Source organism: Nocardia fusca NBRC 14340, assembly GCF_001618425.1.
Lineage (GTDB): Bacteria > Actinomycetota > Actinomycetes > Mycobacteriales > Mycobacteriaceae > Nocardia > Nocardia fusca.
The window spans coordinates 1-167946 of the sequence record NZ_BDCU01000050.1 but is presented as its reverse complement, the minus strand read 5'-3'; the positions used below and the strand labels follow the sequence as shown (position 1 = coordinate 167946).

The following is a 167946-nucleotide window of genomic DNA, read 5'->3' as shown; positions in this document are numbered from 1 at the left end:
CTTTCAAGGTAGGGGACCCATTCGTGGGTCCCCTACCTGCATTTCTGCCTACGGTGATATGGCCCGTAAACTTGGTGTGAGCACAAATCCACCATTGTCGGCGGTTCGACCGTGTCGCCGGCGCACTCCATTGATCCAGTCTGGTAACCGAGAGAGGGACCCGCCGTGCCGGAACAGAACAATGGCCGGAAACCGTTCCGGCGCAATTCTTCCGGACCCGATGCCGGCTTCCGTCGCGGCGAGGGCGCCGGTGACGGCAGGCGCTCGGGTGGCGATTCCGGCGGTGCGGGAGACACCGGCCCTTCGGGTGGCCGGGGTGGTTTCCGCCGGGACGACAATCGCGGCGATGCCCGCCGGAGCAGCGAACCGGACGCCAGGGGCGCGGGACGTGGACGGCCCGGGTCCGGCGGTAGCGGATTCGGTGGTGACCGGCCCCGCGATGCGCAACGGGCGGATCGCGCCGGCCGCGAGGAGCGGACCGGATCTGCGGGGCAGCGCGACCGCGGCGCCGACCGGGCGGGAGGCCGCTCGGGTTTCCGGGCCGAAGGGGCACGGTCGAACTGGGAGGACAATCGATCCCGCGGTCCGCGTCCGCAGTCGCGCCCGGATGGTGACAAGCGGGAGTACGGAACGCGTGAGCGCGGGGACTTCCGGTCACAGGGGCGCTCTTCATTCGGTGACTCGGATCGAGGCCGGGACAATCGCGGCGCCGGGCGCGCGGACAGCCGGGGCGGTGCGGACGACCGCCGGTTCGGTGGGCGCCCGTCCGCGCAGTCCGCTCACGGTGCCGATGAGCGTCGTTTCGGTGGACGGGCTGGCTCCGACCGGCCCGATCGGGGTGCCGACGACCGCCGCTTCGGCGGGCGTGGTGGGTCGGAGCGTGGGAGCGAGGAGCGTCGTTTCGGTGGGCGCGGTGCGTCCGATCGGCCGGACCGCGGGAGCGACCGGCCGCGCCGGGACCGGGTGGGTCCGGTGGAGAGCAGCAACAGCGGTCCGGGATTCTCTCGCGGTGGCGACGGCGGAGCGCCTCGGCGTCGGGGCGGTGAGGGTGGGGGCCGTGGGACCGATCGCCGCCCGCCGCGTCCCGACGAGCCCGATCTTCCCGACGAGGTCCAGGCCGGTGATCTGGATACTTCGATCCGGCGTGACCTGCTGAGCCTGGACAAGGGCAATGCGGAAACCGTTGCCCGGCATCTGGCCATGGCCGTGCAGGTTCTCGACGACGATCCGCAGCTGGCATTGGCCCACGCGCGGGCCGCGCGGCAGCGGGCCGGACGGATCGCTGTCGTGCGGGAGACCGCCGGCGTCGTCGCCTATCACGCCGGGGAATGGGCCGAAGCCTTGTCCGAGCTGCGTGCGGCGCGGCGGATGGCGGGCGGGTCCGGCCTGCTCGCGGTGATGGCGGACTGCGAACGCGGTCTCGGCCGACCCGAACGCGCGATCGAAATAGGCCGCAGCGATGAGGGCCGGGCGCTGACCGGCGACGAGGCGATCGAACTGCGTATCGTGGTCGCGGGCGCGCGGATGGACCTCGGTCAGTACGACCAGGCCGTGGTGACCTTACAGACCTCCGACCTCGACCCGTCCCGCACCGGGGCGGGTCCCGCGCGGCTGTTCTATGCCTACGCCGACGCGCTGGTCGCGGCCGGTCGTACCGATGAGGGGCAGACCTGGTTCTTCAACGCGGCCGCCGCGGACCTCGACGGCGAAACCGATGCCGAGGAGCGCGCGGCCGAACTGACCGGCGAGGCCTGACCTACGGCTGTCAGGGCCGCGTGACCGACCAGTTGAGCTCGGTCCGCAAATCGGCCGGGTCCATATGCGGATCGGGTTCGGTGAGGTAGACCTCCCAGCGGTCGGCTCCCGGAACCAGGCCCTGCTCGGTGATCCAGCCGTGCAGGCGCTCCCAGGTGACGCCCAGCGCGTCGAACGCGCCGTAATGCACCACGCGGGCGACCCGGCCGGCCGGGAGCACACCGGGGACGACGTCCCCGTCGGGGCTGATCCGCCGGTCTACGGGAAAGCCCACCTCCAGTTCCGTGGCCTCCTCGGAGGCGGTTCCCCACCGGGACAGAGCCGGGCCGGTGATCACGGCCTCCTGCGCGGCGAGGGCCGGCGGCAGGATGCCGAACGAGGTGTCGAAGAACGAGATGGTCTGCGCCGGCGCCACCCGGCCGCGCACCACGGCGGTGATCGTCTCGGCGATCTCGAGCAGTTCGGGTTCGGCTGTGCGGTCGGCTGGGTCGGCAGTCACGGTTCTCCTCGATGCGGTCGTCGGTCGGCCGCTGCGGGTCGGCCTCTATCCGATCCGACGGGTCGCGGCGCGGGAATTCATCGGTGTTCGCCCACCGTGTTCACCGCGGCCGGGGACGACGGACGGGACGTCTGCCGTCCCCGGCGTGCCGGGAGTCGTCGACCGGGCCGTGCTGAGCGGGCGGGCTCTGCCGGGGCAATGCCTGCGGACCGGGATTCGCGGGCGAGTGGGCGTGAAGAAGAAGAGTGGACCGGCCGGCACCGCCGAGATGATCGGCGCCGCGCTACGCCGGCCAGGCAACCGGAACCCTCCACTATGTCTGCCACCGCGGCGCAAGTGCTATCCGGTAGTGCCCGGGCGGCGGACATCGACACCCGCAGCCCGGCCGGGATCGACACCCGCAACCGGCCAGCACGTTGGTCGCCGGTCCATCGGGGTGGCCGTGTGGGCCGCGGAAGCGGCTGGGTGTCCGGGACGTCGGGGGCAGGACGTAGGGTCCGGGTGTGCGGGAAGCGAGCGAGACACCGTTGCGGGACAGGTACGAGGCGCTGCTACTGGATCTGGACGGGACCCTCTACCGGGGTGCCGACGTGATCGACGGTGCGCCCGAGGCGCTGGCCGGCGGGACCCAGCGATCGGTGTATGTCACCAACAACGCGAGCCGGGCGGCGGGCAGCGTGGCGGCCCACCTGGCCGAGCTGGGGTATCCGGCTACGGAGGCGGATGTGGTGACCAGCGCGCAGGCGGCGAGCCGGTTGCTCGCCGAGCGGCTGGTGCCCGGATCGGAGGTGCTGGTCGTCGGCTCCGACGATCTGGCGGCGGAGATCAAGACGGCCGGTCTGCAACCGGTGCGCCGGGCGACGGAGACGGTGGCGGCGGTCGTCCAAGGGCATTCGCCGCAGACGGCCTGGCCGGACCTGGCCGAGGCGGCCTACGCGTTGCGGGCGGGAGCGGTGTGGGTGGCGGCCAATACCGACCGGACGCTGCCGAACGAGCGCGGACTCGCGCCGGGCAACGGCGCGATGGTCGCGGCGCTGCGGGCCGCCACCGATCTGGAACCGGTGGTGGCCGGCAAACCATATCCGCCGCTGCTCGAAGATGCGCTGATCCGGGCGGAGACGCGCGCGGCGCTGGTCGTGGGTGACCGGCTCGACACCGATATCTCCGGTGCGCAAGCCGTGGATCTGGATTCACTGCTCGTACTGACCGGGGTCAGTACGGCCGACGAACTGACCGGCCTGCCGGAAGAGGAACTGCCCACCTACGTCGCCGATAGCCTGGACGCCCTGCGGCAACCGCCGGTGCCGGGCCTCGTCGCCCCCGAGGATGTACGCCAGCAACTGCGGGCGTACCCGGGCCGGGCGCTGACGGTGCGCGCGCCCCGTTCGGAAATCCGATAGCGTTGAGCCCACGATGACTACCCCGACTCCCCGCCCGAACACTCCCGGCACCGCCCGCTCCGGAGTGCCGCTGCCCGGTCGGCATCTACCCGGCGCCGCCGGGCACGGTGAACCCGCCGACCCGGAACGGATCCGCGCGGAAGTGCGCGACCTGCTCGCCGAACTCGGGCCCGTGCCGAATACCGGAGGCGCGACCGGGGACGAGTCCGTCGGTGCCGATCTGGCCCGCCGTGCGCACATCCTGGACCAGGCACACGAAGTGCTGGTGCGGGCGCTGGCCACGGTGGACAAGATCTGAGGTGGCCAGGCGGGCGCGGGTGGACGCGGAACTGGTCCGCCGTGGTCTGGCACGGTCACGGGAACACGCGGTGGAGTTGATCGGCGCCGGACGGGTGCTGATCAACGGCACCGTCGCGGTGAAACCGGCGACCGCGGTGGAGACCGGTACTCCACTGGTGGTCAAGGAACAGGTCGACGAGGTCGCCTGGGCCTCGCGTGGGGCGCACAAACTGCTGGGCGCGCTGGAGGCGTTCGAACCGCGGGGGCTGCGGGTCGCGGGCCGGCGCTGCCTCGACGCCGGGGCGTCGACCGGCGGTTTCACCGATGTGCTGCTCAGCCGGGAGGCGCGCGAAGTGGTCGCGGTCGACGTGGGTTACGGCCAGCTGGTGTGGAGGCTGCGTACCGACGACCGGGTGCGCGTGCACGACCGGACCAATGTGCGGAGCCTGACCGCCGATGATATCGGCGGGCCGGTGGACCTGGTGGTCGCCGATCTCTCGTTCATCGCGCTGACCCTGGTACTGCCCGCGCTGGCGGGCTGCGTGGTGCCGGGCGCCGATCTGCTGCCGATGGTGAAACCGCAGTTCGAGGTCGGCAAGGACCGGGTCGGATCCGGCGGGGTGGTGCGGGATCGGCAACTGCGGGCCGACGCGGTGTGCTCGGTCGCCGCCGCTGCCGCGGATCTGGGGTTGCAGACCCGCGGCGTGGTGGCCAGTCCGTTGCCGGGTCCGTCCGGCAATGTCGAATACTTTCTGTGGCTGCGCCGGGACGAGTCGGCGAGCTACACCGCCGACGAGGTGGGGGAACTGGTGCGGCGGGCCGTCGAGGAGGGGCCACAGTGAACACGGAGGCGTCCCGGCCGCGGGAGATCCTGCTGGTCTCCCATCCCGGACGGGCCGAGATCAGCGAGACGGCGCATCGGGTCGCGAAGATCTGTGCGGAGGCCGGAATCGGGTTGCGGGTGCTGGCGGATGAGGCCTACAGCACCCGATTCGACGCCGGTACCGAGCCGATCACCGACCCCTGCGGATATCCGGTGCAGGTGGTCGCCCACGAACCGGACGCGGCTCTGGGCTGTGAGATGGTGCTGGCGCTCGGCGGCGACGGCACGCTGCTGCGCGGTGCGGAACTGGCCCGGCAGGTGACGGTGCCGGTGCTGGGTATCAACCTGGGCCGGATCGGATTTCTCACCGAGGCCGAGGCGGAGAATCTGGACGAGGCGCTCGCACAGGTCGTCCGGCGCGACTACCGCGTCGAAGAGCGGATGACCCTGGACGTCAATATCCGGCTCGACGACGAGATCATCGAACGGGGCTGGGCGCTGAACGAGGCCAGTATCGAGAACGCGGCCCGGATGGGTGTTCTCGAAGTGGTGCTCGAAGTCGACGGGCGACCGGTCTCGTCCTACGGTTGTGACGGGATCCTTGTCGCGACCCCTACCGGATCGACGGCGTATGCTTTCTCCGCGGGCGGGCCGGTGGTGTGGCCGGAATTGGAAGCGCTGCTGGTGATTCCGAGCAATGCGCACGCTCTGTTCGCCCGCCCCCTGGTCACCAGCCCGGATTCACTGATCGCGGTCGAATCCGTTGCCACCGGCCATGATGCGATAGTTTTCCTGGATGGCAGGCGCACCCTCGCACTGCCGCGGGGCGGCCGGGTCGAAGCGGTCCGGGGTGCCGAGCCGGTGCGGTGGGTGCGGCTGGATTCCGCGCCGTTCGCGGATCGGATGGTGCGCAAGTTCGAGCTGCCGGTCACGGGTTGGCGGGGCCGGCGGCGAACGGAGGGCACACGTGCTGACAGAGATAAGAATTGACGGACTGGGCGTCATCTCGACGGCCACCGCGCAATTCCACGAAGGGCTGACTGTGCTCACCGGGGAAACCGGAGCGGGCAAGACGATGGTGGTCACCAGTCTGCACCTGCTGAGCGGTGCGCGCGCCGATGCCGGACGGGTCCGGCTGGGCGCGAATCGCGCGGTCGTGGAGGGCCGGTTCACGCTCGACGAGGTGAACGAGTCCGCACGTGCCGAGGCGGAGCGGGTGCTGGAATCGGCGGCGGCCGTTGCCGACGACGACGGTACGGTGATCGCGATCCGCACGGTCGGCAGCGACGGGCGGTCCCGGGCGCATCTGGGCGGTCGTGGCGTACCGGCTTCGGTGCTGGCCGATTTCACCGCGCCGATGCTCACCGTGCACGGCCAGAACGACCAGTTGCGATTACAGCGTCCCGAACAGCAGTTGCACGCGCTGGACCAGTTCGCCGACGCGACGGTGGGGCCGCTGCTGCGGGACTACATCGAACACCGCCGTGCCTGGCTGGATGCCCGGACGACGCTGCTGGAACGCACCGCGCGCGGCCGGGAGATGGCGGCCGAGGCCGAACGGCTCACCCAGTCGCTGGCCGAAATCGACGCCGTCGCGCCGGAGCCGGGAGAGGACGAGCGCCTGGTCGCGGAGATCCGGCGACTCAGCGATCTGGATTCGCTGCGGGAGGCGGCGGCGACCGCACACGAGGCGCTCGCCGGTCCGGCCGACAACGCCGGCGAAGGGGTCGGGGCACTGGACGCGCTCGGCGTGGCCCGCTCCCGGGTGGAGGGCGCCGAGGATCCGGCGCTGGCGGCGCTGTCACCACGGCTGGCGGAGGCGATCGCGGTGGTGGTGGATCTGACCACCGAACTGAGTGGTTACCTGTCGGATCTGCCGTCGGACCCCGGCGCGCTGGAATCCATGCTGTCGCGACAGGCGGAGTTGAAATCGCTGACCCGTAAATACGCACCCGATATCGACGGCGTGATCGCGTGGGCGGAGGAGGCACGGACCCGGCTGGATTCGCTGGATGTCTCGGAGGAGACCCTCGCGGCGCTGACCGCCGAGGTCGAGGCGGGTGCGGAACGGGTGCGGGTCGCGGCGGTGAAACTGTCGCAGGCGCGGACCGCCGCCGCGGGTGATCTGGCGGCGGCGGTGACCGAGGAACTGAGCGGGCTCGCCATGGGCAAGGCGCGGCTGGAGGTCGAGGTGCGGCCGCTGCCGGCCGGTGCGCAGGATTCCGCGCCGCTGCTGATCGACGGCGCCGAACTGCACGCGGGCCCGGCCGGGGTGGACGAGGTGGAGTTCCGGCTGGCCGCGCATTCCGGTGCGCAGTCGCTGCCGTTGAGCAAGAGCGCGTCCGGCGGTGAGCTGTCCCGGGTGATGCTGGCCCTGGAGGTGGTGCTGGCCGGTGCCGAGCACGGGGCGACAATGGTGTTCGACGAGGTGGACGCGGGTGTCGGCGGCCGGGCGGCGGTGGAGATCGGGCGGCGGCTGGCCCGGCTGGCACGCACCCATCAGGTCATCGTGGTGACGCATCTGGCGCAGGTGGCGGCATTCGCCGATACGCATCTGGTGGTCAATAAATCCGATGACGGCGAGGGCGCCGTGAATTCGGGGGTCCGGGCGCTGACCCAGGACGAGCGGATCGTGGAGCTGGCCCGCATGCTGGCCGGGCTCGACGATACCGAGACCGGCCGCGCGCATGCCTGGGAGTTGCTGAACACCGCCCGCGCCGAGCGGATGGCGGCGTACTGACCGGTGGTCTTCCCGGTCCGCGGTGCCGAGCGGTGCTCAGCCACACCGAAGTGACCGTAGAACCGGGCCGGCGGCGGTACCTATGCCACGCGTACCACCAACGCGTCCGCCCGAAGTCGGTGACGGACCCGTCGTCGATGCCGGGACGTGGACCGATACCGACTGCCGAACTGCCGGAGGGAGCCGGTACCGGCCGAGGGTCTCGCCCGGCGGGCGGCAGCGCGGCCCCCGACCCCGTGCCGGCAGGTCAGTCGACGGCTTTGCGCGCGGCGGAGATGAACTGGTTGATCAAGCCTTTGAGGCCGATCTCGAGCACCTTGGCCGGGACGGGGAGCGACGGGTCGGAGGTCATCGTGTAGGTGACCCGGGTGCCGTTGTCGGCGTCGGCGAAGGTGATGACGCCGGTATGGCTCTTCACCGGGGCGCCTTTGACGATCTTGTACTCCATCCGCTCGTTCGGCACCAGCGCGGTGATCTCCTCGACCACCCCGACCGGGCCGATTCCGATCTTGTGCCGGGCACCGACGCCTTCTCGTTCGGTGGTGCCCGGTGTGACGAGCGTGACGTTCACCGCAAGGAACGGATCGATGCTCTCGCGGTCGGCGAACAGCCGGTACACGGTCGCGCGCGGGGCGGCGATCACGGTATCGACGGTGGTGCTGGCCATGGAGACTCCTCTTCGTATAGCTGTCCCGGGCAGCTTACGGCGCACGGCAGTGGATTTCCGTACTGCGGCGAGGCCGCCCGGCGCGCCCGGTAACCGATCGATAGCCGTCGCGTATCGAATCGCGGCGTGTCTCCACCAATGGTTGAGGGTTTACGGCGATCATCGCTGCATGAGGATGCTGGCGCTGCTGTCGAAGAATTCGGAGACGCTGCCCGGCCGGACCGGCACCGCCCGGGTCGACCGTGATACCCGGCGGCTGCTCGAACGCGTGGAACCCGGTGATATCGCGGTCCTCGACGAAATGGACCTGGACCAGGTCACCGCCGACCGGCTGCTCGCGTCCGGGGTGGCGGCGGTGGTGAACACCTCGCCCTCGATCTCCGGGCGCTACCCCAACCCGGGACCCGAACTCCTGGTGGCCGGCGGCGTGCTGCTGCTGGATACGGTCACCTCCGACGCCTTCGGGCGGATCAAGGACGGCGCGAAGGTGCGGATCGAGAACGGGGTCGTCTACGCCGACCGCCTCACCCGCCGGGCACCCGAGGTACTGGTCGAATGCCTCGAACTCGACGAAACCGCGGTGGCCGACCGGCTGTCGGAAGCGCGCAACGGTCTCGCCGGCCATCTCGAAGCCTTCGCCGGCGGCACCCTCGATTTCATCCGGACCGAATCGTCGCTGCTCATGGACGGTATCGGGGTGCCCGATACGGATCTGGACCTGAACGGCCGGCAGGTGGTGGTGGTCGGTGACGGGCCCGGACATGTCGAGGACCTGAAAAAGCTCAAACCCTTCATCAAGGAGTACGCCCCGATCATGATCGGGGTGGGGCAGGGCGCGGAGGCCGTCCGGCGTGCGGGATACCGGCTGGATCTGATCGTCGCCAACCCCGAGCTGCTCCCCGCGAAAATCCTCACCGGCAGCGCGGAGCTGATCGTGCCGGCGGAACTGGACGGTTACGCGGAGGGGCTGGATCGGGTCAAGGAACTCGGGATCGGCGCGATCACCTTCCCGTGCTCCGGGACGCCCGCCGACCTGGCGCTGCTGCTCGCGCATCACCGCGGCGCCGCGCTCATCGTCACGGCGGGCGCACCCGCCTCCCTGGAGGAATTCTTCGATCGGTGCCGCCGGGACAGCAACCCCGCGACATTCCTGACGCGTCTGAAGGTCGGGGGCGCGATCATGGACGCCACCGCGGTGGCCACGCTGTACCGGAGCCGGGTGTCCGGGACGCTGATGGCGCTGCTGGTCCTGGCCGCGCTCGTCGTGCTGATCGTGGCGGTGCTGGCCGCCGGCCACGGGAGCGAGGTGCTCGCGCCGGTGCAGGACCTGCTGCACCGCGCCGATCTGTGGGTGCGGGAGACGCTGAGCCGGCCCGGGTAGAGCGGGGCACCGCGGCCGGCGCCCGGATGCGACGCGGTATCCGGGCTGCTCGCGCAATCACGCAGCATCGCGGGGAGCGGGCGGTCCCGCGACGCCCGCGCGCCGACCTGTGAGAGAAGTGGCCGGTGGTACCGCCGGGACAGGGGTGGCCGGTTTCTGCTCCGCATCCCGATCGCGCTGCCGGGAGGATACGGCGATCGGGTGGTTAACCGGGGGTGGCGGTCGATCGTCGCCCGGGTTTCGTGTTACCGTGAAGACCCGTGGGTCATACACGGATTCAGGCGCGGGCTGCCACCAAGCATATTTTCGTCAGCGGTGGCGTGGCCTCCTCACTCGGTAAGGGTCTCACCGCCTCCAGCCTCGGTCAGTTGCTGACCGCGCGGGGGCTACGGGTCACCATGCAGAAACTCGACCCCTATCTGAATGTCGATCCCGGCACCATGAATCCGTTCCAGCACGGCGAGGTGTTCGTGACCGAGGACGGGGCCGAGACCGACCTCGATGTGGGGCACTACGAACGTTTCCTCGACCGGGACCTCTCCCGGGACGCCAACGTCACCACCGGTCAGGTGTACTCGTCGGTGATCGCCAAGGAACGGCGCGGCGAGTACCTCGGCGATACCGTGCAGGTCATCCCGCACATCACCGATGAGATCAAGGCGCGCATCCTGGCCATGCGCGGCCCGGACCTGCAGGGGCAGGAACCGGATGTGGTGATCACCGAGATCGGCGGCACGGTGGGCGATATCGAATCGCAGCCGTTCCTCGAAGCGGCCCGGCAGATCCGCCACGACGTCGGCCGCGACAATGTCTTCTTCCTGCACGTTTCGCTGGTTCCGTATCTGGCCCCCTCGGGCGAGCTCAAGACCAAACCCACCCAGCACTCGGTGGCCGCGCTGCGCAGTATCGGTATCCAGCCCGACGCGCTGATCCTGCGCTGTGACCGCGAGGTACCGGCCGGCCTGAAGAACAAGATCGCGCTGATGTGCGATGTGGAAGTCGACGCCTGTATCTCCACCCCCGACGCGCCGTCGATCTACGACATCCCCAAGGTGCTGCACCGGGAGGCCCTCGACGCCTACGTCGTGCGCAAACTCGGGCTGCCGTTCCGGGACGTGGACTGGACGATCTGGGGCGATCTCCTCGACCGCGTCCATGCGCCGCGGGAGACGGTGGAGGTCGCGCTGGTCGGCAAGTACGTAGACCTGCCCGATGCCTACCTGTCGGTCACCGAGGCGCTGCGGGCCGGTGGTTTCGCGCATCGGGCCAAGGTGAAACTGCGCTGGGTACGGTCCGACGATTGCGAGACCCCGGCCGGCGCGCAGGCCGCCCTGCGCGATGTGGACGCGGTCCTCATCCCCGGCGGATTCGGGATCCGGGGGATCGAAGGCAAGGTCGGTGCCATCCACCACGCCCGTACCCGTGGGCTGCCGCTGCTCGGGCTGTGCCTGGGCCTGCAGTGCATGGTCATCGAGGCCGCGCGGTCGGTGGGCCTGGCCGACGCCAACTCCGCCGAGTTCGAACCGGAGACCGAGCACCCGGTGATCTCCACCATGGCCGACCAGGAACAGGCCGTGGCCGGGGAGGCCGATCTGGGCGGCACCATGCGGCTCGGCGCCTATCCGGCGGTACTGGAGAAGGGATCTGTGGTGGCCCGGGCCTACCACGCCACCGAGGTCTCCGAACGGCACCGGCACCGCTACGAGGTGAACAACGCCTACCGCGACAAGATCGCCGCCAGCGGGTTGCGGTTCAGCGGCACGTCCCCGGACGGGCATCTGGTGGAGTTCGTCGAACTGCCCGCCGATATCCATCCCTTCTTCGTCGGCACCCAGGCCCATCCGGAGCTGAAGAGCCGGCCGACCCGGCCGCATCCGCTGTTCGCCGAACTGATCGCCGCCGCGCTGCGGTACAAACTGGCCGAACGGCTGCCGGTCGATATCCCCGGTGAAGAAGAACTGGCCGGTACCTCCGAGCGGGTGTCGTGACCCCCGCGAACCCGGCGCCCGGCAGTCACGCCTTCGCGACGGTCGACAGCCGGATCGTGTACTCGGGGGCGATCCTGGCGCTGCGGGTGGACCGGGTGGAGATGCCGGACGGGCGGGTCGTGGAACGCGAGGTCGTCGAACACCACGGTGCGGTCGCCGTGGTCGCGGTCGACGACGACGGCCGGGTGGTGCTGATCCGCCAGTACCGTCATCCGCTCGGGGAGCGGCTGCTCGAACTCCCGGCCGGCCTGATCGACATCCAGGGCGAGGATCCGCTGCAGGCCGCACGCCGCGAACTCGCCGAGGAAACCGGCCTGGCCGCGCGGGACTGGTCGGTGCTGGTGGATGTCGCGCTGTCGCCGGGTTTCACCGACGAGGCGCTGCGCGTGTATCTGGCGCGCGGGCTCAGCGACACCGAACGACCGGCGCCCGAACACGAGGAAGCCGACCTGGAGTTGGTGCGGATGCCGGTCGCCGAGGCGGTCCGCGCGGCGCTGGCCGGGACGATCGTGAACGCCACCGCCGTCGCCGGTCTGCTGGCGTTGAGCGCTGCCGACGCCGCCGGCCTGCCGCTGCGGCCGGCCGACGCGCCGTGGCCGGGACAACCGGACGCCCTGCTGCGCCGCCAGGCCGCGCAGCGGGACACGGACTGACCAGGGGCCGGCGGTGCGGGAGGTCGATATCTTCCTGGACCATCTGGCCGTGGAGCGGGGTGCCGCGCGCAGCACCCTCTCCGCGTACCGCCGGGACCTGTCCCGGTACCGGGAGTTCCTGAGCGAACGCGGTCGCGCCGACCTGGCGTCGGTCGCGGAACGCGATATCACCGAGTTCGCGGTCGCGCTGCGGGCCGGTGGCGCGCAGCATCCCCCGCTGGCGCCGGGCTCGGTGGCGCGGGCATTGATCGCGGTGCGCGGGTTGCACCGGTTCGCGGCTGCCGAAGGGCTGACCAGCGCCGATGTCGCGCATGCCGTCAAACCACCGATGGTGGGCCAGCGACTGCCCAAAGCGCTCCCGGTGGATCAGGTGTTGCGGCTGCTGGACGCGGCGGATGCCGGCGCCGGGGCCGGTGGCGAAGCCGCGGCGCGTGGGTTGCGGGACCGGGCGATGCTGGAACTGCTCTACTCGACCGGTGCGCGGATCTCCGAGACCGTCGGCCTCGATATCGACGACATCGACCTCGACGACCGGGCGGTCGTCCTGCGCGGTAAGGGCGGTAAACAGCGGATCGTGCCCATCGGCCGCCCCGCGCTGGCCGCGGTGGACGCCTACCTGGTGCGCGGCCGGCCCGCCCTCGCGGCCCGCGCCCGCCGGCATACACCCGGCGCGGCGGCCGCGCTGTTCCTGAATGTGCGCGGCGGCCGGCTGTCGCGGCAGAGTGCCTGGCAGGTGCTCCAGCGCGCCGCCGAGCACGCCGGGATCACCGCCACGGTCTCCCCGCACACTCTGCGGCATTCGTTCGCCACCCATCTACTCGACGGTGGCGCCGATGTGCGGGTCGTCCAGGAACTACTGGGCCACGCGTCGGTGACCACCACCCAGATCTACACGTTGGTCACGGTGGGGACGCTGCGCGAGGTCTGGGCGACGGCCCACCCGCGGGCCAGGTGAGTGGGTGTGTTCGCCGCGCGACTCCGCAGGCCACGCCGTGAACACCAACACGCCGCGGATACACGCGGCGCTCGAGTGGGGTCAACCGGTAGCGTCTAGGACTAGCCGGACCGTGGCGAAAGCGAGACCGTGCCTTGATCGGCCTCGTTACGCTCTACGAGGTGACGGACAGGTAGGAACGTATAAGGAGCAGCGGATCGTGACGACAGCCGGATCGGCGGACTCGCCCAAGGGCGCCGAGAGCGACGATCGCGCCGCGTCTGTGTGGGGCGCGGGCCCCGAACCCGTTCCTGCCGACGCTGCGCTCGGGCCGACGGGGCGGCCCCTGCGTGCGGTCCCGGATCCGCCCGAGCCGTCGCACGAGGGCAATGCGCTCATCGTGGCGATGTGCAATCAGAAAGGCGGGGTGGGTAAGACCACGTCGACGATCAATCTGGGGGCGGCGCTGGCCGAATACGGACGCCGGGTACTGCTGGTGGATCTCGATCCGCAGGGCGCGCTGTCGGCGGGTCTGGGTGTGGCACACCACGATCTGGACCTGACCGTGCACAATCTGCTCATCGGGGCGCCGGTGAGCGCCGACGACGTGCTCATGCAGACCAAGGTCGAGAATCTGGATCTGCTGCCCAGCAATATCGACCTGTCGGCGGCCGAGATCCAGTTGGTGAACGAGGTCGGCCGCGAGCAGTCGCTGGGCCGTGCGCTGGAACCGATCCGCGACCGTTACGACTACATCCTCATCGATTGCCAGCCGTCGCTCGGTCTGCTCACCGTGAACGCGCTCGCCTGCTCCGACGGGGTGATCATCCCGATGGAATGTGAGTACTTCTCGTTGCGTGGGCTGGCCCTGCTCAACGACACCGTGGAAAAGGTCCGGGACCGGCTGAATCCGCGGCTGAGCCTGTACGGCATCGTGGTGACCATGTTCGACGCCCGGTTGCTGCATTCCCGCCAGGTGATGGCGCGGGTGGTGGAGGTCTTCGGGGAACTCGTCTACGACACCGCGATCGCGCGGACGGTCCGGTTCCCGGATGCCAGCGTCGCCGGTGAACCGATCACCACGTGGGCGCCGAAATCCAGTGGCGCCGAGGCGTATCGGGCGATGGCACGGGAAGTCATCCACCGGTCCGGGCGGTGAGCGGGCCGCCCCGGCCGGCATCGTCGACGAGCAACGCACCCGCCGCACCCGCGGATCCGGCGGGTGCGGCAGCGGAGAAGTCCGGTTTCCATCTGCGGTTGAGCAATTTCGAGGGCCCGTTCGACCTGCTGCTCCAGCTGATCTCGCAACGCCGTCTCGATGTGACCGAGGTGGCGCTGCACAAGGTCACCGACGAGTTCATCGCCTACACCAAGGCATTGACCGCCGCGTTGAACCAGCCGGGCAATTCGCTGCGCACGGACAAGATCCTGGATCAGACCACCGAGTTCCTGGTGGTGGCGGCGACCCTGCTCGATCTGAAGGCGGCACGGCTGCTGCCCTCGGGCGAGGTGACCGACCCCGACGATCTGGAGTTGCTCGAGGCCCGGGATCTGCTGTTCGCCCGGCTGCTGCAGTATCGGGCGTTCAAGCAGGTCGCCGAGTTGCTAGCGGAACTGGAGGCGGCCGCGCTGCGCCGGTATCCGCGCAGTGTCGGGTTGGAGGAGCGGTTCGCGAGTCTGCTGCCGGAGGTCACCCTCGGGGTGGACGCGGCCGGTTTCGCCGAGATCGCGGCGGCGGCGTTCCGGCCGCGGCCGGTGCCGACCGTGGGCCTGGACCACCTGCACGCGCATGCGATATCGGTGGCGGAGCAGGCGACGCTCGTGCTGGAACGGCTGCGCGCCCGGGGCGTGGGGGTCTGGGCCACGTTCGCCGACCTGGTGGCCGATTGCGCGGCGCCGATCCAGATCGTGGCGCGGTTCCTGGCGTTGCTCGAGCTGTATCGGGGTAAGACGATCGAGTTCGACCAGCCCGACCCGCTGGGCCCGCTCGCCGTGCGCTGGATCGGCGACGACGAGCACGGCGGTGCCGTGCCGGTGACCATAGAAGAGGACTACGGATGAGCGAGTCGGGCCCGGAGGCGGAGGTGCAACACGGCCGCGCGGGAGCCGCCACGCGCCCGCGGCGGACAGAGCACGAACGAGCCGGGACCGGAAGGCGGGAGCGCAGCGTGACCAAATCGGGCTCTCGCACGTACGTGGAGGACAGAGCATGACCGAGGCTGTGACCGATATCGCGCTCGAGCCGTTGGACGACGACGAATTCCGGGCCGCACTCGAGGCGTTGCTGCTCGTGGTGGACACTCCGGCGCCGGTGGAGCAGCTGGCCACCGCGCTGGAGGAGACCCCGCAGCGGGTGGAGCGCACCCTGCGGGAGATGTCGGCGGAACTGGCCGCCCGGCGCAGCGGAATCGATCTGCGTTTCGCCGGGGACGGGTGGCGCTTCTATACTCGCAGCGAGTACGCACCGTATGTGGAGCGTATGTTGCTCGACGGCGCCCGGTCGAAGTTGACCCGGGCGGCTCTGGAGACGCTGGCGGTGGTGGCATACCGTCAGCCGGTGACCCGGGCTCGGGTCAGCGCGGTGCGCGGTGTCAACGTCGACGGTGTGATGCGCACCCTGCTGGCCAGGGGATTGATCACCGAGGCGGGCACCGACCCGGAAACCAACGGCACGCTGTACGGCACCACCGAACTGTTCCTGGAACGGATCGGATTGGCGTCGCTGAGCGATCTGCCGCCATTGGCGCCCCTGTTGCCGGGGGTGGACCTGATCGATGAGATCAACGACAGTCTGGAGACGGACCCCCGCTACACCAGGCTGCGAAAACCCGCCGAGGAGGATCTGAAACTCGGCGCCGAGGATTGACAGGAAAACGTGAAAACACCCGCTCGCCGAGATGGCATACCGGATCGTAGGAAAAGTGGCGACCAGGCCGGCCGGGCCGGTCGCGGCCGCGGCGCCCCCCGTACCGGGGACGCCCGCCGCGGTGGCAGTGATACGCCCCGCACCGGCCGTACCGGGGGGCCGCGAAGTTCCGAACGGGGGGCCCGCAGTGACCAGCTGCCGCGTTCCGGGCGTCCCGCAAGTGCGGAATCGTCGTCCGGAGGACGCGGCGCCCGCACCGCCGGTGGTCGCGGTGACTTCGCGACCCCGGGCCGGGCGGGTTCGGGCGGGACGGGTCGCGGTGGCCCCGCGGGATCGGCCCGGACCGGATCGGCCGGCGCGGGTCGCGGTGGTTCCGCGGGGACGGGCCGTGGCGGCTCGACGGCGGCGGGCCGGAGTGGCGCCGCCGGATCGCGGGCCGGCGGCCGCCCGGGCGGCGGTACGGCCCGCAAGACCCAGAGCGCTCGTTCCGGGAGCAGCGCCCCGCAGCTGAACAATGCGAAACCGGCTCGGCATCAGCATGTGGAATCGGGTGAATCCGGTCACGAGAAGTTGCCCTGGGGCGAGGGTGAACGCCTGCAGAAGGTGCTGGCCAAGGCCGGGGTGGCTTCGCGCCGGGCCGCCGAGGAGATGATCGAGCAGGGCCGCGTCGAGGTCGACGGCATCATCGTGCGCGAGCAGGGCCTGCGCATCGACCCGGAGAACGCCGTGGTGCGGGTGGACGGGACCCGGGTGGTGGTGCGCGAGGAACTGGTGCACCTGGCCCTGAACAAGCCCAAGGGCTGGCAGTCCACCATGTCCGACGATCTGGGCCGGCCCTGTGTCGGCGATATCGTCGCCGAGCGGGTCGCGGCCGGGCAGCGGTTGTTCCATGTCGGCCGGTTGGACGCCGATACCGAGGGGTTGCTGCTACTCACCAATGACGGTGACCTCGCGCACCGGCTGATGCACCCCTCCTACGAGGTGTCCAAGACCTACCTGGCGACCGTGCAGGGCGAAGTGCACCGTTCGATCGGCAAGATCCTGCGTGAGGGCGTGGAGCTCGACGACGGACCGGCCAAGGTGGACCGCTTCCAGGTGCTCGAGGTCGACGCGGGACGTTCCCTGGTGAAAGTGGTGTTGCACGAGGGGCGCAAACATATCGTGCGGCGGCTGCTGGACGCGGTCGGGCACCCGGTGACCAGGCTCGTCCGCACCCATATCGGCCCGGTCGTCCTGAACGACCAGCGTCCGGGCACGCTACGCGTGCTGGGGCGCGATGAAATCGGCAAACTCTACGAGGCGGTGTCTTTGTGAACGGTGTGGAAGCTCCGGTGGGGGTCGTCGTGGATCCGGCCCGCGACCGGTCCCTGGTCGTCGCGATGGACGGTCCTTCGGGGACCGGTAAGTCCAGTGTGTCGCGGCGGCTGGCGGCGCGGCTTTCGGCCCGCTACCTCGATACCGGCGCCATGTACCGGGTCGCCACGCTGCAGGTGCTGCGTGCGGGGGTCGACCCGGCGGATTCCGCCGCGGTGGCCGCGACGGTCACCGATATGCCGTTGCGGATCGGTACCGATCCCGAACGGGAACTGATCGAACTCGACGGTGACGATGTGCGTACCGAGATCCGCGGATCCGAGGTCACCGCGGCGGTATCGGCCGTCTCGGCGGTGCCGGAGGTCCGGGAGCAACTGGTGGCGCTGCAGCGCGAGATCGCGGTGAGCGCGGGCCGGATCGTGGTCGAGGGCCGCGATATCGGCACCACCGTCCTGCCCGACGCCGACGCCAAGATCTACCTGACCGCGTCCGCGCAGGCGCGCGCCCATCGGCGTAATCAGCAGAACATCGCCGAGGGCCGTGGGGACGACTATGCCGGGGTGCTCGCCGATGTGGAGCGCCGTGACCGCCTCGATTCGACGCGTGCGGTATCGCCGCTGCGGCGGGCCGAGGACGCGGTGCAGGTCGACACCAGCGAACTGACCATGGACGAGACCATCGAGGAGCTGTACCGCGAGGTCGGCCGGCAGTTGGACCGGCCGCGGGATCGTGCCGCGGCGCGCAGCCGGGGAGTTGCCGGATGAGCGGGGACACCGTGAGTGACGTACTTGCCGGCGACGGCGTCTGGAGCGACGAATCGGATTGGGAGCTCACCGATCTCGCCGGTGACGCCGAGGCCGCCGATCATGTGCCGATGCCCACCCTGGCCGTGGTCGGCCGCCCGAATGTCGGTAAATCGACACTGGTGAACCGCATTCTGGGCCGCCGCGAAGCCGTGGTCGAGGATGTGCCGGGGGTGACCCGGGACCGGGTCTCCTACGAGGCCAACTGGGCGGGCCGCCGTTTCTGGGTGCAGGACACCGGCGGCTGGGAACCGGACGCCAAGGGACTGCAGCAGTCGGTGGCGCGGCAGGCCGAACTCGCCATGAACACCGCCGATGCCATTGTGCTGGTGGTCGACGCGGTGGTCGGCGCGACCGCCACCGACGAGGCCGCCGTGAAGGTGCTGCGGCGGGCGAAGACACCGGTCATCCTGGTCGCCAACAAGGTCGACGACCAGCGCCTGGAGGCCGATGCGGCGGCGCTGTGGTCGCTGGGGCTCGGGGAGCCGCGTATGGTCTCCGCCGCGCACGGCCGCGGGACCGGTGACCTGCTCGACGATGTGCTCGAAGTGCTGCCGGAGACCCCGCGGGAACTCGGCGGGCCCGGCGGCGGGCCGCGCCGGGTGGCGCTGGTCGGGAAACCGAACGTCGGTAAATCGAGCCTGCTGAACAAGCTGAGCGGTGACGAGCGGTCGGTGGTGCACGATATCGCCGGCACGACCGTCGATCCGGTCGATTCGCTGGTGGAACTGGGCGGCAAGGTCTGGCGTTTCGTCGATACCGCGGGGCTGCGGCGCAAGGTCGCCAATGCCAGCGGTACCGAGTACTACGCTTCGTTGCGCACCAAATCGGCGCTGGAGGCCTCCGAGGTGGCGATCATGCTGATCGACGCCGCGCAGCCCATCACCGAACAGGATCTGCGGGTGATCAGCCTGGTCGCCGACTCCGGGCGGGCCCTGGTGCTGGCGTTCAACAAATGGGATCTGGTGGACGAGGACCGCCGTCTCCAACTCGAGCGCGAGGTCGATCGCGATCTGGTGCGGGTGCCGTGGGCGCAGCGGGTCAATATCTCCGCGCATACGGGCCGGGCGGTGCAGAAGCTCGTCCCGGCCATGGAGACCGCGCTGGAATCCTGGGACAAACGGATTTCGACCGGCCGCCTGAACACCTGGTTGAAAGAGGTGGTCGCCGCGACACCGCCGCCCATGCGCGGCGGGCGGCTGCCCCGGGTGCTCTTCGCCACCCAGGCCACTACCAGGCCACCGACCTTCGTCCTGTTCACCACCGGGTTCCTGGAGGCCGGTTATCGCCGGTTCCTGGAGCGGCGGCTGCGCGAGGAGTTCGGGTTCGACGGGTCGCCGGTGCGGATCTCGGTCCGGATCCGGGAGAAGCGCGCCAAGAAGTGAATCCGGTGCTCACCTGCCGCCACGGCGGGTGAGCACCGGCGTTTCCGGCCGGTGCCCTAGGTTCGGCCACTACCGCGGGGAGGCGCGCCAGGGGTCGCGCCGGGACAGGGCGTCGGCCAGCGGTAGCTCGTGCCGCGCTGCGTACTCGCGGCGGGCCCGGAGTTCGGCGCGGGTGCGCGGACGGAATTTCCGATCCCGGCCGCATCCGCAGCTGTCGTAGCCGTCGTATCGCACACCGGCGCTCAGGACCGCGGCGACCACCGACCAGGTAGCGCGGTCGTTTCGTCCGGGTGCGGCGAAGTCCGGTCCGGCGCAGTACATTTCGAATCCACAACGGGGGCAACCGTACCGCACGGCCGAACGTGGATCCGCCCCGGGCCGGCGACTCCAGCGTTTCTGCGATATCCGGCACGCGGGGCAGACGTAGTGCGTCCGGTACCGGTATGACCTGTCCTCGCACATGCGACGAAGGTAACGCGCCCGCGCCGGTGGACGCATCGGAATATGCTCCGGAGAGCCGGGCCCGGCCCGGTTCCGTCCGGCGGGCGGATACGGAGGGAGAAGACATTCATGGTCAGTCGCCGCGCCCGGGCGCTGTCGGTGTTCCTGCGGGTCACCCGTCGACGCGGTATGGCGACCGCGGAGAAGGCCCGGATCGCCATGGCCGAACCCGCCGGCACCCACCTCCCGCCGCGGCGGCTGCGGCGCCGGCACCGGGTCGAAGACCGCCTCGTCGACGGCTTCCCCTGCTACCGCGTGACACCCCGGACGGCGCCGGAGTCCGGGAAGGTCGTGATCTATCTGCACGGCGGTAGCTTCTTCCGGGAGATCAGCTGGTGGCACTGGCGGTTCATCGATCGGCTCGTCACGGCCGGGCACCGGGTCGAGGTGCCGGTCTATCCGCTGGCTCCGCGGTATACCTACCGGTCGGCGCGGCCGTATCTGCTCGCGGTGTACCGAGAGGTGATCGGTGCGGTGGATCCCGGGCGGGTGGTGCTCGCCGGGGATTCCGCCGGTGGCACCTTGGCGCTGCTGCTCGCCCAGGCGCTGCCGGATGCCGGACTGCCCGGCCCGGCGCGGCTGATCCTGTTCGCGCCGTGTCTCGATATGCGCCTGTCCGCGCCGGAGATCGACCGGGTGCAGGCGGACGACCCGTGGCTGGCGCGCCCCGGTCTGCTCGAAGCGGGACGCGTCTGGGCCGGCGGGGACGACCTCGGGCTGCCGGAACTCAGCCCGATCAACGGTCCGGTGGACGGGCTACCGGAAACGGATCTCTTCGTCGGCACGCACGACATCCTGTACCCCGACGCGCGCGCGTTCGCCGAACGTACCGCCGGGCGTGTGCGTCTCGTCGCCGAACCCGGCCTGTTCCATGTGTATCCGCTCGCTCCGGTCCCCGAGGCGCGTCCCGTGGTGAAAGCGGTCCTGACCACCCTGGACGGCCTGTGAGCGGCCACGCCGGCAGCCGTCGCCGGGGCGTGACGCGTGCCCGCGGACGTGGAAACGCCGGGCCGCCCGGGGAACTCGTGAACAGCCTGTGAACACCCACGGAATTCGCTTGTTTCGACCGTGACGATGCATCGCGGAGCAAAGCGCGGTACCGTACCCCGGCGTGACTACTTGTCTGCCATCGAATCACCCGAGGCGGGAGCCGTAATGACTGTCGAACCGCCACTCGAGGACGATGTCACGCAACTGGCTCAGCGCGTCGAACACGCGCGGGGCCGGCTGGCCTACCAGTTCGACCCCGCCCTCACCGAGGCACTGTCGGAATCGGAGCTACGCGCCGAACGTGAGCTCGCCGAGCGCATCCGCGAACAGGAGCGCGGGCAGCGCTGGAAGGAGATCCAAGCGGTCGCCTCGGCCAACGATCGGGCCAGGCAGACCACCGAGCAGATCGAGAAGGCGGATATGCGCGACCTCTTGCTCGCCCGTAAAGCCATCGCCGCTCAGCGCCGGGAGTCCAGCCCGCACGCCAAACTCGCGTCGCTGTACCGGCATCGATCCTGGTCGTTGCGTGCGCTGGCCGGTGTGGTCGGTGCGGGGATGCTCTGGTCGGCCGTCAACGTGCAGCAGAACATCGCCCCCACCGGTGCGTCCGATCCGCTGTTCTGGTTCAGCTATCTGCTGGAAGCGATGATCAGTGTCTGCCTGATCATCATCATGATCGGCACCAACAAGGTCGCGGAGTGGGGGGTGATCAACAACCGGAAACAGGTGGCCGCCGCGGAGATCGCGCTGCTCACCCTGACCGTGGGACTGAACACCTATCCCTATCTGAGACTCGGCGAATGGTACGACGCCGCCGTGCACGCGGTCGCCCCGGTGATGATCGGTGTCGCGCTGCTCATCCACGACGCGGCGAGCAGTCGCTACGGTATGGCGATCCTGCGGGCCACCGAACAGGTCCGCGTGCTGCCCGACCCCGCGGACCAGATCCGCAACAACCTGCCCCGGGTGAGCCTGCGGCTCGATCACGCGAAGCTGGCGACCGAACTCCCGGCCGTCGCGTCCGAGGCGAAACCGGCCGCGCTGGAGCCGGGCGGTACGAAGGCATCGGGTTCCGCATCGAGTGGCCCGGCCTTCAGGTCGGACGGCAAGGGCGGTGATACGGGAAAACGCCGGTCGGGGGATCTGGCGGAGGTCACTTCCGGGTTGATCGGGCGGACCAGTTCGCTGCTCGATGAGATGGCCGCCAATTCGCCCCTGTTCGAAGGGGACTCGGCCACGACGAAAACCGCCGATACCACCGACAAACTCCCGGTGACCAAGCCCAAGAAGCTCTCGGGATTGGGTAAGGGTTCTTCCGACGGCGCCAGGAACGGTTCCGGGGAGACCAAGGGCAAGATGTCCGGAGACAAGGAGACCGACGAGTTCCTCGACGTCGTGCGCTCCTCCGACGGCTACGACACCGGCCAGTTCCGGGTGGCCGATATCCTCGAGCAGGAGCTCGCCGACCTCCAGGCGGAGCGTCGCCGGGCCCGTTCGGGCCGCGCCCGCAGCACCTCCACCAACGGGGCCTGAGCCCGGGGGTGACCCGTGCAACCACGGGTCACCCCCGGCGCCGCTGCCGGAGCGCAGCGTTACCGTGGTGGGAGACGGTGAGGAGGCACGATGACCGAGCGCAAACCCGTGGGTGTCGACTTCGAGTCCTGGGTCGATCGCAAGATCCGGGAGGCCACCGAACGCGGCGACTTCGAGAACCTCACCGGCGCCGGTAAACCGCTGCCGGGTGCCGGGAACCCCTACCACGACGAGAACGCGTGGTTGCGCGATTATCTACGTCGCGAAGGAGTGAGCGGCGACGCCATGCTGCCGCCTTCGCTGTTGCTGCGCCGTGATGTGGAGCGGTTACCGGAGACGGTCCGCGGCGCCGCATCCGAACACGAGGTACGGGAGACGGTCGCCGAGCTCAACCGGCGCATCGTCGACTGGTTGCGGCTGCCCACCGGTCCGCAGGTGCCGATAGCACCCGTCGAGGCGGACGCGGTCGTCCGGGAATGGCGAGAGCACGCCGTCCAGGCGGACGCTCCGGCGGCGGTTCGGCGCCCGGATACCGCCCGGCCCGGCCCCGTACCCCGAGTGCGCTGGTGGCATCGGATCTTTCGCAGCCGCTGAGACCGAACCCGCCCGGACACCGCGGCGGTGCGGTTGTATGGAGGGATGGATTCAGCGACCCTCGCCGATCGGCTCGAGATCACCGATCTGCTCACCCGCTACGCCACCGCCGTCGACAGCTTGGACTGGGCGCTGTACCGCACAGTGTTCACTGCCGATGCGCAGATCGACTACAGCACGGCCGGCGGCCCGGTCGGCGATCTCGACACCGTGGTGGCCCGGCTGACCGAACAGCTGAACCTGTTCGCCCGGACGCAGCATTTCATCTCCAATATCGCGGTCGACCTCGACGGCGACACCGCGAAGGTGCGGGCGATGTTCTTCAACCCGATGATCGTGTCCCCGGGCAAACAGTTCACCTGCGGCGGCTGGTACAACCACGACCTGATCCGGACTCCCGACGGCTGGCGCAGCACCCGGCTGCTCGAGGAAGCGGCCTGGTTCGACGGCATCGAGGCCGCGTTCGCGCAGTAGGTGGCCCGGTTATCCGGTCAACGCGGTTTCGCTGTGCTCGCGCGCGCGGGTCTGCTGCGGATGCAGTTCGTACACCGCGAAGGCCGAGCGGATGACCGGCTGGGCGACATTGCGGACGCGGATACCGCCGGGTGTGGTGCCGCGTTCGCACCCGGCGTGCGCGTGCCCGTGCAGCGCCAGGTCCGCCCGGTGGGTGTCGATCGGCTCACCGAGCAGGTAGGAACCCAGGAACGGGTAGATCTCCCGCGGTTCACCGTGCAGGGTGTCGCTGACAGGGGAGTAGTGGGTGAGGACCACCGTGACATCGGTGTCCAGCTCGGCCAGCGCGGTATCGAGCCGGGTGGCCAACTCGATGGTGTGCCCGGCGAACTCACGCATCAGGTGTTCGCCGAACACGCTGGCGCATTTTCCGGCGAACCCGCCGCCGAAGCCTTTGGTTCCCGCGACGCCCAGCGTGCGTTCGCCGATCGTGACCGTGGTGGCGCTGCCCTCGAGGACCGTGATCCCGGCCGCGGCAAGCATCTCGGTGATCTCCTCGGAGAGATCGCTGTGATAGTCGTGGTTGCCGAGGACCGCGATGACCGGGACGCCGACATCGGCGAATTCCGTGGCCACCACCTCGGCTTCGGGCAGGGTCCCGTGATTGGTCAGATCCCCGGCCAACAGCAGGACATCGGCGTGGTCCGGTAGACCGCGTAGCGCGGGACGCAGCATGCCCCGCGAATCGGTACCCAGATGGACATCCCCCACAGCGGCGATCCGCATCGGTGCACTCCCTTCCGCCCGGTGTCAGTCACCGAGGTCCTCGCATTCGCCCGGGCCGGGCGTCGCGGTCACGTGTACGTCGTTGTGGATCTGGGCATCCGGCGCGATCTCGCGAACCACGTCCTCGAGCCGGCGCCGCCGCTCCGCGTTGCCCACTTCGCCGTCGAGTACCACCACGTCGCCCCGGATCCGCACTCGTACGCCCTGTTCGGCGCAGCGCGGATCCTCGGTCAATGCCCGGTGTAGTTCGGCCGCCAGGTACTCCGGTGGCCGGCCGGGCGGACGGTTTTCGGTTTCCGACATCTATCCGGCCCTTCCTGAAGTTCGATCATCGGTCCGGGTGTCGGCGATGCCGAGATCGTCGATCAACCCGAGGAACGCCCGCGCGTAGGGCGAATGTTCGGTCTGGGCGCGCACCGACGGCCAGTCCACCTGTTCGCGCAGATCGCGGGAGATACGTAACAGCGGGCTCAGGTCCAGCCGGTGCGCGTCGAAGACCAGCAGTTTGTCGACCAGCAGGTCGGTGCCGTGCACCACCGGCGCCATCGTCGGACCGACCCGCATGACCTCCGCCCGGGCCAGCAGAGCGTCGTCGACCTCGCGGTTGTTGGGCCGGTGGATGACATCGATGAGGGTGTCGCCGTCGTAGGCCTTGGTGAGCCAATCCTCGGCCGCGTCGGCGATACGCAGGCCCGCCCGGGCCAGTTCGCTGCGCGCCCGGCCGCTGTCGGCGGGTTTGACGAAGAGATCGACATCGTGGTCCGAGGGCGGTCCGCCCCGGGCGTAGACCGCGCAACCACCCGCCACGGCGAAGGGGACGTCGTGATGCGTCAGCGCATTCGCGGCTCGCGTCAGCGCGTGGAGCAACTGCTGATGGGTCGGCGCCATACGGGGCGGCTACCCGGAAACGGCACCGCCAATCAGCTGACGATCGTGATCACCAGGGCGACCGCCACCACCAGGAACGCAGCTACCAGGGCGATCGTCAGCACCACCGCCAGGACTCCGGTCGGGGGAAAATGATGCCGCGTGGCCGGCTCCTCCGCCGACAACCCGGAGGTCTGCGGGGTGTCGGGCGGTGTGGAACCCGGCGGGACTCCGCCACCCGGTTCCAGATCAGGGGTTTCGGCGGGGTCGGGATCCATGGACATACCCTCTACCTCCCTTCTCGATCGTCTCCGGGGCGCCGGGCCCGGCGGCGATGGCTCGTATCGCACAGCGGGTAGCTCCCGGAACGTTTGCAGGTACACAGCGCGACCAGGAAGTGGTCGGCGAGCAGGTGGTCACCGTCCGGGGTGACCACCTCGAGTGGGCCCTCCACCAGGACCGGACCCTCGGCGGTGAAGGTGACCCGGCGTACCGGATTCGCCGTGTCCGGTGGGATGGGGGCCGGTTCGGGCCGGATACCGCGGGTGTCGGCCGCCGCCGCCCCGTCGTCCGCCGCGGCGGGGTCGGCGTGGCGGATCGCGGCGAGCAACTCGTCGGGACCGGCCGGTGTATCAGCGGGTTCGGTCGGCACGGATCACCACCAGTTCCTCGTGCTCTTGTTCGGGCTGGATCAGGCCCCGGTCGCGCAACCACTCCAGCCGGCTGCGCATCACCGGCCCGAACGGGATGACGGTGCGGGCCACCACGGTCGCCTTCAGCCCGCCCGCTCGCAACCGGGTGAGGGTGGCGGCGATACCCGAGACCGCGGAGTGCACGATCAGCGCGGTACCGCCGATGGCGAGCAACTGCGGCATCATCTCGCACAGGGGGTCCAGCAGATGGCGGCCGTGCCAGCCGGCGTCCCAGGCGCGCGCGGGGCCGTCCTCGGGCGGATGGTGTTCGCTGGGTACATACGGCGGGTTGGCGACCACCACGTCGAACGTGCGGCCCTCGACCACCCGGGTGACGTCTCCGCACAGCAGCTCCAGCCGCACCCCGTACAGGCGGCTGTTGAACCAGGCCGAGGCCAGCGCGGCGCGCGACAGGTCCACCGCGGTGACCGCCGCCGCCCCCGACCGGGCGGCGTGGATCGCCAGCGCACCGGTTCCGGTGCACGCGTCGAGTACCTGCGCGCCGCGCGGCAGGGCCGCATCGGTCATCGCCCGGGCGAGCAGCCGGGTATCCGGCTGGGGACGGTAGACGCCGGGGACACGGACGAACACCGGACTCACCGCTCCACCGTCCGCAGTGAGCTCTCGCCCGCGCGCCAGCGGTCGAGCATCTGGTCCGCGCACCGGTCCTCGAGGAGATCGGTCGCCTGGATTCCGAAGACCACCGATTCGGCCAGTCCGGGTTCGCGGGCCAGCAGGTCGTCGAGTACCTCCCGGCGCACGACCTGTTCGTGGACGGCGTCGGCGGTCACGTGTTCGCTGTAGAACCGGACGCAGTCCGGGTGGGCGGAGAACCGCCGCAGCGCCTCGACCATCAGTTTCGAGGCCGGTGAGGAAGTGATCTCCACCGCCGCGAAATGGCCCACGACCGCACCCCGCAGCGAACGGTGCAGGCCGAACAGCGACATCATGTCGACCAGAGCGAGCATGCAGGCGGGGACGACGTCCAGATAGTGCAGGTAGCCGTCGGACAGGCCCGCGCCGCGCAGCAGGTCGGCGTAGAGCCGGGCGTGGATGCGATCCTCGTGGCCGCCGCCGAACTCGTCGAACTCGATCGCCACCAATCCGGCTTTCGCCCGGCCGCGCAGGCGGGGGATCACCCAGGCCACCGGATCGGCCTCCTTGTGGTGGTAGATCGAGCGCTGGACGAAATACTCGCGCATCTGCCACCAGGAACCGTCGTTGCGCAGCCGGCCCGCGACACCGCCGGCCACGGGCGCGGTGAGCAATCGATCCAGTTCTGCCGTGACATCGGCACCTCCGGGCACTTCGGCGCGCAGGGTGGCGAGGAACCGGCGCTCGAGTTCAGCGCGCATCCGCAACAGTCCCGGATCCCACTCCCAGTCGGCGTCCACGCCACGGAAGCCCTGATAGTGCAGCTCATAGCAGGTGTGCAGGGTCAGTTGGAAGTCGTCACCGTAGGGATCGAGATCGTCGGGGACCTCGGGTACCGGCCGTCCGGGTACGTCCCGCAGCAGCGTCAGCACGGCCGCCGACAGCGAGCCGCGGGCCACGGGGAGCGGGGGCTCGTCGACGGCGGTTTCGCGTGGGGTGAGTGTTTCGACCATGGTTCGCCTTTCGCGGCATCGAACTTCGAATCCCGGAGAGGGCAGCGGGACGCGCTGCGCGTTACTCGGCCGGATAGGGAGCTGAGCGTAGTGCTCGGGCGAGATGCGTCGCATTCCGAGCGGCGGTCGCGTTGGTGGCGGCGACCGCGCTGGGGACCTCGTCCAATTGCAGGTAGTCGATGCCGCTCATGGCCTCGCCATTCCAGTAGGTTCCGCCCTGCGCGGGCAGCGTGTAGCCGATATCGTTCAGGCCCTGGAACAGGTCGGCGGTGATCTTGTGGGCGCCGTCCTCGTTGCCGACCACCGCCGTCAGTGCGACTTTGCCGAACATGGCGGGCCGTCCCGCGTCGTCGGTTTCCGACAGCTCGGCGTCCAGTCTTTCCAGCACGCGCTGCGCCACCGACGACATATGGCCCACCCAGGTCGGGGTCGCGAAGAGCAGGATGTCCGCGCCGATGATACGGGCCCGGAGCGCGGGCCATTCGTCGCCGTCGCCCTCGTCGGCGCTGACGCCCGGATGGATATCGTGATCGACGACCCGGATCGCCTCGCCCGCCACGTCATGCTTCGCGAGTTCGTCGAGCACCTGCCGGGCCAGCAGATCGCTACTGGATTCGGCGGGTGAGCTCTTCAGCGAGCACACCAGTGCCACCGCGGTCAGAGAAGCCATTCCGGAAACCTCCGCCCCTGTTCGGTCGGCCGGTCCGACCCGGCCCTGTGCCTGTGCCTGTGTGCAATAGCCGGTGGCACCGGGGATAAACATCTCCATCCGGCCGCGCGGTGGTGTCGGCGACCGGATATGCCGGGGTAGACGGGCGGTGTACACCGTCGGCCGACCGTGCCAGAATGGTCGTCAGGTTGAAAACATGCAGCCGATCCCGGTACCGCGTATTCCTCGGTGCCCGGGTTCGATGAGCGGGAGAAGGCTCCCGCTCCGATATCTGCCCGCAGCGCGTACGCCAACCGGAAATCCCCACCAAGCAAGGGATGGGATTGATATGTCGGTTACCACCGCCCGGTGCCAGGTCGATCAGCAACGCAAGCGCGACCCGCGACCGGTGACCACCGGCCGTATGTGGTCTCGACGCAGTACCGAACACCCCGAATGCGTGATCGCCCGTGTAGAAGGCGAGTTGGATGCCGTACTGCACGAAGAACTGCGCACCCTACTCGAACGCTGCCGATCCGGCCTGTGCCGCGCTGTGGTGCTGGACCTGCGCGCGACCACCTTCATGAGCATCCGTGCCGCCGTCATCCTCGGCGAAGCCAAGGTCGCCGCGTGGCGGGCCGGTGTCGAGCTGCGGGTGGTCAGCGGCCGCAAGGAAGTGGAGCGGGCACTCGAGGTCGCCGGTGTGCGGCCGCAGTTCCAGTACTTCCCCAGCCTGAACAGCGCGCTCACGAGCTGACCCCAGTCCGCGCTCGCACCCCGCCCCGGCCGCTCGAGCGGCCGGGGCGGGGTCGCTTTCCGCGTGGGAACGGTCGATACTCGAGCCGTGTCGCGAGAAGACGGCGTTGTCGCCGAAGAATTACCGGACTCGATCGGAAGCGTTTCGCAGTGTGCGGGCGCCTTCCGGTTCTGGTTCGCCGACCAACGCTGGGAGTGGTCGGAAGCCGTCGCCGAGATGCACGGCTACCCGGCCGCGCCGATGACGCCCAGCACCGAGTTGCTGCTCGGCCACAAGCACCCCGACGACCGCGCCCAGGTGGCGAACGCTCTCGCGAAATCGGTGGCCGAGGGGGCGCCGTTCTGCAGCCGGCACCGCATCGTCGACCTCGCCGGGGATACCAAGCACGTGATCGTGGTGGCCGATGTGATGACCGACGAGCAGGGCGCCGTGATCGGTTCCGCGGGCTACTACATCGACCTCACCGAAACGCTGGCCGAGGAGCGGGAGGAGACTCTGCAGGACACGCTGCCGGGCCTCTTCGCGGCACGAGCGGTGATCGAGCAGGCCAAGGGCGCGTTGATGGTCGTGTACGGGATCAGCGCCGACCAGGCGTTCCGGGTGCTGACCTGGCGCTCCCAGGAGACCAACACCAAACTCCGGGCGCTGGCCGCCCGACTGGTCGCCGAGCTGCCCACGGTCGACTACGCCGCACCCGCACTGCGCACCGCATTCGATCATCTGCTGCTGACCGTCCACGAGCGGATCGACCACACGTGAACTGGGCGGGGTTTCGGCGATTCCGGCCGGGGTATGTGCGCATGTGACAATCAGGCCGACATCCGAGGAAGACGAACCGCGGCGTCACCGACGGTCACGGGCACCGACGGGCCCGGCGGGCGCCCCGCCCGCCGGGGTGCGGGCGGTAGGAACGAGGTGGTGGTGCGCATGGGGGAGAGTGTCTCCGATTCCGTGTATACGACATCGGCGGATACGACGGTGGGCGTACGGATTCCGGCCCGGCAGGAGCAGCTGGTGATGCTGCGCGCGCTGGCCGAGACCGTATCGCTGATCGCCGATTTCGGTCTGGACGAGGTGACCGATATCCGGCTCGCCCTCGATGAGGTGGCTACGTCGTTGATTGCGGCAGCTGTTCCCGATTCGAGTCTGACCTGCGATTTCGATTACGACGAGCAGCGCATGACAGTGCGCGTAACCTCGATCTCGGAGGTCGACTCGCTCCGCGATCAGGAGGGATTCGGCTGGCATATCGTGCGGACGCTGACCCGCTCGGTCAGCGTGGAACAGCATCCCTACGACGTGGCGAGTGGTGGTTACCCGACCGATGTCGAGTTCAGCTGGTTCCGAGGAGGCGCCGATGGCGGGTGAAGGCATACGGGCGGATCCCGGGCCTTCGCGCCGCCACCGCGGCCATGACAGTTACGACAATATCGAGCCGTTGTTCGGCAAAGCGGGCGCCCTCGCCGAGGGCGACCCCGCCCGCGCGGAGCTGCGCGCGGAGATCATGCGGCGGTGTCTGCCGCTGGCCGAGCACATCGCCAGAAGGTTCTCCGGGCGCGGTGAGAACTACGACGATCTGCTGCAGGTGGCCCGGCTGGGCCTGGTGAACGCGGTGGACCGCTTCGACGTCTCCCGTGGTTCCTCGTTCCTGTCCTTCGCCGTCCCGACCATCATGGGCGAGGTCCGCCGGCATTTCCGCGACAACACGTGGTCGGTCCGGGTGCCGCGGCGGGTCAAGGAACTGCAGCTCAACCTGGGCCCCACCATCGAGATCCTCGCGCAGCGGCTCGGGCGGGTGCCGCGGGCCAAGGAGATCGCCGCCGAACTGGAGATCGATGTGGTGGAGGTGACCCAGGCCCTCATCGCCGGTAATGCCTACCAGGCCTCCTCGCTGGACGCGCCCGCCACCGGGGAGGACGGCGACAGTTCGGCATTGCCGCTGGTGGAATCGCTGGGTGCCGAGGAGCCGTCCTACGGCTGGCTGGAGGACTACCTGGCGATCGAACCCCTGCTCGACGAGTTGTCCGAGCGGGAGCGCCAGGTGCTGCGGATGCGGTTCTTCGAATCCCGCACCCAGTCGCAGATCGCGGAGGAGCTGGGAGTGTCACAGATGCACATCTCCCGGATACTTTCGCGCACTCTCGGCTGGCTGCGTGAGCAGGCGCTGCGCGACTGACCGGCGTGCCCGGGCCGGAGGCCGGAGCGGGATCAGCGCGTCGCCGCCGGATCCGTCCGGTCGGCGGGGGCGTTGGTGAGGATGCCACGGACGAAAGCGGCCTGGCCCGCGTGCTGGAGGTCGTCGGCGATCACACTGACCAGGCGTACGCCCATGGTGACCGGCGGATCCCAGTTCGTGTCCACGATCGCGTCGAGGTCCCGGTCGTCGAGCGCGGCCAGGAACCGGACCGTGCGCGCGTGCACGGCGTCGTGGTATCCGGTGAGTAGTTCGGGCGGAGCGCTGATCAGCGCTACCTCGGCGGGAGTGTCGCCGTACCCGGTGGCGTCCCGGTCGATCGGCAGGTCGAAGCGCTCGAACCAGCCGCGGCCCGTCCACAGCGATTCGGCGCTCTGGAGTTCCGCCAGATGCTCGTCCTGGACCCGCGTGAGATGCCAGACCAGCCACGCGATGGAATTGGCCACCGGATCGAGCCGGTGGGTCAGGGCCTGCTCGTCGAGTCCGTCCACCGCTTCGTGGACCACCCCGCGGATTCGATCGAAGGCATCGGTGAGTAGATCGGCACTGTTCATTGCTGTCTCCGTCACTGCTGGATAGTGCGGCAACGCCGGCACGACGGGCCGGGTGCCGCGAGTTGTCGTCCGGTATCGCCCGCAGTACCACGGTCCGGACCGCGCAAACGGGAGTCGATGTGCCGAGAAAATAGAACATGTTCTTGCCGCGCTCGAATCACCGTGCCAAGGTGGCTCCATGGATCTGCAGGCACTCGAACTTCTCCGCGGCCTCAAGTACCGGTACTTCCGCACTCTGGATCTGAAGCAGTGGGACGATTTCGCCGCCACGCTGGATCCGGAGATCGAAGCCCGCTACGGCACCCACGCCATGGGCAAGGAGCTCACCCTCGACGGGCGCGACGCCGTGGTCGGGTTCATGCGCGAGAACATGGGCCCCGGCATCGTCACCACCCATGTGGCCAATCATCCGGAGATCGCCGTCGACGGCGACACCGCGACCGGTAGCTGGCTGTTCGAGGACACGGTACTGGCCACGGATTTCGGTGTACTGATCCGCGGCGCCGGGTACTACACCGACCGCTACCGGCGCGGCGCCGACGGAATCTGGCGTATCCACGCCACCTCCTACGTGCGGATCTACGAATCCTCGCAGTCGCTGGCCGATACCCCCAGCCATACGTTGCTCAGCAATATGTGGGCGACCGGCACGAAGTGAGCCCGGTCAGGGCACCAGGACCGCGCGACCCCGGATCCTGCCCTGTTCGAGCAGTTCGTAGGCGTGCGCGCCCTCCTCGAGGGGGAACTGCTGGGTGCGCGCGGTGATCCGGCCCTCCCGGGCCAGCGCGATACTGTCGATGAGATCGCGTTTGGTGCCGCCGTAGGATTTGCGCACCGTCGCGCCCCACGGCAGCCCCGGGCCACCCGCGGGGCCCGCGGTGATACCGGGATCGCCCTCGCCCAACCCGATCATCCGGTAGGCCCCGTTGGGGCCGACCGATTCGACCGAGAGCTTCGCGGTCGCGTCCACGCCCACGAAGTCGAATACCGCTTCCGCGCCGCGGCCGCCGGTCATGGCGAGGATCCGAGCCGCGGTGTCCGCGTCGGCCGCGAGTCCCTCGTGCGCACCGCATTCCGCCGCCAGCTCGAGTTTGTCCGGATCGGTGTCCACCGCGATCACCCGCACCGGGGTGATCGCACGCAGGATCTGGATGCCGACATGGCCGAGCCCGCCGGCTCCGATCACCACCGCCGTGGCCCCGGGATAGAGCTGATCGCGGGCGCCGCGGATGGCGTGGTAGCTGGTGAGCGCGGCGTCGGCCAGCGGTGCGGCGGCGACGAAGTCCATATCGCCGATGGGAACGAAGGAATCGGCCGGGACGGCCACGTATTCGGCCATACCGCCGTCGGGCCCGAGTCCGGGACAGGGTGGCATGGCGACCCGCCCGGCCGCCCGGCACACGTTCTCGTTACCGCTCGCGCATTCCGGGCAGCGCCCACACGACCAGCACAGATACACCACACCGCGTTCGCCGGTCGTCCGCCCGGCCACCTGGTCGCCGACCGCGGCGATGGTGCCGGCGATCTCGTGGCCGAGGGTCAGCGGGTCCTCGCGGACCTTGACGGGGAGGTGAAGGACATGCAGGTCGGAGTGGCAGATCCCGGAGGCGCCGACCTGGATCAGCAGCTCGCCCGGGCCCGGTTCCGGAGTCGGGACCTCACGTATCTCCAGGGTGCCGGGTTCGGTGAGTTGCAGCGCTCTCATGGGTGTCCTCCCGCTCCGGCCGACTATGGCGTGCCTCACAAACTAGGCGTCTCCGCGCCGGGCTGACAAGAGTCGAGTTCTATTGACACCTGTCAAAACCGTGCCTAGGGTGCATGTGACCGGTGTCACCCGGCGCGTCGGTCGCTACACCGGCGTGGTGCTCGAGGAGGTCGTATGCCCGAACCCACCGTCGCTGTCATCGGAGCGGGTATCAGCGGTCTGACCACCGGGAAGATGCTGGGCGACTACGGTATTCCGTACACCTGCTTCGAAGCCTCGGACCGCATCGGCGGGAACTGGGCATTCGGCAATCCGAACGGACACTCCAGCGCGTACCGCTCGCTGCACATCGACACCTCGAAGTACCAGCTCTCCTTCCGGGACTATCCGATGCCGGAGTCCTATCCCGATTTCCCGCACCACACCCTCATCAAGGAGTACCTGGAGGGCTATGCCGCGGCCTTCGACCTGAAACGCGCCATCGAATTCGGCAATGCCGTCGAGCACGCCCGCCCGGCCGCGGGCGGGGGCTGGGATATCGAGACCGGGGCCGGTGACACCCGCCGATTCGATCTGCTCGTGGTCGCCAACGGGCACCACTGGGATCCGCGGTTCCCGGACTTCCCCGGCGAGTTCACCGGAGAATCCATCCACTCCCATTCCTATATCGATCCGCGTACCCCGCTGGATCTGTACGGCAAGCGCATCCTGATCGTCGGTATCGGTAACAGTGCCGCCGATATCGCCGTCGAGCTGTCCTCGCGCAGTACGGAGAACGAGGTGTGGCTGTCGACCCGGTCGAGCGCGTGGGTGGTGCCGAAGTATTTCGCCGGTACGCCGGCCGACCGCTATTTCCGCACCGTGCCCTATGTGCCGCTGTCCTGGCAGCGCAAGATCACCCAGATCTTCACGCCGCTCGTCTCCGGCGATCCCGTGAAATACGGGCTGCCCGCGCCGAATCACAAATTCTTCGAGGCCCATCCCACCCAATCGGTGGAACTGCCGCTGCGGCTCGGCTCCGGTGATGTGGTCGCCAAACCCGATGTGAGCCGGTTGGACGGTGCCACGGTGCATTTCGAGGACGGGACGGCGAAGGATTTCGACGTCATCATCTACTGCACCGGCTACAACATCACCTTCCCGTTCTTCGATCCGGAATTCCTCAGTGCTCCGGACAATCGGATCTCCCTGTACAAGCGCATATTCAAACCGGGTATCGACGATCTCGCCTTCGTGGGGTTCGCGCAGCCGTTTCCCACGCTGTTCCCGTTCGTCGAATGCCAGGCGCGGCTGGTGGCCGCATACGCGGCCGGGCACTACCGCCCGCCGCCGGTGGAGACGATGCACCGGGTCATCGAAACCGATCGGCAGCGGTTCACCGGTCATGTGGTGGACCGGCCCCGGCACACCCAGCAGCTGGACTACTTCGTCTACGAACGGGACCTGCGGCTCACCGAACTACCCGCCGGGCTGCGCCGGGCCCGGGCCCGGGGGCCGGTCCGGCTGGGACGGGCGGGATGACCACGCGGTCGCGCATCGACCGCCGGGCCCCGCAGCGCGGCGATCGGCGGCGCAGCGCACTGCTGGCGGCTCTGGACGAACTGTTGCGCGATAACGGCGGCCGGCTCGAAACCGTCAACATCGCCGAGATCTCCCGGCGTGCCGGGCTCACCAGATCCGCCTTCTACTTCTACTTCGAGAACAAGGCCGCGGCCGTGGCGGCCGCGCTGGAGGAAACCTACGAGGAAGTCTTCGCGCTCAACGATATTCTCGTCGGGGCGGGAGCACCGGCCCAGCGTATCGAGCGGGCCATCCGCGGGCTCGTCGAGTTCTGGGATCGCAACCGTCATCTCTACGGCGCGGTGCTGGCCGCGCGCAATGCCCCGGGCGTGCGCGAGCTGTGGGAGTCCGACCGCCAGGCCTTCATCCCGTCGATCGCGGCCATGATCGAAGCCGAACGCGCCGCCGGTCGCGCCCCGGCCGGCGGTGACGCCACCGCCGTCGCCGATGTGCTGCTCCTGCTCAACGAGCGCCTGCTCGAACGATTGACCTTCGATGCGGAACTGGACCGGGAACGCTACATCGAGTCGGTGGTCACCGTCTGGCTGCGATCGATCTACGGCACCGGGCTCGCCGCACCCATCACGGCGAGGAACGATTCATGACTCTGCGCGATACCCCGGGCCCGGCCGGCACCACCGTTGCGGCCTCCGTGGCCTTCCGCTCCGGCGGCGTGGACTGTCACGCCTGGCATTTCCCCGCCACGTCCGCCGAGTTCGACGGCCCGGCCGGTCGCCCGGTCGCGGTCATGGCGCACGGTTTCGGCGGGACCAAGGATTCCGGACTCGAACCGTTCGCGCGGGCCTACGCCGCGGCCGGGATCGACGTCCTGGCCTTCGATTTCCGCTATTTCGGCGCGAGTGGGGGTCGGCCGCGCCAGCGGGTTCGGATGTCGGAGCAGCTGGCCGACTACCGGGCCGCGGTGCTGGCCGCCGCGCAACTACCGGGCGTGGACCCGCACCGGGTGGTGCTGTGGGGCGTATCGCTGTCCGGCGGTCACGTATTCGTCGCCGGTGCCGCCGCGAGCGCCACACCTGCCGACTCGACCGCGGTCCGGGCCGCCCTCGCGGCGATCGTTTCGGTCACTCCGCTGGTAGACGGCCGGGCGGCGGGAGTCCTGGCGGCGCGGGAGAGCGGTGTCGCGGGGGTGCTGCGGGGAGCGGCCGGCGGTGCCCGGGCCGGGCTGGCCGCAGTGTTCGGCGGTTCCGGGCTCATCCCGCTCGTCGGCCGGCCCGGGGAGCTCGCCGCGCTGACGTCGGACGGCTACTACGACTCCTACACCGCCCTCGCCGGACCCACCTGGCGTAACGAGATCGACGCGGGTGTGCTGTGGCAGCTCCCCGGGTATCGGCCCGCGCGGACGGCCGCCGGACTGAACCTGCCCGTCCTCGTGCAGATCGCCGATTTCGATCGCGGCGCACCGCCGCACGCCGCGGCGCGGGCGGCGTTCGCGGCACGGGCCGAAGTACGCCACTACCCCTGCGGCCACTTCGGTATCTGGCCGGGCAATCCCTTCTTCGACTCCGCCGTGGCCCACCAGCTGCTGTTCCTGCGCCGGCATCTGGCGGCGGCGCAGAACGGGACGCGCTCCCGGCCGTGAGTCGCTGATACGGATTCCGGTGGTCGGTGAGTGCTCTCACGGTCGGTCGCGCGGCGGTCCGGAATCCGCCGAGCCGGAACACGGTGCCACCGACCTGCTCGGATCGCAGGACGGGCCGCATCCGATCATCGGACCGCCGGGCCGGGGACCGGTGTGCGGTAGCGTCTGCGGCACCCCGACGGTGTGCCACAGCACAAATTGCAGGCAGATAACACCAGTTGTGAATGCCCTTACGTTCACGACGATTCGGCATATCGTCGGGCGGGTAATACCCGGTGTCGGCGGTGGTTGTCGCGGCTGCCGGCCCCTGATCGATACACAGGAGCAGAATGAGTGCCAAAACCGAACTCGTCCGCGAACTGAACGGACCCACTGCCGCGTCGGAAATGCTCTCCGACTCCGAGATCGAGGATCTGCTCGGATTGTTCCGCAGTGCCCAGCAACAGGAGAAGGACCTGCTCATCGAAGCTGTCAACGGAATGATCCGGTTCTTCCCCCCGCCGTTCCGGACGATCACCCGCCGGATCATGTTCGGGGACAAACTCGAAGGATGAGCGATCTGGTCACCCGCGCGCAGATGGTCCTGCTCGCGCGCACGTTACACGTGCCTGTCGAACGTATCGCCTACCTCGAACGACTCGGCGCCGAACACCTGCACGAACTCGAGCAGCGAATGTCGGGCCGGATCTTCGAATACCACGGCGAGATGTTCAAACGGATCGGGCGTCTGATCCCGATCATTCCGCTCACGGTGTCGCTGCCCCTGGTCCAGCGGATCGTGCCGCCCATGATGACCGGCCGCGCGGCCGGAGCGGTCGGCGTCGAATACCCCGATGCGGCCGCCGAGACGCTCACCATGCTCAAAACGGAGTACGCCGCGGACTGTACCCCCTACGTGGATCCCAAAGCGCTCGGCGAACTGGGCGACATCATGGCCTCCGAGCCGTTGGTCGCCATCGTGAACGAGGTCCTGCGCCGCAAGGACCACATCACCGTCGGGCCGTTTCTCGAATATGCCAAACCGAAATTCGTCGAGGCGGTCGAGCACGGGACGCTCGACGACGAGGGCATCATCTTCTCCGCCGCCTACGCGTACTCCGCGCCCGCGATCAGCAACATACTGCGCCAGTTGCTGGACGGCCGGTCGCGACGGGTTCCGCGAATGATGGAGACGGTGCTGGCCGGTTCGCCGGAATTGAAGGAGGCGGCGATCTCGGTGATGTCGCGGGCTTCCCGGGACGTGGTGTCCGAGATCGGGGACATCCTGCTCGCGATCGCCAGTCCGGAGGCGCTGGGCAAACTCGCCGCCCACGTCATCCAGAAGGGCGCGGCGCCGGAACTGATGACCTTCGTATCGAAGCTCGGCCACCCGGCGCTGCAGCGGATGGCGATGAACCCGATCTTCGCCAATACCGCCGCGCTCACCGCGATCGTCGAATCCCTGGTCATCGCGTTCTACCCCGGGCCGTGGCGGGGTCTGCTGCTGCTGGCCGAACGCACCCACCCCGATGTGCAGCGCTATATCGTCGGCCTGCTGGTGCGGATGCCCGTGGAGCGGATCGCCGAGCTGCCGGAGATAGCCAACGCCGACGACCTCTGGCCGGAGCTGCTCAGGCTGGTGGCTCGTGCCGATCACCCCTCGCAACGCCGGATCGGCGCGATCTGGGCGGGGTTGCCGGCGGAACGGCGAGCGGGGCTGCACCGGCGAATCGCCGAACTTCGGCTGGACGCGCAACTGGCCGGGATCGTCGAGGAAGTGCCCAACATTTCGGTGGAGGAGGTGTTCTACCAGCGCCGGCGACGCGGGCGGCGACGCGGCTCGACCCCCGATAACTGGAGTGTCGCCTGAGTGGGTGAGGTTTGCTGGATAATCGCCGGAACGCGCCTCATTTTGGCGCGTCTACGGTGATTGTTACCCACAACCCGGCATATTCGGTTACCTTCGTGTAGGTCTCTGATTTCGCTCGGAATTTGCTATCCCTCGCCGGATGCGGCGGCAAATCGACGAAAAGAGGTCGGCACGAGATGAGCAACGGACAGTTCCTCCATCGGATACGCCGTACGGCTGTACTCGCCGGTATCGCGGCGGCCGCGCTGGCGCCCACAGCGCCCGCACTGGCCGATCCACTCTGGCCGAACGGGCCGGATGTGCCCGGTGCACCGGCCATCATCCCGACCCAGGCGCCCTGCTCACCAGCGGCCCGGGCCTGCCTGCGACTGTCCAGCAACGAGGTCTGGCTGATGGACGACGGCAACGTCGTCTACGGGCCGACGCCGATGTCGCACGGTATGCAGGGCTACGAGACCCCACCCGGTGTATTCCGTGTGGCGTTCAAAGAGCTGTACCACTGGAGCACCATGCACAATGCCCCGATGCACTACGCGGTCTTCTTCAACGGCGATATCGCGTTCCACATCGGGCCGGTGGAACACAAATCGCACGGGTGCATCAGGCTGACCGAACCCGGTGCCGTCGCGGTCTACCACTACCTGAACCCGGGTGATGTGGTCGAGGTCGTGCCCTGATCTCCGGCTGAGCCGGTCCGGGCCGCGGGCCCGGACCGGCGACCCGGTACCCGGGTCGCGCGTCCGGTTTCGTACGCTTGCCCCCATGTGGATCATCGTGGCTGTCGCCGTCATCAGTTGTGTGCTCATCGCGATCGGCTTCGCGCTGGGTCTGCCGGACTGAGCTGCCGCCGGTCCGCGTCACAGCCCGCCCGCTCCGCAGCGGACGGGCTCTCTGTGTTACCGGCGTAGGCCGGATCAGTCGGCGCCGGCCGCGGTGCTGTCCTCCGCCGATTCGCGATCGGGCCGATCGACCGCCACCGGGCGCAGTAGCGCCCAGGTCACGAACGCAGCGGCGACCACCACCAGGGCCAGGCCGGCCCACAGGTTCACATTGATACCGCCGGTCTTCGCCTCCTCGTCGACGGTGTCGTGAACGAGTCCGGTGATCACCAGGATGATGCCGTAGAGGCCGAGCAGGCTGCCCACAATGGTGCGGATATCGAAGAGCACGATGGTTGTCCTATCCGGTGACGATATTGAGGACGATCACGAGCACCAGCGCGATACCCGCCAGCAGGACCGGGCGCTGATACCAGGGCAGGGTGGCGGCCTCGGGATCCGTGCGCAGTTCGCGCGGTGTCTCCGAGTACACCAGCCCGACCAGCTCGGCGGCCGGTTTCGGCGCGGTCACCATCGTTACGGCCACGCTGACCAGGATATCCACCGCGAAGGCCGCGCCGGCGGCGACGAAGCTGACGCCCTGGCCCGAGAGCGAGAACACCTCCATCTTGTTCAGTACGAAGATGGTCACCGCCACCGCGGTACCCGCCACCAGACCGGTCCAACCGGCCGTGGGCGTCATGCGTTTCCAGAACATGCCCAGGATGAAGGTGGCGAACAGGGGCGCGTTGAAGAAACTGAACAGTGTCTGCAGGTAGTCCATGATGTTGCTGAACCCGCCGGCGATGAACGCGGTGAAGACGGCGGCGACGGTGGCGCCCACCGTGGCCAACCGGCCCACCCGCAGGTAGTAGCCGTCGGATTTGTCCTTGACCACGTATTGCTGCCACAGGTCGATACTGAACACCGTGTTGAACGCCGAGACGTTGGCCGCCATACCGGCCATGAACGCGGCCAGCAGGCCGGCCAGGCCCACCCCGAGCAGACCGTTGGGTAGCACGTCCTTCATCAGGTAGAGCAGCGCCTGGTTGTAGGTGACGTCGCTTTCCACGTCCGCGTTAGCGGTGACCGCCGCTTTGTACTGGGCCATCTGCGGAACCAGCACCGCGCTGATCATGCCGGGAATGATGACGATCAGCGGAATGAGGATCTTCGGGTACGCGCCGATGATCGGAGTCCGGCGCGCGGCGGCGATGGAATGGGTGGCCAGGGCGCGCTGCACTTCGACGAAGTTGGTGGTCCAGTACCCGAACGAGAGTACGAATCCGAGGCCGAACACGATGCCGAGGATGGACAGGAAGTCGCCTGCGAAGCCCGACAGCGCGTTACCCGGCCAGGAGTCCAGCTGTTCGGGGCCGCCGGGGGAGGCGGCCACTTTGTCCTGCAGTCCGTCCCAGCCGCCGACCCGGTGCAGGCCGATCAGGGTCAGCGGCAGCAGGGCGGCCACGATGACGAAGAACTGCAGCACCTCGTTGTAGATCGCCGCCGACAGGCCGCCCAGGGTGATGTAGGAGAGCACGATGATCGCCGCCGCGATCACCGCGACCCACAGCGGCCAGCCCAGCAGGACATTGAGGATGGTGCCGAGCAGATAGAGGTTGACCCCGGCGATGAGGACCTGGGCCACCGCGAAACTGAGCGCGTTCACCAGATGTGCGCCGGTGCCGAAGCGGCGGCGCATGAACTCCGGCACGCTGCGCACCTTGGAGCCGTAGTAGAACGGCATCATCACCACACCCAGGAAGAGCATGGCCGGGACGGCGCCGATCCAGAAGTAGTGGAAGGCGGGGAAACCGTATTCGGCGCCGTTGGCCGACATACCCATGATCTCTACCGCGCCGAGGTTGGCCGAGATGAACGCGAGCCCGGTGACCCAGGCCGGTAGGGACCGTCCGGAGAGGAAGAAGTCCATACTCGACGACACCCGTTGCCGGGCCAGTAGCCCGATACCGAGGACGAAGACGAAATAGAGGACGACGATCGCGTAGTCGACGGGCTGGGCGTCGAGCCGCAGCACCTCGCCTTCGGCGAACAATGAAACGACCTCGTGGGATAGCTCGTGCTGCGACATGCGACGTTCTCCTCGAAGCGGTCCCGGACAACCGCGCGCAGCTCGCGTCATCGCTTCTACCGATGGCTGGCCGCACTACCAGACCGGCTCTGGTGTATCGAACGTACCGTGCCGGCCGAACGGCCGGGCGCTGTCGGGCGGAATCGGGCGTGTCCGTGGATAGGAGTCCCGGTGGCCGGTCTTCGCTCCGACTGCGAGCGCAGTGGTGCGGGCGCAGGCTCTCGTGCGCCGTCCCGGGTGTTGCTACCATGGACGGCGGCGCATCCAATCGCATTGTGCGCCAGGGAATTTCAGATGTCCCTGGCGCCACTGTGGTGTGCGCGGGTTTCGTGGTCACCGAAGTAGGGGTCGCCGTGATTGTACGCGTGCAGAGCACCGAATTGTCGGGCGTTCAACGTTTTGTCCGGCGACTCATATCCGATTGGGGTCCGGGCGCCGAGCGGATGGGCGGTGTGGCACTGCTCGGCTCGCCGCAACCGCGTTCGCGCCGCCGGGCCGCGCCGGACACCGATCTGCTGGTCTGGACGCCGTACGCCTGCACCCTGGTGGTACTGGCCGATTTCGGTTCGGTCCAGCACGGGGTGCTCACCACCGGGCCCACCGGGCGCTGGCAGCTCGGTGACGGCGTCGCGGATCTGCGCACCGGGAAGGCCACGCCGAATCCGATACTGCGCGGGCGCAAAGTGCGCAACGAGCTGGCCGCGCTCTTCCGGCGGCACGGACTGTCCGAACATATCGATGTTCTCGTGGTGCTGATCCCCAAGACCGGCTCCCGGATCAGCTGGACGCCGCCTCCGCCACAGGATGGCATCGAGACCGTTCTGGTCCGGATCGGGCGATCCGAGGGGTTGGCGGAGTACTTCGAGCGTGCGGCCGCCGGACCGGTGCGCTGGCGCGGCGAGGACCTCGCGCGGGCCTTCGAAATCCTGGGAGCGGCACGGTATCTGCCCGATCCGGACGCACTCGACGAGGAGGGGTTCTCCTTCGCGCCCGGCAGCGCCGCCGGTATTCGTGCCGTGTCGGGCGCATCGTCGGAGCGGGTGGCCTCGGGTGCACCGCGCCCTGTCGCGGCGATATCCGCGACCTCCGGCCCGGCCCGAGAACGAGGCGCTCCCGGCGACTTCGTGGCTTCGCCGCGGGGCGTGTCCGCGGAACAGGATGCCCGCTTCACCCCGCCGATCCGGAATTCGGGCGTCCCGCCCGCACCGACGACAGCTGCGGATGTGCATCCGGCGCGCGCCTTTGTCGCCGGTGAGACCCGTGCGGGCTCGGCTGGTTCCGGGGGGTTGCCGATCGGAGACGAACACCGGCCGCAGAGCACTGCGGCAAGCTCGGTCGGTACGCAGGCCACGGGTACTCCGGCTCGTGGTCGGACCGACTCGGAACAGCGGTTTTCCGGGCCGGACGCCGGGGCGGAGGACAGTGTCGGGCGCCCGGCCGCGCGAAAACCGGGCGCCGGGGGCGCCGATACCGGCCGACGGCAGGGCGACGATGTATCCGCTGACGCGGCGGCGGAACCACGGCAGCGGCCCGGGGTTTCGAATCAAGAGACCGGCCCGGAGCCGCTGGTGCAGACCGGCTCGCCGGCGGTACCGGGCGAGCACGATGGTCCGGCGGCCGCCACGGTGGAGTACCGGAGCGTGGTGCCCGAGCCCGCGGTACCGGAGGCGGGGCCGATACGCGAGGGCAGGGAAGTAGACGACTTCGGCGCAGGTCCGGGCCGTACCCCGGTTCGCTCGGCGCTACGCCGCCGGATGGGTGCCGAGGGCAGTGGCGGAATGCGGCGTTCGGCCGGATTCGCCTCGCCTCCGGGCCGATACGACGACAGCGAGGCGGAGCCCGGGGAACGGGCTGTGCCGGACCCGGCGATGTCGCGCGGATTCGCCGGCGCGCAAGAGGACCACGAGCCGGACGGCCCCGCCCCTATCGGGTCCCGCTCGGCCGGACACGGCGGCCGGGACTTCGCCGATCCGGCGGCCGCCCCCGAGTCCGATCGTGGCCACCGGATCGGCAACCGTGTCCCGGCGCCGGTGCGGCGGGGTCTCGCCGGGCTCCGGGATATGCCAGCGCGAGCGCGGCGGGCGGCGGCCGGCCCGCGCCCGGCTGCCCGGCCGCCGCGGGAGCCCTGGGAGGGTCGCGCCTACGGCGAACCCGCGCGCAGCGGGAAAGACCTGCGGTATCCGGTGGCACTGGGGTTGGCCGGGGTGGCGCTCGCGGCCGTGACGGCGACGGTTTTCGCGGCGTCCGGTTTCGCCCGCTTCGATGTGGCCGAATACGGTGCATTATGCGCGGGCGGTGAAGGGAATCCGGCCGCCGCACCGTATTCGGCGGCCGGACCCAGCCCGGTGTATCTCGGCGGGGAACTGCCCGAGTACACCGCGTTCGGGCCCTCCGCGGTATGGCGTCCGATCGATTCCGGCGCGGTGCAACTGGTCGCGTGTGCGGGCCGGGAACGCCGTGGGGAACTCGTGCACACCTGCCAGTACCCGCCCGCGCCCGGGCAGCCGGTGGGCCGGACCCTCAACCTCTTCACAGCGGTCTATCGCCTCACCGTGTACGAGGCCCGTACCGGTAACCGGCTGGCGGTGATGGAGATCACCGGCGACGAGTTCGGTACCGATCCCGCTGTTTCGGACCCGGATCCGTGTCGCGCGGCCACCGGCGCGCCCGAGGACGGACTCCCCGGCCGCCGGTACAGCCGGCCCTCGCACCAGCAGATCGAACAGGCCCTCACACCGTTCGTGGCGCCGGCGTCGCAACGGATCCGGGCCGCTCGCTGAGCACGGGCCGCTCCGGTGCCGAAGTGCGGGCAGGTGCCCTCGTAGCCGTTAGGCTCGGGATACCCGCCGATCATCGCCGCACCGGCACCGGTGCCGGCCCGACCGCAGGAGATTCAGCACAGTGGGCACTGGTTCGATCCTCATTACCGGCGCGAGCTCCGGCCTGGGCGCCGAAATGGCCCGCCAGTTCGCCGCTCTCGGCTACGACCTGGCTCTCTGCGCGCGCCGCACCGAGCGCCTCGACGAACTCGCGGCGGAGATCGCGGCGGCCCATCCCCGGGTCCGGGTGCGGGTGGCGGCGCTGGACGTCACCGATTTCGATGCCGTACCGACGGTGTTCGACGAATTCGCCGCCGATCTCGGCCGGATCGACCGGGTGATCGTCAATGCCGGCCTCGGTAAGGGAGTGCCGATCGGGAAGGGCGGCGACCGCCCCAACCGGCAGACCGTCCAGACCAATTTCCTCGGCGCCATGGCCCAGATGGAGGCGGCCATGAAGATCTTCCGCGCGCAGGGCGGCGGGCACCTGGTGGTGATCTCCTCGATCTCCGCGGTCCGCGGTATGCCCAAGACGATGACCGCCTATGCCGCGAGCAAGGCCGGCGTGGCGGCGTTGGCCGAGGGTATCGCGGCCGAGCGGGTTCCCGGCGTGGATGTGTCGATCATCTTCCCGGGCTATATCTCCTCGGAGATGAACGACAAGGCCGCACATCCGCCCGCGTTCCTGGTCGATACCCGCACCGGGGTGCGTTCCATGGTGTCGGCGATCGAGAAGCGGCGGTTCAAGGCCTACTGCCCGGCGTGGCCGTGGGTGCCGCTGGCCTACGCGATGAAGGTGCTGCCGCTGTTCATCGTGCGCCGGCTCGCCGGGATCTGAGCGGTCCCGTACGCGGGCCGGCTCATTCCGGCAGCTCGAGCACGGCCACGGCCGCGGAGAGGTCGGTGAGCGCGGCCACGATCTCGGTCAGGCGCTCGATACCGAGTTCGGCCGTGAGCCGGGCGGCGAACTCCGCGTGCCGCGGCGTGATCCGCGCCACGGCGGTATGTCCGGCGTCGGTGATCGCGACCAGTTTGGCGCGGCGGTGCGCCGGATTCGGCCGGTATTCCGCCAGGCCGCGTTCCACCAGCAGGTCGGCGATCCGCTGCACCCCCTGCCGGGTGACGCCCATCGCCCGGGCGATGCCGGCCACCGGGAGCGGTTCGTGCAGCACGGCGCCCAGCACCTGCCACCAGGCGGCGGTGAGACCGGCCGGTCCGGCCAGGTTCTCGGCGATCGCGAGGAACTGGCCGTTGAGCCGGAACGAGGTGATGGCGGCCGTGCTGAACAGCTGCTGCTCGGGATTCTGCACGGTGCCCGGACCTCAGACCGCCGCCTGCCGCGCCTCGTACTCCGCCAGGACCGCGTAGCCCGCCGGATCTCCCGCGCTGAAGAGGCGGTACCAGCCGTCGAGTACCTCGGGTTCGTAGATCTCCAGGGCGGCCAGCACTTCGCGCGCGAACTCGAAGGGCGCGGTGGAATTCGCTGTGATCACCCCGCCGTCGGTGACCGCCGGTTCGTCGACGTAGTGATCGCCGCCCGCGTACCCACTGGCGGCCAGGAATTCGGCGATATTGCTGGTGTGCCGCCGCTCGTCGAGCAGGCCCGCCCGCGCGAGGCCGAAGGTCGCGCCGCAGATCGCGGCGACCGGGACGCCGGCCGCGGCGAATTCGCGGGCCTTCTCGGCGAAGACGTCCAGCTCGCCGAGTTCCCAGCCGGTGGCGCCCGGCAGGATGAGCATGGCGCTGTCGGCCGGAGTGAGCTCGGCCAGGGCGATATCGGGCACGATCCGCATACCGCCCATCGTGGTGACGGGCTCGGTGCTCACGCCGACGGTACGGGTGCGGTAGGCGCCCGGTTCGCGGTGCCAGGCGTCGTTGTTGATATGCGCGGTCGCGGCACCCACTTCCCAGTCGGCGAGAGTGTCGAAGACGGCCACGTGCACGATTTTCGGGATCATGACAACATCCTGTCAATACGACATCATATTGTCAATATGGATCAGAAGCGCGGCGTACCGCCCACCACCCCGTCGCGTTCGAGAGCGGCCACCTCCGCCGTGCGGTAGCCGAGTTCGGCCAGGACCGCGTGGTTGTCCTGGCCGAGTAGCGGGGCGTGGGCACGGTGGTAGCGGCCCGGACCGGCGGAATAGCGAGCGGGGACCGTGCTGTGCCGCGCGGTCGGATTCACCGGATGCGCGACGGGTTCGAAGAACTCGCGGTGGCGCAACTGGGGAAGCTCCGCCTGCCGGTGTGGCTGTAGTACTTCGGCCACCGGTATCCCGGCGTCCCAGAGGCGGGCGACGACCGCGCCGATTTCCTGATCGGCGAACCACTCCGCGAGGCGGTCGTCGATCGCGTCGTGGTGGGCCCGGCGGCCCGCGGCCGTGCGCAGTCCGGGGTCGGCCGCCCAGGCGGGCCGCCCCAGGACGTCCACGAGCGCGGCCCACTGCTCGTCGGTGGCGACGGCGAGGGCGATCCAGTTGTCGGGCCGGCCGAATTCGTCGAGTCCGGCGGCGCGGTAGAGGTTCTGTGGCGCGGCGTGCGGGCCCCGGTTGCCGGCGCGTTCCAGCAGCGCACCGTAGGCGGAGTATTCGATGACCTGCTCGGCGGTGATGTTCAGGGCGGCGTCGACCATGGCTGCCTCCACCAGCACGCCTTCACCGGTGCGGCGTCGGTGTTCCAGGGCCAGCAGCAGGGCGACGAGGGCGTGTACGCCGGCGTTCGGGTCGCCGAGACTGTAGGGCTCGACCGGGTTCTGGTCCGGGTACCCGGTGCGCGCGGTGAGCCCGGAGGCGTCCTCGATCACGTAGGCGAAGGCCGGATTGTCGCGCCAGGGACCGTCGAGACCGAACCCCGGCATCCGGACCATGACGGCATCGGGGCGCAACGCCCGCACGGCGTCCCAGTCGAGACCGATCTGTTCGATCACCCGCGGCGTGTAGTTCTCCACGATCACATCGCAGGAGGCGACCAGCCTGCGCAGGATCTCGCGCCCCGCCGGCTGCCGGAAATCGACGGTGATCCCCCGCTTTCCGGTGTTGAGGCCGGTGAAGATACCCGACTTCTCCCACCACCGGTCCTCGTCGATCGGCACCCCGGCGATGAGCCTGGTCCCGTCGGGACGCTGGGCCGATTCGACATGGATCACCTCCGCACCCTGCATCGCCAGGAAATGGGTGCACGACGGGCCCGCCCAGAACGTGGTCATATCGACTACCCGCAGACCCTGGAACGGCAGCGGTTTCGCGGTGGCGGCGTCGGCCGGGACCGCGCGGGTGGGTGATCCGGCGCGGCGGTACCGCTCGGTGTGCTCCCCCAGCCGCGGAGCGGGTGCCGGGTCGCGCAACAGCGGTGGCCGGGACCGGAACGGTGGCCCGGGCCGGACGAATCCGCCGCCCGGGTGCACCGTGAAGAAGTCGCGGGCGCGGTGCTGATCCAGCTCGGTGACGGTGGCGCCGTCGGCCACCGGACTGTTCGGGATCCGGAACGCCGTGGCCAGCTCCTGGATCTCGTCCACCTTGTGCGCCGCGAACCAGGCGGCGATCTCGGCCGCTTTCTCGTTGGTGCGTTCGGTGATGGCGGGAGTCGGGTCCTCCTCGATCCACTCGGGATGCCCGACCATGACACATAGATCGAACCACTGCTGTGCGGTGCCGCACCCGACCGCGATCAGGCCGTCGGCGGCGGTGGCCACCCCGGGCCGGCTCAACCGGCGCCGGGTGCGGAACGGGCGGTTCGATGTCTCGTAGAAGGACACCGGATAATAGGAGAGCCCGAGGATCTGGGTTTCCAGCATCGACAGGTCGACCAGTTCACCGGTGCCCGTGGCGAGCGCCCGCTGCCGGGCAGTGAGGAGCGCGGCCGCCGCGTGCGCGCCGGCGAACCATTCGCCGACATCGCCGCCGATGTGCAGCGGCGCCCGCTCGGGTGCGCCGCGGCCGAGGCCGACGATTCCGCCCGACCAGGCCTGCAGCGTGAACTCCGTGGCGGGCCGCCCGGCCCACGGGCCGTCCAGGCCGAACGGCGTGATCGTGGTGACGACGAGATGGGGATAACGGTCGCGCAGTACGGCGGGAGCGTGCTCGGGCCGGTCGGCGGTGCCGGGACCGGGGGACCAGACGACCGCGTCGGCACCGGCGAGCAGCCGGTCGAGCAGGTCGCGGTCCGCGGCGCGGCGCGGATCGGCCACCACGCTGTGGGAGCGACCGGCGAGGAATCCGAAGAGCGCGCCGTCGGCGCCGTCGTCGAGGGCCGCCCCGGAGATCGTGCGGCGGCGCAGCGGGTTGCCCTCCGGCGGTTCGACGGCGATCACCCGGGCCCCGGCGTCGGCGAGGAGCTTGGTGCAGTACGCGCCGGCGATCCCGCTCGACAGATCGACCACGATGTAACCCGCCAGCGGTGACATTTCCGGGGGGCTGTATCGGCCCGGTGCCCGATTCGCTGTCATAACTGCCTCGATTCCTGTGCCGGGGCCGCGCGGGCGTGGCGAACCCCGGAGGCCACGCTGCACCCGCACTGTGGTGCGGGTGCAGCACACCGGCACGCCCGGGCCGGTGCTGTCGATCCCCCGGGAATGCGGACGCGGTCCGCTATTCCTTCTTCCGGCGGCCCGATTTGCTCAGCCGGAATTCCGGCGGGAACCGGCTGTCGTTGTCCTTGACCGAATTGTTCAGGCCGCCGTCGAAGGCGTTGTCCAGCATCAGATCGTTGTCGTCGGCGTGGATATGGCCGCCCATGGATTCGAAGAAACCGCTGAGCAGGCTGCCCATGTACTCACCCTGCTGCTGTTTCATGATCTCGAAGAAGACCTTCTGCATGAACACCGTGTCCGTGGGCCGGTTGCGCGCGCAGGCCAGTGCGTACTTGTCGGTCTCCGCCTCGAGGTCCGCCCGGGGCACGACACTGTTGAGGAAGTTGCACTCGGCCATCTCCGCGGCAGAGAAGGCCCGGCCGGTGAACACCATCTCCTGGAACTTGCGCAGGCCCATGGTCTGCGCCCAGGTCCACATCCGCGGACCCCAGCCGTAGTAGCGGAACGACGGATGCCCGAACAGCGCGTCGTCGGCGGAGATCACCAGATCGGCGTCGGCGGCCTGGTAGAAGTGCCAGCCGTAGCAGTAGCCCTTGACCTCGACAATGCTGATCTTCTTGAATTCCTGCAGGCTCCGGCAGCCCGCCTGGGCGTTGGCGTACCACTGACTGATGCTGGCGCCGTGCCGGAACGATTCCTTGGGCGGATACCTGACCTCGTCGGGCCCGATCTTGTATTCGCTCAGCCGCGGACCCTGATCCGGGTCGTTCTGCACCGCCATGAACTCGCCGAGATCGGCGCCGGATCCGAAATCGTCACCCGCGCCCCGGATCACCAGTACCTTGACCTCGTCGTCGATGCTCGCCCGGTGGATCAGGTCGCCGTAGCGGAGGCGGGCGGCCATGGTCGGGGCATTGAGTTGATCGGGACGGTCGAAGGTGATGGTCGCGATGCGGGTCGCGGGGTCCTTCGCGTACCGGATGATCTCCTCGGCGGTGGGTTGCGTGGGACCGGTGGCCCGGGCGCCCCCGTCGTCGTCGGCGTGGGCTCCGTTGCCGGGGGTACGGGTGGTCATCGCGGCTCCCAGTGCGGGCTCGAGGTCAGTATCCGCGGGCCGTCCGCGCCGATGAGTACCGCGTCGCGGCCGAATACCGCGCCCACGCCCTCGGCCCAGACATAACCGGTGACGGCGAGCACCATGCCGGGCTCGAGGATTTCGGCCTCCGCCGTGCGCCGCAGGGCGGGCGCGACGACCGGCGGGTCGAAACCCATACCGAGACCGCGGGCCACGGGCAGGGCCGGGAGTGGCTCGCCGGCGGAGAGATAGGCGTCGAGCAGCCCGGCCGCGGGCGCGCCCGGCCGGCAGGCCGCGAGGAGACCGTCCCACAACCGGTCCCAGCGGCCGTAGAGTTTCGCCGTCGCCGGAGCCACCGGCCCGACCGGCCAGGTTCGCCCGACCTCCCCGATGTATCCGTCGGCGAGGACACCGGCGGAGAAGGCGACCAGATCACCCTCCTGGACCCGCCGGTCCGCGGTGGCCCGCCGCCACGGATGGTCCCGGGCGGTCACCCACGCCGCGTCCTGCGTGGCGGGGGTGCTCACCCCGCCCGCCGCGCACGCTTCGAGCAGGACCCCGGCCAGACCCTGTTCGGTGACCCCGGGCGCGAGTTCGGCCAGTCCGGCGGCGAGTCCCTGTTCGGCGACCCGCAGTCCGGCGCGCAGGGTATCGATCTCGTCCGCGGTTTTGATCCGCCGGGCCGCCCGGAAGGCCAGTTCACCGTCGACGATCTCGGCGTTCGGGAACGCGGTCGGCAGCAGCTCGGCGAAACCGGGGGAAAGCGCATCGGTCCCGACGCGCCGGGCGTCGGCCGCGCCGTCGATATCACGCAGCACGGCAACGAGATTGCGGGGATCCCACATGGTCTCGTAGAGGTTCTCGTGCGGGATGTCCTCGGGGATCCCCTCGTCCCAGGTGCTGTGCAGATGGACCGCGCCGGTACGCCGTACGAGCAGGGCCACCGGTCCGAACGGCCGGGTGCCCGCCACCCACAGCTGGGGCGCGCCGGAGAGGTAGCGGGCATTGGCCTGCCGTCCGGCGATGAGTACATCGAGATCAAGGGCGTGCATCTGTGCCAGCACGCGCTCGCGGCGTCCCACCCGCAGCGCGCGATCGTCCGGCAGGATCTCAATCGCCATAGGGGGCATAGGTGTAGTCGGTGAGAGGCGCGAAGCCTCCGTCGGTAACCACCACGATCTCCTCACTGCGGTAGCCGCCGGTGCCGTCCTCCCACACCACGGGTTCGAGGACCAGCACCATGCCGGGTCGGAGCACGAAGTTCTCGTCGAATTCGGCGCCGAGATCGGTGCCGATCATCGGCACCTCGGCGGCGCTCACGCCGATACCGTGCGATAGGTAGAAGTGGGGGAGCCAGGGGCGGTGCCCGCCGGCCGCCGCGGTGGCCGCCGCACCGAGCCGGGCCGCGGTCGCGCCGGGCCGGATCTGCGCGAGTACCGCGTCCAGAATCTCCCGCCATTTTCGGTATTGCGCCTGCTGGCGCGGTGTCGGATCCCGGCCGACGATCCAGGTGCGGCCGAAGTCCGAGCAGTACCCGTTGTAGGTGATGCTGACATCGGTCCACAGCACATCACCGGCCGTGAGTTCCCGCTCGGTGGTGAGTAGTGGCAATGCGAGATCACCGTGCTTGGTCCAGACACCGTCGGCCTTCGATTCCGGCATGACCTGCCAGATGGCGTCGAGCATGGTGGCGGTCGCGCCGAGCTCGAATGCGCGCCGCACGAAACCCGCGGACAGGTCGATCTGGCGCTGTCCGGGCGCGAGTCCGGTGTGGATGCCGACGATCGCTTCCTCGGTGATCCGGCAGGCCTTGCGGATACAGGACAGCTCGTCGGCCGTTTTGATCAGTTTCGCCGGGCCGATGACCGTGGCGGCGTCCACCGGTTTCCCGCCCGGGAAGAGCCGGTCGCGCGCCCGCAGCATGGCGCCGGTGTACTCGTCCACCGCGAAGGTCGAACCGGCGGGCACGAGATCGGCCAGTTTCCGTGCGAAATCCGCTACGCCCTCGTCGAATTCGAGATACACCGGCGGATGCAGATGGTCGGCGGGCAGTTCGGTTTCGGCCGCGGCGCCGGCCCGGAAGGGCAGGAACAGATGGGGCCATTCGTCGTGCACCGTGACCACGGCGACCGGTCGCTCGACGTGGGCGAGGCCGGCGTCGCCGAGCGGCCAGTTGGCGCCGGTCGCGTAGACGACATTGTTGTTCAGCAGCAGGATCGCTGCGTCCACTCCGCGTTCGGCCATGGCCGAACGCAGGCGGGCCCCGGTCTCCCGGCGCATCCGGGTGCGATCCGGGAGGTCGGGTATATCGATCGCCGCGGTGGTCGCGGCGGGGAATGCGGTCATCGAAATTGGTCCTTCTCGCCCTCGGCGCTGCGGCCCGGTCTAGATACCCAGGAATTCCTTGATGTTCCCGCCCACGATGCGCGCGGCGGCCTCGGGACCGACCGCCTCGACGACCGCGGCCAGCGACTGCTCGGAGTAGCCGAAGGTGCTCTCGTTGTGCGGATAGTCCGAGGACCACATCACCCGGTCGACACCGATCCGGTCGATGACGGCCAGGCCCAGCGGGTCCACCATGAACGAAGCCCGCATATGGTTCTGCCAGTAGTGGCGCACGTCGTGTTCCACCGGCCGGTTGTACATGTGCCGGTAGGACGCGTTCATGTGCTCGGCGTCCTGGAGGGCCGAGGCGACCCAGTTGATCCCGCCCTCGAACCAGCCGATCTGCAGACCCGGGTGCCGATCGATGATCCCGCTGAAGAGATACTTGGAGAACAGCTCCCGGAAGGGGGCCACATTGTGCATCATGCCGACCACGACACTGTTCACCTCGCACGGGGCCGACAGCGGGGATTCGCCGATGTGGTGCGATACCGGTACCCCGGACTCCTCGATGGCGTCCCAGACCCCGATCATCGAAGTGCTGCCGTAGTCGATGACATTGCCGTCGTCGTCCTTGCCGGCCGACAACGGCAGCAGGAACGTCTTCAGGCCCAGTGCTTTCAGCTCGGTCAGGGTGCGGCGCGCTCCGTCGGCGTCCCACCAGTTGATCAGCCCGACGCCGTACAGTGTGCCGCCGGAGCGCTCCTGCACCTCGGCGATGTACTCGTTGTAGATGCGGAAACAGCGCTCCCGGACCGCCTTGTCGGGATAGAACAGCAGCGCCAGCAGCGAATTGGGGAAGGCCAGTTCCTTGTCGATCCCGTCGGCGCGCAGATCCGCCGCCCGGGCCTCGAGGTTGGTGCTCCCGGAGCCGTCCAGGGGGTCGTACTGCATCAGCACCCGGCTGAAATCACCGGGCAGGAAAGACTTTCCCTTGCGCCCGATCTGGTACGCCCCCTCCTCGTACCACACCCGGGGCGCCTTGTCCCGGAGCTCCTCGGGGAACCGTTCGTAGAAGATGTCGTCCGCGAGGGAGATGTGATTGTCGGCGGAGAAGACCTCGGTGCCGGCGGGAAGTCCGAGTGTGCCCTCGGCATGGCCCCGGCGATCCTTCGGCGGGCCGAAACCCTGCGGTGGGTAGAGCTGGGCACTGCTGGGCGAAGTCGGCATCGTGACCCTCCAATGGATCGTTTGATTCGCGAATCTGCCGTCGGCGGTCGTGGCCCCGGGCTGCCGTTGCTGTCGCGGTGTCATACCGATTCCGCATGGCCGGTCGCCTCGGGGGATCGGTACTGCGCGCGGCCGGGTTCCGGTGGTCACCCGCCAAGCTGAAAACGACATTATCATGTTAGGAGAGTGACGTTCTACAGGTAGACGTGGATTCGCCTGTTCTTCTGCGGCTAGCGGTGTGAGAATGCTATTTTCATCAAGGGTTCCCGCCGGACCTCGCAGCAGCGGCGCTCGGTGGATTTCGGATCGGCCGCGACCGCGATTCGCCTGTGAAGACCCATTGCCGGGGCAACTTCCCTGTAACCCTTGTCACAAGCCTGAAACCAACCTACTGTGTGTTCACTAGGTTTGTCAGATCGGGGTTCGGGCCATGACAGCTCCTCGTCCTTATGCCGCACTCCTCGCCAAGGGGGAAGACCGCAGGCAACGTATCCTCGCCGTCGCGCAGCGGCTGCTCACCCGAAACGGCTGGCGCGGTACCACACTCGCGCAGATCGCCGGAGAGGCCGGAGTGACCTCCGCGGGGTTGTTGCATCACTTCTCCTCGAAAGAGCAATTGCTGCACGCCGTTCTGGACGCCCGCGACGCCCAGGATCTCGAGGACGCCGATATCAGCGGTGACCTCCTGGTCGAGATCCGCAAGGTGGCCACCCGGATGGAACGCCATCCGGAACTGGTCGGCACCTTCGTGGTGCTGCTCGTCGAAAACCTCATGCCCGAGGCGCCGCTGCACGATCGGATGCTCGATCGCTGGCGTACGGCTGTCGAACTCGTCGTCCAGGCGATCCGGAGAGGCCAGGACAGCGGCCGGTACCGGCGCGATATCGATCCACGGATGCGTGCGGTGGAAATCGTGGCCTTCTTGAACGGAATGGAGATCTCATGGCTGCTCGATCGTTCGATCCCGCTGGCCGACGTATTCAACGGTTACACCGAGTCGCTGGCCCGCGACTTGGCGGCGAAGGAGATGTGATGAGGTACCGGCTCGATGTGGTGGCGGCGACCGTGGCCGATGCGGTCCAGTTCGCCGGTGGGTGGCTGTTCGATCGATCGGTGGCCGGCTGGGATGTGACCGTCCTGCTCGCACGACCTTCCGATATTCGCCCGTTGAAGATCCTCGGCGCCGAGGTGCGTGAACTCGACGCCGTCCTGGCGACGGAGGTACCCGGTCGGCTGCCGCAGGCGCTGGCCGTCAATGCCGATGTCTGTAGCCGGGACGGCCGGGCCCGCAAGGGAGTGCTGCGGGCGCTCGAGGATCGCGGGATCGAGGTCGTCGTCTGGGGTGACGGCTGGCCGGCCGGTCAGGATCACGGCGTGGACCCGGTGCTGCACCGGCTCAGCTACGCGGCGCGGGCGTTCAAGGCGCAGGCTATGGTGGCCGCCGGGCTGTCGCCCACCGCGGTGACGCCGAGTGAGATCTTCCGCAGCGGTGCCATGGAGTACGCGCCGTTCTGCGCGGATCTGGTGCCCGCGGTCTGAGGCATCGTCGACGCATCCCGCGGTGGGGGATCCCGTAGGGGTGTGGGAGTGACCGGCCGGGTCGGTGCGGTCGCGCGCCGACCCGGACAGTGGTGTGGCGGCAGCGGGCCGGGCCTCCGAGAGGTGCGGTGGCGCCGCTGATTTTCCGTTCGCGGCTCGGTGTCGGGTCCGGGTTCACTATAAAGCGTTTCGTACGCATTCGTGCGAATTCACTCCGAGGCCGAAGTGCCGGGGATTTTGAAACGTTGAATTTCACAGCCCCTGGAGTCGCCCCGGGGGTTGGCGCGTGGGTTCCACCGCGCCCCGCGGCGGAGGATCCTGCCTGTTCGAGGCGGTTTCGCTGCGTTCGCGCGACCGTTTGCCCGATCTGCCTGGGTGTTCCGGGGAACTTGGCGACAAGTGTTGAATTCTCCCAATCTGAATGTCATCCTATTGGAAATCGAGAATGACATTTCCGTACCGTGATATGCGACAGCATGCCGACTGAGACGGCCGCAGCCAGCGGATCCTGATCCGTAGCCGTCCCCCCGGGTACAGCTCGCCGCGCCGCGGCTCCCCCGGAGCCGCCCCGTCCCGGTGGGAGCACGCCGTCCGGCGCCCCCACCGAGCCGTCGATCGTTCGACAGGAGCACTTCGATGCCGAATTCCTCGTTGCCCGGGCGGGTCCCGGGCCGACCGGGGGACCGCCCGAACGATCCGGCGGCTTCGACTACCGGCACCGCGAGGCGCGGATGACCACCCGCACCCCGGTCTGGATCCGTGCCAAGGATCGCGTCACCGGACCTCTCCAGACTGTGGGCGGACTGTTCGCCATGACCGCCGACGCGGTGAAATTCACCTTCCGCCGGCCTTTCCAGACCCGGGAGTTCCTCGAACAGGCGTGGTTCATCGTGCGGGTCTCGCTGGTTCCCACGCTCCTGGTGGCGATCCCGTTCACCGTGCTGGTCAGCTTCACGCTGAATATCCTGCTGCGTGAACTGGGCGCCGCCGACCTCTCCGGGGCGGGCGCGGCCTTCGGCGCGGTGACCCAGGTGGGACCGATGGTGACGGTGCTGATCGTGGCCGGATCCGGTGCCACCGCCATGTGCGCCGACCTGGGCTCCCGGACCATCCGGGAGGAGATCGCGGCCATGGAGGTGCTCGGAATCGACCCGGTCCAGCGCCTGGTCACCCCGCGCATGCTGGCCTCCGGCCTGGTGGCTGTGTTGTTGAACAGTCTCGTCTGCATCATCGGCGTAGTCGGTGGCTATGTGTTCTCGGTGTACGTGCAGGACGTCAACCCGGGCGCGTTCGTCGCTGGAATCACCCTGCTCACCGGAATCAACGAAGTGATCATCTCCTCGGTCAAGGCACTGCTCTTCGGCTTCGTCGCCGGGATGGTCGCCTGTTACCGCGGGCTGATCGTCACCGGCGGCGCCAAAGCTGTCGGCAACGCTGTCAACGAGACCGTGGTCTATGCGTTCATGTCGCTTTTCGCGATCAATGTGATGGTCACGGCCATCGGTATCCAGTTGACGACCGGGTGAGAGGAGGTATCCGATGACGGCCTCCGAGGTACTGACCACGCGCTATCCGGTACTCGTCCGCAGACTGCGGAAGCCGGTGGATGTTCTGGGCCGAGTCGGCGACCATGCCATCTTCTATGTCAAGGCCCTGGCATTCGCGCCGATGGCGGCATGGCGGTACAAGAGGGAAACCGTCCGGCTGATCGCGGAGATCAGTATGGGCGCCGGCACGCTGGCGGCATTCGGCGGCACAGTGGTGATCGTCAGCTTTCTGACCCTGGCAGCCGGCGGCACGCTCGCGGTCCAGGGCTACAGCTCGCTCGGCGATATCGGGATCGAGGCGCTCACCGGCTTTCTGTCCGCGTTCATCAACGTCCGGATCTCCGCGCCGGTGATGGCGGGTATCGGGCTGGCGGCGACCTTTGGCGCCGGTGTCACCGCCCAACTCGGCGCCATGCGCATCAACGAGGAGATCGATGCGCTGGAATCCATTGCGATAGAACCGATCGCCTATCTGGTCGGCACCCGGATCGTGGCAGGGATGATCGCGATCACCCCCTTGTACGCGATCGCGGTGGTGGCGTCGTTCCTCGCGAGCCGGCTCACCACCGTGGTGATCCTGGGACAGTCCTCGGGACTGTACGACCACTACTTCGCCACTTTTCTGAATCCGATCGATCTGCTGTGGTCTTTCCTGCAGGCGATCCTCATGGCGCTCACGATCCTGCTGATCCACACCTATTTCGGGTTCTTCGCCGCGGGTGGACCTTCGGGCGTCGGGACAGCGGTCGGTAACGCCGTACGGACTTCGCTCATCGCGGTGGTGTCGGTGACCCTGCTGGTCTCGCTCGCCGTGTACGGGTCCAACGGAAACTTCGAGCTGTCGGGGTAGGGATGGCACCGGTGACACAACACACGCAGCCGTGGGCGAACCGTCCACCGGCGGTTCCGCAGCCTGCTGCCTCCGCTGGGCGGCGGTGGCGTGCTCGGCTCCGGCCGCTGTCCGCCGCGGGCCGGCCCGCGGCGGGCCTGGCGGCGATCGCCGCGGGTACCGCGATCGTGGTCCTCGCGGTCACCCTGTTCCAGGGTGGTTTCGCCGATACCGTGGCGGTCACGGTGCATTCGCCGCGCGCCGGCCTGGTGATGTACCCCGACGCCGAGGTGAAACTGCGCGGTGTGACGGTGGGTGCGGTGCGGTCCATCGCCGAACGATCCGACGGCACCGCCGAGATCGAACTCGCCATCGATCGGGGCAATCTGGACCGCATTCCCGCCGATGTCACCGTGGATATCGCCTCCACCACGGTATTCGGCGCCAAGTACATCCAGCTGGTGCCACCCGACCGGCCCTCGGACCGCCATCTCGAACCCGGCCAGGTATTCGCCGCCGAGAAGGTGACTGTCGAGATCAACACGGTGTTCCAGCAGCTCACCCAGGTACTGGGTGAGATCCAGCCGGAGAAGCTCAACGAGACCCTCGGGGCGCTCGCGGGCGCGATGCGCGGACGCGGTGACCGGGTGGGCCAGATGATGGTCGATCTGAACGCTTTCCTGGCGAAGCTGGAACCCGCTCTCCCCGCATTGCGTGCCGATCTCGCGATGGCGCCGCAGGTCGCGGGGATCTACGCGGATTCGGCACAACCGCTGGTGGACATCGTGGGCAATGCCACCGCGCTGAGCAATACGGTGGTGGCCGAACAGCAGCAACTCGACGTCCTGCTCATGAGCCTGATCGGTTTGGCCGATACCGGCAACCGGGTGGTCGGTGACAACGGTCCGGCGCTGGTGAGTTCGCTGGACGCGCTCGTGCCCACCACCGATCTCACCAACCGCTACCACACGGCGCTGACCTGCGCATTGGACGGCCTCGGCTATCTGGCGTCGGTGAAACCGGTGCAGGTGCCCGGAATCGGGTTGTCGGCGAACTTCCTCTGGGGTGTGGAACCGTACCGGTATCCGGAGCATCTCCCGAAGGTCGCGGCCAAGGGCGGGCCGCAGTGTTCGATGCTGCCGGTCGGCTACGAGGACTTCCCGCCGTTCGTGGTCACCGATGTCGGCGCCGATCCGCAGGCCGGCCCGTTCCGCCCGGCGCTGTCGTTGAACACCGAATCACTGGCCAGAGCGCTGTTCGGTCCGGCCGCCGCCGGGAAGGAAGCACCGCGATGAGCAATCGGAATACGCCCCTGCTGAAATTCGGGATCTTCGCCGCGGTGATGGTCGTGCTCTCGGGCTGCCTGATCATCGTGTTCGGTGAGTACCGCAGCGGATCCACCCACGAGTACTCGGCGGTGTTCGCCGATACCTCGGGTCTGCGCGAAGGCGATACCGTCCGGGTCTCCGGTGTCGTGGTGGGTTCGGTGCGAGGCGTCGAGCTCCGGCCCGACCAGCGGGTACGAGTGGAATTCGACGCCGACAACGCGTTGCCGCTGACCACCGGCACCCAGGTAGCGGTGCGGTACCTCAACCTCGTCGGCGACCGCTACCTCGAACTCGTCGACAAACCCGGCAACGACCTGCCCGCCGGCGGGGAACTCCCGATCGAGAACACCGTCGGCGCGCTGGACCTGGACCTCTTGCTGGGCGGGTTGAAACCGGTGATCCAGGGCTTGAACGCACGCGATGTGAACGCGCTGACCTGGTCGCTGCTGGAGATCGTGCAGGGCAAGGAGGGCACGGTGAACTCCATCCTCGGCCGGACTGCCTCGTTCTCCGCGGCGCTGGCCGATAACAACCAGGTGATCGCGCAGCTGATCGACGACCTGAAAACCGTGCTGACGACATTGCAGTCGGAGGGCGGCCAGTTCTCCAACCTGGTGGATCGGCTCGAACAGCTGATCACCCAGCTCAGCAACGAGCGCGATCCCATCGGCGCGGCGATCGACGCCCTGGAGGGCGGCACCGCCACGGTCGCCGATCTACTCACCCAGGGCCGCCCGCCGCTGGCCGGGGCCATCGCCCAGGTCAACCGGCTGGCCGCCAATATCGACGGCGACAAACAAACCCTGGATACCGCTCTGCAGAAGGCCCCGGAGAACTTCCGGAAACTGGTGCGTACCGGCGCCTACGGCAACTTCATCCAGTACTACCTGTGCGATCTGACGCTGCGGGTCAACGATCTGTCCGGCCAGGTCGTGGAGATCCCGGCCGCCGTACAGACCGACGGAAGGTGTGCTCCCTGAGATGTTTCGATACCGCGGAAGTCATCTGCTGCGACACGGCCTGGTCGGGCTCGTGCTCATTATCTGTGTCATCTCTCTGGGGCTGCAGTCGCAACAGGTGATCGCCTGGGGCACGACCGTCCGCTACCAGGCCGTCTTCGAGGAGGCCGGGGGGCTGGAAGCCGGGGACGAGGTGATCGTGTCGGGTGTGAAGGTCGGTTCGGTGACCGAGGTACGGCTGGACAACGGGGACGCACGCGTCCTGTTCACCGTGCGTAGTTCGGTGCCGGTGGGCGCCGACAGCACGGTGCAGATCAAAACCGGTTCGCTGCTGGGCAAACGGATCATGACCGTGGTCTCGCGCGGCGACGAGCACCTGCGCCCGCTGGCCACCATTCCGGTCGAACGCACCTCCTCGCCGTATTCGCTGACCGACGCACTGGGCGACCTCACCGGCAACGCAGGCGCGATGGATACCGATTCGCTGAACAATTCGCTGAACATGCTTTCCGCCACGCTCGATTCGATCGCGCCGCAGCTGGGACCCGCATTCGACGGACTGTCCGAACTGTCGAGAGCCATCAACAGTCGCAATACCGCGCTACGGGATCTACTCGCCGCGGCCCGTGACGTCACCGGGATCCTGGCCGACCGTAGTCAGCAGGTGAACACCATGCTGCTCAATGCCAATACCCTGATCGGGGTTCTCGACGATCGGCGGCAGGCGATCGCGACTCTGCTGGCCAATACGGCGGCCGTCGCCGACCAACTGACCAAGCTGGTCGCCGACAACGAGGCCGAATTGGGGCCCGCCCTGGACCGCCTCAACTCGGTCACCGAAGTGCTCCAGCGGAATCGGGACAATATCGCCAAGGCGATACCGGGTCTGGCCAAGGCGTCGCTCACCCAGGGGGAGGCGGTGTCGGGCGGCCCGTTCTACAACGCCTACGTCGCCAACCTGATTCCGGCCCAGTGGATCCGGCCGTTCGTCGACGCCGCGTTCGGCGGGTCGGTCCCGCAACCACCCGCACCGCAACCGGGGGCGCCGCGATGAACCGGACACTGGTCCTGCGCGTGGCCGCCGGTGCACTGGCCGTCGCGGTGGTGGCCGCCACGTTCGTGGCGGTGAACCGTACGTTTCTGGCACCCGATACTGTTCGCGCGATCTTCACCACCGCCACCGCCATCTACCCAGGCGACGATGTCCGGGTATCCGGGGTGAAGGTCGGAACCATCGCGGGTATCGAACCGCACGGCACCACCGTGGAAATGGAACTGCACGTGGACCGGGAGGTGGATATCCCGGCGAACGCCGGTGCGGTCATCGTGGCGCAGAGCCTGGTCGATTCACGATATGTCCAGCTCACCCCCGCCTACCGGGGGAACGGCGACATCATGCCCGACGGGGCGGTGATCCCGCTGGAGCGTACCGCGGTGCCGGTGGAGTGGGACGAGATCAAAACCCAGCTCACCCGGCTGGCCACCGAACTGGGCCCCGACGGCGATCAGTCCTCCGGACCCGCGGGCCGGTTCATCGACAGCGCCGCCGACGCTCTCGGCGGTAACGGCGAGAAACTGCGGCAGGTGCTGACGCAACTATCCGGGGTCGGCCGGATTCTGGCGAGCGGTAGCGGCGATATCGCCGACACGATAAAGAACCTCCAGGTCTTCGTGACCGCGTTGCGTGACAGCAATGTGCAGATCGTGCAGTTCCAGAACCGGCTGGCGACCCTCACCAGCGTGCTCGACAGCAGCCGGTCCGATCTCGATGCGGCCCTGAACAATCTCGCCATCGCCGTCGGGGAGGTGCAGCGCTTCGTCTCGGAGAACCGGGACAAGGCCGGTGAACAGGTGGGACGGCTGGCCGATGTCACGCAGAACCTCGTCGACAATCGCGGCGAACTCGAGGAGTTGCTGCACATCTTCCCGACCAGCCTGGCCAACTTCTACAACATCTACAACCCCGATACCGGGACCGAGGCAGGGGTTTTCGTATTGAACAACTTCTCCAACCCGATCGAGTTCGTCTGCGGCGGTATCGCCAGCGTGGAGAACATCGGCGCCGCCGAAGCCGCCCGCAAATGCCGCGACTATCTGGGGCCGGTGCTCGGGCTGTTGAATTTCAACTATCTGCCCGTACCGGTGAATCCCGCCCTCGGGCCCTCGGCGGCGCCGGACAATGTCATCTACAGCGAACCCGGGCTGGTTCCGCCCGCTGCCCAGGTGGTGAGCCCGGCCGCGCCGCCCCCACCGCCGGCACCCGCCCTCGCCGAAATCCTCTTCCCCGGCGGGCGGTGACCGGATGGCGATACCGGGACGTCCACGGAAGTGGCGCAGGGCCGTGCTGGGCTGCGCGTGTGTGGTGGTCACCGCATCCGGATGCGCGTGGGACGGGGTGAACTCCCTTCCGTTACCGGGTGCCACGGGCCGGGGGGACGGAGCCACGACGCTCTATGTCGAGATGGCCGATGTCGGCACGCTCACCCCGAACTCGCCGGTGCTGATCGACGATGTGGTGGTCGGCAGTGTCGGCGATATCCATGTCGAGAACTGGCATGCGCTGGTGGAGGTGAGCGTTCAGGCCGGCGAGGTGGTTCCGGCGAACGCGCAGGCCCGGGTCGGGCAGACCAGCCTGCTGGGGTCGATGCACTTGGCACTGGATCCGCCGCCCGGTCAGGCGCCGCAGGGGCACCTGGAATCCGGCGCCCGCATCGAACTCGACGACACCACGACCTATCCCTCCACCGAGCAGACTCTGGCCTCGTTGTCGGTGGTGGTCAACGGCGGCGGCCTGGGACAGGTCGGCGATATCGTCAGCAGTCTCGGCGCGGCGTTCGAGGGCCGGGAGACCGATATCCGCGCCCTGCTCGACCGCTTGGACGTCTTCCTCGGCACCCTCGACGCGCAGCGCGCCGATATCGTCGCCACCATCGACGGTCTCAACCGGCTGGGCGGTACTTTCGCCGCGCAGCGCGATGTGCTCACCGAGGCGTTGCGCAAGATCCCACCCGCGCTGGACGTGCTGATCCGGGAGCGCCCCGATCTGACCGGCGCGCTGGAGCGGCTGCGCATCTTCAGCGATACCGCCAACGGCGTATTGACGGCCGTGCACGACGATCTGCTGACCAACCTGCGCAATCTGGAACCCACGCTGCGGGCACTGGCCGATGTCGGACCCGATATCAACAGGGCCATCGCGTTCGCCACCGTGTTCCCGTACGGGCAGTATCTGGTCGACAACGGTGTGCGGGGCGATTTCATCAATCTGTTCGCGACCGTCGACCTCACCATTCCGCGGCTGCGCCGGGAACTCCTGCTGGGGACTCCGTGGGGCGACCCGACCGCGGTCATCCAGGCGGCGGTGGGCGACCCGGGTTACGCGGAGCAGACCAGGAATCCGCTCGGATTCGGTATCACCGCGCCTCCGGCCGCGGCGTCACCACCCGCTCCGGCCCCCGCACCCACCCCGGCGCCCGCTCCGGCCCCGGCGCCCGCCCCCGGTCTGCCGTTCCCGCTACCGCAGCTCCCACTACCCCAGATACCCCTGCCACCCGGGATCGGAGGCCGCTGATGCTGCTGTCCCGTTTCGTCCGTGCCCAGCTGATCATCTTCAGTATCGTCTCGGTGATCGGCCTGGTCGTGATGTCGGTGATCTATATGAAGTTGCCGGCCCTGGCCGGCGTCGGCACCATCGATGTGACCGTGGAACTGCCCGAGGCCGGTGGTCTCTATCGGTTCGGCAATGTCACCTACCGGGGGACCCAGGTGGGGAAGGTGACCCGCGTCGAGCTGACCGGCGACAGCGTGCGGGCCACCCTCGCGATCGACGGCTCGCCGCGGATCCCGGCCGATCTCACCGCCGAGGTGCGCAGCGTATCGGCGGTCGGCGAGCAGTACGTGGATCTGCTCCCGCGCACCGATTCGCCCCCGTACCTCTACGACGGCGCCACCATCGAGCGCCGTGACACCGAGATCCCGCAGCCCGTCGGCCCGATGCTGGACCGGCTCAGCGCACTCGTCGGCACGATCCCGAAGGACGATCTGCGCCGTCTGCTCGACGAGATGTTCGCGGGTGTGCACGGCGCGGGCGACGATCTCGATTCGCTGCTGAGCTCCGCCGAAAAACTGACGACGACCATGAACGGGGTCGGCGACAACACCCGGATGCTGGTGGAAGATGCCGTGCCGCTCCTGGATTCGCAGGTCCGGTCGGCCGACGCGATCCGGATCTGGACCCGCGCCACCGCCGATGTCACCGGGCAACTGGTGACCAACGATCCTCAGCTGCGAACGCTACTGCACTCCGGGCCGGGTTTCGCCGACGAAGTGTCCCAGCTGCTGGACTCCGTGAAGCTGACGCTCCCGGTACTGCTGGCCAACCTCACCTCGGTGGGCGGGCTCGCGGTCACCTACAACGCGAGTCTGGAGCAGCTGTTGGTGCTGTTACCGCCGGTGGTGTCGCTGGTCCAGGCGGTGCAACCGACCAAGAACGCGTCCGGGCTGGGGCTCGGCGACTTCCGTATCAGCGGTGTCTCCGACCCGCCGGCCTGTACGGTCGGTTTCCTCCCGCCCTCGGAGTGGCGTTCCCCGCAGGATGTCACCACCATCGACACCCCGGACAATCTGTACTGCAAATTGCCACAGAATCATTCGGTGGCCGTACGCGGTGCCCGCAATATCCCCTGCGCGGGCCATCCCGGCAAACGCGCGCCGACCGCGGCGATCTGCAACAGCGACCAGGACTACGTTCCGGTAGCGCCGGAACAGCCGGTGGTCGGTCCGTACCCGCGCGATCCGGAACTGGAAGGCCAGGGGATTCCCCCGGATTCACGGTTCTCCCCACCGCCGGGCAACGCACCGGCCGCTGATACCGCGACCGCGCCGGGCGGCGCGCCGACCGTCGCCTTCGCCCAGTACGACCCGGATACGGGGGAATACCTGGGTTCGGACGGTCGGCTCTACCGGCAGACCGATCTGGTGGCCGTAGGTCACAGCAGCTGGGAGGAAATGCTCCCCCGCTGACCACAGCTGTGGTCCATGCATCGATACCGGCCCGGCCGTTCGATCGGTCGGGCCGGCGGATGTCGCGCGACATTCCCTCAGGCGGAGATTGGTTCGTGCTCGGGTAGTACACCTGGTCGGCCGAGGTGGACGGCATTCGGAATTCCTCCGCACCCACCCGCGCGACTCCTGTGCCGAGGCCGGCGAAGGTCTCGGCTCGCGTCGCGTTCAGCGCCCGAGCGCGAATCTCGGGCGCTGAACGCGACGCCCTCGGGTCGAAACCCGCGATGCCGCAGGCGCCGCGGACACAGAGCTCAGCCGCGCGGGAGGCCGAGTACGCGCTGCGCGATGATATTGCGCTGGATCTCGGAGGTGCCGCCCGCGATGGTGCCGGAGAAGCTGCGCAGATAGCGTTCGAACCAGCTCGGCGCGTGATCCTCGAGGTTCAGCAGATTGTGCCGGGAGGTGACCGCGGGATGGGTCAGGCCGTCGGCGCCGGCCGCGTCGAGTGCGGCCTCCAGGCCGTTCTGCACGGCTTCCGAGCCCAGCAGTTTCAGTACCGAAAGCGCCGCCACATCGGTTTCGCCGCGCGATTCCCGGGCCAGGGCCGCCGAGCCCAGCAGTTCCAGCGCCTGCAGATCCATCACCGAGGTCGCGAACCGGTCGCGGTCGAGTTCGGTGCGCGGCGTGAAATCCGCGACCAGCATCCGCAACCGCTGGGCGAAACTCATCCACAGCAGGGTGCGTTCGTGTCCGAGGGAGCCACCTGCCACGGTCCAGCCTTTGTTCAGCTCACCCACCAGGTTCTCCACCGGAACGCGGACGTCCTCGAAGAAGACCTCGTTGAAATCGAGATCGTCGGCGGCGCATGCCGAGGCGAACGGCCGGCGCCGCACCCCCGGGGTATCGGTGGGGATCAGCAGTACCGAGATACCGCGATGTTTGGGGGCCGCCGGATCGGTGCGGACGAAGGTCAGGATCACATCGGAGTCGTGCGCGCCGGAGGTCCACACCTTCTGGCCGTTGACGATGAAACGGTCACCGTCGCGCACCGCCCGGGTCCGCAACCCGGCCAGGTCCGAACCCGCTCCGGGTTCGCTCATGCCGAGCGCGGCCGGCATCTCGCCGCGCAGGATGGGCACCGCCCATTTCCGCTGCTGTTCGGGGGTGCCGAAGGTGATGAGGGAGGCGGCGATGATGCCCTGGCCCTGCGGGTTGCAGCTCTCGTAGATCTTGCGCGCGGCCAGTTCCTCGCGGTGCACGTACTGCTGCAGGACGGTGGCATTGCGACCACCGAACTCGGGCGGATAGCCCGGCACCAGCCAGCCGTGATCGAATTGGACCGACTGCCATTCGCGGGCCCACGGCGGCACATGTGAGCTCGACCGCGGTCGTTCGACCGCGGTGGCCTCGGGCGGCAGGTACTCGTCGAGGAACGCGATGAACTCGGCGCGGAACTTTTCCACGTCCTCGTCGAAAGTCAGCTGCACGATGGACCTCCTTTTGCGAATTATGAGAATATCATTCTCTTGTATGGATATTCTAGTTTCCAAAGGTGGGGCGACCGGCCGGGACAACGGGTTCACTCCGGTGCGCGTCGCCGCGGTGACGGGAGGTACGGCCATGCGGAGTGCCGGCAGTGGGCTGACCCTGCAGCAGCGGATCGACGCGCGATCGGTGCGTACCACCAAATTGTTCGGCAGCGCCGCGGTCCAGCGCTTCCTGGACGCCGCCCGGGCGCTGATCACCGAACGCGGCAGTACCGATTTCACCATGCACGAGGTGGTGGACAACGCCGGTCAGTCGCTGCGCAGTTTCTACCTGCTCTTCGACGGCAAACACGAACTACTGCTGGCACTCTACGAAGAGGCGATCGCGAAGGTGGCCGGTCAGATCCGGGAGGCCACCGGTAACGACGACGATCCACTGGACAAGTTGCGGCTCGCGGTGGAGTTGCTGTTCGAATTCTGCCGGCCGGACCCGGGCGCGCATCGTCCGCTGTTCACCGAGTACGCGCCGCAGCTGCTGATGTCGGACCCCATCGAGATCCAGGTCGCGCATGCCTCGCTGTTCGAATTGCTGGCCGATCTCATGCGCGACGCGGCCGCCGCGGGCCATCTCCGGCCGGATACGCGACCGCGTCGGCTGGCCGCGATGACCTTGCAAACGGTGATGTTCGTGGCCCAGGGTGCCCGCGCCGACGACGGGTCGAATGCGATCACCGCGGCCGAGGTGTGGAACCTCTGCGCCTTCGGAGTGCTCGGGAACGCGGAAGGCGCTGCGGAGACCCGCCGGTGAGCCGTCGGGAGCAGAGCGCGCGGTCGGCGAATCGGCGGCGCAGTGCAGCGGATATGATATTCTCGGTTTTCGAGAATATCGATATCGCCACGGGGCTGGGCGCGGGGACGCCCGGCGTTCAGGAAGTAGTCGTATGAGTATTTCGCTACTGCTGGATATGGCGGCCTCGACCGACCCGGATCGAGTGGCCGTCGTCTCCGGTGAATCGCGCTGGACCGGCGCGGAGCTGGACGCACTGGCATACGGCGGTGCGGGCGCGATCGCGGCTTCCGGCGCGCGCAGCGTCGCGTATGTGGGTACCGGGGGTGCGCTGCTGCCGCTGCTGATCTTCGCCTCGGCCCGGGCCGGGGTGCCGTTCACCCCGTTGAACTATCGGCTCGGCGGCGACAAACTCGCCGAACTCGTGCGACGCCTCGACGCGCCGCTGGTCGTCCACGACGACGCCTACGCGCACGTGGTCACCGGTACGGCCGACCTGCTGTGGACCGCGGCGGATTTCCTGGAGCGCGCCCGGACCGCGGACCCGGCCGGCGCCGAGCCGGATCCCGACTCCGCGGCGGTCGTGCTGTTCACCTCCGGGACCACCTCGCACCCGAAAGCCGTCGAGCTCTCGCACAACAACCTGGTCAGCTACATCACCGGCACGGTGGAGTTCGCCTCCGCCGCGCCCGACGACGTCTCGCTGATCTGCGTACCGCCCTACCATGTGGCCGGGGTCGGTGCGGCGCTGTCGAATCTGTACGCGGGCCGGAAGATGGTGTACCTGCGCAATTTCGAACCGCAGGAATGGATCCGGCTGGTGGAGTCCGAACGGGTCACCACGGCGACCGTCGTACCGACCATGCTCGACCGGATCATCAGTGGCCTGAAAGCGAGCGGTTCACGCCTGCCCACCCTCCGGACCCTGGCCTACGGTGGGTCCAAAGTCGGGCTGCCACTGGTACGGACCGCACTCGAACTGCTGCCCGAGGTGGGCTTCGTCAACGCCTACGGGCTCACCGAGACAAGTTCCACCATCGCGGTCCTCGGCCCGGAGGATCACCGGGCCGCCTTGGCCGCCACCGACGCGGCGGTCGCCGCCCGGCTCGGCTCGGTCGGGCAGCCGGTACCGGGTATCGAGGTGCAGATCCGGGACGAGGGCGGCGCGGTGGTGCCCGCCGGTACGGTCGGCGAGCTGTTCGTCCGCGGACCGCAGGTCTCGGGCCGGTACACCGGGATCGGTTCGGTACTCGACGCCGAGGGATGGTTCCCCACCAAGGATCTGGCGGTCCTGGACGACGGCGGGTATCTGTTCGTCCACGGCCGCAGCGACGACACCATCATCCGGGGCGGGGAGAACATCGCCCCGGCCGAGATCGAGGACTTCCTGGTCGAGCATCCGGCCGTGCACGAGGTCGCGGTGGTCGGCGTCGAGGATGCCGAATGGGGGCAGATCATCGTCGCGGTGGTGGTGCCCGCGGATCCCGGCAGCGTCCCCGATCCGGAGGAACTGCGCACCTACGCGCGGTCCGGCTTGCGCGGCTCCCGGACCCCGGACCGGGTGGTGTTCCGGTCCGAACTCCCCGCCACCCCCACCGGGAAGATCCTGCGCCGCGAACTCGTCGCCGATCTGACCCGCGAGACCGCCGGCGCGTAGCGCAGCCGGGGAAAGGAACAACGCTCATGGTGAAAACCGGTACCCGGCTCCGGAGCCAGGTGTGCAGTACCGAGGTCATCATCGTCCGGGCCGCCGACAGTCTCGACGACCTGCGGGCCGGCGGGGTGCCGATGGTGCCCATCGACGGCGGCGCGACGGACTCCGGTGGCAGTCCGCAGGAGGGTTTCGCGGACGGCAATCTCATCGGCAAACGCTATGTCGACGACGGCGGCGCCGAAGTGCTCGTGACCAAGGCCGGCGCGGGCACGCTCAGCGTCGGCACCACACCGCTGACCATCAAGGAAGCAAAGCCGCTGCCCGCAAGCGACTGAGCGTACCTACGCATTCGCCCCGGCCGTACGCGGGCCGCGGGCGGACCGCGCCGACAGTGCCATTCGAACGAGTGATCGAGGTGGGACAGATGACCCAGGCCACCGACCCGCTGCTCCTGGCGGCGGCGGAAGCCGACGCCGAGGCGGCGGCCGCGGAGGCCGAGGCGGTCGCCGCGCAGGCGTCCGCCACGGCGGCTCGGGCCCGCGCCCGGGCCGCCCGGTTACGCCGGGAGGCAGGGAGTTCGGGCGGACCGCCCGGTTCCGGCGCCACCGCAGCGGCGCAACCGGGCGCCCCGGCGCCGGTGGCCGGTACCTCCTCGACGATCGCGGACGATACTGCACCCGCCGCCGAACCCGACGAGGACACCGAGCCGGCGGATGCCGCCGATACCGAGCGGGCCGAGCCCGGCTCTGCCGCATCGGACTCCGACGATACGGCCGCCGTCCCCGGCGTCCCGCGCGAAAAGCCCGGGAAGACGAAACGCGCGCGGTTCGCCCGGGTGGTCCGGCGGTTCCCCGGCCGGGCGCTACGCCGTCCGCGGGGTCGCACTCTGGGCCGGGCCGTGGCCGGGATGATCGTCGTCGCCGCGCTGGCGGTCAGTGGGTTCTCGATCTGGAATCACCATCGGATCGGTGTGCAACAGGCCCGGGAGGACGCGTACCTCGAGGCGGCGCGGCAGGGTGTGCTGGCGCTCACCAGCATGGATTCGGGGCGGGCCGCCGATGACGTGCGGCGGGTACTCGATCGGTCCACCGGCGCCTTCCGCACCGACTTCCAGACCCGTTCGGAGGATTTCACCAAGGTCGTCGAACAGTCACAGGTCGCGACCCAGGGTGAGATCACCGCCGCGGCGGTCGAATCCATGACCGACGAGTCGGCGTTGGTACTCGTCTCCGCGGTATCCCGGATCACCAATTCCGCGGGAGCGCAGCAGGAGCCGCGGGTATGGCGGTTGAGTGTCACCGTCACCCGGGACGGCCCGGATCCGAAGATGTCGAAAGTGGAGTTCGTGCCGTGAGAATCGCCAGCCTCCCGCATGCCGTCCGCCGTTCCCCGGAACCGCTGCTGCTCACTCTGGCAGCCGTGGCCGCGGTGGTCGTGGCCGTGTCCCTGCTGGTCTTCCAGTACCGCCCGGACAACCACGGCGACGCGGTGAAGAACGAGGTCCTCACCGCCGCGACCGAGGGCACCGTCGCGCTGCTCTCGTACTCCCCGGAGTCGCTGGACAGCGATTTCGCGGCGGCGAAATCCCGGATGACCGGCGATTTCCTCACCTACTACAACCAGTTCACCGAAAAGGTCATCGCACCCGCCGCCAAGGAGAAGTCGGTGCGGACGACGGCGACGATCGTGCGCTCGGCGGTGGCCGAACTCCACGCCGATTCCGCGGTCGCGCTGCTTTTCATCAACCAGACGACCACCAGTGCCGAGAAACCCGATCCCGCGCTGGCGGCCAGCAGCGTCCGCGTGACCCTGTCGAAGGTAGAGGACTCATGGCTGATCTCGTCGTTCGATCCCGTCTGAACGCCACCGCCGCGGCGCCGCCGCGGCCACCTGGCATGCGCCCGGAGGAACCGGCCCTGATCACGGTGTATCCGGTGCTGGACCACTTCTCCACCTGCCCGCGCTGCGGGTATCCGGCCGAGGCGTCCACGACCGTACGCACCTACACCGACGGCGGTACCACCAGCGAAACGCATACCACCTGCGGTATGCCCTGCGGCTGGGACGATTCCCGCTAGTTCCCCGGCGAAACCCTGTATACCGACCGTGCCGGTGCTCGGCTCGAGCACCGGCACGGTCGCGCTCATACCGGGTGCGCTGCCGGAGCGCCGGTGCCGTCCGGGGCGGGTTCGCCGTTCACCCAGTTCGAGTCGGGCAGCATCGTGATGGCGTGCACCGGGCAGTCGAGCAGAGCGCGGGTCACCGCGGCCTCGTCGGCGGGTGCGATGGCCGGGCCGCCGGCCAGCACGGCATAACCCCAGTCGTCGAGGGGGAAATGGTCGGGAGCGTGTTTGGCGCAGAGGCCGAATCCGTCGCACCGGGTGCGGTCCAGTTTGATCTTCACAGCACTACCTCCGTGGCCACCCGGTAGGGGGCGTGGTCGAGCGCCGGACCCCCCGCGCAGTCCGGGCATTGGTTGTCGAGATGGGCGGCGACCTCGCGGGGGAACCGTTCCAGCAGACTCGCCGCGGTATTGCAGGCGGCGTCGAGGGTGCCGCAGGCCCCGCGTCCGCGCAGCACGGTCGCCCAGCGGCGCAATCGGTGCAGATCCTCGCCGCCGGCCAGGCCCTCGGCGAGGGCGGTGGCCGCCGCGGCCATGGCCGCGGTGCCGTTGAAACAGGACCCGCACTGGCCGGCGTTCTCCCGGTCGAAATAGTTCAGGACTCCGGCGGCCACCGCCACCGGGCATTCCGCGGTGATCAGGGCGATCGCCCCGCAGCCCAGTCCCGCACCGGCGCGGCGTAGGGTTTCGTGATCCAGGTTCAGGTCCGCGACGGTGCGGTCCAGCAGGCCGGTGAAGTATCCGCCGATCAAGGCGCCGCGCAGCTCGGATTCCGCGACCCCGTGCAGGGCGAGCAGATCGGCGAACGGAAGTCCGTGTGGCAGTTCGTAGAGCGTGGGCGGGTGTCCGGCGGCGGTGACCGTCGCCAGGAAGGTGCCGGGGGACAGCGCGGTGCCGGCGGCCCGGTACGTATCGGCGCCCCAGCGGTCCAGGAACGGCAGATTGGCCAGCGTTTCCACATTGCTGACCAGCGTTGGAAGTCCGGCGACACCGGCCTCGAAGGGGCGCGGAGGTTTATCGGTGGGTTTGGCGGGGCCACCGTCGATCGCCTGTACCGCCGCGGTCTCCTCCCCGGCCACGTACCCGGGATCGACCTGCACCACAGCGATCTCGGGTCCGTCGGGTAGCGCGCCGCCGAGTTCCTCCAGGGCGGCGCCGATACACCGCGCGGCTTCCGGGTCGGAGAGGTAGACGTATCCCCGCCGCGAACCGACCAGCGCCGCCGCCAACCGTAAACCGTCCAGCACCAGGTGCGGCCGGTGGCGCAGCAGCCAGCGGTCCTTGAACGACGCGGGCTCGCCCTCCTCACCGTTGGCCACGACCACCGTTTCTGTCCACCCTGCGGGTGCGCCCGCGCCCGCCCGGCTGCCGCCGCGCACACCGGCGACCTTCACCGCGAACGGGAATCCCGCGCCGCCCCGGCCGCGCAATCCGCTGCGCTCGACCTCGTCGGCCAGCGCCGCGACCGACCCGACCGGGCGGTAGCCGCCCCGGTCCCGGTATTCGTAGGCGGTCTCCGTCCCGCCGCCGGTGAGGAGCAGGCGTGGGTCGCTACCGGGGTAGGGGACCACGGTGAGGCCCCCGGCCGACGAGAAGATGTGCTGCATCGTCCCTCCTGAGTGGGCGCGGCGTCCGGCCGCGGGTATCGGGCGCGGCTGCGCGTTCGCTGCGGAGGCGCCGAACCCGGCCGCGCGGGTTAGGCTGGAACGCATGCGAACTGCGGTGCTGCGGGTGAACGTGGACCCGGCCGGTGCACTCTCCGCCGACTCGCTGGTCCGGGGTATGGCCGAGCTGGCCGCGGGTCTTGCCGAGTCCGGCGCCCGGATCCTGGACCGGGACCTGACCGCCGCCCCGCGCGGTCGCCGGGAACTGCAGGTGCTGCTGGACACCGCCGACGCCGCGGCCGATACCGAGCGGCTGGTCGCGGAATGCGCGCGGGTGTTCGGTACGGCGGCGGCGCCGGGCATGATCACCTATGTGAGTCGCGGTACCGATGCCGACGCCCACGGGGTTCTCGCGGGATTCGGGCTCACCGGGGAGATCGTCCGGGTGCCGGGCACCGAGGGTTACGACATCCTGCAGGTGCTGCTGCGCGAATCCGATCTGGAACGGATTCCGGAGAGCCGGATCCACACCGCGCTGGAGGCGTCCACCAACTGCGAGGTCCGGATCCGGACGGTCTGAAGGCGCGGGCGGCCCGGTCATCGCTCGCCTAGGAACTTCAGGATCTGCGGCGCCGCCAGCACCCAGGTATCGAACATGTTGTACTGCTGCACCCGGCCCTGGGCCCGATCCTCCATCGCCCGCTCCCAGGCGTCCTCGGGCCACGGTGGGTCGATGAGGGTGGACCCCTCGATCAGGCAGCTCACCTCGAGCGAGGTCCGTTTGGGGTGATCCAGGTCGTTCGCCCCGCCCCGGATGATGAGGGTGGGCACCCGGATCCGGTCGAACATCTCGTCGTCCACGCCCGGAATCGTCTGCCCCGGCTTCGGTACGTAGGCATTGAGCCAGCGCAGCGACAGTTTCACGAACTCGCCCGGGTCCAGCGACCGCAGCCGCTGCTCGTTGTCCGGGTTCTCCGCGATCCGTTCCCGCCACTCCCGCATCCGCAGCAGCCCCTCGACGCCCAGCCCCCGCACCGCCTGCAGGCTGGGCAGCACATAGTAGGCACCGAGATTGAAGGTGCCGTAGACCCCGCCGACGATATTCCACAGCACGAGATCGGTGACCAGGTCCGGATACAGCATGGTGGTGAGCATCGAATCGCGGGCGCCGCCGGAACCGCCGGCCAGGATCACCGGACCGGTGTCGAGTTCGGCGAGCAACCCGGCCAGGGTTTCGGCGCGCATATGCGATTCGGTCCGCCCGTAGAACTGGATATCGGAGGCGCCGCAGTTGGGCCGGTCCCACAGCAGTACCCGGTACCCGCCGCCGGCCAGTGCCTCGGCCAGCGGCCGGAGCCCGGGAATATCCTTGCTGTACCGGCCGCCGGGGGTGAGCACGATGAGACCCCCGGTCGCGCCGAGTATCTCGTAGACGACCTTGCCGCCGTTCACCGTTACCGCGGGCATTGCACACTCCTGGAAGGGTTCGGGGAGTGGACCGGGGTGGGCACTCCCGCGGCCGGCGCAACGGGCGCGGCCGGGTCGTCGTACGTTTCCGGCGGTGCCGGATCAGGCGGTGACCAGCACGTCGTCGCCGACCACCCGCACCGGATAGGTGCGGATACTCCATTCGGGTTTCACCGCGGTGGTACCGGTGGCCAGTTCGAAACCCCACTGGTGCCACGGGCAGTAGATGAATTCGTTGTCGCGCACCATCACCGAATCGCCGGGGACCGATTCGTCGACCACCGTGCGCCCGCGGGCCCGGCCCGCGCACAGCGGGCCGCCCTCGTGCGGACAGTAGTTCGCGATGGCGTAGAAGGTGCCGTCGACGTTGTAGACACCGACCCCGTGCCGGCCGATCGGCACCACCTTGGAGGATCCGGGCGGGATCTCGTCCACGGTGGCCACCACGTGCTCGCGGCCCTGGGCGAGCCGGATCGGTGCGCCTTCGGCCGGCCCGGGATGTCCGGTGCCCGCCGACTGTATGCCTTCGCCTTTGCCGCTCACCGCGGCCGGCTCGCCCGGTACGGGACCCGCGCCGGGCGTCTCGATTTCCTCCGCCATCAGTGCACCCGCATCTGTCCGGGCAGCGCCGGTACGGTCTCCGGCAGGTGGTAGGTCTCGATACCGTTGCGGAACATGACGTTCTCCCGGGCCGCGGCCGGCAGATGTTTCACCAGCCAGCGCGGGTCGTCGAAGGTCCAGTGCGGATAGTCCGAGGAGTACAGCAGGATCTTGTCCGCTTCCATCCATTCGAACGCCCGGGTGAGTTCGGTCTTGTCCTCCGGATAGTCCAGCGGCTGGGTGGTGAACTTGATGTGTTCCTTCACGTATTCGGAGGGCTTGCGCTTGATCGACAGGAACGACCCGCGCGCCGCGTAGATCGCGTCCATCCGCCACATGAGCGGCAGGATCCAGGTGAACGCGTGCTCCACGAAGACGATGCGCAGCGCCGGGAACCGATCGAAGACCCCGTCGAAGATCAGGCTCATGATCTGGTTCGCCGCCAGCAGCGAGTAGGTGACCATGAAATCGTGGTTGTAGCTGGGGAAACCGACCGGCGGCATGGGCATGGTCTCGTAGGCGCCACGACTGAGGTGGCAGCTCACCGGCAGCTCGTGTGCCACCGCGGCGGCCCAGATCGGATCGTAGCGGGTATCGCCCCACGACGGGCGGGGTTCGGCCTTGATGAGGATCTGCGCCATGTATTCGTGCCCGGCCCAGTGCTCGATCTCGGCGACCGCGGCCCGCGGATCGTCGATGGCCACACAGATCGAACCGCGCCAGCGCCGATGCCAGTTGTTGTGCGCGTCCAGCCATTGCGCGTCCAGCCACCGGTTCACGGCGGTGGCCATCGCGGCCGTCGCCTCGGGCAACCGGGTCGCCTTCACCGTCGGTTCGAGGATGACGATATCCGAGCCGGCCTCCATGATGAGCTGGCGGAACGCCATATCGGGGTCGCTACCGGGAAACTCACCGTCTGCGGGGAAAGTGTCCACCCGCATGGCCTTGGAATGGGCGTAGTCCGGCGCGTCGTAGATGATGGTGTCGCCGACACGGTGACTGAGGAAGAACGAGGTACGCCACGGTTCCGGGATGTGGTCCACCAGGTCACCCCGCCGTGGGACCGGATGGACATCGGAATCGACAACGCGTACCGGAACCATCTCCGTGGCGGGGACCCGCGTCAGATCCTGTGCGGTGGTCATAGCACCTCCTCGAGCACTGTGGCGGAATCGGGCGCCCGCTGTAGCAGCAGCATCAGCCGACCGCGGTGACCGCGTCGATATCGATGCTGTACAGGGCGGCGGCATTGCGCCAGTACAGTTTTTCGCGCTGCTGCGGGGTCAGCGCGGCGGGCAGGGTATCGGTATCGCCGCTGTGCCAGTGCGGGTAACTGGACCCGAACATCACCATGTCGTCCTTACCGGTGAAGTCCAGCCACTCGGCGGCGTACGGCGCATCGCCGGGGCCGTCGATCGTGGCGTGCACGAAGTACACGTGGCCGGGCAGATAGTCGCTGGGCATCCGCGGTGCCCAGGGAGTTTGTTCGAGGTGGGGCCGGCCGAAGGTGTCCATCCGCCAGGTGAACGGGGTCAGCAGATCGGCGCCGCCGTCGGCCCAGACGAATTGCAGTCCCGGGTACCGTTCGAACACGCCCTCCGCGATCATGTTCATGAGGTGGTAGAGGTAGTTCAGCCCCATGAACCCGTAGTACTGCTCGTAGCTGCGCGCATGCCCGGACGGGGTCGGTGGCAGACCGATACTCTCTCCGGTCTCGATATGGACGGCGACCGGTAGATTCGCCGTTGCCGCCGCCTCCCACAGCGGCCAGAACTGCGGTTTTCCGTACAGTTCGCGCGATTGCAGCGGTATTCCGAGTTGCACGATGCGCGGATGGTCGCCGAGGCGGTCGATCTCACGCAGCGCGCCGCCGAGGTCCTCCGGATTCACCCGCAGGGTGCCGCGGAAACGATCGTGGTGGGTGCCGTTGTCGAGCCAGCGCGACACCATCATGTCGTTGTGGGCGGACAGGACCGCGGTGGTGAGATGGCGGTCGGGCAGGATACCGCGGGTCATCGGATGCAGGATCGCGACGTCCACGCCGCGTTCTCCGAAGAGCTGCTGCCCCACGAACTCCGGATCCGACCCGGGATAACCACGATGCGGTCCGCGCGCGCCTTTCACGTACTCGCCACCGGGTGCGCCGTACCAGTCCATTTCCGCGTCCGGGATACCGCGGCTCTTGAACGGTTCGTTCAGGTAGGAGCGCATATCGTCGTTGGAGCGGAAGAAGATGTGCACGCTGGTATCGATCACCGGAGTGCGGGCGCCGTCGGGCAGGTCCTTCATCGCGGTTCCTCGTCGGAGAAGGAAAGGCCGGCCGAACCCCGCGGTATCGACCGGCCCTTCTCGGTCAGTACTCGAAGTCGATCACTGCGGCAGCGGGCCGCTCGGTCACCGGCGCGGCAAGGCCCTGTTCGTCGCAGATCCGCTGTAGGTGGTCCAAGGTTTCGTCCAGGCTCGGGCCCAGCCGTTTGCCAGGTGTGAACGTGGCCGGCAGATTCCGCATGCCCTGGATGACGCCGATGGTGTCGTAGTGCACCGTGCCCGCCGGATCGCATGTGTAGTCCGGCATCCGATCCAGTACCGCGAGTAGCATGGACTTGAACACCGTGCGCGCCACATTCGAGCCGATGCACCGGTGTACCCCCAGCCCGAAGCTGAAGTGCCGGTTGCCTTTACGATCCATGATGATCTCATCGGCATCCGGGAAGATGGTCTGATCGCGGTTGGCCATCGCCCAGGACAGCCACAACCGCTCGCCCTCTTTGAACTCGGTGTTCTGGTAGGTGCAGTCGTCGGCGATGGTGCGTCCGTCACCCGGGGCGGGTGTGAAGAAGCGCAGGAACTCCTCGGTGGCGGAATCGAGCAGTTCGTCGCGATCACGGCTGAGTTCTTCGCGCCGGCCCGGGTTGTCCGAAAGCCACTCCAGGGAGTGGGCGGTGAGCGCGGTGGTGGTGTCGAAGCCACCGCCGATCAGGAGACCGATCATCCCGAGCAGTTCCATATCGGGTGCCGGCTCGCCGTCGATACGCAGTTCGGTGAGCGCTTTGATCAGGCCGGGACGTGGGTTGGTCTTGGCCTCGTGGAGACTGGTGAGGATATCGATACCCATGGTCCGGTGCATTTCGGCGACCCGGGGGGCGTCCGGGGAGTCCTCCGGGGTGTACACCGAGGCGTGTACCGGATCGCTGTACACCGACCACTTCTTCAGCGGAATCCCCAGCATGGCCAGGGTCAGTACGGCGGGGACGATATTGGCCAGATCGTCCACGAAATCTATCCGGCCCGTTTCGATCTTCTCGTCCAGACTCGCCCGGACGATCTCGTCGATGAACGGCTGCCAGCGTTTCACCGCGGCGGGAGACAGATACGGATTGAGAACCGAGCGGTAGATGCGGTGTTCGGGCTCGTCCATCTCCAGCATGCCGCCGCGCACCATCGCGGCGCGCTGCGCCTTCGGAATCGAGATGCCCTGGTATCCGCGCCGTTCGTTGTGCACGTCGTGGTCGACCGACACCTCTGGGCAGCGGGCGAGTTCGAAGACCGCGTTACCGCCGGCGGCGACCCAGTGCCCGTTGTAGGTATCCGACCACGCCACCGGGCATTTCGCGTGCATCTCGTGGGTGATCTGGGTGAACTGCTCGCGGTATTCGGGGGTGTGCCGATCGAAGTGGTACCGGTTCTGCTTGCGCTGGTCGTTATCCGTAGAAGTCACGGTCTGTAGTCCCTCTGCTGATCACTGGGTGCGGCGAACCTTCGCCGGGGCCCGGAACTCTGCGCCGCTCCGGGAGTCGGATGCCGACTCGCCACCGGTGTGGCGGCGCGCGCAACGATCGCCTGCGTGCGCGCGCCGCCGGCACCGGCGTGGCCGGGCGGGGTCAGAGTTTGTGGTCGTACCACTTCAGGTAGCCGCCGGCGTCGACGCGCAACTGCATACCGGTGACGAAGCGGGCTTCGTCGGAGACGAGGAACAGGATGGCGTTGGAGATGTCGACCGGTTCGATCCACGGTGTCTTCATGGCCTGCTGGACATAGAAGGCCGGTTCCGCGTCGGCGCGGGTCGGGTTCTCCAGATCGGGCCGGAACGAGCGGTACATCGGCTCGCTCTGCAGCATATCGGTGTTGCAGTTGGTGGGGTGGACCACGTTGGCGCGGATACCGCGGGGGGACAGGTGCCGGGCGATATCGAAGACGTAGTAGGACAGGGCGCGCTTGGAATGCACGTAGGCCATACCGCCGAGATCCGAGCCGGGGTTGTCGACCTTGCTGGTGTCCACCATCGCCGCGGTGGAGCCGGTGGCCACGATGGAGGCGCCCTCGCCGAGATGGGGGAGGGCGGCCTGGATGGCGTTGATGGTGCCGACCAGGTTCGTATTGATGACATCGGTCCACGCCTGGATATCCGGTTTGCCCTTCATCCCCGCGACACCCGCCTGGGCGATCACGATATCGAGCTTGCCGAACTCCGCGACGCCCGCGTCCAGCGCGGCTTTCAGGGCGACGGCGTCACGGACATCGGTCTGGGTCGCGATGATGCGGCGGCCGGTCTTCTCGACCAGGCGCACGGTTTCCTCGAGATCCTCGGGCGAGGCCAGCGGGTAACCGATGGTCGACATGTTCTGGCAGAGGTCGACCGCGATGATGTCGGCGCCTTCCTCGGCCAGTCGTACGGCGTGGCTACGGCCCTGACCGCGCGCGGCGCCCGTGATGAATGCGACTTTGCCCTCAACACGTCCCACAGCATTCCCTTTCGATCTGTTTTCGGGAGTCACCTGCCCGGTGTGCCGGACCACCGGGAACGGCAGCGGGCACGGGGCAGGGTGCGCGGCGAGCGCCGCGCGTCGATCCGGCCGCGGCCCCGATTCGGTGTCGACCCAGCACCGCCGGGTACCGGCTGCGGATATACGGCTGTTCTCGTATGCGAAAAGAACTGCGTTTTCGCATACGAGAACGGTACTCTACCTTTGGGCTCGGCGGCAAGGTTTCACAAGAAGCCTGGTCGATGGACCGACTTCCGGCCGAGGTGGCAATTCGGCTGCTGAGATCCGGTAATGCGCTCGGCTCGGGGGAGCCTGGGGCGATTTTATCGTTCGCCTTGATAGAGAATTCCATTTTCACCAGTCGGCGGATACGACTCCGACGCGCTCGCGCGGGTGCCTCGTACGGGGTTGCCGAGCATCCGCCGGCGCGGAAGGGGTGAACCGTTATGTCCGACCGGCATATTCGAGGTGGGGTCCGGTGACCCGGGTGGTGGCCGACGAACTACGCGCCCGGTATATCGCCGAGGGCTGGTGGACCGGCGACACCATGGGCGATCTGCTGAGCCGCGGCCTGGCCGCCGCGCCGGCGACCGAGTTCCGGGTGCATTCCGAGGTGCGGCCCTGGCGGGGAACGTTCGCCGAGGTCGAACGGGTGGCCCGACGGCTGGCCGCGGGTCTGCGGGCTCGGGGTGTCGGCCCCGGTGATGCCCTGGCGTTTCAGCTGCCGAACTGGATGGAAGCCGCGGCGACCTTCTGGGCGGCGTCGTTCCTGGGTGCCGCGGTGGTGCCGATCGTGCACTTCTACGGGCGCAGTGAGCTGGGCCATATCCTGCGGGTCGCCCGGCCGAAGGTTTTCATCACCATGGCCGAGTTCGGTCGTACCGTGCACGATCCGGAGGTCTGTGCCGAGGTGCCCGTCGTGGGCGTGGTGGGGCGCGATTTCGACGATCTACTCGCCGACGACCCCATGCCGGGTGTGCTGCCCGCAGACCCGGCCGGCCCGGCGCTGATCGCCTTCACCTCCGGGACGACGAGCGCGCCCAAGGGCGTCGTGCACAGCCATCAGACCCTCGGCTGCGAATCGTTGCAGCTCGCGGAACGGAACAGGGAGGCCCGTGGAGACCAGTTGACCGCCACCCCGGTGGGTCACTTCATCGGAATGGTGGGCGCCTGCCTACTCCCGGTGCTGCACAGCCGGCCGGTGAACCTGCTCGATGTCTGGGATCCGGGCCGGGCGCTGGCGCTCATGCGATCAGACGGGCTCGTGGTGGGTGGCGGCCCACCGTATTTCGTCACGAGTATGGTCGAGCACCCCGACTACACCCCGGAGCATCTCGCGCATATGCGCTATGTGGGGCTCGGTGGGTCGGCGGTGCCGGCTGCCGTGACGCGGATGCTGACCGATCTGGGCGTGATCGCCTTCCGTGCCTACGGCAGTACCGAGCATCCGTCCATCACGGCCTCCGCGCTCGACGCCCCCGCACGCGAGCGGCTCACCACCGACGGCCGCCCGATGCCGGGTGTGGAGATAAGGATCGCCGCGGACGGCGAGATCCTCAGTCGCGGACCGGATCTGTGCCTCGGCTACACCGATCCCGAGCTGACCGCGCGGGCGTTCGACGCCGACGGCTGGTATCACACCGGCGATATCGGGGTCCTGGATGCCGACGGCTGCCTGACCATCACCGATCGCAAAGCCGATGTGGTGATCCGCGGCGGCGAGAACGTGGGCGCGCGCGAGGTCGAGGATGTGCTCGATGCCATGCCGCAGGTCGCGGAGTCGGTGGTGATCGCCCTGCCCGACGAACGGTTCGGGGAGGTGGTGGGCGCGGTGCTGCGGCTCCGGCCGGGATACGAGCTCCCGTCCCGGGCGGAGGTGCGGGCCTTCTTCGAACGCGCGGGAGTGGCGCGGCAGAAGTTTCCGGAGCTGTTGTTCGAGGCCACGGACTTCCCCCGCACCCCCAGCGGCAAGATCCAGAAGCATTTGATCCGAGAGGGTATTGCGGCAACCATCCTGCGAGAATAATATTCTCAAAAAGGGAGATTATCGTTTTACTCGCGCCGGCCCGGCCCGTGCTCCGCACGGCAGCCCGCCGGGCCGGCGCCTCTCCGCCTGCTCGCCGAAAGGACAGCGCAGTGCCATCGCATCAGCCATCGGCTGCCGAATCCGATCCGTCGAACACCTGGGACGAGGAGGCCGACGTAGTCGTTCTGGGCAGCGGAGCCGCCGGGCTCACCGCGGCCCTCGCCGCGGCCGTCGAAGGCGCGTCGGTGGCACTGTTCGAGAAGGCGGCCACGATCGGCGGAACGAGTGCGGTGTCCGGCGGACTGGCCTGGATTCCCGCACACGCCCGGGCGGACCGGGAACTCGGCGTCACCGACGCACTGGCCTATCTGAACGCACAGTCCCTGGATTCCATGGACGACGAACTGGTCGAAGTGTTCGTCCGCACGGGTGCGCGGATGCTCGACTTCGTCGAAGAACACAGTGCCGTGAAATTCGAGGTGGCCGACGGGTTCCCGGACTACAAGCCGGAACTGCCGGGCGGTCGGCCCGCCGGCGGCCGGTCGCTGGGGCCCGCCGCCTACGATCTGGCCCGCCTCGGCGCATGGCGCGACCGGATCACCACGTTCCCGCTCGACTGGAGCAATGTCGGATTCGACGCCGAGACCCGGGCCCGGCTGCGGGCGGTACTCGGGGACGCCTCGGCCGATATCCGTGTGGCGGGTCAGGCGCTGGTCGCGGGGCTGCTCGACGGCGTGCTCGCCGCCGGGATCACCCCGCGCACCGGAGCCCGGGCCGTGGAATTGCTCGCCGCGGACGGCGCGGTCACCGGAGTCCGGGTCGAGATCGAGGGCAGCCGGCACACGGTTCGGGCCCGCCGCGGCGTGGTCCTCGCCACCGGCGGGTTCGAATGGGATCCCGGCCTGGTCAAAGCCTTTCTCCGGGGACCGATGACCGGTCCGGTGTCACCGCCGAACAACACCGGCGACGGACTGCGGATGGCCATGGCGCACGGCGCCGATCTCGGGAACATGGGTGAGGCCTGGTGGGTCCCGGTGGTACAGCTGCCCGGTGACACCATCGACGGCCGGCAACGCAGCCGCAGTGTCCGGCTGGAACGGACCCGGCCGCGCAGCATCATCGTGAATCGGGCCGGTGCGCGGTTCGTCAACGAAGCGGCCGAGTACAACGCCATGGCGGGCGCCTTCCACTACCTGGACCCGCGCGGCGGCTATGTGAACAACCCGGGCTGGATGGTGTTCGACGCCGAACATCTGCGCCGCTACGGATTCCTGGGCGTCGAACCCGGCGGTGTCGCACCCGACTGGTTCTGCGAATCCGCCGACCTCGCCGAACTCGGCGCCCGGACCGGTATCGACCCCGAAGGGCTGCGGCGCACCGTCGCCGCCTGGAATCGGGCCGTCGCGGAGGGGTCCGATCCCGATTTCGGCCGGGGTGCCAGCGAATACGACGGCTACTGGGGCGACCCGGACGCGGAAACGGTCGCCGGGCGCACGCTGGGACCGATCGATACCGGCCCCTACTACGCGGTCCCGGTGACCGTGGGTGCCATGGGCACCAAGGGCGGCCCGCGGACCGATCGCGACGCGCGGGTCCGGCACGTCGGCGGTGCGGTGATCCCCGGGTTGTACGCGGTCGGTAATGCGATGGCCGGCGTGACCGGGCGTGCCTACGGCGGTGCCGGCGGGACCCTCGGGCCCGCAATGGTCTGGGGTCTGCGCGCGGGCCATCACGCGGCCACCGGTGAATCGGTGAAGTACTCCAGCGAATACGAATGATCGGGCGGCCCGGTGGCCCCGGGCGGCGTCGCGGTGCCGGGGCCGGTGGACAGAGCGGAAGGTAGCAGTGTCGGAATACGAGAGTGTGTGGTGCGACCTGCAGGGTGTCGCGTTCAGCCAGGGATACCTGAATGTGGAGGGGGTGCGCACGCGCTACCTGCACGCCGGCGACCGGAACAGACCCGCGCTGGTGTTTCTGCACGGGTCGGGCGGGCACGCCGAGGCCTACGTCCGGAATCTGGCGGCGCATGCCGAGCACTTCTCCACCTGGTCGATCGATATGCTCGGCCACGGGTACACCGATAAACCCGGGCATCCGCTGGAGATCGAACACTATGTGCGGCACCTGATCTCGTTCCTCGATGCCATCGGCGCCGCCCGCGCCCATATCAGCGGCGAATCGCTCGGCGGCTGGGTCGCCGCGCGGGCCGCCTACGACCGTCCCGGCCGGGTCGACAAGCTGGTGCTCAACACCGCGGGCGGCTCACAGGCCGATCCGGAGGTCATGCAGCGGATCGTCAACCTGTCCATGGCGGCGGCCGCCGACCCCACCTGGGAGACGGTGCGGGCCCGGATCACCTGGCTGATGGCGGACAAATCCAAGGATTACGCCGATATCGTCGCCAGCCGGCAGCGCGTCTACCGGCAGCCCGGTTTCGTCGACGCCATGCGCGACATCATGGCGCTGCAGGATCCGGAGATCCGGGCCCGCAATCTGCTGGGGCCCCAGGAGTACGGCGGTATCACCGCACCGACGCTCGTGGTGTGGACCAGCGATGATCCCACCGCCGACATCGCGGAGGGCAAGCGGATCGCGTCCATGATCCCCGGCGCCCGCTTCGAGGTGCTCCCGGAGTGCGGGCACTGGCCGCAGTACGAGGCGCCCGCGGCGTTCGACGCACTGCATCTCGAATTTCTGCTGGGTGGTTGATATGAGTACCGGAAACGGCAGTGGACCCGAGCTCTTCGACGTGCTGATCGTCGGTGCGGGCCCGGTCGGGCTGACCATCGCCAATACCCTCGGCCGCTACGGCGTGCACACCCTGCTGGTAGAGGAACGTCTCGACCTGATCGACTACCCGCGCGGTGTCGGCATCGACGACGAATCATTGCGCACTCTGCAGTCCACCGGCCTGGTGGAGCGCATCCTGCCGCACACCAACCCGAACCAGATCATGCGGTTCGTCGACGGACAGCGGCGGCTGCTGGCCGAGATCGCGCCCACCGACCAGCAATTCGGCTGGCCCAAGCGCAGCGGCTTCATCCAGCCGCTGGTGGACGCCGAACTGCTGGCCGGGCTCGACCGCTTCGACTGTGTGCAGATCCGCTGGGCGACCGCGCTGCGCGAATGCGACGACACCGGTGACGAGGTGCAGGCTCTGCTCGACACCGCCGACGGCCCGCAGCAGGTACGCGCCCGCTATGTGGTGGGCTGCGACGGCGGCCGCAGTACCACCCGGCATGCGATGGGCGTGAGTTTCGCGGGCACCACCTCGCCGACCCGCTGGCTGGTGGTCGATATCGACGGTGACCCGCTCGGGCATCCGAATGTGGAGGTCGGGGCGGATCCGGCGCGGCCGAATGTGTCGATCTCGCTGGCCCACGGCATCCGGCGTTTCGAATTCCTTCTGCACGCGGACGAATCCGACGCCGAAGCCGAGACGCCGGAATTCCTGACGCGGTTGCTCGCGCCTTTCGTACCCCATCCCGATCGGCTCGCGGTGATCCGGCGCCGGGTCTACACCCATCATTCCCGCATCGCCGGGGAATTCCGGAAAGGCCGCCTGCTGCTGGCCGGCGACGCCGCGCATCTCATGCCGGTCTGGCAGGGCCAGGGCTACAACAGCGGAATCCGGGACGCGGCGAATCTCGGCTGGAAGCTGGCGGCGGTGGTGTCGGGAGTCGCCGGCGACAGGCTGCTCGACACCTACGACCAGGAGCGGCGCCAACACGCCCGGGCCATGATCGATCTGTCCACCATGGTCGGGCGGGTCATCTCACCGACGAACCACCAGGTCGCCGCGGTGCGGGATGTGCTGGTGCGGGGGCTGGCGCTGGTACCGCCGCTGAAACGGTATGTGCTCGGAATGCGGTTCAAACCCATGCCGCGCTACGACCGCGGTGCGGTGGTCCACGGTTGGTCGCGTTCGCCGCAGTCCGCTGTCGGCACCCTGTTCATCCAACCGCGGGTCGCGACCCGGGCGCACCCCGTGGTACTGCTCGACGAAGCGCTGGGTCCGTGGTTCGCGGTGCTGTGCTGGAACAACCATCCGCGAAAAGCGCTGGGCGAGGCGGAGTTCGAACTCTGGAAGGCCCTCGGGGCGCGTTTCGTGGAGGCGCGGCCCGCCACCCAGCTGCACTGGACCGGGCACGACGACCCGGATGTGGTGGTCGTCGGGGACAGCACCGGCGCCTTGAAGAGATGGTTCGACGCCCAACTCGATTCGGTGCTCTTCCTACGCCCGGACCGCTGTATCGCGGGTGCCTCCATCGCCCAGCACGCCCCCGAACTCGGGGCGGCGCTGCGCAGAACCCTCGAACTCACTCCGGGAGGTACCGATGCCGCTGGCCGTGTGCTGCGTCTCGCACAGCCCGCTCCTTGAGCTCCCGGGGCCGGGTCCCGGCCTCCGCGCGGAGGTCGGGACCGCACTGGACCGGGCCCGGGACTTCGTGCGCGACTTCGACCCGGAGCTGGTGGTGCTGTTCGCCCCGGACCACTACAACGGGTTCTTCTACAAGCTCATGCCGCCCTTCTGCGTCGGCACGGCAGCGACCGCGGTGGGGGATTACGGGACCCACGCCGGACCACTGCGCGTCCCGGCGGATCACGCGCTCCGGCTGGCCGAAGCGCTGCTCGACGCCGGGATCGATATCGCCACGTCGGCGGAGATGTCGGTCGACCACGGCACCGTGCAGCCGCTGCAGCGATTGTTCGGCGAAGCCACCGCGCGGCCGGTGATCCCGATCTTCGTGAATTGCGTGGCGACACCGCTCGGCCCGCTGCGCCGGGTGCGGGCGCTGGGTGCCGCGGTAGGCCGCCATCTCGCGACGCTGGGCAAGCGAGTTCTGGTCATCGGTTCGGGTGGTCTGTCCCACGACCCGCCGGTGCCGCAGCGGGCGACCGCCCCCGAACCGGTGCTGGAACGGATCGTGCACGGCCGTCCGATGACCACCGAACAGCGGGCCGCTCGGCAGACCGCGGTGATCGCGGCCGCCCGGGATTTCGCCGCCGGTGACAGTCCGCTGCAACCACTGAACCCGGAATGGGACCGGACGTTCCTGGATCTGGTGGACACCGGCCGCCTGGCGGCCGTCGACGACTGGGACAACGGCGAGATCACGCGGGTGGCGGGCAATTCCGCGCACGAGATCCGCACCTGGGTGGCGGCGTTCGCGGCCTTGGCGGCGCAGGGGTCGTATCGGACCGAGGTGCGCTACTACCGGCCCGCGCCCGAGCTCATCGCCGGTTTCGCCGTGCGCACGGCCCGGCCCGCCGATGAGGCGATCGACGACAGGAGGCGATGAGTGAGCACCGACGAGACGGATTTCGACGAAACCGTCGATCTGCTGGTGATCGGGTCCGGCGGTGGCGGGATGAGCGCGGCGCTGCGCGCCGACGCGCTCGGACTGGACACCCTGGTGGTGGAGAAGGCCGACTGCTACGGGGGTTCCACCGCACTGTCCGGCGGCGGTATCTGGGTACCCAACGCCCCGGCGCAGCAGCGGGACGGATTCGCACTCGACCCCGAGGCGGTGGTCGGATATCTGCGGACCATCACCGGCGGGCTGGTCACCGACCAGCGCTTGCGTGCCTACGTCGAGAAATCGCCGGAGATGATGGCGTTTCTCGAAGAGCGCAGCCGGTGGCTGGAATTCGTGTGGAAGCCCGGCTATGCCGACTATTACCCCGAGCTCGCGGGGGGCTCGCCGCAGGGCAGCACCATCAACGTGCCGCCGATCGATCTGCGCGCGCTCGGGGACGAGGAAGGCACGCTGCTCAAACCGCTCGCCCTCGCGCCGAAGGGGATCTGGCTGGGTCCCAAGGATCTGCGGCTGTTCTATCAGGTCCGGCAGAACTGGCGCGGTAAGGCGGTGATGCTGAAACTGATCTGGCGGATGTTCCGGGCCCATGTGTTCGGCGACCGGATCGCCGCCATCGGGCAGTCCCTGATCGCCCGGTTGCGCCTGGCCATGCGGGAGCGCGAGACCCCGCTGTGGCTCGGTTCGCCGATGACCGCGCTGATCACCGACGCGGACGGACAGGTGACCGGCGCGGTCGTGACCCGTAACGGGAAACCGGTACGGATCCGGGCGCGCCGCGGCGTGATCCTGGCGACCGGCGGTTTCGACCACGATATGGCTTGGCGTAAGGCGGAACTGCCGGAGGTCGAACAGGACTGGAGTTTCGGTAACCCGGTGGCCCTGGGCGACGGTATCCGGGCCGCGCAGCAGGCCGGCGCGGCCACCGAGCTGATGGACGAGGCCTGGTGGTTCCCGGCCATCCAATGGCCGGACGGCCGGATGCAGTTCATGCTCAACGAGCGGATGATGCCGGCCCAGTTCATCGTCAACGGCGCGGGCAAGCGGTTCATCAACGAGGCCGCGCCCTATATGGATTTCGGGCACGCCATGATCGCGGGTCAGCGCACCGGCGTGACCCATATTCCGTGCTGGCTGATCACCGACCACCGGTCCTGGCACAAATATGTGATCGGCGGACATCTGCCGATTCCGAAGGTGCCGTTCGCGCCGGTGCCGACCGGATTCGCGATGGTGCCGGCCTGGCTGGAATCCGGTGTGGTGAAAGCCGCGGACAGTTTCGCCGAGCTCGCCGGGAAGATCGGCGTACCCGCCGCCGAACTCGAGGCCACCGCGGCCCGGTTCAACGAACTCGCCCTGGCCGGACACGATGACGATTTCCAGCGCGGTGACAGCGTGTACGACAACTACTACGGCGACCCCACATTGCCCAATCCGAATCTGTTCCCGCTCGGGAAGCCGCCCTACTACGCGTTCCGGATCGTCCTCGGCGACCTCGGCACCTCGGGCGGCCTGCGCACCGATGAGAACGCCCGGGTCCTGCGCTCCGACGGATCGGTGATCGACGGGTTGTACGCGGTCGGTAACACCGCTGCCGCGGTGATGGGACGCAGTTACGCGGGCGCCGGCGCCACCATCGGTCCGGCCATGACCTTCGGATACATCGCCGCCGAGCACTGCGCCGGGCGGGCACTGTCCGGAGCGGGGGATACCGGCGAAGGGGCGGTCCGGCCGGCCGAAGGAAATGACGTGACGATCGATTCCACTGGAGGTAACCGATGAAAATATCCCTCTTCTACGAGTTCGCCCTGCCGCGGCCCTGGAGCGACGACGACGAATTCGAGATGTTCTCCGACGGGTTGACCGAGGTAGAAGCTGCGGATAAGGCCGGTTTTTCCACCGTATGGCTCACCGAACACCATTTCCTCGAGGAGTACTGCCACTCCACCGCGCCGGAGATGTTCCTCGCGGCTGCCAGCCAGCGGACGAAGCACATCCGCCTCGGTTTCGGCGTCATGCATCTGCCACCGGGCATCAACCATCCGGCCCGTGTCGCCGAACGGGTCTCGACACTCGACCATCTGTCCGGCGGCCGGGTCGAATTCGGCACCGGTGAATCCTCCTCGGTGGGTGAGCTCGGTGGCTTCAATATCGACCCCGCCGATAAACGCGGCCAGTGGGAAGAAGCGCTCGACGTCACCCTCCGCTGTATGACCGAGACCCCGTTCACCGGGTTCAAGGGCCGGCACATCGAGATGCCTCCGCGCAATGTCATCCCCAAACCCCGCCAGACCCCGCACCCGCCGCTGTGGGTCGCCTGTACCCGGCCCTCGTCGGTGCAGATGGCGGCGCAGAAGGGGATCGGCGCGCTGAGCTTCGCCTACACCGGCCCGGGCCCGCTCGGGGAACGGGTGCGCGGCTACTACCAGGAGTTCGAGGAGAAGGCGGCACCTACTGTCCCGCAGATCAACCCGAACATCCTCGCCATCGGCGGCGACCTGTCGATGATGGTGGCACGCACCGACGACGAGGCCGTGAAACGGCTCGGTGTGGGCGGCGGCTTCTTCTCGTTCGGGATCATGCACTACTACATGACCGGTATGCACACCCCCGGCCGGACCGGGGTGTGGGAGCGCTACCTGGACGCGGTGAAAGAGGACGAAACCCTCGCCTACGGTCCCGGCCGCGGCGCGATCGGCTCGCCGGACACGGTGCGCGAGTTCCTGCGCGGTTACGAGGAGAGCGGGGTCGACGAGATCATCCTGCTGCTCAATCCGCGCAGCCACGAGGGCACCATGGAGTCCATCGAGATCATGGGCAAGGAGATCCTGCCCGAATTCATCGAGCGCGACGAGAAAGCCGTGGCCGCGAAGGCCAAACGGCTCGAGCCGGTCATCGAGAAGGTCGAGCAGCGGCGACGTCCGCTCGCCGCACCGGACTTCGACGAGGAGTACTCGTTCGGCGGTCTGCCCACCGGCCGCGGCGGCAAGTTCACCGCCAGCGAGATCCCCGAGGCGATGGCCGAGATCAACGAGGGCCGGGTGCAGGCCGCCCAGCGGCTCCAGGACGAACAGCAGCAGGGCTGAGCCGCCGCGCGCGGACAGGACAGAGAGCGAGGTGCCGGCGGTGGAGACGATCGACGGGCGGTGGCGTTTCGACGGGAAACGCGTGGTGGTGACCGGTTGTGCCTCCGGTATCGGCGCCTGTGTGGTGCATCAGCTGCGGCATCTGGGCGCCGAGATCATCGGGCTGGATCTGCTCCGCCCCGGGACCGAACTCGACGAGTTCTACGAGATGGACCAGGCCGACCCCGACTCCATCGACCGGGCCGCGCGCAAGGTCGGTACGGGTGTCGACGCGCTGTTCAATATCGCCGGCGTCTCGTCCGGAATCGGTGACCCGCTACGCGTGGCCACCATCAATTTCCTCGGTCTCCGGCATTTCACCGAAGCCCTGGTACCGCATATGGCACCCGGCTCGGCGGTGGTCAGCGTGTCCTCGCTGGCCGCCGCCGGTTATCTGGACAACCGGTGGGCGGTCAACGGACTCCTGGACACCGAGTCGATGGCCGCGGGGATCGCCTGGTGCGAGAACCATCCGGAGGCGCTCGCCGATGGCGGGTACCGGCTGTCCAAAGAGGCGATCATCCTCTACACCGTCCGGCGGTCGGTGGAACTGGCCGCCCGCGGGATCCGGATGAACTGCACCGGACCCGGCGTCACCGAAACACCCATTCTGGACCAGCTGCGCAACGCCTACGGCCAGGACTACCTCGACGGAATCCCCAAACCCCTGGGCCGGGCCGCCGATCCGGTCGAACAGGCGGCCGCACTGCTGTTCCTGAACAGCCGGGCCGCCGGCTACATCACCGGCCAGGTGCTGTGGGTCGACGGCGGAAACATCGCCGGACGCCTGGCGAACGAATTGGCCGGATCCGCGCCCACGGACGCGCAGTGAGACCGGCGCCAAACGAATGAGAACTGTGGAAGGAGGAGCACCGTGGCGACTTTGACCGATTTCCGGAAGGTCGGCGACAGTGTTCGCAACTGGGGGCGCTGGGGCGCGGCCGACGAACTCGGCACCCTGAATTTCATCACCCCCGCCAAAATCGCCGCCGCCGCGCGACTCGTGCGGCACGGGAAGGTGTTCCCGCTCGGTATCGATTTCGGCTCCTCCGGTCCGCAGGGCGCGTTCCAGTTCCGGCAGAACCCGACCCATCTCATGACGGTCGACGGCGGCGACGCCGAAACCCTCGTCGAATACGGCCCGAAATGGCTGCGCAATTCGGTGGCCGGTCAGTTGAGCGGATTCTTCGAGGACAATCCGTTCCGGTTCAACGACGATATGGTGATCATGCCGTTGCAGGCCGCGACCCAGTGGGACGCGTTCTCGCACGTCTACTACGACGACAAGCTCTACAACGGTTTTCCCGCGAACTCGGTGACCAGCCTCGGCGCGTTCCACTGCGGTATCGACAAGGTCGACAGCAAGGGGATCACCAGCCGCGGTGTCCTGCTGGACCTGGTGAGATATCGCGGTGCGGACACCTTTCTGACACCCGGGGAACCGATCACGCCGGATGAACTGGACGAGGTGGCCGCACGTCAGGGCGTGACCATCGAATCCGGCGATATCGTGCTGGTCCGCACCGGCTGGTGGAACCGATTCCTCGAAGCCGGCGACGGCACCGAACCCTATTCGGGCCTGGACTGGCGCTGCGCGCAGTGGCTGCACGAACACGAGATCGCGGCGGTGGCGGCGGACAATCTGATGGTCGAGGACCCGGTCTCCGGCGTCGAGGGCACCTTCCTGCCGATGCATATGCTCTGCCTCCGCGATATGGGACTCATGCTGGGCGAATACTGGGATTTCACCGCACTGGCCGCCGATTGCGCCGCCGACGGTGTCTACGAATTCCAGTTGATCGCGCCGCCCTTGCGCGTCGTCGGGGCCGTGGGTTCGCCGATCAACCCGATCGCCATCAAATAGGAGGCCGGCCATGACCGTGGGAAGCACAATGGTGGATCGCACAGAACTCGGTGCCGCGACGCGGCCGTTCGTGGTGGGCCTCGGCGGCACGCTGCGGGCGAACTCCTCGACCGAGCGCGCCCTGCGGCACTGCCTGGACGAGGTCGAGCGACGCGGCGGCCGCACGGCGCTGTTCAGCGGCGCGGATATCAATCTGCCCATGTACAACCCGCACGACCCGGCCCGCACCCCGCAGGCGGTCGCGCTGGTGGAGGCATTGCGCGCCGCCGACGCGGTGATCGTCGGATCGCCCGGCTACCACGGCGCCATCTCCGGTCTGGTGAAGAACGCGCTGGACTACGTGGAGGATATGCGGACCGATCCCACGGTCTACCTGGACAACAAACCCTGGGGCTGTATCACCTGCGCCTACGGCTGGCAGGCCGCGGTCGGCACCCTCGGCCAGCTGCGCGGCATCGGTCACGCGCTGCGCGCCTGGCCCACACCCATCGGGGTGGCGATCAATTCGGCGGACAAGATCTGGGACGACACCGGGGCCGTGGCCGACCCCGGGGTACGCGGTCAGCTCGAGCTGCTGGCCGCGCAGGTGCTCACCAGCGCCAGATCGATCGGCGGCACCGCATGAGCGACGTGGACCGGGAGGCGACCGGGGAGCGTGACCACGGCGGTTGCTGGTTCGTGCTCGAGGGCCGCGGCACGAGCGGGCCGGGCCCGGGGGCGGTGGCCGAGGGCGATCACGCCGGGTCCTCGGTGGTGCTCGGTGGACAGACCACGAGCGCGTTGGACCCGGACCCGCACGCGGCAGGGGAGCGCGGCCATGGAGGGTCTTCGGCGGTGCGCGGTGGGCAGAGTACGAGCGAGTCGCACCTGGACACGGTAGGGGACCGTGCTCATGCAGGACCTGCGGTCGGGATCGACGGACACAGCACGAGCGACTTGGTTCCGGATGCGGTGGCGGGGCGGAAGTTCGGAGAGTCCTCGGCCGGACTTGGTGGACACCGCACGAGCGAATCGGGCCAGGGGCCGGGAGCGGAGCGTGGCCGTGCAGGGGCCTCGGTCGTCCCGGATCGGCACAGCACGAGCAGTTACGTGCACCGCACACTGGTGGTGGACGGTCTTCGCACACATTTCCTGGAGGCGGGCGCGGGCGAACCGGTCGTCCTGCTGCACGGCGGCGAGTTCGGGGCGAGCGCCGAAATCGGCTGGGAGAAAACCATCGCCGCGCTCGCCCGGCGCTACCACGTCTTCGCGCCCGATATGCTCGGCTTCGGCGAATCGGCCAAGGTCGTCGATTTCACCGACGGCCGGGGATTGCGTATCCGGCATATCGCTCGGTTCTGCGCGCTGCTCGGTATCGAATCCGCGTATTTCGTGGGCAATTCCATGGGCGCGGTGAACCTGCTGGCCGACACCACCGCCGATCATCCGGTGCTGCCGGTACGCGCCATGGTGACCATCTGCGGCGGCGGCCGGATCCGGGCCGGCGAGCATATGCAGGCCCTCTACGATTTCGACGCCACCTTGCCCGCCATGCGCCGGATCGTCACCGCACTGTTCGCCTCGCCCGCCTACCCGGCCGACGAGGACTATGTGCGCCGCCGGTTCGATTCGGCGACCGCCCCCGGCGCGTGGGAGGCGATCGCCGCCGCCCGGTTCCGGCGTCCCGATTCCCCGCCGCCGCCCGCCCCGGGTGACCGCCCGTTCGAGCGGATCCAGGTTCCTGCCCTGGTGGTCGAGGGCGGCGCCGACAAACTCCTGCCGCCGGGCTGGGCCGCCGAACTCGCGGCCCGGATTCCGGACGCCCGTTCGGCCGTCGTCGAGGGGGCCGGGCACTGCCCGCAGCTGGAACGACCCGAAGCGGTCAATGCGCTGCTCCTGGACTTCCTGGACCGGCAGTCCCGTCCCGCCCCGGCCCCCGGCTACACGCACACCGGATGAACCGCCGGGACATACGGGGCTTCGGAAGTCGTGACGAGAGGAGTTCAGGCATGGGCAACGAGTTGGCGGGCAAGGTCGCGGTGGTGACCGGTGGCGCGACCGGGCTGGGCAGCGCCATGGTCGAGCGGTTCGCGGCCGAAGGGGCCCGGGTGGTGGTGGGTGATCTCGACGCCGATCGCGGCGCCGCCGTGGCCCGGCGCTGTGGCGCCGCCGCGCTGTTCCGGACCACCGATGTCGCCGACCCCGACCAGATCGCCGCACTCGTCGAGTCCGCGGTGGAACGCTTCGGCGGTCTGGACATCATGTGCAACAACGCCGGGATCTCCGGGACGATGCACCGCAGCATCCTGCACGACGATTTCGCCGATTTTCATCGGGTGATGTCGGTCAATGTGCTCGGCGTCATGGCGGGGACCCGGCTGGCCGCCCGGTATATGTCCGAGCACGGCGGCGGCTCGATCATCAACCTGTCCTCGGTGGGCGGGGTGCAGGCCGGCGGCGGAGTGATGACCTACCGAGCCTCCAAAGCGGCGGTCATCCATTTCACGAAATCCGCGGCGATCGAACTGGCGCAGTACGACATCCGGGTCAACTGCCTCGCCCCCGGCAATATCCCCACCGATCTGCTCGCCAAGGCGTCCACCACCATGTCGCCGGAAAAGGCGGAGCGGATGACGCGCGCCATGCGGGAGATCATGAACCAGGACCGCCCCCTGCCCCGCGAGGGCACACCGGAGGATGTCGCCGAAGCGGCCGTCTACTTCGCCGGCGACCGGTCCCGCTATCTCACCGGGACGGTCCTGACCGTCGACGGCGGCACCACCGCGGGTAAGCCGCTACGCGCCCGCAGACCCGACCCGGCGGCCAACCGTTCCGCCTCCGCCCCGGCGGGATCGTCGTGAGCCGGCCGCGTCGCGATCATCACCACCAGAAAGAGAACGTCATGAAAGTGACTGTCGAACAAGGGAAATGCATCGCCGCCGGGCATTGCGTGATGGCGGCGGACGCGGTGTTCGATCAGCGCGAGGACGACGGCATCGTCGTTCTGCTGGACGAGAACCCGCCGGACGAGCTCGCCGACGAGGTGCGCGAGGCCGCCGCCGTGTGCCCCGCCATGGCCATTCACGTCCACGAGGAGTAGCAGTGTCGAATTCTTCCGGAGCCGAGACACCCACCCAGGCCGCACCGGACCCCGCCGAGATCCTGGCCTATCCACAGGACCGGGCGCCCGGCTGCCCGTTCGCGCCGCCACCCGAGGTGCTCGGCCTGATCGCCGAACGTCCGCTGAGCCGCGTCCGTATCTGGGACGGCAGTACCCCGTGGCTGGTCACCGGTTACGCCGAACTCAAATCGCTCATGTCCGACCCGCGGATCAGCGTCGACGATTCCCAGCCGGGTTTCCCGCACTGGAACGAGGGCATGCTCGACCTGGTCAACCACCGGGCGAAATCGGTGTTCAACACCGACGGCGAAGAACACAGCCGATTCCGCCGGATGATGACCAAACCGTTCACCGTCAAACGCGTCGATGCCCTGCGCCCGGCCATCCAGCAGATCACCGATGACCATATCGACGCCATCCTGGCCGGCCCGCAGCCCGCCGACCTGGTCGAAGTGCTGGCGCTGCCGGTGCCGTCGCTGGTGATCAGCGAAATGCTGGGCGTGCCCTACGAAGATCACGAGTTCTTCCAGCAGCACGCGACGACCGGTGTGTCCCGCTATGCCACCAAGGAGGAGTCGGCCAAGGGCCGGGTGGGCCTGGCCCGGTACCTGATCGATCTGATCAAGGCCAAGATGGAGAACCCGGCCGAGGATATGGTCACCGAACTCGCCGAACGCGTCACCGCGGGCGAGATCTCCATGAAGGAAGCCGCCCAGATCGGCACCGGGGTGCTCATCGCCGGGCACGAGACCAGCGCGAACATGATCGCGCTCGGCACCCTCGCCCTGCTGGAGAATCCCGGCCAGCTCGCCCTGCTCCGCGATACCGACGACCCCAAGGTCGTCGCGAACGCCGTCGAGGAGCTGCTGCGCTATCTGAGCATCATCCAGAACGGTCAGCGCCGGGTCGCGCTCGACGATATCGCGATCGGCGGACAGACGATCAAGGCAGGCGAGGGCGTGATCATCGACCTCGCCCCGGCCAACTGGGATCCCGCCCAGTTCCCGGAGCCGGACAAACTCGATCTGACCCGCCCGGCCCGCCTGCACGTCGGTTTCGGTTTCGGACCACACCAGTGCGTCGGTCAGCAGCTGGCCCGGGTGGAACTGCAGATCGTCTTCAAAACCCTGCTGCGGCGGATTCCCACCATGCGCCTGGCCATTCCGGTGGAAGACGTCGAATTCAAACACGACAAGCTCGCCTTCGGCGTGTACCGCCTACCCGTCGCGTGGTGACCACGCCGGACAACTCCCGGAGAGGAGACGACCTGTGACGACCAGCGACGTCTACTACGACCCCTACGATGTCGAGCTGAACGCCGACCCGTATCCCATGTTCAAACGGCTCCGCGACGAGAGACCGCTCTACTACAACGAAACCCACGATTTCTACGCGCTGAGCCGGTTCGCCGATGTGAACGCCGCGCTGATCGACAAGGACACCTTCAGTTCGGCGCGCGGCGCGATCATCGAACTCATCAAGGCGAATATCGAGATCCCGCCGGGTGTGCTGATCTTCGAGGATCCGCCCGTCCACACCATGCACCGCAAGTTGCTGTCACGGATGTTCACCCCGCGCAAGGTCTCCGCGCTGGAGGAGAAGGTGCGCGAGTTCTGCCGGCGCAGCCTCGATCCGCTCGTCGGCACCGGCCGCATCGATTTCATCGCCGATCTGGGCGCGCAGATGCCCATGCGGACCATCGGCATGCTGCTCGGCATCCCCGAGGAGGAGCAGGAAGCGGTCCGGGATTTCGCCAACGATCAGATGCGCACCGAAGAGGGCAAGCCGATGCAGGTCTCGGCGGAGAGCCTGGCCAGCGGTGAGCTCTTCGAGAAATACGTCGACTGGCGGGCCGAGAACCCCTCCGACGACATCATCTCCGAACTGCTCAACGTCGAATTCGAAGACGAGACCGGCACCCTGCGCCACCTGACCCGCGCCGAGATGCTCACCTATATCAATGTGGTTTCCGGGGCCGGTAACGAGACCACGACCCGGTTGATCGGCTGGGCGGGCAAGGTCCTCTCCGAACATCCCGACCAGCGCCGTGCACTCGTCGAGAATCCGTCCCTCATTCCCGCCGCCATCGAGGAACTGCTGCGCTACGAACCACCCGCGCCGCACGTGGCACGCTACGTGACCCGCGATATCGAATTCCACGGCACGACGGTGCCCGAGGGCAGCGCCGTGATGATGCTCATCGGCGCCGCCAACCGCGACCACCGGCAATTCGCCCCGGACGGCGACGTGTTCGATATCCACCGGGAGAGCAAGCCGCACCTGGCCTTCAGCGTGGGCACCCATTTCTGCATGGGTTCGGCGCTGGCGCGGCTGGAGGGCCGGATCGCGCTCGAGGAGATCCTGAAACGGTTCCCGGAATGGGAGGCCGACGCGTCCGACGCCAAACTGTCGCCGACCTCCACGGTGCGCGGCTGGGAGAGTATGCCCGCCACGTTCTGACGGGCAGGGCGGCGTGGTCGAACCAATCGTCGATGGCGTGATTCCCGCGGATGCTCGGTCGCCAGGTCGTTCAGAGGGTCGCCACGTGGCGTTCCAGCACGGTGAGAAGCGTCGCGCGGTCGACGGCCCCGTGCGGCGTCACCGCGTCCAGCGATAGGCCGGAGACCAATGCGGCCAGGTGCGCGGCGGCGGCAGCCGGGTCGGCGGTGCCCGTCGCGGCCACCGCGTCGGTGAGTACCTGCCGCAGATCCGCGGCCATCTGCCGGACCACAGGACCGAACGCCGGGTCGAGCCGGGAAGCGGCGATGACCTCCAGCAGGACGACCGCTTCGCGATGGCGTTCCTCGTCCAGCGGCACCAGTTCCGCGAGCACGGCGAGCAGATGCCGGCGGGCCGCCTCGCGGTCCCCGTTCCCGGGCGCGGGATGGCGGGTGAGGCGCTGCCCCATCCGGTCACCGACCTCGGTCGCCACGGCGACGACCAGCGATTCGTGGTCGGTGAAGTAATGGCGTACCGATCCGATGTTCAGGTCGGCCTCCGCCGCGACCTTCCGGAAAGTCGCGGCGGCGATACCGCCGCGCACGATCAGGCGCAGCGCGGCGTCGACGATATGGCGGCGGCGCGCCTCGGCATCTACTCGGACCGGCACCGCCACAGTCTAGAAAATCGGTTCAGGTTTGTATCACAGCTGTGATAGAAAACGGTCACTCGTGAGGCCGACCCTGTGGAAAGGACCGATGATGGACGAGGCCGCGGCGATCGCCGCCAATAGGGCGAACTGGGACGACCGCGCCGAGGTCCACCGGCGTTCGCCGATGTACGGCGTGGATGCCTTCGTGGCCGACACCGGCCGAATCTCCCCGGTGGTGCGCAACGATCTGGCGGTGCTGGCCACGCACCTGCCGGAATCCGGGGTGCGGGACAGGTCGTTGTTGCATCTGCAGTGCCATATCGGCATCGACACGCTCTCCTGGGCCCGCCTGGGCGCGGTCGAGGTGCACGGGCTCGATTTCTCGCCCAACTCGTTGAGCCACGCCGCGCGGATCGCGCGGGCCGCCGGCCACGAGATCGCCTTTGTGGAAGGCGACGCACGATTCGCCTCGGCCGTGCTGGACCGGCGGTTCGACCTCGTCGTCACCAGTGCCGGAACCATCGTGTGGCTACCGGAACTGGAGGACTGGGCGCGATCGATCCACGACCTCCTCGAACCCGGTGGAGTATTCCTGATCCGCGACGATCATCCGATCCTCGGGTCCATGGAATTCGAGCCCTGGGAGATCAACGACGATTACCTGGGTGGCGGTGGTCACCGGACCTATATCGAATCGGGCAGCTATACCGAGGATTCGGCCGGGCAGATCACCCACGACACCGTGTCGGAGTGGCGGCACGGCCTGGGCGAGGTGGTCGGCGCGCTGCTGCGGGCGGGTCTGCGGATCGAGGCCGTCGAGGAGCTGCCCACCATGGATTGGCCCGCCTTCCCCGACCTCGTGCCGTGCCCGCAGGGGTGGACGCTTCCGCCGGAAGCGCCACGGATACCGCTGAACTTCGCTGTGGTGGCCACGCGACCGGCGTGAACGCACCGCCCGTCCGGTTCGTCCGGTTCGCCGAGCGATAGGACCAGATGCCGAACGGGCGGGGAAACGCGCGCTCGTCCGGCCACCCGGACGCGACAGCCACCCGTAGGGCGGGAGGGTCGCGGACCGGCCCGATGTCCGCGACGCGGGATCCGGCGACGGAGGTGGCAGCGTTGCCCGGTCCGGCGGTGGTTCTCCAGCCGGTGCCGGTCTCCGAAGGACATGCCGGGCGGGCGGCGCGCCCTCCGGTATCGCCGAACTGCGCTCTACGCTGGGCTGATGTTCTTCATCTTCGGTTTCGGCACCAAGCGGCGGAACCTCGGTCCCGGCGGAACCCGGACGTGCCCACGCTGTCACAACACGACGCAGTGGCAGCGGGTACGAGAGTTCAAGCAGTTCACGGTGTTCTTCGTTCCCGTCGCGCGCTGGAAGCGCCGCTCACTCGAGGTGTGCGGTATCTGCGGCGCGACGGTCGAACTCTGAGCCGAGGCGCCCGCCTCGTTCGCCGGCGCGACGCCGTCCGACGAACCCCGGCCGGCCGTCACCCGGCCCGGTTCAGTCGAGGAACATATCCGGGATCGGGTTCGTGCCGCCGCCGTATTCCGACAGGTCGGTCCGGCCGGATTCGATGAGGGTGGCGGCGTCGATATAGCAGTTGCCGGTGTTGTACCGCGCTTCGCGGGACAGGATTTCCGCGGCGGCGTCACCCATGATCCGCGGATCCCGCGACCGCTCCAGCAGGTCCGAACCGTCGGGCAGATTCGCCACTGCCGAGGTCGCGATATAGGTCTGCGGCCACAGGCAGTTCGCCGCGATCCCGGCGTCGGCGTACTCCGCCGCCCAGCCGAGGGTCAGCAGGGTCATACCGTATTTCGAGAGGGTGTAGGAGGGGTGGGCGCCGAGCCAGCGTGGGCTGGTGTTCAGCGGCGGCGCGATGGTCAGGATGTGCGGGTTCGGTGCCTGGCGCAGATGAGGCAGGCAGGCGCGGGTCAGTAGGAAGGTGCCGCGCAGGTTGATCTGCTGCATCAGGTCGAACTTCTTGGCCGAGAGCTGCTCGGTGGGTTCGGTGGCGATGGCGCCGGCGTTGTTGACGCAGTAGTCGATGCGGCCGAACCGTTCCAGCGCGGTATCGACGACCCGCTGGACATCGGCTTCCACGCGCACATCGCCGACCACCGCGGCCGCTTTTCCGCCGGCCGCCTCGACCTCCGCGACCGCGGTGTGCACGGTGCCCGGCAGCTTCGGATGCGGCTCGGCGGTTTTGGCCAACAGGACCACGTTCGCGCCGCGGCGGGCGGCCGACAGGGCTACGGCGAGGCCGATGCCGCGGCTGGCGCCCGATATCACCACAGTCCGGTCGGTGAAGATCTGCTGTTCGGTCGGCATGTCACTCCTGATCGATTACGCGTTCGCGCGAAGCGGTATTGGCATTCTCATTTTATGCAAGTATCGTATTCAACGATGAACGACGCAGTCCATACCTCCTCGGGTATCCCGCTCGATCCGGTCTACGGACCGGCCGATCGGCGTACCGAACCGCCCGCGCCCGGCGCGTTTCCGTTCACCCGGGGCAACTACGCCACCGGATACCGGGGACGGCTGTGGACCTTCCGGCAGTACTCGGGATTCGGCACGGCCGAAGAGTCCAACCGGCGCTATCGCTATCTGCTGGACCAGGGCGGTACCGGTCTGTCGGTCGCGCTGGACCTGCCGACCCAATGCGGTTACGACTCCGACGATCCCGAGGTGGGGGAGGAGGTCGGCCGGGTCGGTGTCGCGGTGGATACCCTCGCCGACGCCGAGATCCTGTTCGACGGCATCCCGCTGGACAAGATCAGCACCAGCTTCACCATCAACGGCACGGCCGCGATCCTGCTCGCCTTCTACGTCGCCGCGGCGGAGAAGAAAGGCGTCCCCCGGGACAAGCTCACCGGCACCATCCAGAACGACATCCTGAAGGAATACGCCTCGCGCGGTACCTGGATCTGGCCCCCGCAACCCTCGCTGCGGCTCATCGCCGACACCATCGAGTTCTGCGCCGCCGAGGTCCCGCGTTTCAATGCGATCTCGGTGGCCGGCGCGCATTTCCGCGATGCCGGCGCGACCGCGGTGCAGGAGATGGCGTTCACCCTCGCCGACGGTGTCACCTACTGCGATACCGTCGTCGAACGCGGCCGGATGAGTATCGAGAAGTTCGCCCCGCAGATCTCGTTCTTCTTCTACACCCACGGTGATTTCTTCGAGGAGATCGCCAAGTACCGGGCCGGGCGCCGCCGCTGGGCGACCATCGTGCGCGAACGCTACGGCGCCACCACGGACAAAGCGTCGATGTTCCGTTTCGGCTGTGTGGCCGGCGGCGCCTCCCTCTACGCCCCGCAGGCGCAGAACAACCTGGTCCGCGTCGCCTACGAGGCGATGGCGGCGGTACTCGGCGGCGTGCAGTCGATGTTCACCGCCGCCTGGGACGAGCCGTTCGCGCTGCCCAGCGAGGAATCGGCGACCATGGCGCTGCGCACCCAGCAGATCCTCGCCTACGAGACCGGGGTGACCCGGGTGGCCGACCCGCTGGGCGGCTCCTATTTCGTGGAAGCGCTGACCGACAAGACCGAGGCGGCCATCCAGGAGATCATGACCGACCTGGAGAACCAGGGCGGCATGGTCCGGGCGATCGAGGACGGTTACCTCCAGGGCCTGATCGCCGACGAAGCCTACAAACTGCACCAGGACATCGAATCCGGTGCGAAACCGGTGGTCGGGGTGAACAAATTCGTCTCCGACGAGCCGGCCCCCGAGATCTCCACCTACGAACTGGATTCCGACGGCCGCGAAACCCAGTTGAAACGGCTGGCCAAGGTGAAGGCCGAACGCGACACCGCCGCCGTCCGCGAGACCCTGGCTGCGCTGTCGCGCGGCGCCGAAGGAGACGACAACCTCATGCACCGCTTGATCGACTGCGCGAACGCCTACTGCACGGTGGGCGAGATGACCGCCGCCCTGAAATCGGTCTGGGGCGAATTCCAGCAGCCGGTGGTGTTCTGATGACCGCGCGGGTACTGGTCGCCAAACCCGGTCTCGACGGCCACGATCGCGGCGCCAAGATCGTCGCCCGCACCCTGCGCGACGCCGGATTCGAGGTGGTCTACACCGGGATCCGGCAGCGCATCGAGGACATCGTGTCCATCGCCGTCCAGGAGGACGTGGCCGTGGTGGGCCTGAGCATCCTGTCCGGCGCGCACGTCGCCCTGACCCAGCGCGTCGTCGACGCGTTGCGCGCGGCCGACGCCGCCGATATCGCGGTGGTGGTCGGCGGCACCATCCCGCAGAGCGATATCGAGAAACTGCGGGCCGCCGGCGCCGCCGCCGTCTTCCCGACCGGTACCCCGCTGGACGTACTGGTCACCGAGATGCGGGCGCTCACCGGAACACCGGCGCCGCCCACGTCCTGACCCCCGGACGCCGCGTCGTCCGGGCCCGGAGCCGCCGCCGTGACGGTGGGCGGCGGCTCCACCCGAATCATGAGAGTGGAGGAATCGTGCGGATCGGCGTGATGATCGGACCCGAGCGCGGCGACACCGCGCGCAAGGCCGCCCGGATGATCGACGACATCCAATGGGCCGAGGCGGCGGGTATGGACACCGCCTGGATTCCCCAGATCCCCACGGATTTCGACGCACTGGTCACCGTGGCGCTGCTCGGTGCGGTGACCGAACGGATCGAGCTCGGCACCGCGGTGGTCCCGCTACAGGCCCAGCACCCCGTCGCCCTGGCCCGGCAGGCGCTGTCCGCGCACGCGGTGGCCGGCGGCCGGCTCGCCCTCGGGGTGGGACCGTCGCACCACTGGATCGTGCAGGACATGCTCGGCCTGCCGTACGAGAAACCGGCCGCCTACACCCGTGACTACCTCGAGGTCCTGAACCCCGCCCTGAACGGTCCCGGCATGATCGAGGTGTCCAACGGGAGCTTCACCGTGCGCAACCCACTCGACCTCGGCCCGGTCGCCCCCCTACCGGTCCTGGTCGCGGCGCTGGGCCCGGTCATGCTGCGCATCGCCGGCGAGCACACCGACGGCACCATCCTGTGGATGGCCGACGAACGGGCCATCGCCGACCATATCGCCCCCCGCATCACCAAAGCCGCCGCCGATGCCGGTCGCGGCGCCCCGAGAATAGTTGCCGGCCTGCCCATCTGCCTGTGCGCGTCCGGTGATATCGCCACCGCCCGCGAACGCGCCAACCGCATCCTGGGCGAGGCCGAGGTCTCCCCGAACTACCAGCGCCTACTGGAACAGGGCGACGCCCGCGATATCGGCGATATCTGCCTCGCCGGCGACGAAGACGCCATCGCCGCCGGACTACGCCGTTACGCCGAAGCCGGCGCCACCGACCTGTCCGTCCGCCTGCTGCCCATCGGTGACACCCGCGACGAACTGATCGCCTCCAAACGCCGCACCCGGAAGATGATCGCGGAAATCGCGAAGGACCTGCGATGATGCGATACCTTCGCCTTCGCTGCGGCCTCCGCGGATCGCATGAACCCGCTCCGAAGGAGCTGCCGTGATGCGATACCTCCGCCAACGCTGCGGCCTCAGCAGACCGCATCAATTCGCTCCCAAGGAGCTGCTGTGATCGGCGGGCCGCTGGACGGTATCCGGGTGCTGGAGGTCGGGACCATGCTGGCCGGTCCATATGCCACCATGATGCTGGCCGACCTGGGCGCGGACGTGGTGAAATTGGAACCGCCGGGCGGTGATATCTCGCGCAAGGTCGGTGATTCCTATTTCGCCAGCCTCAACCGCGGCAAACGTAGTATCTGCCTGGACCTGACCGCCGAATCCGGTCAGCGCCGCCTCGGTGAACTGGCCGCGGACGCCCACGCCCTGCTGGTGAACCTGAAACCCTCGGCCATCCGCAAACTCGGGCTCACCTACGAGGCGCTGCGCCGATACAACGACCGGATCGTCTGCGTCGCGCTCACCGGCTTCGGCCTGAACAACGGTGACGACCCCGCCTTCGACTACGTCGTGCAGGCGTCCACCGGTGTCGCCGCCCTCACCGGCGATCCCGCCGGGCCGCCCACGCTGCCCGGGTATTCCTCCGCCGACAACTCCACCGGTCTGACCGCCGCGCTGGGGTTGCTCGCCCAGATCGTTTCGGGGCGGGGTGGGCAGATCGATGTGTCGCTGCGCGATGTGATGCTGTCCCAGCTGAACTATCACGCGGCCGCCTACCTCGACAACGGCACCGAACCCCAGCGCCGGCCCTACGGCGCCCACTCGTATTACGTTCCGGCTCAGCTCTTCCCGACCGCGCAGGGTTACCTCGCCCTGTTCATCACCCACGACGGGTTCTGGAAGCTCTTCGCGGGTGAGGCCGGGCTGGCCGGGTTCGAGACGATGGCCGAACGGGTGAGCAGCCGGGAATCCGTTCTCGGCATGGTGACCGCTGTTCTGGCCACCGATACCGCGGCCTCCTGGGAGGCGCGGTTGCGGCCGCTCGGCGTCCCCGCCGCCGCGGTGCGCACGCTGCCGGAAGCACTGGAGGCGACACCGGAAATGGTCGTGCGGGCCGGGGAACACCGGCTCGTCGGCTCGTCGATACACGTCGCCGGCTGGACTCCGGACTACCGGCCGCCACCCCGGCTCGGCGAACACGGCGGGACCGTCGGCGACGGAACAGCGGCGTAGCAGAACATCCGCGCTGCTCTGGCTGATTACCGGCTCGTCGGCTCGCCCATCCGGGGTGCCCCCTTGCTCTCGACGACCGCCCACCGCCTCATCCCGGTGAACACGACGGAGATCGCACTCGGGCTCGCGCTGACCGATCGTCAGCGGCAGTGCCGCGACAGAGGAATTCCTCGGGCAACCCAGTGAACGGGAACCGATCCGACCCCGACAGCGTCTGATCTACTGAATCGCTGGTCGACCTGTGCGAGGAGTGGGTATGAAAAGCCGACGTAGGGCTGTCTGCAGCCCGGATGGTTCGGGGTAGGACCCGGCTTGCGTAGTTTTCTTGTTGCCTTTGCCCGATCGGGTGTGATCGGACCGCTGGCCAAGGTCGTCGGCTGGATGGGTGTCGCCGCAGCGGTGATGCTGGTTATCGCGTGGGTCGGCAACCCCTACGCCGACAAGGTGCCCGAAGTGGAGCAGGCTGCTCCATCGTGGCGGCCCCCGGCGCCGGTGGAGTCACCGACGGATCCGCCACTACCACCCGGATTTCCCTCAATGGCCTTTCCACCGCCACTACCCGAGGCGGCCGAGGGGCAGCCCACGACTGTGCCGACGAGGTACGGGCTCGGCTATTCCGTACCCGCGGCGAACGGCTGGCGCCCGTCCAACGGCCGGACCGTCAGCTGGTCCGAGGGCGGTCGGACGATCGCGTCCTACGGTGCCGTGAGCGACTACGGATATGGCTATTGTCCGGAGACCGAAGGGTCGGCCCTGGCGAGAGTCGGGGTGCAGGGCCGCAACGGCACCGATATCGACACCGCGGCGCGCGCAGCGGCCGACCGAGCCGGCGCGATCTTCTCCGACGCCGCGGGCGCTCGCCCCGACGTGGAGATCCGAGGCCCGGTCCAAGCCGAAGTCGCCGGGCGACCGGCCATCCGATACACGGCGGTCGTCACCGGGATCGCTCGAGAGTCGTCGTGCGACCCGAGCACCGCGCAGTTCGATGTCGTGGCCACTTCCGCGTACGCCTCTGCCGAGGTGATGGTGCTGTTCCTGCAGCGTCACACCGGTCTGCCCGGCGCGCTGAGCGAGCACGATGCCGAATCGATTCTGACTTCTCTGCACACTACGAACCGATGACGGAAGGAAGGTCGGACAGGTGGCGGAAACACTGGTAGCCGAGTCCGCGCAGATCGCGGGGCTGGGAAACGCGCTGGATGTCATCGGCGCCGATGCGTTGGCCATCGCCGATTTCGTCGGCGCACACTGCGTGGTCAGCCCCGAGGGGCTCGGCGGGGCGATACTCGAGCCGCTGACTACGCCGTTCACGCACGCGGCGGGGGTTTTCAAAACCCGAATGGCCGGTATCGGCAACACCACCGCGAACAGCGGCGACGAGCTGAACCGCACCGCGTGGATGTATCACGACCAGGACAAGAAGACTTACGAGGCACTCAATGCGGCCACCACGAACCTGATCACCGGGCAGGGAGTGGCCGTCGACGCCGATCGGGAGAACACCGGCCTGGTCATGGACTATCCGGACCCGGTCGCGTATCCGAAACCCAATGAGATCAAGCTGGACCCGCCGTCGGCCGCGCCGCCGGAACTCGCGGATCTGATCGCGGAGACCACCGGTGTCGTCGGCGATGTCAACGAGGCGGTCAAGAACGTCACCAGGATGGCGGGCAGTGAGGTGAACATCCTGGAGATGGTCCTCTCCCGGATCACCGCGAACTGGAACGAATTGCGCCGGATCGGTGAGACCTACAAGGTCGCCGGTAATGCGATGGAGAGTTCCGGCGCGAATCTCGAAGACGCGGTGCGTCGGGTCGGTCCGCACTGGGACGGCAGAGCGGCCATAGCCTTCGAGACATGGGCGGGAAGCCAGGTCGCCGCCATGAAGTGGGAGGGCCCCGTCGGGCGGGTCATCTCCGACATGCTCAACATCGTCGCCGACAAGATTCGCGACGGCGTGCGCCGGGCCTGCGAGAAACTCCGCGATTTCGTGACATCCTTCGTGGACTTCCGCAGCACCAAGCAGATCTTCAAGGCCCTGGTCAAGAAGATCCCCGGAATCGGGACGGCGATCGAGATCGTCGATATGGCCCGGAAGATCTGGAACATAGTCGATCTCGTCAACACGATCATCAACGAGATCGAAGATGTGCGAAATCGCACCAAGGAATTCCTGGAGTGGATCGGTAACCCGGTCGGTAAAGGTAAGGACTGGGTCACCCAGAAGCTCGAGCCGATCACCAGCCGTGTCGACGATGCCGCCCGCCGGGCGGCTCTGGTGAACGATGTCGCCAAGGTGGCCCAAGCCGAGGACACCCTGAACCGGCCGAAGGAAGCCTATGAGGTGGGCTCCGGACGCGCGCCGTGGGAGGACGCGGTATGACAGCATTTCGGTGGAGTTCGGCGGCTGAACCAGGCGGTATCGATGTTCGATGATCCGAATCTGGATCCCGGTGTGGAGTCCATGGCCCGTCGCGTTCTCGCCGCGGCGGAGCGTCTGGAGACGGCGAGCCTGCGAGTAGAGCGCACCGTCCTCGAGGACCTGTGGAGCGACCCGGTTCCGGTCACCGAGGAGCTCATGGCGTCGGTGGCGGCGGTGCCGAATGCCTCGCCGGAGCTGCGGCACTACAGTGCGCGCGTCGAGGCAGGCGAATGCCGCTGGCAGGATATCGAACAGTTCGCGCGACCGGTACCGCCGGAAGTGGCGGAACTGAAGAATTCGCCTTCTTACATATGGACCTGGGATGCGCCGGCTTCCGCACCGGAGACCCCGGTGCCGCCGCCGACGTCACGCCGTGACGACAACGTAGTAGGGCCGAGTGATTGGCCCGACGATTTCGACGAATACCCGGGACAGAGGACTTGGCTGCAATGAGAAGAACACTGGTGACGGCATTACTCGCGGGAGTTCTCGCAGTGACGGGTACCTCCTGTGGGAACACTGATGGCACGGCCGACACGCCGCCGGTCGCCCACCCCTGCGATATCCCCGCGGCAGGCCTGACCGAAGCGGGAATCGCGCCGCAACCGTTGATGACAGAGCCTTTCGGGACCGAATTCTCCGGCTGGGAAGGCTGTATCTGGAAGTCCACCGCCGGGTGGTACGACGCGGCAGTGTACTTCGGACCGACTTCGCTGGACGAGTTCCAGCAGGACCCGCGCTACCGGGATTACCAGGTGGCCGGGCCCGCGACTGTCGCCGACCGCTCGGCACTCGAATTCGGCGACGCACTCGACCCGGAGCGGAAGGAGCGCTGCTACTTCGGTGTGGAACTCCGGCAGGGAATGGCACTCATCTGGACGCGTCTGCCGGTCGGCCCGGGCGGAGGCGCGGCAGGTGGCGATATCTGTGCAGAGGGAAAACGAGTGGCCGGGGAGGTCAGCCCCTACCTGCCCGCATGACGATATGCAGGTCCGCTTGTCCTGCTCAGCATCGGATCGTTCCGGTAGGTGCGACGCCGGTCGCGGGTTGAGTGGGGGTTACGGGGTGGGTAGGGTCGGCTGGACGCGGGGGGCCGGCCGGTTCCCGGTTCGATATGGAATGCCGGTGTCGGGAGGTTTGTGATGGCCGCTGATCGGTCGGTCCGAGGGATTCTGTGTGGGGTGGGGGTGGCGCTACTGGTCGCGGGATGTGGTTCCGAGACCGAGGGGACGGCGTCTCCGGTGACCACGACGACCGGGTTGCCGATCGCGGCGGAGGCTCCGTCGTCGTTCGATCCGTGTACCGATATTCCGCAGGAAGTGCTGGCGTCGGAGGACCTACGGCGGGGGGTGACAGATGCGAATGTCGACGGGTCGCGGGGGATCAAATGGCGGGGGTGCAGTTATGCAGCGCCGGACAGTTACGCGGTGGGCATCACCACAACCAACCTCACCGTGGATACGGTGCGTGGCAATAAGGACTTCGTGCTCCGTGGGGAGTACACCGTTGACGGTCGCCCCGCGATAGGGGTACATGGCGTCGATCAGTCTGATCCCCGCGGGCGCTGCTTGTTCTATGTGGAGATGGAGGGCGGAAGCCTTGAGCTTTCGATGAGCAACCCACCTTCACGCGACAAGACCGGACATCTCGATTCTTGCGAACTTGCACTTCGTTTGGCAGATAAAGTTGTGCCTTTGATCCCGGACGCATGATCGGACGCTTCAACCACAGATCCTGATTGGCAAAAGGGAGTTCGGCAATGAGTGAGAACACGCCGCCGCGGCCGCTCGAGGGTCTACTGACCGAGGCGCGGGAGGGCAGGTTATCGGTGAACCTCGGTGCAGGAGCGCCTGATTCCGTCCGGGTGAGCGCCGAAGAGTTCGTCTACATGGAACGCGATTGTGAAGGATTCAAACTTCTTATCCAGGAATTGCAGCGAATGGCGGAAGATATTGCGGATCGGGAGAAGTGGGATCTCGGAGAGAATAATCCAGATCTTCCTTCAGCGGGGGTCATGGTCAGTCGCTTCCGTTCCAAAGCCAAAGAATCCGAGGATTCCAATGATGTCTTTGCGATTCTCGAGCAGCATTACCGGATAGTCGAAGATATACAGGAGTTGCACCGGGTGATCGCGCAGCGGTACATGGAGACCGATGAGGCTTTCGCTGGTCGGTACAACGAGCTGATGGCCGGGGCACCGCCGGTTGCGCCTTTGGCGATGCCGCCGGCCTTCCCGGTAACCCCGGGCCAGTAGGAGCCCCGTGGTGCGGCCGCGCGGTGCGTCAGTGAGTTCGATACAGGGGGCCTGATGACCTTTCAGAACGAGAATCCGAAAATCGGCGATCCGGAGGAACCCAACGGGTTCTCTCACTCGGAGATCAACGGGGCGTTCAAACCGTTGGCACCGGGTGATCACGGGATGACGGCGTCCGAGCAATACGGGCAGATCGCCGCTCAGTGGGAGAGCGGGGTACAGGTGTTCGCCGCCCGGATCCGCCGGTCCAGCGCGGCGGCCTGGGAGGGGCCGGCGGCGGAACAGTCGCGACAGGCGATCAGCAATTACGCCACCCGGGCCGAAGACCTGGTTCCCGCATTGAACGCGCTGGCTGTTCAGGTATACGACTCGGTGGTATCGATCATGCGCACCCAGAACAACCTGCCCGATGTTCCGGCGGAGAAGTCGTGGTTCAATCCGAGCGGGTGGTCGTGGGTTCCGTTCTACGAGGACACCGACCGCAGCGACGCCGAGGAAGTGGCGCGGCAGGTGATGGGCGACAACTATGTGACCGGCTTTGTCGCGGCCGATACGAAAATTCCGGTACTGCCCGTCCCGGTGAATCCGACCCAGCCCCTGCACACCGATCTGCCCACCGGCACCGGCGACCAGCCCGGCCCGGGTGGTATGTCCACCGACCAGGGCGGCAATCCCAATGGCACGGATACCGGCGGACCACAGGGGGAGAACCCCACCGGGGAGGAACCCGGCACGGAACAGCCCGGCGACGATCCGGGAACCGAACAGCCAGAGGACCAGGGCACCGACCAGCCAGGGACGACGCCCGCGGCGACGACACCGTCCACCACCGAGAATCCGATATCCACCACACCCAGCACGACCACCGTGCCGAGTACCACCTCGGCCACTCCCGGACCGGGTACACCCGGCTTCCCGAGTGGCAGTCCGGTGACCACCGGCGACCCCGGCCGCAGTGTCCCCGGCACCCCGAACACCACCGGAACTCCCGCAGTGGCCTCCACCGGCACCACCAGTTCCGGCGCCGCGCGCAGCGGTATGCCGGGGATGATGGCGCCGGGGGCCGGTCGTGGCCAGCAGGGAGCCGACGACGACAAGCACGAGACCCCGGACTATCTCGTCAACGCCGAGAACACCGACGAACTGCTCGGTGAGTTGCCGCCGACCATTCCCGGTGGGGTGCTGGGCGCCGACGTACCGGCCGCGCGACCGGCGGAACGCGACTGATCGATCGTCCGCCCGCCACCGGGCACCGGCCAGCGGTGCCGGGGTACCGGCAGCCGTCACATACTCGAGGAACCACCACCGACAATGAGCACATGGATCTGGGAGCCGGACGATTTCGCCGCGCTCTGGTATCGCGACGGGATCGATCGGTTCCCCCGCCCGCTGCACTATTTGAGCCGCTACAAGACCCGCAACCCGTTCGAGGCCCACGCGGCGGCGGTGCGCGCGCGATACGACCGGGACGAGCGCGAACTGATCCGGCGGGCCCTGCACACCGTGTCCGACGGTGACCTGCGGATCGAGATCCTGGGTGCCTCGACCGCGACCACCAAGGGCCGGGTGCGTGAGTATCGGGTGGTCGGCGCGCGCAACACCCACTACGGGGTGGTGCTGGCGCAGTCGGTGATCGACGGTGTCGACGGTTCGATCCATGCCCAGCTGTTCGCCGCCGAGCAGCTGCCGAAACGTCTCGCCGGCCTCGTGCCACCATGCGATCCCGGCCGGGAACCGGCGGGTACGTTCCATATCGACGATCTCGCGCCCGGCCGCGACCAGCAGCGATCCCTGCGGCGTGGTCCCGGCGAACAGTACCGGCGCCTCGTGCAGCGGCCCGCGGATGGCGGCGGTATCGCGGGTCTGCGGGTCGGGTCGATTCTGGATCGCCCCGAGCCCTGGTACCGAACCCAGTGGTGCGACATCACCGGCGACGGCCGCTACCTGGAGAAACGGACGCGCGAACACATTACGGTGCGGCCGGCCGGTGCCGCCGATCTCGCGGCCGGGTTCGCTGACTGGATCGACCGCGCACTGCGCCGGCTGCGCGAGGACGAACCGGATACCTGGTAGCACGGTCCCCGGTGGCCCGGACGCTCGCGGCAGCACCGGCGAACCGGTGCGGGTGCCCGAGCGGGAGGCCGCCGACTCACCGCTATTCATCGAGATACCGCGCGATATCGGTGAGAGTGGCTGCTGCAAAGAGACGTTCGCCGTCCACGGCGTCCAGCAGAGCCCAGCCGGCCGGTGTGCCCGGTTCGCGGACGAGCCGGTAACCGAGGCTCCCGGCGTGGGCGGCGACCGTATCGAACGGTGCCGGGTGATCGTCGCGCTCCAGAGATCCGTTCATCGTTCCTTCCCGGTCTCCTGCGGCGGCCACCGGCGCAGCGCGTGCGATACGCGGACCAGGGTGGCGATATCAGTCGGGAGATTCCATTTTCCGCCTACCGGTATGGAATTCGCACCGGGAATACGGCGCGGCAGTTCTTCTTTCACGAGCGCGGTTTCCTTCGTGTCGACGGATCAGTAACCCGAGAATTCCTGATTGCCGGGAACCATTTTGCGGGCCTCGATCAGGCGCGCCCGGGCCTGCCTTTTGAGCGGACACGCCGTCGATGGGCAGTCGATGTGGGCCTGCATTACCTGGTGTGCGTAGTCGATGGTCATCACCGGTACGGGCCGGTGATCGGTCACCGGTAGTCCGAACAGCATGGTTTACCTCGCAACGTCGGGGATGGTCTGGTTCGCGCCGGCCCGGTGGACACTGCGCGGTGTCTCCGGTTCTGTCGAGCCGGTGCGGGCGATATGGATAATCCCGCCACGGAATTTCCATGTCTGCGGCCGCGTACCCAGTCAACCATCCCCTTTCCCGATTGTGAATCGAAACGTAAGATTCAGTCGCACAACGGAATTGCTCCGGGTGGATTGGTAATTCCGAACAGTTCGACTGTTCCATTTGAGTTGGAATAACCGCGAGTAACGCTAACGAAGGGGAGAGACCTGTGTCGATCGAATCGAACGCCACGAACCCACCGACCCTGCCGCGCCGGGTCCTGGGCCGCCGCCTGCGGGAACTGCGTGAGGAGGCGGGGCTGAGCCGCGCGAACGCGGCCCGCCGGTGCGAGATGGGCGCGCAAACCCTGTGGCGCTTGGAATCCGGGCGCAACAGCGAGACCAAGAAGATGGTGGTCAACGCGCTGTGTGATACGTACCAAGCGAGTGCCGAAGACCGCCGCGAACTGCTGTGGCTGGTTGATGAATCCCGCAAGGACGGGTGGTGGCAGTCGTACGCCGATGCGATGGTGCCGGAGGTCGAAATGTATTTCGGGCTCGAACAGGCTGCGTGTGAGGCCTTCACATGGCAGACGGCAACTTTGCCGGGGCTGCTTCAAACTGCAGGCTACCGCCGTGCGCTGTGGGAAGTCGCGAAGTCACTCGGGCAGCCGGTAGATCTCGACCGTGAGATCATGCTGCTGCAACGACGTCAAGAGCGGCTGCAGGACACGTCGGGTTTCACCTTGTGCGCCGCACTCAGCGAGTTCGTGCTTCGGCATCCGACGGGTGGTGTCGAGACCATGGCGGACCAGTTGGATCATCTGGTCGAGATTTGCGCAATGCCGAATGTTTCGCTGCGAGTCGTACCCTTTCTTACCCCGGACCATCTCGGGTTGACGGCGAAGGACTTCATATACCTGGAATTCCCTGACCATCTGAATCCGGTGCTGACCGAGCCGCCTGTGGTCTATGTGGAGGGCTTCAGTGGGGCGTTGTACCTGGACAAGCAGAGTGAGATCGCCCGGTACCAGGCAGCTCGTAGTTCCATTCTGCAAGTAGCATTGGACGAACTGGACACACAGCGCCTCATCGAGGCGACGGCGAGGGAGTATCGGGCATGAGCATTGACCTATCCGACGCAGCCTGGTTCAAGAGCAGCCGTAGTGCCAGCGGCAAGGAGTGTGTCGAGGTGGCCCACTTGCAGCTCGGGATGGTGGGTGTGCGGGATTCCAAGAACCCCACTGGCCCAGCCCTCGTTTTCGGTCCGGGGGAATGGGACACCTTCACCGCCGGCCTGCGCACGGGCGCACTCGGCTCAGCGGACTGAATAGGTATATACCCGGACAAAACCGACCGCATCCTCGCCGCCCGGCTGGAGTGCGGTCGGTTCCGCATCATGGCGGCACCGAGGTCGGCCAGTACCGCGGCGGTGTCGGCGCCGAGCAGCGGGGCCCGTTCGTCCCGAAGTAACTGATTTCAGTTCGAGGTGAGTACGGCACCGAGGTCCGCCGCCAGCGCCTCCGCGATGGCGCGAGCGCCGGGCTCCAACTCGGCACGCCCCGCCCGAGGTCCGCTGATGCCTTCCCGTTCCGACATGTTCGAGCCGAAGACGGCCGCGCTGACGAAGACGTTGCTCTTCCGAAAGGCGCTCGAGGCGGTGTCGTCGGGAGCGCCCCAGGATTCGAAGGATTCGTCCCCGAGCCCGGTTGTCTCGCTGCCTGTCGTAGCGTCGAGTGCACGATCGAAATGCCGTTTCGTTGCCGCGACCGCATCATCGCCCAATCCCAGCGAGAACGACAGGGTGATGGTGCGTTGCAGAGGCTCTCCGGCCGACCAGGGGTCGCTCCGCTGATACTCGGCGGTGCACACTTTGACAGGCATGTCCGGCCTGGACAGTCCCGCGCTTTCATCTTCGAACCCGACTGCGTCGCTGAACAGTACGCCGGTGTAGGCGCGGATGGCACCGAGCGACGGCTCGGCAACCTGAGAGCAGGAATCGGTCAGCCCACCGAAGAGCGGTTCTGCTCCGGCCTGGCCGGCCTTCTCGACACCACATCCCGTCACGACTCCGAAAACCAACAGCGCACTCGCCGTGGATGATCGGAGTCCTCGGGAACGATCCTGCATCCGCCGCCAGCGATTCATTACTTGACTCCGTCCTGCTTCCAGCTGTCGTCCTGGTTGTCGTGCGCCGCACCAATGTCGTCGGCCTCTCCCCCGACCGCGGTCCGATAATCCTCCTCGGTGGCCCACCTGTGCGGTGGTCTGGCGGACGTGTGCATTCCGAGGACCCCGCCGGCCGGGCCCCGTTCTCGGTCCGGGGAGTGGGACGCCTTCACCGCTTGTCTGCGGGCGGGACTCTGCTCAGCGGACTGAGACATTTCTGCCAACTCTTCGGGCAGTCGCTCCAGTTCCTCCCAGGTCATGTACTCGGGGAGGTCGGGCTTCTTGATCCGGGCCGAGGACATGCCCGAATTGTATGGCGTGCGCACCCCTCGTCGGGGTCACTGCGGCGACCAGCGGCCCGGCCTGCTCGATGGCGAATCCATGTGGAAAGCCCTTTCTCCAGCGCTGGTGGGTCCGGATGGCCGCCGGTACCGTTGCCGTGTTCCGGGCCGCACACACGCGCCTCGAACGGGGAATCGGGACTACTCCAACGAGGTGAATAGAGATGGACGGACTCCGGACCGTGGTACTGATCGCGGCCACCGTGGCCACCGGGCTGATGGCGGGGGTGTTCGGCATCTACGCGGTGGCGATCATGCCCGGCCTGCGGACCACCGACGACCGCACCTTCATCGGCGCCTATCAGGCGATCGACCGCGCGATCATCAATCCACTATTTCTGGCGACCTTCCTGGGTGCACTGGTCCTGTCGGTCGCGGCGGCGCTGCTGAATCTCGGAGGCAACAGCCGGTCGGTGCTGCTCTGGGCGGCGGCTGCGGCAGTGCTCTACCTGGTGGCGGTGGTGATCACCTTTACCGTCCATCTGCCGCTCAACGACGCGTTGAAGGCCGCGGGCGCCCCAGCCGACCTGGCCGATCCGGTGGCGGTGCGGGAAGCGTTCGCCGAGGCGCGGTGGGCGGCCTGGAACATCGTGCGCACAGTAACGAGCACGGCGGCGTTCGCCTGCCTGGGCTGGGCGCTGGTGTTGTGGGGGAGGACCCAGGCCGCGAGCTGAGCGGCCTGCGTCATCAGGGGCTCCAGTACCCACTGCAGACCTAATCATGAGCCGCCCCGCACCCCAGAAGTCCCCGCCCCCTTCAACGTATTTCGCACAGTGGGACTTGCCGCAAGGCCGGGGTCATGGCGAAGAATACTCGGCCGAAGGCCAGGACCTGTGGAAATGCGGGGCTCATGCGGTGCGCGTGGACCGTGTGAGTGTCTGGCGGAAGTCGAGATAAAGGGGGTGGATCGTGTTCGATGTGATCATTGCCGGTGGCGGTCCGACCGGTTCGATGCTGGCCGGTGAATTGCGGCTGCATGGTGTGCGCGTGCTCGTACTGGAAAAGGAGGTGCAGCCGCCCGCTTTCGTCCGCTCGCTGGGTCTGCATGTGCGCAGTATCGAGGTGATGGATCAGCGGGGTCTGCTGGAGCGGTTCCTCGCGCGTGGCCGCAAGCATCCGCTCGGGGGGTTCTTCGCCGGGATCGCCAAACCCTCGCCCGAAGGTCTGGACAGCGCGCACGCCTACGTTCTCGGTATCCCGCAGACTGTCACCGACCCCCTGCTGGCCGAGCGCGCCGCCGAGCTCGGCGCGGAGATCCGGCGCGGCAGCGAGGTGACCGGGTTGAGTCAGGACGAGCAGGGGGTGGATGTCGAACTGGCCGACGGTACGCGGTTGCGCGCGCGTTATCTCGTGGGCTGCGACGGTGGCCGCAGCACCATCCGTAAGCTGCTCGGTGTCGATTTCCCTGGCGACCCGTCCCGGAACGACACGCTGCTGGGCGAAATGGCGGCGACCGAGGATCCGGCCGCGATCACCGCCACCGTCGCCGAGATCCGTAAGACCCAACTGAGATTCGGCTTGGGGCCGCTCGGCGACGGGGTGTATCGCGTCGTCGTTCCCGCGGCCGAGGTTGTCGAGGACCGTTCGGTCGCACCGACCCTCGAGGAGTTCGCGCAGCAGCTGCGAAAGTTCGCCGGCACCGACTTCGGCGTCCATTCGCCGCGGTGGCTGTCGCGTTTCGGCGATGCCACCCGGTTGGCCGAGCGGTATCGAGTCGGGCGGGTGCTGCTGGCCGGCGACGCGGCGCACGTCCATCCACCGATGGGCGGCCAGGGGCTCAACCTCGGCATCCAGGACGCGTTCAACCTCGGCTGGAAACTGGCCGCCGAAATCAACGGCTGGGCGCCGACGGGATTGCTGGACAGCTATGAGAACGAACGACGGCCGGTGGCGGCCGACGTGCTCGACAACACCCGCGCGCAGGCGGAGCTGATGTCCACCGAACCCGGCCCGCAGGCGGTGCGCCGGCTGCTGGCGGAATTGATGGACTTCGAAGAGGTGAACCGCTACCTGATCGAGAAGATCGTCGCGATCGGCATCCGCTACGACTTCGGCGAGGGGCACGAGCTGCTCGGCCGGCGCCTGCGTGACATGCGATTGGGGCGCGGCCGCCTCTACGAGTTGATGCACGCCGGTCGCGGCCTGCTCCTCGACCGGACCGGGCGGCTCTCGGTCGCCGGGTGGGCGGATCGGATCGATCACGTCGTCGACAGCAGTGACGAACTCGACGCACCTGCCGTTCTCCTTCGCCCCGACGGCCACGTGGCATGGGTCGGCGACGAGCAACAGGATCTGCAAGAGCACCTGCCGCGCTGGTTCGGCGCGGCTGGAACGTAACTGGGAAAGCGATCGCCTCTCCCGGGCGAGGTCCTGCCGATCGGGGTGGATCGTGCTGTGCAAGGGCCGACGGGGGCGAGCGACGCGGGTCTGATGGGTGGGCGCCGGCCGATTCGTGGGCGTGTCGGTCTTCCAGTTCTTTGCGCAGTACCGGCACGACTTCCTCGGCGAGATCCTGCCGCTTCAGTGTTGTGCCGCGAATGGCGTATTGCCCGGATGCCGAACCGTCGTTCTGCCGCGGCGGCGTCCGAATCCGCCACCGCGGGGCCGTTCGGTGTCGGATTGCGGCGTACACGCGCGAAGGTCGTGGCCGTTTACCGATGGCGACAGACGCTTGTCGCCATGGGACACGACATCAACGGTTTCCACCACGTCGGAATCGTCAATCGCGATTTGGACGCCATGGAGGCGACGTATCGGTCGTTCGGGTTCGCCCTGAGCCCGCGGTCGCGGCATATGTTGTCCGAACGTCCGGGGGCGCCGTTGACGGCGGGGTGTACGGCCAATATGTGCGCGTTGTTCGGTGATTCGTATATCGAGCTGCTGGGCATCGTGGACGACTCCGCCCCCGACCCGTGGCATACCAAGCAGATGGTGGAGCAGCACGAAGGCCTGCGGATCCTCAGCTTCGAGACCGCGGATGCGGAGGGCACCGACGCGCGACTGGGGGCGGCCGGGCTGCGTACCTCCGGGGTGCTGGAGCTCGAGCGTCCGGTCGACACCGAGGACGGCCCGGCGGTGCTGCGGGCCCGGTCGGTCCATCTGGACCCGCGGTCGACGGTCGTGGGCTATATCGGGGTCGCCCAGCACCTCACCCGTGAGTACGTGCTGCAACCGCGTTACCTGACCCATCCCAACGGCGCCCTCGGGTTGGGTGCCATGCTGATCGTCGCCGCCGACGCCGAACGCGACGCCGTCGTAGGGCGCTATCAGCACGTTCTGGGCGTCGCGCCGGAGACCGCCGGCCCGGCGACCGTCCTGGCCCGCGGCAACGCGCGCCTCGAGATCGTGTCCGCGTCGGCCGCACCGGAGGTGCTGCCGGGTGAGACGGCGCCGGCGCCGTCGTATCTGGCGGCGCTGACCGTTGTCGTCGACGATATCGGCCGGGCTCGCACATTCGTCGAGGAAGCGGGCACCGAGACGCGGACCACCGGCAGCGGATTCTTCGTTTCCGGCCGCGACGCCTGCGGTTGCGGGCTGTTCTTCAGCGCGTGGCGATGATCGTCGACACCACCGGCGGCGAGGTCCGGGGGACCGGGTCCGGCCCGGTCACCGCGTTCCGCGGGATCCCCTATGCCCGCGCCGCCCGATTCGCGCCACCGGCGGCCGTATCGCCTCGGGCCGGGGTTTTCGATGCCGTGCGACCCGGCCCGGCGGCGCCTCAGCTGCCCTCACGGCCGGCCGAAAAGTAGCCGCAGTGTGTAACGGGATTGCCACGCAGGGGCGCAATGAGGCGGGACTCTGAGCCGGAGGGTTCGCCGGGTCCGGCGACCGTGAACTGTGAACGGCCTGCACGACTGCGCTATCGCCCGGCACGCCGCCATACGGGCGACAGGCGCCAGGCACGGACGCGCCGTGCCGCCGGGGTGCGCAACCTAGCCGTCGATCGCGGCTCCGGCCGCCGGGAACGACTGCGTCTGTTCGCCGATATCGCACCGGTATTGTGCCTAGGATTCGTCCGGTGACGAATTCCGACCAGCTATCGCCCCGAGCCCCGCACAGCTCACCGACCGGTACCGACGGCCCACGAATCCCGCTGTATGTACCGGAGTTCGCGGTCGATCCGCACAGCACCTATCGCGCGATGCGGGAACAGTACGGGTCGCTGGTTCCGGTGGAGGTAGCTCCGGGAGTGCCCGCGACGCTGGTGATCGGCTATTACACCGCACTGCGTATCTTCGGCGATCCGGACCATTTTCCGGCCGATCCGCGTACGTGGCAGCGCGATATTCCCGCGGATTGCCCGGTACTGCCGCTCATGCAGTGGCGGCCGAACGCCCGGCGTAACGACGGCCGCGCACACGCGCGGTACCGGCAGGCCATCGTCGCGGGGCTGGCTGAGGTCGACCCGTACGGCCTGCACGCGACTGTGGAGCAGATAGCTGTTCCGCTGATCAACTCCTTCTGCGGCGACGGATCCGCTGATCTGATCCGGCAGTACGCGTTTCCACTCACCTTCGCGGTGCTGAACGCGATGTTGGGCTGTCCCACCGAGATCGCGCAGCGGGCCGCGACAGGCATGGCGGCGATGTTCGAGGGCGTCGGCGCGGAGGAGGGAGCACAGGTGCTGATGAAATCGCTGGCGGATCTGGTCGAACTCAAACGCGCCGAACCCGGTGATGATGTGACGACGCGGATGATGCGGCATTCGAGCGCATTGACCGACCCCGAGCTCATGAACCAGGTGGGCACGCTCTACGGGGCCGGTATCGAACCGCTGCAGAATCTGATCGTCAACGCGCTGCGACTGATGCTCACCGACGAGCAGTTCGGGGGCCGGGCGCTCGACGGCAGCCTGTCCACCCGGGACGCGCTGGACGAGGTCCTGTTCAACGATCCGCCGATGGCGAATTTCTGCTTCACGTTCCCGAAGCAGCCGATCCTCATCGACGATGTCTGGTTGCCTGCCCATCAGCCCGTCGTCATCAGTATGGCCGCATGTAATACCGATCCGGTGATCGGGAGCAACCAGCATGCGGGCAACCGCGCGCATCTGGCCTTCGGTGGTGGGCCGCACGTCTGTCCGGCGAGTTCACTGGCCTATCTGATCGCGCAGGATGCCATCGACCAGCTGCTCGACGGCCTGCCCGAGATCCGGCTGGGGGTGCCGGCCGGTGAGCTGACCTGGCGTACCGGTGCGTTCCATCGGGCGTTGACCGCGCTACCTGTCGTCTTTCCGCCCTCACCCCCGCTGTTGCCGGTATAGCCGTCAGCTGTCGCGCAACCTGTCCACGCTGTGCAGCCAGTCGTCGACGATCCGGTCGGCCACGGTCGGATCGGCGCGCATGAGGCGGGTCAGTTCGAGTCCGCGCACGAGTGCCATGAGTGATTCGAAGGCCGTGCGGGCCGCTTCGGGATCGGCGATGCCCGCATGCTGCTGGAAAATCACTCGGAGTGCGGACCCCAGCCGCTTCTCCGCCGGTAGTAACGCCGCGCGCAGTTGCGTGTCGGTGCGGGAGGCGGCCCACAGCTCGAGAGCGGCCTGAAAGGGCGGCCCGGTCATCGCCGACCGGATCGCGTGCACCAGCTGTGCCAAAGCCTCGGGGCCGTTGCCGAGATCTGCGACGACTTCACCTAGGTGACGCAGGCGTATATCGGCGATGTGGTGGATCGCGGCGACCAGTAATTCCGATTTCGAGGGGAAATGATGGAGCAGCGCACCCCGCGATACTCCGGCCGCCTCCTGGATTCGTTGCGTGGTCGTCCCGGCGTAGCCGTGCTCCACCAGACACCGGATCGTGGCATCGAGCAGTGCCGCATGGGTTTTCGCATGCTGCTCCCTACGGGTCGGGATTGCCGCGCGCGCTGCCGGTGGCGCGGAAGCCGGCCGCTCCGAACCTCCACCGTGCTCGGCGCGGACCGGATCCCGGTTCACAATGTGTCCAGCCGGCCGTCGGCGATCTGGTCGCGAAGCCGGAATTTCTGGAGTTTGCCCATCGCGTTGACGGGAAAGCTCTCGGCGACGTACCAGGATTTGGGGGCCTTGTGCGGGGCGAGCCGTTCCCTCAGGTAATCGTGCAGTTCCGCAGGTGTGGGGGTGGGTTGTGCAGGGTCCGGCCGGACCACGGCGGCCACGCTTTCGCCCCAGGTTTCGTCGGGCAGGCCGAGGACGGCCGCGTCGGCGATCGCTGGGTGCGCGGCCAGGGCTTGTTCGATCTCGCGGGGATAGATGTTCTCCCCGCCGCGGATGATCATATCCTTGAGCCGCCCGGTGACCCGGATGTATCCGCGGGCGTCCATTGTCCCGAGATCGCCGGTGTGCAGCCGGCCCTCGGCATCGATCGTCTGCGCGGTCTCGGCGGGCATATCGAGGTATCCGATCATCTGCTGGTAGCCACGGGCGCAGATCTCGCCCTCGACCCCGATGGGCTGCACCACACCGGTGCCGGGATCGACGATGGATACTTCCACTCCGGGAAGGGGCCGCCCCGCCGTGAACCGGTTGTCCTCGCGGCTGTCGGCCGGACTCGTCTGGCATACGACCGGCCCGAGTTCGGTCTGACCGTAGACCGCGCTGGTCGCGGCGCCGCAGACCGTCGCCCAGCTGTCGACCAGGGCCGGCGGGACGGCATCGCCCCCGGACATGACGACCCGCAGCGCACCGAGATCGAAATCGGCCAGCCCGGGATGTGCGAGCAAGGCGTGCAGCATCGCGGGCACGCCACCGTAGATCTCGGCGCGATGATCCTGGATCGCCGTCAGCATAGTTGTGGGATCGAAGATCTCGGCGAGCACGAGCGTGGCCCGCTGGTGCATCGAACCCAGCGCGGCCAGACCGCAGCCGGCGGTGTGGAACAGCGGCAGTGCCGTGGCGAATGTCGCTCCCGGTGATGCGCCGCAGCGGTCCCGGACAAAGGCCGCGTTGGTCACCATCGACCGGTGTGCGAGGACCGCCGGCTTCGCCCGACCGGTGGTGCCGGAGGTGAATTGGATCTGGGTGGCCGACAGTGGATCGACCACCGGTAACTGCGACCGTTTCGCGGTGCGGCGCACTTCGTCGAGCCAGCCCTCGAAGGTGACGGATTCCCGCACCGCGGGCGCGGCGGGCAGCACGGCGCGGATCAGTGCGGCCATATCGGTGCCGCGGAAGCGGTCGGTGTAGAAGACCCCGGCCGCGTGTGACCTGTCGAGCGCGTATTCGAGTTCGGGGCCGCGCAGCGCGGGATTGGTCGTGACGAGCACCAGACCGCCGAGGGCGGCGCCGTACTGGAGTACCAGCCATTCGGGGACATTCGGTGCCCATACCGCTATATGTTCACCGGGCTGGAAACGGTCGAGCAACCAGGCTGCCGCATGTTCGGCATCGTCGCGTAACTGTGCGTAAGTCCAGGTGCGGGCATTGCGGTCGGGCGCGACCGAGACGAGCGCGAGCCGTTCCGGTGCCTCGGCGGCCGCCTGCTGGAGCAGTTCGCCCACGGTCAGCTCGAGCACGGGCCTGCTGGTGTCGATCGGCCATACGGATCGGGTGAGCGCGGTCATCGGCGGCGCTCCGCGGTGGCGGCCGCTCTCTCGTCGAGTTCGCGTTTCATGCGGGCGATTTCGTCGTCGGACGGGATCTCGCCGCCACCGTCGGGGATGAAACGACCGGTATCACGCCACTGGACCGCGGCGTCGAAGCCGTGTTGCTGGGCGAAGTCGACGAACCAGCGGCCTTCGGGGGAGTGACGGGTGATGCCGTCGAAGAGAACGGCCAGGTTCTGGGTGGTTTGCAGGCCCATGTTGTCGTAGGCCTGGTTGATCATCATCTTCTGCATGACCAGCTGATTGGTCGGAACCCCGGCCATCCGGTCGACGAGGTCTTCGACCGCGGTGTCGAGTTCGGCCGCCGGTACCGCGTCGATGACCAGCCCCCACTCCCGGGCTCGGACCCCGTCGATGGTGTCACCGGTGAGCAGCATACGTTTGGCGCGTTCGGCACCGAGGCGATACACCCACATCGCTGTCGTGGGGCAGCCCCACACCCGGGCCGGCATGTACCCGATCCGGGCGTCCTCGGCCATCACGACCAGATCGCAGGAGAGGGCGATATCGCTGCCGCCCGCCACCGCGTAACCGTGCACCTTGGCGACGGTCGGCTTGGCCGAGCGCCAGAGCGAGAAGAAGTGGTCGGTGTTGGCCTTCATCATCCGGAAGTCCTTGATCGGATCCCAGACCGCACCCTGATGTTCTTCGCCGCCTTCGGCGTAGAGCTTCAGATCGTAGCCCGCGCAGAAGGCGCGCCCGGCTCCCTGGATCACGATGACACGCACGGAATCGTCGGCATTCGCCGCGGCGACGGCCTCGCCGATCTCGCGGGCCATCTCGCCGGTGATCGCGTTCAGCCGCTCCGGGCGGTTCAGGGTGAGGTAGGCGCGATGGTCGCGTACTGCGTAGTCGACCGTGTTACCGGCGAAGGTCATCTCGGTATTCCAATCTCGGCGGCGTCGGTGCCGAGAACGCTTTCACAGTCCGATTGGACTGTCAATGCAGCGTCCGGCCCCGGGGCCGACCTACGGGCGATCCGTATACCGTCCGCCACGGCTCGTCCACCACCGGGATGCCCTGCCACGGGCGTGGCGGGATGGTCGGACCACTGGTACCGCAGGAGTAGACGCCGGGTGTCGGTACGGTGCCCTACCATCGCCGAATGTCGTTCACCCTGCGCCAGTGGCATACCGATACCGGCGAACCCGAGCCGGAACCCGCGGTGCGGCAAACGCCGATAGCACACCGAGCGCCGCTCGGTCCCTGGACATTCGAGATCCGCAGCGACATCCCACTGTCGCCGGTCGACTGTGAACGGATCATCGCCTCTATCGTTTCGCCGGACGGTGCCGGACAGGACCGCGGAGACGTCCCGGCCGATGCGGCCGTGCGGGCGGGTGCCGAACTCACCGAAGCGCTGGGCACCGGGCGCAGACTGGACGACTACCTCGAAGACGATGTGTCGCCGTTCATCCGGACCGACTTCGGTGACGACGAGGCGTGGCGGGTCGTGGCCGCATTGGCGATGGCGCCCGGCGTGGGCGAGGATGCAGCCTTCGTTGCCACGCTGACCTGCATCGACAACCCGGAGAACGACGGCTTGTCGATCGATGCACTGCTCGGCAAGATCGGCGACCGGCCGACCTACTTTGCCTTCCTCGCCGACACCGTCACCCTCACCGACCCCGAACATCCGATCCTCGCCGTCGACACCGGCCCGGAGGAGACCGGTCACGAACGCGGCCGGACCGTCCGAATCCTCCCGTCGGAGATGTGGGGCATCGAAAACAATCTGTCCATCGCCAATATGGACTTCGCGGACTTCGCGGACTTCGCCGACGCCGCCGACCCGGACGGTGTGTTCCGCGGCTTCGCCTGAGGGCCTGCGGCGGCCGCAATCGACGTTACAGCCGCCGCAACTCGCTGCGGGCGGAACCCCGATTCGCGTTCCACTGTGCGGACCAGGGGAGCCGTTGAGGACATGACATCTTTGTCACTTCACTGTCGGAGTCGCCTCGATGGTCCAAGCGAGGTCGTGGCGGGAAAGAGCTTCGAGGAAGTCGGCGGGATCGAATGCTTGCGCGGGGGTGCGTACTCCGGCGGCAGTGTCGCTTGCCGCCAATCGCCGGGCTGCTTCGACCACGGCGGCGGCAGTGGTTCCGTAGGTGTCTCGGCCTCGGATGATTCCGCGTGTCTGCTGACCCTGGTGGTCCACGGCATCGAGCAGGTAGGTGAATTGCCGCCCGGCGCGGTCTCGCTCGGTCGGGCCTGCGGGAAGCCACTGTGCGGTGCCTACTTTCTCGATCGAAGCCGGGCACATCCGATGCTCGCCGATCTGCCCGAGGTCATCCATCTGCCCGCCCCGGAAACTCGCCACACCCCGATCGGGGCGATCATCGATCTCCTGGACAGCGAACTCGCCGCCGACCGGCCCGGTCACGATGCCATGCTCCGTTCACTGCTCGACGCGCTACTGCTACACATCCTGCGCGGCTGGCTCGACCGCCAAACCGGCACCGGGTGGTCGGCCGCGTTACACGACCCAGCCGTCGCCGCGGCGCTCTCGGCCATCCACGGCTCGCCCGGGCACGACTGGACAGTCGCCGAACTCGCGTCGCACGCGGGGATTTCGCGAGCCGGCCTCGCCCGCCGATTCACCGACCTCATCGGCCGTCCACCCATCGCCTACCTCACTTGGTGGCGCATGACCCTCGCGGCTCGGCAACTGCGCGACACCGATACCCCGCTGACGGTCATCGCTCGAGACTCGGGTTATGCATCCGAATTCGCGTTCGCCCACGCGTTCAAAAACGAATTCGGCCAGCCACCAGGTCGATTCCGACGAAAGAACCCGCCAGCTCAACCACCGGATCAGGACGTGGGACGTTCGACCGGCTTCGCGGCTCGCGCGGTCACACGCGCCATGGAATCCGAAGAATAGACCCGAACACTCGGCACCCAGGAAGCCACACCAACTTTTCGCAGACCACGTCGGCAGCCGCCCGCTGGGAAAGTCCGCTCGGCCAGGGCAGTGCGGCGTCCATTGCGAGGCTCGGGTGGCCATCGCGGACCGGACAGGTCCGAGAACCCGCCCGGCCGGTTCGTGACGCGATGAATTCCCGACCCGCAAGGCGTCGTCACCGGTATGTCGACGCATATTCTCGAAACCGCCGGTGCCGATATCGTCTACGACGTGCACGGCCCGCTGCCCACCGCCGGAGGACGGCCGCCACTGTTCATGATCGGCCAGCCTATGGAAGCCGCCGGATTCCGCGCGCTCGCCGCGCATTTCCCCGACCGCACCGTCGTCACCTATGACCCGCGGGGCATCGGCCGCAGCGTTCGTAAGGATGGTCGCGTCGATCACGTGCCGGAGGTCCAAGCGGAGGACGTGCATGCCGTTGTCGAGGCGCTGGTTGCCGGTCCGGTCGAGATGTTCGCAAGCAGCGGCGGCGCGGTGACCGCACTCGCGCTCGTGGCGGCCCACCCCGGCGACGTGATCACGCTGGTGGCGCACGAGCCGCCGCTGATCCCGGTGCTGCCCGATGCCGCGGCCGCCGAACGTGCTCGCGCGGCCGTGCGTGACGCGTACGAGGCAAAGGGTTTCGGTGCCGGGATGGCGGCTTTCGTCGCGATGACTTCCTGGGGAGGCGAGTTCACCGAGGAGTACTTCGCGCAACCGGCCGCCGACCCCGCCCTGTTCGGCATGCCGACCGAGGACGACGGTTCTCGGGACGACCCGCTGCTGTCGGATCGGTCCTGGTCGGTGAGTAGCTATCGGGTCGACCCCACCGCAGCAGCCACCGCACCGACCCGCATCATCATCGCGGTGGGAGCGGAAACAGGGAATACGTTCACCGGCCGCACCGCGACAGCCACCGCCGAATTGTTCGGTCAGCGCGTGACCGTGTTCCCCAGTCATCACGGCGGCTTCCTCGATGGAGAATTCGGATACGCCGGGGAGCCCGAGAAATTCGCACGCAGGCTGCGGGAGGTCCTGGACGATCAGGGATGAGCCCGTAGCGACCGACGGGCAGCGCCGGGCCGCCGCCGGTGTGCTGCCGGCGTGGCATGCGGGGTCGACACCGAGCCGGACGGGAATCGCTGCGCGACCGGCACCCCGAGCGGCGGATTGCCCGGTGCTGCTCGACGCGTGTGGGCAACCGGTTGTGGCGTTAGGATGTCCGGTGATCTGTACATTACCGACCGAAGCCAATCGCGACCGGCACCATTCGGCCCGGGCTCTCGTCCTCGACCGCCACCAGAACGCTTCGACACTTTCGTCACCCGGCGGACAACGAGTCGCGTTGTCGCTCCGGGCAATGCAGGAAGACCCGTGGCCCCGGGTAGCGCCGCGGAGCGGGCAGGTGGTCACCGGACCGGTCGCCAAGATCGTGTCGTTCGGCGTCTTCGTACGCATCGAAGACCGAGCGGACGGCTTCGAAGGACTCGTGCACACCAGCGAGCTGGATGAATCGACCGGAGACGTCGTCGAGGTCGGCGACGTCCTCACCGTGAAGATCATCGATGTCGACCTCGCCCGGCGCCGTATCACTCTGTCTCAGAGGCAGCCCCGTGCACCCCGCCACGAGAGGTGACCGACGACGTCACCACAATCCGCGCGGGACGCCGCCGCTGTCAGCGGATGCTATTTGGTAGCGGACGGTCACCGACGGGTATCGGGGACGGCCTGGCATGTGAGGAATGCAGCCCGTCGCTTGGCAGCGTCCCTGCAGGACTGTGCAGGGCCGGTGGTGTATCTCGTTCAGAACAGTTCGAGCCGGGCGGATTGCTCGGCTATCCGGGTCCGATCCAGAAGCCCCCTTTATCGATCACGATTTCGGAGGGCCCGGCCACCGTACCGGCCTTGTATACGGCCTCGCTGAGATGCGTCGACATCAACAGCATCCACGTCTCCCACGGAGTGCTCGCCCCACCGGGCTTTCCGGCGTCTGTTGCGACGCTTGTGTAGTAGTCGCGAAGCTGTTGCCCGGTGAACCGAAACGTCAGCGGAGGATCCACCGGTGAGCCGGCGGTAGCGGTGACTTGCAGCCTGCCTGCATCGTCGCGGCCGATTCGGTACCCGGCTTCGGTGCCGGCACGAATGACCGACTCGATGAGTTCGTCGATGCTGGGCTCAGGCTCTGCCATCACAGCCTCCTCCGGGGTATGCGGTAACGATCACGCCGTTCGCGTTCACTATCACGGTGGGCTGAACGGTTTTGGCTATGGCTCCGGTAGCACGATTCACCAGGTAGATCTGGCCAGTATGACAGTACTTGCCATCGCGGACCGGGCCGCGCCAGTCCGGGGCGTCGTGAGCCTTGGCCATCGCCATATCGGCGATGTCCCGCCAGTTCCGGCCCTCGATTGCCGCCAGGTTCTCCCAGTCGGTCATATGCCGCTGTTGGATATGCCGGTATCCGCTCCTGTCGTTACCGCAGAGCAGCTTCCATTCACCGAAGGTTGTGACGACCTTGTCCTCCGGCGAGCTGGCTCCGCACGCCCCCCACGGAAAGGATGCATGAGCCACCGGAATCGGCGTCAACCCCATGATCGGCAACACTGCCGCGGCCGCGGCCATCACAAGTACACGTATCTTCAACTCGACTCCCCACCTCGCACCGATCGGTGCCCTGCTTTACAAAGGGATTTGACGGTGCAGGCGCTGTTCCGGTTCCGCCTCTTCGCCGCCGCGCCCGGGCCCTAAAGAAACCGCTGGTAAGGCTGCTGAAACCGCACGGGACTCAGTTTTCGGCGCGGGCCCTGCGGCACAGTCCGACGCCTGTGCCGATCGAGCAATGGCGAAAGATGATCACGGGCAACGGCCGGAGGCTGCGATAAAGGTGGTGGGGTAGATGAGATCGCGCGAGTCGGCGACGAGCAGGAGAGCCTGACCGAGCGCTTGCCGCGTGCAGCCCGCACATTCAAGGGCGCGGTCATCTACAGCAGCATGTGAGGAATCGGCCTCGGCAAGGGCCAGGTATCCGAGGTTGCCCTACAACACTGAGTACACAGCACGCATGCGTGGCACCGGCGGCACCGGCTCATTCATAGCGGACGGTTACCGACGGGGTGTCGGGGACGGCCTGGCAGGTGAGGATGTAGCCCTCTTCGAGGTCGTCGTCGGTGAGGGCGTCGTTGACCCGCATGGTCGCCTTACCCTCGGTGAGTTTGGCCATGCAGGTGGCGCAGTTGCCGGATTCACAGGAGAACGGGGGCGTGAGCCCGGCCCGGCGGGCGCTCTCCAACAGGGTTTCGCCGTCGCGGCGCGGGACGGACTTCTTCTTGCGGTTGAGGAAGATCGTCACCGTGCCCTCCTCGGTGGCGGCGGATTGCACAGGGGCGGCCGCTGAAGCGCCGGTGCTCGCCGCCGGTGCCACGGGACCGGTGGCGGTCGCCGGGGTGGCGGGGCCATCCGACAGGGCCGCGACGGGGGCCGGGGCAGCGGTGGAGCCCGCCGGTGTCGCAGGACTGGGGATGGCGGCCGCAGTCGGATTCGTTGTGGACACGGTTTGTGCCGGCGAATTCGAGGCACCGACCGCGGGCGCGGTGGGCTTGGCGGCGGCCCCGCCGAAACGCTCGGAGAAGATCCGGCCCGGGCCCGGTAGTGCGTTCTCGACGAGCTCCATAAAGGGTTCCGGCCCGCAGATGTAGGCGTCACCGGCGGTGTGAGGGCCGACGAATTCGAGGACCTTCGCGGCATCCACGTAACCGTGTTCGTCGTCGCGGTGCCGCACGACCGTCAGCCGGCCGGGGTAGCGGGCGGCCAGTTCGTCCAGGGCGGCTTCGAAGATGGCGGAGGTGCGGTCGCGGTCGGCGCACAGCAGCCGGACTTCGCGGTCGGTGGTCGCCAGGGTGTTCTTGGCCAGCGAGATGATCGGGGTGATGCCGCTGCCGCCGGAGAACCCGAGCACCGGGACATCGCCTGCGCGTAGGCAGAATCGGCCGGTCGGCACCGTCAGCTCGACCTCGTCGCCTTCGCCGAGGTTGTCGTGCATCCAGTTCGACACTGTGCCGCCGGGTACGCGTTTGACCGTGGTCATGAACTCGGTATCGGTCACCGGGCAACTCGACATCGAGTACGAGCGGAAGTACGGCTTGCCGTCGACCACGACCTTGAACGTGCAGAACTGGCCGGCCTGGTAGGAGAAGGGGCCGTCGTGCGGTTCCAGCACGAAGGTGCGGGTGTCCGGTGTCTCCTTCACGATGCGCGTCACCTTCGCGCGCCGGAACAACGGTGGTCTCGCCATGGTCGCCTCCTTCTGGTATTAAGATTCTATCCAGGCGAGAATAGTATTCTCAAATTCGGATAGGAACTGCCATGAAGTGCTACCGGATCGGGGGACGCAGATGACGGGTCCCACCGTGCTCGCGTTCGATGACCGCGAGTACACCCGCGCCGAACTGGATGCGGCGGCCGACGGTCTGGCCGAGCTGCTCGCACAACGCGGGGTCGGGTCCGGGCAGCGAGTGGCGTTGATGTCCTCGAACCGCCCGGAATTCGTGACCGCGGTGCTGGCGGTCTGGCGGCTGGGTGCCGCGGTCGTGCTGCTCAGTCCGGCGTGGAAACGCGCCGAGGTCGCGCACGCGCTCGAGATCACCGGCGCGCGGCACGCGCTCGGCGATCATCCGGTGCTGGCCGAACTCGCGGACATGATCTCCCTGGACGAACCCACGCCCCCGCCTACCCGCACGTTCGCCGAGCCCGATCCCGGCAGCGACGCGGTGCTCGTGTTCAGTTCCGGCACCACCGGTATGCCGAAAGCGGTCCGCCACACCCACGCGTCGTTCGCGGCGGCGGTGCGGCACTGGCGTGACGCGCTGCAACTGGGCTCGGGCGACCGGATCCAGGTGGCCACACCGCCGTCGCATATCCTCGGCATCCTCAATATCGTCACCGCGCTGGACTGCGGTGCCTGGGTGCGATTGCACCGGCGGTTCGAACTGGAACGGGTGCTGCGGCACATCGAATCGGACAAGATCACCATCGAGATGGCGGTCGCCCCGATCGCCCTGGCGATGGCGCAGCACCCCGGTCTGGAGTCCTACGATCTGTCCTCGCTGCGCTACATCATGTGGGGCGCGACTCCGGTGACGGCCAGTGTGGCCGAAACCGTCACCCGGCGCACCGGTGTCACCTGGTTGCCCGCCTACGGGGCGAGCGAACTCCCGGTGATCGCCTGCAATCGGATCGACTCTCCGCGGCTCGATTCCGTCGGCAAGGCCGTCCCCGGCGTCGATGTACGGGTGGTGTCGCTGGCGGACGGACGACCCGTCGCGCCGGGGGAGGACGGCGAAATCCAGTTGCGCGCCCAATCGGTGATGGCGGGCTATCTGCCCGATTCCGCCACCGCGGGGGCATTCGACGACGGCTGGTATCGCACCGGCGATGTCGGGAACCTGGACGCGGACGGCTGGCTGCGGCTCACCGACCGCTCCAAGGAAATGATCAAGGTCCGCGGCTTCCAGGTGGCGCCGGCCGAGATCGAAACCGTGCTGCACGGCCACGCCGCGGTCGCCGACTGCGCGGTGTTCGGGGTGCCCGACGGGGCGAACGGCGAAGCGATCGTGGCGGCCGTCGCGCTCGCGAGCCCGGTGACGGCCGAGGAACTGATGACGACCGTGCAGGAGCGGCTGGCCGGGTACAAGCGGTTGCGGCAGGTGCTGTTCGTGGACGAGATACCCCGCCTGCCGTCCGGCAAGGTGTTGCGGCGAGTGCTGAAGGAGCGGTATGGACGTCCGGCTGACGAGTGAACAGCGGCAACTGCGCGACGCGGCCGCGAAACTGGCCGACGGACTCGGCCCGGGTTCGGTGCTGGACCTGGCCGATGCCCGCCGCCGCACCCGGTTGGAGGACGCGGTCGCGGGCACCGGTTTCCGGGAACTGCGCTCCGACGGCGCCTCCGGGGTGGAGGTGGCGATCGTGGCCGAGGAGTTCGCGCGCGGACTGGTCGATGTCCCGTTCCTGGGCCCGGTCCTCGCCGACGATCTGCAGGGCCGGCTCGACGGTGACACCGCACGGTGGACGGTGGCGCACACGGGCGTCGCGATCGACGCCTCCGGCCGCGACCGGGTGCTGAAACTGGAGGGCAGCGGTGTATTCGCCGGGCCGGTCGGCGACGAGGTCGCCGGTGCGGATCTCACCCGGGCCGCGGGTGCGGCCGCGGGCCCCTGGGAACCCCGGGGTGATATCTCCGCGGGACACCGGGATCGCTGGCTGGCCCTGGCGCTCACCACCACCTGCGCCGATCTGGTCGGTGCCGCGCGCGGTGCCCAGCGGCTCGCGGTGGAGTACGCGAAAGTCCGTAGCCAGTACGGGAACACGATCGGCTCATACCAGGCGATAGGTCACCTGCTGGCGGAGAGCGAGGCCCTGATCGAGGGCTCGATCAGTGTGCTCTGGCATGCCGCCTGGGCCGTCGACGAACTCGAGCCGGAGCAGGCCCTGCGGGCGGCCCGGATCGCCAAGATCTACGCCGCCCGCGCCGCCCGGACGGTCTGCGAAACAGCGATCCAGGTGCACGGCGGGATCGGCAACACGTGGGAATGCCTGGCCCATGTGTATCTGCGGCGGGCCCTGGTGTCCACCGAACTGTTCCCCGTTCGCCTGGAGGAGGCCGGCCTTGGACTTTCGTGATTCCCCGGAGGAGGCGGCGTTCCGGGAACGCCTGCGCGACTGGCTCGCCGGGGTGGCGGGCACCTACCCGACCTCCGGCGACGAGTACTGGGCCCGGCAGGGCGAATGGCATTCCGAGCTGTACCGGGCCGGATTCTTCGGGCTGTCCTGGCCCAAGGAGTACGGCGGACAGGAACTGCCGCCGGTCTACGACGTGATCCTGGACGAGGAACTGGCGATCGCCGGGGCGCCGCCGCGGCCGAGTCTCGGCTACCTGATCCAGGGTCTCGGCCACCACGCGAGCCCGGAGCTGTGCCGGCGTTTCCTGCCCGGCATGATCGACGGAAGTCAGCGCTGGTGCCAGGGTTTCAGTGAGCCGGGCGCCGGATCGGATCTGGCCTCCCTCACCACCACGGCCACCCGCGACGGCGACGAGTACATCATCCACGGGCACAAGATCTGGACCAGCTACTCCGATGTGGCCGACTGGTGCCTGCTGCTGGCCCGCACCGATCCCACCGCGCCACGGCACAAGGGGATCTCGGCGTTCGTGCTCTCCATGAAACAGCCCGGAGTGGAGCAGCGGCCGCTGGAGATGATGAGCGGAGTGACCACCGAATTCGGCCAGGTGCTCTTCGACGGCGCGCGGGTGCCCGCGGATCAGATGGTGGGCGCGCCCGGCGAGGGCTGGAAACTGGCCATGACCGTGGTCGGACACGAACGCGAACCATCCACCCTCGGATACGCCGCGCGCTACGGGAAGCTGGTGCGCCAGCTGGCCGCGCGCACCGACGGCGCGGTACCGGACGAACTCGCGTGGGCGGCGGTCCAAGCGGAGATGCTGCGACTGCACGTCCGCCGGCGGCTGTCCGAACAATTGGACGGGGTGACCCACGGTCCGCAGGGTTCGCTCGACAAATTGCTCATGACCTGGGTCGACCAGTCGGTTGGGCATGCCGCGCTCGCCGTGGCGGGCACCGGCGACCAGGAGATGTTCGGCTCCTATCTCTACAGCCGCGCGCAGAGCGTGATGGGCGGGACATCGCAGATCCAGAAGAACATAATCGCCGCGCGCATCCTCGGATTGGGAGCCTGAAATGTACGATATGCCACCGGAAATCGACGTCCGCGCCGATGGTCCGCTGCGGATCATCACCCTCAATCGCCCGGACGCGCTCAATGCCGTGGACGATGCGCTGCACACCGGGCTGGCCCGGCTGTGGCCTCGCCTGGCAGAGGATCACGACGCCCGGGCGGCGGTGCTCACCGGTGCCGGTAAGGCCTTCTCGGCGGGTGGTGATTTCACCTACCTCGAGGAGTTGGGCCGCGATACGGTGCTGCGCGAGAAAACCATCGCGCACGGTCGCGATATCGTGCTCGGAATGGCGCGCTGCCGGGTTCCGGTGGTCGCCGCGGTCAACGGTCCCGCGGTCGGTCTCGGCTGCAGCCTGGTCTCGCTCAGCGATATCGTCTACATCGCCGAAACCGCCTATCTCGCGGATCCGCACGTTCAGGTCGGATTGGTCGCCGCCGACGGCGGGCCGCTGACCTGGCCGCTGCACACCAGTCTGCTGCTGGCCAAGGAGTACGCGCTCACCGGCGCGCGCATCTCGGCGGAACGCGCGCGGGAGATGGGCCTGGCCAATCATGTGGTGGCCGACCCGCTGGCCGAGGCGCTGACCTGTGCGAAGCGGATCGCGGAAATGCCCCGCCAAGCGGTGGAAGCGACCAAACGGGTGCTGAACATCCAGCTCGAGAAATCGGTGGCGGCCACCCTGGACTACGCCACCACCGCGGAGTATCAGTCGTTCCAGACCGACGATTTCCAGGCGACGATCGCCCGGCTCAACTCCGGGAAGAAGTAGCTTCCGGCGGTCGAATACCGCAGTGGCCGTTCATATTCCGTTCCCTATGCTGAGCGAATGGACACACCAGCCTGCGAGTACCACCCGTGGCCGGAATTCCGACCGGTCACCGAATCGACCTGGGAAGGAGTTCTGTCGGAGAACGGGGCGACCGGTGCGCCGGAACTGACGTGGAGCATCTACTTCGACGGCTACCCGGACGGGAGATCCGGGGTGCAGTTCCACATCGAGTGGATCCCATTCGCCGTGTCGTCGTGGCGTGAACTCGAAGGCGCGCAGGCCGAATGCGAAGAGTTCGGCGAGCCGATCGAGGCCTACCTCTTCGACGGCGAACACAGCAATTTCGACTATGTGCGCATTCAGGCGCTGCATCAGGTGGGAACGACGGTGCGATTTGTGATCCATTTGGGCTGGTGCGAGGTGGATCGAGTCAAAGTGAACGATGAGGACGACTGGGCAGATATCGACCGGCTGCGGGTGGTGGTGGATGCCGAGTTCAAGGGCGTGACAGTCCGGACGCCGGAGCACCGATTGGCCGATTTCATCGATACCACCGGTCTGGTGTTCGATGCTTCCCGCGACACCTATCGGCCGTCCGGCGATTGATTTCCCGCGGCACAAAGCCACACTGCAAAGAACCCGTAGATCTATTGGACACCGGAGATCGGTGACAATTTTCGGCGAGGGCTTACCGATATCGGGTTCGACCGGGCCGCTGCTGTTCGAATGGTGCTGCGGCGATTGGTGGTCGCGCTCGCCCCGGCCTTCCCCTCCGGCCCGAGCAAGACTCCTGCCGCTGCTGAGCGAGCACTGCCGCCACAAACTGCCCACACGCGCCGTGCTCGCCTCCGGACCGTGCCGTGACCATCCGGATCCGACGCCGCCTCGGCCGAATCAGACCTGCGCACACCACTTTGTGGAGCAGATCACCTAGATCATTCCCGAGTGGTCGCCTCCCCGGACTGCTGGTAATTTTCCGCTTTGTTGGTGCAGCGTCGCTCATCACATTCAGCCTTCGTTCCGCGGAATGTCTCTTCGATCCATAGTTTGCGCGCCTCTTTCGTTGTGGCAGGAGGCGGCGACTGTCATACCCGCCTGCGGCCGATTACGCGGTTGCCTCCTACCGCGAAAGCCGGCGGCAGCACGGATGGAGCTTCTATGACACACACCGTCGCGCCGACCTCGACGGGCGAGCGTGGTTCACCCGGCGTACTCGCGCGAAATCGAAGCGTGCTGACCGGATACTTCGCCGGACTCGGCGTGGTGATGGCAGTCTGGGGTACCCGCATCCCCGCTGTTCAGAAGTCCGCCGGACTGGATACCGCCGGACTGGCCGCGGTATTGCTCGCTGCCGCCGTCGGCATGGTCGCGGGTCTCCACGTCGGTGGCCGGTCCGCCGGAATCGCCCGCTCTTCCCAGCTGTTGACGGGCAGTGCCATCGGTCTCGCCGCAAGTCTCGCGTTGCTCGGTACCGGCCGGACTCCGCTCGAGCTCGCCGCCGCGGCGCTGCTCTTCGGGGCCGCGCACGGCGTGCTGGACGTCGCGTTGAACGCCGCCGCGGTTCGGTGCCAGCAAGACTACGGGCGTCCGATCATGTCGGGCATGCATGCGGCCTACAGTCTGGGTGCGCTGGGCGGGGCGGTGCTCGCTGTCCTCGTCGCCCACCAGTCGCATATGTACGTTTTCGGCGTCACCGCGGTCGTGGTGATCACGGCCACGGCGGCGGCGGCGCCGGTGACCCGCTGCGTCGATTCGCCGGCGGCCGATATCGACCCGGCGGAAACCACCAGGCAGGGGGATCCGCCCGTACTCTCCCGGTCCCGGGTCTGGTTGCTGGGCTTGCTGGCCGCTGCGTGTCTGCTCGGTGAGGGCGCTGCCGCCGATTGGTCGGCAGTCCACCTCACCGGGCTGCATGCTTCCCCCGCTGTCGCTGCCGCGTCCTATGCCGGATACAGCGCGGCCATCGCCGGCGGACGTCTCGTCGGCGATCGACTCATCGCGCGATTCGGTGCGCAGCGAGTAGTTCGGACGGGCGCGATGCTGGCCGCCGCCGGGCTCCTCGCGGGGGTGGCGATCACCGCTGCTCCGTTTGCGCTGGCGGGCTGGGCCGTTTTCGGACTGGGCCTGTCGGTGACCATTCCCTCTCTGTTCACCGCCGCCGGAACGGGCGGCCCCCGGGCGGTCGCCGCTGTAGCCGTGACCGGCTACCTCGGTCTCCTCGCCGGCCCGGCACTGGTCGGTGCGCTGGCCACCGTGACCACCCTGTCCGGCGCCCTGTTGCTGCCCGTCGCGCTCGCCGCGGTCGTGGCTGTCCTGTCCCATCGAGCACTGGAGAACCGGTGTTGAACACAACATTCGACTCACCCGGCGAAATCGACGCGGTCATCTTCGACTACAACGGTGTGATCGGCCTGCAACCCACAATGCCCATGTGGTGCGGGCTCGCCGAACTCGCCGGATGGCCGGCCGACGAGGTCGAGCGCTTCCGGAGCGTGTTCTGGAGCGCCCGCGAACCCTACGACTCCGGCGAGTTCGACGACGCGGACTTCTGGAGCGCCGTGCTCGGCCATCACCCGCAACCTCGGCTGCTCACCCGGTTGCGTGCGGTCGACACGGCGCTGTGGACTCGGACCGACGACCGCGTCGTGGCACTGCTCCACCGCGCCCGGCGGGCAGGTCTGCCCATGGTGCTGCTCTCCAACGCACCCCATCCGGTGAGTGACGCCCTCGATGCGTCCGACTGGCGCGGTGTGCTGACCGACGCCCTCTACTCGGCCCGGCTGGGCCTGAACAAACCCCATCCGGACACTTACCGAAAAGCTCTCGCCGCCACCGGTGTCCACGATCCCGGCCGGGTCCTGTTCGTCGACGATCTGGCCGACAACTGCCACGCCGCCGCACGCCTCGGTCTGCGCGTTCTCCACTACACCGGCTCGCCCGCCGATATCGAAGAACGCGTCGGCCCACCGGCACCGAACCGTATTCCATAGGGAACCGCGACGGCCGCAACGCCATCACGTATACGGCGCTGAAGCCGGAATCACCCGGTGGCGAGCAGCGTTTCCGAGCGCTGGACGGTGCCCGTGATGCCGGCACCGTCCTGCGCCGCGAGCAGTGCCGCGGCCCGTCCCATCGTTTCCGGCGGTTCCACCATGTCGGCCGGGATCTCGCCGCCACCCGCGGCCTGCCAGCCCTCCGTGAGGACCACCCGGGAGGGGCTCAGGCAGTTCACCGCGATATTGTCCGGCCGCAGGTCGGCGGCCAGGCCGAGGTAGAGGCGTTCGACCGCGGCCTTGGACACCCAGTAGGCGTTGGACCCGCGGTCCGTCATGTTCACGCCGGTGGTGGTGACCGCGATGAGTGAACCTCCGCCGCGGGACCGGATGTACGGGATCGCCTCCCGGGTCACCAGGAAGACACCGGTGAGGTTCACATCCAGGCACAGCTGCCAGCGCTTCAGCGTGGTGCTCTCGACGGGCCCCAGCCACAGCACCCCGGCATTCGCGACCAGGATGTCGATACCGCCGAGTTCGGTGACAGTGGCCGCCAGTGCCGCCTGTACCGATTCCTCGTGCGTGACATCGCAGGGCACCGGCAGTGTCCGTCCGCCCGCGGCGGCTATCCGCCCGGCCACCTCGTGGATGGTTCCGGGAACCCGGCCTGTTTCCTCGGAGCGGGCCGCCACCGCGACCGACGCACCCTGCGCGGCCAGAGTCGCTGCTATCGCGGCGCCGATGCCGCGACTGGCCCCGGCCACGAAGGCGACCTTTCCCGTCAGCGGTTTGCCGTCGCGGGAGATGCGGGTATCGCCACCAGCGCGCGCCGCCGGTGCGGAGTCCTCGGCCCGGCCGTCCTTTGCCGGGGATCGCGCGGACGACGCGGACAGTCCCGTGCCGGTCGACCCGGCCGCCGCACGACCCGGTTCGGTCGGCTCGCTCACTTCGGTGGGAACCGCAGGGCACCGTCGAGGCGGATGACCTCGCCGTTGAGATAGTCGTTCTCCACGATCGACTGCACCAGCTGCCCGTACTCCGGCGAGCGGCCCATCCGTTTCGGGAACGGGATCTGCGGCGACCAGTACTGTTCGAGCTGGTCCGCGGCTTTGCCGTAGGCGGGGGTGTTGAACGTGCCCGGGGCGATGGTCACCACCCGGATACCGAGCGGGGACAGATCGCGGGCCGCGACCAGGGTCATCCCGATCACGCCGCCTTTCGCCGCGGAGTAGGGGAGCTGACCGATCTGCCCCTCGTAGCCGGCGACCGACGCGGTGTTGACGATCACGCCGCGCGAACCTTCCGCGGTGGGTTCGGATTCGGCGATCGCGGCGGCGGACAGGCGCATGACGTTGAACACCGCGACCAGATAGAACTCGATGGTGGTGCGGAACCCGTCGAGGGCCAGCGGGGTGCCGTCCTTGCCCACCAGCCGCCCGCCGGCGGCGGGGCCGCCGTGGGTGTCGACCGAGATACGCAGCGGTCCGAGGGATTTCGCCTCCTCGACGGCGGCTCGCACCGAGTCCTCGCTGGTGGCGTCGGTGTGCACATAGCGGATACCGAGCTCGTCGGACAGTTCCTTGCCCTTGTCGTCGGCGACATCGGCCACCACGACCTTGGCGCCGGCCGCGTGCAGCCGCCGGACCGTGGCCTCGCCCAGTCCACCCGTGCCCCCGACGACGATCGCCGAACTTCCCTCGATCTGCATGACGCTACCCTCTCTTGCGATTATCCCTCTCAGATTGAGAGAATACTATTCTCATGCATATCGGCAAGATCGTCGACGTGGGGGAAACTGGAGAGAACTGATGCCTGAAGCCGTGATCGTATCCGCGCTGCGCACCCCGATCGGGACCGCCGTCAAGGGCACGCTGCGTGAAACCACTGCCTTCGACCTGGCCCATCACGTGGTCGAGGCGACGACCAAACAGCTCGAGACCGACGCGCCCATCGACGATCTGATCCTCGGCGAGGGCCGCTACGGCGGCGGGGTGATCGCCCGGCACGCGGCGATCACCGCCGGGCTGACCGGGGTGCCCGGACTGGCGCACAACCGCCACTGCGCGGCAGGTATGGCGGCGGTGCAGACGGCGGCGGCCGGTATCCGGGCCGGGATGGACCGGCTGGTGCTGGCCGGTGGGGTCAATGCCGATTCCACCGCGCCGAAGGCGCGGTTCCGGGTGGGACCCGACGAATGGGCCGATCCGTGGACCTCGCCGTCGCATCCGGATCGGCCGGACGCGCCGAACCTGGACATGTCGATCACCGTGGGCTGGAACGCCGCGGTGAAATCCGGTATCTCCCGGGAGGAGTTGGACGCCTGGGCGCTGCGCTCGCACCGCAATGCGATCGCGGCGATCGACGAGGGACGTTTCGACGACGAGGTGGTGCCGATCGATACGCCCTTCGGACAGTTCGCGGTCGACGAGCATCCGCGGCGGACGACCACCCTGGAAAAGCTCGCCTCGCTGAAGGTGCTGCACCCCGAGATCGATGGGTTCTCGATCACCGCGGGCAATGCGGCGGGCGCCAACGACGGGGCCGCGCTGCTCACCGTCGCCAGTGACGAACTGGGTCTGCCGGCGCTGGCCACCATCCGGTCCTGGGCATCGGTGGGGGTGGACCCGGCCGACACCGGCCTGGCGCCGATCGAGGCGATCACGAAAGCCGCGCGTAAAGCCGGTATCTCGCTCGCCGACGTGAAACTCTTCGAGATCAACGAGGCGTTCGCGTCCGTCCCCGTCGCGGCCGTGCGCGCCCTGGACCTGGACCCGGATCTGGTCAACGTCAACGGCAGCGGCTGCTCGCTCGGGCATCCGGTGGCGGCCACCGGGGCGCGCATGATCGTGACCACGGTCCACGAACTGCGCCGCCGCGGCGGCGGCCTGGCGATCGTGGCCATGTGTGCCGGTGGGGGAATGGGTTCGGCAACCGTGCTCGAGGTCGCCGCGCCGTGACCGGCAACGGTGCCGCCGGGGGCAGGTCCCCGGCGGAACTGATCGCCGCCGCGCGCACCGGATCGGTGCGCGCGGCGGGCCGGTTGCTCACCCTGATCGAGGGGCCGGCCCGCGACGAGGTGCTGCGGTTGCTGGAACCGGCGCATATCCGGGTGCTGGGTTTCACCGGCCAGCCGGGCGCCGGGAAGTCGACCACCATCGCGGCGGTCGTGAGCAACTATCGCGCACAGGGTCTCCGGATCGCCGTGCTTGCCGTCGATCCGTCCTCGCCGTACAGCGGCGGCGCGCTGCTCGGTGACCGGATCCGTATGGCCGCCCATATCGACGATCCGCAGGTGCTGATCCGGTCGATGGCGACCCGCGGGCATCTGGGCGGACTGTCGGCAGCGGTGCCCGCGGCGATCCGGCTGCTGGCCGCGCTGTGCTACGACCTGGTCGTCATCGAATCGGTCGGGGTGGGTCAGTCCGAGATCGAAATCGCCGCCGTGGCGGACCCGACCGTTGTGGTCCTCACTCCGGGTGCCGGGGACGCTGTCCAGGCCGCGAAGGCGGGGCTGCTCGAAGTGGCCGATATCCTGGTGGTGAACAAGGCCGACCGGGACGGGGCCGAGCAGACGGTACGTGAGCTGCGCGCCGAATCCGATGTCCCGATTCTCACGGCTGTCGCGGCGAACGGCACCGGTATCCGCGAACTGGTCGACGCCGTCGGCGCCCACCATCGCGCCGATACCGCCCAGCGCCGTGCCGCCCGGGCCCGGGCACAGATCCTGTCACTCGCCTACAGTCGATTACGTGTCCATCCCGGACTCGGCGCCCTGGCCGACGCCGTGGGCGCGGGTGAATGCGACCCCTATACCGCCGTCGACCGGCTGCTGCGGCCGGTCCGTACAGGGGACCGGCCCACCATCGGCGTCACTGCCGAGTGATCTGCGCAGAAGCTGCTGAGGGGCACACCCCGGCCTCGTTCGTGCCCGGACTTCTCATCGCACCGGACTAGCGGCATTACTCGATGGGCGAAGCCTGTCGTAGTGCTCCGGCACCATAGGTCTGTGTCGGCGCCGAACAGCCGGTCGATGACCGGCGAGCAACGCCGCTGCCGGTCAGCCGACGCCGGCGCGGCCACAGCGATGGGGGAACTCACTGTGTTACTGGAAAACCGGGGCAACACCGTCGACACCGAAACTCGGGTCCGCCGCGCGGCCGAGGCAGGTGTCGCCGAGGCAATGCACCACCTCGCGATCCTGCTGGAGAAAAGAGGGAAGACCGCCGAGGCCGAGAGGTGGTATCGCCGAGCTGTCGCCGCCGACCACCGCGCGGCGATGTACAACCTCGCGGTCATGCTGGAGGGAAGAGGCGCGATCGAGGAGGCCGAAGCCTGGTTCCGGCGTTCTGTGCGCGGTGGCGACCATCATGCGATGTACGCCGTAGCGCGCCTCCTGAACAAGCGAGGGCGAACCGAGGAGGCCGAGATCTGGTTACGGCGCGCCGTGGCCGGCCTTCGCCCCGACGATCCACGCAGCGGTAACCCGACCAGCGGAGGCCCGGTTCGTGGTCCTCGATCTCGTATCCGGACCCGGAATTCGTCCTGCTGTCCTGGGTTCTAGGTGCCTGCGGGCCGGTAGTCCGTGTGCAGACGGGTCAGTCGCTGGGTTCGGATGCGCCACTCGCCATCGATCTTGGCGTAGGTCTCGTGGTAGTGCCCGAAACCGAACAGCGCCCGGAACCCGGACCAGTCCTTGGTATCCATCAGGCGGAAATAGCGGGCTTTGAGCGCGCGCAGTGCTTCGTGGTCGTTCATGGCCGTCCCAGGTTCGCAGTGATAGCCGGCAGGTCCGATACCGTGCGGATGCCCGGTGGCGCCGCGCAGACGGGCGCGACGGCGTTGACCGCGCGGTTGGCGGTATAGGAGGGGGAGTGTTCGGCCATCTCGGCGAGTGGGAAGGGGAACACCATATCGATCTCGAGCGGAGCGTCCCCGCGCACCGAAAGATGCCAGCCGGTGGGGCGGATATCCCAGCCGGTTTCGGCCTCGGCACCGCAATGCCAGACGGCCCGGAAGGACACCACGGTGTGCCCGGCGCGCTGTCCGGCGATCGTGATGCGCTGGGCCGCCACCGTGCCTTTCTCGATGGTGCCCGCGGCGATCTCGAACGTGTGCCCCGCGGTCGCGACCGCACCCTCCGCAGTGACCTCGTCGAGGGGTAGGCCGATCCCGTCGGCGAGCAACCGCAGCGACGGTCCGAAGCTGTCGCGGAGATGGTCGAGTCGCGCCCGCGCGAAATCCGCCGGGGGACTGCCGAATCCCATGATGTCGAACAGGATGCCCGGCGAGTTCCGCTGGGAGAGGTCGGCGTATTCCGCGATGGCCAGCGAGTCGAGCCGCCGCTGGATCGAGGCGAGTACCAGCGGTACCGCCTCGGTGATGAACCCCGGGCTGCTGCCGGTGCTGTGGATCGAGGCGGCGCCGGCCGCGCAGGCCGTCTCCACCCGGGCCCGGATCCCGGGATCCATACTGGGCGGGTGATGGAACAGGCCGACGGTGGTGACGATATTCGTACCCGCGGCCAGTATCGCGCACACCTCGTCGATATCGCAGGTCTGCGGCATGTAGAGCACGCAGTCGGGACGCCGCGCCAGGATCTGCTCGATATCGGCGGTCGCCCGTATTCCGGTCGGTGTGTCCAGGCCGCAGAGATCGGCGGCGTCGCGCCCGAACTTGTCCGGCGACTGCGAATACAGCGCGGCCAGTTCGAGATCCGGATGTGCGACGACCGCGCGCAGGGAGCGCCGGCCGATGGTGCCGGTGGCCCATTGGGCGACCCGGTACGGGCCGCCGGGGTCACGTCCGGCGGCGGAGGTCGGGGTGTCGGGTTGCATCGGATTCTCCGTCCGTGGAGTGCGGTACCCGCCGGTCAAGGACGGAAACGCAGCAGGGCTTCCTGCGCGAACGAGGCCACCAGGGTGCCGTCGGTGGTGAGGACGTCGCCGCGTCCGTAGGCGCGACCGTGGGCCAGGACCGTGCCGTGATGCCGCAGCAGCAGCCAGTCGTCGCTGCGGAACGGCCGGTGGAACCAGAGGGTGTGCGAAGTGGTGGCCGAGGTGAATTCGGTGCCGTTGCCGCTGTGCTCGAAACCGTCGAGCTGGCGCAGCACCGTACCGATCACGTTCAGGTCGGTCGCGTAGGCGACCAATCCGGGGGCGAGTTCGGGCCCGACCTCGGGGGTGCGCATCCACAGGTCGTATTCGGCCGGGCCCGCCGATTTATCGCTCAGATCGGTCAGCGAGCGGGTCTCCCACGGGATGAGCCCGATCTCGATCCGGTGCTCGGGTCCCGGCAGCGGCGACGGTGCGGCGATCTCCTGGCTCTGCCGGCCGTCCTCCATCGCGGTCATGGAGACCAGCGCGGTGGCGATCACATCGCCCTTCTGGCGCGCGACGATGGTGAGGGTCGCGAAGGAGCGGCCGCGGTGCTGCGGTTGGACCACGTAGTACACCGGGGCATCGCTCTTACCTTCGCGCGCGAAGATCACGTGCACGGATTTCACGGCCTTGTCCGGGCAGGCGAAAAACGCCGCGCGCAGGAACTGCGCCAGCAGCTGGCCGCCGAACAAGCGGTGGTACTCGAGTTGCTGATTGGGGCCCTCGAACACCGAGAGGGTGGCCTGGGGGTCGGCGGCGGGCGCGTCGTCGTCGCCGGTCTGCGGCGCGGTCGGCCGCAGCCGTAGGTCCATGCAGGCGAGAAGGTCGGTCCAGAGATCGGGCATACACCGAGTGTAAGCCTGTTTCTCTGAATTAGAGAACGTTATTCTCGCTCAGTCGGCGTGCGCGAAGCCCCGGGCGCAGAATTCCCAGATCTCCTCGGCGGAGATGGGATTCGCGGTCTCGTCGTCGATACCGCCGTTGGACTGCGCGGTGAACATGACCGTCTGCATCACCATGGCCGCCATCCGCCGCGGGTTGACCTCGCTGCGCAGCAGTCCGGCCTTGTCGGCGTCGATCATGAGTTCGGTGAACAGCGCCAGCAGTGGAGTGTGCGCGACCTTGACCTGGGCCGGGTGGCTGACCAGCAGTTGTGGCGCGAAATCGGTGAACAGCGGGCGCTGCGCGGTCGGATCCGGGCGGCACAGTTCGTAGAGGAGTTCCACGGCCAGTTGTAGCCGTTCCAGGGCGTTGTCCTTACCCGCCGCGGCCGCGCGGATCTGTTCGGCGGTCCGGCTCAGGGCGTCCTCGAACAGGGCCAGCAGCAGTTCGTGCTTACCGTCGAACTGCAGGTAGAAGCTGCGCAGGGACTGTTTCGACCGATCCACGACCTCCTGGACGGTGAAATCGGTGGTGCCCTTTTCGGTGATGATCGCCTGGGCGGCATCGAGGAAACGCTGGACCCGCTGTTCCGCGCGTAGCTTCGCGGTGCGGATCGAGCGCTCGACGGCGCGCTGCTTCCAGGCCGGTTCTTCGCTCGGGCTGGTCACCGGATGGCCCGTCCGATCCCATCGATCCCATCTGTGGAGAACATGAGTGCACTGTACCGGAGAACGTCCCATGTCTGGGCAGGCACGTCCCATGTTCGCACCACTGAGGAGACTATTAATTTCATCTCAAGAGAATGCTATTCTCCTGAATGTAACGCAACCCCGCCACAGGAGGCAGCCCGGATGCTCTTCGAGTTCGATGCCGATCAACGGCTGCTACGCGATACGGTCCGGGAAGTCACCGCGAAGGAGTGCCCACCCGCGGTGATCCGGGAAATCGTGGACGCCGGTGCGGATCCGGGCCGGCTGTGGAAGACCTACGTCGAACTCGGCTGGACCGAACTCGTGGAACCGGAAGCGACCGTGGAACTCGGTATCGTGCTCGAAGGGCTGGGCCGGGCGACCGATCCCACACCCTATCTCGCCACCATGACCCAGTTCGCGCCGCTGGCCGGGGATTCGGCCACCGCCGATGGCATCGGCGCCGCGGTGTTCGAGGGGATCACCGCGACCCGCGACGGCGACGGCTGGTTGCTCGACGGCAGCGCCGCTCCGGTCCTGGACGGCGACCGCTGCGATCGTCTCGCGGTGGTCACCGAAGCCGGTGTGTTCGTGGTCCCCGCGCATGCCGTCACCGCCCGGCGGACCGCCGCGTTCGATCCGGTGCTGCATCTGGCCGAGGTCACCTTCGACGCGGTACGGGTCACCGACGGCGACCGTACCGCCGCCGATCCCGAACGCGCCCGCCAGGTGGCGCTGACGGGTCTGGCGCTGACCACGGTGGGCGCTTGCCAGCGGGTCCTCGACATGGTGCTCGAGCACATCCGCACCCGGCATCAGTTCGATACCGCCATCGGCGCGTTCCAGGCGGTCCAGCACAAGGCGGCCGATATGCATCTGGCCATCGAACGAGCCAGGGCACTCGCGTATTTCGCGGCGCTGTGCCTGGCCGGGGACGATCCGCGGCGCAGGCTGGCGGCCGCGATGGCCAAAGCGGCGGCGGGTGAATGCCAGTCGACGGTGTTCCGCCACGGGGTGCAGTTGTTCGGGGCCATGGGTTTCACCTGGGAAAACGATCTGCAGTTCGCGATCAAGCGGGCCAAGGCCGGTGAGCTGCTGTTCGGCGGGGCGGCGCGGCATCGCGCGGTGGTCGCCGCGGAATACCTCGCCGCACGATGATCGGCGACGCCATGGGATCGCGTCCCCGCGGCGACCGGGCGTTCCGGCGGCCGCGAGCGGCGCAGTAAGCGGAAGACCCGCGCCGGGCCCGTGCCCGGCGCACCCGGAACCGAGGAGTACTGCTTTGTCGTATATCGACTACGAGGTCGCCGACAAGATCGCGACGATCACGCTGAACCGGCCCGAGGCCGCCAATGCCCAGAACTCGGCGCTGCTCGACGAACTCGATGCCGCCTGGACGCGGGCGGCCACCGACGACGATGTGGTGGTCATCGTCCTGAACGCTGCCGGTAAGCATTTCTCGGCCGGCCACGATCTCAAGGACGACAGCTGGCCGAAACCGGAGAAGATCACCCTCGACTGGATCTATCAGACCGAGAGCCGGCGGTACCTGGAGTACACGCTGCGGTGGCGCAATGTGCCCAAACCGTCGATCGCGGCGGTCCAGGGCCGGTGTATCGCGGGCGGGCTGATGCTGTGCTGGCCGTGTGATCTCATCATCGCCGCCGACAACGCGCTCTTCTCCGATCCGGTGGCGATGATGGGAATCGGCGGCGTCGAGTATCACGGGCACACCTGGGAACTCGGGCCACGCAAGGCCAAGGAGATCCTGTTCACCGGCCGCGCGGTGACCGCGCAGGAGGCCGCGCAGACCGGCATGGTGAACACGGTGGTCCCGCTGGCGGAACTACCGGCCAAAACCGCGGAGCTGGCGGCCCGGATCGCGAAGATGCCGCCGTTCGGATTGCGCCAGGCGAAACGGGCGGTCAACCAGACACTGGACGTCCAGGGTTTCTACGCGGCGGTGCAATCGGTTTTCGATATCCATTCCACCGGACACGGAAACGCGCTGAGTGTGAGCGGCTATCCGATTCTGGTCGACCTCGAACAGATGAAATCGAATATCGAGTAGATCTGCCACTCGGGGGATCGAACCGTTCGCCGCGGTATCGATCCCCCGATATCGGGAAGTGATCACCGAAAAGGAAACCGGCGGTCAGGGATTCTTCGACACGGGTAGCGTAACCGATTACGACAGCCCGGAACCCTGTTTCCGAATTTCCCTGATGGACAACGAATCGACGTGTTCATCGGAAAGGTTTCCGCCATGCGTTCCAGTAGAACCCGGCGTAGTGCCGCGCTCATCGGCCTGATGGCACTGGCGGCCACGGCCGTCATGGGCTGCGGTGATTCCACCGACGATGCCGCCGCCACCACCTCGGCCCCGGCCGCCGCCGGTTCGGCCGCGCCCGCCTCGGCTTCACCGGAGGTCCAGAAGGAGATCACCGACGCGTTCGTCACCTTCTTCGACGGGAAGGCGCCGGCCGCCACGCGGGCGGGGCTCGTCGAGAAGGGTGACGCGTTCGCGCCGATGCTCGCGGGTATGGCCGCCGACCCCCGGGCCTCCGGAACGAGTGTGACCGTCTCGGCGGTACAGCTCGTCGACGACAAGACCGCGGATGTCACCTACACCCTGCTGCTGGGCGGAAACCCGGTGTTGCCGGACCAGTCCGGGCAGGCGATCGAGGAGGGCGATACCTGGAAGGTCGCGGCGATGACGTTCTGTTCGCTGCTGGCCGTTCAGGGCAGCGGCGAGCCGAATCCGGCGTGTAGCTGATCGTCGCTCGCCGGGAGTCGCTGTGTCCGTCATCGGAATCTCCCTCCCGATGACGGTGATACCGCGCGGTGGGCGCTTCACCGGGCTCGGGTGCCGTGTATCGATTGCGCGGTATCGGTACGCCGCCCGGGCCCGCTGTGGTCGGTCGGGGTGTCTCTGGAGTGCCGAAGGCGCGGCGGGTGGCGGGGGTTGTGGGGGCCGAGAAGAAGTCACGTCGGGGTCGGGGGTCGACGATGGTCCCGCATGCCCCGGGTCGGCGGCCGACGCGGCGGTTGTTTACCGGATTTCTCTCCGTTCAAATGCTCCGAATTCCGCCGTACCCCAGGGTGTCCCGAGCTAAGCTCGCCGCGGCATCTGCGGCGAACCACGTTTTCCGGAGCTGCGCTTGATCACTCTGCAGAAAGACGAATCGATGTCACGAAGACACCGGGTAGCGCGTATTGCTGCCGCGGGCGGGATCGCGCTCGCCCTGACCGCGGCCACCGGCTGCGGCAATTTTCTCGGCCCGGACAACTGTTATGTGCTACCCGCCGCGGAAACTCCCGGAGCGGGCGAGAAGTCGGCGACGGCAGCCGATGCCGGTGTCGCGGTGGCCGATTCGCCGGCCGCCGCGAATGCCGCAATAGTGGGCGCCTACACGACATTCTTCGCCCCGGCCACCTCCACCGCCGACCGTATCGCTCTGGTGGAGCGCGGTGCGGATTTCGAAACCGAGATCTCGGGAATGGCGAATCATATCCGCACGGCACTCACCACGGTGGAGATCACCGATGTGGTACCGGCCCAGCCCGGAAAAGCCGAATTACGTTTCACCCTCAGTATTTCCGGAAGTCCGGTGGTGGACGGACAGGTCGGCCACGCGGTCCGCGAGGCGGACGGCTGGAAGATAGCGGCCACCACCATGTGCGGCCTGGTCGCGATCTCCGGGGGAGTATCGCAGGCCTGCGCCTGAACCCACCGGCGACCCGGTAGCCGGAACCCCCGTACGGGCGTCGTCGAACCGGGCCGCCGAGCCACCGCCCTGGTGCGCCGACCAGGGCGAAACGGCGATTCACAGATGCGCCAGCCGCGGTGCGTACCCCAGATCGCGGAGAATCGCGCCGGCCTCCCGGGTGAGTTCCCGGGTACTGCCGAACAGTCCGTCGAGGACCAGAGCTCGCTTGTAGTGCCGATGGAACTCGTGCTCCGCGGTGAAGCCGATACCGCCCAGCACCTGCTGGCAATGCCGGGCCGTCAGCAACGCCGCCCGGCCCGCGGCGGCCTTCGCCAGCAGCGCGGCCAGCGCCTCGGAATCCTCGGGGCGGGGACGGTGCAGGTCCGGATGCACCGGGTGGTGGGCATCGCCGGGCGATACCGCCAGCGTGGCCTCCGCGCCCTCGACGGCCACCAGGGATTCGGCCAGGCGATGCCGGACGGCCTGGAACCCCGCCACCGGCCTGCCGAACTGATGCCGCTCGAGCGCGTGCCGGCGGGCCAGTTCGAGCATGGCCCGCGCCGACCCCACCAGCCACCAGCCCAGTGCCCGGCGGGCTGCGTTCGTCGCCGCGCCCGGCAGTGCCGCGGCTGCCCCGGTGGTGTCGTTCGCAGGTGCCAACGGCAGTTCGGGATCGACGAGCTTCGGTGCGCCCGCGGGTCGTTCATCGGCCCAGCGCACCCAGGTGCCGCCGGTGAACGGTAGCGGTGTCCGCTCACCGAGCGGCCGGCCCGCCGCGTGCGCGATCACATCGTCGAGCAGCGGGGCGTGCGTGCCGGTCTCCCCGAGTAGCCGGAAGACCAGGGGGACGGCGATCTCGGCGGAATCGGCGGGACCGGTGAGCAGGTCATGCCAGCCCAGGCCGCACAGCGCCGGATACAGGCCGGCGCCGGTGGTCGCGCTCATCGTCTTGCGGAGCGTATCGGTGAGCAGAATCTGTTCGTCGGCGTCCACCGCTCACTCCTTCCCCAGGTCGAGCAGGCGGCGGGCGATGATGTTGCGCTGGATCTCGGCGGTGCCGCCGTAGATGGTCGCCGCGCGCGAATACAGGAATTCCGAGCGCCATTCGGTCTCGTCGAGTTCGACGACACCCGGGAGCAGGTCGCGCGCGGTATCGAACAGTTGCTGCTCCGCGGTCGCCAGCAGCACCTTGTCGATGGAGGTGTCGGGTCCCAGCGCGGCACCGCCGGCCAGCCGCCGCTGGGTGGCCCGGGACCGGCTGCGCACGGTGTGCAGCGCCAGGTAGGCGGCGCCGAGATCGGCGTCGTCACCGGCGGCGGTCTGATCCAGGACCCGGTCGAGCCGGGTGAACAGGTGGGCGATGCGATGCCAGAAGCAAGTGGAGCGCTCGTACGGCAGCAGATCCATGGCGACCCGCCAACCGTCGCCGGGCCGGCCGAGCATCCGCTCGGCGCCCACCACCACCTCGTCGAAGTACACCTCGGCGAATTCGTCGACGCCGTGCATGGTGCGCAGCGGTCGTACGGTGATCCCCGGCGTGTCCATATCGACGAAGAACGCGGTGATGCCGTCGTGTCCCGGGCCGGTGCGGGTCAGCAGGACACAGCGGGCGGCGAACTGCGCGAGGCTGGTCCACACTTTCTGGCCGTTGATCACCCAGTCCGTCCCCCGCCGGTCGGCCCGGGTGCGCAGAGAGGCCAGATCGGAGCCCGAACCCGGTTCGGAGAAGCCCTGGCACCACTGTTCGCTGCCGTCGAGGAGCCGGGGCACCATCCGCGCGGCCAGTTCGGGCCGGGCATAGGAGATCATGGTGGGGGCGAGCACCTCGACCATGGAGTAGATACCCGGTTCGGCCAGGCCGCGGGTGGCGACCTCCTCACCGAGCACCGCCCGCAGCAGCGGTTCGCCGCCGAGGCCGCCGACGCTCTCCGGCCAGCCGTACCGCATCCAGCCGCCGTCGTAGAGCGCCCGCCGGACCCGGGCCAGCTGCGCGACCTGGGCGTCGAAACCGGGCTCCGGTCCGGCGGAGAGGTCGTGCTCGTCCAGCCAGGCGCGCAAACCCGACCGGAACTCCTCGACTTTCAAGCTGTGTCCATCGGGTATGCGCGAGGGCCCTGCGTGGTTACGCTTCGCTTCCGCCTCCGGGCCTGACTCGCTCATACCGCCGGCCGCTCGAAGGCGTGCGGGATACCGGAATCGTGGATGCCGCTGCGCCGGATGAAGGTCATGGCGCGGGTCCGCAACCGCCAGCCCTGCTCGGTGCGCAGATAGGTATCGCTGTAGTAGCCGATCCGCATATCGTGTCTGGAATGCTCCACGAAGCACAGCGGCTGGGTCCCGGTACCGGTATCGCCGTCGAGTTCGATCAGTGGGGTGCCGGTGAGGAACAGGCCCTTGGGGGCGGCGTCCACGAGTTCGGGGAACACGTCGAGGGTGTAGGTGTCGCCGAACGCGCTGTAGGTGCCGTCGGGGGTGAACACGCCGATCAGACCGTCGATATCACCCTTGGTGATGGTCACCGCGTAGCGGGCGAGTAGTTGCTGGATCTCGATCAGGTCATCGGTTGCCGCCATAGACCTTCCCGCCTTTCATCACGAACCGCACCTGCTGGGTGACGGTGATATCGGCCAGCGGATCGCCGGGTACACCGATCACATCCGCCAGCAGTCCCTCGGCCAACCGGCCGCGATCGTCGACCTGGATCAGTTCGGCCGCGGTGACCGTGGCCGCGCGCAGCACCGACAGCGGATCCAGGCCGCGCTCGACCAGTGCCACCAATTCGTCGGCGTTTCGGCCGTGCGGGATGGCCGGTGCATCGGTGCCGACCGCGATCTTCACGCCGGCGTCGAACGCCGCCTTCACCGAAGTGCGGGCCCGGGGGAACATTTCGGCGGCCTTCGCCTGGAGTTCCGGCGCCGCCTTGGACACATCCATGGCGTCCGCGAGCCGGGTGGTCGGCACCAGGTAGGTGCCTTCGCGGACCATGAGGTCGATGGCCTCGTCGTCCACCAGGAACCCGTGCTCGATACAGTCGATCCCGGCCCCGACCGCCTCCTTGACCGCGTCCGCGCCGTGGGTGTGGGCGGCCACCCGGAGGCCGCGCCGGTGCGCCTCGTCCACGATCGCCCGCAGTTCCTCGGTCGAATAGTGCTGGGCACCGGGCGCGCCCGTCAGCGACATCACCCCGCCGGACACACAGACCTTGATCAGCTGGGCACCGTGTTTGATCTGGTACCGGACCGCCTTGCGTACTTCGTCGACGCCGTTGGCTATCCCCTCCTCCAACGTCAGCTTCAGCACATCCGGCGCGAACGCGGAGAACATGGTCGGGTCGAGATGCCCGCCGGTCGGGGTGATGGCGTGCCCGGCGGGCACGATACGCGGGCCGTCGATCCAGCCCGCGTCGATGGCCTTGCCGAGCGCCACGTCCAGCAGGTAGCCGCCGGTTTTCACGAAGAGACCGAGGTTGCGCACGGTGGTGAACCCGGCGCGCAGGGTCCGCCGGGCATTGCCCACCGCGCGCAACATGCGCAGCGGCGGATCGTCCTGCACCGAGGAGGTCAGGCCGGTTTCGCCCCGGCCGCCCATCAGCAGGTTGACCTCCATATCCATCAACCCCGGCAGCAGGACGAGATCGCCCAGTTCGACGATCTCGTCGCTGGATTCGCCCACCGCCACCCCGGCACCTACGCCTCCGACCCCGACGATCCGATCACCCTCGACGCGCAGTATGCCGGGCCGGACGATCTCGCCGGTATCCACATCGAGCAGCCCGGCGGCTCGCAGCGTCAGCACGTCACACCACCGGCTCCCGCACGATGTCGAGATAGGCGGCGCCACTGTCGGGCACCCGCGGCTGCTTCCACACCTCCACCGGGAACGAGGCCATCACCAGCGACTGCATCAGATGGAACAGATTGCGGGCGTCATCGGGCAGATCGTCGAGGTCGAACCGGTCGCAGTAGGCGATGGCGTCCTCGAGCCGCGCCATTCCCGCGTCGTAGAACTCCTGCATCTCCGGCATCGTGGAGGCCAGCCGTTTGGCGTAACGCTCGGGTTCGGTGGGCAGGATCCAGTCCTCGAACCGCGCCAGATCGGCGAATTCGGCGGGCAGTTTCGACTCAGTTGCCATTGCGGTACTCCTCGACTTTCTTCTGGGCGGTCTTGTGCAGGTGGCGCAGCAGGATCTCCTGGTCGTTGAGCGGGAAATCGGTGACGGTGCGCGTCGCGATCATGGTCTGGGTGGCCTCGAGGGTGTTGGCGTCCTGCAACGCGTATTCCTTGAAGGTCACCCCGGCCAGCTCCTGGGCCAGGCGTTCCCGGGCCTTCTTCGCGGGTACGAAGTACAGGTTGGCCTCGAAGATGTGCTTGTTCACCGCGGTCGGCCAGTAGTGGTAGGTGAGGTACCAGCCCGGCGCCCAGAACAGCAGCGAGAAGTTGGGCCAGATCTCGAACTCGTCCACGCCCCACGCCTTGTGCCCGCTGGGGTTGATGCCCACGGGCAGCGGGTCCAGGCCTTCGATATCGGGCCGGTCCCACGGGCCGAACAGACCGCTGCGCAGTACGCGTTCGATCGGTTTGACCATGTTCAGGTCCTTGGGCGGCGCCATACCGCCCCAGGAGGAGATCATCGAATGCGGGGGTTGCAGGTCGTAGTGCAGCGCCTCGTAGCCATAGCCGGCGAGTTTGTCGGCTTCGTCCTTGACCGCCTGCTTCATGTGCAGGATCGGCGCGTGGTAGAACTCGGCGAAGGCATCGATGAACAGCTTCCAGTTGCTGCCGACCTCGGCCTTGTAACCGAACACCTCGGTCATCTCGTGGAACGGATAGCCCTCGAGGCCCTTGATCATCGGGCCTAGGAAGGTGGTCAGCGGTTCGGCGTCGGCGTCGAGGTTGACGAAGATGAACCCCTCCCACACCTCGCAGCGCACATCCTTGAGGCCGTAGTCGGCGCGGTCGAGGCCGAAGAACTCCTTCTCCTGCTGGACGAAGGTCAGCTCGCCCTCGAGGCTGTAGCGCCAGGCGTGGTATTTGCAGGTGAACTGTTTGCAGAAGCCCGAGGTCTCCTCGTTGGGGAAATCGTCCCAGACCAATTTGTTGCCGCGGTGGCGGCAGACGTTGTGGTAGGCGTGGATCTCATTGTCGTTGCCGCGGACGATGATCAGCGAGGTACCCGCGGCGGAGAGCTCCTTGGTGAAGTAGCTGCCCTTGCGCGGCAGCCGCTCCACCCGGCCGACATTGAGCCAGGTCCGTTTAAAGATGGCGTTGCGCTCGTCCTCGTAGAACTCGGGGTCGATGGAATCGCTGTAGTCGACCGGCTCGGTGCCCAGGTCCGGGTAATGTTCGGTCCAGCTACCCGCTGCCGGTTTGTTGAAGTGTGCCAAGGGATTACCTCTCGTACTCGGATCGGACGCCGAAGGTGTTGAAGGCCGCGGCGAGCGTGGTGTAGGTGCCGATGGTGAAGATCAGGTCCATGCGCTGGTGTTCGTCGAGGTGTGCGCACAGCGCGTCCCAGGTGGTATCGGACAGATTCGACTTCTCGTCGAGCTCGTCGACCGCCCGCAGGATCAGCTGATCGAGCGCCGCGGTGGCCTCGCCCCGCCGGACCGCGTCGATCTCGGCCGCGGTGATGCCCTCCGCGAGCGCGGCTTCCCGGTGGTGGTTCCACTCGTAGATACAGTCCCGCCGATGCGCGATCCGCAGGATCGCGAGCTCACGCAGGCGGGCCGGCAGCGACGACCGGAACAACAGATGGACGTTCAGGGTCAGGAACGCCTTGGTGAGCGCCGGATGCCGGACCAGTGTCGACAGGGCGTTGCTCGCCGATTCGGGATTGCGCAGCCGGCGCGGGAGCATCACCCGGAGCGCGGCGTCGACTTCGTCGTCCCACTCTTCGGCGGGTAGCGGCGGTACACGCATCGCGCCTCCTCTCTATGAGAATGGTATTCTCGCTTTCGGATAACAGGTTTCCACGCGGCGGCCCGTTAGTCAACGCGGGGGTCTACGGACAGGTCGTGGCCACTGTGTAGCCCGGGTGCGGCCGGGGTTCGGGCGCTGTGCGCGCCGACCTCGGACCTCCGGGATGCCCGGAAAACAGGATATTGATTCTCGATAAGTGAGAAGCTAGTTTTCATTCACCGAGAGCTATGGATTCGCCCCGGCCGACCGGGAAGTCTCGCCGCGGAACTCGGTGCGCGGGCGGACGCTGTACCGCCCGATCACGATCGGCCGGCCGATGGGGCCGGCGCAGAAAGGACCGTCGTGAGACCGAAGCGAATAGCCGCCGGCCTGATCGCCGTGGCATTGCTCGCCACCGCCGGTTGCGGAGGCCGTACCGGAACCGAAACCGAGAACACCTCGTCCGGTGATTCGGTGGTCGCCGATTTCGGGGACCTGACCGGTGTCTGCCAGGACGGCGACGCCTCCGGGTCGCCGACCCAGGGCGTCACCGACACCGAGATCACCGTCGGCGTCTTCTCCGATGTCGGCTATTCGAAGAACCCGGAATTCGTGGACGCCGCGAAGGTGTTCACCTCGTGGTGCAATGCCGCGGGCGGGATCAACGGCCGCACCATCACCACCCAGACCCACGATTCCAAGGTGATGGCGGTACGCCAGAAGATGGTGGAGGCCTGCCGGACCGATTTCGCACTGGTGGGCGGCGGCGCCGGGCTCGACGGACTCGGCGTGAAGGAACGCCTCGAGTGCACCCTGCCCGATATCCCGGCACAGGTCTCCCAGCAGCCCAACCTCGGCACCGATCTGCAGGTGATCCCCTCACCCAGCACCTACGCCCACTACGACCCCTACAACGCCTTCCGGCGGTGGCTGACCAAGGAGGCCTACCCGCAGTCGGCCGGCGCGGTCGGGATCATCAACGGCGACTCCCCGGTCACCAAGGTCCTCGGTGACAAGGCCGTCGAATCGCTGAAGGCGATGGGTGCCAACGTCATCTACAACGAGCTGTACCCGGTGGGCGGGGTGACCGACTGGACGCCCTACGCGCAGGCCATCAAGAACAGCGGCGTCCGCGGGCTGATCTGGTACGGCGAGGACGCGCCGCTGGCCAAACTCGAGGAGAAGCTGACCTCGATGGACTACAAACTCGACTGGATCGACCCGAACAACAACGCTTTCCGGCCCGACTACGTGGAGCTGCTCGGGCCCTCGGCGGGTTACCAGAACAACCTGGTGGATCTGGGCGGTGTGGTGCCGCCGCAGCTGGCCGGCGAATCGGAGGCCATGCGGCAGTTGCAGGATCTCTATGCGAAGTACGCGCCGGACGCGGTGATCACGCTCCCGGCCGTCCGCGCTTTCTCGGCCTGGCTGCTGTTCGCGAAAGCGGCGAGCAGCTGCGGCGCCGACCTGACCCGGACCTGCCTGATCGAGGCGGCGCAGAAAGAGAACGCCTGGAACGGGGGCGGGTTGCACAGTCCGAACGACCTCACGAACAAAGACGCTCCGCCGACCTGCTTCAACGTCATGCAGGCGACGCCGGACGGCTGGAAGCCCGCGGAATTCGGTGCCGACAACGGACTGTTCCGCTGCAACACCCCGCCCTACCGCTACACCGGTAACTACGGGGAACCGCTGACGCTCGCGGATGTCGGTAAAACCATGGCGGATGTCAAGTAATCGATCATGGATCAATTCCTCGCCTTCGGGATCGTCGGGCTGAGCACCGCCGCTGTCTATGCTGTCATCGGCAGCGGCCTGGTGCTCACCCATACGACGACCGGAATCTTCAACTTCGCGCACGGCGCCGCCGGCATGATGGCGGCGTTCTCGTACTGGCAGCTCACCGCGGGATGGGATGTCCCGGTCCCGATCGCCCTGGCGATCGTGCTGCTGGTACTGGCGCCACTGTCCGGTCTGCTGGTGGAGCGGGCGCTGCGGGCGGTCCAGGGTCTCGGTGACGCGGAGAAACTGGTGATGACGGTCGCGCTGCTGAGCGGGCTCATCGCCACCGCGCGCTGGATCTGGGACCCGATGCAGGCCCGCACCCTGCCCACCTTCTTCGCCGAGACCGAACCCCTCCGGATCGGCTCGGCCACCGTCACCTGGCATCAGGCGCTCACCATGCTGGTAGCGGTCGCCGTCGCGGTGGGTCTGCGGGTGCTGCTGTTCAACACCCGCACCGGGGCGGAGATGCGGGCCACCGTCGACGATCGCGCGCTGGCCGGTCTCACCGGCGCGGACCCGATCCGGGCCAACCGGGTCGCCTGGATACTGGGTATCGAATTGGCCGCCGTGGGCGGCGTTCTCATCGCTCCGACGGTGTCGCTGGACGCCGCCACGCTGTCGCTGCTCATCGTCAGCGCCTACACCGCGGCCATCTTCGGCCGCCTGCGCAGTCTGCCGATGACCTTCGTCGGCGCGATCGTGGTCGGGCTGATGGAGAGCTACCTGACCGGATACCTGCCGCAGAACGAATACCTGCCCGGGCTGCGACTGGCCGCGCCGGCGCTGTTGCTGCTGATCGCGCTGCTGCTCTTCCCGCACGGCCGGTTGCGCGGCCGCGACCGCAAACTCAGCCCGGTGCCCACCCCGTCGCGCGGCGGTGCGCTGTTCTTCGCCGGCGTGATCGCGCTGCTCGGCCTGATGGTCGCCACCACCCTCGGCGAAAGCGATCTGATCGCCTACGGTCCGATGTTCGCCTTCGGCGTCATCGCGCTGTCGTTCGTCCCGCTGTCCGGTTACGCGGGACAGATCTCGCTGGCCCAGCTCAGCATGGCGGGTATCGGTGCCGTCGCCTACGCCCATCTGGCCCCGGACGGTCAGTGGTGGGGGTTGCTCGGAGCGGTACTGATCGCGGCCGTCGCGGGCGCGCTGGTCGCGGTGCCGGCGCTGCGCTTGTCCGGGGTGTATCTCGCCCTGGGCACCGCGGCCTTCGCGGTGATCCTGGACCGGTGGATCTTCACCCTGCCCGCGTTCGAGATCGGCGGCGTGCGGATCGCGTTCTTCGACCAGGGATCGGTGGAAGTGGCCGGAGTGAATCTCTTCGGGCTGAAACTGGACGAGACGGCGCAGATCACCGTCTTCGCGGCGGTCTGCCTGGCACTGGCCACCCTCGGCGTCGCGGTGCTGCGCCGCGGGCGCTTCGGCCGCCGGCTCATCGCCCTGCGCGACAGCGAGGCCGCCTACGCCACCCTCGGCGGCAACCTGCTGCTCGCCAAGGTCGCGGTTTTCGCGCTCGGCGCGGGTCTGGCCGGGCTGGGCGGCGCGCTCTACGGCATGCAGATCGGGTCGGTGACACCGGAACAGTTCAATTTCATGGCCGGTATGCCGATCTTCCTGGTCGCCGTGTTCGCCGGGCTCGGCGCCCTGGGCAACGGGATGTTCGTCGGTGTCGCGCTGTACGGGCCGTTGCTGGCGGTCCCGGTGCTCTTCCCGTCCACCGAGAACCTGATCCATGTGATCCCGGCGCTGGCCGGTATCGCCTTCGGCGGTGGCGTGGTGAGCCACGGCGCCGTGGCGCGGATGCGGGAGGGTTTCGAGGCGGCCATCCGCAACCGGGTGGCCCTGGCCGCCATGATCGGTATCCCGGTGGTGCTGTGGCTGCTGCGGCTGGCCGGCGCCGTAGACGGCTGGATCCTGTTCTGGGGCTCGGTGATCGGTGTCTTCGCGGTCCGGATCCGGGCGAACAACCGGGCACAGCGCGCCGCCGCGAGCGAACCGGATGTACCGGTCGAATGGTGGGGTGTGAAACGCCCGTGGCGAGCCGCGGACAAGGAGGTGCTCGACCATGCCGTCACTGCTGCACGTTAGCGATGTCACCGTCACCTTCGGCGGCCGGCGAGCCCTCGACGGCGCCGGGTTGCGCGCCGAGGCCGGGCAGGTCACCGGACTGATCGGCCCGAACGGAGCGGGGAAGAGCACCCTGTTCGATGTGATCTGCGGATTGCGGCGTCCCGCGGCGGGCCGGGTCCGGCTGGGTGAGAAGGACATCACCCGGCTGGCTCCGGCGCGCCGGGCCCGGCACGGGATGGCGCGCACCTTCCAGCGGCTCGAACTGTTCGGCCGGCTCTCGGTCCGCGACAACCTGCTGGTGGCCGCCGAACTCGGCCCGCACCGGCGGCGCGCCGCGCAGCTCACCGACGAGATCATCGACCGCCTCGAACTGGGCGCCCGCGCGGGCGATCTCGCCGACGCCCTGCCCACCGGCCTGGCCCGGCTCGTCGAAGTGGGCCGGGCGCTGGCCGTGCGGCCCACGCTGCTGCTGCTCGACGAACCCGCTGCCGGGCAGGACAGTACGGAAACGGACCGGTTCGCCGGGCTGCTGCGTTCGGTCGCCGCCGACGGCACCGCAGTGGTGCTGGTCGAACACGATATGGGCCTGGTGATGAACGTCTGCGATCACGTGTACGTCCTGGACCTCGGCACAGTGATCGCCGACGGGACCCCGCAGCGGATCCGCGCCGACGAACAGGTCCTCGCCGCATACCTGGGGGCCGCATGACCACCCTGTTGGAACTACGCGGCGTCCGCGCCGCCTACGACGCGATCACCGTGCTGCACGGTGTCGATCTGAGCGTGCGCGCGGGTGAGGTGGTCGCGCTGCTCGGCCCCAACGGCGCCGGAAAGACCACCACACTCTCGGTCGCGGCCGGGGTGCATCCGGTCGAGGAGGGGGAACTCCACCTCGGCGGCCGGGTGGTGAACGGCGTCGACCCCCGGGACCTGGCACGCGCCGGGGTCTGCCTGATCCCCGAGGGCCGGGGGATCTTCCCGAACCTCACCGTGCGCGACAACCTGCTCATGATGACCTTCACCGGCCGGCCCCGCGCACAGATCGAGGAGATCGCCTTCGCCCGCTTCCCGATCCTGGCCCAGCGGGCCGAACAGACCGCGGGCACGCTCTCCGGCGGTGAACAACAGATGCTGGCGCTGGCGCGTGGGCTGGCCACCGATCCGGCGGTACTGATGCTGGACGAATTGTCCATGGGGCTCGCGCCTCTGGTGGTGGGCCGGCTCTACGAACAGGTCGCCGAGATCGCCCGGCAGGGCATCGCGGTGCTCGTCGTCGAACAGTTCGCCGCCGCCGTACTGGATATCGCCGACTCCGCCGCCGTCCTGGTGCGCGGCCGCGTCGAATATCAGGGCCCGCCCGATCAAGGGCTCCGCAACGAATTGGCCACTCTCTACCTAGGAAGTTCCGCATGACCGAATCGACCCGGGCCGACCGTTTCGTCGCCGAGCTCGCCGAACTGAAGATCCCCGACCCGGCCGCCGGCCGCGGCGCGCTGTGGTTGCGCGCGGGCGGGACACTGCTCGGCCTCGGGCCGGTGGTGACGGTGCTGGCATACCTGATGTCGCACAACACCTCCGACGCGCTGGTCCAGCGCGACGCGCTCGTCATCGCGCTGGCCGGGGTGGCGCTGAGCATCGTGGGGGCGGCGCTGTTCCTGCGCTACTCCCTGACCGGGGTTCTGCGGTACTGGATGGCCCGGCAGTCCTACGACCTGGCCTTGCTGGCCGAGCGGTTGCCCGGGGCCGTCGAGAAGGAGGCCGGTGCGGTCGGGGTGCCACAGCGGTGAGAGCCTGCGGCCCGCCGCGGTGAACCACCCGGGGTAGAGCCGGTGCAGGGGCGGACAGCGAAACGGTCCGCCGCATCGGTGACCCACACCGGGCGTGGGCCGGAACCGCCGGCAGCGACGGCGGTGCGGGTGTACACCGCGGTCGGCCGCGCCGGGCCACCGCGATGGGGCCGGGTGCGCGGCGGCGGTGAGCGGCCCGTACCGGCGACGACGAGAGGGAGTTGATGTGTCCGACGGTATGAGTTTCGAGCTGAGCGAGGATCAGCGGCTGATCCGCGACTCCGTGGCCGAGCTGGCCCGGAAATTCGACGATCAGTACTGGATGGAGAAGGACCGGGAACACGAATTCCCCACCGAGTTCTATCGCGCCATCGCCGACGGCGGCTGGCTGGGACTGTGCATTCCCGAGGAATACGGCGGGCACGGCCTCGGGATCACCGAGGCCTCGATCCTGGCCGAACAGGTGTCGCGGTCGGGCGGTGGAATGAACGCCGCCACCTCGATCCATATGTCGATCTTCGGTATGCAACCGGTGATCGTGCACGGTTCGGAGGAACTGAAACAGCGCACCCTGCCCCGGGTCGCCCGCGGTGACCTGCACGTCTGCTTCGGGGTCACGGAACCGGGCGCGGGCCTGGACACCAGCCGGATCACCACCTTCGCCCGCCGCGACGGCGACCACTACGTGGTCAACGGCCGCAAGGTCTGGATCTCCAAGGCGCTGGAGTCGGAGAAGATCCTGCTGCTGACCCGCACGCGGAAATATGAGGATGTCGAGAAGAAGACCAGCGGTATGACGCTGTTCCTCACCGATATCGACCGCGACCACATCGATATCCGGCCCATCCCGAAGATGGGCCGCAATGCGGTGTCCTCCAACGAGTTGTTCATCGACGATCTGCGGATACCGGTCGAGGACCGGGTGGGGGAGGAGGGCCGCGGGTTCGAATATCTCCTGGACGGCCTGAATCCCGAGCGGATGCTCATCGCGGCCGAAGCGCTCGGGCTGGGCCGGGTCGCGCTGGATCGAGCGGTCCGGTACGCGAACGAGCGTGAGGTCTTCGGGCGGCCGATCGGCAAGAACCAGGGGATCCAGTTCCCACTGGCCGATTCGCTGGCTCGGCTGGACGCCGCCGAACTCGTGCTGCGCAAGGCCACCTGGTTGTACGACCAGGGCAAACCGTGTGGCCGGGAGGCCAATACCGCGAAATATCTCTGCGCGGAGGCGGGTTTCGAGGCCGCCGACCGGGCGATGCAGACGCACGGTGGGATGGGCTATTCGGAGGAGTACCACATCTCCCGGTATTTCCGGGAGTCGCGGGTTATGCGGATCGCACCGATCAGTCAGGAAATGATCCTCAACTATCTGGGGTCGCACGTATTGGGAATGCCGAGGAGTTACTGATGGCAGCGAACAACGGTTTGTTCGATCTGACCGGCCGTACGGCCCTGGTCACCGGGGCGGCGGGCGGTATCGGCTCGGCGGTGGCCCGGGCGTTGGCCGCCCAGGGGGCCGCGGTGCTGGTCACCGACCTCGACGGCGGCGCCGCGGGCGCGGTCGCCGAGAAGATCACCGCCGACGGCGGCACGGCACAGGCGTGCGCCCTGAACGTGGCCGACCCCGATTCCGCGGTGGACGCCGCCCGGCAGGCCGCCGAATTGGGTGGCGGGACGGTCAATATCGTGGTGAACAATGCCGGGGTCACGGCTCCGGCGATGTTCCCGAAGACCACGCCGGACTCCATGCGCGAGATCTTCGATGTGCACGTGCTGGGCACGTTCAACTGCAGTCAGGCCGTACTGCCCTACCTGCCGTCCGACGGCACCGGCCGCATCATCAACGTGACCTCCTCCGCGGGTCTCACCGGCACCCTCGGCCAGGTCAACTATTCCGCCGCCAAGGCCGGGATCATCGGCATCACCAAATCGCTGGCCCGGGAACTGGCCCGGAAGAACATCCTGGTGAACGCGCTCGCGCCGCTGGCCGCGACCCCCATGACCGAAACCATCCGCACCGACGAGAAATTCGCGGAGCAGATGCTCAGCCGGATACCGCTGCGCCGCTGGGCCGAACCCGACGAGGTCGCGGGCGCGTTCGTCTTCCTCGCCTCCGATGCCGCGTCGTTCGTGACCGGCCAGGTGCTGCCGGTCGACGGCGGCATGGTGATGTGATGACCACCGCCGGACCGCTGGCCGGAGTGCTGGTGGTGGCGTTGGAACAGGCGGTATCGGCGCCTATGTGCACCCGCACCCTCGCCGATTTCGGCGCCCGGGTGATCAAGGTGGAGAACCCGGCCGGCGGTGATTTCGCCCGGCACTACGACGATGTGGTGGCGGGCCAGGCGGCCCATTTCGTCTGGGTCAACCGGGGCAAGGAGTCGGTGACCCTCGATCTGAAATCCGACCGGGGTCTGGCGGTGCTGCACGAACTGCTGGCCCGCGCGGATGTGCTGGTGTCGAATCTGGCGCCGGGCGCCACCGCGCGGCTCGGCCTGGCCCCCGCCGACCTGGCCGGACGCCATCCACACCTGATCGCGCTGGAGATAGACGGTTTCGGGGCGGGCGGCCCGCTCTCGCACAAACGCGCCTACGATCTGCTCGTCCAGGCGGAGTCGGGGGTGTGCTCGGTGACCGGGCGCCCGGGCGAACCGGCCAAACCCGGACCGGCGGTGGCGGATGTGACCACGGGACTGTATGCGGCCCTGTCGATCGTGGCCCAGCTGTGCGGACGGTATCGCGAGACCGGGACAGCCGGTGGCTCGATCAGTATCAGCCTCTTCGACACCATGGCCGAGATGATGGGCTATCACCTGAACTACACCCGGCATTCCGGGGTGGAGCAGCAGCCGCTGGGCATGAGCTCGCCCGCGGTAGCGCCCTACGGCGCCTATGCCACCGGGGACGGGCAGACCGTGGTGCTCGGCACCACCAACGACCGGGAGTGGCAGCGGCTGGCCCGGGAGATTCTGGGCCGCCCGGATCTCGCCGGGGACGACCGTTTCCGGAGCAATTCCGACCGCGTGCGCAACCGTGGGGTGCTGGACGAGGCCATCGGTGGCTGGTGTGCCCGGCACACGCTGGCCGAGGTGCAGAAGGCCGCCGACGAGGCCGGTATCGGCAATTCGCGGTACAACACCGCGGCCGAGATGATCGACCATCCGCAACTCGCGGCCCGCGATCGCTGGCGCGCGGTGGACAGTCCCGGCGGCCCGGTGCCCGCCCTGCTGCCGCCGGCCGTGATCCGCGGTTTCGACCCGCCGATGGGCGCGGTGCCGGGTCTGGGCGAGCACACCGACGCCGTGCTGCGGGAACTGGGCCGGTCGGCGGCGGAAATCGAGGAGTTGCGCGCCGATTCGGTGATCGGACCCGGATATCGGGCCGTGGGCGCGGGGGAGCGACAGTGACGAACGGCGAGCCGCCCACCGGCGAACCCGAGCTGCTGGTGGCCGACCGGGCCGGGGTCCGGACGGTGACCCTGAACCGGCCGCACCGCAAGAACGCCATGACCTGGGCGATGTGGCGGGACCTGGCGGATGTGCTGCGCGATACCGGCGGCGATCGGTCCGTGCGTGCGCTGGTGCTCACCGGCGCCGGGGGCGCATTCTGTTCGGGAGCCGATATCTCGGTGCCCGATGCCCGGCACCCGATGGACAAACTGCGGATCTTCACCGATCTCGCCCTGCAACTGCACGAACTGCCGATCCCCACCGTCGCGAAGGTGACCGGTGTGGCGGTCGGCGCCGGATGGAATCTCGCCCTGGGCTGCGATCTGGTGGTCGCCACCCCGGAAGCCAGATTCGCGCAGATCTTCGCGCGGCGCGGTCTGTCGGTGGATCTCGGCGGTTCCTGGTTGCTGCCGAAACTGGTCGGCCTGCAGCAGGCCAAACGCCTGGCCCTGCTGGCCGAGACCGTCGACGCCGCCCGCGCCGAAGCACTGGGACTGGTCACCTGGGTGATCGCCGCCGCCGAGATAGACGCGTTCACCGCGGATCTCGCGGATCGGCTGGCGGCCGGGCCGCCGGTCGCGCTGGCGCAGACCAAGGCCTTGCTGAACGAGGGTGCAGACTCGACATTACGAGAGGCTCTGGCCGGCGAGGCCCGGGCCCAGGGAGTCAATTTCGCCACCGCCGACGCGCCGGAGGCGTACGCGGCCTTCGCCGGGAATCGCGCACCGCGTTTCACCGGCGCCTGGTCGCTGCCCCCGGCCGGCGGCGAGAAAGAGAGCGGGTAGATGCGGGAAGCGGTGATCGCCGGCGCGGTGCGCACACCGGTCGGCAAACGGAAGGGTGGCCTGTCGAGTGTGCATGCCGCCGACCTGTCCGCGGTGGTGCTGCGGGCCCTCGTCGAACGCACCGGCGTCGACCCGGCGCTGATCGACGATGTGGTGTGGGGGTGTGTGTCCCAGGTCGGCGATCAGTCGAGCAATATCGGCCGGTATGCGATACTGGCCGCCGGCTGGCCCGAATCCATCCCCGGGACCACGGTGAACCGGGCTTGCGGATCGAGTCAGCAGGCCTTGGATTTCGCGGCGCAGGCGGTGCTGTCGGGTCAGCAGGATCTGGTGGTGGCCGGCGGGGTCGAGGTGATGAGCCGGGTGCCGCTGGGCGCCGCCCGCGCGACCGGACAGCCGTACGGCCCGGCGGTGCTGGCCCGTTACGACGATTTCTCCTTCAACCAGGGGATCTCGGCCGAACTCGTCGCCCGGAAATGGGGTTTCACCCGGACGGTACTCGACGAGTACTCCGCGCGATCGCACGAGCTGGCGGCCGCCGCCCAGGACCGGGGCGCGTTCGAGGAGCAGATCGTCGCGGTCGACGCGCCCGCGGGGGAGACCACCGAGGGTGGAGAGGTCACCGCCGACGAGGGGATCCGCCGCGGTACCACCGCCGAGAAGCTGGCGAATCTGAAACCGGCGTTCCAGGACGACGGCGTCATCCACGCGGGTAATTCCTCCCAGATCTCCGACGGCGCCGCGGCCCTGCTGGTCACCACTCCAGAGAAGGCCGCCGAACTCGGCCTGACCCCGCTCGTGCGCTACCGCGCGGGTGTGGTGGCGGGCGCCGACCCGGTGCTCATGCTCACCGGTCCCATCCCGGCGACCGAGAAGGTACTGCGCAGAACCGGGCTCACGGTCGCCGATATCGGGATCTTCGAGGTCAACGAGGCGTTCGCGCCGGTCCCGCTGGCGTGGCAGGCCGAAACCGGTGCCGACCCGGAGCGGCTCAACCCGCTGGGTGGCGCCATCGCGCTCGGGCATCCGCTCGGGGGTTCGGGCGCGGTGCTCATGACCAGGATGATCCATCACATGCGGGACCACGGGATCCGCTTCGGCCTGCAAACCATGTGCGAGGGCGGCGGCACCGCCAATGCCACCGTCGTCGAACTCGTCTCCTAGGAAGAACATGCGTCGCGATCTGTTCACCGCCGACCACGAAGCGTTCCGGGATCTGGCGCGCGAGTTCATCGAGAAGGAGGTGGTGCCCCGGTACCCGGACTGGGAGAAGCAGGGGCAGCTGCCCCGCGAGGTGTTCCGGCGGCTGGGTGAACTCGGTCTGCTCGGTACCGCGATCCCGGAAGAGTACGGCGGGATGGGGGTCCGGGACTACCGGTACAACGTGGTGTTGCAGGAGGAGGCCCAGCGGGCGCTGGTGACGCTCGGTACCGTGCGCACCCAGCTCGACGTGATCCTGCCGTACTTCCTCGGGTACGCCGACGCGGCGCAGCGGCAACGGTGGTTTCCCGGCCTCGCCGACGGGAGCCTGCTCACCGCGATCGCCATGACCGAGCCGGGCACCGGTTCCGATCTCGCCGGTATCCGCACCACCGCGGTCCGCGACGGCGACGACTATGTGCTCAACGGGGCGAAAACATTCATTACCGGCGGTCTGCTCGCCGATCTGGTGATCGTGGTGGCCCGCACCGCGACCGATCCGGACAACCGGCGTGCGGGCCTGACCCTGCTGGTGGTGGAGGACGGGATGCCCGGTTTCGCGCGTGGCCGGGTCCTGGACAAGATGGGATGCAAGGTGCAGGACACGGTGGAGCTGTCGTTCACCGATGTGCGGGTACCGGTGGCCAACAAGCTTGGCGAGGAGGGTGCCGCCTTCGGGTATCTCGGGCACAACCTGCCCCAGGAGCGGATGACGGTGGCGGTGGGGTCGGTGGCGCAGGCGCGGGCGGCGCTGCACGCCACCATCGATTACGTCAAGGAGCGCAAGGCATTCGGGACGCCGGTGGCGTCGTTCCAGAACACGAAATTCGAACTCGCCGCGATCTCCGCCGAGATCGAGGCCGGGCAGACCCTGGTGGATCGCGCGGTGCGGGATCTGGTGGACGGGCAGCTCTCCGGTGCCGACGCCGCCCGGGTGAAACTGTTCGCCACCGAGACCCAGGCCCGGGTCGTGGATCGGTGCCTGCAGTTGTTCGGCGGTTACGGCTACATGATGGAGTATCCGATCGCCCGGCTCTACACCGATGCCCGGGTCGCGCGGATCTACGCCGGGACCAGCGAGGTCATGAAAGTTATCATTGCCAAAGACCTTGGTTTGTGATGTATAGCACACTTAATAATTCGATGAGACGTGCATCACATATGGCCGTTCGACCCTACTGTTTCAGCAGTTGGTTTATCGAACGGAGTACCCGGTGATCGGTTCACGGGATGAACGCAGTGCGGCTGATTGCCCTCCGGACTCCGAAACCATGGTCGGCCCGGGGCTACGTCCGGTCCACTTCATGCGCGCGCACGCCCGCCGCCACCCGCTGCGCCACCGGCTGGCGATCGTCGCGCCGAACACCGTGGACGCGGTGCGGTATGCGGGCGGGTTCATCTTCGACCGCATGATGGGCGGCTGGGAGGTGGTCGCCGTGCTCACCGAACACGACGATGTGCGCCCGCTCGAGATCCTCGGCGCGACCGTACTGGACCTCACCACCGCCATGGCCTCACCCGTGCACGACACCTGGCCGGAGAGCGTGCTGCTGGCGCCGGACGTCTTCGTCTCGAACGAATGGGTCCGCAAAGGCGCCATCGACTGCCTGGACAAGGGGCTGGCCGAACTCGCGGTCTGGGGCGACGAGCTGCCCGCCGAACTCGCGTGCCGGGTCCTGTCCGCCCATCACCCCCTCAGTTCCGCGGCCCGGGCATTCAAACGATGCGCCCTCGGGGCGGCCGGGGTGCCGGAACAGGTCCGCGAGGATATCGAGGTCTTCCACAGCGGTGAGGTCCTGCTGGCCGATCTTCGTGGCCGCCAGGCCCTGGTCCGCGCGGTCTGAACCACGCGGACCGAGGTCCGGTGAGACGGGTCAGGAACGCCCTGCGAGGAACCGTTCGGCGAATGCGGAAAGCTCGTCCTGTTGTTCGGCCGGATCGGTGGCCGTAGCGCTCACGACCACCCGGGTCACCCCCTGGGCCGTGAAGGCGGCCAATCGCTCGTCGGTCATATCCAGCCCGCTCCACCGTGTGTACTCGAGCAGATCGGGATCGCGTCCCGCCTCCGCCGCGGTCGTGCGGGCCAGTTCCCACTGCGCCGCGCGTTCGTCCGGGAGCAGCGCCCCACCCGCGAAGTACCCGTCGCCGCGCAGCCCGGCCCGGCGCGCGGCGGCCGTGCTCGAACCACCGATGTGAACGGGCAAGGTGGTCGACTCGTGGGGCTTCGGGAATTGGACCAGGTTCTCGAAATCGAAGAATTCGCCGTGATAGCTCACCCCCTCCTCGCCGCCGGACCACAGCAACCGCAGCACATCGATCGCCTCGTCGGCACGTCGTCCGCGCGTACGGAAATCGACTCCGGCCGCGGACGCCTCGGCCGACAGGGTGCCCAGTCCGACGGACAGCAGCCGCATCCGCCCCTTCGACAGCACATCGATCGTCGCCAGCTGCTTGGCCAGCACGACCGGATGCCGATAGGGCAGCAGCAGGACCCCGGTCCCGAGTAGCAGCCGGTCGGTGACCGCGGCGACGAAGGCGAGAGTGTCCAGCGGGTCGGTGAAGGGCAGGCCGGGCGGCACCTCGACATTGTGTAGTTTCGCCCCGGGATACAGAACCAGATGTTCGGGCAGGTACAGCCCTTCGAATCCACAGGCCTCGGCGTGCCGCGCGTAGGCGGCGAGGCGATCCGGATCCGCACCGAAATGGGCGGTGCTGTAACTGACGGCGAACTTCATCGTGTTCCTTCCGATGCCCGAGCTGCGGGCCGGCCGACCTGCCCGCGGAATTCCCGCGGCGTCTCGTCGTCGACGACCTCAGCGGAAGAACCTGTCCGGCCGCCGCGAAAATTCCTGCCCGGCACTCTGACTCCCTGGCCTCCACCGCCCCGCCTTCGTCATCGGTGGCACTGCCCAAACGGTACTGTCCTGGGCCGGTGGGGACCTCTCGGTCACCCGCGACCGCCTCGTCGAGGACATCACCGCGCTCTGGATGATGCTGGAGCGCGACGCCACCGGGCTGGCTCGCTCTCGGCTCTCCGGGCCCACCGCCGCCCCGGAGTGACGCCGTATCCACCGCAGGGTTCTTCCGGGCAGGTGAGTGCGACAGGCCGGGGCGGTCGGTGCGGGTAGTAGGAAGTGCCGGCGGAGCCGGGCGGTGACCGGCTCGGGCCGCCGGGTCAGATGCGAGTCATGGTCGAGGTGTATCCACCGCCGCCGGGGTAGACCCATCCGCCGGTGACGGTGGTGCCGTCGGCGTCGAAGGTGCCCCGGTAGTAGGCCGGGCTGCCCTTCGCACCGGCCCAGATGGTGAGTATGTCGCCGATCAGTTCGTAGACGTAGTCGAAGGTGTTGCCGACCGAGTCGTAGTACCGCGATGTCACATCGGGGCCGGTCGGTTCGCCGAACGGGCGCAGGTTGCCGATCACCTCCATGCCGGTGACGGGCTCGCCGTGCTGGGTGAGGTCGATGTGCTGGAGTAGGAAGAACCGCCCGGGCATCCATTCGTAGCGCACGGTTCCTTCCGCGCCGCCGCTGACCTTCCAGGTGCCGACCAGGCGGTTCAGCGCCTGCAGTTCGGGGGTGGGCTGCTGGGTGTCGATCATTTTCGTCCTCCTGTGTGGGTCGTTCGCTGCTACCTCGGAGTCGTTCCGCCGGCTTCGACACTCAGCAGATGTGATGTGAGTCACTTCTTCGGAGGTCGAGATCTGGCCGGTGGCTCCGAGGTAGCAGCGACAACCCATTACGAGGAAGGACTC

General features: G+C 68.2%; 174 protein-coding genes and 1 pseudogene. 116 read left to right on the top strand and 59 right to left on the bottom strand.

What is annotated here, in order from left to right:
- Positions 1-768: 768 nt before the first annotated feature.
- Positions 769-1755 (top strand): annotated as a pseudogene (locus NF4_RS37070) (tetratricopeptide repeat protein); the annotation flags it as partial.
- Positions 1756-1765: 10 nt separating this feature from the next.
- Here the strand turns inward: NF4_RS37070 and NF4_RS30015 are convergent.
- Entirely contained in the window at positions 1766-2254 is a 489-nt protein-coding gene (locus NF4_RS30015) for a GyrI-like domain-containing protein (RefSeq protein WP_063130735.1), read from the bottom strand.
- A 503-nt stretch (positions 2255-2757) separates the two neighbouring features.
- Between NF4_RS30015 and NF4_RS30010 the strand changes: the two genes are divergently transcribed.
- Genes NF4_RS30010 through recN form a run of 5 tightly spaced genes read left to right on the top strand, consistent with a single transcriptional unit; the run spans position 2758 to position 7496 of the window.
- Entirely contained in the window at positions 2758-3654 is an 897-nt protein-coding gene (locus tag NF4_RS30010) for an HAD-IIA family hydrolase (RefSeq protein ID WP_063130734.1), read from the top strand.
- Between the two features lie 13 nt (positions 3655-3667).
- Positions 3668-3952, top strand: a complete 285-nt coding sequence (locus tag NF4_RS30005) for a hypothetical protein (RefSeq protein ID WP_063130733.1) — start codon at positions 3668-3670, stop codon at positions 3950-3952.
- Position 3953: 1 nt separating this feature from the next.
- Complete coding sequence (locus NF4_RS30000) at positions 3954-4775, top strand: TlyA family RNA methyltransferase (RefSeq protein WP_063130732.1); 822 nt, start codon at positions 3954-3956, stop codon at positions 4773-4775.
- Entirely contained in the window at positions 4772-5746 is a 975-nt protein-coding gene (locus NF4_RS29995) for an NAD kinase (protein WP_063130731.1), read from the top strand. The genes NF4_RS30000 and NF4_RS29995 overlap by 4 nt, the downstream gene beginning before the upstream one ends.
- A complete protein-coding gene (gene recN, locus NF4_RS29990; RefSeq protein WP_063130730.1) occupies positions 5724-7496 on the top strand; it encodes a DNA repair protein RecN in 1773 nt (590 codons plus the stop codon). Before NF4_RS29995 ends, recN begins: the two co-directional genes overlap by 23 nt.
- A gap of 247 nt (positions 7497-7743) precedes the next feature.
- Here recN and NF4_RS29985 read toward each other — a convergent pair whose 3' ends face one another.
- Positions 7744-8163, bottom strand: coding sequence for an SRPBCC family protein (locus tag NF4_RS29985; RefSeq protein ID WP_030521257.1), 420 nt, complete (start codon positions 8161-8163; stop codon positions 7744-7746).
- A 169-nt stretch (positions 8164-8332) separates the two neighbouring features.
- Here NF4_RS29985 and steA point away from each other — a divergent pair, with 169 nt between their 5' ends.
- The 10 genes from steA (at position 8333) to der (ending at position 19487) form a co-directional block, all read left to right on the top strand.
- Positions 8333-9544, top strand: coding sequence for a putative cytokinetic ring protein SteA (gene steA / locus NF4_RS29980; RefSeq protein WP_063130729.1), 1212 nt, complete (start codon positions 8333-8335; stop codon positions 9542-9544).
- Positions 9545-9804: 260 nt separating this feature from the next.
- A complete protein-coding gene (gene pyrG, locus NF4_RS29975; protein ID WP_063130728.1) occupies positions 9805-11532 on the top strand; it encodes a CTP synthase in 1728 nt (575 codons plus the stop codon).
- A complete protein-coding gene (locus NF4_RS29970; RefSeq protein ID WP_063130727.1) occupies positions 11529-12185 on the top strand; it encodes an NUDIX domain-containing protein in 657 nt (218 codons plus the stop codon). The genes pyrG and NF4_RS29970 overlap by 4 nt, the downstream gene beginning before the upstream one ends.
- Positions 12186-12198: 13 nt before the next feature.
- Entirely contained in the window at positions 12199-13140 is a 942-nt protein-coding gene (gene xerD, locus NF4_RS29965) for a site-specific tyrosine recombinase XerD (protein ID WP_063130726.1), read from the top strand.
- A gap of 262 nt (positions 13141-13402) precedes the next feature.
- Complete coding sequence (locus tag NF4_RS29960) at positions 13403-14278, top strand: ParA family protein (protein WP_051714501.1); 876 nt, start codon at positions 13403-13405, stop codon at positions 14276-14278.
- Positions 14275-15180, top strand: coding sequence for a segregation and condensation protein A (locus NF4_RS29955; protein WP_063130725.1), 906 nt, complete (start codon positions 14275-14277; stop codon positions 15178-15180). The genes NF4_RS29960 and NF4_RS29955 overlap by 4 nt, the downstream gene beginning before the upstream one ends.
- 148 nt (positions 15181-15328) lie before the next feature.
- Positions 15329-15985 carry an SMC-Scp complex subunit ScpB gene (scpB, locus tag NF4_RS29950; RefSeq protein WP_063130724.1) on the top strand — a complete coding sequence of 219 codons (657 nt, stop codon included), beginning with the start codon at positions 15329-15331 and terminating at the stop codon, positions 15983-15985.
- A gap of 9 nt (positions 15986-15994) precedes the next feature.
- On the top strand, positions 15995-17299 hold the full coding sequence (locus NF4_RS37065) for a pseudouridine synthase (protein WP_084533624.1): 1305 nt from the start codon (positions 15995-15997) through the stop codon (positions 17297-17299).
- A gap of 65 nt (positions 17300-17364) precedes the next feature.
- A complete protein-coding gene (gene cmk, locus NF4_RS29940; RefSeq protein WP_063130765.1) occupies positions 17365-18063 on the top strand; it encodes a (d)CMP kinase in 699 nt (232 codons plus the stop codon).
- Positions 18060-19487, top strand: coding sequence for a ribosome biogenesis GTPase Der (gene der, locus NF4_RS29935; RefSeq protein ID WP_063130723.1), 1428 nt, complete (start codon positions 18060-18062; stop codon positions 19485-19487). Before cmk ends, der begins: the two co-directional genes overlap by 4 nt.
- Positions 19488-19556: 69 nt before the next feature.
- On the opposite strand, the gene NF4_RS29930 is transcribed toward der, so the two are convergent.
- The gene (locus NF4_RS29930) at positions 19557-19808 is read right to left on the bottom strand and encodes a hypothetical protein (protein WP_063130722.1); all 252 of its coding nucleotides are present in this window, start codon (positions 19806-19808) and stop codon (positions 19557-19559) included.
- 249 nt (positions 19809-20057) lie between these two features.
- On the opposite strand from NF4_RS29930, the gene NF4_RS29925 reads away from it, so the two are divergent.
- The 4 genes from NF4_RS29925 to NF4_RS29910 all read left to right on the top strand — a co-directional run bounded on the left by NF4_RS29925 (position 20058) and on the right by NF4_RS29910 (position 23579).
- Complete coding sequence (locus tag NF4_RS29925; RefSeq protein ID WP_063130721.1) at positions 20058-20936, top strand: alpha/beta hydrolase fold domain-containing protein; 879 nt, start codon at positions 20058-20060, stop codon at positions 20934-20936.
- 207 nt (positions 20937-21143) lie between these two features.
- The gene (locus NF4_RS29920; protein ID WP_063130720.1) at positions 21144-22511 is read left to right on the top strand and encodes a hypothetical protein; all 1368 of its coding nucleotides are present in this window, start codon (positions 21144-21146) and stop codon (positions 22509-22511) included.
- Between the two features lie 90 nt (positions 22512-22601).
- Positions 22602-23105, top strand: a complete 504-nt coding sequence (locus NF4_RS29915; RefSeq protein WP_063130719.1) for a DnaJ family domain-containing protein — start codon at positions 22602-22604, stop codon at positions 23103-23105.
- Positions 23106-23150: 45 nt separating this feature from the next.
- The gene (locus NF4_RS29910; RefSeq protein WP_063130718.1) at positions 23151-23579 is read left to right on the top strand and encodes a nuclear transport factor 2 family protein; all 429 of its coding nucleotides are present in this window, start codon (positions 23151-23153) and stop codon (positions 23577-23579) included.
- 9 nt (positions 23580-23588) lie between these two features.
- Here NF4_RS29910 and NF4_RS29905 read toward each other — a convergent pair whose 3' ends face one another.
- The 8 genes from NF4_RS29905 to NF4_RS29870 form a co-directional block, all read right to left on the bottom strand.
- A complete protein-coding gene (locus NF4_RS29905) occupies positions 23589-24344 on the bottom strand; it encodes a metallophosphoesterase family protein (protein ID WP_063130717.1) in 756 nt (251 codons plus the stop codon).
- Between the two features lie 24 nt (positions 24345-24368).
- Complete coding sequence (locus tag NF4_RS39590) at positions 24369-24647, bottom strand: BON domain-containing protein (RefSeq protein ID WP_063130716.1); 279 nt, start codon at positions 24645-24647, stop codon at positions 24369-24371.
- On the bottom strand, positions 24648-25232 hold the full coding sequence (locus NF4_RS29895; RefSeq protein WP_063130715.1) for a nucleotidyltransferase family protein: 585 nt from the start codon (positions 25230-25232) through the stop codon (positions 24648-24650).
- A gap of 32 nt (positions 25233-25264) precedes the next feature.
- On the bottom strand, positions 25265-25495 hold the full coding sequence (locus NF4_RS29890) for a DUF6480 family protein (RefSeq protein WP_084533620.1): 231 nt from the start codon (positions 25493-25495) through the stop codon (positions 25265-25267).
- A gap of 5 nt (positions 25496-25500) precedes the next feature.
- Positions 25501-25863: a CDGSH iron-sulfur domain-containing protein gene (locus tag NF4_RS40165; protein WP_369690956.1), complete on the bottom strand. Its 363-nt coding sequence runs from the start codon at positions 25861-25863 to the stop codon at positions 25501-25503.
- Positions 25844-26503: a HemK2/MTQ2 family protein methyltransferase gene (locus NF4_RS29880; RefSeq protein WP_369690955.1), complete on the bottom strand. Its 660-nt coding sequence runs from the start codon at positions 26501-26503 to the stop codon at positions 25844-25846. Before NF4_RS29880 ends, NF4_RS40165 begins: the two co-directional genes overlap by 20 nt.
- A complete protein-coding gene (locus NF4_RS29875; protein ID WP_063130714.1) occupies positions 26500-27510 on the bottom strand; it encodes an iron-containing redox enzyme family protein in 1011 nt (336 codons plus the stop codon). The genes NF4_RS29880 and NF4_RS29875 overlap by 4 nt, the downstream gene beginning before the upstream one ends.
- Before the next feature lie 61 nt (positions 27511-27571).
- Positions 27572-28180 carry a flavodoxin family protein gene (locus tag NF4_RS29870; protein WP_063130760.1) on the bottom strand — a complete coding sequence of 203 codons (609 nt, stop codon included), beginning with the start codon at positions 28178-28180 and terminating at the stop codon, positions 27572-27574.
- Between the two features lie 328 nt (positions 28181-28508).
- On the opposite strand from NF4_RS29870, the gene NF4_RS29865 reads away from it, so the two are divergent.
- From NF4_RS29865 to NF4_RS29850, 4 genes are all read left to right on the top strand, one after another.
- A complete protein-coding gene (locus NF4_RS29865) occupies positions 28509-28916 on the top strand; it encodes an STAS domain-containing protein (protein ID WP_063130713.1) in 408 nt (135 codons plus the stop codon).
- A gap of 87 nt (positions 28917-29003) precedes the next feature.
- Entirely contained in the window at positions 29004-29675 is a 672-nt protein-coding gene (locus NF4_RS29860; RefSeq protein WP_063130712.1) for a PAS and ANTAR domain-containing protein, read from the top strand.
- A gap of 168 nt (positions 29676-29843) precedes the next feature.
- Positions 29844-30284: an ATP-binding protein gene (locus tag NF4_RS29855; RefSeq protein ID WP_063130711.1), complete on the top strand. Its 441-nt coding sequence runs from the start codon at positions 29844-29846 to the stop codon at positions 30282-30284.
- Positions 30274-31092 (top strand): RNA polymerase sigma factor SigF, encoded by an 819-nt coding sequence (locus tag NF4_RS29850; RefSeq protein WP_063130710.1) that lies wholly within the window; start codon positions 30274-30276, stop codon positions 31090-31092. Before NF4_RS29855 ends, NF4_RS29850 begins: the two co-directional genes overlap by 11 nt.
- Positions 31093-31124: 32 nt before the next feature.
- On the opposite strand, the gene NF4_RS29845 is transcribed toward NF4_RS29850, so the two are convergent.
- Positions 31125-31664 carry a mycothiol transferase gene (locus NF4_RS29845; RefSeq protein WP_063130709.1) on the bottom strand — a complete coding sequence of 180 codons (540 nt, stop codon included), beginning with the start codon at positions 31662-31664 and terminating at the stop codon, positions 31125-31127.
- Between the two features lie 178 nt (positions 31665-31842).
- Here NF4_RS29845 and NF4_RS29840 point away from each other — a divergent pair, with 178 nt between their 5' ends.
- On the top strand, positions 31843-32322 hold the full coding sequence (locus tag NF4_RS29840; RefSeq protein ID WP_063130708.1) for a nuclear transport factor 2 family protein: 480 nt from the start codon (positions 31843-31845) through the stop codon (positions 32320-32322).
- A 6-nt stretch (positions 32323-32328) separates the two neighbouring features.
- Here NF4_RS29840 and NF4_RS29835 read toward each other — a convergent pair whose 3' ends face one another.
- On the bottom strand, positions 32329-33369 hold the full coding sequence (locus NF4_RS29835; RefSeq protein ID WP_063130707.1) for an NAD(P)-dependent alcohol dehydrogenase: 1041 nt from the start codon (positions 33367-33369) through the stop codon (positions 32329-32331).
- A gap of 174 nt (positions 33370-33543) precedes the next feature.
- Here NF4_RS29835 and NF4_RS29830 point away from each other — a divergent pair, with 174 nt between their 5' ends.
- The 6 genes from NF4_RS29830 (at position 33544) to NF4_RS29805 (ending at position 39055) form a co-directional block, all read left to right on the top strand.
- The gene (locus tag NF4_RS29830) at positions 33544-34890 is read left to right on the top strand and encodes a flavin-containing monooxygenase (protein ID WP_063130706.1); all 1347 of its coding nucleotides are present in this window, start codon (positions 33544-33546) and stop codon (positions 34888-34890) included.
- Entirely contained in the window at positions 34887-35534 is a 648-nt protein-coding gene (locus tag NF4_RS29825; RefSeq protein WP_063130705.1) for a TetR/AcrR family transcriptional regulator, read from the top strand. Before NF4_RS29830 ends, NF4_RS29825 begins: the two co-directional genes overlap by 4 nt.
- Positions 35531-36529, top strand: a complete 999-nt coding sequence (locus NF4_RS29820) for an alpha/beta hydrolase (RefSeq protein ID WP_063130704.1) — start codon at positions 35531-35533, stop codon at positions 36527-36529. The genes NF4_RS29825 and NF4_RS29820 overlap by 4 nt, the downstream gene beginning before the upstream one ends.
- A gap of 329 nt (positions 36530-36858) precedes the next feature.
- Positions 36859-37083, top strand: a complete 225-nt coding sequence (locus NF4_RS29815) for a hypothetical protein (protein ID WP_063035918.1) — start codon at positions 36859-36861, stop codon at positions 37081-37083.
- A complete protein-coding gene (locus tag NF4_RS29810; protein WP_063130703.1) occupies positions 37080-38378 on the top strand; it encodes a hypothetical protein in 1299 nt (432 codons plus the stop codon). Before NF4_RS29815 ends, NF4_RS29810 begins: the two co-directional genes overlap by 4 nt.
- A 176-nt stretch (positions 38379-38554) precedes the next feature.
- Positions 38555-39055, top strand: a complete 501-nt coding sequence (locus NF4_RS29805) for a L,D-transpeptidase (RefSeq protein WP_063130702.1) — start codon at positions 38555-38557, stop codon at positions 39053-39055.
- Between the two features lie 237 nt (positions 39056-39292).
- Here NF4_RS29805 and NF4_RS29800 read toward each other — a convergent pair whose 3' ends face one another.
- Both NF4_RS29800 and NF4_RS29795 read right to left on the bottom strand, forming a co-directional pair.
- Positions 39293-39547: a hypothetical protein gene (locus NF4_RS29800; RefSeq protein ID WP_063130701.1), complete on the bottom strand. Its 255-nt coding sequence runs from the start codon at positions 39545-39547 to the stop codon at positions 39293-39295.
- Between the two features lie 10 nt (positions 39548-39557).
- Positions 39558-41288 carry a sodium:solute symporter family protein gene (locus NF4_RS29795; protein ID WP_063130700.1) on the bottom strand — a complete coding sequence of 577 codons (1731 nt, stop codon included), beginning with the start codon at positions 41286-41288 and terminating at the stop codon, positions 39558-39560.
- 353 nt (positions 41289-41641) lie between these two features.
- Between NF4_RS29795 and NF4_RS29790 the strand changes: the two genes are divergently transcribed.
- Together NF4_RS29790 and NF4_RS29785 are read left to right on the top strand one after the other, a co-directional pair.
- A complete protein-coding gene (locus tag NF4_RS29790) occupies positions 41642-44068 on the top strand; it encodes a hypothetical protein (RefSeq protein WP_157120672.1) in 2427 nt (808 codons plus the stop codon).
- 121 nt (positions 44069-44189) lie between these two features.
- Positions 44190-44945: an SDR family oxidoreductase gene (locus tag NF4_RS29785; RefSeq protein ID WP_084533616.1), complete on the top strand. Its 756-nt coding sequence runs from the start codon at positions 44190-44192 to the stop codon at positions 44943-44945.
- 22 nt (positions 44946-44967) lie between these two features.
- Here NF4_RS29785 and NF4_RS29780 read toward each other — a convergent pair whose 3' ends face one another.
- The 7 genes from NF4_RS29780 to NF4_RS29750 all read right to left on the bottom strand — a co-directional run bounded on the left by NF4_RS29780 (position 44968) and on the right by NF4_RS29750 (position 53268).
- A complete protein-coding gene (locus NF4_RS29780; RefSeq protein WP_063130698.1) occupies positions 44968-45417 on the bottom strand; it encodes a MarR family winged helix-turn-helix transcriptional regulator in 450 nt (149 codons plus the stop codon).
- A gap of 12 nt (positions 45418-45429) precedes the next feature.
- A complete protein-coding gene (locus NF4_RS29775) occupies positions 45430-46065 on the bottom strand; it encodes a type 1 glutamine amidotransferase family protein (protein ID WP_198165518.1) in 636 nt (211 codons plus the stop codon).
- A 41-nt stretch (positions 46066-46106) separates the two neighbouring features.
- A complete protein-coding gene (locus NF4_RS29770; protein WP_439956779.1) occupies positions 46107-48554 on the bottom strand; it encodes a CaiB/BaiF CoA-transferase family protein in 2448 nt (815 codons plus the stop codon).
- Between the two features lie 142 nt (positions 48555-48696).
- A complete protein-coding gene (locus NF4_RS29765; protein ID WP_084533615.1) occupies positions 48697-49713 on the bottom strand; it encodes an enoyl-CoA hydratase/isomerase family protein in 1017 nt (338 codons plus the stop codon).
- On the bottom strand, positions 49710-50834 hold the full coding sequence (locus NF4_RS29760; protein ID WP_063130696.1) for a M24 family metallopeptidase: 1125 nt from the start codon (positions 50832-50834) through the stop codon (positions 49710-49712). Before NF4_RS29760 ends, NF4_RS29765 begins: the two co-directional genes overlap by 4 nt.
- On the bottom strand, positions 50824-52059 hold the full coding sequence (locus NF4_RS29755; protein ID WP_063130695.1) for a M24 family metallopeptidase: 1236 nt from the start codon (positions 52057-52059) through the stop codon (positions 50824-50826). The genes NF4_RS29760 and NF4_RS29755 overlap by 11 nt, the downstream gene beginning before the upstream one ends.
- Before the next feature lie 39 nt (positions 52060-52098).
- Positions 52099-53268: an amidohydrolase family protein gene (locus tag NF4_RS29750; RefSeq protein WP_063130756.1), complete on the bottom strand. Its 1170-nt coding sequence runs from the start codon at positions 53266-53268 to the stop codon at positions 52099-52101.
- Positions 53269-53698: 430 nt separating this feature from the next.
- Between NF4_RS29750 and NF4_RS29745 the strand changes: the two genes are divergently transcribed.
- The 10 genes from NF4_RS29745 to NF4_RS29700 all read left to right on the top strand — a co-directional run bounded on the left by NF4_RS29745 (position 53699) and on the right by NF4_RS29700 (position 64492).
- Positions 53699-54301 (top strand): TetR/AcrR family transcriptional regulator, encoded by a 603-nt coding sequence (locus NF4_RS29745; RefSeq protein WP_063130694.1) that lies wholly within the window; start codon positions 53699-53701, stop codon positions 54299-54301.
- Entirely contained in the window at positions 54301-54807 is a 507-nt protein-coding gene (locus NF4_RS29740; RefSeq protein WP_039822080.1) for a hypothetical protein, read from the top strand. Before NF4_RS29745 ends, NF4_RS29740 begins: the two co-directional genes overlap by 1 nt.
- Before the next feature lie 731 nt (positions 54808-55538).
- Entirely contained in the window at positions 55539-56333 is a 795-nt protein-coding gene (locus NF4_RS29735; protein ID WP_063130693.1) for an MlaE family ABC transporter permease, read from the top strand.
- Positions 56334-56346: 13 nt separating this feature from the next.
- On the top strand, positions 56347-57204 hold the full coding sequence (locus NF4_RS29730; RefSeq protein WP_063130692.1) for an MlaE family ABC transporter permease: 858 nt from the start codon (positions 56347-56349) through the stop codon (positions 57202-57204).
- Positions 57205-57311: 107 nt separating this feature from the next.
- Positions 57312-58478: an MCE family protein gene (locus NF4_RS29725; RefSeq protein WP_063130755.1), complete on the top strand. Its 1167-nt coding sequence runs from the start codon at positions 57312-57314 to the stop codon at positions 58476-58478.
- On the top strand, positions 58475-59491 hold the full coding sequence (locus NF4_RS29720) for an MCE family protein (protein WP_063130691.1): 1017 nt from the start codon (positions 58475-58477) through the stop codon (positions 59489-59491). Before NF4_RS29725 ends, NF4_RS29720 begins: the two co-directional genes overlap by 4 nt.
- Position 59492: 1 nt before the next feature.
- The gene (locus tag NF4_RS29715) at positions 59493-60524 is read left to right on the top strand and encodes an MCE family protein (RefSeq protein ID WP_063130690.1); all 1032 of its coding nucleotides are present in this window, start codon (positions 59493-59495) and stop codon (positions 60522-60524) included.
- Positions 60521-61768, top strand: coding sequence for an MCE family protein (locus tag NF4_RS29710; RefSeq protein ID WP_063130754.1), 1248 nt, complete (start codon positions 60521-60523; stop codon positions 61766-61768). The genes NF4_RS29715 and NF4_RS29710 overlap by 4 nt, the downstream gene beginning before the upstream one ends.
- A gap of 4 nt (positions 61769-61772) precedes the next feature.
- Positions 61773-63041, top strand: coding sequence for an MCE family protein (locus NF4_RS29705; protein ID WP_063130689.1), 1269 nt, complete (start codon positions 61773-61775; stop codon positions 63039-63041).
- A 2-nt stretch (positions 63042-63043) separates the two neighbouring features.
- Entirely contained in the window at positions 63044-64492 is a 1449-nt protein-coding gene (locus NF4_RS29700; RefSeq protein ID WP_063130753.1) for an MCE family protein, read from the top strand.
- 293 nt (positions 64493-64785) lie between these two features.
- Here the strand turns inward: NF4_RS29700 and NF4_RS29695 are convergent, their stop codons facing one another.
- On the bottom strand, positions 64786-65961 hold the full coding sequence (locus tag NF4_RS29695; RefSeq protein WP_063130688.1) for an acyl-CoA dehydrogenase family protein: 1176 nt from the start codon (positions 65959-65961) through the stop codon (positions 64786-64788).
- A 43-nt stretch (positions 65962-66004) separates the two neighbouring features.
- On the opposite strand from NF4_RS29695, the gene NF4_RS29690 reads away from it, so the two are divergent.
- The 6 genes from NF4_RS29690 (at position 66005) to NF4_RS29665 (ending at position 70480) form a co-directional block, all read left to right on the top strand.
- A complete protein-coding gene (locus NF4_RS29690) occupies positions 66005-66769 on the top strand; it encodes a TetR/AcrR family transcriptional regulator (protein ID WP_369690954.1) in 765 nt (254 codons plus the stop codon).
- Between the two features lie 133 nt (positions 66770-66902).
- The gene (locus NF4_RS29685; protein WP_063130687.1) at positions 66903-68405 is read left to right on the top strand and encodes a class I adenylate-forming enzyme family protein; all 1503 of its coding nucleotides are present in this window, start codon (positions 66903-66905) and stop codon (positions 68403-68405) included.
- A 26-nt stretch (positions 68406-68431) separates the two neighbouring features.
- Positions 68432-68737, top strand: coding sequence for a hypothetical protein (locus NF4_RS29680; protein ID WP_063130686.1), 306 nt, complete (start codon positions 68432-68434; stop codon positions 68735-68737).
- Between the two features lie 89 nt (positions 68738-68826).
- On the top strand, positions 68827-69756 hold the full coding sequence (locus NF4_RS29675) for an Rv1363c family protein (protein ID WP_063814751.1): 930 nt from the start codon (positions 68827-68829) through the stop codon (positions 69754-69756).
- Positions 69753-70262: a hypothetical protein gene (locus NF4_RS29670; RefSeq protein ID WP_063130684.1), complete on the top strand. Its 510-nt coding sequence runs from the start codon at positions 69753-69755 to the stop codon at positions 70260-70262. Before NF4_RS29675 ends, NF4_RS29670 begins: the two co-directional genes overlap by 4 nt.
- A complete protein-coding gene (locus NF4_RS29665) occupies positions 70232-70480 on the top strand; it encodes a hypothetical protein (protein WP_157120671.1) in 249 nt (82 codons plus the stop codon). The genes NF4_RS29670 and NF4_RS29665 overlap by 31 nt, the downstream gene beginning before the upstream one ends.
- A 65-nt stretch (positions 70481-70545) precedes the next feature.
- On the opposite strand, the gene NF4_RS29660 is transcribed toward NF4_RS29665, so the two are convergent.
- Both NF4_RS29660 and NF4_RS29655 read right to left on the bottom strand, forming a co-directional pair.
- Positions 70546-70806 carry a ferredoxin gene (locus tag NF4_RS29660; protein ID WP_063130682.1) on the bottom strand — a complete coding sequence of 87 codons (261 nt, stop codon included), beginning with the start codon at positions 70804-70806 and terminating at the stop codon, positions 70546-70548.
- Positions 70803-72131, bottom strand: coding sequence for an NADH-ubiquinone oxidoreductase-F iron-sulfur binding region domain-containing protein (locus tag NF4_RS29655; RefSeq protein WP_063130681.1), 1329 nt, complete (start codon positions 72129-72131; stop codon positions 70803-70805). The genes NF4_RS29660 and NF4_RS29655 overlap by 4 nt, the downstream gene beginning before the upstream one ends.
- Before the next feature lie 103 nt (positions 72132-72234).
- Here NF4_RS29655 and NF4_RS29650 point away from each other — a divergent pair, with 103 nt between their 5' ends.
- Positions 72235-72708 (top strand): hypothetical protein, encoded by a 474-nt coding sequence (locus NF4_RS29650; protein WP_063130680.1) that lies wholly within the window; start codon positions 72235-72237, stop codon positions 72706-72708.
- A gap of 17 nt (positions 72709-72725) precedes the next feature.
- Here the strand turns inward: NF4_RS29650 and NF4_RS29645 are convergent, their stop codons facing one another.
- From NF4_RS29645 to NF4_RS29620, 6 genes are all read right to left on the bottom strand, one after another.
- The gene (locus tag NF4_RS29645) at positions 72726-73595 is read right to left on the bottom strand and encodes an alpha/beta fold hydrolase (protein ID WP_063130679.1); all 870 of its coding nucleotides are present in this window, start codon (positions 73593-73595) and stop codon (positions 72726-72728) included.
- Between the two features lie 102 nt (positions 73596-73697).
- On the bottom strand, positions 73698-74069 hold the full coding sequence (locus NF4_RS29640; protein WP_157120678.1) for a Rieske (2Fe-2S) protein: 372 nt from the start codon (positions 74067-74069) through the stop codon (positions 73698-73700).
- A gap of 125 nt (positions 74070-74194) precedes the next feature.
- The gene (locus NF4_RS29635) at positions 74195-75340 is read right to left on the bottom strand and encodes an amidohydrolase family protein (protein ID WP_063130678.1); all 1146 of its coding nucleotides are present in this window, start codon (positions 75338-75340) and stop codon (positions 74195-74197) included.
- A gap of 52 nt (positions 75341-75392) precedes the next feature.
- The gene (locus tag NF4_RS29630; protein WP_063130677.1) at positions 75393-76484 is read right to left on the bottom strand and encodes an amidohydrolase family protein; all 1092 of its coding nucleotides are present in this window, start codon (positions 76482-76484) and stop codon (positions 75393-75395) included.
- A 64-nt stretch (positions 76485-76548) separates the two neighbouring features.
- Positions 76549-77913 carry a cytochrome P450 gene (locus NF4_RS29625; protein WP_063130676.1) on the bottom strand — a complete coding sequence of 455 codons (1365 nt, stop codon included), beginning with the start codon at positions 77911-77913 and terminating at the stop codon, positions 76549-76551.
- 163 nt (positions 77914-78076) lie between these two features.
- Positions 78077-78937, bottom strand: coding sequence for a mycofactocin-coupled SDR family oxidoreductase (locus tag NF4_RS29620; RefSeq protein WP_063130675.1), 861 nt, complete (start codon positions 78935-78937; stop codon positions 78077-78079).
- A gap of 499 nt (positions 78938-79436) precedes the next feature.
- On the opposite strand from NF4_RS29620, the gene NF4_RS29615 reads away from it, so the two are divergent.
- From NF4_RS29615 to NF4_RS29545, 15 genes are all read left to right on the top strand, one after another.
- Positions 79437-80984 carry an AMP-binding protein gene (locus NF4_RS29615; protein ID WP_063130674.1) on the top strand — a complete coding sequence of 516 codons (1548 nt, stop codon included), beginning with the start codon at positions 79437-79439 and terminating at the stop codon, positions 80982-80984.
- A 110-nt stretch (positions 80985-81094) separates the two neighbouring features.
- Entirely contained in the window at positions 81095-82762 is a 1668-nt protein-coding gene (locus NF4_RS29610; RefSeq protein WP_063130673.1) for an FAD-dependent oxidoreductase, read from the top strand.
- Positions 82763-82829: 67 nt separating this feature from the next.
- Positions 82830-83693, top strand: coding sequence for an alpha/beta fold hydrolase (locus NF4_RS29605; RefSeq protein WP_063130672.1), 864 nt, complete (start codon positions 82830-82832; stop codon positions 83691-83693).
- A 1-nt stretch (position 83694) separates the two neighbouring features.
- Entirely contained in the window at positions 83695-85365 is a 1671-nt protein-coding gene (locus tag NF4_RS29600; protein WP_063130671.1) for a bifunctional 3-(3-hydroxy-phenyl)propionate/3-hydroxycinnamic acid hydroxylase, read from the top strand.
- On the top strand, positions 85322-86287 hold the full coding sequence (locus NF4_RS29595) for a 3-carboxyethylcatechol 2,3-dioxygenase (RefSeq protein ID WP_063130670.1): 966 nt from the start codon (positions 85322-85324) through the stop codon (positions 86285-86287). The genes NF4_RS29600 and NF4_RS29595 overlap by 44 nt, the downstream gene beginning before the upstream one ends.
- Positions 86288-88084: an FAD-binding protein gene (locus NF4_RS29590; protein WP_084533609.1), complete on the top strand. Its 1797-nt coding sequence runs from the start codon at positions 86288-86290 to the stop codon at positions 88082-88084.
- The gene (locus NF4_RS29585; protein WP_063130669.1) at positions 88081-89388 is read left to right on the top strand and encodes an LLM class flavin-dependent oxidoreductase; all 1308 of its coding nucleotides are present in this window, start codon (positions 88081-88083) and stop codon (positions 89386-89388) included. The genes NF4_RS29590 and NF4_RS29585 overlap by 4 nt, the downstream gene beginning before the upstream one ends.
- 40 nt (positions 89389-89428) lie before the next feature.
- The gene (locus NF4_RS29580) at positions 89429-90259 is read left to right on the top strand and encodes a coniferyl-alcohol dehydrogenase (RefSeq protein ID WP_063130750.1); all 831 of its coding nucleotides are present in this window, start codon (positions 89429-89431) and stop codon (positions 90257-90259) included.
- Positions 90260-90301: 42 nt separating this feature from the next.
- A complete protein-coding gene (locus tag NF4_RS29575; RefSeq protein WP_063130668.1) occupies positions 90302-91291 on the top strand; it encodes a cyclase family protein in 990 nt (329 codons plus the stop codon).
- Positions 91292-91301: 10 nt separating this feature from the next.
- A complete protein-coding gene (locus NF4_RS29570) occupies positions 91302-91916 on the top strand; it encodes an NADPH-dependent FMN reductase (RefSeq protein WP_232330707.1) in 615 nt (204 codons plus the stop codon).
- Between the two features lie 464 nt (positions 91917-92380).
- Entirely contained in the window at positions 92381-93229 is an 849-nt protein-coding gene (locus tag NF4_RS39585) for an alpha/beta fold hydrolase (protein ID WP_063130667.1), read from the top strand.
- Between the two features lie 50 nt (positions 93230-93279).
- Positions 93280-94131, top strand: a complete 852-nt coding sequence (locus tag NF4_RS29560; protein WP_063130666.1) for an SDR family NAD(P)-dependent oxidoreductase — start codon at positions 93280-93282, stop codon at positions 94129-94131.
- A gap of 41 nt (positions 94132-94172) precedes the next feature.
- Positions 94173-94370: a ferredoxin gene (locus NF4_RS29555; RefSeq protein WP_030521171.1), complete on the top strand. Its 198-nt coding sequence runs from the start codon at positions 94173-94175 to the stop codon at positions 94368-94370.
- A gap of 2 nt (positions 94371-94372) precedes the next feature.
- Positions 94373-95626 carry a cytochrome P450 gene (locus tag NF4_RS29550; RefSeq protein WP_063130665.1) on the top strand — a complete coding sequence of 418 codons (1254 nt, stop codon included), beginning with the start codon at positions 94373-94375 and terminating at the stop codon, positions 95624-95626.
- 97 nt (positions 95627-95723) lie between these two features.
- Positions 95724-96851: a cytochrome P450 gene (locus tag NF4_RS29545; protein ID WP_084533636.1), complete on the top strand. Its 1128-nt coding sequence runs from the start codon at positions 95724-95726 to the stop codon at positions 96849-96851.
- A gap of 70 nt (positions 96852-96921) precedes the next feature.
- On the opposite strand, the gene NF4_RS29540 is transcribed toward NF4_RS29545, so the two are convergent.
- Positions 96922-97500 carry a TetR/AcrR family transcriptional regulator gene (locus tag NF4_RS29540; protein ID WP_063130748.1) on the bottom strand — a complete coding sequence of 193 codons (579 nt, stop codon included), beginning with the start codon at positions 97498-97500 and terminating at the stop codon, positions 96922-96924.
- Positions 97501-97591: 91 nt separating this feature from the next.
- On the opposite strand from NF4_RS29540, the gene NF4_RS29535 reads away from it, so the two are divergent.
- Positions 97592-98428: a class I SAM-dependent methyltransferase gene (locus NF4_RS29535; protein WP_157120670.1), complete on the top strand. Its 837-nt coding sequence runs from the start codon at positions 97592-97594 to the stop codon at positions 98426-98428.
- A gap of 279 nt (positions 98429-98707) precedes the next feature.
- The gene (locus NF4_RS29530; RefSeq protein WP_063130662.1) at positions 98708-98911 is read left to right on the top strand and encodes a zinc-ribbon domain-containing protein; all 204 of its coding nucleotides are present in this window, start codon (positions 98708-98710) and stop codon (positions 98909-98911) included.
- A 72-nt stretch (positions 98912-98983) separates the two neighbouring features.
- On the opposite strand, the gene NF4_RS29525 is transcribed toward NF4_RS29530, so the two are convergent.
- Complete coding sequence (locus NF4_RS29525) at positions 98984-99814, bottom strand: SDR family oxidoreductase (RefSeq protein ID WP_063130661.1); 831 nt, start codon at positions 99812-99814, stop codon at positions 98984-98986.
- Between the two features lie 75 nt (positions 99815-99889).
- Here NF4_RS29525 and NF4_RS29520 point away from each other — a divergent pair, with 75 nt between their 5' ends.
- From NF4_RS29520 to NF4_RS29465, 12 genes are all read left to right on the top strand, one after another.
- Positions 99890-101467 (top strand): methylmalonyl-CoA mutase family protein, encoded by a 1578-nt coding sequence (locus NF4_RS29520; RefSeq protein WP_063130660.1) that lies wholly within the window; start codon positions 99890-99892, stop codon positions 101465-101467.
- On the top strand, positions 101467-101874 hold the full coding sequence (locus NF4_RS29515; protein WP_063130659.1) for a cobalamin-dependent protein: 408 nt from the start codon (positions 101467-101469) through the stop codon (positions 101872-101874). The genes NF4_RS29520 and NF4_RS29515 overlap by 1 nt, the downstream gene beginning before the upstream one ends.
- A gap of 86 nt (positions 101875-101960) precedes the next feature.
- Positions 101961-102917 carry an LLM class F420-dependent oxidoreductase gene (locus tag NF4_RS29510; protein ID WP_063130658.1) on the top strand — a complete coding sequence of 319 codons (957 nt, stop codon included), beginning with the start codon at positions 101961-101963 and terminating at the stop codon, positions 102915-102917.
- Positions 102918-103052: 135 nt separating this feature from the next.
- Positions 103053-104111 carry a CaiB/BaiF CoA transferase family protein gene (locus NF4_RS29505; RefSeq protein WP_269749666.1) on the top strand — a complete coding sequence of 353 codons (1059 nt, stop codon included), beginning with the start codon at positions 103053-103055 and terminating at the stop codon, positions 104109-104111.
- Between the two features lie 348 nt (positions 104112-104459).
- Positions 104460-105233 carry a DUF8017 domain-containing protein gene (locus tag NF4_RS29500; RefSeq protein ID WP_063130657.1) on the top strand — a complete coding sequence of 258 codons (774 nt, stop codon included), beginning with the start codon at positions 104460-104462 and terminating at the stop codon, positions 105231-105233.
- A gap of 19 nt (positions 105234-105252) precedes the next feature.
- Entirely contained in the window at positions 105253-106494 is a 1242-nt protein-coding gene (locus tag NF4_RS29495; RefSeq protein WP_063130656.1) for a hypothetical protein, read from the top strand.
- Between the two features lie 42 nt (positions 106495-106536).
- Complete coding sequence (locus NF4_RS29490) at positions 106537-106986, top strand: hypothetical protein (protein ID WP_063130655.1); 450 nt, start codon at positions 106537-106539, stop codon at positions 106984-106986.
- On the top strand, positions 106983-107513 hold the full coding sequence (locus tag NF4_RS29485; protein WP_084533603.1) for a DUF3558 family protein: 531 nt from the start codon (positions 106983-106985) through the stop codon (positions 107511-107513). The genes NF4_RS29490 and NF4_RS29485 overlap by 4 nt, the downstream gene beginning before the upstream one ends.
- A gap of 162 nt (positions 107514-107675) precedes the next feature.
- Complete coding sequence (locus NF4_RS29480; protein WP_063130746.1) at positions 107676-108245, top strand: DUF3558 domain-containing protein; 570 nt, start codon at positions 107676-107678, stop codon at positions 108243-108245.
- Positions 108246-108292: 47 nt separating this feature from the next.
- Complete coding sequence (locus NF4_RS29475) at positions 108293-108787, top strand: hypothetical protein (protein ID WP_063130653.1); 495 nt, start codon at positions 108293-108295, stop codon at positions 108785-108787.
- 54 nt (positions 108788-108841) lie between these two features.
- Positions 108842-110014, top strand: coding sequence for a hypothetical protein (locus tag NF4_RS29470; protein WP_063130652.1), 1173 nt, complete (start codon positions 108842-108844; stop codon positions 110012-110014).
- Between the two features lie 84 nt (positions 110015-110098).
- Positions 110099-110860, top strand: a complete 762-nt coding sequence (locus tag NF4_RS29465) for an ESX secretion-associated protein EspG (RefSeq protein WP_063130651.1) — start codon at positions 110099-110101, stop codon at positions 110858-110860.
- A gap of 82 nt (positions 110861-110942) precedes the next feature.
- On the opposite strand, the gene NF4_RS29460 is transcribed toward NF4_RS29465, so the two are convergent.
- From NF4_RS29460 to NF4_RS29455, 3 genes are read right to left on the bottom strand one after another with little or no spacing between them, the layout of a single operon-like run.
- Positions 110943-111137: a hypothetical protein gene (locus tag NF4_RS29460; RefSeq protein WP_063130650.1), complete on the bottom strand. Its 195-nt coding sequence runs from the start codon at positions 111135-111137 to the stop codon at positions 110943-110945.
- Positions 111134-111283 (bottom strand): hypothetical protein, encoded by a 150-nt coding sequence (locus NF4_RS38190; RefSeq protein ID WP_157120669.1) that lies wholly within the window; start codon positions 111281-111283, stop codon positions 111134-111136. The genes NF4_RS29460 and NF4_RS38190 overlap by 4 nt, the downstream gene beginning before the upstream one ends.
- Positions 111284-111310: 27 nt before the next feature.
- Positions 111311-111499, bottom strand: coding sequence for a hypothetical protein (locus NF4_RS29455; RefSeq protein WP_063130649.1), 189 nt, complete (start codon positions 111497-111499; stop codon positions 111311-111313).
- A gap of 290 nt (positions 111500-111789) precedes the next feature.
- Here NF4_RS29455 and NF4_RS29450 point away from each other — a divergent pair, with 290 nt between their 5' ends.
- Complete coding sequence (locus NF4_RS29450; protein WP_063130648.1) at positions 111790-112683, top strand: helix-turn-helix domain-containing protein; 894 nt, start codon at positions 111790-111792, stop codon at positions 112681-112683.
- Positions 112680-112889 carry a DUF397 domain-containing protein gene (locus NF4_RS29445; protein ID WP_063130647.1) on the top strand — a complete coding sequence of 70 codons (210 nt, stop codon included), beginning with the start codon at positions 112680-112682 and terminating at the stop codon, positions 112887-112889. Before NF4_RS29450 ends, NF4_RS29445 begins: the two co-directional genes overlap by 4 nt.
- A gap of 149 nt (positions 112890-113038) precedes the next feature.
- Here the strand turns inward: NF4_RS29445 and NF4_RS29440 are convergent, their stop codons facing one another.
- On the bottom strand, positions 113039-113641 hold the full coding sequence (locus NF4_RS29440; protein ID WP_063130646.1) for a hypothetical protein: 603 nt from the start codon (positions 113639-113641) through the stop codon (positions 113039-113041).
- A gap of 65 nt (positions 113642-113706) precedes the next feature.
- Complete coding sequence (locus NF4_RS38865) at positions 113707-114030, bottom strand: hypothetical protein (protein WP_063130645.1); 324 nt, start codon at positions 114028-114030, stop codon at positions 113707-113709.
- A 203-nt stretch (positions 114031-114233) separates the two neighbouring features.
- On the opposite strand from NF4_RS38865, the gene NF4_RS29430 reads away from it, so the two are divergent.
- The 5 genes from NF4_RS29430 (at position 114234) to NF4_RS29410 (ending at position 119332) form a co-directional block, all read left to right on the top strand.
- Positions 114234-114743: an anthrone oxygenase family protein gene (locus NF4_RS29430; RefSeq protein WP_063130644.1), complete on the top strand. Its 510-nt coding sequence runs from the start codon at positions 114234-114236 to the stop codon at positions 114741-114743.
- A gap of 235 nt (positions 114744-114978) precedes the next feature.
- Entirely contained in the window at positions 114979-116406 is a 1428-nt protein-coding gene (gene rox / locus NF4_RS29425) for a rifampin monooxygenase (RefSeq protein ID WP_063130643.1), read from the top strand.
- A gap of 342 nt (positions 116407-116748) precedes the next feature.
- Complete coding sequence (locus tag NF4_RS29420) at positions 116749-117627, top strand: VOC family protein (RefSeq protein WP_157120667.1); 879 nt, start codon at positions 116749-116751, stop codon at positions 117625-117627.
- Positions 117624-117818, top strand: a complete 195-nt coding sequence (locus tag NF4_RS29415; RefSeq protein WP_157120675.1) for a carboxylesterase family protein — start codon at positions 117624-117626, stop codon at positions 117816-117818. Before NF4_RS29420 ends, NF4_RS29415 begins: the two co-directional genes overlap by 4 nt.
- Before the next feature lie 269 nt (positions 117819-118087).
- On the top strand, positions 118088-119332 hold the full coding sequence (locus NF4_RS29410) for a cytochrome P450 family protein (protein WP_063130641.1): 1245 nt from the start codon (positions 118088-118090) through the stop codon (positions 119330-119332).
- Positions 119333-119335: 3 nt separating this feature from the next.
- Here NF4_RS29410 and NF4_RS29405 read toward each other — a convergent pair whose 3' ends face one another.
- From NF4_RS29405 to NF4_RS29395, 3 genes are read right to left on the bottom strand one after another with little or no spacing between them, the layout of a single operon-like run.
- On the bottom strand, positions 119336-120001 hold the full coding sequence (locus tag NF4_RS29405) for a TetR/AcrR family transcriptional regulator (RefSeq protein ID WP_232330705.1): 666 nt from the start codon (positions 119999-120001) through the stop codon (positions 119336-119338).
- Entirely contained in the window at positions 119998-121605 is a 1608-nt protein-coding gene (locus NF4_RS29400) for an AMP-binding protein (protein WP_063130640.1), read from the bottom strand. Before NF4_RS29400 ends, NF4_RS29405 begins: the two co-directional genes overlap by 4 nt.
- Positions 121602-122525, bottom strand: coding sequence for a crotonase/enoyl-CoA hydratase family protein (locus NF4_RS29395; protein WP_063130639.1), 924 nt, complete (start codon positions 122523-122525; stop codon positions 121602-121604). Before NF4_RS29395 ends, NF4_RS29400 begins: the two co-directional genes overlap by 4 nt.
- A 227-nt stretch (positions 122526-122752) precedes the next feature.
- Between NF4_RS29395 and NF4_RS37055 the strand changes: the two genes are divergently transcribed.
- The 4 genes from NF4_RS37055 (at position 122753) to NF4_RS40320 (ending at position 126188) form a co-directional block, all read left to right on the top strand.
- Positions 122753-123469, top strand: coding sequence for a DUF6924 domain-containing protein (locus NF4_RS37055; protein ID WP_063130638.1), 717 nt, complete (start codon positions 122753-122755; stop codon positions 123467-123469).
- A 156-nt stretch (positions 123470-123625) separates the two neighbouring features.
- Positions 123626-124531 carry a helix-turn-helix transcriptional regulator gene (locus tag NF4_RS29385; RefSeq protein ID WP_063130637.1) on the top strand — a complete coding sequence of 302 codons (906 nt, stop codon included), beginning with the start codon at positions 123626-123628 and terminating at the stop codon, positions 124529-124531.
- A gap of 204 nt (positions 124532-124735) precedes the next feature.
- On the top strand, positions 124736-125605 hold the full coding sequence (locus NF4_RS29380; RefSeq protein WP_063130636.1) for an alpha/beta fold hydrolase: 870 nt from the start codon (positions 124736-124738) through the stop codon (positions 125603-125605).
- Between the two features lie 124 nt (positions 125606-125729).
- Positions 125730-126188, top strand: a complete 459-nt coding sequence (locus NF4_RS40320) for a S1 RNA-binding domain-containing protein (protein ID WP_439956778.1) — start codon at positions 125730-125732, stop codon at positions 126186-126188.
- Positions 126189-126387: 199 nt separating this feature from the next.
- Here NF4_RS40320 and NF4_RS29370 read toward each other — a convergent pair whose 3' ends face one another.
- The 3 genes from NF4_RS29370 to NF4_RS29360 form a co-directional block, all read right to left on the bottom strand.
- The gene (locus NF4_RS29370) at positions 126388-126741 is read right to left on the bottom strand and encodes a hypothetical protein (protein ID WP_063130634.1); all 354 of its coding nucleotides are present in this window, start codon (positions 126739-126741) and stop codon (positions 126388-126390) included.
- Positions 126728-127195 carry a hypothetical protein gene (locus NF4_RS29365; protein ID WP_157120666.1) on the bottom strand — a complete coding sequence of 156 codons (468 nt, stop codon included), beginning with the start codon at positions 127193-127195 and terminating at the stop codon, positions 126728-126730. The genes NF4_RS29370 and NF4_RS29365 overlap by 14 nt, the downstream gene beginning before the upstream one ends.
- A gap of 442 nt (positions 127196-127637) precedes the next feature.
- Positions 127638-128843, bottom strand: a complete 1206-nt coding sequence (locus tag NF4_RS29360; protein WP_063130632.1) for a ferredoxin--NADP reductase — start codon at positions 128841-128843, stop codon at positions 127638-127640.
- A 100-nt stretch (positions 128844-128943) separates the two neighbouring features.
- Between NF4_RS29360 and NF4_RS29355 the strand changes: the two genes are divergently transcribed.
- The 7 genes from NF4_RS29355 to NF4_RS29325 all read left to right on the top strand — a co-directional run bounded on the left by NF4_RS29355 (position 128944) and on the right by NF4_RS29325 (position 136064).
- Positions 128944-130347, top strand: coding sequence for a class I adenylate-forming enzyme family protein (locus NF4_RS29355; RefSeq protein WP_063130631.1), 1404 nt, complete (start codon positions 128944-128946; stop codon positions 130345-130347).
- On the top strand, positions 130325-131230 hold the full coding sequence (locus tag NF4_RS29350) for an acyl-CoA dehydrogenase family protein (protein ID WP_063130630.1): 906 nt from the start codon (positions 130325-130327) through the stop codon (positions 131228-131230). The genes NF4_RS29355 and NF4_RS29350 overlap by 23 nt, the downstream gene beginning before the upstream one ends.
- On the top strand, positions 131217-132305 hold the full coding sequence (locus tag NF4_RS29345; RefSeq protein WP_063130629.1) for an acyl-CoA dehydrogenase family protein: 1089 nt from the start codon (positions 131217-131219) through the stop codon (positions 132303-132305). The genes NF4_RS29350 and NF4_RS29345 overlap by 14 nt, the downstream gene beginning before the upstream one ends.
- Position 132306: 1 nt before the next feature.
- Positions 132307-133074, top strand: coding sequence for an enoyl-CoA hydratase/isomerase family protein (locus NF4_RS29340; protein ID WP_063130628.1), 768 nt, complete (start codon positions 132307-132309; stop codon positions 133072-133074).
- Positions 133075-133131: 57 nt separating this feature from the next.
- Positions 133132-133680 (top strand): hypothetical protein, encoded by a 549-nt coding sequence (locus tag NF4_RS29335; protein ID WP_063130627.1) that lies wholly within the window; start codon positions 133132-133134, stop codon positions 133678-133680.
- 552 nt (positions 133681-134232) lie between these two features.
- Positions 134233-135420 carry an MFS transporter gene (locus NF4_RS29330; protein ID WP_063130626.1) on the top strand — a complete coding sequence of 396 codons (1188 nt, stop codon included), beginning with the start codon at positions 134233-134235 and terminating at the stop codon, positions 135418-135420.
- Complete coding sequence (locus NF4_RS29325) at positions 135414-136064, top strand: HAD family hydrolase (RefSeq protein ID WP_232330704.1); 651 nt, start codon at positions 135414-135416, stop codon at positions 136062-136064. Before NF4_RS29330 ends, NF4_RS29325 begins: the two co-directional genes overlap by 7 nt.
- A 50-nt stretch (positions 136065-136114) precedes the next feature.
- On the opposite strand, the gene NF4_RS29320 is transcribed toward NF4_RS29325, so the two are convergent.
- Positions 136115-136873 carry an SDR family NAD(P)-dependent oxidoreductase gene (locus NF4_RS29320; protein ID WP_084533628.1) on the bottom strand — a complete coding sequence of 253 codons (759 nt, stop codon included), beginning with the start codon at positions 136871-136873 and terminating at the stop codon, positions 136115-136117.
- A 137-nt stretch (positions 136874-137010) separates the two neighbouring features.
- On the bottom strand, positions 137011-137775 hold the full coding sequence (locus NF4_RS29315) for an SDR family NAD(P)-dependent oxidoreductase (protein WP_063130625.1): 765 nt from the start codon (positions 137773-137775) through the stop codon (positions 137011-137013).
- A gap of 100 nt (positions 137776-137875) precedes the next feature.
- Here NF4_RS29315 and NF4_RS29310 point away from each other — a divergent pair, with 100 nt between their 5' ends.
- The 3 genes from NF4_RS29310 (at position 137876) to NF4_RS40160 (ending at position 140628) form a co-directional block, all read left to right on the top strand.
- Positions 137876-139024: a thiolase family protein gene (locus NF4_RS29310; RefSeq protein ID WP_063130624.1), complete on the top strand. Its 1149-nt coding sequence runs from the start codon at positions 137876-137878 to the stop codon at positions 139022-139024.
- Complete coding sequence (gene meaB / locus NF4_RS29305; RefSeq protein WP_063130623.1) at positions 139021-139950, top strand: methylmalonyl Co-A mutase-associated GTPase MeaB; 930 nt, start codon at positions 139021-139023, stop codon at positions 139948-139950. The genes NF4_RS29310 and meaB overlap by 4 nt, the downstream gene beginning before the upstream one ends.
- A gap of 147 nt (positions 139951-140097) precedes the next feature.
- Positions 140098-140628 carry a tetratricopeptide repeat protein gene (locus NF4_RS40160; protein WP_063130622.1) on the top strand — a complete coding sequence of 177 codons (531 nt, stop codon included), beginning with the start codon at positions 140098-140100 and terminating at the stop codon, positions 140626-140628.
- Here the strand turns inward: NF4_RS40160 and NF4_RS29295 are convergent.
- From NF4_RS29295 to NF4_RS29280, 4 genes are read right to left on the bottom strand one after another with little or no spacing between them, the layout of a single operon-like run.
- Positions 140625-140822, bottom strand: coding sequence for a nuclear transport factor 2 family protein (locus NF4_RS29295; RefSeq protein ID WP_063130621.1), 198 nt, complete (start codon positions 140820-140822; stop codon positions 140625-140627). The genes NF4_RS40160 and NF4_RS29295 overlap by 4 nt on opposite strands.
- A complete protein-coding gene (locus tag NF4_RS29290; RefSeq protein ID WP_063130620.1) occupies positions 140819-141901 on the bottom strand; it encodes an NAD(P)H-dependent amine dehydrogenase family protein in 1083 nt (360 codons plus the stop codon). Before NF4_RS29290 ends, NF4_RS29295 begins: the two co-directional genes overlap by 4 nt.
- Positions 141902-141936: 35 nt before the next feature.
- On the bottom strand, positions 141937-142788 hold the full coding sequence (locus tag NF4_RS29285; protein ID WP_063130619.1) for an acyl-CoA thioesterase: 852 nt from the start codon (positions 142786-142788) through the stop codon (positions 141937-141939).
- 48 nt (positions 142789-142836) lie between these two features.
- Positions 142837-143493, bottom strand: coding sequence for a TetR/AcrR family transcriptional regulator (locus NF4_RS29280; RefSeq protein WP_063130618.1), 657 nt, complete (start codon positions 143491-143493; stop codon positions 142837-142839).
- A gap of 183 nt (positions 143494-143676) precedes the next feature.
- On the opposite strand from NF4_RS29280, the gene NF4_RS29275 reads away from it, so the two are divergent.
- From NF4_RS29275 to NF4_RS29260, 4 genes are all read left to right on the top strand, one after another.
- The gene (locus NF4_RS29275) at positions 143677-144672 is read left to right on the top strand and encodes an acyl-CoA dehydrogenase family protein (RefSeq protein WP_063130617.1); all 996 of its coding nucleotides are present in this window, start codon (positions 143677-143679) and stop codon (positions 144670-144672) included.
- A 124-nt stretch (positions 144673-144796) separates the two neighbouring features.
- The gene (locus NF4_RS29270) at positions 144797-145585 is read left to right on the top strand and encodes an enoyl-CoA hydratase (protein ID WP_063130616.1); all 789 of its coding nucleotides are present in this window, start codon (positions 144797-144799) and stop codon (positions 145583-145585) included.
- 195 nt (positions 145586-145780) lie between these two features.
- Positions 145781-146290: an MTB12 C-terminal domain-containing protein gene (locus tag NF4_RS38180; protein WP_063130741.1), complete on the top strand. Its 510-nt coding sequence runs from the start codon at positions 145781-145783 to the stop codon at positions 146288-146290.
- Between the two features lie 412 nt (positions 146291-146702).
- Complete coding sequence (locus tag NF4_RS29260; RefSeq protein ID WP_232330702.1) at positions 146703-147242, top strand: MTB12 C-terminal domain-containing protein; 540 nt, start codon at positions 146703-146705, stop codon at positions 147240-147242.
- A 99-nt stretch (positions 147243-147341) separates the two neighbouring features.
- On the opposite strand, the gene NF4_RS29255 is transcribed toward NF4_RS29260, so the two are convergent.
- From NF4_RS29255 to NF4_RS29225, 7 genes are all read right to left on the bottom strand, one after another.
- Positions 147342-148169, bottom strand: a complete 828-nt coding sequence (locus NF4_RS29255) for an acyl-CoA dehydrogenase family protein (RefSeq protein WP_063130740.1) — start codon at positions 148167-148169, stop codon at positions 147342-147344.
- A gap of 51 nt (positions 148170-148220) precedes the next feature.
- Positions 148221-149309, bottom strand: a complete 1089-nt coding sequence (locus NF4_RS29250) for an acyl-CoA dehydrogenase family protein (protein WP_063130614.1) — start codon at positions 149307-149309, stop codon at positions 148221-148223.
- A 71-nt stretch (positions 149310-149380) separates the two neighbouring features.
- Positions 149381-149797, bottom strand: coding sequence for a nuclear transport factor 2 family protein (locus NF4_RS29245; RefSeq protein WP_063130613.1), 417 nt, complete (start codon positions 149795-149797; stop codon positions 149381-149383).
- Entirely contained in the window at positions 149781-151019 is a 1239-nt protein-coding gene (locus tag NF4_RS29240; RefSeq protein WP_063130612.1) for a metal-dependent hydrolase family protein, read from the bottom strand. Before NF4_RS29240 ends, NF4_RS29245 begins: the two co-directional genes overlap by 17 nt.
- Position 151020: 1 nt before the next feature.
- Positions 151021-151356 carry a hypothetical protein gene (locus NF4_RS29235; protein WP_063130611.1) on the bottom strand — a complete coding sequence of 112 codons (336 nt, stop codon included), beginning with the start codon at positions 151354-151356 and terminating at the stop codon, positions 151021-151023.
- Positions 151346-152608, bottom strand: a complete 1263-nt coding sequence (locus NF4_RS29230; RefSeq protein WP_063130610.1) for an aromatic ring-hydroxylating oxygenase subunit alpha — start codon at positions 152606-152608, stop codon at positions 151346-151348. Before NF4_RS29230 ends, NF4_RS29235 begins: the two co-directional genes overlap by 11 nt.
- Before the next feature lie 4 nt (positions 152609-152612).
- The gene (locus NF4_RS29225; RefSeq protein ID WP_063130609.1) at positions 152613-153143 is read right to left on the bottom strand and encodes a carboxymuconolactone decarboxylase family protein; all 531 of its coding nucleotides are present in this window, start codon (positions 153141-153143) and stop codon (positions 152613-152615) included.
- Between the two features lie 342 nt (positions 153144-153485).
- Between NF4_RS29225 and NF4_RS29220 the strand changes: the two genes are divergently transcribed.
- From NF4_RS29220 to NF4_RS29165, 12 genes are all read left to right on the top strand, one after another.
- A complete protein-coding gene (locus tag NF4_RS29220) occupies positions 153486-154859 on the top strand; it encodes an ABC transporter substrate-binding protein (protein ID WP_084533589.1) in 1374 nt (457 codons plus the stop codon).
- Positions 154860-154865: 6 nt separating this feature from the next.
- Positions 154866-156992 (top strand): branched-chain amino acid ABC transporter permease, encoded by a 2127-nt coding sequence (locus NF4_RS29215; RefSeq protein WP_063130608.1) that lies wholly within the window; start codon positions 154866-154868, stop codon positions 156990-156992.
- Positions 156970-157683: an ABC transporter ATP-binding protein gene (locus tag NF4_RS29210; protein ID WP_063130607.1), complete on the top strand. Its 714-nt coding sequence runs from the start codon at positions 156970-156972 to the stop codon at positions 157681-157683. Before NF4_RS29215 ends, NF4_RS29210 begins: the two co-directional genes overlap by 23 nt.
- Entirely contained in the window at positions 157680-158387 is a 708-nt protein-coding gene (locus NF4_RS29205) for an ABC transporter ATP-binding protein (protein WP_063130606.1), read from the top strand. The genes NF4_RS29210 and NF4_RS29205 overlap by 4 nt, the downstream gene beginning before the upstream one ends.
- The gene (locus NF4_RS29200) at positions 158384-158761 is read left to right on the top strand and encodes a hypothetical protein (protein WP_063130605.1); all 378 of its coding nucleotides are present in this window, start codon (positions 158384-158386) and stop codon (positions 158759-158761) included. Before NF4_RS29205 ends, NF4_RS29200 begins: the two co-directional genes overlap by 4 nt.
- A gap of 238 nt (positions 158762-158999) precedes the next feature.
- Positions 159000-160166, top strand: a complete 1167-nt coding sequence (locus tag NF4_RS29195; protein WP_063130738.1) for an acyl-CoA dehydrogenase family protein — start codon at positions 159000-159002, stop codon at positions 160164-160166.
- The gene (locus NF4_RS29190; protein WP_063130604.1) at positions 160166-160933 is read left to right on the top strand and encodes an SDR family NAD(P)-dependent oxidoreductase; all 768 of its coding nucleotides are present in this window, start codon (positions 160166-160168) and stop codon (positions 160931-160933) included. The genes NF4_RS29195 and NF4_RS29190 overlap by 1 nt, the downstream gene beginning before the upstream one ends.
- Positions 160933-162165, top strand: coding sequence for a CaiB/BaiF CoA transferase family protein (locus tag NF4_RS29185; RefSeq protein WP_063130603.1), 1233 nt, complete (start codon positions 160933-160935; stop codon positions 162163-162165). The genes NF4_RS29190 and NF4_RS29185 overlap by 1 nt, the downstream gene beginning before the upstream one ends.
- Positions 162162-162992, top strand: coding sequence for an enoyl-CoA hydratase/isomerase family protein (locus NF4_RS29180; RefSeq protein WP_063130602.1), 831 nt, complete (start codon positions 162162-162164; stop codon positions 162990-162992). Before NF4_RS29185 ends, NF4_RS29180 begins: the two co-directional genes overlap by 4 nt.
- Positions 162993-164156 (top strand): thiolase family protein, encoded by a 1164-nt coding sequence (locus NF4_RS29175; RefSeq protein ID WP_063130601.1) that lies wholly within the window; start codon positions 162993-162995, stop codon positions 164154-164156.
- Positions 164157-164163: 7 nt separating this feature from the next.
- The gene (locus NF4_RS29170; protein ID WP_063130600.1) at positions 164164-165312 is read left to right on the top strand and encodes an acyl-CoA dehydrogenase family protein; all 1149 of its coding nucleotides are present in this window, start codon (positions 164164-164166) and stop codon (positions 165310-165312) included.
- Positions 165313-165496: 184 nt separating this feature from the next.
- Positions 165497-166036, top strand: coding sequence for a hypothetical protein (locus NF4_RS29165; protein WP_157120664.1), 540 nt, complete (start codon positions 165497-165499; stop codon positions 166034-166036).
- Between the two features lie 30 nt (positions 166037-166066).
- Here the strand turns inward: NF4_RS29165 and NF4_RS29160 are convergent, their stop codons facing one another.
- Complete coding sequence (locus NF4_RS29160) at positions 166067-166927, bottom strand: TIGR03619 family F420-dependent LLM class oxidoreductase (RefSeq protein WP_063130598.1); 861 nt, start codon at positions 166925-166927, stop codon at positions 166067-166069.
- Between the two features lie 440 nt (positions 166928-167367).
- Positions 167368-167793, bottom strand: coding sequence for a hypothetical protein (locus NF4_RS29155; protein ID WP_063130597.1), 426 nt, complete (start codon positions 167791-167793; stop codon positions 167368-167370).
- Between the last annotated feature and the right edge of the window lie 153 nt (positions 167794-167946).

Bases quoted from the DNA above. Each gene is read 5' to 3' on its own strand.
- NF4_RS30005 (WP_063130733.1), top strand. From the start codon at position 3,668: ATGACTACCCCGACTCCCCGCCCGAACACTCCCGGCACCGCCCGCTCC.
- NF4_RS29985 (WP_030521257.1), bottom strand. From the start codon at position 8,163: ATGGCCAGCACCACCGTCGATACCGTGATCGCCGCCCCGCGCGCGACC.
- steA (WP_063130729.1), top strand. From the start codon at position 8,333: ATGAGGATGCTGGCGCTGCTGTCGAAGAATTCGGAGACGCTGCCCGGC.
- scpB (WP_063130724.1), top strand. From the start codon at position 15,329: ATGACCGAGGCTGTGACCGATATCGCGCTCGAGCCGTTGGACGACGAC.
- cmk (WP_063130765.1), top strand. From the start codon at position 17,365: ATGGACGGTCCTTCGGGGACCGGTAAGTCCAGTGTGTCGCGGCGGCTG.
- der (WP_063130723.1), top strand. From the start codon at position 18,060: ATGAGCGGGGACACCGTGAGTGACGTACTTGCCGGCGACGGCGTCTGG.
- NF4_RS29930 (WP_063130722.1), bottom strand. From the start codon at position 19,808: ATGTACTGCGCCGGACCGGACTTCGCCGCACCCGGACGAAACGACCGC.
- NF4_RS29925 (WP_063130721.1), top strand. From the start codon at position 20,058: ATGGTCAGTCGCCGCGCCCGGGCGCTGTCGGTGTTCCTGCGGGTCACC.
- NF4_RS29920 (WP_063130720.1), top strand. From the start codon at position 21,144: ATGACTGTCGAACCGCCACTCGAGGACGATGTCACGCAACTGGCTCAG.
- NF4_RS29915 (WP_063130719.1), top strand. From the start codon at position 22,602: ATGACCGAGCGCAAACCCGTGGGTGTCGACTTCGAGTCCTGGGTCGAT.
- NF4_RS29910 (WP_063130718.1), top strand. From the start codon at position 23,151: ATGGATTCAGCGACCCTCGCCGATCGGCTCGAGATCACCGATCTGCTC.
- NF4_RS29905 (WP_063130717.1), bottom strand. From the start codon at position 24,344: ATGCGGATCGCCGCTGTGGGGGATGTCCATCTGGGTACCGATTCGCGG.
- NF4_RS39590 (WP_063130716.1), bottom strand. From the start codon at position 24,647: ATGTCGGAAACCGAAAACCGTCCGCCCGGCCGGCCACCGGAGTACCTG.
- NF4_RS29895 (WP_063130715.1), bottom strand. From the start codon at position 25,232: ATGGCGCCGACCCATCAGCAGTTGCTCCACGCGCTGACGCGAGCCGCG.
- NF4_RS29890 (WP_084533620.1), bottom strand. From the start codon at position 25,495: ATGTCCATGGATCCCGACCCCGCCGAAACCCCTGATCTGGAACCGGGT.
- NF4_RS29875 (WP_063130714.1), bottom strand. From the start codon at position 27,510: ATGGTCGAAACACTCACCCCACGCGAAACCGCCGTCGACGAGCCCCCG.
- NF4_RS29870 (WP_063130760.1), bottom strand. From the start codon at position 28,180: ATGGCTTCTCTGACCGCGGTGGCACTGGTGTGCTCGCTGAAGAGCTCA.
- NF4_RS29865 (WP_063130713.1), top strand. From the start codon at position 28,509: ATGTCGGTTACCACCGCCCGGTGCCAGGTCGATCAGCAACGCAAGCGC.
- NF4_RS29855 (WP_063130711.1), top strand. From the start codon at position 29,844: ATGGGGGAGAGTGTCTCCGATTCCGTGTATACGACATCGGCGGATACG.
- NF4_RS29850 (WP_063130710.1), top strand. From the start codon at position 30,274: ATGGCGGGTGAAGGCATACGGGCGGATCCCGGGCCTTCGCGCCGCCAC.
- NF4_RS29845 (WP_063130709.1), bottom strand. From the start codon at position 31,664: ATGAACAGTGCCGATCTACTCACCGATGCCTTCGATCGAATCCGCGGG.
- NF4_RS29840 (WP_063130708.1), top strand. From the start codon at position 31,843: ATGGATCTGCAGGCACTCGAACTTCTCCGCGGCCTCAAGTACCGGTAC.
- NF4_RS29835 (WP_063130707.1), bottom strand. From the start codon at position 33,369: ATGAGAGCGCTGCAACTCACCGAACCCGGCACCCTGGAGATACGTGAG.
- NF4_RS29830 (WP_063130706.1), top strand. From the start codon at position 33,544: ATGCCCGAACCCACCGTCGCTGTCATCGGAGCGGGTATCAGCGGTCTG.
- NF4_RS29825 (WP_063130705.1), top strand. From the start codon at position 34,887: ATGACCACGCGGTCGCGCATCGACCGCCGGGCCCCGCAGCGCGGCGAT.
- NF4_RS29820 (WP_063130704.1), top strand. From the start codon at position 35,531: ATGACTCTGCGCGATACCCCGGGCCCGGCCGGCACCACCGTTGCGGCC.
- NF4_RS29815 (WP_063035918.1), top strand. From the start codon at position 36,859: ATGAGTGCCAAAACCGAACTCGTCCGCGAACTGAACGGACCCACTGCC.
- NF4_RS29810 (WP_063130703.1), top strand. From the start codon at position 37,080: ATGAGCGATCTGGTCACCCGCGCGCAGATGGTCCTGCTCGCGCGCACG.
- NF4_RS29805 (WP_063130702.1), top strand. From the start codon at position 38,555: ATGAGCAACGGACAGTTCCTCCATCGGATACGCCGTACGGCTGTACTC.
- NF4_RS29795 (WP_063130700.1), bottom strand. From the start codon at position 41,288: ATGTCGCAGCACGAGCTATCCCACGAGGTCGTTTCATTGTTCGCCGAA.
- NF4_RS29775 (WP_198165518.1), bottom strand. From the start codon at position 46,065: ATGATCCCGAAAATCGTGCACGTGGCCGTCTTCGACACTCTCGCCGAC.
- NF4_RS29770 (WP_439956779.1), bottom strand. From the start codon at position 48,554: ATGACAGCGAATCGGGCACCGGGCCGATACAGCCCCCCGGAAATGTCA.
- NF4_RS29765 (WP_084533615.1), bottom strand. From the start codon at position 49,713: ATGACCACCCGTACCCCCGGCAACGGAGCCCACGCCGACGACGACGGG.
- NF4_RS29760 (WP_063130696.1), bottom strand. From the start codon at position 50,834: ATGGCGATTGAGATCCTGCCGGACGATCGCGCGCTGCGGGTGGGACGC.
- NF4_RS29755 (WP_063130695.1), bottom strand. From the start codon at position 52,059: ATGACCGCATTCCCCGCCGCGACCACCGCGGCGATCGATATACCCGAC.
- NF4_RS29750 (WP_063130756.1), bottom strand. From the start codon at position 53,268: ATGCCGACTTCGCCCAGCAGTGCCCAGCTCTACCCACCGCAGGGTTTC.
- NF4_RS29745 (WP_063130694.1), top strand. From the start codon at position 53,699: ATGACAGCTCCTCGTCCTTATGCCGCACTCCTCGCCAAGGGGGAAGAC.
- NF4_RS29740 (WP_039822080.1), top strand. From the start codon at position 54,301: ATGAGGTACCGGCTCGATGTGGTGGCGGCGACCGTGGCCGATGCGGTC.
- NF4_RS29735 (WP_063130693.1), top strand. From the start codon at position 55,539: ATGACCACCCGCACCCCGGTCTGGATCCGTGCCAAGGATCGCGTCACC.
- NF4_RS29730 (WP_063130692.1), top strand. From the start codon at position 56,347: ATGACGGCCTCCGAGGTACTGACCACGCGCTATCCGGTACTCGTCCGC.
- NF4_RS29720 (WP_063130691.1), top strand. From the start codon at position 58,475: ATGAGCAATCGGAATACGCCCCTGCTGAAATTCGGGATCTTCGCCGCG.
- NF4_RS29715 (WP_063130690.1), top strand. From the start codon at position 59,493: ATGTTTCGATACCGCGGAAGTCATCTGCTGCGACACGGCCTGGTCGGG.
- NF4_RS29710 (WP_063130754.1), top strand. From the start codon at position 60,521: ATGAACCGGACACTGGTCCTGCGCGTGGCCGCCGGTGCACTGGCCGTC.
- NF4_RS29705 (WP_063130689.1), top strand. From the start codon at position 61,773: ATGGCGATACCGGGACGTCCACGGAAGTGGCGCAGGGCCGTGCTGGGC.
- NF4_RS29690 (WP_369690954.1), top strand. From the start codon at position 66,005: ATGGATATTCTAGTTTCCAAAGGTGGGGCGACCGGCCGGGACAACGGG.
- NF4_RS29685 (WP_063130687.1), top strand. From the start codon at position 66,903: ATGAGTATTTCGCTACTGCTGGATATGGCGGCCTCGACCGACCCGGAT.
- NF4_RS29680 (WP_063130686.1), top strand. From the start codon at position 68,432: ATGGTGAAAACCGGTACCCGGCTCCGGAGCCAGGTGTGCAGTACCGAG.
- NF4_RS29675 (WP_063814751.1), top strand. From the start codon at position 68,827: ATGACCCAGGCCACCGACCCGCTGCTCCTGGCGGCGGCGGAAGCCGAC.
- NF4_RS29665 (WP_157120671.1), top strand. From the start codon at position 70,232: ATGGCTGATCTCGTCGTTCGATCCCGTCTGAACGCCACCGCCGCGGCG.
- NF4_RS29655 (WP_063130681.1), bottom strand. From the start codon at position 72,131: ATGCAGCACATCTTCTCGTCGGCCGGGGGCCTCACCGTGGTCCCCTAC.
- NF4_RS29650 (WP_063130680.1), top strand. From the start codon at position 72,235: ATGCGAACTGCGGTGCTGCGGGTGAACGTGGACCCGGCCGGTGCACTC.
- NF4_RS29645 (WP_063130679.1), bottom strand. From the start codon at position 73,595: ATGCCCGCGGTAACGGTGAACGGCGGCAAGGTCGTCTACGAGATACTC.
- NF4_RS29635 (WP_063130678.1), bottom strand. From the start codon at position 75,340: ATGACCACCGCACAGGATCTGACGCGGGTCCCCGCCACGGAGATGGTT.
- NF4_RS29630 (WP_063130677.1), bottom strand. From the start codon at position 76,484: ATGAAGGACCTGCCCGACGGCGCCCGCACTCCGGTGATCGATACCAGC.
- NF4_RS29600 (WP_063130671.1), top strand. From the start codon at position 83,695: ATGAGTACCGGAAACGGCAGTGGACCCGAGCTCTTCGACGTGCTGATC.
- NF4_RS29595 (WP_063130670.1), top strand. From the start codon at position 85,322: ATGCCGCTGGCCGTGTGCTGCGTCTCGCACAGCCCGCTCCTTGAGCTC.
- NF4_RS29585 (WP_063130669.1), top strand. From the start codon at position 88,081: ATGAAAATATCCCTCTTCTACGAGTTCGCCCTGCCGCGGCCCTGGAGC.
- NF4_RS29570 (WP_232330707.1), top strand. From the start codon at position 91,302: ATGACCGTGGGAAGCACAATGGTGGATCGCACAGAACTCGGTGCCGCG.
- NF4_RS29560 (WP_063130666.1), top strand. From the start codon at position 93,280: ATGGGCAACGAGTTGGCGGGCAAGGTCGCGGTGGTGACCGGTGGCGCG.
- NF4_RS29555 (WP_030521171.1), top strand. From the start codon at position 94,173: ATGAAAGTGACTGTCGAACAAGGGAAATGCATCGCCGCCGGGCATTGC.
- NF4_RS29545 (WP_084533636.1), top strand. From the start codon at position 95,724: ATGTTCAAACGGCTCCGCGACGAGAGACCGCTCTACTACAACGAAACC.
- NF4_RS29535 (WP_157120670.1), top strand. From the start codon at position 97,592: ATGGACGAGGCCGCGGCGATCGCCGCCAATAGGGCGAACTGGGACGAC.
- NF4_RS29530 (WP_063130662.1), top strand. From the start codon at position 98,708: ATGTTCTTCATCTTCGGTTTCGGCACCAAGCGGCGGAACCTCGGTCCC.
- NF4_RS29525 (WP_063130661.1), bottom strand. From the start codon at position 99,814: ATGCCGACCGAACAGCAGATCTTCACCGACCGGACTGTGGTGATATCG.
- NF4_RS29520 (WP_063130660.1), top strand. From the start codon at position 99,890: ATGAACGACGCAGTCCATACCTCCTCGGGTATCCCGCTCGATCCGGTC.
- NF4_RS29515 (WP_063130659.1), top strand. From the start codon at position 101,467: ATGACCGCGCGGGTACTGGTCGCCAAACCCGGTCTCGACGGCCACGAT.
- NF4_RS29490 (WP_063130655.1), top strand. From the start codon at position 106,537: ATGTTCGATGATCCGAATCTGGATCCCGGTGTGGAGTCCATGGCCCGT.
- NF4_RS29485 (WP_084533603.1), top strand. From the start codon at position 106,983: ATGAGAAGAACACTGGTGACGGCATTACTCGCGGGAGTTCTCGCAGTG.
- NF4_RS29480 (WP_063130746.1), top strand. From the start codon at position 107,676: ATGGCCGCTGATCGGTCGGTCCGAGGGATTCTGTGTGGGGTGGGGGTG.
- NF4_RS29475 (WP_063130653.1), top strand. From the start codon at position 108,293: ATGAGTGAGAACACGCCGCCGCGGCCGCTCGAGGGTCTACTGACCGAG.
- NF4_RS29470 (WP_063130652.1), top strand. From the start codon at position 108,842: ATGACCTTTCAGAACGAGAATCCGAAAATCGGCGATCCGGAGGAACCC.
- NF4_RS29465 (WP_063130651.1), top strand. From the start codon at position 110,099: ATGAGCACATGGATCTGGGAGCCGGACGATTTCGCCGCGCTCTGGTAT.
- NF4_RS29460 (WP_063130650.1), bottom strand. From the start codon at position 111,137: ATGAACGGATCTCTGGAGCGCGACGATCACCCGGCACCGTTCGATACG.
- NF4_RS29455 (WP_063130649.1), bottom strand. From the start codon at position 111,499: ATGCTGTTCGGACTACCGGTGACCGATCACCGGCCCGTACCGGTGATG.
- NF4_RS29445 (WP_063130647.1), top strand. From the start codon at position 112,680: ATGAGCATTGACCTATCCGACGCAGCCTGGTTCAAGAGCAGCCGTAGT.
- NF4_RS38865 (WP_063130645.1), bottom strand. From the start codon at position 114,030: ATGTCCTCGGCCCGGATCAAGAAGCCCGACCTCCCCGAGTACATGACC.
- NF4_RS29430 (WP_063130644.1), top strand. From the start codon at position 114,234: ATGGACGGACTCCGGACCGTGGTACTGATCGCGGCCACCGTGGCCACC.
- NF4_RS29420 (WP_157120667.1), top strand. From the start codon at position 116,749: ATGGGACACGACATCAACGGTTTCCACCACGTCGGAATCGTCAATCGC.
- NF4_RS29415 (WP_157120675.1), top strand. From the start codon at position 117,624: ATGATCGTCGACACCACCGGCGGCGAGGTCCGGGGGACCGGGTCCGGC.
- NF4_RS29400 (WP_063130640.1), bottom strand. From the start codon at position 121,605: ATGACCGCGCTCACCCGATCCGTATGGCCGATCGACACCAGCAGGCCC.
- NF4_RS29395 (WP_063130639.1), bottom strand. From the start codon at position 122,525: ATGACCTTCGCCGGTAACACGGTCGACTACGCAGTACGCGACCATCGC.
- NF4_RS37055 (WP_063130638.1), top strand. From the start codon at position 122,753: ATGTCGTTCACCCTGCGCCAGTGGCATACCGATACCGGCGAACCCGAG.
- NF4_RS29380 (WP_063130636.1), top strand. From the start codon at position 124,736: ATGTCGACGCATATTCTCGAAACCGCCGGTGCCGATATCGTCTACGAC.
- NF4_RS29370 (WP_063130634.1), bottom strand. From the start codon at position 126,741: ATGGCAGAGCCTGAGCCCAGCATCGACGAACTCATCGAGTCGGTCATT.
- NF4_RS29360 (WP_063130632.1), bottom strand. From the start codon at position 128,843: ATGGCGAGACCACCGTTGTTCCGGCGCGCGAAGGTGACGCGCATCGTG.
- NF4_RS29355 (WP_063130631.1), top strand. From the start codon at position 128,944: ATGACGGGTCCCACCGTGCTCGCGTTCGATGACCGCGAGTACACCCGC.
- NF4_RS29350 (WP_063130630.1), top strand. From the start codon at position 130,325: ATGGACGTCCGGCTGACGAGTGAACAGCGGCAACTGCGCGACGCGGCC.
- NF4_RS29340 (WP_063130628.1), top strand. From the start codon at position 132,307: ATGTACGATATGCCACCGGAAATCGACGTCCGCGCCGATGGTCCGCTG.
- NF4_RS29335 (WP_063130627.1), top strand. From the start codon at position 133,132: ATGGACACACCAGCCTGCGAGTACCACCCGTGGCCGGAATTCCGACCG.
- NF4_RS29330 (WP_063130626.1), top strand. From the start codon at position 134,233: ATGACACACACCGTCGCGCCGACCTCGACGGGCGAGCGTGGTTCACCC.
- NF4_RS29315 (WP_063130625.1), bottom strand. From the start codon at position 137,775: ATGCAGATCGAGGGAAGTTCGGCGATCGTCGTCGGGGGCACGGGTGGA.
- NF4_RS29310 (WP_063130624.1), top strand. From the start codon at position 137,876: ATGCCTGAAGCCGTGATCGTATCCGCGCTGCGCACCCCGATCGGGACC.
- NF4_RS40160 (WP_063130622.1), top strand. From the start codon at position 140,098: ATGACCGGCGAGCAACGCCGCTGCCGGTCAGCCGACGCCGGCGCGGCC.
- NF4_RS29295 (WP_063130621.1), bottom strand. From the start codon at position 140,822: ATGAACGACCACGAAGCACTGCGCGCGCTCAAAGCCCGCTATTTCCGC.
- NF4_RS29290 (WP_063130620.1), bottom strand. From the start codon at position 141,901: ATGCAACCCGACACCCCGACCTCCGCCGCCGGACGTGACCCCGGCGGC.
- NF4_RS29285 (WP_063130619.1), bottom strand. From the start codon at position 142,788: ATGCCCGATCTCTGGACCGACCTTCTCGCCTGCATGGACCTACGGCTG.
- NF4_RS29275 (WP_063130617.1), top strand. From the start codon at position 143,677: ATGCTCTTCGAGTTCGATGCCGATCAACGGCTGCTACGCGATACGGTC.
- NF4_RS38180 (WP_063130741.1), top strand. From the start codon at position 145,781: ATGCGTTCCAGTAGAACCCGGCGTAGTGCCGCGCTCATCGGCCTGATG.
- NF4_RS29260 (WP_232330702.1), top strand. From the start codon at position 146,703: ATGTCACGAAGACACCGGGTAGCGCGTATTGCTGCCGCGGGCGGGATC.
- NF4_RS29255 (WP_063130740.1), bottom strand. From the start codon at position 148,169: ATGAGCGCGACCACCGGCGCCGGCCTGTATCCGGCGCTGTGCGGCCTG.
- NF4_RS29245 (WP_063130613.1), bottom strand. From the start codon at position 149,797: ATGGCGGCAACCGATGACCTGATCGAGATCCAGCAACTACTCGCCCGC.
- NF4_RS29235 (WP_063130611.1), bottom strand. From the start codon at position 151,356: ATGGCAACTGAGTCGAAACTGCCCGCCGAATTCGCCGATCTGGCGCGG.
- NF4_RS29225 (WP_063130609.1), bottom strand. From the start codon at position 153,143: ATGCGTGTACCGCCGCTACCCGCCGAAGAGTGGGACGACGAAGTCGAC.
- NF4_RS29215 (WP_063130608.1), top strand. From the start codon at position 154,866: ATGGATCAATTCCTCGCCTTCGGGATCGTCGGGCTGAGCACCGCCGCT.
- NF4_RS29210 (WP_063130607.1), top strand. From the start codon at position 156,970: ATGCCGTCACTGCTGCACGTTAGCGATGTCACCGTCACCTTCGGCGGC.
- NF4_RS29205 (WP_063130606.1), top strand. From the start codon at position 157,680: ATGACCACCCTGTTGGAACTACGCGGCGTCCGCGCCGCCTACGACGCG.
- NF4_RS29200 (WP_063130605.1), top strand. From the start codon at position 158,384: ATGACCGAATCGACCCGGGCCGACCGTTTCGTCGCCGAGCTCGCCGAA.
- NF4_RS29195 (WP_063130738.1), top strand. From the start codon at position 159,000: ATGAGTTTCGAGCTGAGCGAGGATCAGCGGCTGATCCGCGACTCCGTG.
- NF4_RS29190 (WP_063130604.1), top strand. From the start codon at position 160,166: ATGGCAGCGAACAACGGTTTGTTCGATCTGACCGGCCGTACGGCCCTG.
- NF4_RS29185 (WP_063130603.1), top strand. From the start codon at position 160,933: ATGACCACCGCCGGACCGCTGGCCGGAGTGCTGGTGGTGGCGTTGGAA.
- NF4_RS29175 (WP_063130601.1), top strand. From the start codon at position 162,993: ATGCGGGAAGCGGTGATCGCCGGCGCGGTGCGCACACCGGTCGGCAAA.
- NF4_RS29170 (WP_063130600.1), top strand. From the start codon at position 164,164: ATGCGTCGCGATCTGTTCACCGCCGACCACGAAGCGTTCCGGGATCTG.
- NF4_RS29165 (WP_157120664.1), top strand. From the start codon at position 165,497: ATGCGCGCGCACGCCCGCCGCCACCCGCTGCGCCACCGGCTGGCGATC.
- NF4_RS29160 (WP_063130598.1), bottom strand. From the start codon at position 166,927: ATGAAGTTCGCCGTCAGTTACAGCACCGCCCATTTCGGTGCGGATCCG.
- NF4_RS29155 (WP_063130597.1), bottom strand. From the start codon at position 167,793: ATGATCGACACCCAGCAGCCCACCCCCGAACTGCAGGCGCTGAACCGC.